Source organism: Nocardia sp. NPDC102475, assembly GCF_055584605.1.
Window position 1 is genome coordinate 1 of record NZ_JBVJLS010000017.1, and the last position, 218,286, is coordinate 218,286.

Annotated in this window: 198 protein-coding genes, 1 pseudogene and 1 riboswitch; of the genes and pseudogenes, 96 read left to right on the plus strand and 103 right to left on the minus strand. The window is 66.6% G+C overall.

What is annotated here, in order from left to right:
- Positions 1-455: pseudogene (locus tag ACZ60G_RS27930) on the minus strand (hypothetical protein); the annotation flags it as partial.
- Positions 456-562: 107 nt separating this feature from the next.
- Here ACZ60G_RS27930 and ACZ60G_RS27935 point away from each other — a divergent pair.
- Positions 563-1,507: an endonuclease/exonuclease/phosphatase family protein gene (locus ACZ60G_RS27935; RefSeq protein ID WP_465813650.1), complete on the plus strand. Its 945-nt coding sequence runs from the start codon at positions 563-565 to the stop codon at positions 1,505-1,507.
- 140 nt (positions 1,508-1,647) lie between these two features.
- Positions 1,648-3,090, plus strand: coding sequence for a neutral zinc metallopeptidase (locus ACZ60G_RS27940; RefSeq protein WP_465813651.1), 1,443 nt, complete (start codon positions 1,648-1,650; stop codon positions 3,088-3,090).
- Positions 3,091-3,094: 4 nt separating this feature from the next.
- On the opposite strand, the gene ACZ60G_RS27945 is transcribed toward ACZ60G_RS27940, so the two are convergent.
- The 5 genes from ACZ60G_RS27945 to ACZ60G_RS27965 are packed head-to-tail and all read right to left on the minus strand — an operon-like array spanning position 3,095 to position 7,852.
- Positions 3,095-3,970, minus strand: a complete 876-nt coding sequence (locus ACZ60G_RS27945) for an alpha/beta hydrolase (protein ID WP_465813652.1) — start codon at positions 3,968-3,970, stop codon at positions 3,095-3,097.
- Entirely contained in the window at positions 3,967-5,376 is a 1,410-nt protein-coding gene (locus ACZ60G_RS27950; protein WP_465813653.1) for a M20 family peptidase, read from the minus strand. Before ACZ60G_RS27950 ends, ACZ60G_RS27945 begins: the two co-directional genes overlap by 4 nt.
- Entirely contained in the window at positions 5,373-7,022 is a 1,650-nt protein-coding gene (locus ACZ60G_RS27955; RefSeq protein WP_465813654.1) for a CocE/NonD family hydrolase, read from the minus strand. The genes ACZ60G_RS27950 and ACZ60G_RS27955 overlap by 4 nt, the downstream gene beginning before the upstream one ends.
- A 57-nt stretch (positions 7,023-7,079) precedes the next feature.
- Entirely contained in the window at positions 7,080-7,496 is a 417-nt protein-coding gene (gene tsaA / locus ACZ60G_RS27960) for a tRNA (N6-threonylcarbamoyladenosine(37)-N6)-methyltransferase TrmO (protein ID WP_465813655.1), read from the minus strand.
- A gap of 14 nt (positions 7,497-7,510) precedes the next feature.
- Entirely contained in the window at positions 7,511-7,852 is a 342-nt protein-coding gene (locus ACZ60G_RS27965; RefSeq protein ID WP_465813656.1) for a VOC family protein, read from the minus strand.
- 72 nt (positions 7,853-7,924) lie between these two features.
- On the opposite strand from ACZ60G_RS27965, the gene ACZ60G_RS27970 reads away from it, so the two are divergent.
- From ACZ60G_RS27970 to ACZ60G_RS27985, 4 genes are all read left to right on the plus strand, one after another.
- Positions 7,925-8,767 carry a sigma-70 family RNA polymerase sigma factor gene (locus ACZ60G_RS27970; RefSeq protein WP_465813657.1) on the plus strand — a complete coding sequence of 281 codons (843 nt, stop codon included), beginning with the start codon at positions 7,925-7,927 and terminating at the stop codon, positions 8,765-8,767.
- A gap of 78 nt (positions 8,768-8,845) precedes the next feature.
- On the plus strand, positions 8,846-9,292 hold the full coding sequence (locus tag ACZ60G_RS27975) for a DoxX family protein (protein ID WP_465813658.1): 447 nt from the start codon (positions 8,846-8,848) through the stop codon (positions 9,290-9,292).
- Between the two features lie 145 nt (positions 9,293-9,437).
- Entirely contained in the window at positions 9,438-9,887 is a 450-nt protein-coding gene (locus tag ACZ60G_RS27980; protein WP_465813659.1) for a TY-Chap domain-containing protein, read from the plus strand.
- Between the two features lie 42 nt (positions 9,888-9,929).
- Entirely contained in the window at positions 9,930-10,673 is a 744-nt protein-coding gene (locus ACZ60G_RS27985) for a DUF4191 domain-containing protein (protein ID WP_465813660.1), read from the plus strand.
- Between the two features lie 46 nt (positions 10,674-10,719).
- Here the strand turns inward: ACZ60G_RS27985 and ACZ60G_RS27990 are convergent, their stop codons facing one another.
- Together ACZ60G_RS27990 and ACZ60G_RS27995 are read right to left on the minus strand one after the other, a co-directional pair.
- A complete protein-coding gene (locus ACZ60G_RS27990) occupies positions 10,720-11,109 on the minus strand; it encodes a YrdB family protein (protein ID WP_465813661.1) in 390 nt (129 codons plus the stop codon).
- Between the two features lie 37 nt (positions 11,110-11,146).
- The gene (locus ACZ60G_RS27995; RefSeq protein WP_465813662.1) at positions 11,147-11,677 is read right to left on the minus strand and encodes an RDD family protein; all 531 of its coding nucleotides are present in this window, start codon (positions 11,675-11,677) and stop codon (positions 11,147-11,149) included.
- A 252-nt stretch (positions 11,678-11,929) separates the two neighbouring features.
- Between ACZ60G_RS27995 and glnA the strand changes: the two genes are divergently transcribed.
- From glnA to ACZ60G_RS28010, 3 genes are all read left to right on the plus strand, one after another.
- The gene (glnA, locus tag ACZ60G_RS28000) at positions 11,930-13,366 is read left to right on the plus strand and encodes a type I glutamate--ammonia ligase (RefSeq protein WP_387294815.1); all 1,437 of its coding nucleotides are present in this window, start codon (positions 11,930-11,932) and stop codon (positions 13,364-13,366) included.
- A 340-nt stretch (positions 13,367-13,706) separates the two neighbouring features.
- Positions 13,707-14,444, plus strand: coding sequence for an HAD family hydrolase (locus ACZ60G_RS28005; protein ID WP_465813663.1), 738 nt, complete (start codon positions 13,707-13,709; stop codon positions 14,442-14,444).
- Between the two features lie 709 nt (positions 14,445-15,153).
- A complete protein-coding gene (locus ACZ60G_RS28010; RefSeq protein ID WP_465813664.1) occupies positions 15,154-15,963 on the plus strand; it encodes a tyrosine-protein phosphatase in 810 nt (269 codons plus the stop codon).
- Positions 15,964-16,271: 308 nt separating this feature from the next.
- Here the strand turns inward: ACZ60G_RS28010 and ACZ60G_RS28015 are convergent, their stop codons facing one another.
- Together ACZ60G_RS28015 and ACZ60G_RS28020 are read right to left on the minus strand one after the other, a co-directional pair.
- Positions 16,272-16,823, minus strand: a complete 552-nt coding sequence (locus tag ACZ60G_RS28015; RefSeq protein WP_465813665.1) for a hypothetical protein — start codon at positions 16,821-16,823, stop codon at positions 16,272-16,274.
- Between the two features lie 43 nt (positions 16,824-16,866).
- Positions 16,867-19,074, minus strand: coding sequence for an elongation factor G-like protein EF-G2 (locus ACZ60G_RS28020; RefSeq protein ID WP_465813666.1), 2,208 nt, complete (start codon positions 19,072-19,074; stop codon positions 16,867-16,869).
- 615 nt (positions 19,075-19,689) lie between these two features.
- On the opposite strand from ACZ60G_RS28020, the gene ACZ60G_RS28025 reads away from it, so the two are divergent.
- Entirely contained in the window at positions 19,690-20,124 is a 435-nt protein-coding gene (locus ACZ60G_RS28025; protein WP_465813667.1) for an ester cyclase, read from the plus strand.
- Between the two features lie 516 nt (positions 20,125-20,640).
- Positions 20,641-22,056 (plus strand): hypothetical protein, encoded by a 1,416-nt coding sequence (locus ACZ60G_RS28030; protein ID WP_465813668.1) that lies wholly within the window; start codon positions 20,641-20,643, stop codon positions 22,054-22,056.
- 4 nt (positions 22,057-22,060) lie between these two features.
- Here the strand turns inward: ACZ60G_RS28030 and lipA are convergent, their stop codons facing one another.
- The 5 genes from lipA to sucB form a co-directional block, all read right to left on the minus strand.
- Positions 22,061-23,077, minus strand: coding sequence for a lipoyl synthase (gene lipA / locus ACZ60G_RS28035; RefSeq protein ID WP_465813669.1), 1,017 nt, complete (start codon positions 23,075-23,077; stop codon positions 22,061-22,063).
- A 78-nt stretch (positions 23,078-23,155) separates the two neighbouring features.
- The gene (gene lipB, locus ACZ60G_RS28040; protein WP_465813670.1) at positions 23,156-23,890 is read right to left on the minus strand and encodes a lipoyl(octanoyl) transferase LipB; all 735 of its coding nucleotides are present in this window, start codon (positions 23,888-23,890) and stop codon (positions 23,156-23,158) included.
- A gap of 94 nt (positions 23,891-23,984) precedes the next feature.
- Positions 23,985-24,518: a GNAT family N-acetyltransferase gene (locus ACZ60G_RS28045; RefSeq protein WP_465813671.1), complete on the minus strand. Its 534-nt coding sequence runs from the start codon at positions 24,516-24,518 to the stop codon at positions 23,985-23,987.
- Between the two features lie 31 nt (positions 24,519-24,549).
- Entirely contained in the window at positions 24,550-25,455 is a 906-nt protein-coding gene (locus tag ACZ60G_RS28050) for a TIGR01777 family oxidoreductase (RefSeq protein WP_465813672.1), read from the minus strand.
- A 23-nt stretch (positions 25,456-25,478) separates the two neighbouring features.
- Positions 25,479-27,266 carry a 2-oxoglutarate dehydrogenase, E2 component, dihydrolipoamide succinyltransferase gene (gene sucB, locus ACZ60G_RS28055; protein ID WP_465813673.1) on the minus strand — a complete coding sequence of 596 codons (1,788 nt, stop codon included), beginning with the start codon at positions 27,264-27,266 and terminating at the stop codon, positions 25,479-25,481.
- A 259-nt stretch (positions 27,267-27,525) separates the two neighbouring features.
- Between sucB and ACZ60G_RS28060 the strand changes: the two genes are divergently transcribed.
- Positions 27,526-27,888 carry an oxidoreductase gene (locus ACZ60G_RS28060; protein ID WP_465813674.1) on the plus strand — a complete coding sequence of 121 codons (363 nt, stop codon included), beginning with the start codon at positions 27,526-27,528 and terminating at the stop codon, positions 27,886-27,888.
- Positions 27,889-27,965: 77 nt separating this feature from the next.
- Here ACZ60G_RS28060 and ACZ60G_RS28065 read toward each other — a convergent pair whose 3' ends face one another.
- Complete coding sequence (locus tag ACZ60G_RS28065) at positions 27,966-29,501, minus strand: leucyl aminopeptidase (RefSeq protein WP_465813675.1); 1,536 nt, start codon at positions 29,499-29,501, stop codon at positions 27,966-27,968.
- Positions 29,502-29,568: 67 nt separating this feature from the next.
- Here ACZ60G_RS28065 and gcvT point away from each other — a divergent pair, with 67 nt between their 5' ends.
- Together gcvT and ACZ60G_RS28075 are read left to right on the plus strand one after the other, a co-directional pair.
- The gene (gene gcvT, locus ACZ60G_RS28070; protein ID WP_465813676.1) at positions 29,569-30,669 is read left to right on the plus strand and encodes a glycine cleavage system aminomethyltransferase GcvT; all 1,101 of its coding nucleotides are present in this window, start codon (positions 29,569-29,571) and stop codon (positions 30,667-30,669) included.
- A 105-nt stretch (positions 30,670-30,774) separates the two neighbouring features.
- Positions 30,775-31,875, plus strand: a complete 1,101-nt coding sequence (locus tag ACZ60G_RS28075; protein ID WP_465813677.1) for a branched-chain amino acid aminotransferase — start codon at positions 30,775-30,777, stop codon at positions 31,873-31,875.
- Positions 31,876-31,919: 44 nt separating this feature from the next.
- Here ACZ60G_RS28075 and ACZ60G_RS28080 read toward each other — a convergent pair whose 3' ends face one another.
- The 5 genes from ACZ60G_RS28080 to ACZ60G_RS28100 form a co-directional block, all read right to left on the minus strand.
- Entirely contained in the window at positions 31,920-32,633 is a 714-nt protein-coding gene (locus ACZ60G_RS28080) for an MBL fold metallo-hydrolase (protein WP_397037831.1), read from the minus strand.
- A 542-nt stretch (positions 32,634-33,175) separates the two neighbouring features.
- Positions 33,176-33,925 (minus strand): adenosylcobinamide-GDP ribazoletransferase, encoded by a 750-nt coding sequence (locus tag ACZ60G_RS28085; RefSeq protein ID WP_465813678.1) that lies wholly within the window; start codon positions 33,923-33,925, stop codon positions 33,176-33,178.
- A 290-nt stretch (positions 33,926-34,215) separates the two neighbouring features.
- Positions 34,216-35,400 carry a nicotinate-nucleotide--dimethylbenzimidazole phosphoribosyltransferase gene (gene cobT, locus ACZ60G_RS28090; protein ID WP_465813679.1) on the minus strand — a complete coding sequence of 395 codons (1,185 nt, stop codon included), beginning with the start codon at positions 35,398-35,400 and terminating at the stop codon, positions 34,216-34,218.
- A 775-nt stretch (positions 35,401-36,175) separates the two neighbouring features.
- On the minus strand, positions 36,176-36,730 hold the full coding sequence (gene cobU / locus ACZ60G_RS28095) for a bifunctional adenosylcobinamide kinase/adenosylcobinamide-phosphate guanylyltransferase (RefSeq protein ID WP_465813680.1): 555 nt from the start codon (positions 36,728-36,730) through the stop codon (positions 36,176-36,178).
- A gap of 26 nt (positions 36,731-36,756) precedes the next feature.
- The gene (locus tag ACZ60G_RS28100; protein ID WP_465813681.1) at positions 36,757-37,740 is read right to left on the minus strand and encodes a helix-turn-helix domain-containing protein; all 984 of its coding nucleotides are present in this window, start codon (positions 37,738-37,740) and stop codon (positions 36,757-36,759) included.
- 86 nt (positions 37,741-37,826) lie between these two features.
- Here ACZ60G_RS28100 and ACZ60G_RS28105 point away from each other — a divergent pair, with 86 nt between their 5' ends.
- Complete coding sequence (locus ACZ60G_RS28105; RefSeq protein WP_157187100.1) at positions 37,827-37,985, plus strand: hypothetical protein; 159 nt, start codon at positions 37,827-37,829, stop codon at positions 37,983-37,985.
- A gap of 223 nt (positions 37,986-38,208) precedes the next feature.
- Here ACZ60G_RS28105 and ACZ60G_RS28110 read toward each other — a convergent pair whose 3' ends face one another.
- Positions 38,209-38,880, minus strand: coding sequence for a DUF3043 domain-containing protein (locus ACZ60G_RS28110; protein WP_465813682.1), 672 nt, complete (start codon positions 38,878-38,880; stop codon positions 38,209-38,211).
- A gap of 172 nt (positions 38,881-39,052) precedes the next feature.
- Between ACZ60G_RS28110 and ACZ60G_RS28115 the strand changes: the two genes are divergently transcribed.
- Complete coding sequence (locus tag ACZ60G_RS28115; RefSeq protein WP_040688522.1) at positions 39,053-39,403, plus strand: HesB/IscA family protein; 351 nt, start codon at positions 39,053-39,055, stop codon at positions 39,401-39,403.
- Positions 39,404-39,543: 140 nt separating this feature from the next.
- The gene (locus ACZ60G_RS28120; protein WP_465813683.1) at positions 39,544-40,512 is read left to right on the plus strand and encodes a carbohydrate kinase family protein; all 969 of its coding nucleotides are present in this window, start codon (positions 39,544-39,546) and stop codon (positions 40,510-40,512) included.
- A 54-nt stretch (positions 40,513-40,566) separates the two neighbouring features.
- On the opposite strand, the gene asnB is transcribed toward ACZ60G_RS28120, so the two are convergent.
- Positions 40,567-42,552, minus strand: a complete 1,986-nt coding sequence (asnB, locus tag ACZ60G_RS28125; RefSeq protein ID WP_465813684.1) for an asparagine synthase (glutamine-hydrolyzing) — start codon at positions 42,550-42,552, stop codon at positions 40,567-40,569.
- A 493-nt stretch (positions 42,553-43,045) separates the two neighbouring features.
- On the opposite strand from asnB, the gene ctaC reads away from it, so the two are divergent.
- Both ctaC and ACZ60G_RS28135 read left to right on the plus strand, forming a co-directional pair.
- Complete coding sequence (ctaC, locus tag ACZ60G_RS28130) at positions 43,046-44,098, plus strand: aa3-type cytochrome oxidase subunit II (RefSeq protein WP_465813828.1); 1,053 nt, start codon at positions 43,046-43,048, stop codon at positions 44,096-44,098.
- Between the two features lie 13 nt (positions 44,099-44,111).
- On the plus strand, positions 44,112-44,528 hold the full coding sequence (locus tag ACZ60G_RS28135; protein ID WP_387294843.1) for a cytochrome c oxidase subunit 4: 417 nt from the start codon (positions 44,112-44,114) through the stop codon (positions 44,526-44,528).
- Between the two features lie 152 nt (positions 44,529-44,680).
- Here the strand turns inward: ACZ60G_RS28135 and ACZ60G_RS28140 are convergent, their stop codons facing one another.
- The 18 genes from ACZ60G_RS28140 to ACZ60G_RS28225 form a co-directional block, all read right to left on the minus strand.
- Positions 44,681-45,505 (minus strand): SDR family NAD(P)-dependent oxidoreductase, encoded by an 825-nt coding sequence (locus ACZ60G_RS28140; protein WP_465813685.1) that lies wholly within the window; start codon positions 45,503-45,505, stop codon positions 44,681-44,683.
- Between the two features lie 148 nt (positions 45,506-45,653).
- A complete protein-coding gene (locus tag ACZ60G_RS28145) occupies positions 45,654-46,931 on the minus strand; it encodes an FAD-binding oxidoreductase (protein WP_063042059.1) in 1,278 nt (425 codons plus the stop codon).
- A gap of 52 nt (positions 46,932-46,983) precedes the next feature.
- Positions 46,984-48,543, minus strand: coding sequence for an alkaline phosphatase D family protein (locus tag ACZ60G_RS28150; protein ID WP_465813686.1), 1,560 nt, complete (start codon positions 48,541-48,543; stop codon positions 46,984-46,986).
- 73 nt (positions 48,544-48,616) lie between these two features.
- On the minus strand, positions 48,617-49,081 hold the full coding sequence (locus tag ACZ60G_RS28155) for a nitroreductase/quinone reductase family protein (RefSeq protein ID WP_245720957.1): 465 nt from the start codon (positions 49,079-49,081) through the stop codon (positions 48,617-48,619).
- A 127-nt stretch (positions 49,082-49,208) separates the two neighbouring features.
- Entirely contained in the window at positions 49,209-49,436 is a 228-nt protein-coding gene (locus tag ACZ60G_RS28160; protein WP_465813687.1) for a hypothetical protein, read from the minus strand.
- Complete coding sequence (qcrB, locus tag ACZ60G_RS28165; RefSeq protein ID WP_465813688.1) at positions 49,433-51,055, minus strand: cytochrome bc1 complex cytochrome b subunit; 1,623 nt, start codon at positions 51,053-51,055, stop codon at positions 49,433-49,435. Before qcrB (ACZ60G_RS28165) ends, ACZ60G_RS28160 begins: the two co-directional genes overlap by 4 nt.
- A 164-nt stretch (positions 51,056-51,219) precedes the next feature.
- The gene (locus ACZ60G_RS28170) at positions 51,220-52,095 is read right to left on the minus strand and encodes a hypothetical protein (RefSeq protein WP_465813689.1); all 876 of its coding nucleotides are present in this window, start codon (positions 52,093-52,095) and stop codon (positions 51,220-51,222) included.
- A 280-nt stretch (positions 52,096-52,375) separates the two neighbouring features.
- On the minus strand, positions 52,376-53,056 hold the full coding sequence (locus tag ACZ60G_RS28175) for a phosphoribosylanthranilate isomerase (protein ID WP_465813690.1): 681 nt from the start codon (positions 53,054-53,056) through the stop codon (positions 52,376-52,378).
- An 87-nt stretch (positions 53,057-53,143) separates the two neighbouring features.
- Positions 53,144-53,869 (minus strand): lysophospholipid acyltransferase family protein, encoded by a 726-nt coding sequence (locus ACZ60G_RS28180; protein ID WP_465813691.1) that lies wholly within the window; start codon positions 53,867-53,869, stop codon positions 53,144-53,146.
- Positions 53,870-54,003: 134 nt separating this feature from the next.
- Positions 54,004-55,017: an ROK family protein gene (locus ACZ60G_RS28185; protein ID WP_465813692.1), complete on the minus strand. Its 1,014-nt coding sequence runs from the start codon at positions 55,015-55,017 to the stop codon at positions 54,004-54,006.
- The gene (locus tag ACZ60G_RS28190) at positions 55,014-55,478 is read right to left on the minus strand and encodes a hypothetical protein (protein ID WP_465813693.1); all 465 of its coding nucleotides are present in this window, start codon (positions 55,476-55,478) and stop codon (positions 55,014-55,016) included. Before ACZ60G_RS28190 ends, ACZ60G_RS28185 begins: the two co-directional genes overlap by 4 nt.
- A 73-nt stretch (positions 55,479-55,551) precedes the next feature.
- Positions 55,552-56,847, minus strand: a complete 1,296-nt coding sequence (locus ACZ60G_RS28195; RefSeq protein ID WP_465813830.1) for an ArsA family ATPase — start codon at positions 56,845-56,847, stop codon at positions 55,552-55,554.
- Positions 56,844-57,281 (minus strand): SRPBCC family protein, encoded by a 438-nt coding sequence (locus ACZ60G_RS28200; RefSeq protein WP_387294858.1) that lies wholly within the window; start codon positions 57,279-57,281, stop codon positions 56,844-56,846. The genes ACZ60G_RS28195 and ACZ60G_RS28200 overlap by 4 nt, the downstream gene beginning before the upstream one ends.
- A 40-nt stretch (positions 57,282-57,321) precedes the next feature.
- Entirely contained in the window at positions 57,322-57,711 is a 390-nt protein-coding gene (locus ACZ60G_RS28205; protein ID WP_465813694.1) for a polyketide cyclase / dehydrase and lipid transport, read from the minus strand.
- Between the two features lie 49 nt (positions 57,712-57,760).
- Positions 57,761-58,888 carry a glycosyltransferase family 4 protein gene (locus ACZ60G_RS28210; protein WP_465813695.1) on the minus strand — a complete coding sequence of 376 codons (1,128 nt, stop codon included), beginning with the start codon at positions 58,886-58,888 and terminating at the stop codon, positions 57,761-57,763.
- Positions 58,889-59,103: 215 nt separating this feature from the next.
- Positions 59,104-60,102, minus strand: coding sequence for a hypothetical protein (locus ACZ60G_RS28215; RefSeq protein WP_465813696.1), 999 nt, complete (start codon positions 60,100-60,102; stop codon positions 59,104-59,106).
- Between the two features lie 6 nt (positions 60,103-60,108).
- Positions 60,109-61,173 (minus strand): NlpC/P60 family protein, encoded by a 1,065-nt coding sequence (locus tag ACZ60G_RS28220; protein ID WP_465813697.1) that lies wholly within the window; start codon positions 61,171-61,173, stop codon positions 60,109-60,111.
- A gap of 207 nt (positions 61,174-61,380) precedes the next feature.
- Positions 61,381-61,953: a C40 family peptidase gene (locus ACZ60G_RS28225; RefSeq protein ID WP_465813698.1), complete on the minus strand. Its 573-nt coding sequence runs from the start codon at positions 61,951-61,953 to the stop codon at positions 61,381-61,383.
- Between the two features lie 606 nt (positions 61,954-62,559).
- On the opposite strand from ACZ60G_RS28225, the gene ACZ60G_RS28230 reads away from it, so the two are divergent.
- Both ACZ60G_RS28230 and ACZ60G_RS28235 read left to right on the plus strand, forming a co-directional pair.
- Entirely contained in the window at positions 62,560-64,329 is a 1,770-nt protein-coding gene (locus tag ACZ60G_RS28230) for a DEDD exonuclease domain-containing protein (protein ID WP_465813699.1), read from the plus strand.
- 5 nt (positions 64,330-64,334) lie between these two features.
- Complete coding sequence (locus ACZ60G_RS28235) at positions 64,335-64,610, plus strand: Lrp/AsnC family transcriptional regulator (RefSeq protein WP_040688558.1); 276 nt, start codon at positions 64,335-64,337, stop codon at positions 64,608-64,610.
- A gap of 7 nt (positions 64,611-64,617) precedes the next feature.
- On the opposite strand, the gene ACZ60G_RS28240 is transcribed toward ACZ60G_RS28235, so the two are convergent.
- The 3 genes from ACZ60G_RS28240 to ACZ60G_RS28250 form a co-directional block, all read right to left on the minus strand.
- Positions 64,618-64,911: a hypothetical protein gene (locus tag ACZ60G_RS28240; protein ID WP_465813700.1), complete on the minus strand. Its 294-nt coding sequence runs from the start codon at positions 64,909-64,911 to the stop codon at positions 64,618-64,620.
- Between the two features lie 133 nt (positions 64,912-65,044).
- Entirely contained in the window at positions 65,045-66,100 is a 1,056-nt protein-coding gene (gene trpD, locus ACZ60G_RS28245; RefSeq protein WP_465813701.1) for an anthranilate phosphoribosyltransferase, read from the minus strand.
- A gap of 70 nt (positions 66,101-66,170) precedes the next feature.
- A complete protein-coding gene (locus ACZ60G_RS28250; RefSeq protein ID WP_465813702.1) occupies positions 66,171-66,590 on the minus strand; it encodes a hypothetical protein in 420 nt (139 codons plus the stop codon).
- A gap of 221 nt (positions 66,591-66,811) precedes the next feature.
- Here ACZ60G_RS28250 and ctaE point away from each other — a divergent pair, with 221 nt between their 5' ends.
- The 4 genes from ctaE to qcrB (ACZ60G_RS28270) all read left to right on the plus strand — a co-directional run bounded on the left by ctaE (position 66,812) and on the right by qcrB (ACZ60G_RS28270) (position 71,276).
- Positions 66,812-67,423 carry an aa3-type cytochrome oxidase subunit III gene (gene ctaE / locus ACZ60G_RS28255; protein WP_040688563.1) on the plus strand — a complete coding sequence of 204 codons (612 nt, stop codon included), beginning with the start codon at positions 66,812-66,814 and terminating at the stop codon, positions 67,421-67,423.
- Between the two features lie 61 nt (positions 67,424-67,484).
- Positions 67,485-68,375, plus strand: a complete 891-nt coding sequence (gene qcrC, locus ACZ60G_RS28260; RefSeq protein ID WP_465813703.1) for a cytochrome bc1 complex diheme cytochrome c subunit — start codon at positions 67,485-67,487, stop codon at positions 68,373-68,375.
- A 103-nt stretch (positions 68,376-68,478) separates the two neighbouring features.
- A complete protein-coding gene (qcrA, locus tag ACZ60G_RS28265) occupies positions 68,479-69,654 on the plus strand; it encodes a cytochrome bc1 complex Rieske iron-sulfur subunit (RefSeq protein ID WP_465813831.1) in 1,176 nt (391 codons plus the stop codon).
- Positions 69,651-71,276: a cytochrome bc1 complex cytochrome b subunit gene (qcrB, locus tag ACZ60G_RS28270; protein WP_465813704.1), complete on the plus strand. Its 1,626-nt coding sequence runs from the start codon at positions 69,651-69,653 to the stop codon at positions 71,274-71,276. The genes qcrA and qcrB (ACZ60G_RS28270) overlap by 4 nt, the downstream gene beginning before the upstream one ends.
- 47 nt (positions 71,277-71,323) lie before the next feature.
- Here the strand turns inward: qcrB (ACZ60G_RS28270) and ACZ60G_RS28275 are convergent, their stop codons facing one another.
- Positions 71,324-71,842 carry a polyadenylate-specific 3'-exoribonuclease AS gene (locus tag ACZ60G_RS28275; RefSeq protein ID WP_465813705.1) on the minus strand — a complete coding sequence of 173 codons (519 nt, stop codon included), beginning with the start codon at positions 71,840-71,842 and terminating at the stop codon, positions 71,324-71,326.
- Positions 71,843-71,949: 107 nt separating this feature from the next.
- Here ACZ60G_RS28275 and ACZ60G_RS28280 point away from each other — a divergent pair, with 107 nt between their 5' ends.
- Entirely contained in the window at positions 71,950-73,335 is a 1,386-nt protein-coding gene (locus ACZ60G_RS28280) for a class II 3-deoxy-7-phosphoheptulonate synthase (protein ID WP_465813706.1), read from the plus strand.
- Between the two features lie 48 nt (positions 73,336-73,383).
- Here the strand turns inward: ACZ60G_RS28280 and pknB are convergent, their stop codons facing one another.
- On the minus strand, positions 73,384-75,345 hold the full coding sequence (gene pknB, locus ACZ60G_RS28285; RefSeq protein WP_465813707.1) for a Stk1 family PASTA domain-containing Ser/Thr kinase: 1,962 nt from the start codon (positions 75,343-75,345) through the stop codon (positions 73,384-73,386).
- Positions 75,346-75,538: 193 nt separating this feature from the next.
- Here pknB and ACZ60G_RS28290 point away from each other — a divergent pair, with 193 nt between their 5' ends.
- On the plus strand, positions 75,539-75,907 hold the full coding sequence (locus ACZ60G_RS28290) for an Rv2175c family DNA-binding protein (protein WP_040688576.1): 369 nt from the start codon (positions 75,539-75,541) through the stop codon (positions 75,905-75,907).
- Between the two features lie 4 nt (positions 75,908-75,911).
- Here the strand turns inward: ACZ60G_RS28290 and ACZ60G_RS28295 are convergent, their stop codons facing one another.
- From ACZ60G_RS28295 to ACZ60G_RS28310, 4 genes are all read right to left on the minus strand, one after another.
- Positions 75,912-76,850: a phytoene/squalene synthase family protein gene (locus tag ACZ60G_RS28295; RefSeq protein ID WP_465813708.1), complete on the minus strand. Its 939-nt coding sequence runs from the start codon at positions 76,848-76,850 to the stop codon at positions 75,912-75,914.
- A complete protein-coding gene (locus ACZ60G_RS28300) occupies positions 76,847-78,565 on the minus strand; it encodes an alpha-(1->6)-mannopyranosyltransferase A (protein WP_465813709.1) in 1,719 nt (572 codons plus the stop codon). Before ACZ60G_RS28300 ends, ACZ60G_RS28295 begins: the two co-directional genes overlap by 4 nt.
- Before the next feature lie 64 nt (positions 78,566-78,629).
- The gene (crtI, locus tag ACZ60G_RS28305; RefSeq protein ID WP_465813710.1) at positions 78,630-80,213 is read right to left on the minus strand and encodes a phytoene desaturase family protein; all 1,584 of its coding nucleotides are present in this window, start codon (positions 80,211-80,213) and stop codon (positions 78,630-78,632) included.
- 24 nt (positions 80,214-80,237) lie between these two features.
- Complete coding sequence (locus tag ACZ60G_RS28310) at positions 80,238-81,380, minus strand: polyprenyl synthetase family protein (RefSeq protein WP_465813711.1); 1,143 nt, start codon at positions 81,378-81,380, stop codon at positions 80,238-80,240.
- 175 nt (positions 81,381-81,555) lie between these two features.
- Between ACZ60G_RS28310 and ACZ60G_RS28315 the strand changes: the two genes are divergently transcribed.
- Positions 81,556-82,557: a methylenetetrahydrofolate reductase gene (locus ACZ60G_RS28315; RefSeq protein ID WP_465813712.1), complete on the plus strand. Its 1,002-nt coding sequence runs from the start codon at positions 81,556-81,558 to the stop codon at positions 82,555-82,557.
- 118 nt (positions 82,558-82,675) lie between these two features.
- On the opposite strand, the gene ACZ60G_RS28320 is transcribed toward ACZ60G_RS28315, so the two are convergent.
- The 10 genes from ACZ60G_RS28320 to ACZ60G_RS28365 form a co-directional block, all read right to left on the minus strand.
- Positions 82,676-83,875: an LLM class flavin-dependent oxidoreductase gene (locus tag ACZ60G_RS28320; protein ID WP_465813713.1), complete on the minus strand. Its 1,200-nt coding sequence runs from the start codon at positions 83,873-83,875 to the stop codon at positions 82,676-82,678.
- Positions 83,872-84,678: a DUF1684 domain-containing protein gene (locus tag ACZ60G_RS28325; RefSeq protein ID WP_465813714.1), complete on the minus strand. Its 807-nt coding sequence runs from the start codon at positions 84,676-84,678 to the stop codon at positions 83,872-83,874. Before ACZ60G_RS28325 ends, ACZ60G_RS28320 begins: the two co-directional genes overlap by 4 nt.
- Before the next feature lie 61 nt (positions 84,679-84,739).
- The gene (locus ACZ60G_RS28330; RefSeq protein ID WP_465813715.1) at positions 84,740-86,434 is read right to left on the minus strand and encodes a dipeptide ABC transporter ATP-binding protein; all 1,695 of its coding nucleotides are present in this window, start codon (positions 86,432-86,434) and stop codon (positions 84,740-84,742) included.
- Positions 86,431-87,303, minus strand: a complete 873-nt coding sequence (locus ACZ60G_RS28335) for an ABC transporter permease (RefSeq protein WP_465813716.1) — start codon at positions 87,301-87,303, stop codon at positions 86,431-86,433. Before ACZ60G_RS28335 ends, ACZ60G_RS28330 begins: the two co-directional genes overlap by 4 nt.
- Positions 87,304-87,383: 80 nt before the next feature.
- Positions 87,384-88,388, minus strand: coding sequence for an ABC transporter permease (locus ACZ60G_RS28340; protein WP_465813717.1), 1,005 nt, complete (start codon positions 88,386-88,388; stop codon positions 87,384-87,386).
- Positions 88,389-88,390: 2 nt separating this feature from the next.
- Positions 88,391-90,010: an ABC transporter substrate-binding protein gene (locus tag ACZ60G_RS28345; RefSeq protein ID WP_465813718.1), complete on the minus strand. Its 1,620-nt coding sequence runs from the start codon at positions 90,008-90,010 to the stop codon at positions 88,391-88,393.
- The gene (locus tag ACZ60G_RS28350) at positions 90,007-91,134 is read right to left on the minus strand and encodes an LLM class flavin-dependent oxidoreductase (protein ID WP_465813719.1); all 1,128 of its coding nucleotides are present in this window, start codon (positions 91,132-91,134) and stop codon (positions 90,007-90,009) included. The genes ACZ60G_RS28345 and ACZ60G_RS28350 overlap by 4 nt, the downstream gene beginning before the upstream one ends.
- 4 nt (positions 91,135-91,138) lie before the next feature.
- Entirely contained in the window at positions 91,139-92,113 is a 975-nt protein-coding gene (locus ACZ60G_RS28355) for an ABC transporter substrate-binding protein (RefSeq protein WP_465813720.1), read from the minus strand.
- A 19-nt stretch (positions 92,114-92,132) separates the two neighbouring features.
- The gene (locus ACZ60G_RS28360; RefSeq protein WP_465813721.1) at positions 92,133-92,912 is read right to left on the minus strand and encodes an amino acid ABC transporter ATP-binding protein; all 780 of its coding nucleotides are present in this window, start codon (positions 92,910-92,912) and stop codon (positions 92,133-92,135) included.
- A complete protein-coding gene (locus ACZ60G_RS28365) occupies positions 92,909-93,904 on the minus strand; it encodes an amino acid ABC transporter permease (protein ID WP_465813722.1) in 996 nt (331 codons plus the stop codon). The genes ACZ60G_RS28360 and ACZ60G_RS28365 overlap by 4 nt, the downstream gene beginning before the upstream one ends.
- 9 nt (positions 93,905-93,913) lie before the next feature.
- Positions 93,914-94,007, minus strand: a riboswitch (SAM riboswitch).
- A gap of 338 nt (positions 94,008-94,345) precedes the next feature.
- Between ACZ60G_RS28365 and ACZ60G_RS28370 the strand changes: the two genes are divergently transcribed.
- Positions 94,346-95,053: a hypothetical protein gene (locus tag ACZ60G_RS28370; protein ID WP_465813833.1), complete on the plus strand. Its 708-nt coding sequence runs from the start codon at positions 94,346-94,348 to the stop codon at positions 95,051-95,053.
- 182 nt (positions 95,054-95,235) lie between these two features.
- Here the strand turns inward: ACZ60G_RS28370 and ACZ60G_RS28375 are convergent, their stop codons facing one another.
- From ACZ60G_RS28375 to ACZ60G_RS28395, 5 genes are all read right to left on the minus strand, one after another.
- Complete coding sequence (locus ACZ60G_RS28375) at positions 95,236-96,378, minus strand: glycosyltransferase family 2 protein (protein WP_465813835.1); 1,143 nt, start codon at positions 96,376-96,378, stop codon at positions 95,236-95,238.
- Positions 96,379-96,386: 8 nt separating this feature from the next.
- Positions 96,387-97,130, minus strand: a complete 744-nt coding sequence (locus ACZ60G_RS28380) for an LppM family (lipo)protein (RefSeq protein WP_465813837.1) — start codon at positions 97,128-97,130, stop codon at positions 96,387-96,389.
- Between the two features lie 116 nt (positions 97,131-97,246).
- Complete coding sequence (locus tag ACZ60G_RS28385) at positions 97,247-98,161, minus strand: carotenoid biosynthesis protein (RefSeq protein ID WP_465813723.1); 915 nt, start codon at positions 98,159-98,161, stop codon at positions 97,247-97,249.
- 533 nt (positions 98,162-98,694) lie between these two features.
- Positions 98,695-100,263 carry a phytoene desaturase family protein gene (locus tag ACZ60G_RS28390; RefSeq protein ID WP_465813724.1) on the minus strand — a complete coding sequence of 523 codons (1,569 nt, stop codon included), beginning with the start codon at positions 100,261-100,263 and terminating at the stop codon, positions 98,695-98,697.
- Positions 100,260-100,877: a GNAT family N-acetyltransferase gene (locus ACZ60G_RS28395; RefSeq protein ID WP_465813725.1), complete on the minus strand. Its 618-nt coding sequence runs from the start codon at positions 100,875-100,877 to the stop codon at positions 100,260-100,262. Before ACZ60G_RS28395 ends, ACZ60G_RS28390 begins: the two co-directional genes overlap by 4 nt.
- A gap of 150 nt (positions 100,878-101,027) precedes the next feature.
- Here ACZ60G_RS28395 and ACZ60G_RS28400 point away from each other — a divergent pair, with 150 nt between their 5' ends.
- From ACZ60G_RS28400 to ACZ60G_RS28510, 23 genes are all read left to right on the plus strand, one after another.
- Positions 101,028-101,468, plus strand: a complete 441-nt coding sequence (locus tag ACZ60G_RS28400) for an SAV_6107 family HEPN domain-containing protein (protein ID WP_465813839.1) — start codon at positions 101,028-101,030, stop codon at positions 101,466-101,468.
- Between the two features lie 122 nt (positions 101,469-101,590).
- Entirely contained in the window at positions 101,591-102,013 is a 423-nt protein-coding gene (locus ACZ60G_RS28405) for a DUF3040 domain-containing protein (protein ID WP_040688643.1), read from the plus strand.
- 448 nt (positions 102,014-102,461) lie between these two features.
- Positions 102,462-102,893: a division/cell wall cluster transcriptional repressor MraZ gene (gene mraZ, locus ACZ60G_RS28410; protein ID WP_036535307.1), complete on the plus strand. Its 432-nt coding sequence runs from the start codon at positions 102,462-102,464 to the stop codon at positions 102,891-102,893.
- 207 nt (positions 102,894-103,100) lie between these two features.
- The gene (rsmH, locus tag ACZ60G_RS28415; RefSeq protein WP_465813726.1) at positions 103,101-104,078 is read left to right on the plus strand and encodes a 16S rRNA (cytosine(1402)-N(4))-methyltransferase RsmH; all 978 of its coding nucleotides are present in this window, start codon (positions 103,101-103,103) and stop codon (positions 104,076-104,078) included.
- Complete coding sequence (gene ftsL, locus ACZ60G_RS28420) at positions 104,075-104,884, plus strand: cell division protein FtsL (protein WP_465813727.1); 810 nt, start codon at positions 104,075-104,077, stop codon at positions 104,882-104,884. The genes rsmH and ftsL overlap by 4 nt, the downstream gene beginning before the upstream one ends.
- 2 nt (positions 104,885-104,886) lie before the next feature.
- Positions 104,887-106,812 (plus strand): peptidoglycan D,D-transpeptidase FtsI family protein, encoded by a 1,926-nt coding sequence (locus ACZ60G_RS28425; RefSeq protein ID WP_465813841.1) that lies wholly within the window; start codon positions 104,887-104,889, stop codon positions 106,810-106,812.
- An 89-nt stretch (positions 106,813-106,901) separates the two neighbouring features.
- Positions 106,902-108,620, plus strand: coding sequence for a UDP-N-acetylmuramoyl-L-alanyl-D-glutamate--2,6-diaminopimelate ligase (locus tag ACZ60G_RS28430; RefSeq protein ID WP_465813728.1), 1,719 nt, complete (start codon positions 106,902-106,904; stop codon positions 108,618-108,620).
- The gene (locus ACZ60G_RS28435) at positions 108,617-110,131 is read left to right on the plus strand and encodes a UDP-N-acetylmuramoyl-tripeptide--D-alanyl-D-alanine ligase (protein ID WP_465813729.1); all 1,515 of its coding nucleotides are present in this window, start codon (positions 108,617-108,619) and stop codon (positions 110,129-110,131) included. Before ACZ60G_RS28430 ends, ACZ60G_RS28435 begins: the two co-directional genes overlap by 4 nt.
- Before the next feature lie 156 nt (positions 110,132-110,287).
- Positions 110,288-111,364, plus strand: a complete 1,077-nt coding sequence (gene mraY / locus ACZ60G_RS28440; RefSeq protein ID WP_465813730.1) for a phospho-N-acetylmuramoyl-pentapeptide-transferase — start codon at positions 110,288-110,290, stop codon at positions 111,362-111,364.
- A 49-nt stretch (positions 111,365-111,413) separates the two neighbouring features.
- On the plus strand, positions 111,414-112,859 hold the full coding sequence (murD, locus tag ACZ60G_RS28445) for a UDP-N-acetylmuramoyl-L-alanine--D-glutamate ligase (protein ID WP_465813731.1): 1,446 nt from the start codon (positions 111,414-111,416) through the stop codon (positions 112,857-112,859).
- Positions 112,856-114,334, plus strand: coding sequence for a putative lipid II flippase FtsW (gene ftsW / locus ACZ60G_RS28450; protein ID WP_465813732.1), 1,479 nt, complete (start codon positions 112,856-112,858; stop codon positions 114,332-114,334). The genes murD and ftsW overlap by 4 nt, the downstream gene beginning before the upstream one ends.
- The gene (gene murG, locus ACZ60G_RS28455; RefSeq protein WP_465813733.1) at positions 114,331-115,458 is read left to right on the plus strand and encodes an undecaprenyldiphospho-muramoylpentapeptide beta-N-acetylglucosaminyltransferase; all 1,128 of its coding nucleotides are present in this window, start codon (positions 114,331-114,333) and stop codon (positions 115,456-115,458) included. Before ftsW ends, murG begins: the two co-directional genes overlap by 4 nt.
- Positions 115,459-115,550: 92 nt before the next feature.
- On the plus strand, positions 115,551-116,990 hold the full coding sequence (gene murC / locus ACZ60G_RS28460; protein ID WP_465813843.1) for a UDP-N-acetylmuramate--L-alanine ligase: 1,440 nt from the start codon (positions 115,551-115,553) through the stop codon (positions 116,988-116,990).
- Positions 116,991-116,996: 6 nt separating this feature from the next.
- Positions 116,997-117,689 carry a cell division protein FtsQ/DivIB gene (locus ACZ60G_RS28465; RefSeq protein ID WP_465813734.1) on the plus strand — a complete coding sequence of 231 codons (693 nt, stop codon included), beginning with the start codon at positions 116,997-116,999 and terminating at the stop codon, positions 117,687-117,689.
- 322 nt (positions 117,690-118,011) lie between these two features.
- Positions 118,012-119,250 carry a cell division protein FtsZ gene (ftsZ, locus tag ACZ60G_RS28470; protein ID WP_465813735.1) on the plus strand — a complete coding sequence of 413 codons (1,239 nt, stop codon included), beginning with the start codon at positions 118,012-118,014 and terminating at the stop codon, positions 119,248-119,250.
- Positions 119,251-119,288: 38 nt separating this feature from the next.
- A complete protein-coding gene (gene pgeF / locus ACZ60G_RS28475) occupies positions 119,289-120,014 on the plus strand; it encodes a peptidoglycan editing factor PgeF (protein ID WP_465813736.1) in 726 nt (241 codons plus the stop codon).
- Complete coding sequence (locus tag ACZ60G_RS28480; protein ID WP_465813737.1) at positions 120,011-120,760, plus strand: YggS family pyridoxal phosphate-dependent enzyme; 750 nt, start codon at positions 120,011-120,013, stop codon at positions 120,758-120,760. The genes pgeF and ACZ60G_RS28480 overlap by 4 nt, the downstream gene beginning before the upstream one ends.
- A gap of 105 nt (positions 120,761-120,865) precedes the next feature.
- Positions 120,866-121,642, plus strand: a complete 777-nt coding sequence (locus ACZ60G_RS28485; protein WP_387294952.1) for a cell division protein SepF — start codon at positions 120,866-120,868, stop codon at positions 121,640-121,642.
- Positions 121,643-121,731: 89 nt separating this feature from the next.
- A complete protein-coding gene (locus tag ACZ60G_RS28490) occupies positions 121,732-122,022 on the plus strand; it encodes a YggT family protein (protein ID WP_040688811.1) in 291 nt (96 codons plus the stop codon).
- An 80-nt stretch (positions 122,023-122,102) separates the two neighbouring features.
- Positions 122,103-122,966, plus strand: a complete 864-nt coding sequence (gene wag31, locus ACZ60G_RS28495) for a DivIVA-like cell division protein Wag31 (RefSeq protein WP_063041947.1) — start codon at positions 122,103-122,105, stop codon at positions 122,964-122,966.
- 87 nt (positions 122,967-123,053) lie between these two features.
- Positions 123,054-123,254, plus strand: coding sequence for a hypothetical protein (locus tag ACZ60G_RS28500; RefSeq protein ID WP_040688662.1), 201 nt, complete (start codon positions 123,054-123,056; stop codon positions 123,252-123,254).
- Between the two features lie 294 nt (positions 123,255-123,548).
- Complete coding sequence (gene ileS, locus ACZ60G_RS28505) at positions 123,549-126,680, plus strand: isoleucine--tRNA ligase (protein WP_465813738.1); 3,132 nt, start codon at positions 123,549-123,551, stop codon at positions 126,678-126,680.
- A gap of 394 nt (positions 126,681-127,074) precedes the next feature.
- Positions 127,075-127,569 (plus strand): NlpC/P60 family protein, encoded by a 495-nt coding sequence (locus ACZ60G_RS28510; protein WP_465813739.1) that lies wholly within the window; start codon positions 127,075-127,077, stop codon positions 127,567-127,569.
- Positions 127,570-127,637: 68 nt separating this feature from the next.
- Here the strand turns inward: ACZ60G_RS28510 and ACZ60G_RS28515 are convergent, their stop codons facing one another.
- On the minus strand, positions 127,638-128,513 hold the full coding sequence (locus tag ACZ60G_RS28515; protein WP_327096879.1) for a UTP--glucose-1-phosphate uridylyltransferase: 876 nt from the start codon (positions 128,511-128,513) through the stop codon (positions 127,638-127,640).
- 366 nt (positions 128,514-128,879) lie between these two features.
- Here ACZ60G_RS28515 and ACZ60G_RS28520 point away from each other — a divergent pair, with 366 nt between their 5' ends.
- From ACZ60G_RS28520 to ACZ60G_RS28530, 3 genes are all read left to right on the plus strand, one after another.
- The gene (locus tag ACZ60G_RS28520; protein WP_465813845.1) at positions 128,880-130,334 is read left to right on the plus strand and encodes a DNA polymerase IV; all 1,455 of its coding nucleotides are present in this window, start codon (positions 128,880-128,882) and stop codon (positions 130,332-130,334) included.
- Between the two features lie 96 nt (positions 130,335-130,430).
- Positions 130,431-130,931, plus strand: a complete 501-nt coding sequence (locus tag ACZ60G_RS28525) for a WKL family lipoprotein (RefSeq protein WP_063041935.1) — start codon at positions 130,431-130,433, stop codon at positions 130,929-130,931.
- 119 nt (positions 130,932-131,050) lie between these two features.
- Entirely contained in the window at positions 131,051-134,314 is a 3,264-nt protein-coding gene (locus ACZ60G_RS28530) for an arabinosyltransferase domain-containing protein (RefSeq protein WP_465813740.1), read from the plus strand.
- Here the strand turns inward: ACZ60G_RS28530 and ACZ60G_RS28535 are convergent.
- The gene (locus tag ACZ60G_RS28535; protein WP_465813741.1) at positions 134,311-135,237 is read right to left on the minus strand and encodes an ADP-ribosylglycohydrolase family protein; all 927 of its coding nucleotides are present in this window, start codon (positions 135,235-135,237) and stop codon (positions 134,311-134,313) included. The two genes, ACZ60G_RS28530 and ACZ60G_RS28535, sit on opposite strands and share 4 nt — an antisense overlap.
- A 136-nt stretch (positions 135,238-135,373) precedes the next feature.
- Positions 135,374-136,330, minus strand: coding sequence for an EamA family transporter RarD (gene rarD, locus ACZ60G_RS28540; RefSeq protein WP_465813742.1), 957 nt, complete (start codon positions 136,328-136,330; stop codon positions 135,374-135,376).
- Here rarD and ACZ60G_RS28545 point away from each other — a divergent pair.
- Positions 136,329-138,755 (plus strand): HAD-IC family P-type ATPase, encoded by a 2,427-nt coding sequence (locus ACZ60G_RS28545; RefSeq protein WP_465813743.1) that lies wholly within the window; start codon positions 136,329-136,331, stop codon positions 138,753-138,755. The two genes, rarD and ACZ60G_RS28545, sit on opposite strands and share 2 nt — an antisense overlap.
- Positions 138,756-138,834: 79 nt before the next feature.
- On the plus strand, positions 138,835-139,653 hold the full coding sequence (locus tag ACZ60G_RS28550) for a PhzF family phenazine biosynthesis protein (protein ID WP_465813744.1): 819 nt from the start codon (positions 138,835-138,837) through the stop codon (positions 139,651-139,653).
- A 14-nt stretch (positions 139,654-139,667) separates the two neighbouring features.
- Here ACZ60G_RS28550 and ACZ60G_RS28555 read toward each other — a convergent pair whose 3' ends face one another.
- The 3 genes from ACZ60G_RS28555 to lspA are packed head-to-tail and all read right to left on the minus strand — an operon-like array spanning position 139,668 to position 141,941.
- Positions 139,668-140,327 carry a hypothetical protein gene (locus ACZ60G_RS28555; protein ID WP_465813745.1) on the minus strand — a complete coding sequence of 220 codons (660 nt, stop codon included), beginning with the start codon at positions 140,325-140,327 and terminating at the stop codon, positions 139,668-139,670.
- Positions 140,320-141,246, minus strand: coding sequence for an RluA family pseudouridine synthase (locus ACZ60G_RS28560; protein WP_465813746.1), 927 nt, complete (start codon positions 141,244-141,246; stop codon positions 140,320-140,322). Before ACZ60G_RS28560 ends, ACZ60G_RS28555 begins: the two co-directional genes overlap by 8 nt.
- Complete coding sequence (gene lspA, locus ACZ60G_RS28565; RefSeq protein WP_465813747.1) at positions 141,243-141,941, minus strand: signal peptidase II; 699 nt, start codon at positions 141,939-141,941, stop codon at positions 141,243-141,245. Before lspA ends, ACZ60G_RS28560 begins: the two co-directional genes overlap by 4 nt.
- 77 nt (positions 141,942-142,018) lie before the next feature.
- Between lspA and ACZ60G_RS28570 the strand changes: the two genes are divergently transcribed.
- Both ACZ60G_RS28570 and ACZ60G_RS28575 read left to right on the plus strand, forming a co-directional pair.
- Positions 142,019-142,972 carry a hypothetical protein gene (locus tag ACZ60G_RS28570; protein WP_465813748.1) on the plus strand — a complete coding sequence of 318 codons (954 nt, stop codon included), beginning with the start codon at positions 142,019-142,021 and terminating at the stop codon, positions 142,970-142,972.
- A 92-nt stretch (positions 142,973-143,064) separates the two neighbouring features.
- Positions 143,065-143,532, plus strand: coding sequence for a VOC family protein (locus ACZ60G_RS28575; RefSeq protein ID WP_357474891.1), 468 nt, complete (start codon positions 143,065-143,067; stop codon positions 143,530-143,532).
- Between the two features lie 55 nt (positions 143,533-143,587).
- Here the strand turns inward: ACZ60G_RS28575 and ACZ60G_RS28580 are convergent, their stop codons facing one another.
- The 12 genes from ACZ60G_RS28580 to ACZ60G_RS28635 all read right to left on the minus strand — a co-directional run bounded on the left by ACZ60G_RS28580 (position 143,588) and on the right by ACZ60G_RS28635 (position 154,953).
- Positions 143,588-144,037 carry a Rieske (2Fe-2S) protein gene (locus ACZ60G_RS28580; RefSeq protein ID WP_465813749.1) on the minus strand — a complete coding sequence of 150 codons (450 nt, stop codon included), beginning with the start codon at positions 144,035-144,037 and terminating at the stop codon, positions 143,588-143,590.
- Positions 144,038-144,049: 12 nt separating this feature from the next.
- On the minus strand, positions 144,050-144,634 hold the full coding sequence (locus tag ACZ60G_RS28585) for a DUF6529 family protein (protein ID WP_465813847.1): 585 nt from the start codon (positions 144,632-144,634) through the stop codon (positions 144,050-144,052).
- Positions 144,624-144,944 (minus strand): hypothetical protein, encoded by a 321-nt coding sequence (locus ACZ60G_RS28590; RefSeq protein WP_465813750.1) that lies wholly within the window; start codon positions 144,942-144,944, stop codon positions 144,624-144,626. The genes ACZ60G_RS28585 and ACZ60G_RS28590 overlap by 11 nt, the downstream gene beginning before the upstream one ends.
- Positions 144,911-145,279, minus strand: a complete 369-nt coding sequence (locus tag ACZ60G_RS28595) for a hypothetical protein (protein WP_465813751.1) — start codon at positions 145,277-145,279, stop codon at positions 144,911-144,913. Before ACZ60G_RS28595 ends, ACZ60G_RS28590 begins: the two co-directional genes overlap by 34 nt.
- Positions 145,280-145,517: 238 nt before the next feature.
- Positions 145,518-146,462 carry an extracellular catalytic domain type 1 short-chain-length polyhydroxyalkanoate depolymerase gene (locus ACZ60G_RS28600; protein WP_465813752.1) on the minus strand — a complete coding sequence of 315 codons (945 nt, stop codon included), beginning with the start codon at positions 146,460-146,462 and terminating at the stop codon, positions 145,518-145,520.
- Between the two features lie 122 nt (positions 146,463-146,584).
- Positions 146,585-148,513 carry an acetate--CoA ligase gene (gene acs, locus ACZ60G_RS28605; protein ID WP_465813753.1) on the minus strand — a complete coding sequence of 643 codons (1,929 nt, stop codon included), beginning with the start codon at positions 148,511-148,513 and terminating at the stop codon, positions 146,585-146,587.
- Between the two features lie 52 nt (positions 148,514-148,565).
- Positions 148,566-150,203: a solute symporter family protein gene (locus tag ACZ60G_RS28610; RefSeq protein ID WP_387294986.1), complete on the minus strand. Its 1,638-nt coding sequence runs from the start codon at positions 150,201-150,203 to the stop codon at positions 148,566-148,568.
- Positions 150,200-150,562 (minus strand): DUF485 domain-containing protein, encoded by a 363-nt coding sequence (locus ACZ60G_RS28615; RefSeq protein WP_465813754.1) that lies wholly within the window; start codon positions 150,560-150,562, stop codon positions 150,200-150,202. The genes ACZ60G_RS28610 and ACZ60G_RS28615 overlap by 4 nt, the downstream gene beginning before the upstream one ends.
- Positions 150,563-150,701: 139 nt before the next feature.
- Entirely contained in the window at positions 150,702-152,459 is a 1,758-nt protein-coding gene (locus ACZ60G_RS28620) for a sodium/solute symporter (protein WP_465813755.1), read from the minus strand.
- A gap of 5 nt (positions 152,460-152,464) precedes the next feature.
- A complete protein-coding gene (locus ACZ60G_RS28625) occupies positions 152,465-152,830 on the minus strand; it encodes a hypothetical protein (RefSeq protein WP_465813756.1) in 366 nt (121 codons plus the stop codon).
- Complete coding sequence (locus ACZ60G_RS28630; protein ID WP_465813757.1) at positions 152,827-153,624, minus strand: LytR/AlgR family response regulator transcription factor; 798 nt, start codon at positions 153,622-153,624, stop codon at positions 152,827-152,829. The genes ACZ60G_RS28625 and ACZ60G_RS28630 overlap by 4 nt, the downstream gene beginning before the upstream one ends.
- A 129-nt stretch (positions 153,625-153,753) precedes the next feature.
- The gene (locus tag ACZ60G_RS28635) at positions 153,754-154,953 is read right to left on the minus strand and encodes a histidine kinase (RefSeq protein ID WP_465813849.1); all 1,200 of its coding nucleotides are present in this window, start codon (positions 154,951-154,953) and stop codon (positions 153,754-153,756) included.
- Between the two features lie 273 nt (positions 154,954-155,226).
- On the opposite strand from ACZ60G_RS28635, the gene ACZ60G_RS28640 reads away from it, so the two are divergent.
- Both ACZ60G_RS28640 and dnaE read left to right on the plus strand, forming a co-directional pair.
- Entirely contained in the window at positions 155,227-155,625 is a 399-nt protein-coding gene (locus ACZ60G_RS28640) for a DUF3052 family protein (protein WP_465813758.1), read from the plus strand.
- A gap of 214 nt (positions 155,626-155,839) precedes the next feature.
- Complete coding sequence (gene dnaE, locus ACZ60G_RS28645) at positions 155,840-159,391, plus strand: DNA polymerase III subunit alpha (RefSeq protein ID WP_465813759.1); 3,552 nt, start codon at positions 155,840-155,842, stop codon at positions 159,389-159,391.
- A gap of 485 nt (positions 159,392-159,876) precedes the next feature.
- Here the strand turns inward: dnaE and ACZ60G_RS28650 are convergent, their stop codons facing one another.
- The 3 genes from ACZ60G_RS28650 to ACZ60G_RS28660 all read right to left on the minus strand — a co-directional run bounded on the left by ACZ60G_RS28650 (position 159,877) and on the right by ACZ60G_RS28660 (position 162,531).
- Positions 159,877-161,076: a Cmx/CmrA family chloramphenicol efflux MFS transporter gene (locus ACZ60G_RS28650; protein ID WP_465813760.1), complete on the minus strand. Its 1,200-nt coding sequence runs from the start codon at positions 161,074-161,076 to the stop codon at positions 159,877-159,879.
- A gap of 219 nt (positions 161,077-161,295) precedes the next feature.
- Positions 161,296-161,868 (minus strand): TetR/AcrR family transcriptional regulator, encoded by a 573-nt coding sequence (locus ACZ60G_RS28655; RefSeq protein ID WP_465813761.1) that lies wholly within the window; start codon positions 161,866-161,868, stop codon positions 161,296-161,298.
- 48 nt (positions 161,869-161,916) lie between these two features.
- A complete protein-coding gene (locus ACZ60G_RS28660; protein ID WP_465813762.1) occupies positions 161,917-162,531 on the minus strand; it encodes a class I SAM-dependent methyltransferase in 615 nt (204 codons plus the stop codon).
- 108 nt (positions 162,532-162,639) lie between these two features.
- On the opposite strand from ACZ60G_RS28660, the gene treZ reads away from it, so the two are divergent.
- A complete protein-coding gene (gene treZ, locus ACZ60G_RS28665) occupies positions 162,640-164,364 on the plus strand; it encodes a malto-oligosyltrehalose trehalohydrolase (RefSeq protein ID WP_465813763.1) in 1,725 nt (574 codons plus the stop codon).
- Positions 164,365-164,463: 99 nt separating this feature from the next.
- Complete coding sequence (locus ACZ60G_RS28670) at positions 164,464-165,714, plus strand: serine hydrolase domain-containing protein (RefSeq protein ID WP_465813764.1); 1,251 nt, start codon at positions 164,464-164,466, stop codon at positions 165,712-165,714.
- A 50-nt stretch (positions 165,715-165,764) separates the two neighbouring features.
- Here ACZ60G_RS28670 and ilvA read toward each other — a convergent pair whose 3' ends face one another.
- Both ilvA and ACZ60G_RS28680 read right to left on the minus strand, forming a co-directional pair.
- Positions 165,765-167,123 (minus strand): threonine ammonia-lyase IlvA, encoded by a 1,359-nt coding sequence (ilvA, locus tag ACZ60G_RS28675; protein WP_465813765.1) that lies wholly within the window; start codon positions 167,121-167,123, stop codon positions 165,765-165,767.
- Positions 167,124-167,207: 84 nt separating this feature from the next.
- Complete coding sequence (locus tag ACZ60G_RS28680) at positions 167,208-167,642, minus strand: nitroreductase family deazaflavin-dependent oxidoreductase (RefSeq protein WP_465813766.1); 435 nt, start codon at positions 167,640-167,642, stop codon at positions 167,208-167,210.
- 85 nt (positions 167,643-167,727) lie between these two features.
- Here ACZ60G_RS28680 and ACZ60G_RS28685 point away from each other — a divergent pair, with 85 nt between their 5' ends.
- Positions 167,728-167,943: a hypothetical protein gene (locus ACZ60G_RS28685; protein WP_465813767.1), complete on the plus strand. Its 216-nt coding sequence runs from the start codon at positions 167,728-167,730 to the stop codon at positions 167,941-167,943.
- A 468-nt stretch (positions 167,944-168,411) separates the two neighbouring features.
- Here ACZ60G_RS28685 and ACZ60G_RS28690 read toward each other — a convergent pair whose 3' ends face one another.
- Complete coding sequence (locus ACZ60G_RS28690; protein WP_465813768.1) at positions 168,412-171,108, minus strand: ATP-binding protein; 2,697 nt, start codon at positions 171,106-171,108, stop codon at positions 168,412-168,414.
- 245 nt (positions 171,109-171,353) lie between these two features.
- Between ACZ60G_RS28690 and ACZ60G_RS28695 the strand changes: the two genes are divergently transcribed.
- Positions 171,354-172,538 carry a DUF2235 domain-containing protein gene (locus tag ACZ60G_RS28695; RefSeq protein ID WP_465813769.1) on the plus strand — a complete coding sequence of 395 codons (1,185 nt, stop codon included), beginning with the start codon at positions 171,354-171,356 and terminating at the stop codon, positions 172,536-172,538.
- Here the strand turns inward: ACZ60G_RS28695 and treY are convergent.
- The 3 genes from treY to ACZ60G_RS28710 are packed head-to-tail and all read right to left on the minus strand — an operon-like array spanning position 172,524 to position 177,361.
- A complete protein-coding gene (treY, locus tag ACZ60G_RS28700; RefSeq protein WP_465813851.1) occupies positions 172,524-174,938 on the minus strand; it encodes a malto-oligosyltrehalose synthase in 2,415 nt (804 codons plus the stop codon). The two genes, ACZ60G_RS28695 and treY, sit on opposite strands and share 15 nt — an antisense overlap.
- A gap of 51 nt (positions 174,939-174,989) precedes the next feature.
- A complete protein-coding gene (gene glgX, locus ACZ60G_RS28705) occupies positions 174,990-177,110 on the minus strand; it encodes a glycogen debranching protein GlgX (protein ID WP_465813770.1) in 2,121 nt (706 codons plus the stop codon).
- A 59-nt stretch (positions 177,111-177,169) separates the two neighbouring features.
- On the minus strand, positions 177,170-177,361 hold the full coding sequence (locus ACZ60G_RS28710; protein ID WP_465813771.1) for a hypothetical protein: 192 nt from the start codon (positions 177,359-177,361) through the stop codon (positions 177,170-177,172).
- A gap of 96 nt (positions 177,362-177,457) precedes the next feature.
- Here ACZ60G_RS28710 and ACZ60G_RS28715 point away from each other — a divergent pair, with 96 nt between their 5' ends.
- Positions 177,458-177,607 (plus strand): hypothetical protein, encoded by a 150-nt coding sequence (locus tag ACZ60G_RS28715; RefSeq protein ID WP_465813772.1) that lies wholly within the window; start codon positions 177,458-177,460, stop codon positions 177,605-177,607.
- Positions 177,608-177,610: 3 nt separating this feature from the next.
- Here ACZ60G_RS28715 and ACZ60G_RS28720 read toward each other — a convergent pair whose 3' ends face one another.
- Positions 177,611-178,543, minus strand: a complete 933-nt coding sequence (locus tag ACZ60G_RS28720) for a bifunctional helix-turn-helix transcriptional regulator/GNAT family N-acetyltransferase (RefSeq protein WP_465813773.1) — start codon at positions 178,541-178,543, stop codon at positions 177,611-177,613.
- A gap of 156 nt (positions 178,544-178,699) precedes the next feature.
- On the opposite strand from ACZ60G_RS28720, the gene ACZ60G_RS28725 reads away from it, so the two are divergent.
- Complete coding sequence (locus tag ACZ60G_RS28725) at positions 178,700-180,004, plus strand: adenosylmethionine--8-amino-7-oxononanoate transaminase (protein WP_465813774.1); 1,305 nt, start codon at positions 178,700-178,702, stop codon at positions 180,002-180,004.
- Positions 180,005-180,008: 4 nt separating this feature from the next.
- On the opposite strand, the gene ACZ60G_RS28730 is transcribed toward ACZ60G_RS28725, so the two are convergent.
- Complete coding sequence (locus ACZ60G_RS28730) at positions 180,009-180,329, minus strand: hypothetical protein (protein WP_465813775.1); 321 nt, start codon at positions 180,327-180,329, stop codon at positions 180,009-180,011.
- A 133-nt stretch (positions 180,330-180,462) separates the two neighbouring features.
- Here ACZ60G_RS28730 and ACZ60G_RS28735 point away from each other — a divergent pair, with 133 nt between their 5' ends.
- The 9 genes from ACZ60G_RS28735 (at position 180,463) to ACZ60G_RS28775 (ending at position 189,738) form a co-directional block, all read left to right on the plus strand.
- On the plus strand, positions 180,463-181,611 hold the full coding sequence (locus tag ACZ60G_RS28735; RefSeq protein ID WP_465813776.1) for an 8-amino-7-oxononanoate synthase: 1,149 nt from the start codon (positions 180,463-180,465) through the stop codon (positions 181,609-181,611).
- Positions 181,608-182,285, plus strand: a complete 678-nt coding sequence (bioD, locus tag ACZ60G_RS28740) for a dethiobiotin synthase (protein ID WP_465813777.1) — start codon at positions 181,608-181,610, stop codon at positions 182,283-182,285. Before ACZ60G_RS28735 ends, bioD begins: the two co-directional genes overlap by 4 nt.
- A 169-nt stretch (positions 182,286-182,454) precedes the next feature.
- Complete coding sequence (locus tag ACZ60G_RS28745; RefSeq protein WP_465813778.1) at positions 182,455-182,922, plus strand: SRPBCC family protein; 468 nt, start codon at positions 182,455-182,457, stop codon at positions 182,920-182,922.
- 212 nt (positions 182,923-183,134) lie between these two features.
- Complete coding sequence (locus ACZ60G_RS28750; RefSeq protein ID WP_465813779.1) at positions 183,135-184,301, plus strand: alpha/beta fold hydrolase; 1,167 nt, start codon at positions 183,135-183,137, stop codon at positions 184,299-184,301.
- A gap of 114 nt (positions 184,302-184,415) precedes the next feature.
- Positions 184,416-185,504 carry an ABC transporter substrate-binding protein gene (locus ACZ60G_RS28755; protein ID WP_465813780.1) on the plus strand — a complete coding sequence of 363 codons (1,089 nt, stop codon included), beginning with the start codon at positions 184,416-184,418 and terminating at the stop codon, positions 185,502-185,504.
- Positions 185,505-185,506: 2 nt separating this feature from the next.
- Positions 185,507-186,373 (plus strand): ABC transporter permease, encoded by an 867-nt coding sequence (locus ACZ60G_RS28760; RefSeq protein WP_465813781.1) that lies wholly within the window; start codon positions 185,507-185,509, stop codon positions 186,371-186,373.
- On the plus strand, positions 186,349-187,098 hold the full coding sequence (locus ACZ60G_RS28765) for an ABC transporter ATP-binding protein (RefSeq protein ID WP_465813782.1): 750 nt from the start codon (positions 186,349-186,351) through the stop codon (positions 187,096-187,098). Before ACZ60G_RS28760 ends, ACZ60G_RS28765 begins: the two co-directional genes overlap by 25 nt.
- Positions 187,095-188,438, plus strand: a complete 1,344-nt coding sequence (locus tag ACZ60G_RS28770) for an LLM class flavin-dependent oxidoreductase (protein WP_465813783.1) — start codon at positions 187,095-187,097, stop codon at positions 188,436-188,438. Before ACZ60G_RS28765 ends, ACZ60G_RS28770 begins: the two co-directional genes overlap by 4 nt.
- Before the next feature lie 46 nt (positions 188,439-188,484).
- Positions 188,485-189,738 (plus strand): MFS transporter, encoded by a 1,254-nt coding sequence (locus ACZ60G_RS28775; protein WP_465813784.1) that lies wholly within the window; start codon positions 188,485-188,487, stop codon positions 189,736-189,738.
- On the opposite strand, the gene ACZ60G_RS28780 is transcribed toward ACZ60G_RS28775, so the two are convergent.
- Positions 189,708-190,256 carry a maleylpyruvate isomerase family mycothiol-dependent enzyme gene (locus tag ACZ60G_RS28780; RefSeq protein WP_465813785.1) on the minus strand — a complete coding sequence of 183 codons (549 nt, stop codon included), beginning with the start codon at positions 190,254-190,256 and terminating at the stop codon, positions 189,708-189,710. The two genes, ACZ60G_RS28775 and ACZ60G_RS28780, sit on opposite strands and share 31 nt — an antisense overlap.
- On the minus strand, positions 190,253-191,227 hold the full coding sequence (locus ACZ60G_RS28785) for a sigma-70 family RNA polymerase sigma factor (RefSeq protein ID WP_465813786.1): 975 nt from the start codon (positions 191,225-191,227) through the stop codon (positions 190,253-190,255). The genes ACZ60G_RS28780 and ACZ60G_RS28785 overlap by 4 nt, the downstream gene beginning before the upstream one ends.
- A gap of 156 nt (positions 191,228-191,383) precedes the next feature.
- On the opposite strand from ACZ60G_RS28785, the gene ACZ60G_RS28790 reads away from it, so the two are divergent.
- Complete coding sequence (locus tag ACZ60G_RS28790; RefSeq protein ID WP_465813787.1) at positions 191,384-192,802, plus strand: DHA2 family efflux MFS transporter permease subunit; 1,419 nt, start codon at positions 191,384-191,386, stop codon at positions 192,800-192,802.
- Between the two features lie 4 nt (positions 192,803-192,806).
- Here ACZ60G_RS28790 and ACZ60G_RS28795 read toward each other — a convergent pair whose 3' ends face one another.
- Both ACZ60G_RS28795 and ACZ60G_RS28800 read right to left on the minus strand, forming a co-directional pair.
- Positions 192,807-193,457 carry a nucleotidyltransferase domain-containing protein gene (locus tag ACZ60G_RS28795; RefSeq protein ID WP_465813788.1) on the minus strand — a complete coding sequence of 217 codons (651 nt, stop codon included), beginning with the start codon at positions 193,455-193,457 and terminating at the stop codon, positions 192,807-192,809.
- A gap of 38 nt (positions 193,458-193,495) precedes the next feature.
- Positions 193,496-194,080, minus strand: a complete 585-nt coding sequence (locus ACZ60G_RS28800) for a TetR/AcrR family transcriptional regulator C-terminal domain-containing protein (protein WP_433622450.1) — start codon at positions 194,078-194,080, stop codon at positions 193,496-193,498.
- 105 nt (positions 194,081-194,185) lie between these two features.
- Between ACZ60G_RS28800 and bioB the strand changes: the two genes are divergently transcribed.
- From bioB to ACZ60G_RS28825, 5 genes are all read left to right on the plus strand, one after another.
- Positions 194,186-195,199 carry a biotin synthase BioB gene (bioB, locus tag ACZ60G_RS28805; RefSeq protein ID WP_465813791.1) on the plus strand — a complete coding sequence of 338 codons (1,014 nt, stop codon included), beginning with the start codon at positions 194,186-194,188 and terminating at the stop codon, positions 195,197-195,199.
- Positions 195,200-195,236: 37 nt separating this feature from the next.
- Positions 195,237-195,452, plus strand: a complete 216-nt coding sequence (bsaP, locus tag ACZ60G_RS28810) for a biotin synthase auxiliary protein BsaP (RefSeq protein ID WP_465813853.1) — start codon at positions 195,237-195,239, stop codon at positions 195,450-195,452.
- 2 nt (positions 195,453-195,454) lie between these two features.
- The gene (locus tag ACZ60G_RS28815; RefSeq protein WP_465813793.1) at positions 195,455-196,183 is read left to right on the plus strand and encodes a DUF2567 domain-containing protein; all 729 of its coding nucleotides are present in this window, start codon (positions 195,455-195,457) and stop codon (positions 196,181-196,183) included.
- 92 nt (positions 196,184-196,275) lie between these two features.
- Positions 196,276-196,809, plus strand: a complete 534-nt coding sequence (locus ACZ60G_RS28820; protein WP_465813794.1) for a DUF1353 domain-containing protein — start codon at positions 196,276-196,278, stop codon at positions 196,807-196,809.
- Between the two features lie 416 nt (positions 196,810-197,225).
- The gene (locus ACZ60G_RS28825) at positions 197,226-197,414 is read left to right on the plus strand and encodes a hypothetical protein (RefSeq protein ID WP_397087997.1); all 189 of its coding nucleotides are present in this window, start codon (positions 197,226-197,228) and stop codon (positions 197,412-197,414) included.
- A gap of 696 nt (positions 197,415-198,110) precedes the next feature.
- Here ACZ60G_RS28825 and ACZ60G_RS28830 read toward each other — a convergent pair.
- A complete protein-coding gene (locus ACZ60G_RS28830; RefSeq protein WP_465813797.1) occupies positions 198,111-198,869 on the minus strand; it encodes an NUDIX hydrolase in 759 nt (252 codons plus the stop codon).
- 92 nt (positions 198,870-198,961) lie between these two features.
- Between ACZ60G_RS28830 and nadA the strand changes: the two genes are divergently transcribed.
- The 3 genes from nadA to nadC all read left to right on the plus strand — a co-directional run bounded on the left by nadA (position 198,962) and on the right by nadC (position 202,763).
- Positions 198,962-200,005: a quinolinate synthase NadA gene (gene nadA, locus ACZ60G_RS28835; protein WP_465813799.1), complete on the plus strand. Its 1,044-nt coding sequence runs from the start codon at positions 198,962-198,964 to the stop codon at positions 200,003-200,005.
- Positions 200,006-200,119: 114 nt separating this feature from the next.
- Positions 200,120-201,862, plus strand: coding sequence for an L-aspartate oxidase (locus ACZ60G_RS28840; protein ID WP_465813801.1), 1,743 nt, complete (start codon positions 200,120-200,122; stop codon positions 201,860-201,862).
- A gap of 40 nt (positions 201,863-201,902) precedes the next feature.
- Complete coding sequence (nadC, locus tag ACZ60G_RS28845) at positions 201,903-202,763, plus strand: carboxylating nicotinate-nucleotide diphosphorylase (RefSeq protein ID WP_465813803.1); 861 nt, start codon at positions 201,903-201,905, stop codon at positions 202,761-202,763.
- A 3-nt stretch (positions 202,764-202,766) separates the two neighbouring features.
- Here the strand turns inward: nadC and ACZ60G_RS28850 are convergent, their stop codons facing one another.
- From ACZ60G_RS28850 to ACZ60G_RS28860, 3 genes are all read right to left on the minus strand, one after another.
- Entirely contained in the window at positions 202,767-203,945 is a 1,179-nt protein-coding gene (locus tag ACZ60G_RS28850) for a winged helix DNA-binding domain-containing protein (RefSeq protein WP_465813805.1), read from the minus strand.
- 16 nt (positions 203,946-203,961) lie between these two features.
- Positions 203,962-204,456: a tellurite resistance TerB family protein gene (locus ACZ60G_RS28855; RefSeq protein WP_465813807.1), complete on the minus strand. Its 495-nt coding sequence runs from the start codon at positions 204,454-204,456 to the stop codon at positions 203,962-203,964.
- A gap of 110 nt (positions 204,457-204,566) precedes the next feature.
- Complete coding sequence (locus ACZ60G_RS28860) at positions 204,567-204,902, minus strand: ArsR/SmtB family transcription factor (protein WP_387297877.1); 336 nt, start codon at positions 204,900-204,902, stop codon at positions 204,567-204,569.
- Between the two features lie 106 nt (positions 204,903-205,008).
- Between ACZ60G_RS28860 and ACZ60G_RS28865 the strand changes: the two genes are divergently transcribed.
- The 5 genes from ACZ60G_RS28865 to ACZ60G_RS28885 all read left to right on the plus strand — a co-directional run bounded on the left by ACZ60G_RS28865 (position 205,009) and on the right by ACZ60G_RS28885 (position 211,720).
- Entirely contained in the window at positions 205,009-206,220 is a 1,212-nt protein-coding gene (locus ACZ60G_RS28865) for an MFS transporter (protein ID WP_465813809.1), read from the plus strand.
- Between the two features lie 20 nt (positions 206,221-206,240).
- Positions 206,241-207,236, plus strand: coding sequence for an alpha/beta hydrolase family protein (locus tag ACZ60G_RS28870; protein ID WP_465813811.1), 996 nt, complete (start codon positions 206,241-206,243; stop codon positions 207,234-207,236).
- A gap of 60 nt (positions 207,237-207,296) precedes the next feature.
- The gene (locus ACZ60G_RS28875; RefSeq protein ID WP_465813813.1) at positions 207,297-208,154 is read left to right on the plus strand and encodes an arylamine N-acetyltransferase family protein; all 858 of its coding nucleotides are present in this window, start codon (positions 207,297-207,299) and stop codon (positions 208,152-208,154) included.
- A gap of 55 nt (positions 208,155-208,209) precedes the next feature.
- Positions 208,210-209,952, plus strand: coding sequence for a penicillin-binding transpeptidase domain-containing protein (locus ACZ60G_RS28880; RefSeq protein WP_465813815.1), 1,743 nt, complete (start codon positions 208,210-208,212; stop codon positions 209,950-209,952).
- Between the two features lie 115 nt (positions 209,953-210,067).
- A complete protein-coding gene (locus ACZ60G_RS28885; RefSeq protein ID WP_465813816.1) occupies positions 210,068-211,720 on the plus strand; it encodes a serine/threonine-protein kinase in 1,653 nt (550 codons plus the stop codon).
- A gap of 22 nt (positions 211,721-211,742) precedes the next feature.
- Here the strand turns inward: ACZ60G_RS28885 and ACZ60G_RS28890 are convergent, their stop codons facing one another.
- Positions 211,743-212,600, minus strand: coding sequence for a helix-turn-helix transcriptional regulator (locus ACZ60G_RS28890; RefSeq protein WP_465813818.1), 858 nt, complete (start codon positions 212,598-212,600; stop codon positions 211,743-211,745).
- A 142-nt stretch (positions 212,601-212,742) separates the two neighbouring features.
- On the opposite strand from ACZ60G_RS28890, the gene ACZ60G_RS28895 reads away from it, so the two are divergent.
- The 6 genes from ACZ60G_RS28895 to hisH all read left to right on the plus strand — a co-directional run bounded on the left by ACZ60G_RS28895 (position 212,743) and on the right by hisH (position 218,014).
- Positions 212,743-213,783 (plus strand): aldo/keto reductase, encoded by a 1,041-nt coding sequence (locus ACZ60G_RS28895; RefSeq protein ID WP_465813820.1) that lies wholly within the window; start codon positions 212,743-212,745, stop codon positions 213,781-213,783.
- Positions 213,784-213,799: 16 nt separating this feature from the next.
- Complete coding sequence (locus ACZ60G_RS28900) at positions 213,800-214,087, plus strand: putative quinol monooxygenase (protein ID WP_040688773.1); 288 nt, start codon at positions 213,800-213,802, stop codon at positions 214,085-214,087.
- A gap of 189 nt (positions 214,088-214,276) precedes the next feature.
- On the plus strand, positions 214,277-215,614 hold the full coding sequence (hisD, locus tag ACZ60G_RS28905; protein ID WP_465813822.1) for a histidinol dehydrogenase: 1,338 nt from the start codon (positions 214,277-214,279) through the stop codon (positions 215,612-215,614).
- Positions 215,611-216,744, plus strand: coding sequence for a histidinol-phosphate transaminase (locus ACZ60G_RS28910; RefSeq protein ID WP_465813824.1), 1,134 nt, complete (start codon positions 215,611-215,613; stop codon positions 216,742-216,744). Before hisD ends, ACZ60G_RS28910 begins: the two co-directional genes overlap by 4 nt.
- A gap of 23 nt (positions 216,745-216,767) precedes the next feature.
- Positions 216,768-217,382 (plus strand): imidazoleglycerol-phosphate dehydratase HisB, encoded by a 615-nt coding sequence (gene hisB / locus ACZ60G_RS28915; protein ID WP_040688866.1) that lies wholly within the window; start codon positions 216,768-216,770, stop codon positions 217,380-217,382.
- Positions 217,379-218,014, plus strand: a complete 636-nt coding sequence (hisH, locus tag ACZ60G_RS28920) for an imidazole glycerol phosphate synthase subunit HisH (protein ID WP_465813826.1) — start codon at positions 217,379-217,381, stop codon at positions 218,012-218,014. Before hisB ends, hisH begins: the two co-directional genes overlap by 4 nt.
- Positions 218,015-218,286: the final 272 nt, after the last annotated feature.

The window sequence follows — 218,286 nt, forward strand, 5'->3', positions numbered from 1 at the left end:
GCGACCACGCGCTGCACACCGAACATTTCCCGGGCCACCCGCGCGGAGATGATGTTGGAGTTGTCGCCGGAGGAGACCGCGGCGAAGGCGTCGGCATCACCAGCACCTCGCGGTGCGCGGGCGCCAGGATCTTCATCAATTCCCGGGTGGCCTCGCGACGTTCGGACGCGATCGCCCACTCCTCCGGGCCTGCGGCGGTCGATGCGCACGAATTCCCGCAGCGCAATACGGTCCTCATCGTCGGGCGGGCGGTACCCCCGCTCGGCGGTGACCGATACCGTGCTGCCCGCGCGCACCCGCAACTCGTCCCAACACGACGGCAGCACCGGTGTCAGCACCGTGTGCCCGTTGCAGGTCACCGTGATCCGCGAGGTGAACCGGCCCGCGGTGTCGGCAAGATCTTCGGCCGTGTCCGCGGTGAGCGCACCCGCCGCCGTGAACTCCTCGACATACATCGCGACCACCTCACTCTCTGCCGGCCAGTGTAGGAGGCTGTGGCATCCCCACGGGATCTCCACAATCACCGCATCTGGTCTCCATCGCTGCCGGTTAGGGTCGGGGCATGCGTAAATGGGTGGACCGGGTGGTGCTCGGGCTTGGGTGGTGCGCCTTGGTGGCGGGAGTTCTGGGGATCGTGCTGCATTTCGGGACGTGGCGGCGGCAGGCTGTGGTGCTGTTGGCATCGGGTGCGTCGTATTTGATGCTCGGGGCAGTGTTGGGGTTGCTGTTGTTCCTGATCGCGCGGGGGTGGAAGAGTGCGGCGGCGGCCGGGGTGATCGTCGCGTCGGTGTTGTGGATGCAGGTGCCGATGTTCGTTCCGGAGGGTCGGGCGGCGAGTGGGCCGGAAGTTTCGGTCATGCAGTCGAACCTGTTGTTCGGGAAGGCGGATGCGGCGGCGGTGGTTCAGGCGGTGCGGGAGAACCGGGTCGAGGTGCTCACCGTCGACGAGCTGACACCGGAGGTTGCGCAGCGACTCGCGGCGGCCGGAATCGAAGAGTTGCTGCCACATCAGTTCCTACAGCCCCGTGGGGGCGGTAACGGCACCGGGATCTACAGCCGATATCCGTTGCGGGACACCAAGAAATACGACGGATTCTGGATGAACAATCTGTCCGCCACCATGGAGCATCCACAGCGCGGACCGGTCGCGGTGTTCGCATTCCATCCGGTGCCGCCGTCGGTCGACTTCGCGGCGTGGAGCTCGGAACTGGACAGGATTCGCGAAATACTCGACGCGCAGCAGGGGCCCGCGATCGTCGGCGCGGATTTCAATGCCACCCGCGATCATTCGGCATTCCGTGATCTGCTGCGCGGCCGGTTCGTCGCGGCGGCGGATCAGGCGGGTGCCGGGCCGCTGCTCACCTATCCGGCGGATCGCCGGTGGGGTCCGGTGATCGGCATCGACCACATTCTGGTCGCCGAAGGCACGGCGGCCGACGTCCGCTCACTCACCATTCCCGGATCCGACCATCGCGCGATACTGGCACAGGTGCAGTTGAACGCCTGACGGAGCGAATGCGCTCAGACGTGTACGCGCGCAGTGGTTTCTGCGATTACCATGTGATCGCTCGACGGGCAGGCGTATGACCCATCGGGTCGGGGTTCGCCGAGGGCGGACCCACAGTGAGTTCGGGGAGGAAAGACCTGATGAGGACTGGACGGCTGCGGTTCGGGGTGGTGGCGGTATTGCTGTTGGTCGGCGCGGCGCTGGTCGGCTGCGACAGCAAGACGGGCCAGCCGGGGGCGAGCGCGGTGACCGCGGACAATCCGTGGGAACTGACCGGCGCGGTCTCCAACAACGGTCCGAGTGGTCCGCGCAAGGGGGTACCGGACGCACCGCTCACCGCGGAGAACGGCGACGGCGGCGCGGTCGACAAACTCGCCCTCAACACCATCGCCGACCTGGAAGATTTCTGGAAGACCGAGTACGGCAAGAACTTTCCCGGCGCCTTCAAGCCGGTGAGCCGCTACATCTCCTGGGACGCCAAGGCATCCAAGGAGCAGGCGATCACATTTTGCAAGTCCAGCACCTATCACCTGGTCAACGCCGCCTACTGCAGCGTGGACCACACTATCGGCTGGGATCGCGGTGTGCTGCTGCCGCTGCTGCAGGAGAAGTACAGCGATATGGCGATCGTGATGGTGCTCGCGCACGAATACGGTCACTCCATCCAGGGGCAGGCCAAGATCGCCGGATTCTTCACCGGGACGCTGGTGAAGGAGCAGCAGGCCGACTGTCTGGCCGGTGTGTTCCTGCGCCATGTGGCGGAAGGGAATTCGGCGCATTTCACGCTGAATATGACCGACGGGCTCAATGCGGTCCTCGGCGCGACCATCGCCGTGCGCGATACCGATCCGGATAACCCGAAGAATGCGCACGGCTCCGCCTTCGAGCGCGTGACCGCGGTGCAGATCGGCTACACCGACGGTGCCCAGGGCTGCAAGAAGATCAACAAGAAGGAGATCGAGCAGCGTCGGGGCACCCTGCCGACGACATATGAGGACGGCGAGCAGGACGCCCAGCTTCCGGTCGACGTGGCGTCGCTGACCAGCCTGAGCCAGGCGCTGGCGAAGATCTTCCCACTGCAGCAGGCACCACAGTACGACTACAACGGGATCATCAAGAACTGCTCGAAAGTAACTGCTGTCGAGCCGGTCTCGTACTGCCCGAGCTCGAACAAAATCGGCACCGATGTGCCCGAACTCGCCAAACGCGGCGGGGCGATGAAGGGCGACGACGAACCGCTCTCGGCGGTGGTGGACGGTGATTACAACGCCTTCGCCGTGTTCATCTCCCGCTATGTCCTTGCGGTGCAACAGGAACGCAAGCTCTCGCTCACCGGGGCCGAGTCCGCCGGATTGCGCACCGCATGCCTCACCGGAGTCGTGACGACCAAGCTGAGCGAACCGGGCAGCGATCCGCGGCTGTCGGCGAACGATCTGGACGAGGCGGTCTCCGGACTGCTCGCCGACGGTCTGGTCGCCAGTGATGTGGACGGCAAGGTGGTGGGGAGCGGGTTCCAGCGGTTGGAGGCGTTCCGCACCGGAGTCCTCGACGGCGAGCAGACCTGCCTGACGAACTACCGCTAGCGGCTCACTCGTCCGCTACGTGGGCCCGCAGCCACTCCAGGACATCGGCGAGCACCTTGTCCTGTTCGGGTTCATTGAAGACCTCGTGGTAGAGGCCCTCGTAGCGGATCACCGTCAGGTCCTTCGAACCCGCGCCCTGCTCGATCAGATCGGTGCTGGACGGTGCCGCGATGGCGTCGGCGGTGCCGTGCAACACCAGCAGCGGCACGGTGAGCTTGTCCAGACGGCTCTTGACGAACTCGGTGGCATTCAGCATCTCCATACCGGTTCGGGCCGGGAGCTTGCCGCGGAAGACCAGCGGATCGTTGTCGTAGGCGCGCACCACCTCGGGATCGCGGCTGATCATCGACGAATCCAGTTTCAGCACACCGAGATTCGGCGCGAACCGAGACAGCAGCGGGCCCACCAGGCGCTGCAGCGGATTGCCGACGGCGATATCCAGCGGCGGCGCCGACAAAACGATGCCGTCGACGTCGATCGGCGCCCGGACCGCCAGATACAACGTGATCAGGCTGCCCATCGAATGCGCGAGCAGGAACCGCGGCACATCCGGATGTTCGCGGCTCGCGATCTTCAGCATCTCCGCGACATTGTCGGCGGAGCCCGCCATCGAACCGATATTCGCGTTGTTGCCCGCCGACTTGCCGTGGCCGAGATGGTCGAGCGCGTAGACCGCGAAACCGTTGTCCGCCAGGCGCTTTCCGACATGGGCGTAGCGGCCGGAGTGTTCGGCGACGCCGTGCACGAGCACGATCACCGCATCCGCGGTGGTATCGGGAAGCCATGCGCGCCAAGCGATCCGGCTGCCGATGCCGTCGAATTCGCCCTCGGTGACCGGTGTCGGCTCGGCGGACTCGCCGGACTTCGGATCGGTTGTCATGCATCGGCTCCTCGGGTAGGTGACGGCGCCGCGAGCTGATCTATCAGCCGCCGGTTGAACTCGATGAGCCGAGCGTAGTTCACCAGGGAGATGCGCTCGTCGGTTCCGTGGATCGTTTCCACATCGGCCTTGGTCAGCAGGATGGGGGCGAAGTTGCAGCGGGTGGCGGCGAGGTCGTCGTAGTGCCGGGAATCGGTGGCGCCGGGGACGATGCCGGTGGTCACCGCGATGCCCGGGACGACGGACTCGGCCAGGCCCGCGATCATGTCGAATGCTGGGCCGGGCGGTTTGCCGGGGGAGGGCTCCGAGGTCATGCCGACGAGTTCGATCCGCACGTCCGCGTCGCGCACCACCTTGCGGCAGTGTGCGAGCACCGATTCGACCGAATCGCCGGGCAGGATGCGGAAATTCACCAGGGCCTCGGCCTGCTGTGGCAGCACATTGGGTTTGACCCCGCCGCGGATGACCGTCGGCGCGGTCGTGGTGCGCACCATCGCCTCGGTCTGCGGGCGGGCCGCGAGTATCCGGGTGATCACCGGCGTGGCCAGTCCGGCGAAGCGGAGCAGGCGGCGGCGATATTCGGGCATGACGTGGCGCAGTCTGGTGACCATGTCGGACACCACCGGCGTCAATCGCAGCGGCATCGGATGGTCCTGGATTCGACCGACCGCACGGGCGATCCGTCCGACCGCGGTCTGTCTGCCGGGCATGGACGAATGTCCGCCCATCGCCGATACCGAAAGGCGAACGGTCGCATAGCCTTTCTCGCCCACCATGATCGATGCCACCGGCCGGTCTATGCCGTCGGCGATACCGTCGAGGATGACACCGCCCTCGTCGAGCAGTAGATCCGCGTGCACACCGGATTCGCGCAGCCGCTGCGCCATGCGCACCGCGCCGTCATCGCCGAACACCTCCTCGTCGTGCCCGAATGCCAGATAGATGGTGTGCTGCGGGCGGATTCCGGCGGCGAGTGCGGATTCGACCGCCTCCAGAATGGCGATCAACCGGCTCTTGTCATCGATTGCCCCACGGCCCCAGATGAATTCGTCGTCCACTACGCCCGCGAACGGCGGATGCGTCCACCGCCGCAGATCATCGACCGGCACCACATCCTGATGGGCGAGCAGAATCGCCGACACCCGATCCGGTTCGACACCCGGCCAGCGATACAGCCTGCTGTGCCCGAACCGCTCCAATTCCAGTTCGGCGTGGACCAGTGGGAACGACTGTTCCAGGTGCGCGCCCAGCCGGACGAATTCCGCGTCGCTGGGTTCTGTGGGCTCCGCGGTATCCGATGGCTCATAGGAAACCGTCGCGCAGCGCAAGGCCTGCGCGAGGCGTTCGGCAACGTGCGTATCGACGACCACCGGCGTGGTGTTGGTCTGCGCGGCGTTACCTGTCATCGAGGGCCGGTCTCATTCGGCAAGTTCATGGGCACCACTGCATTCAACACCTCGGGCCCAAGTGCGCGGACCTTCTGGTCGCGCCACTTCGTCCAGGCCTCGCTGGTGCCGCCGGTGAGGTCGGGGGTGCGCGGTGTGCTGAGCAGGGGCAGGTCCAGGCGCGCCGAGACGACGGTGACCTGGGCATCGGCGGCGGTATGGGACCAGACATCGTCGACGACATCGGTGATCCGGACGCCGAGGCGGTGCCCGGCAATGATCGGCCAGTCCTGCGCCAACAGTCTGATCTCGGCGGTATCGGCGACCGGAGCAATGCCGCGGGTGATGATGGTGCCGCGGCCGCCAGGAGCGATATCGAACAACTCGACCGCGACCGTGGCGGTCGGCGGACCGGACAGGCGCAATGTTGCCGTCGGAATTCCGGAGATGTGCTGGGTCGTAGTCAGCGGCTCGGAAATGGACCAGATCTCGCGATCGGGTCCGGGCAGCAGGCCGCGATCGGTATAGGTGCCGGTGCGCAGATCGATCGGAATGCGTCGCGCGTCAATGGGCGGCCACGCGGCTTCGGATCGCCACCCGCCATCGAATTGGCCGACCGTCACGCGCGGGCCGGGCACCTCGATATCGCGGTCGGCGACATGCTTATCGAAGAAGGCAAGTAGTTGGGTATCGAAATCCGGTGCACCGCACTTGCTGTCGCAATCGCTGTGGCCCCATTGGCCGAACCAAGCGCGATGATCGCCGGGGCCGAGCGCATTCCAGACGTCGAAGATGCGATACGCCCGGGTGTTGTAATCGAGGAAGCCCTGGCCGACGAACAGCGGAATGGTATTGCCGCGCAACTCTTCCACGAGATCGCGCTCGCGCCAGAACGGGGTGGTGGCGTCATGGTTGGTGGTGTTCGCCGCGAATTGCTCGTAGCACCCGGCCGATATATTGACGGCATTGGACCGGTACTCGGGGGAGTCATCGGGTCGGCCCGGTGTGGAGGCGATGAGCAGGTGTTCGAAACCCGTCATTTCGGCTGGGCGAATGCCGCTCTCGGTGACCGGCTTACCGGAGAACTTCCACGCGACCCCCTGCATGTACATGTACGCGTACGGGTCGACATCCGGTCCGAACGCCGCGACGGCGGCCAGCCCCGCGGGTTTGGCGGCCAGCCCCATCATCCCGGTCCACGCCTCGTAGGAAGTGCCGATCATGCCGACCCGACCGGTCGACCATGGCTGCCCCGCCGCCCACTCCACGGCGGTGGACACATCCGAACGTTCGCCCGGCCCGCCGAAATCCGGACATCCGGACGAGCCGCCGTAGCCGCGCAGATCCACGATGACGTAGGTATAGCCCGCGTTCAGGAACATCGCGACGTGCAGGTCATCGGTGGACGGTCCATCCTCGAGCCGCGGCACGCTCAGATAAGCGGTATGCGAGCGATACGGGCTGACGGTCATCATCACCGGCGTGCGGGTATCCGCGGAAATGCCCTGCGGGCGCAGAATGTCGGCGTGCAGCCGGGTGCCGTCCGGCGCGGTGATGAAGCTCTGCGACCACTGGAACGGCACATCGACCGGGTCCGCCGCCGATACCGGCGCCAGCAATCCGAGCATCAACAAAACCCCGGCCACACCACGCAACAGCACAGTCACCCGAGAACTATCGACCGCTACTGGTCGATAGTCCAGCCCCCGGAAGGGGGGTGTCACTCAGCGCTCAGCGGTCGGACCGAGCACCGGTTTCAGATCCAGCACCGGTGTGCCGTCGATCGCTTCCAAACCGTGCACGGTGAGCCTCGCCCCATCAATATCGGCGATCGTGACCCGATGCAGCCCGATCGGATTCGGCCGATGCGGGGCGCGCGTCGCGAACACCCCGGTGACCGGGCGGGTGCGGTCGCCGCGCGGATGCACCGCGAGCACCTCCCGATCCGCCCGGTGCAACCAGGTGAACACCAACACCTCATCGCCGGGCCGCAATCCCGCCACGCCCGCCGCGACCTCGGGATCGAGCACGATCTCGGCGGGCGGTGCGCCTTCGTCGCCTTGTTTCGGCGCATCCGCCGGATCGGTCAGCGGTGAGCGCACCCGGCCGATCGGGCGCACGTCATAGGTCTCGGAGGGCATGGTTCGATCTTCGCCTACGGCTGCATGAGGCCGAAGACATTCCCGTCGGCGTCCTCGACCGTCGCGATCAGCTTTCCGCCGCCGACATTCGTCGGTTGCTGGGTCACCTCGGCCCCGGCCTCGACCAGGGTGGACAGCTGCTTCTCTATGTCATCGACGGTCCAGTAGCCGATCGGGCCGGTCATACCCTTCTTGTGGCCGTTCGGGTCCAGGCCGATGTCCTGGCCCGCCACCCGGTAGCCGACGTAGTACGGGGTGTCGGCGGTGGGCTCTGTGCCGAACAGCGCGCCGTACAGGCTCTTCGCCTTGACCAGGTCGGTGACGGGGTACACGATGGTCTGCAGTCCAGCGGTCATCATTCGCTCCTTGTTCGCGGTTGCGGTTTCCGGTTCACGTACATGACCAGCCCGAACGGGAGAATGTGACAAGTGGACGAGAAATTTCTTGCCGAGCGCTTCGAGGAGCACCGCACGCATCTGCTCGCGGTGGCGTATCGCATGCTCGGGTCCGGCAGCGAGGCCGATGACGCCGTCCAGGAGGCATGGCTGCGACTCAGCCGTTCCGATAGCGACGAGATCGAGAATTTGGGCGGCTGGCTCACCACCGTGGTCGCCCGGGTCTGCCTGAATATGCTGCAGTTCCGCAAGACGCGGCGCGAGGAACCGCTCGACGAATTCGAACCGGTGCCCGATGTCGACGGCCCGGAACAGGAAGCGGTGCTCGGCGATTCGATCGGCCTGGCCCTACTCGTCGTGCTCGACACCCTCGCCCCGCCGGAGCGGCTGTCGTTCGTACTGCACGATATGTTCGCCGTGCCCTTCGACGAGATCGCCCCGATCGTCGGCAAAACTCCCACGGCCGCGCGGCAATTGGCCAGTAGGGCGCGGCGGCGGGTGCAGGGTGTCAGAGCCGCCGCCGACCGCGATCGCCAGCGTGAGGTCGTCGACGCATTCCTCGCCGCCTCGCGCAGCGGTGAATTCGAGGCGCTGCTGACCCTGCTCGATCCGGATGTGGTGCTGCGCGTCGACGCCGCGGGCATCGCCACCGGTGCCGCGGGCGCGTCCGGTGCGAATGCGGTCGCGCAGACCTTCTCCGGCCGGGCCAGGGCGGCGCAGCTCGCGCTCGTCGATGGGCGGGCGGGCCTCGTGTGGTCCGTTGGCGGCCAGCCGCGCGTGGTCTTCGATTTCACCGTGTCCGAAGGTCGAATCGTCGCGATCGATCTGCTCGCCGACCCGGAGACCTTGGAACTCATGGAACTGCAGGTGGGCTGACCCCTGTCACATCTCGGCCCCCGTGCTGGTCAGGGGTGTGACAGCGGGAATCGCTCGCACATTAGGCAGGAGAAAACCATGAACAACGCACGATCGATCGGCTACTGGACCACTACCGGGTTGACGGTGTTCGTCCTGGCATCCGGCGGTATCGCCGACCTGCTGCATCGCGGCGGGACCGCGGCGGGCATGACGGAATTGGGTTATCCGACCTACGTCATGACCATCCTCGGATTCTGGAAAGTGCTCGGCGCCATGGCACTTGCGGTCCCGCGCTATCCGTTGGTGAAGGAATGGGCCTATGCCGGTGCGTTTTTCGATCTGACCGGCGGATTCGCCTCGCATATCGCGCACCATTCCGCCGCGAATCATCTGATCTATACCGGCTTTTTCGCGCTGTGCGTGGTGGCGTCGTGGGCCTCGCGGCCCGCGAGCCGCAAGCTGGACGTGCCCGTTTTCCGCGGGCTCGGGCGGGTTCCGGAATCGGAAGATGTGACGTCCGGGCGGATTGCCGCGACCGCGTGAGGCAGGAGCCTGTCGTTCGCGAGAACGGCAGGCTATTTGGTCTTGCTATCGCCCAGGGGGAAAGGCACATTCGGTCAATAAGTTTCGGCTGGTGTCCCAGGCAGCGCGGCGTATGATCGGCCCAGTGCGAGTCCCCGGGGGGAGTATGAGTGAGCCGGTGACCACGGATTGGGACCTATTCGTGCGGTCGCTGGCACAGTGCCTATCGGAACTACCTTCGCGGGCAACGCTGGTCATCGCCGCGCCCGGGAATCGATACGTTCAATTCGTGCAATACGACATAAAACTGTCCGTCGAACTGGCGGGCAATTCCTATCTCGCGCAGCCCATCTCGCCGACCGCTGAACGCATGCTGCGTGAGCTCGGCTGGCGCGAACCCGTCGCACGGCGCGAGATCGACAATTGGACTCGCACCCTGCTCTGGCCACTGTCTTTGGACACCTTGCGCGAACTCGCCCGCTCGGTCGCCGTCGGCCTGCGTGACGCGCTCGGTGTCGGCGCGCCCGCGGAGTTGCGTGCCATGGGGTGGACCGAGACCTCGGGTGATCTGGATCTCACCGCCTTAGGTGAGATCGCGCGTCGCGGCGTCAACTGACGCGGTGGGGGCACCCACCCGACGTGCCACTATTCTGTGAATATGGCAGTAGGCAAGGGCGGCACGCCGTCGAAGGAAGCGAAGGCCGCGGCTAAGGCGGCCCGCAAGCAGCAGTCGAAAGAACGCCGCCAGCAGCTCTGGCAGGCGTTCCAGATGCAGCGCAAGGAAGACAAGCTGCTGCTGCCTTTGATGATCGGCGCCGTCGTCGGCATCACGGTGGTATTCCTGGTGGTCGGCCTGATCTTCGGGCTGCAGTGGTTCCTGCTGCCGCTCGGTCTGCTGCTCGGTGTGCTCGTCGCGTTCATCATCTTCGGTCGCCGGGTGCAGCGGAATGTTTACGCCAAGGCCGAGGGCCAGGCGGGTGCGGCGGCCTGGGTGCTGGACAACCTGCAGGGCAAATGGCGGGTCAGCAATGGCATCGCGGCCACCACTCAGTTGGATGCGGTGCACCGGGCAATCGGTCTGCCGGGCGTCATCCTGATCGGCGAGGGTTCCCCGCAGCGGCTGAAGTCGCTACTGGCACAGGAGAAGAAGCGCACCGCGCGACTCATCGGCGATACCCCGATCTACGACATCATCATCGGCAACGATGAGGGCCAGATCCCGCTGAAGGAGCTGCAGAAGTACCTCACCAAGCTGCCCCGCAATATCGACGCCAAGCGCATGGATCTCATCGAGGGCCGGTTGGCCGCGCTGAGTTCGCGCAGCGGTCCCGCACTGCCCAAGGGGCCGATGCCCGCGGGCGCCAAGATGCGCGGGGTACAGCGCACCATCCGCCGGCGCTGATCCGGTTTCGAGGCCCGCATCCCATGGGATGCGGGCCTTCGCGTTTCTAAGGAGTCGTTCCGGTTCGCCCGATGCCGAGCAACCAGGTGATCCGGTCGTAGCCGACGGCGTGATAGACGACGAGCACCGCTGTGAAGACCAAGGCCCAGCGCGGCAGCCCCGCGAGCCAGAATGCCGCCGCGCCACCGAACAGCACCACGATCTCGACCAGCAGACGCACCCAGCCGCCCACCGCGACCGGGGCGTTTCCGCTGCGGCTCGGATCGCCGGGCACCGCGAACGTCCCCCAAGCCGCAGCGGCGGCAAGCGGCAGCAGGACAACCAGCACATAGCGCCAGGGCGAATCGAACGCGCGCCAACCGCAGACCGCGAACGAGGAAATGGCGGCGAGTTCGAGGAACAGGCGCACCGCCAGCATGACCGGATTCAGAGACACCGCCGCAGCGTACTGTTCCGGCGCCCGCCCAGACGCCCTAGCGCGAGCGTACGACCGCGGTGCCGGTGGCGCGGTCGTGCATGCCACGACCGTCGGCGTCGGTGAACAGCGCCGGAACCACGAAGACCAGCAGCACCTGGCGGGCCAGCGCGCGCACGAAGCCGACGGCCACCGGCGCATCGACGCGGATGACGCGCAGGCGCAGGAAGTACTGCCCCGGCGTATACCCGAACAACGACACCGCGACGACACCGATCACGAACCAGACGAGCAGGTTGGGAGTCGTGAGCGCACTCACAATCGCCTCGAAGTTCGACGGGCGCGGCTTCCCGGCCGGAATATCCATGCCGGCGATGATCTTGTCCGGGTTCGGCCGAACGATGATTGCGGTCACACCGAGCGAGATGAACCAGTCCACCACGAGTGCGACGATGCGCCGCATCATGCCGACCAGTGACCCGGCGCCCGAGCGCGGCAAACCCAGGTGCTGACCGGGGAACTCGGGGGTTGCCGGATCGCCCGGGTCGGCCGAAGGTCCGGAGAGCCAGGATCCGCTGATGCGTGCCATGATCCCCAGAATAGGCCTCTACGACCGGTCGTAGGACATCGCATTAACCCAAGTGACCTCGGCGGGCGCTGGTAAAAAGGACAGGATTACGATGCTGTTCGAGCCCGGGTGGCCAGCAACGCCCGGCCAGCCGCACGTGTAACACTGGCGAAACACAGCCTTGATTGCTGGGAAACATCGCGTCCATAGCGTCTGGACGCGACGAACCCATGCAATCGACACTGGCTGGGAACCGATCCGTAAGGAGAACAAGTGACGTTCAGCACGGCCGACGAGGTCATCAAGCACATCAAGGAAGAGGAAGTCGAATACGTCGACATCCGCTTCAGTGATCTTCCGGGTGTGCAGCAGCACTTCTCGATCCCCGCGAAGGCTTTCACTGCTGACCTCGCTGAGGAAGGGCTAGCGTTCGACGGCTCCTCCGTCCGTGGTTTCCAGTCCATCGACGAGTCGGACATGCTGCTGCTCCCCGACTTCAGCACCGCTCGGCTGGACCCGTTCCGCCAGGCCAAGACGCTGAACCTCAACTTCTTCGTGCACGACCCGTTCACCCGGGAGGCCTACAGCCGCGACCCGCGTAACGTCGCGCGCAAGGCAGAGGAGTACCTGAAGAGCACCGGCATCGCCGACACCGCCTACTTCGGTGCCGAGGCCGAGTTCTACATCTTCGACTCCATCCGTTACGACTCGGGCATGAACGGCGCCTTCTACGAGATCGAGTCGATCTCGGGCTCCTGGAACACCGGCGCGGAGTTCAACCCGGACGGCACCCTGAACCGCGGCTACAAGGTCCGTAACAAGGGCGGTTACTTCCCGGTCGCCCCGTACGACCACTACGTCGACCTGCGCGACAAGATCTCGACCAACCTGCAGAACGCGGGCTTCGAACTCGAGCGTGGCCACCACGAGGTCGGTACTGCCGGTCAGGCCGAGATCAACTACAAGTTCGGCACCCTGCTCGGCGCGGCCGACGACCTGCAGCTGTTCAAGTACATCGTGAAGAACACCGCGTGGGCCGAGGGCAAGACCGTCACCTTCATGCCGAAGCCGCTCTTCGGCGACAACGGCTCGGGTATGCACGTGCACCAGTCGCTGTGGAAGGACGGCAAGCCGCTGTTCCACGACGAGGCCGGCTACGCGGGCCTGTCGGACCTGGCGCGCCACTACATCGGCGGCATCCTGCACCACGCCCCGTCGCTGCTGGCGTTCACCAACCCGACCGTGAACTCCTACCACCGCCTGGTCCCGGGCTACGAGGCCCCGATCAACCTGGTGTACTCGCAGCGCAACCGCTCCGCCGCGGTCCGCATCCCGGTCACCGGCAACAACCCGAAGGCCAAGCGCATCGAGTTCCGTGCGCCCGACTCCTCGGGTAACCCGTACCTGGCCTTCGCCGCCATGATGATGGCCGGCCTGGACGGCATCAAGAAGAAGATCGAGCCGAAGGCCCCGGTCGACAAGGACCTCTACGAGCTCCCGCCGGAGGAGGCCAAGGGCATCCCGCAGGCCCCCACCAGCCTGGCTTCGGTCATCGACCGCCTCGAGGCCGACCACGACTACCTCACCGAAGGTAACGTGTTCACCCCGGACCTGATCGAGACCTGGATCAACCTCAAGCGCGAAAACGAAATCGCGCCGGTGAACCTGCGTCCGCACCCGTATGAATTCGAGCTCTACTTCGACGTGTAAGTCGTTGTAAGGCAACGAGCCCCATCCGTTTCGGCGGATGGGGCTCCGTCTTTTCTCGGGGAGCTTTTTGGCTCGAAGCGCTGGTTATAGTGGGCACACCGGTTCAGTAACAAGGCAATTCGGAACCGGGAGTGCTGAGGGGGTAGATGAGCGAAGTTTCGGTAGAGCCGGAGAAGTTGCGGACGCACGCCGCGAACGTGGAGAAAGTCGGCCAATCCCTGTCGCAGGCACTGGAGGCGGCACAGGCGGTAGCACTGCCGACGGACGCGTTTTCGGCCGCTGATACGGTGGCCGCTTTCGCGTTGCGGTGGCACGTTGGTCTGCAACTTCGACAGCCGAGGTGTCGTTACGTATCGCACGTAGGCTTCGTCACGTGGGGCTGACACTCGTTCTGTGGGATGTGGACAACACACTGATCGCCAACGGCGGAGTGTCGAAGGATGCCTACGCCGCTGCGTTCGAACTGTTGACCGGAATGGGTGTCGAGCATCGGCCGCGAACCGGTGGAAGTACAGACGCGTTGATCATGCGTGATCTGGCGGCACGCCACGGTGTCTCGCTGCCCGAGGACGTCGACCTAATCTTCGACGCATTGGAGCGGTCGCTGCTCGCGCGCAAGGCCGATCTCAGTGAGCGAGGCCATGTTCTGCCTGGTGTGCGGGAAGCATTGGACGTCCTCGCTCATGTGGATGGCTTGGTTCAGTCTGTGCTGACCGGCAATATTCGGCCCAACGGGTTCACGAAGCTCGATGCCTTTGGCTTGGCCGGTTCGCCCCTGGATTGGGACATCGGGGCATTCGGTTCAGATGATCACATACGCGCCAACTTGGTCGGAATTGCCCAACGGCGTGCGGCCCGGAAGTACAGCGCGTCGTTTACTCGCGAAAGCACTGTGCTGATCGGTGATACGCCGAACGACGTACGCGCTGGCGTTGACGGCGGGGCCAAAGTTGTCGCTGTTGCGTCTGGCAGTGACAGTGCCGAAGTACTCGCCGACGCCGGGGCGGATGTGGTCCTTTCCAGCCTCGTCGATACGGCCGCGTTCCTGACGGCTATCAAGCAGACGCTCGGGGTTTGAGGTTCGCCGCCGAGACACCCTCCAGAATGTGGAATCCATGATAGGCGAAGCGGTTTCCCGTACCCGTTCAAAGCTGCGGATGTACATGTCGAAGAAGTCGCTGCCTTGGGTTCGCCGTGGGTGCAAGATCGGAGCCAGATAGCCGCGATGGTTGCGCCGGGCCCAGCGCCGACATTGCCGGGTGAAAATCGCTGGTTCGGTGCATGCAGCACAAGATGGTGCCGCCGACGGTCCTTTGGGCGGCGGCGGAGGATTCCGCGCGACGCCGCTCGATGAGTACCTGGCGGATTACGAGTAGTGCAACGGTCCTATTCCCCTAGAAGAACCACGAAGGGTGCGCGAGCGGTTCGACCGAGCGCTGGGGGAGGCGGTGACGTCGGAACACCTCGCGCCGTTGCCGGTGGTTGCAACCTGTTTGCCGCGCGGGCAATTTCGAGTAGGCATATACTGCTTCGGCACTGCTGCAACCGATCTCGGGTTTCACAGGCGAGGTGGGCGCTTTAGCGCGCCATGAACAGTTTGAATCCCATTGAGCGGCACGGGAATACCGGTGAGTGGGGTAACGGCGGCGGGATCGATGGGAAGTGGCGCACGAGGGGTGGGGTGGGTTCTACTGTCCCGCGCCATGAGGATTTCACTTGTTTCACTTATAGGTGCTGCTGCTGCGGCGGCGTTGGCGTTGACTGCGACGGGGGTGCAGCCTTCGGCGGTGGCCGAGCCGAGTGTTGCGGCGGTCGGCGGGAAGATCGATTTGCAGGGGGCGGTCAATGTTCGGGATATCGGGGGGTATCGGACTTATGACGGGGCGAAGGTCAAGGCGGGGAAGGTTATTCGGTCGGATTCGTTGGAGAAGTTGACAGACTCCGACGTGCAGAAGCTGGGAACCCTGAATCTCAAAGCCGTTATTGATCTGCGGACGCCGGCGGAGGTGCAGTTCGCGGGGGCCGACAAGGTGCCTGCGGGGGTGCAGAAGGTCGCGCGGCCGATTGATGACACCGGGTTGTTCCAGCAGATGTTGGGGGCGATTCAGTCTCGGGATCCGCAGAAGCAGGAGGAGCTGCTCGGGAACGGGAAGGCCGAGGAGATCATGGCGAATGTGTATCGGAGCTTCTTCACCGACGATTCGCGGGCGAAGTTCGGGCAGACGATTCGGGATCTCGCGGCGACCGATCGGGCTACGCTTTACCACTGCACCTCGGGTAAGGATCGGACCGGCTGGCTGACGTATGTGGTGTTGCGGGCCGTCGGGGTGCCTGAACAGACTGCGCGGCAGGATTATCTGCTGTCGAATCAGTATCGGGCCGCGGCGGATGCCAAGTTGCGCGAGCAGGTGAAGCAGGCGGGGCTGATGCAGAATCCCGATCTGCTGATTCCGCTGCAAGTGGTCAGCGACGAGTACCTGGACACCGCGATCGCTGCGATGGAGCAGGCCTACGGCGATTTCGGGAAGTTCCTGACGCAGGGCTTGGGCCTCGACGGCAGCACCCTCGTACAACTTCGGAAGAACCTGGTGAGCTAGCGAGACGGTTCGGGCCCATTCCTTTCCGAAGGCGTGGGCCCGACCCGCGTCCGCCGCCCTCGGACCGTCGCATAACCAGTCACGATCGCGCACACCGCATAGAGCCTGTTGCCGAATTATCGCGGATTTTGGTCGTGACATAGGTCACGCCTTATTTCAACCGCTGCCGTGCAATCATCCTCAGCTGGAAGTGATTTGATCCCCCGACTGTGACGTTGATATGACGGTACAACCGCCCCGCGGCGCATTCGGCAACAGGCTCTCTACAGCCTGTGCGAACTCCTCACACTCTGTGCGACAGCAGGAGTTCAGATCGGGAGCACCATCTCCACCAGGTCCCATAGCGATACGCCTCCGGTGCCGAAAGCTGTGACCAAGGCGTAGGCGATCAGCGCGTCCTCCAGGGTGGGCTGGCGAACAGTTGCCCCGGGATCGCGCACGGTGAATGGCAATGCCCAGACGACCTCGATGTGGTGCGTCCCCGTCAACATGAATTCGCCGAGCACATGCTCGCCCCGATCCCGTTGCCCGACCACCAAGGCGCTGGAGTGCAGATTCGTCGGCATCAGCCGCAAAATCTTGCCATCGACCTCGGCGACCGCGCGATAGGTCCACCGGTAGTAGAAATGCCCGCGCCCGACCGTCAACCTGATCGGGCGATCATTGATCGATGCCCGCAGCCGCTTGGCATTTCGCGTACCGATGGGAACGCGCTGACGAGTGCGCGGACCGATACGTTCGATGGTCACCGCGGTGGCATCGTCGAATACCGGTGTGGCGACCACCCTTTCGTCGGTCCGCGTGATCACGATCTTGCCGAAATGCTCGGTGTCGACGACGAAACGCTCTGGACTGCTCACCCGGCTCCTTCGACGCTAGCGAAACATCCTGCGGCGCTGGGTATCAGCCCGATTTCCTGGCCTGGTCGCGGACTGAGCCTGCCAGCGCCTTCGGCATCGGTTCGTGCCGGATATACGAGCGCGTGAAATCACCCGCGCCATGTGAGATGGAGCGCAGATCTATTGCGTAGCGGGTGAGTTCGAGTTCGGGCACCTCGGCGTGGATGCGGGTGCGGCCGGTGCCGTGCGGTTCGGTACCGAGGACGCGCCCGCGGCGTCCGGACAGGTCACTGAGTACCGGACCGACGTAGTCGTCGGTTACCACCACCCATACTTCGGCGATCGGTTCGAGCAGGTCGATACCGGCGGCGGCCGCGGCCTCGCGCAACGCGAGCGCACCCGCTGTCTGGAACGCTGAATCGGAGGAATCGACCGAATGCGCCTTGCCGTCGAAGAGTGTCACGCGCATATCGACGAGCGGGTATCCGGCCGCCACTCCGCGCCCGGCTTGGGCGCGGACACCCTTCTCCACCGACGGAATGAATTGTCGCGGTACGACTCCACCGACCACCCGGTCGACGAATTCGATACCCGAACCGCCCGGCAGCGGTTCCACTTCGATCTCGCAGACCGCGTACTGTCCGTGCCCGCCCGACTGTTTGACGTGCCTGCCCTTACCGGTCGCCTTGCCCGCGAACGTTTCTCGCAGCGCGACCTTGTGGTCGATGACGTCGACCTGCACGCCGAACCTGGTGCGCAACCGCTCCAGCGCGACATCGCGGTGCGCTTCGCCCAGACACCACAGCACGATCTGATGGGTGTCGGGATTCTGTTCCAGCCGGATCGCGGGATCCTCGGCCGCCAGCCGGGCCAGGCCGCTGGACAGCTTGTCCTCATCCGCCTTGCTGCGTGCCTGAATGGCGATGGGCAGCAGGGGATCCGGCATCTGCCATGGTTCGATCAGCAGCGGTGCGGCGGTGCCGGACAGGGTATCGCCGGTTTCCGCGTGGCTCAGTTTGGTGACGTAGGCGATATCACCGGCGATGGCCTGGCCCAGTGGGCGCTGCTGTTTGCCGAACGGTGCGGTGATGGCGCCGATGCGCTCGTCCACATCGTGGCTTTCGTGGCCGCGGTCCTCCAGGCCGTGACCGCAGACATGCACGGTGTCGTCGGGTCGCAGGGTGCCGGAGAATACGCGGACCAGCGAGACCCGGCCGACATATGGATCCGAGGCGGTGCGGATCACCTCGGCGGCCAACGTGCCGTCCGGATCGCAGTGCAACGGTGTCGGCGCCGCACCGTCGGAGGTGTTGACCGCCGAGACCGCATGTTCCGACGGTGTGGGAAATCCGCCGGTGATCAGCTCCAGCAGTTCGATGGTGCCGAGGCCTTGTTTGGCCCCTTCCGGGGCGGGCGCGCCGAACACGACGGGATGGAAGCTGCCCCGGGCGACCGCGCGTTCGAGGTCCTCGACCAGCGCGGCCAGCTCGATCTCCTCGCCGCCGAGATAGCGCTCCATCAGGGTTTCGTCTTCGCTCTCGGCGATGATGCCCTCGATCAGCCGGTTGCGCGCGTCCTCGAGCAGCGGCAGCTGATCGGCGGACGGTTCGCACTGGACCTCCTCGCCGGAGGAGTAGTCCGCGATGCAGTGCGGCAGCAGCTCGACCAGTCCGGTCACCGGGCGATGACCGTCCGGACTCTTCGGCCCGTACACCGGAAGATGCAGCGGCAGAATGTTTTCCGAGGAACCGCCGCCGAGCACCTGTCGACAGGTCTCGGTCATCTCGTCGAATTCGGCGCGTGCGGTATCGAGGTGGGTGATCACGATGGCCCGCGGCATCCCGACCGCCGCGCACTCCTCCCACAGCGCGCGGGTCGCGCCGCTCACGGCCTCGGCGCCCTCGGCCGCCGAGATGACGAACAGGGCCGCATCCGCCGCACGCAGACCCGCGCGCAGCTCACCGACGAAATCGGCGTATCCGGGGGTATCGAGGAGATTGATCTTGATCCCGTGCCACACCATCGGCACTACCGACAGCTGCACCGATCGGTGCTGGCGGTGTTCGATCTCGTCGTAATCCGATAGCGACGTTCCGTCCTCCACCCGGCCCGCGCGATTCACCGCGCCCGCCGTGAGCGCCAACGCCTCCACCAGCGTGGTCTTACCCGACCCGGTGTGCCCGACCAGCACTACGTTCCGGATGTCCTCCGGTCGCTGCGCCGTCACACCCTTACCGTTGGTCCCTGCGGACGCACTCGCTTTCTCGACCATGTGTCTCGCTTTCTCGGTCGACACTTACGGTCCTTCGAGCTTCCCACCAGCGGTCGCCTCGCGTGCGCGGATCGGGCGATCCGATGTGTTCATTTGCGTTTGGGTCGGCGTGTACGTGGGGTTCAGCATCCGGCCAGACGCGGCCCAGGGTCTGTGTAAGCGTGCGATCGGACGGCGCGGTCGGCTATTGCGCGTAATCGGGTACAACAGCTCAGGGCGCGAGCCGTTCCGGCAAATCGGTCGACCGACCAGTCTGCACGGGACTGGTGATGTGATGCGCGTATGTGCCCGCCGGGGTATCCACCAGCAGGTAGACATCATGCGAGCACGGGACAGCTCAGTTGCCCCTTACCTCGCATACGAAACAGGCGCACAATGATTGCGGTACACCGGTTTCAGGGTTTGTGATCGGCGGGTGGCTGGATGTCCGCCGACAACATTCGGACGGGCATCCGCCGTGATGACAGCGTCCACATACCGGGTCGCGGCGCCTGGATTCGCCGCTGGCATCGCGGCCGCGCTCCAAACCACACTCAATGCCGGGCACCGCGAATGCTGCCTGTAGCGACTATGGCCGCCGCCAGTTCGGCACTATCAAATCGAAGGGGAAGCGCCATGTCAGAGCAGAACAAGGCCACCGCCAAGCGCATCTTCGACGCATGGAACGCGCGAGACCTCGATGTATTCGACGAGGTGATCGCGGCTGACTGCATCAACCACGATCCACAGAACCCGTTCGCCGAGGTCCATGGCCCCGACGGCTTCAAAAAGCTCGTGCAGATGTATCTCGCCGCGTTCTCGGATCAACGGTTCTTGGTCAACGAACAGATCGCCGAAGGCGATTTCGTCACTACCCGATGGACGGCGACAGGCACCAACGACGGCGAGATGATGGGCATGTCCCCGACAGGCAAATCAGCGGTCGTTCAGGGAATCACAATCAGTCGCTTCCAGGACGGCAAGATCATCGAAAACTGGGCATGTTGGGACACGCTCGGGATGATGCAGCAACTCGGTGTCGTCCAGGCGGCGCACTCTGCAACAACCTGACTCGCACCGTATCGTCGCTACTGTTGAATAAAGTCAAGTGCGGCAGTGGAATTCGAGTGGGCGGTTGGATACGCCCACTCCGTGCATCGCGCCAGGCTCGTCCGCACGGCTGCTGCTCTTGACGCTGTCTCCGGGGGAGAAGACTATTCCGCAGGGGGATCCGGCCTCCTCTCAACCGCTGACACCGACCCGGCGGCTCGCCGCGACACTCGCGTCTGTCGTCGCCACGCCGGTGTAGTGACACCTTTTGTCGCCAAAACCACACTCTTACGGTGCCTTTCGAATTCTCGTCGGGCGGTCGCGCTGAATACCGTTGGTGGGTCGACTGTGCGGACGAGAGGGAGGGTGACCTCGATGCTGGTTGTGAACGAACGGGCGGCGGTTACGCGATCCGAGCAGTGCGTGCTCGACTGGATGCGAACGTGGACCGGTCAATATGTCATTGTGGGGCTTGCTATTTCGGGATGCCACCGGCCCGACCGCCCCCACGGGGGGAACGCGCGGGATGCGGGTCTGGTGGTGTTCACACCACGCGCGATGGTGGTGATCGAAGCCGAGGAGACCGCCGCCGAGGTGGCTACCGGGGTTTCGGGCCAGGCCGACGGGCGCTCGCGGCTCCTCGAGTGCCAGGGCGATCCGGTTCCTGTCCGCGATGGCGACACCAGTCCGTTCGACCGAGTGACGAGCCATGTGCTCGATCTGGAGGAGTTGGTGCGCAAGCAGCACCCGGACGCCTTCGTCGACGGATTGGTCGTGGTTGTGCCGCCTCGGGACGCATCGGTCATGGTGGATTTCGAAGCGTCCGAGCACGGCAACTGTGTGGTCCTCGGGTCGTCGGCCGGGTTGCGGGCTTGGTTTCATCGGACGGCGAATCGGAAGCTGATCTGGACCGCGGAACAGGTGCATGCGCTACTCGGCGAGCTTCACCTGTCGCACGTGGTCACCGTCGAGGATCTCGCGGCCGAGGGATTTCCGTCAGAGTCGGGACGTCGTTTGCGTTCGGAATCCAGGGCGCTGGTCGGCGCTGCCCGCGCATCTGCTCCGCTCGGTGCTATCTCTGCTTCAGTCGACAGTTCGAGTGTGACTGCCGGACAGCCGGATGCGGATGGGAGATCCGAACCACGGTTCGAGTCGGCCCTGGCGCGGCCTTCCGATATCACGGAAGTTCTTGTCGACGATCATTCGATAACGACGGCGGACAACTCGACGGCGCTGGTCGGAGCGGTATCACTGTCGAAGCACGATGGGCCGCAGTCTGTTTCGTCCGCGATAGTAGATACGGGGACCGTATCCGCCGGACCACAGCCCTTTTCGGCACCTCCCATGGCTCCGTACCCGCCATGGCTCTCGGCCGATATCGCTAGGGCTCAGGCGAGGGGTGCGCAACGCTCGCGGCTTGCGGTTCGCTCGGATGCGGGGTCTTCGCACGTATCCGTGCTGCCGGCAGAGCCGGAACCGATCGCCGCCGTCGACGCCGATCGGGCGCAGTCGGCACCGCCAGCGTCGTCGCCCTACGCCGACGCGTGGTCGTCGTGGGTCGACTCCGACCCGCAATTGATACCGACTCCACAACAGGCTGATCCGGAACTCCTGCGGCCGGTAACCCCGCGGCCGCCAACCCCGCCCGCCGCCGAGCGGTCGAACCAGGATTCGGCTCGCCGACGGGTGTCTGCAGTACGCACGCGTACTTCGACCGCACTGGCGAAAGGACTCGAGCTCATTCCCGGCCTCCCGCAACACGTCGCGACCTTGCTGATCGTCGCGGTCGTCGCCGGCACGATCTGGATCCTGGTTTCCGCGGGCGTGAACCAGCGCGGTAGCGGCGTTCAGCCGCACCTCGTTCCGAGTACCGAGACGATTGCGCCGCCGGAGCCACCGGCTCCGGCTCGGCAGGCTGAACCGCAGTGCTTCCCGTTCCAGCCGGGATGTTGATCGACTAGCCGCCGAAGCGGGCCAATACGGAGCTGGCCTCCTGTGAGGCGGTGCCCTCCTGTGCGAGATGCGCCATGGCAGGGGAGATTTCGCGGCCGTGGTGGGCCATTGCCTGGGCGTAAAGGCGGCCCGCACGGTACGAGGAGCGGACCAGCGGCCCGGCCATGACACCGGCGAAGCCGATTTCCTCGGCCATGCGGGAGTGCTCGACGAATTCCTCAGGCCTGACCCAGCGGTCCACCGGATGATGACGCGGCGAGGGCCGCAGGTACTGGGTGATGGTGAGGATGTCGCAGCCTGCCTCGTGCAGATCGCGCATGGCCTGGGTGACTTCCTCGGGGGTTTCGCCCATACCGAGGATCAGGTTCGACTTGGTGACCAGGCCGTCTTCACGGGCGGCGGTCAGCACGGCGAGGGAGCGCTCGTAGCGGAACGCCGGGCGGATGCGCTTGAAGATGCGCGGCACCGTCTCCAGGTTGTGCGCGAGCACCTCGGGGCGTGACGAGAAGACCTTGGCCAACTGCCCGGGGACCGCGTTGAAGTCCGGGATGAGCAGTTCGACGCCGGTGCTCGGGTTCAAAGCCTTGATGGCGCGGACGGTTTCGGCGTAGAGCCAGGCACCACCGTCCTTGAGATCGTCGCGCGCGACGCCGGTGATGGTGGAGTAGCGCAGGCCCATCGCCTGGACGCTTTCGGCGACCCGGCGCGGCTCGTCGCGATCGAGCGCGGCGGGTTTGCCGGTGTCGATCTGGCAGAAGTCGCAACGGCGGGTGCACTGTTCGCCGCCGATGAGGAAGGTGGCCTCACGGTCTTCCCAGCATTCGAAGATGTTGGGACAACCCGCCTCCTCGCACACCGTGTGCAGGCCTTCGCGTTTCACCAGGCCCTTGAGTTCGGTGTACTCGGGGCCCATCTTGGCTCGGGTCCGAATCCATTGAGGCTTGCGCTCGATCGGGGTCTCCGCGTTGCGCGCCTCGATGCGTAGCAGTTTGCGTCCTGCCGGTGCTGAAGCTGAGGTCACTCGATCGACCTTACGCCTGCCGTGCGCCGTCGTCGGATGCAGTCCGTCACTGTCCCGGGCAACGCGACAGCAGCCGACTCATTCGGCTCTCGCGGGCTCCACGGCTGGTGCGGCGCGGACGATGTCGTGTGCGGTCACCGGGAGTTCGCCATTGAGCGCGCGGGTGATCGCAGCGCTGACGAGCGGCTTGACTTCGGCCACCGTGACCTCGCGACCGAGTTCGCGCGTCAGCGTGGTGACACCGGCGTCGCGGATACCGCACGGAACGATCGCCTGGAAGCCGTCGAGCGCGGAGTTGCAGTTGAGTGAGATGCCGTGCAGCGCGACGCCCTGCTGTACCCGCACGCCGATCTGGGCGACCTTGCGCTCGGAGTAGAGCTCGGTCGCGGCCAGCCATACACCCGAGCGGCCCTCGACCCGTCCGCAATCCAGGCCGAGCCCGGTGCAGACGGTGATCAGTGCTTCTTCCAGCCTGCGCACGTAGTGCACGACATCCACCGGCTCGGCCAGCCGCACGATCGGGTAGCCGACCAGCTGCCCCGGACCGTGCCAGGTGATCTTGCCGCCGCGATCGACCTGCACCACCGGGCTGCCGTCGATCGGCAGATCCTCGGCCTCGGTGCGGCGACCAGCGGTGTAGACCGACGGGTGCTCCAGCAGGAGCAGATGGTCGGAGCCCTCCCCGGCGGCCCGCTGCGCGGCGATCGACCGCTGCATTTCCCAGGCGCTGTGGTACTCGATGAGTCCGAGATCCTCGACCACGATCGGGGTCGTATCGAATCTGGCGGACCAGGTGGTGCGCGTGTCGTTCACGTCCTCGACGGTACGCCGAGTGTGTCGATTCGATAAACCAACCCGATGTGGGCGATGCCACAGGGTTGCCAGGTTTGGCGGTGCAGGGTGCGGTTCAGTCGCCCACGATCGGCAAGGTCAACTGCATCAGCGTGAGATCCATCCAGCGTCCGAATTTCCGTCCGACCTCCGGCAGTTCCCCGACGGTGCGGAAATCGAATCGCTCGTGCAGCGCGATCGAACCGGTATTGCCGGATTCGATGGCGGCGACCATGGCGTGCACGGTACCTGCCTGGCGGGCGCGCTCGATCAGCTCGGTGAGCAGGGCACTCGCAATACCGCGCCGGTGGAAACGATCGGCGACGTAGACCGAATTCTCCACGGTGAAGCGGTAACCCGATCGGGTCCGCCACGGGCCGTAGCTGGCGTAACCGGCCACCTCGCCGCCGATATCGGCGACCAGAATCGGCAGCCCGGCGGCGGTGCGGTCGCGGAACCAGGCGCGCCGATCGTCGAGATCGACCTGCTCGTGATCCCAGATGGCGGTGGAGGTGGCGATATTCGCGTTGTGGATGACCAGGACCTCGGGCAGATCGCCCGCGCGCGCGTCACGGATGACGGTGGCGGGTCGGGTGTCCAGCTCGGTCATCGATCTACTCCATGGGTCTTCGGACGCGGCGTCAGCGGTCGTCGTCGCGGCCGAGCGCGGCTGCCAGCGCCGCACCGATCGTCTGGTGCTGGAACGGATACCCCGCCTCCTCCAGCACCGTCGGAATCGCGCGCGGCCCGGTCAGGATCGCCTCTTCGGCGAATTCGCCGATCAGCGTGCGTAATGCGAACGCGGGCACCACGAATGGGGCCGGTCGGTGCAGCACACGACCCAGGGCCCGATTGAATTCGGCATTGGTGACCGGTGCCGGACCGACGGAATTGATCGGCCCGGCAATGCTGTCGTGGGTGAGCGCGAAGATGATCGCGCCGATCTCGTCGGCCATCGAGATCCACGGCGTGTATTGCCGTCCATTGCCGAGTCGGCCGCCGAGGCCGAGCGAATACAGCGGCTGCAGCATGCCGAGCATGCCGCCGTGGTGGGAAAGCACCACGGCACTGCGCAACAACACCGTGCGCACACCCGCGTCGACGGCGGGTTTGGTCGCGGCCTCCCAGTCCCGGCAGAGGGTGGCGAGGAAACCCGTTCCCGCGGGGGTGGTTTCGTCGACCACGCGGTTGCCGGTGGCGCCGCCGTAGTAGTGCACGCCGCTGGCATTCACCAGCACCGGCACACCAGCGGCGGCGACCGCATTGGCCAGGACATCGGTCGGGGTGAGCCGACTGTCACGCAGCTCCTGTTTGTAGCTGCCGTTCCAGCGCCGCCCTCCGATGCTCGCCCCGCAGAGGTTGACCAGTGCGTCGGCGCCCCGCAGGGCCCGCTCGTCCAGATCGGCGCGAGCGGGATCCCAGCGGTATTCGTCCGGCGCGTTGGGGGAGCGGCGTGCCAATCTGGCGACTTCGTGCCCCTCGCGGCGCAGCGCCGCGACGAGTGCCGTCCCGATCAGCCCGGACGAACCGGCGATCACCACTTTCATACGCGACAGACGACCCTTTCCGACTACAGACCGAGGTCCGCCTCGAACGCCGCTTCCTCGAGCCGGTGCCGGATCGTGGTCAGGAAGCGACCGGCGTCGGCGCCGTCGATGAGGCGGTGATCGTAGGTGAGCGGCAGATAGCACATGGACCGAACGCCGATGGACTCGTTGCCGGTCTCATCGGTGACCACGACCGGACGCTTGACGATCGCACCCGTACCGAGCATGCCCACCTGCGGCGGAAGCAGGATCGGGGTGTCGAACAGCGCGCCCTGGCTGCCGATATTGGTGATGGTGAAGGTGCCACCGGCCAGCTCGTCCGGCTTGAGGCCGCCGGTGCGGGCGCGGTTGGCGATATCGGCGATGGCGCGGGCCAGTCCGGCCAGCGACAGGTCGCTGGCGTTGTGGATCACAGGGGACAGCAGACCCTGCTCGGTGTCGACGGCGATGCCGAGGTGCACCGAGGCGTGGTAGGTGATCTCCTTGGTGGACTCGTTGTAGCTGGCGTTCACATTCGGGTGCACGCCGAGCGCCTCGACGACCGCCTTGGCGAAGAACGGCAGGAACGTCAGGTTGACGCCCTCGCGGTCCTTGAACGCGGCCTTGGCCTGGCTGCGCAGCGCCGCGATCTTGGTGACATCCGCCTCGTGCACCTGGGTCAGCTGCGCGGTGGTCTGCAGCGATTCCCGGGTCTTGGTGGCGGTGATCTGGCGGATGCGGCTCGCCTTCTGCACGGTGCCGCGCAGGTGCGCCAGCTGGGACGGGGCCGCGGGGGCGGGCGCCTTCGCGGCCGGTGCGGCTGCCGCGGGGGCGGCCGCGGCCGGAGCCGGTGCCTTCTTGGCCTCGACGGCGGCGAGCACATCCTGCTTGCGGATGCGTCCGCCGACACCGGAACCGGTGACGGTGGCGAGGTTGACGCCGTTCTCCTCGGCCAGTTTGCGGACCAGCGGGGTGACGTACGGGGTCGCGCCGTTGCCGGAGGTGTCCGGGGTCGGCGCCGGAGCCGTCGCGGCCGGAGCCGGAGCAGGCTTGGGAGCCGGAGCCGGAGCCGGAGCCGGGGCAGGTGCCGGAGCGGCGGCCGCGGGAGCCGGAGCAGGCGCGGGTGCGGGTGCCGGTTCGGGCGCGGGGGCAGGGGCTGCCGGGGCCGGTGCGGGGGCGGCGGGTGCCGGTGCGGCGGCCGCGGGGGCGCCGCTGCCGATCACGCCGAGCTGTCCACCGACGGCGACTACATCGTCTTCCTGCGCGGAAATTTCCAGCAGGGTGCCCGCGACGGGCGAGGGGATCTCGGTGTCGACCTTATCGGTGGAGACCTCGAGTAGCGGCTCGTCGACGGCGACCTGGTCACCGACCTGCTTGAGCCAGCGGGTGACGGTGCCCTCGGTGACCGACTCACCGAGTTCCGGCATCTTGACCGGGGTGCCCGACGCGGCGGCGGGGGCGGCTGCGGCAGGAGCCGCGGGGGCGGGGGCCGCAGCGGCGGCAGCCGGCGCGGGGGCCGGTTCCGGTTCCGGTGCGGGGGCGGGTGCAGGCGCGGCTTCAGGTGCGGGTGCGGCGGCGGGCGCGGGCGCTTCGCCGGCTTCGCTGATCACACCGAGCTCACCGCCGACCTCGACGACGTCATCCTCGGCGGCGACGATCTTCGACAACACACCCGCCGCCGGCGACGGGATCTCGGTGTCGACCTTATCGGTGGAGACCTCGAGCAGTGGCTCGTCGACCTCGACCGTGTCTCCTTCCTGCTTCAGCCACCTGGTCACCGTTCCCTCGGTGACGCTCTCACCAAGAGCCGGCATCTGGACGGAGAAGGCCATGTCCGTTGACTCCTCTGACTGCTCGACGGGTTCTACAACAGTTGATCTCACTGCGAACACCCACCGCGGGTCGCGATGGGTGTCCGAAAGCCACCGATCATTGTGCGTGGCACCGGAGATCTGTGTGGTTCTTGTACCGCGATCCATCCTTGCACTCGTCCGCGAGACGTGTAGCACAGGGCAGCGAACTACACAGGGCTGGCAAGATGGAATGACCGATGCCGAGCACTCGGTCACCGGTGGAAGGAGGTCGGCGTCGTTGGGTTTGCTGGATCGTTTCCGAGGCGGCGCGGCCCGGGGAGGCAGGGGTTTACGTACGGGTTCGAGTAGTGGCGACGATGCGCGCTATCTCGCCGAGTGGGTGCGTACCCATACCGGGGTCGAGGGCTACGTGGAGCCCAAGACGACGGTGACGGATGTCACTGTCGTCTTGGTCGCGGCCGATGGTGAATGGACTCGTCGCGTCGTCGGCGAGCGCGGCGCGCAGCGACTAGCCGGAGATTTGCGGATTCCCGTTTACGACGTTCGCAAGACCGGTTATCCGCAACGGATGCGCGACTACGACGCCCGCAAGCGGATCGAGCGCCAACGGGCGCTGGAACGTGAATTGGGCGACTTGTAGGGCTGTTAGTTTCGTTCAATTTGTTCGCGGTCCGCAGTGCGACGCCCGGAAATTCCGGACGCCGCACCGGCATTCGGTTACTCCGTCACGTCCTCGTGTGCGATGTCCTCGATCACCGAAACCAGGGTGCGGACCGGAACCCCGGTGCCGCCCTTGCCGATGTAGCCGAACGGGCCGCCGGTGTTGTAGGCCGGACCCGCGACGTCCAGATGCGCCCACTGCACACCCTCCGGGACGAACTCCTTGAGGAAAATCGCGGCCGAGAGCATGCCGCCCCAGCGGTGCGATGCGACATTCGCCAGATCGGCGACCTTGGAGTTCAGATCGGCGCGCAGTTCGGCGGGCAGCGGCATGGCCCAGCCGTTTTCACCGGCCAGCCGCGACAGCCGCGCGACGCGGTCGCGGAAATCGTCGGTGCCCATCACGCCGGGGGTGCGGGTGCCGAGTGCGACCATCTGCGCGCCGGTGAGGGTGGCGACGTCGATGAGGTACTCCGGATCGTCCTCGCCCGCGCGCACGATGGCGTCGGCCAGGATCAGGCGGCCCTCGGCATCGGTGTTCAGCACCTCGACGGTCTTTCCGCCGTACTGGGTGAGCACATCGCCGGGGCGCTGCGCGGTGGCCGACGGCATGTTCTCGGCCATCGGCACGGTCGTGATCACGGTGACCGGTAGTTCCAGCTTGGCGGCGGCGATGGTCGCGGCGATGACCGCGGCGGCGCCCGCCATATCGGAGGTCATATTCTCCATATTCGCGGCGGGCTTGATGGAGATGCCGCCGGTGTCGAAGGTGATGCCCTTGCCGATGAGCGCGATCTTCTTGGCGCCGCCGTTGTAGGTCAGCCGCACCAGGCGCGGCTGGCGCGAAGAGCCCTTGCCGACGCCGAGCACGCCGCCGTAGCCGCCGTCGGCCAGCGCCTGCTCGTCGAGCACCTCCACCTGCAGACCCGCTGCCTCGGCCAAAGCCTTCGCGCGGGTGGCGAATTCGGCCGGGTACAGGTGACTCGGCGGAGTGTTGACGAAATCGCGTGCGGTGGCGATGGATTCGGCGATCACCCAGTCGTGGTTGAAGCCCTTGCGGTAGGACACGCTCGGGTCGCCGACCAGGAGTTCGACCTTGCGCACCGGCTGCTCGTCCGGCTTGCCGTCGGCACTCTCGGATTTGAACGCGGTGAAGGTGTACGCGCCGAGGAAGAACCCTTCGGCGGTCGGGCCGATGCCGCCCTCGAGACCCGACAGAGTGGTCACGGCCCGGCCGACACCGGTCAGCGCACGTCCCGCGACACCGGCCGAGCGGCGGATCTGTTCGGCATCGATCTTGTCCGCGGCGCCGAGTCCGACGGCGAGCACGCTCTTCACATCGAGGCCGGTGGGGGCTGGAATCCGGGTGAGCTCCTCGGCCTTACCCTTCGCACCGACGGCGCGCAGTTGTTCCTGCAGCGCCGCGCGGACCTCCGGGGCCAGGATGTTGTCGACGAATTCGTCCTCCAGTGTGGCGATCGTCGGGCCGTCGTCACCGGACACCAGCCCGATCACCAACACATCGGTGTCGGCGCTGATGGTGTCGACCAGGTCCAGGTCCGGTCCGAGCGAGCGATCTGCAACAGCGGTCATGAGCACAGGCTATTCGGTCTGCTCCGGGTGGCGCATCGCGACGCCGACACCGGGCTAAGCTCGGCCGGTGACCGATGCGAACCTGCTGCAAGGCCCGATCCATGGTGTCCACGTCGAACTCGGGGCGAAGTTCGCGCCGTTCGGCGGATGGGAAATGCCGGTGTCATACGCGGGGACGGTCGGCGAACATCAGGCAGTCCGCACGACCGTCGGCCTATTCGATGTGAGTCACCTCGGCAAGGCCACTGTCCGCGGCGCGGGCGCGGCGGATTTCGTGAACTCGGCGCTCACCAACGACCTCGGTCGGATCCGGCCGGGCAAGGCGCAGTACACGCTGTGCTGCGCGCCCGACGGTGGTGTGATCGACGATCTGATCGCCTATTACGTCCGCGATGACGAGATCTTCCTGGTGCCGAATGCCGCCAACACGGCCGCGGTGGTCGCGGAACTGCAGAAGGTCGCGCCGGACGGCATCACGGTCACCGACGAGCACCGCGAGTACGGGGTGTTCGCGGTGCAGGGACCACGCTCGACGGAGGTGCTCACCGCGCTCGGGCTGCCGACCGATATGGAGTACATGGCCTACGCGGACGCCGAATGGGACGGCCGCCGGATTCGGGTCTGTCGCACCGGATACACCGGCGAACACGGTTACGAACTGTTGCCGCGGTGGGCCGATGCCGAGCCGCTGTTCCGCGCGCTCGTCGAGCAGGTCCGCGCGCACGATGGGCAGCCCGCCGGGCTCGGCGCCCGCGATACGCTGCGCACCGAAATGGGTTATCCGCTGCACGGACATGAACTGTCGCTGGAAATTTCGCCCGTGCAGGCGCGCTGCGGGTGGGCGATCGGGTGGAAGAAGGCCGAGTTCTGGGGCAAAGCCGCACTGGAGCAGGAGAAGTCGACCGGTCCGCGTCGAATCCTGTTGGGGCTGAAGGCACTTGATCGCGGTGTGCTGCGCCAGGGCCAGACCGTGCTGCGCGACGGTGCGCCCGTCGGCGAAACCACCTCCGGCACCTTCTCGCCGTCGCTGCAGATCGGTATCGCCCTCGCCCTGCTCGATACCGCGGCGGACCTCGAACCCGGCGCGGAGGTCGAGGTCGACGTGCGCGGCCGCCGCCTGCGCTGTGAGGTTGTGCGTCCGCCATTCGTCGACACGAAAACCAAGTAGTCGGCGTCTCGCTGTGCACCGCGGATGTCGGCAGGTGACGCGGGTACATTCGCGGCGCGCCGACACTCGCACCGCGGCGAAATCGCGACCGATAGGATCTGCCTCATGACCGTTGCCGCACAGTTCACCCATGTTCCGCATCCCGCGCCCACCCCGGCGCAGCGGGTACAGGAGATTCTGGCGGCGCCGGGCTTCGGACGCTTCTTCACCGACCATATGGTCTCCATCGACTACACCGAGGGCGAAGGCTGGGGCAATGCCAGGGTCGAGCCGTACGGGCCGTTGGCGTTGGATCCGGCGACGATGGTGTTCCACTACGGCCAGGCCATCTTCGAGGGTCTGAAGGCCTACCGGCAGAACGACGGCAGCGTCTCCTGCTTCCGCATCGACGCGAATGCGACGCGCTTCCGCAAGTCCGCACGCCGGATGGCGATGGCGGAACTGCCCGAGGAACTATTCATCGAATCCGTGCGTCAGCTGCTCGAGGTCGACGGCGGCTGGGTGCCCGCGGCCGGTGGTGAGGAGTCGCTGTACCTGCGGCCGTTCATGTTCGCCACCGAGGCCGGGCTCGGCGTGAAGCCCGCTTCCGCCTACAAATACCTGCTGCTGGGATCGCCTGCGGGCGCGTACTTCCCGCGCGGTGTGAAGCCGGTGCGGGTCTGGCTGTCGACCGAGTACGTGCGGGCCGCACCGGGCGGTACCGGTGAAGCGAAGGTCGCAGGCAACTACGCGGCCTCGCTGCTGGCCCAGGCGCAGGCCTCCGAGAAGGGCTGCGATCAGGTCGTCTGGCTCGATGCCTGTGAGCGCCGCTATGTCGAGGAGATGGGTACCAACAACCTGTTCTTCGTCTTCGGCTCCGGTTCCGAGGCGCGGCTGGTCACCCCGGAACTGTCCGGATCGCTGTTGCCCGGCATCACTCGCGATTCGCTGCTCACCCTCGCCGCCGATTCGGGCTATGTGGTTGAGGAGCGCAAGGTTTCGGTGGAGGAGTGGCGCAAGGGCGCCGAATCCGGTGAGATCACCGAGGTTTTCGCCTGCGGTACCGCCGCCGTGATCACACCCGTCGGCTGGGTTCGTTCCGCCGATGGCGAGTTCGCGGTCGGCGGTGGTGAGCCGGGCGAGGTCACCATGGCGCTGCGTGACACCCTCACCGGCATCCAGCGCGGCACCTTCGCCGATATCCACGGGTGGATGCGCGGCATGTGACTGCGGCAGTCCCGCGAACGCCGCAGCCGTGTGCCGTTCGTGGTTCAGCTTGGCATGAAGGTGCGCCATTCCTCCAGGGTTTGCGGGCGCATGACGTAGTTGGCGTCCTTGACCGTGGAGAGCGCGGCGGAGGGGTCCTGGGAATACCAGTGACCGGGGTAGACGACCGGGTCGCCGGATAGGTCGGCTAGATAGCGCAGGCTACGGAACATGGCGTCGGAGTCGCCGCCGGGGAAGTCGGTGCGGCCGCAACCGTCGATGAAGAGGGTGTCGCCCGCGATGAGGCGATTGTCGAACAGGAAGCACTGGCTGCCGGGGGTGTGGCCGGGGGTGTGCAGCAGCTCGATATCGAAGGCACCGACGCTGACCTTGTCGCAGTGCTGGTGTCCGGTGAGTTCGCTCGGCGCGATGCCGGTGACATTGGCGACCCAGGACAGTTCCTCGGCATTGACGTGCACCGGAACGCTCGTCTTTTCGAGCAGCTCCCGCACCCCGCGCAGGGTGAATCCCAGCATGGTGCCGCCGACATGGTCCGGGTGGTGATGGGTGGCGAGCACCCCGGTCAGCCGCAGCCCGTCAGCCTCGGCGATATCCACCAGATCGCCCGCCGCATACGCCGGATCCACCACCACACACTCGCCGGTCTCCCGATCGCCGATCAGATACGCGAAATTTCGCATCTGCGTCGCGATCGGATCACCCACGGCAAAATCTCGACCGGACAGCAGTTGACGAAAATACAGACGCTCGGAAGACATACCGTCCACTGTATTGCCTGACCCAGACAATGCGCGCACCGTGCCAGCTATCTCATCGCGGGCGATGTGTTCGTATACAAGTGCGGGCGTGCTCGTGCCGCATCCAGAGGTTGCCGCGCCATCAGGTCCAGTTCGCTCGCCGAGCGCAGTCGAAATGCGGCACGACACGCCCAGCGGCACCGCCATACGACTGCGCTCGACGGATCTCGGTTACCTCAGAAGCTAGCTGGACGCGGTACTAGTCCACGCGAGAATGCACGGTCAGGCCTAATCCGCTCGCCAGGCGCGGCCACCGATGTGCGGTTATGAGACCGAAATATTCAGGGCGGCACGGTAACACGTTGCTGGCACGAGTCGGCCGAGTCAGGCGCCCGAGGCCAGTCCTGCGGCGGTGATGGCGACGGATATCTCTAGTGTGACGCTGCGGATATCGCCGGGTTATGCCGCCGAAGGTGGGTCAAGTGTGCGATGACAGAGGCCGAAACGTCCGGGGCGGCACCGTTATGTAGGTATTCGCCGGTGCTTGGTGCGCGTTGGCCGACTCAGGTGCCCAGGGTTAGTCCGGCGGCGGTGATGGCGACGGATATCTCGAGTGTCGCGCCGAGGATGTCACCGGAGAGGCCGCCGAAGCGGTGGGTGCTGTGTCGAATGAGTAGGGCTGAAATGCCCACGGCGACAAGGACAACGGCGGGGCCGAGCCAGCGGTGGTCCGGCACGGCGAGTATGCCCGCGGCAACGGCGAGTGCGGACCAGAGTGCGATGGTGATCGGGTGCTGGGTCCCGGCGACCAAAGTGCCGAAGCCGGTGCCGGGAGCAGCGGCGGTGCCGCGCCGACATGCGAGGACCACCACCACTCGGCCGACGGCCACCGCGAGCAGCACCGCGAACCAACGCTCGGCCTGGGCCAGCGCGGCGAACGAAAACGCTTGGATCCCAACGGCGAACACAATTGCCGCCACCCCGAACGGCCCCGTGTCACCGCTCTTCAATATCTCCCTGGCCCGCTCGGGCGAACCATAGGACCCCAGCCCGTCCAGCGTGTCGGCCAATCCATCCAGATGCATCCCCCGAGTGATGAGCGCCAACCCGGCAACCACCACCAGCCCCGCGACCGACGCGCTCGCCCCACCCCACACCAGCACCCACAGCAACCCGGCCCCGGCCGCCCCGAGTCCCACGCCAACCAACGGCGCCAACGCGATCGCCCGCCCCGCCGCGCTCCGATCGACACTCTCCGGCCCCCGCACCGGCAGCACTGTCAGCCACGACACCGCAAGCCGCACACCGGTCATATTTGCCGACCTGTAATCGCTCGACCATCGCCATCGTCGGATCCACGCAGCGAAGCCGCCGTCGCGCACGCCGTACGCCGCGCACCGTTCATGCCGAGCGCTCCGTCGGCCCGCAGTGCCAGGTCCGCATGTCGCTCGATGCGTGTGTTGCCGCTAGCGGCCAGGATCGACCCGCAGGACGGGATCGTCTGCTGATGATGGCGGTCGTCGCGGTGCTTCCGACCGAGAGCGCGGTCCGCCGGTCCGAGGTGCAAGTTTCGCTCGCCGCTGGAGGCGCGTGCAGCCAAGGTCTATTTCCGCAAGTCCGGTTGCGCGGTCGCTTCGGCGGCGATGCTGGTCCCGGCTTCGGCTTCGGCTTCGGCTTCGGCTTCGGCTTCGGCTTCGGCTTCGGCTTCGGCTTCGGCTTCGGCTTCGGCTTCGGCTTCGGCGGCCGAATCGGCTGTGCTCACACCGGCTTCGGCGAAGGTGGCCATTTCGGCGAGGGTGGCTACGGCGGCGCGCAGGACGGGGAGGGCGGTCAGGGCGCCGGATCCTTCACCGAGGCGCATGTCCAGGTCGAGGAGGGGCTCGAGGCGGAGGTGGCGCAGGGCGAGGGTGTGCGCGGGTTCGGTGGAGCGGTGGCCCGCGAGCCACCAGGCGCTGGCACCGGCGGCCAGGTCCTCGGCGACCAGGGCGGCCGCGGTGACGACCACGCCGTCGAGGATGACCGGAGTCCGTCGGGTCGCGGCTTGTGCGAGGAAGCCCGCCAAGGCGGCGAAGTCGGCGCCTGCGGCAACCCGCAGCAGTTCGACCGGGTCCTTGGCGACCGGGCGGGCGCGGCGCATGGCATCGCGGATCGCGGCGACCTTGCGGATCCAGCCCGCATCGTCCACGCCGGTGCCCCGGCCGACAGCGGCGATGGGTTCGGTATCGGTGAGGGTCGCGATGAGGACGGTGGCGGGTGTCGTATTGCCGATGCCCATATCGCCCGCGATGAGCAGGTCGGCGCCCGCATCGATCTCGTCGTCGGCGATCGCCTTGCCCGCGGCGAGCGCGGCATGGATCTCGTCCTCGCTCAGCGCGTCTTCGCGATCGATCGACCCGCTCGAGCGCCGCACCTTGTGCTTTGCGACCTGCGGATCGGTATCGGCGTCGACGGAAATATCGACGACCCGCACGGTCGCACCCGCCACCGCGGCCAGCGTATTCACCGCCGCACCACCGCCGAGGAAATTGGCGACCATCTGCGCGGTCACCTCACTCGGATATGCCGAAACGCCGTGGCGCGCAATGCCGTGATCCCCGGCGAACACCACCACCCGCGCCCGCTCGAACCGCTTCGGCGGGCACACACCTTGACATGCCGACACCCAATTCCCGAGTGTCTCGAGCCGCCCGAGCGCCCCACCGGGTTTGGTCAGCTGCGCCTGCCGCTGCTCCGCCGCCGCCCGAACCCCCGCATCGGGTGGTACAACCGGTCCGAATCCGTCTGTCACTATCGAGCCTTTCCGGGTCGGGGCAGTTCATTCCTACACCGCGCAGTCCATACCGGGCCCAATCTTGCCGCCACACCCGACGGTCCGCACCACCCACCCCGCACCTGAGGCCTCGTCCCGCGCCGCCGCGGTCCGACCCGACGGTCCGCACGGCGCATCCTGCACGGCTGGCACGACACCCCATAGGGTGCCGCTCCCGCTGGTGACGCGCCATGATCGCCGCGGCCGTGCGCTCGTATTCAGGCGGACTGCTCCACCCGCGCCCTACCTGAGGCCTGGTCCGCGTGCTTGCGGCCCGATTCGGCCTCCGTATGGCGCATGCTGCACGGTTGCGACATCCATAGGCCGCGGCTCCCGCTGGTGACGCGACATGATCGCGGTGGCCGTGCGCTCGTATTTCAGGTGGACTGCTCCACCCGCGCCCTACCTGAGGCCTGGTCCGCGTGCTTGCGGCCCGATTCGGCCTCCGTATGGCGCATGCTGCACGGTTGCGACATCCATAGGCCGCGGCTCCCGCGAGTGACGCGCCATGATCGCCGCGGCCGTGCGCTCGTATTCAGGCGGACTGCACCACCACGCTCTACCCGATGCCCCGTCCCGCGTGCTTACGGCTCCACTCGGCCTCCGCATGACGCATACGACGCTCGGTGGGGCGCGGCTCTCGCGAGTGATCCGCGGTGCGTGGTCGCCGCGGCAGTTGCCTGCGCCGCGGCATTGGACCGCGGTGCCCTGCAGTTGGCTGAGGTCGCGACGTCATCGCGGCTGCCGTGCGGTCCTATTTCAGGCGGAGGGGAAGCCCGGCGACAATCAAGAAGGCTTCGTCGCAGGTTTGCGCGAGGCGCTGGTTGAGGGTCCCGATCTCGTCGCGAAAGAGGCGGCCGGAGCGGGTGGCCGGGATGACGCCCATACCTACCTCCGGGGTCACGATCACCAAGCGGCCGGGGTAGGCAGTGACCGCGGCGACCAAGGCGTCCGTGTCTGGGGCGATGGTGCCGCGCGGGGCATCCCAGGCCTCGCGCGCGTCGATGCGGGCGGTGAGCCAGGTCCCGATATCGTCGATCAGCGTGGTTCCGGCCGGGGGAGCGGCGGTGAGAACCGTTGCCGGATCAGCGCTTTCGAGGACCGTCCAGTCCGCGGGCCTGCGGTCGCGGTGGCGGGCGATGCGCTCGGCGAAGTCGAGATCGGCCGGATCGGGAATCGCGGTGGCGATATAACGCACCGGACCGCCCTCGGCCGCCAACACCTCCGCGAATGCCGACTTACCGGATCGCGCGCCGCCGAGCACGAGGATGCGGTGCGCGCGGCTGCTGGTAGATGAGCGATCCGACACGGCAGCACCGTATCAATCCGCCGCACTCAGGCCCGCTGCTCGGTCGCCTCCGCGCCGCCGAACCGGCGGCGATACTCGGTCGGCGCGATGCCGACGACCTTCTGGAAGTGATGCCGCAGCAGGGCACCGGATCCGAAACCGGCTTGTGCGGCAATCTGTTCCAAGCCTTCGTCGGTGTCCTCCAGCAGATGCTTCGCATACAGCACGCGCTGATTGGTCAGCCATTTCACCGGTGTGGTTCCGGTTTCGGCGGCGAAGCGGCGGGCGAAGGTGCGGGTGGACATCATCGAGCGGGCGGCCAGATCGTCGATGGTGTGCGGCAGGTCGAGATTTTCGTTCATCCACTGCAGCGTGGAGCTGAGACTGTCGGAGGTGCATTCAGGCACCGGACGCTCGATGAATTGGCGCTGCCCGCCGTCACGCTGCGGCGGCACCACCATCCGCCGTGCGATCGCATTGGCGACGGAACTGCCGATCTCCCGGCGCACCAGATGTAGGCAGGCGTCTATGCCCGCGGCCGTGCCCGCCGAGGTGATCAGATTGCCCTCGTCGACGAACAACACATCGGGATCGACCGTGGCCTGCGGAAACCGCGCCGCCAATTGGTCGACATAGCGCCAATGCGTGGTGCACTTGCGACCGTCGAGCAGACCGGCCGCACCGGCCAGGAAAGCACCGGAACATACGGTGAGCACGATCGCCCCACCATCCGACGCGTCCCGTATCGCGTCGACGACCCGCGGATCGAGCCCCTGTTCCAGGGCCGATGCGGGAAAGGCCGGAATCGCCACCAGATCGGCCTTCGCCAACTCCTCCAGCCCGAACTCCGGTGTGACGGTGATGCCGGGGGTCGTGGACGGCAGCGGCTTCCCCGGCTCGGCTCCGCAAACCTTGAAATCGAATCCGGGCAGTCCGTCCGCGGTCCGATCGAGCCCGAAGACCTCACAGACCACGCCGAATTCGAACATGGCCAGGCGCTCCGAAAGCACCACCGCGACCTTGGACAGCATGTAGACAGCGTACCTGGCTGAATCTTTACGAACAATGTCAGAACAGCCACTTTCGGCGGTAAATCACCGAGCGCAAAATTACTGCCATGATTACTTTTCTCGTAAGCATGGCGGTCGTGGTGGGCTTCGCGGTCCTCATCACACGAGGCGGCGGTCACGCCGGATCGGCGAACGTCACCGATCGCGACGCCCAGCGCCTGCAGTCCGATCTGTCCGCCATCATCGCCCACTCACATCACCACTGAGGGGAGTGCTATGGGCTGTCGGCTCGTCGCCGCTCTCGATGCCACCACGGAGCGAGTCTTACGAGCGACCGTTCGCGGCCCGTCTCGCGTCCGAGCCGTCGAAGCGCATGCGACGAAGTCGCGAGTCTCGACGGCGCCGCTAGCGACTGCTTGCAGGTCGCTCGAAAGGGTCGGACGCGAGACACCAGGGGGCCGCGAACACGCAGTGCCGAAGGCGCTGCAATTAGACACTGTCGCCGGGGCCGACCCGCGGCTTCGGCGCCCGCATCTTGCGGATCTGCGAGGCGCGGACGAACGCGTACCACCCCAGCTTGTAGCCGGTATCGGTGCTCTCCGGGAAGCGCTCACGCACCCGTCCGTTGACGATCCGGCCGAGCAGGAAGCCCTCGGCGATCATGAAGAACATCATCACCAGCATGGCCAGCGTCACAATCGTCTGCAGCGCGGGCGCGGCGAGCATCGACAGGATCAGGACCAGCGCCATCGGCATGAACAACCCGACCAGGTTGCGTCGCGCATCGACGATGTCACGCACGAACGCCCGCACAGGACCCTGATCACGGGGCAGCAGGTATTTGTCCTCACCGGCCAGCATCCTGGCGCGCCGGTCCTGGGCCGCCAGCCGGCGCTCGGCCGAGGCCGTCTTGCGGTCCTCGCGGCTACCGCGGGTGGCCTTGCGCCGGGCGCGCGCCTCCTTCGCGGTGAGCGGGGCCGGGGCCACCGGGCCGCGCCGCTTGCCTTGGGCGTCACGACGTTTCGGAGTAGGTCGGCCCTTGCTCTCGGTGGCGGTGGCCGCTTTCGTGATGGAGACTGCGGTCGAGCCGCCGTCCGAGCCCGCCGTCTGGTCGGCGCTCTCGTCGGTGGTGCTGGACTCGCCGCGACGGAACAATTTCACGCGACCAGGCTATTCGATGCGGTACCCCGCAGGAAATGAGGTCGGTGGGAGGTTGTGTCCACCGCAGTACCCGGTGGTGGCAAGATGGGGGAATAACAGCCCGCTGAGTGGTGTTGTAGCCACGAGCCGTGCGCTGTTCACGGGTTGAACACAGCTGTCCTGAGGAGAGTTCATGACTGTGCAAGACGAGACGACCACCCACGGTGTAACTCTGACCGACGCCGCCGCCAGCAAGGCGAAGGCGCTGCTCGACCAGGAGGGTCGCGACGACCTCGCCCTGCGTATCGCCGTGCAGCCGGGCGGCTGTGCGGGCCTGCGCTACCAGCTCTTCTTCGACGACCGCTCGCTCGACGGCGACCTGACCGTCGACTTCGGCGGCGTCAAGCTGGCCGTCGACCGGATGAGCGCGCCGTACGTACAGGGCGCCTCGATCGACTTCGTCGACACCATCGAGAAGCAGGGCTTCACGATCGATAACCCGAATGCGACGGGTTCCTGCGCCTGCGGCGACTCCTTCAACTGACACCTCGGCCCTCGGCCGGTTGTCGCCGGGGCGAAGAAGTCGTTAGTGCTCGGCGGATGCAGTAGTTGATACGGTGAAGGCGCGGGTTTTGTGTCCCGCGCCTTTCGTCGTCTGCCGCCTACTCGAAGGGGCTCAGCCTCGTGTCTATCGCCGTGTCCGCGTCCATTGCAACCGACCACCTCATGCGTTTTCCCGGACGGTTCGCCGATGCGCTGCTGGCCGATCAGCTCGACCACGTCTCAGTGAGCTTTCTCGTCGATGATCTGCAGATCCGCAAGGGCGGTGTCGCGGGCAACATCGCCTACGCCATGGGTGTTTTGAACCGCACGCCGCTGCTCGTCGGCGCGGTCGGCGCCGATTTCGCCGAGTACGGCGCCTGGCTCGAGAAGCACGGTGTCGACTGCTCCACCGTCCGGATCTCGGACCGGGCGCATACCGCGCGCTTCGTCTGCACCACCGACGACGACATGGCCCAGATCGCGTCGTTCTACCCGGGCGCGATGAGCGAGGCCCGCGACATCTCGATCGGCGAACTCGCCGAGCAGCACGCCCTGGACCTTGTGCTCATCGGCGCCAACGATCCCGAGGCGATGCTGCGCCACACCGCCGAATGCCGTGAACTCGGCATTCCGTTCGCCGCCGACCCGTCCCAGCAGCTGGCCCGCCTCGACGGTGATCAGGCCGTGCAGCTGATCGAGGGCGCCACATACCTTTTCACCAATAAGTACGAGTGGGCGCTGCTGCTGCAGAAGACCGGTCTGAGCGAGGAAGAGGTCGCGCGCAAGGTCGGTATCCGGGTCACCACACTCGGCAAGGACGGCGTGCAGATCGTCGACCGCGACGGCACCGAGGTGACTGTCGGTGTGGTCCCCGAGGTGAACAAGGTCGAGCCCACCGGCGTCGGCGACGCTTTCCGCGCGGGCTTCCTCACCGGCCACACCACCGGACTCTCGCTGGAGCGCTCCGCCCAATTGGGTTCGCTCATCGCGGTTCTCGTACTCGAGACCATGGGCACCCAGGAGTGGACCCTCAATAAGGACGATGCTCTCGAGCGCCTCACCAAGGCTTACGGTCCCGAAGCCGCCGCCGACATCAAGCCACTGCTCTGAGCGACGCCCTCTTCGACGGCCGCACCGTATTCCGGTGCGGCCGTTCGCATTCGACTACAGCGAGACCGGGTAGACCGGCTCCTGGATGTCGGGAGTAATGCGCTTCTCCACGAAGATCCCGTGCCAGACCATGAAGACCAGCAGCGTCCACAACCGGCGGCTGTGGTCGCCGCGGCCCGCGCGGTGGTCTTCGAGCATGCCCTTGATCGCACCCTTGTCCAGCAGGTGATCGGTCTGCGATTCGGCGATCTGCAGGTGCGCCCAGTCGTAGAGTTCGGTGCCGCGCAACCAATGCCGCAGCGGGACAGGGAAACCCAGCTTCGCTCGGTGCAGCACATGCGGCGGGACGATGCCCTCGAGTGCCTGGCGCAGCGCGTACTTCGTGGTCTCCTTGGTGATCTTCTGCTCGTAGGGCAGCTGTTCGGCGACCTTCAGTACCTCGGAATCCAGGAACGGCACGCGCAGCTCGAGCGAATTCGCCATGGTCATCTTGTCGGCCTTGACCAGGATGTCGCCGCGCAGCCAGGTGTAGAGATCCAGATGCTGCATGCGCGCGACCGGGTCCCAGCCGCGTGACTGTGCGTAGATAGGCGCGGTGACGTCCTGGTGGGTCCATTCCGGCCGGAATTCGCGCAGCACCGCACGCAACTGCGCATCGCTGAAGCTGCGCGCATTGCCGTAGTAGCGCTCCTCCAACGGGAGCGAACCTCGGTGCAGCAGGCTCTTACCGCGGGTGCCGTCCGGAATCCGCTCCGAGAGCTTGCCCGCCAGCTTGCGCACACCGCGCGGCAGGTATTCGAAGGGCTTGAGCGACAACGGTTCCCGGTAGATCGTGTATCCGCCGAACAGCTCGTCCGCGCCCTCGCCGGAGAGCACCACCTTGACGTGCTTGCGCGCCTCCTTGGCGACGAAGTACAGCGGAACCAGCGCCGGGTCGGCCACGGGATCGTCGAGGTACCAGACGATTTCGGGGATCGCGGCCGCGAATTCGGCGGGGGAGACCACCTTCACGATGTGCCGCGCGCCGATCGCCTCGGCGCTCTCGGCGGCCACATCGACCTCGGAGTAGCCCTCGCGTTCGAAGCCGGTGGTGAAGGTGATCAGCTTCGGGTTGTGCCGCATCGCCAGCGCCGCGACCGCGGTGGAGTCGATGCCGCCGGACAGGAACGATCCGACCGTCACATCCGCGCGCATATGCTTGGCGACCGAGTCCTCCAGGGCCTCGGCGATATCGCGATAGCGGGCGGCCGCCGAACCGGGTGCGAAGGCCCGCACCTTGAACTGCGGGTTGAAGTAGCGGGTGATCTGCGGCGCCTGGCCCGCCCGCACGGTCGCGTAGTGCCCGGATTCCAGGCGACGGATGTCCTTGTGCAGGGTCTCCGGCTCCGGCACATACTGCAGCACCGTGTAGTGCTCCAACGCCCGCGGATCTAGCGCATCGGACAGCCCGAGTGCGGGCAGCAGCTCCAGCAGGCTCTTCTTCTCACTGCCGAACGCGGTCCCGCCGGGACCCGTCGCCAGGAACAACGGCTTGATCCCGAACGGATCGCGCGCCAGGAACAGCTCCTGGGTTTCGGTATCCCAGATCGCGAACGCGAACATGCCGCGCAGCTTGCGCACCGCCTCCGGACCCCAGTAGTGGAAGGCCGCGACGATCGCCTCGCTATCGCCCTCGGTCTCGAAGATCTTTCCGTCCGGGTACTCCTCGGCATGCGCCTTCGCGAGCTCTTCGCGGATCTCGATGTAGTTGTAGATCTCACCGTTGAAGGTCAGCGCGTAGCGCTCCCGGTTTTCGGCCGGACCCCAGCGCAGCGGCTGGTGCGAATGCTCGATATCGATGATCGACAGCCGGTTGAAGCCGTAGATCACATGATCGTCGTGCCAGGTGCCGCGCTCGTCCGGGCCGCGATGGCGCACGCAGTGCAAGGCGTCGTACACCCGCTCCACTGTGTTCGCCCACCCCGCCAGCTCCGCTGGCTGCCGTCCCCGGCGGTCCTCGGTTGCCGCATCAGATGTCAGGAATCCGAGCAGTCCACACACGGCGTCGGCAACCTCGTTTCCGCTTCGGTACGGGCGCTGGCCCGATTCATTGGGTGGCTACGCCCGATAAGTGGGCGCACAGGACGAAATCTCGTGTCCGAGTATGCCGCACCGGGCGGATTCGTGTGTCGCGCCCACCGGACAGTTGCGCTGCGAAATGTTGTGTCCGCCTGCATCGCACCTGCCCGATCCGGTCGCGTCGCACGCCTTGTACTGCGACGATGTCCGGGTGACCGGATCAACCCCCGCGCCGGCGGAGTGTCGAATGCGACCCGACGTCAAACGGGGCGCCGGTTTGGTCTACGCTGCGTAGTACTCAGGACATTCTCAGTTGGATCGCGCGCGAAGCAAGCGGCCGACGGAATGCCCTGAAACGTGCTTAGGACGTACCGCCGGGCGATCGCAACTCGGGCGGTGCACTGTCGGAATGTGTGGCGACCAGGAAGGCGTGAGCGTGGCGCACAAGGCGAGCGAAGAGATCGGGGCACGACCCGTGAAGGGGCGGCAGGGCCGTATCCTTCGGCGGGCCGGGCTGGCGGTGTCCTTGGGGATCACCGCGATGCTCGTCTCGGGCTGCTCGATCGACAATGTTTGGCTGCGATTCGGCTGGCCCTCGGGCATCACGCCGCAGGCCACCCGGATGCGGGAGCTGTGGACCTGGTCGGTCATCGCGGCATTGGCGATGGGTGTGCTGGTGTGGGGTCTGACCTTCTGGACCGTCGCCTTCCACCGCAAGAAGAAGGACTCCCCGGAGTTCCCGCGCCAGACCGGTTACAACGTGCCGCTGGAGCTGACCTACACGGCCGTGCCGTTCGTCATCATCGCGGTGCTGTTCTACTTCACCGTGGTCGTGCAGAACTACGTGCACGAGAAGGTCGACAACCCGGACGTGACCGTCGACGTGACCGCCTTCCAGTGGAACTGGAAGTTCGGCTACCGCAATGTCGACTTCAAGGACGGCTACCGCTTCGACGGCATCGACAAGGCCCGCGAGGATGCCAACCAGGAGCAGCTCGAGGAGTACAAGGAGCGGACCAAGGACGGTCACCCGCAGCCGGGCCCGGTGCACGGCAAGCCGGAGAACGAGATCCTGTCCTACCTGCACTACGACAAGGTCGAGACCGTCGGCTCCAGCACCGAGATCCCGGTGCTCGTGCTGCCGACCGGCAAGAACATCGAATTCCAGCTGGCCGCCGCCGATGTGGTGCACGCCTTCTGGGTGCCGGAGTTCCTGTTCAAGCGCGACGTGATGCCGAACCCGAAGGAAAACCACTCCGATAACGTCTTCCAGATCACCAAGATCGAGAAGGAAGGCGCGTTCGTCGGCCGCTGCGCCGAGATGTGCGGCACCTTCCACTCGATGATGAACTTCGAGGTCCGTGCGGTATCGCCGGAGAAGTTCACCAAGTACATGGACGCGCGCAAGGCGGGTAAGACCAACGCCGAGGCGCTCGAGTCCATCGGTGAATCCCCGGTCGCGACCACCACACAGCCGTTCAACACCAAGCGCGACACCAAGAGTGCGTCCGCGGTAGAGAGCAAGTGAGGACTGATCTGAAATGAAGATCGAAGCGCGGATTTTCGAACTGCTCACGGTGTTCTTCGTCATCGTGGCAATCGTGTACGGCTACTTCACCGGCCAGTCGCGGACCGGTGTCGAGTGGGCGGGCACCACCGCGACGGTGCTGACCGCCGGTCTGTCGCTGATCATCGGCACCTACTTCCGTTTCGTCGCACGTCGCCTCGACCTGCGCCCGGAGGACTACGAGGATGCCGAGATCGTGGACGGCGCGGGCGATCTGGGCTTCTTCTCGCCCGGCAGCTTCTGGCCCATCACCCTGGCAGGCGCGGGCGCCATCACCGCCCTTGGCTTGGCGTTCTTCCAGTTCTGGCTGATCGGCATCGGTGTGGTGTGCATCCTCGGTGCGGCCGCCGGTCTGGTGTTCGAGTACTATCTCGGCCCCGAAAAGCACTGAGCGAATAGCTCTTTCCGAAGCGCCCCACCGGAATCCGGTGGGGCGCTTCGACGTTGCTGGGGCTGGGATGTCGCCGACGGTAGTCGAATGGTGGTTGCCGAGGGGCCTCGAAGCCACCATTCGACTACCGTCGGCGCTGCTGCCGCGTGGGGTCAGAGCGAGGCGAGGCGGGAGAGGATGCGGTTGGTGGAGCGGGGGGCGACACCGGCCAGTCCGCGCAGGGTGCGCGCGAAGCGGGGTTGGAGGCGGGCCGGGCGGGTGCGGATGGCCGTTTCGATCAGCCGCGCGGCGTCGGTCGGTTCCAGAGCGGGCTCGGTGACGTAGTGCGCGATGGTGCCGGTATCCGGTTGGACGGCCGGATATTGGACGGCGGTCACCTGGATGCCGCGCGGCGAGAGTTCGGCGTCCGCGCATTGACCGAAGGTGGTCCAGGCTGCCTGGGAGCTGGCGTAGGAGGCGAAATTCGGTGTAGCGCCGGTCTTCAGGCTCCACGGGCCCACATTGATCACATGGCCGGAGCCGGATTCCAGCATGGCGGGCAGCAGGCCGAGTGTCAGGCGCAGCGGACCGAAGTAGTTGGTCGCCATCATGCGCTGGTAGTCGCGGAAGCGGTCCAGGGATTGCGAGACGGGTCGGCGCAGCGGACGGCCCGCATTGTTGATCAGCACATCGACCCGGCCGAAATCGCTGAGCACCCAGTCGACGAGCTGATCGACATCACCGAGTGCGGAGATATCGCAGCGAAACCAATTCGCCGCACCGCCCGCATCGACGATCTGATTGCAGCCGGCGACGAGTTGATCCCCGCGCCGGGCGACCAGCAGCAGCTGCGCACCGTGTGCGGCAAGCAGTGTGGCTGTGGCGTGACCGATCTCGGAACACGCGTCCGTCACGAGAACCCGTAGCCCCTCGACGGATTCGGGCCGCTGACGTTTACGATCCGGCAAACGGGTCGGGGCAGTGCGGAATTCGAGCATCAGAGCAACCTTCACCGTAGATGGGCTGAACCAACGCATCGACACCCCGCCGACAGTGTCGAAGTCGACCGCCGTCGCCAACAGGTAGCCGAACCGCCGGATGGGCGGTGAAGCTATTTGCTGGCGACTATATGCGGCGCGACACAGTCTAATCCGCGGAGTCGTACCGCAGGGCGTGTTCGGATGCGCAGATCTCATCGATTCCGGTAACGATGTCGCGCAACAGTTCTGAGGGCAGCGCCGAGGGCCGCAAACGGCAGGTGAAGGTGATCAGGCCGTGGTCCTCGACCGCGAGTCCGCGCGCTTGCGCCTCCTCACGCAGGTACTTCGAGCGCACGCCGTAGGTCATCGCGGAGATGACGGTGAAGCATCCGGTCCGCTCCCGGTGTCCAGCAAACAAATCGTGCAGTCTGTAGAAAACCGAGGTGTAGGTCGACAGTGGCGCGAAAATCGCGACCCGGTAGGCGGGCCCGCGTTCCGAGGAGCTGATGACCGTATCGGCCAGATACTCCGCATCGCGCAATGTCAGCACCTTCGGGGCGAACATGAGCGCGCCCGCCGCGGCATTGCGCACCGGAGCACCCGCGCGGCCGCCCGCGGCAGAGGCGATGACGCCCAACGACTTCCTGGTCTTGGTGCCGACCTCACGGCGCGCCCGCAGCGAGCGGGTGGGCGTGGTGGGGTAGAGGCTCGACCACTGACCGAACCGCACGGTCCCCAACTGCACATGGCCGGTGCCGACCGGACGCGAAACCTTCAGCGGCGCGGTATCGACCCAACGACCGACCTGCAGTGCGACATTGCCCGGCCGGGCGATTTCGGCGTAGGCGTGTTCGACGAAGGAGTCGAAGTCCAGGAAGCGGTCGGCGTCGGTGGTGAGCCAGGTGTGGTCCTTGTCGATATCGACCGCATCGAGGGTGAGTGCGGTGATGATGCCCGCGCGTCCGCCCGCGCCGAGGATCCGGTGGAAGCGCTCGGTGTGGTGGTTGCGACCGCAGGTGCCGATGCGTCCGTCCGGATCGACGTATTCCAGGTCCACGATCTGATCGATGAACATGCCGTACTTGTGCGATGCCGTGCTGACACCGCCGACCGAGGCGAATCCGCCCGCGGTGATATCGCGGTGGTCGCCGACGATCGGCAACCCGAGCCCGTGTGCGCCGAGGCGGCGATCGATATCGGAGAGTTTGGCGCCCGCCTGCACTCGCACGGTGCGCCTGCCGAGGTTGATATCGAGCACCGCATTCATCTTTCGCAGCGAGACCACCGCGCGCGGATCGGGTAACGACAGACCGTCGTCGATCGGTTCGCCGCCACGCACCGTGAGGTTTTCCGCGCGACCGCGTGAATTCCGCACCGTACGAACGACATCCGCGGTGTCACGAGGTAGATATTCTTCGGCGGCGACAGTGTGCGGCGTGCTCATGGACCGAAAGCTAACCACAGCGCGGCCTCCGATGCTCGTTCGATCTCTACGGTTACCGGACCTGCGGCGTCAGCCGCTGGCTGAACAGGACGGATCCGGTCGCATCGCACAGATTGACCGTCAGTTCCCTTGACTTGCCGTCGATCAGCACCTCACCGAAATGTTGGAAGCTGTCCAGCGGTGAGGCGTTCTGAACGGTCGGTGCGTGCACGAAGACCGCCTCCGGACCGAAGGTGCCGTCGAGCGGATTCGGGCCGAACGCACCGGCATTCAGCGGTCCGGACACGAACTCCCAGAACTCGTCGAAGTCGGTGAAGGCGGCGCGCTCGGGCGAATAGTGGTGGGCCGCGGTGTAGTGCACGTCCGCGGTCAGCCAGACCACGCCGCCCACCTTGTTCGCCTTGATCGCCGAGAGCACCTGGGCGATTTCGGTTTCCCGGCCGGACGGTGTGCCGTTGTCGCCATTGGCGGGGCCCTCATATGCCGTGACTTTTTGTTCACCGTCCTTGACGACAAGGCCGAGCGGTAGGTCGTTGGCGACGATTTTCCAGGTGGCCTTGGAATCGCGCAGACCCTCGATGAGCCACTTCGTCTGTTCCGGACCGAAGATGCGACCGGTGGGTCCGTTGTCGATGTCGTTGGTGTCCTTATAGGTCCGCATATCCAGGACGAAGATGTCCAGCAGCGGGCCGTAGGAGATCTTGCGGTAGAGGCGGCTGTCGACCGCCTCCTTGGGCTCCAATGGCATCCACTCGTGGAAGGCCTGCCAGGAGCGCGTCGCGAGGGCGTCCATGCTGCGCTCGCTGTAGCCCTTGGTCTCGGCGACCAGGCCGCCGTGGTACCAGTTGTTGACGGTTTCGTGGTCGTCCCACTGGACCACCTGGGCGACCGAGGTGTTGAAGCGGCGGTAGTTCTGGTCGGTCAGGTTGTAGGCGTAGTTGCCGCGGAACTGGGCCAGGGTCTGCGCGACAGCGCTTTTCGCCTCGGAGACGGTATTGCGCCAGATCCGGCCGTCGGGCAGCGTCACCGATTCCTGCAGCGGGCCGTCGGCGTAGATCGAGTCACCGGAGTGGATGAACAGGTGCGGGTCGCGCGCGGCCATGGCGGAGAAGATCTTCATACCGCCGAGTTCGGGGTTGATGCCGTAACCCTGGCCGACCACATCACCGGACCACTGCAGCTTGATATCGGATGCGCCGGTGGGCACGGTGCGGAACACACCGGTGATCGGTTCGGAGGTGGCGCCGTCCTCGCCTTCCAGGGTGACCCGGTAGTGCACCTGCTGGCCGGCGGGCAGACCGTTGACACGCATGCGTCCGGTGCCGTCGGAGTCCGGCGTGAGCATCGGGCCGGTGAATCGTTTGGCGTCGGTGAAGGATTCGGTGGCCGCGGTCTCCACGATCAGCTTCGCGGGCTGATCCGAGCGCGCCCAGATCAGCGCGCCGTCGGTGCGCGGATCGCCCACCGCGACGCCGTGGGTGAGTTTCGGGCGCGGACGGACCAGTGTGGGCCCGTCGTTCGAGCAGGCGGCGAGTGCGGGGACCGCGACGAGACCGAGGGCGGAGGTGCGCAGCAGGGTGCGCCGGGAGATGCCGAAGTCCGAACCAGTCATTGGCCCACCTTGGCGCAGGGAGTCCAACACCATGTGAACTGCCATCGTCGGCTCGGCCAACAGGCGCCCGGTATCAGCTGCGCGGTCGGAGTTCAATGATCGGGATGAGCCGGTCGGTCTTCTTCTGGTAGCCGAGATAGCGGGGTTGCACAGCGGTGATCTGTTTCCATGCCTGCTCACGCCGTTGCTCGTCCAGCTGTTCGGCCGTGACGTGGTACTTCGTACCGCCCACCTCGGCCCACACCTGATCCGGATGCGCGGCGATATTGTGATACCAGCCCGGATGTTGGATCGCGCCGCCCATGGAGGCGACGATCAGCCAGCCGCCGTCATCGGCTGGAAACCGGCTCACCGTCACCCGACGTTCCTGACCGCTCTTCGCGCCGACAGTGGTCAGATAGACCAGGTCCATCCCCATGAATCGGTCGTGGCGGAATCGGTGGTATCGCTCCATCGCCTGGATGAGGAAACGGAACACCGGATTGGGTGACGGTGGCCGGGATCCCCGGGTCCCCGGTGGAATCTTCTGAAAGCTCATGATTCGCTCCCATACCGCTCGGAACTGTCTGCCTCACAGCATTCCACTTCGGTGATCATTTCGTGGCCGGACGCCGGATGACCGAAGACCCCGAACCCGAATGGTTCGGGGTCTTTTGGCGCAACCCTCAGATGGTGTTGTCGCAGAGGATTTCGAATGCGCGGACGGCGTCTTCCGGGAAGACGAGTACCCGGTGTCGGGCGGGCTGAGCCCGGCCGATGGTGGCGCGGATCCCGTTGACGCGCAACAGGTCGCGCACCATGCGGGCGGTGCCTTCGGCGGCTACCGTCGCAGCCGCGACGAGCAGGCCGTAGTCCTCGGTAGCCGGCTCATGCGAGCGCGTGAGCCACATCATGGGGTGTGCCTTTCGCCGTCGGTGCTGCGGTCCTGGTACTGCTGCAGCACGGCGAGCTGTTTGCGTTCCTCGGCGTGCTCGATCTCGAAGTATCGCTCGGATTCCGCCACGGGATCGGGTCGCAGGAAGCTGCCGGTGCCCGGTTTGCCCGCCGAACCGAGCTTGTTCATCTTCTTCGGGATCGCCGCGCCCTGGTAAACCAGCGGCACCGGATGGCCGTGCTCGTCGACCGGTCCGAGCGCCTGGTGCACCTCGACGTACTCACCGTGCGGCAGTCGCTTGATTATGCCCGTCTCGATGCCGTGCTCCAGCACCGCCCGGTCGCTGCGCTGCAGACCGATGCAGAACCTATAGGTGATGAAGTACGCGATCGGCGGTGCGATCAACAGGCCGATGCGGCCCATCCAGGTGGTGGCATTGAGCGAGATGTCGAACTTCAACGCGATGATGTCATTGACACAGCTGAGCGTCAGCACCAGATAGAAGGTGATCGCCATCGCGCCGATTCCGCTGCGCACCGGCACATCTCGCGGCCGCTGCAACAGATTGTGGGCCGCGTAATCCTTGGTGAGCCGCTTCTCGATCCACGGGTAGGCAGGCAGGATCACGAGCACCAGGCCCATCACCAGGGCAACCCAGAATGCCGCCGGGATGGTGTAGTTGCCGAGGTATATCTCCCACGGCGGCATGAGCCGGGCCAGGCCGTCGGTCCACATCATGTAGAAGTCCGGTTGTGAACCCGCCGACACCTGCGCCGGATTGTATGGCCCGAGTTCCCAGATCGGATTGATCTGGAATACCCCGCCCATGATCGCCACTGTGGCGAGGGTGAACATGAAGAACGCACCCTGGTCCGCGGCGAAGACCGGCACGATGCGCGCACCGATGACATTGCCTTCGGTGCGCCCCGGTCCCGGGAATTGCGTGTGCTTCTGATACCAGACCAGCGCGATATGCGCGGCGATCAGCGCGAGCATGATGCCGGGGAACAGCAGCACATGCGTGATGAACAGACGCGGAATCAGCACCTCGCCCGGAAATTCGCCGCCGAAAAGGGCGAAGTGGATCCAGGTTCCGACGATCGGGACGCTCATCGTGATCCCGCCGAGCGGTGAACGCAGACCGGTGCCCGACAACAGATCGTCGGGCAGGCTGTAGCCGAAGTAGCCCTCGAACATGGCCAGGACCAGCAGGGTCGAGCCGATCACCCAATTCGCTTCGCGCGGTTTGCGGAACGCGCCGGTGAAGAAGATCCGCAGGCAGTGCACGATGATCGCGGCCAGGAACATCAGTGCGGCCCAATGGTGTACCTGCCGGACGAACAGACCGCCGCGCACCTCGAACGAAATGTCCAGGGAGCTGGCATAAGCCGCCGACATGTGCACGCCCCGCAGCGGTTGATACGCGCCGTCGTAGACCACTTCCGTCATCGACGGATCGAAGTACAGCGTCAGGTAGATGCCCGAGATCAGCAGAATAATGAAGCTGTACAAGGCGATCTCGCCGAGCAGGAAGGCCCAGTGCGTCGGGAAGACCTTGTTGATCGAACGTTTCACGAAGGCAGCGGCGCGGTACCGCTCGTCCGCGGCGTCGGCCTGCTGCGCCGCCTTCGAGCTCATCGCGGGCTCCCGTCCGAGCCGCGTGGCGCCACCTCGTAACGAATGAACAGCACAGGCATTGTCATCTCCTTCTCGATCGACAGCCGGCTACGCATAAGACGGTCGAGCGGTCCGAAACGTGACGGCATGGATGCGAGAGGTACTACCGTGTGACGTAGATCTCGTCAGGGCTCGGGGAGTTCGTTCAACGCGGCGAGGAAGTCGTCCGACGGATAGATGCAGAGCGATTCACCGGTGTGCTGCGTGGCGGCGGCCAACTCGATGGTGCCGCCGTGCCACCAGTAGACGTCCTGGCTGACCGGCCACGGGCGCTGCGTGTAATCGAGCACCGCGACCTGGGCCAGCACCGTGGTGGCCTGGACCACCTCGAGATTCGCCACCGGGTGCGCGTAGATATGGCGCTGCGACGGCACCACGAATACCGCACCCGCCGGTCCGATCACCGGATACGCGTCGAGCCAGCACGCGTGCGCGGTGATGTAGTCGGAGATGCCGCACAGCATCGTGATTTCGACACCGTCGGCGCTCGGCGTATCGATCTGATGAGTGAGCACATCCAATGGACCGTCGCTGCGGGTGTTCCGCTCGGCGAGGGCGAACAGGTCGTATTCGTCGATCGGCCACTGCCGCAGCATCGGATAGGTGACCGGAGCCATGGTGTGCACCTGATCGATCAGCACCCGCTGGATCAGGCCCGGTGCGACCTGGCGACGCACCACATCGGGCGCACCGCCGTGCCCGGAGTAGAGCCGAGTCCTGATGAGCCCCCGCATCATCGCGAAGTCGCCGGTATCGAGCGGATCGCTGTCGACCTCCAGATCGACCAGCCCGGTACTCAGATAATCCGCCACCAGTGCCGGCCACTGATCCGGCGGCTCATCCGCGGCCATCCGCCGCAAATTCGTCAATCCGACCATCACATCCCCCGCGGGCCCGGACAGCATCACGTCATCGGCGGCCGCCACCCGGCACGAATACCCCAACTGATGCGCCGCCGCCACGGCGAGAGACAACAACAGATCCGGCGCTATCTCCGACACCGTGACTCCCTCGCTCGTCTTGCGGTGCACCAGCTTTCACCACTGCACGTCCGCAGTTACCGCACTCGGAACAGGTACCCCGTGATTGTGCCTCCCCGGTGAGACCCGCACCCGGCTGTTGCCGAGATCGCTGGCCCCGAGATGCCACGGGCTCGCGGTTACCGGTGGGCGTTGCGGCGATTGGATGCCACGACCGCCGGGATCATCGGCCGCAACGAGGCGCTTGTCGGCACTGTGATTGCGGGCAGCCGCGGCGACGCTGCTCGCCGGACCCGGTGGCTCATGGCCGTCGGGCTCGAGGAACGAATGCCTCGTGTGCCGCTGCCACGAACGCCGCACATGCGTCGGGATTCTTGTCCCCGGTGGCTGTTTCGACTCCGCTATTGACGTCTACCGCGAACGGACGCACCCGTGCGACGGCAGCAGCGACATTGTCCGGACCGAGACCACCGGCGAGGATCACCGGGCAGCCCAGCTCGTGCAGCGCTGTCACTACGGCCGCGCTCACCGACCAGTCGTGCGTGCGTCCAGTGCCGCCCAAGCGGTCGGCGGTGCGTGAATCGAGCAGTACCGCATCACAATCCGCGGCGGCCTGACACGCGGTTTCGACGGCCTCCGGCCCCGTGACGTGCACCGCCTTGATGACCTTCCGGCCACCGGCGGTCTTGCGGACTTCACGAACGGTGTCGATGGTGACGAGCCCGTGAACCTGGATCGCATCCACCCCGACTCGGTCGGCCAGCTCCACGATCGCGGCCGCTTCCTCCAGATGGGTGACCAGCACACGGGTGACGAAGGGCGGAGCGAGTCGCGACAGCGCCGCCGCGCGCTCGGCATCGAGGGCGTCTTCGCTGAAATGGGTGATCCCGGAGATGAATCCGATGGCGTCGGCACCGGCGGCCAGCGCGATCCGCAGATCGCCTTCGGATCTGATCCCGCAAATCTTTGCGCGCACCGTCACGACTCAACGATATGCGCCGGGCTGTGGAGCCGCCGAAACCGAACGAGCCCGGTGCGCTCGGCACCGGGCTCGTGGAAGTGGGAGGGGCTAGCTGGCGGCCGTCTCCGGGATTCGGGTGGCTTCGGGGGCGGCGCCGCTGGGGACGCCCTTTTTCAGGCTGGCGGCGTAGACGTCGACGTATTCTTGGCCGCCGAGCTGCATGAGGTCGTACATGACCTCATCGGTGACGGCGCGTTCGACGAAACGGTTGCCGCCCATGCCTTCGTAGCGGGAGAAGTCGATGGGGGCGCCGAATTTGACGGTGACCTTGTGGCGGCGCCAGCGGAACGGGCCGGGTGGGCAGACCTCGAAGGTGCCGACGACGGCGACCGGGATGACGGGCACACCGGTCTCGAGCGCGAGCCGCGCCAGGCCGGTCTTGCCCTTGTAGAGGCGACCGTCGGGGGAGCGGGTGCCCTCCGGGTACAGACCGACGAGGTGACCCTTGTCGAGCAGTTTGCGTGCGGCATTGAGCGCGTCCTCGGCCGCGGAGGCGCCGCTGCGGTCGATCGGGTACTGGCCGGTGGCGCTGAAGAAGAACTTCTGCAGCCGACCCTTGAAGCCGGGGGCGGTGAAGTACTCGGCCTTGGCGAGATAGCTGATCCGACGCGGGCTCATCAAGGGAGCGAACAACCAGTCCGAGAAGGACAGGTGGTTCCCGGCCAGGATGGCCGGTCCGTCGGCGGGGATATGCTCCACGCCTTCGACCGTCGGACGGTTGTAGAGGTGCATGAACGGTCCTGGGAACAGGTACTTCAGCATCCAGTAGAGCATGGCGTCCTAACCCCCGCGGCCGGGATCGTTTACGAGTACAACCGTCTGTTGCCGACTTTACCGCTGGGTACAGATCACATCCAAGCCGAGCGGCGTATCTCACCACATGTTCTCGAGTTCTGATAACCGACCGCTCAGTGGGTGGAACGAGCCGCCCAGGAACGGCCGCGGCCGGTTTCGGCGAGGGTGGCCCTGGCGAGCTCCGCCGCGCCGATCATCCCCGCCGCCTCACCGAGCTGTGTGGTCCGGATCCGGGCGAGCGGCCGATGCCCGGCGCCGGTGATCGCCCGCGCGTACTCCTCGCGCGCCTCGTCCAGGAACTGCGGCGCCGAACTGCTTACGCCACCGGCGATCACGATCAGCCCGGGATCGAAGATATCGCTGACGAATGCCAGTCCGAGCCCGAGCCAGCGGGCGAAATCGGCCATGACCGCAACGGCCAACGGGTCGCCGTCCTGGGCGGCCCCGGCCACCCGGCGTCCGGTCAGCGAACCGGGATCACGCAGCACCTCGCGCGCCAGCACCGTCGAATGCACCGGATCGGTGGCCAGCATTTCGATCGCGGTATCGACCAGAGCCGTTCCGCTGCAATACCTTTCCCAGCAGCCGCGTTTACCGCACGGACAGGACCGGCCCTGCGGCACCACCTGCAGATGTCCCAGCTCCGGTGCGACGCCGTGCGTGCCCCGATACAGTTCGCCGTCGATGAGCAGTGCCGCGCCGATGCCGGTGCCGATCGCGACGAGCACCGAATTGTGCCCGCCCGCCGCCGCGCCGAAGCGGTACTCGGCCCACATGGCGGCATTGGCGTCGTGTTCGAGGATCACCGGCAGTTCGAGGCGTTCGGTGAGCCGCTGCGCGACCGGGGTGTCCTGCCAGGGCAGGTGCGGTGCGAAGCGCACCGTCGAGCGATCGGCGTTGATGAATCCGGCCACCGCGAGGCCGACCGCGCTGATCGGATGTCTGCGGCACAGTTCGCGGACCGTGCGGTCCAGCGCGTTCTCCAGTGCGCGCGCCGAATGCGGCGTGGGCGCGACCACGGTGTCGAGCACCTCGCCGTCGCCGTCGACCACCGATGCGCGAATATTGGTGCCACCGACGTCGATTCCGACGGTCAGCGGTCGCGCATCTGCTACTCGCGCCGTCATGCCTTGATCGTCACGGGGATGCCGACGTAGCGGGATCGCTTGCGCCCGGCCGAGTTCGGCTGCCGTGTGCGGGTATCCGCGTCGGCGGGTGTGGATTCCGTATCCGGTGGGTCGTCGTGCTGCTCGGTAGCGAACGAATGATCGTGCGGCACACCGTCTTCGGGCATCACCGGTTCGACCGGCACCCCGGCGAGCGCCTCGCGCAGCACCGTGACGATCGCGGTCCCGTGATCGGCCACCACCGCCAGCACATCGTGATGCTCACCGCGCACCAGCGCCGCGGCCGCGCAGACCGGGCACCAACTGCAACTCGACCAGTCCGGCTGTCCGTCGGCGGCCTGCCGCAGCACGGGTTCGACCCGTTCGAGCACCGCCTCGGCCAGCAGCTTCAATTCCGCGGCGAATTCACCGAGGCCGTCACCGGGCTCGGCAGCGCCGGGCCAGTCGTTCGAATCGCTCATGCCTGCGCCTCGCTAGCGCTCGGCTCCGGCATGCGCGATGCACGCTGTGACAGGATTCGCTCGCTGCGCTCGCTCATACCGGCCACGCTTCCGGGTCCGGGTGGAAACGCACGATCAGATAGCCGTTGTCGAGTTCGGCGCCGTCGACCGTGCACCGTCGCAATACCGGAGCCAAGCGCACCCGGCGTCGGACCCCGTCCGCTCCCACGATCAAATCGTCCTCCACTCGTCCCAGTCGCAGCGTCGCCGGATCGACGACGGGCAGGTGCATCCGCAACGCGTACACCGAATGCAGACCGGTGCCCGATTCCAATCGAACCACCGGCTCGCCGGAACTTGTGCGAACCTCCGCCGGATTGTCGCTCAGCTTCGAGTCGGCATTCAACCGCTCACCCGAATCCATCGCATACGACAGCGCGGACAGGGACGTGAGCCCGACCGGTTCGGGCCCGGTGTGCTGTGCGATCAGCACCCGTGTCCCGTTCATACCCCGTTGCAGCCGGTTCACCACATCCAATTGTTCGGCGCGTCGATTCACATACCACTGCACGGCGGGATGGGCGGCCACCTCGAGTGCGGTCGGCGGGGGCACGGCGGGCAGCACCTTGTTCACCACCACCGCATCCAACCGCAGACCGAGCAGCGCCGCCGCCGAACGCACCCGCTCCGATTCGGCGATGGCGACCTGTTCGGCGACGGTGATCAGTCGCGCACCGGTTCGTCCGTGATCGGTGAGCAGATCACGCACCTCGGTGACCGCCTTGACGATCCGCTCGACCGTGGTGGCCAGCACCGCGCGCCGCAGATCGGTGCCGACCATGCTCATCGCCCGCGCATGCGGCGGCCACATCCGCTCCACATATCCGAGCAGGGTTTCCGGCGCGGTGATGATGCGCAACATATCCGCCGAGGGCGGGCAGTCCACCACGATCACATCCCAGTCGTCCTCGGCGGCGAACTGGGTGATCTCCACCAGCATCAGCAGTTCCTGCACGCCGGGCAGTCCGGTCAACTCGGCCGGATCCAGTGCGGCCAGGTCGACGCCGTGATCGTGGTCGGTTCCGGTCGCGAGCACGCGCGCCACCTCACGGAACCGATCCTCCAGCAGCGCAAGGGAATCGACCTCGATCACATCGAGTCCGGACACTACGCTCGCGATCCCGGGCACGGTGCCGGGATCGTGCGGAAAACGGAAGCCGAGCGCGTCGCCGAGCGAATGCGCCTGATCCAGCGAGGCCACCAGCACCCGCTGCCCCGCCCGGGCATAGGCCATGGCGGTAGCGCAGGCCAGCGTCGTCTTGCCGACTCCGCCTTTGCCGATGAATAGTTCGACCCGAGTACCGGCCGCCTCGGGCTTGTGCGTGATCAGCCTTCGACCCGTTTCTTCAGTTCCTTGAGCGCGGTATCGGTGATCACCTTCTCGGCCTTGCGCTTGAACATGCCGATCATCGGGATATTCAGGTCGACGGTCAGCTCATAGGTCACCTCGGTGGTGCCGTCGGGCTGGTCGACGAGTTCGTAGGTGCCGTCCTGCGCCTTTTGCAGTTCGCCGCTGATCAGCGTCCAGCTGACCGATTTATCGTCGGGCCGCCAAGTGTAGGACAGCACGTAGGTGTCCTTGACGACTCCGGCATCGAGCACGAAGCGCGCGGTCCGGGCCCGGCCGTCGGCGCTCTTCTCCAGCACCTCAACGGTTTTCGCCGCCGAGACCCACTCCGGGTAGGACTCCAGATCGGCGATGACGGACATCACCCGCCGCGACGGTGCATCGATGATGATCGACCTCTGGGTCCTGTCGGCCATGGCGGACAACGATTCCTTTCAGCTGCTGTGCTCGTGTGCGTCAGCGGGCGGTCGGTGCGGCGTGTGCCGGTGCGATACCGGCCGCGCGGCCCGCCTCCAGCCTGGCCTTGATCTCGAACGACATATCCTTGCCCGCCACCCGGCGCGCCCGATTCGCGGCGGCCGGATCCCGTGTCGGCGCCTTCGGTTCGGCGTGCAGGAAGTAGTGCAGGATCACCCCGTCGAGTGCGGGCTCCAGCCATACCTCCATGGTTCCGGTCAGCGCACCGGTGACCGACCAGCGAATACCCTTGTCGGCCCGGTCTTCCCGGACGCCGAGGGTCAGATCGGGCCACCAGTGGCGCCAATTGTTCTCCCCGGCCAGGATCTCGGCGACCGCGGCCCCGGGGGCGGCGACAAACGTCTGATCAGCGACCTGAATACTGCTCACGGCCCGAGCGTAGTAGATCACAGCGCGAACCTGTGAGCCGCCGTCGCCTTTATTGCAGCAGTTGACGCAGTCGCGCGCCCAGACTGTCCCAGCGCCACTGTTCCTCGACCCAGGCGCGTCCCGCCGCGCCCATCTCGGCGGCGGCATCGCGATCGGACAGGATCTCGACGATGGCGTCGGCGATCTCGGTGGTCTTGCGTCCGTCGACGACGCGGCCGGTCTTACCCTCCAGCACGGTTTCCGGCGCACCGCCCGAACGTCCGGCCACCACCGGTACTCCGGCCGCCGAGGCCTCCAGGTACACGATGCCCAGACCTTCGACATCGAGTCCGGCCCCGCGGGTGCGGCTCGGCATGGCGAATACATCGGCCAGAGTGTGGTGGGCGGCGAGTTCGCTGGACGGGACCCGGCCGGTGAAGACCACGTCATCGCTGACGCCGATGGCTGCCGCGAGCCCGTGCAATTTGTCCTCGTACGGTCCGCCGCCCGCGACCACCAGCACCGCACCGGGAATCCGCGCGCGGATCTCGAGCATGGCGACGATCAACGCGTCCTGGCCCTTGCGCGGAACCAGCCGGGACAGGCACAGGATGGTCGGGCGATCGCCGAGGCCGTAGCGCTCGCGCAATTCCGCGCGCGCGGCCGGATCCGGCCGGAACACCTCGGTATCCACTCCCGGCGGCAGATATTCGAGTGCGGCATTCGCCCCGAACGCCGAGGCGAACCGGCCGCGCGTATATCTGCTGACATAGGTGACGACATCGGTGTGGTCACCGATCGCGCGCAATGCCTGCCGCGCACCCGGCAGCATGGACCAGCCGACCTCGTGGCCATGTGTACTCGCCAGAATCCGGGTGGCGCCCGCGCGCCGCAGCTTCGGCGACAGCAGTGCCAGCGGCGCCGCCGCACCGAACCACACCGTGTCGCAGTTCTCGCTGCGCAGCAGGCGCGCGGCCCGCCGCAGCACCAGCGGGGTCGGCAGCATCAGCGTGGTCGGGTGGCGCACCACCTGGAACTTCTGCTTCGCATCGAATTTCAGATGACTGTCGCCATGCCACCGCGGAGCGTAAACGACCAGATCATCGGGCGGCAGCTCACCGGCCAACGCCTGCAGATACGACTGGATACCGCCCGGCCGCGGCGGGAAATCATTGGTAACCAGCAGAGTTCGGGCCATGCGAACAAACTACTGTGTTGGATTTGCCGCGCCTGCGGCGCTGTGTCTAATTTGCGGCGCCGTGAACGTCGCTCGTAGGACTCGCTCCGTGTGGGTTGAGTCAGCAGTGGAAGTCGGGGCTTCGTGCACTGCGGTCGGTCGGCCGCAAGATAGGCCGCGAACTCCTCGCTCGTAAGACTCGCTCCGTCGTAGTCAGGGGTGCAACGACGCTCGACTCAAGTGGCTTGGCCCGATAACCAACCGCGCCAGTCGGCGACCAGATCGTCGCGGCTGGTGCCGAGCACATCGCGCATGATGCGGTCCTCGCTCGCGTGGTCCTGTTTGCCCGCGGCGATGCGGCGGTAGAGCTCGACCAGGCGCGGCTGGTCGAACTTGTCGGCGACGAACGCGCAGACCGACCACGCCTGCTCATAGGCGGCGACGGCACCGCTGCCAGCGAAGTCGGCGGCGGACGGGAGATCGCGGGGGACATCTCCGGCGCGAATGCGGGTGGCCACCGTCGGCGCGATATCGGCGAAATGATGTCCGGTGCCGAGGTGGGCCACGAATTCGGCGAAACCCTCGAGCATCCACTGCGGTGCGCCGTCGATGGTTTGGGCCCGCGTGGCGATATGGGTGAGTTCATGGCGCAGCAGAGTGCGCAGACCGTCGGCGTCGAGGCGGCGTCCGGCATCGGAGCTGAAGACCACGCGCTGGCCGGTCGGCTGGGTGCCAGGCACGAACGGATCGGCGACCGAGGCCGCGGCGACGTCGGCGGGCATGCTCGCACCCGAGCGCACCAGCGCGGCGAACTCCGACGGATTCGACGCGACCACCACCATCGCGGACTGGGCCCAGCCCGGACCCCACACACCGGTGACGGCCGTGGTCGCGGCGGCGAGTTCGCCCGCGAGCGTATCCATTTCGGCCCGCTGCGCCGGATGACCGACGACCAGGGACTCCTGGCCGTTCCCGGTCGGCACCTGTTCCGTGACGAGTTGCCCGAAGGGTTCGAGCGTGCGACGCACCGAGGCAAGGCGCGGATCGTCATCGGCGGCGCGCAGGCTGCCGATCGAAGTCGGCTGGGCCGCACGCAGTTTCGGCAGTACCGAATTCGGCATCATCAGCAGTGCACCGCAGGTTCCCGTCAGTACGGTGACCATCACGACGGTGGCGACGAACTGGAAGCGGCGCCGCACGAACAACCAGGCGTGGGCCCGCCGAAAGCTACTCATAGCTGATCAGTATCGCCGAGCCGAGTGATAGGGCGTCGACCCCATCGGCGCAACGGCTACCGGAACCCCGAATGTGGAGGCGTGCAGCATCATTCCATTGCCCGCGTAGATGCCGACATGGGAGATATCGGAATAGAAGAACACGACGTCGCCGGGTTGCAGATCCTTCTGATCCACCGGGGTGCCGTAGGAGGCCTGCTGCGAACTGGTCCGCGGCACATCCTTGCCGACCTGTTTGAAGGCCCACTGCACCAGACCGGAGCAGTCGAACTGATGCGGTCCGGTCGCGCCCCAGACATACGGGTCGCCGATGCGGGTGAGTCCGGCGGCCAATGCGCTGGTGCCGCTGCCGGGAACCAGCCCGCGCAGCAGGGTGTCGGTATCGAAGCCGGGTGGGAACGGCGATCCGGCCAATGCCGATTTGTCCTTGGTGGACAACTGACCCCACGCCTCGACCACCTGCGCGATGGAGCCGGACAGACCGGCCCGCTTGCGCTCGAGATCGGCGCGTACCTGGTCGGCCTTATCGGAGGCGGCGCGTGCGGTGTCGGAGGCGGCGCGTGCGGTCTTTTCCGCCTCGGTCGCGGTGGCGGTCGCCTGCCTGTAGAGATTGAGCTGCTCGGAGTTCTTGGCCGAGATCACGTCGATGGTGGACATCTGGTCCAGCAGACGCTGCGGCGAATCGCTCAACAGGACAGCGGAGAGCCGGCTCGTGCGCGCGCCCTGGTAGGCGGCGATCACGGTGCGATCGATGATCGGCTGGAACTTGCGGACTTCCTCGCGGGCCGCATCGGCGGTCTGCGTGGCCGCGTCGAGTTTGGCGTCGGCATCGTGCAGGGCGTCGAGTTTGGTGTCGAGATCGGCCTGTGCGCCGAGCGCCTGTTGATTGAGCTGCTCGGATTCGCGGGACAGGTCGATCATCCGCTGTACGGCCTCGCCGGCCGTGGTCGGCATGGCTGCCGGATCGGCTCCGGCTGGACTGCCTCCGGAGAGTGCGGCGCCCAAGACTGCTGCCGCTAATGCCCCTCCCACCAGACGTTTCCTGCGATGTCTCCGGTGATGTGCTGTCACAGCGCGCCAGGCCCCGTTTCTCTCGTGAAGCGATCTTGTCGCCTCCGCAAGCTGCGGAACTTCTGCGGCGAACCCGCAAGCCGGGAAGGTCTCGATTAGGTTACGGAACGGCGTAGGTCTGTGTCCAGTGGGCCACAAAATGATCACTCATGCCGTCCCGACGCCCGGCCGTCTCGTACGGCCGGGCGGGATGATCGAAAGAGCTGCTCAGAAGCGGCGCGCGCCGGCGACCGGCATGGAGGAGATCGGCGCGACCTTCACCGGGGTGCCGGAGGTGGAGGCGTGGACGACGTTGCCGTCACCGGCGTACAGGCCGGAGTGGCTGCCGCCGTAGAACGACACCAGATCGCCCGGCTGCAGGTCGTCGAGCGAGACTGGGGCGCCCGCGTTCAGCTGCTCACCGCTGGTGCGCGGCAGCTCCAGGCCGGCCTGCTGGTAGGACCACTTGACCAGACCCGAGCAGTCGAAGGCGTTCGGGCCCGCGGCGCCGTAGACGTACGGCGAGCCGACCTTGCTCAACGCGGCGTCGAGCGCGATGTCGCCGACGGACTTCTTGGGGGCCATGAACGGCAGCGGGGCGGGGTTGGGCACCTCGATGCCCGGGATGCCCTGCGGGATCGGGATCTCGTTGGGTACGTCGAAGGTGCCGACGCCGGGGATGTTGACCGGCTGGGCCGAGGCGGGCGCGGCGGGCAACAGGAAGACGCCGAGCGTGGCAGCTCCGACGGCTCCGGCCGCGACGGCACGCTTGGCATGTCGCTTGACGGTGTTGGTCGCCATGATGCGGTACTTCCAATCTGCCCCACGACGCCGCACCCGGTGGTACAGCGGACTGCGTGTCGAAGCACCGTCGGGTGGTGCGCCGAACTCCGTGAGGTCTCGAAAAGGTTACGAACACATCACGGTGTTTTGTAAAGCCGGAGACATCCGAAATGGCGATGCTCAACAAATTTGCCGCCGAATATGTGCGACTTATGTCACACCAATCACGAAACGATAACAACGCGTGATTTTCCGGGGATCTCGGCATCGTGGCCGAGCTGGAAGACGTCCGGACCCGGCGTGTCTCAGACGCCGGATTTCTCAGAATTTCCCCAGGTGGTGCGCGTATCTTGGTGCGTGTTCGGCCGGGCGAGTCGAACCGATCGGTCGCGGCGCCCGGGTTGCGGGCAGCGCGCCGACGGCATCGCCTCCGAGTCCCCGGGCGTGTCCGCCCGTTTGATGCAATTTGCCGAATAGTGTGACGTGCACCACTTTTTGGTGTTCTAGATCATTTCGTGGGAAACGGAGCGAAATCCTCGCCGTGTAATTCGGACATTTCTCTGCTGAAATCCCAGGTGACTTTTCCGGCGGTTCCTGTCGTACCGAGGCCCTACGCTGCACGCCGTGCCCGATCCGACGCCGCGCCAGGCCGCCGCACTGCAGTTGGCCTTCGACGAGCTCGAGACGCCGCTCTACGACACCACCTTCGTGGTCGTCGACCTCGAGACCACGGGCACCAGCCCCGAGGGCGATGCCATCACCGAGATCGGTGCGGTGAAGGTGCGCGGCGGTGAGGTGCTGGGGGAGTTCGCGACCCTGGTGAATCCGGGACGAGCCATACCGCCCGCGATCGTGCAGATCACCGGGATCACCACCGCGATGGTCTACGAGGCCCCCCGGATCGAGGCCGTGCTGCCGGGTTTTCTCGAATTCGCCAAGGGCGCGGTGCTGGTCGCACACAACGCCCGCTTCGATATGGCCTTCCTGCGCGCCGCGGCGGCCCGCATGGATACGTCGTGGCCGAGCGGGCCGGTGGTGTGCACGGTGAAGCTGGCGCGGCGCGTCCTCGCCCGCGACGAGGCCCCCTCGGTTCGGCTCGGGGTGCTCGCGCCGCTGCTCGGTGCGAGCACCCAGCCGAACCACCGTGCACTCGACGATGCAAGGGCGACAGTGGACGTGCTGCACGCCCTCATCGGTCGGGTCGGCAATCTCGGCGTGCACAGCCTGACCGAACTGCTCGACTATCTGCCGAATGTCACACCGCGCCAACGCGCCAAGCGGGTGCTCGCCAACGATCTGCCGTCGAGTCCGGGCGTCTACCTCTTCCGCGGGCCCTCCGACGAAGTCCTCTATATAGGGACGGCCGTGAACCTGCGCCGACGCGTGCGCAATTACTTCACCGGATCCGAGACCCGCGGCCGGATGAAAGAGATGGTCTCCCTTGCCATCCGGGTCGACCACGTGGTGTGCGCGCACGGTCTGGAGGCCGGTGTGCGCGAGCTGCGACTGATCGTCGCGCATACACCGCCTTATAACCGGCGGTCGAAATTCCCGAAGCGCGGTTGGTGGATAACGCTGACCGACGAACCTTTTCCCCGATTCGCGATCGCGCGCACACCGACCGCGGATGCATTGGGGCCCTTCTCTTCTCGGACGGACGCGAACGACATCGCGTTGACCATCGCGGAGCACAGCGGCCTGCGCACCTGCACCGCGCGACTGCCGCGCGACGGTCGCCACGACTGTCCGCCCGCGGTGGTCGGCGGATGCCCGGCGGCCGTCAGCGGCACTCCTATATATAGGGAGGAATACGAACCCGCCGCCGCGGCCGTCCGGGCGCTGTTCGCTGGGCATTCCGACGCGAAGCTGCGGGCCATGCTCGACCGAATCGAAACCCATTCGCACGCCGAACATTTCGAGGCCGCCGCCCGACTGCGCGACCGGACCGTCGCGGTGGTGCGGGCGCTGCACCGCACCCAGCGACTCGCCGCGGTGGCGCGGATCGGCGAACTGATCGCGGCGCATCCGGACGGTGCGGGCGGTTGGGAGTACGCGGTGATCCGCTATGGGCGGCTGGCGGGGGCAGGCATCTCGGTGCGGGGTGTGCCGCCCATGCCGGTGATCGAACGCATCGTCGCGGCATCGGAGACCGTACTGCCGGATCCGGTGCCGCCGTTGCGCGGTGCGTCGCCGGAGGAGGTCGGTCTGGTGACGCGATGGCTGGGGCGGCCTGGGGTGCGGATCGTGCGCACGAGTGAGGGGTACGGCGATCCGATCCGAAGTGCCGGACGCTGGGCCGGGTGGGCGGATCTCGCCGATGCCGCCGCACGGGCCCGCCTGCACGGGCCGGAGGCCGAACTCGCGGAGTACAAGGGCGGTGACCGCCTAGGCTGACAGCCATGATTACCGCGATCGTGATGATCCAGGCCGAGAACGCCCGCATTCCGGAGACCGCACAGGCGGTCGCCGACACCGTGGGCGTCACCGAGGTCTATTCCTGCGCGGGCGATGTCGACCTGATCGCGATCGTGCGGGTGCGCGACCACGAGGAGATCGCCGAGGTGGTGACCGGCCGGATCGACAAGACCCCGGGCGTCGCCCGCACCACCACCCACATCGCCTTCAAGTCCTACTCCAGCGCCGACGTCGAAGCGGGCTTCTCCCTCGGCGAGTGAGCCGTACTCAGCGAACGAGGATGGAGGACCCGGAGAAGGTGCGGGAGGCGCCGGAGGGGAGTTCGGCGCCGGCTTCGCCCTTGCAACCGGCCATATAGAAGACGGTGACGGTGGCGTCGGTGTGGTTCTCGATGGCCAAGGGGGCGGCGCCCACGCCGATCTGCAGGCAGCCGGACGGTTCGCGGTAGACGCTGCCGTTGACGACCAGGCTGCCCTGTGCCGCGTGCGCGGCGGCGGGTCCGCCGGCGATCGCCGCGGCGATGGATAGCACGCCCAGTGCCGCGTAAACGCCCCGCTTCATCATGTGCTCCTCAGCAGTCGAGCCGGGCGGCGTACGCCCGACGCGAAAACGGGGCAACGCCGGATTGGCGCGTCACTGTAACCTGTACCGCCACAAGAGGTCTGCCGACATGCGGCGATCAGTGCCGCGGCAGTCAGTTGTCGCCGAGGGTGTTGGTGAGCTTGGCCCAGCGGTCGAGCAGGGCCGCGGATCTGCCGGTGTCGATGGCTTCGGCGGCGCGATCGATGCCCGCGGCGATGGCGTCGTGGATATCGCCGTCCGGATCGCCGACCCCCTGAGACAAGTCGTAGGCGACGATGGCGGCGGCGGAGTTCAGCAGTACGGCATCGCGCACCGGGCCCGCGCTACCCGCGAATACGCTGCGTGCGACACCCGCATTGACCTCGGCGTCACCGCCACGCAATGCGTCCAGCTCGACGCGTGCGATGCCGACGCGGGTCGGATCGATGGTGGTCTCCCGCAGTTTCCCGCCCGACACCACCCATGCGTCGGTGGTGTCGGAGGTGGTGATCTCGTCGAGGCCGTCATTGCCGCGCACCACGATGGCGCTGGCGCCGCGCTCGGCGAAGACCCCGGCGATCACCGGCAGTAGTTCGGGGAACGCGCAGCCGACCAGCCCGGCCCGCGGTTGCGCGGGGTTGGTAAGCGGGCCGAGCACATTGAAAACGGTGGGGATGCCGATTTCCTTGCGGGCCGGACCAGCGAAGCGCAACGCGGGGTGGAACAGCGGCGCGAAGCAGAAGCCGATGCCGACCTCGCGCACGCAGCGAGCCACGGCCTCGGGGCCGAGAGCCAGCTTCACGCCCAATGCCTCCAGCACATCGGCGCCACCGCTCTTCGAGGAGGCCGCGCGATTGCCGTGCTTGACCACGGGCACACCGGCCGAGGCCACCACGATCGAGGACATCGTCGAGATATTCACCGAACCGGACCGGTCACCGCCGGTCCCGACAATGTCCACCGCGTCGCCGTCGACGTGCACCAGGCGAGCGTGGCCGAGCATGCCCGCGGCCATGCCGGACAGCTCGGTAGGAGTCGGGCCCTTGATCTTCATCGCGACACCGAATGCGGCGATCTGCGCCTGCGTCGCATTGTCGGTGAAGATCTCGTCGATCACCCAGGTCGTGTCGTCCGCTGCCAGATCGCCGCCATCGGCAAGGGTCCCGAGTACTTGGGGCCAGCTGCGCATGTCCACTTCTCCTGTCACCACTGGTTCGCGCACCAGTCTGTCGCGATAGAGCGTAGTGGTCGAGACGTTATTACCGCTGCGCGGTCGCGGAACCCGGTTGCAGGGCGTCCCAGCCGTCCGCGACGCCGTCGTGGCGCTGGGCGAGACCGGCCATCCTGGCCCGCTCCTGCGAACAATGCAGTGCGTCGAGCAGCTGAACCCGTTGCAGGATCAACGATTCCAGTTCGTGTGGACCTTCGGTGCGTGGCGCTGCGACGTAACCGTCCTGGGCCGCGATCGCACACACCTCATCGATCCGATCGGGCGGAATGCGCAAGTGATGGCGCAGCAGCGCGGGCTCGTCGGCTTTGAGAGCCGAAGCGCGCGCGAGTGTTGTCGAACACGCCTCGGAGTCATCGAAGCACTCCGCTACGACTACTAGATCGGAACGGGTCGGATCGAGCGGTTCGGGTTCGTTCCCACCGAACAGCCGTTGCCACCAACGCGTCACATCCGCCTCCTGATCTCAGCTTTTCCTTACCAACGCCTGCCATGCTCGCCAAGGGAGTCGCACAGGCCGTCCCACCTGCCGCGCCGCAGCCGTGCGTGCTGGTAATCAACACGCTGACCACCTCGGTCGAGACACCGTCTGTCCGTGCGTTTTCCGACACGGGAGGACAAGTTTCGCACCCGGGTACTTGTGTCGTACTACGACGAGTCATACTTACCCCCGTGACGACCGCAGTAGGGACCCCAGGATCGGCCATTACTCAGCGTGTGCATTCGCTGAACCGGCCCAACATGGTGAGCGTCGGTACCATCATCTGGCTGTCCAGCGAGCTGATGTTCTTTGCCGGGCTCTTCGCGATGTACTTCGTCGCGCGCGCCCAGGCCCACGGCAACTGGCCGCCGGAACCGACCGAGCTGAACCTGAAGCTTGCCGTGCCGGTCACCACCGTGCTGGTCGCCTCGTCGTTCACCTGCCAGATGGGTGTGTTCGCGGCGGAGAAGGGCGATGTGTTCGGCCTGCGCCGCTGGTACGTCGTCACCCTGATCATGGGTGCGCTCTTCGTGGCCGGTCAGGGCTACGAGTACACCAACCTGGTCAAGGAAGGCACCTCGATCTCGAGCAGTGCCTACGGCTCGGTGTTCTACATCACCACCGGTTTCCACGGTCTGCACGTCATCGGCGGTCTGATCGCCTTCGTGTTCCTGCTGGTCCGCACCAAGGTCAGTAAGTTCACCCCGGCACAGGCCACCGCCGCGATCGTCGTCTCGTACTACTGGCACTTCGTCGACATCGTCTGGATCGGGCTGTTCGCCACGATCTACTTCGTCCGCTGAGTCGGGCCAGTACCCCAAATCTTTTGCACAAGTCGGTTCCGTCTACTCCAAAGGGACACAGATGAGTTCATCTCCCCCGTCAGCGCCAGAGCCCGCCAGCCCCAGCGCGGCGATCAGCCGCCAAGATGTCGCGGCAGGCCAGGCAAGCAAGACGCGCAAGCAACGCCGTATGCGGCGTCGCATCGCGGGTGGGCTTGCGCTGTTGGTGGGCCTCGTCGGAGCCGGATTCCTTGCCACCGCGATCACGCCGGACCCCCAAGTCGCGACCGCGCACGAGGACCAGTCCGCGCTGATCCGCGACGGTAAGCAGCTCTACGAGACCTCCTGCATCACCTGCCACGGCGCCAACCTCCAGGGCGTGCCCGACCGCGGTCCGAGCCTGATCGGCGTCGGTGAGGCGGCCGTCTACTTCCAGGTCTCCTCGGGTCGCATGCCGCTGGCCGCCAACCAGGCTCAGGCCACGCGCAAGCCGCCGAAGTTCGATGCCCACCAGACCGACGCCCTCAGCGCGTACGTCGCCGCAAACGGGGGCGGCCCCTCCGTGGTGCGCGACGCCATCGGCGAGATCGCGCAGGAATCGCTGCGTGGGCCGGACATCGCTCGCGGGTCCGAGCTGTTCCGGATGAACTGCGCGTCCTGCCACAACTTCACCGGCCGTGGCGGCGCGCTGTCCTCCGGTAAGTACGCGCCGCCGCTGGAGCCCGCCACTGAGCAGCAGATCTACGCCGCGATGCTCACCGGCCCCGAGAACATGCCCAAGTTCTCCGACCGGCAGCTGAGCCCGGAAGAGAAGCGCGACATCGTCGCCTACGTCAAGAACGCCACCGAGGAGAAGAGCCCCGGCGGCTGGGATCTCGGCGGGTTCGGTCCCGCGACCGAGGGTCTGGCCATGTGGGTGGTCGGCATCACGCTCGTCGTCGGCGCCGCGATGTGGATCGGATCACGTTCATGAGCGAGCGCAGCGAGCGAACAACAAACACAGCCGACATGTCGGTCATGTCGGAGCCGAGCGACAGCGAGGCGGAGGCATGAGCGACAGCAAGGAGCCAACTGACATGGGTCGGCCGGATGAGGGCCACGACGGTGCGAAGCCGTCGAACGAGCAGGTGAACACCACACCGGCTGAGCCCACCGAGGAAGAACTCGACGCGATGTCGCGCGACGAGCTGGTCAAGCTCGGTACCGAGCGCGACGGCGTCGACGTCGCCTACCGGCGCCAGCGGTTCCCGGTGCCGGGCACCCGCGCCGAGAAGCGCGCCGAGCGGCAGGTCTCGTTCTGGTTCGCGGTCTCCGGTATCGCCGCCGCGGTCCTGGTCGGGGTCTTCCTGTTCTGGCCCTGGGAGTTCAAGGGCTCGAACGAGGAAGGCCACACCGCCTACTCGCTGTTCACCCCGCTGGTCGGCCTCAGCCTCGGTATCGCCGTGTTGGTCATCGGCGTCGCGGTCGTGCTGATCCGCAAGAAGTTCATCCCGGCCGAGCTGTCCATCCAGGTGCGCCACGACGGGCCCTCGCCCGAGGTCGAGCGCCGCACCCTGGTCGCCGAGCTGCAGGACGCGCTGGACACCTCCACGCTGGGTCGCCGCAAGATGATCACCCGGACCGCGGGCGCCGGTGTCGGCGTGCTCGGTATCGGTGCGCTGCTGGTCTTCGTCGGCGGCATGATCAAGAACCCGTGGGCCAAGGGCGACAAGTCCCCGCTGTGGGTCTCGGGCTGGACCCCGGACTTCCCCGGCGAGACGATCTACATCCGTCGCGACACCGGCCGCCCCGAGGACGTCATGCTGGTGCGTCCCGAGGATCTGGACGCGGGCGCGATGGAGACGGTGTTCCCGTGGAAGGAGAAGTGGCGCGGTGACGAGCACGCGACGCTGCAGTCCCTGCGCGGTATCCGCAACGCCGTCATGCTGATCCGGCTGCGCACCGAAGACGCGCAGAAGGCCATCAAGCGCAAGGGGCAGGAGAGCTTCAACTACGGCGACTACTTCGCCTACTCGAAGATCTGCACCCACCTCGGTTGCCCGACGTCGCTGTTCGAGCAGCAGACCAACAAGATCCTGTGCCCCTGCCACCAGTCGCAGTTCCTGGCGACCGAATGGGGTAAGCCGGTCTTCGGTCCTGCCGCTCGCGCACTGCCGCAGCTGCCGATCACCGTTAATTCCGAGGGCTACCTGGTCGCTGCGGGCGACTTCATCGAGCCGCTCGGACCGGCCTACTGGGAGCGTCGTTCATGAGTCCTTCAGCCGCAGCCCAAGCCAACTCCGCGGACGAGCGGTACCGCGCCGCGGCGTTCATGAAGCGGTCGATCAACAAGGTCTTCCCGACCCACTGGTCGTTCCTGCTCGGCGAGATCGCGCTCTACAGCTTCATCATCCTGCTGCTGTCGGGTGTCTATCTGACGCTGTTCTTCGATCCGTCGATGAGCGAGGTCGTCTACAACGGCGCCTACCAGCCGCTGCGTGGTGTGACCATGTCGCGGGCCTACGAGACGGCGCTGAACATCTCCTTCGAGGTGCGCGGCGGTCTGTTCGTGCGCCAGGTGCACCACTGGGCCGCCCTGCTTTTCGCGGCCTCGATCATCGTGCACCTGTTCCGCATCTTCTTCACCGGTGCGTTCCGCAAGCCGCGTGAGGCGAACTGGGTCATCGGCTGCCTGCTGCTGATCCTGGCCATGTTCGAGGGCTTCTTCGGCTACTCGCTGCCCGACGATCTGCTCTCGGGTACCGGTCTGCGGGCCGCGTTCGGCGGTATCACGATGAGTATCCCGATCGTCGGCACCTGGATGCACTGGCTGATCTTCGGCGGCGACTTCCCCGGCGACATCATCATCCCGCGGTTGTACATCGCGCACGTGCTGCTGTTCCCCGGCATCATCCTGGCGCTGATCGCCGCGCACGTCGCGCTGGTCTGGTATCAGAAGCACACGCAGTTCCCCGGCCCCGGCCGCACCGAGAACAATGTCGTCGGTGCGCGCATCGTGCCGGTTTTCGCCTCGGATCAGGGCGCGTTCTTCGCCTTCACCCTCGGCATCGTTGCGATCATGGCCGGTGTACTGCAGATCAACCCGATCTGGAACATGGGTCCGTACAACCCCTCGCAGGTGTCGGCGGGTTCGCAGCCCGACTTCTACATGATGTGGACCGACGGTCTGGCGCGTCTGATGCCGCCGTGGGAGCTCTACCTGGGTCGCTACACGGTGCCCGCCGTGTTCTGGGTGGCGCTGATCATGGGTCTGGTGTTCACGGTGCTGATCCTGTACCCGTGGATCGAGAAGCGCCTCACCGGCGACGATGTGCACCACAACCTGCTGCAGCGCCCGCGCGACGTGCCGGTGCGCACGGCGATCGGTGCGATGTCGATCGGTTTCTACGTGGTGCTGACACTCTCGTGCGTCAACGACATCCTGGCGCTGAAGTTCGACATCTCGTTGAACGCCACCACCTGGATGGGCCGCATCGGCCTGCTGGTCGTGCCGCCGGTGGCGTACTTCCTCGCCTACCGGTTCTGCATCGGTCTGCAGCGCAGTGACCGGGCGGTGCTCGAGCACGGCATCGAGACCGGTGTGATCAAGCGTCTGCCGCACGGTGAGTACATCGAGGTGCACCAGCCGCTGGGCCCGGTCGACGATCACGGCCACCCGATCCCGCTGGAGTACCAGGGCGCGCCTGTGCCCAACAAGATGAACAAGCTGGGTTCGGCCGGTAAGCCGGGCACCGGTAGCTTCCTGCGCGCCGACCCGCCGCACGAGATCGAGCAGGCCTTCGAGGACGACCACGCGGAAGAGCACAAGCAGCTCGCCGTACTGCAGAAGGTCCAGGAGAAGACGAACGGTCAGAACGGTAAGTCCGCGCACTGACAGATGAGCAAAGGCCCCGAGTCGAATTCGACTCGGGGCCTTTCGCTTTAAAGGGAGACGCGGCGGCGGGCAGCCTCGATGGCCTCGAATTTGGCCAGGTTGTGGCGGGCATCGGCGAGTGCGTCGTGGGCGTCCGGGGGGACCGGGGGCAGTTCGGGACGACCGTGGGCCTCCCAGTGTTGCCGCAGTTCGTTGGTGTAGCGGGGGAGGGCGTTGGGCAGATCGATCATCGAGCCCCAGAGCTGGCACAGCGCGACGTGATCGTAGGCGGCCACCCAGGCCCACAGTTCGGGGGTGACGCTGGGGCGCGGGACCAGGAATTCGTAGAGGTCTTTGCGGATCTGTTCGCGGCTGCGCCAGAGCGGTGAGGCGGGCGGCGGAAGCTGCGGAAGCACGTACCTGCGTACCCACGGACCCGCCCGTTCGGGATCGAATTCGGTTGAGACCGCGTAATATTCGCGGCCGTCCTCGCAGACCACACCGATCGATACGAGGTCGATAGTCGACCCGTCCTCGATGAATTCGCAGTCATAAAAATATCGAAGCGAGATCGGTCTCTCCTCCAAAGATCGGTACGGTGCGGCGATACTGCCCGGCAATTCACCCTAGGTGGGCAGAATCCACCCCTAATACCGGGTACCTGCATGCTTCGGGGTATCCGTATTCTGAACGGGTGAACTGGACCGTCGACGTACCCATCGATCGCCTGCCGGAGCTGCCGCCGCTGCCCGCAGAGCTGCGGAGGCGGCTGGACGACGCGTTGGCGCGTCCGGCGCTACAGCAGCCGGCGTGGGATCCGGAGCAGGCGGCAATGATGCGGACCGTGCTGGAGAGTGTGCCGCCGATCTGCGTACCCGCCGAGGTGGAAGAGCTGCGCGGGCAACTCGCGGAGGTGGCACGCGGCGAGGCCTTCCTGATGCAGGGCGGTGACTGCGCGGAGACCTTCGCCGACAACACCGAACCGCATATCCGCGGCAATATCCGCACCCTGCTGCAGATGGCCGTTGTACTCACCTACGGCGCCAGCCTGCCGGTGGTCAAGGTCGCGCGTATCGCGGGCCAGTACGCGAAGCCCCGCTCCTCGGATACCGACGCGATCGGCCTGAAGTCCTACCGCGGTGACATGGTGAACTCGCTGGTCGCCGATGCGAAGGTGCGCGAACACGACCCGTCGCGACTTGTGCGCGCTTACGCCAATGCCAGCGCGGCCATGAATCTGGTGCGTGCGCTGACCGGTGCGGGCATGGCGGATCTGCACCGGGTGCACGACTGGAACCGCGATTTCGTGGCCCAGTCGCCCGCGGGTGCGCGCTATGAGGCGATGGCCGGGGAGATCGACCGCGGTCTGGCCTTCATGACCGCCTGTCGGGTGAACGATCCGAGCCTGCAGTCGGCCCGTATCTACGCCAGCCACGAAGCGCTGGTGCTGGACTACGAGCGCGCCATGCTGCGCCTCGGCCAGAACCCGGCGGGCGAGCCGGTGCTCTACGACCTGTCCGCGCATTTCCTATGGATCGGCGAGCGCACCCGTCAGCTCGACGGCGCGCATATCGCCTTCGCGGAACTGCTGGCCAACCCGATCGGCCTCAAGATCGGCCCGACCACCACGCCGGATCAGGCCGTCGAGTACGTCGAGCGGCTCGATCCCAATAACGAGCCGGGCCGGTTGACCATCGTCTCGCGCATGGGCAATAACAAGGTTCGCGACGTGCTGCCGCCCATTATCGAGAAGGTGCAGGCGACCGGACACCAGGTCATCTGGCAGTGCGACCCCATGCACGGCAACACCCACGAGGCCTCCACCGGCTACAAGACCCGGCACTTCGACCGGATCATCGACGAGGTGCAGGGTTTCTTCGAGGTGCATCATGCACTCGGCACGCATCCCGGCGGTCTGCACATCGAACTCACCGGTGAAGATGTCACCGAATGCCTCGGCGGCGCACAGGACATCTCCGATCTGGATCTGTCCGGTCGCTACGAGACCGCATGTGACCCGCGGCTGAACACCCAGCAGTCGCTGGAGCTGGCATTCCTGGTCGCCGAAATGCTGCGCTGACCAAGGTCCCCCGACGGGAGCGCCGCGATATGCGGCGCTCCTTTGTCGTCAGGGCAGTGCAGTCAGTGAGACGGTACTGCCCGCCTCGACATTGGAACCCACGCCCGGAACTTGGCCGATCACCACGGAGCTTTCGGACGGGGCGAGCTGACGCACCGCCACCACCAGGCCGAGCGCCTGCAGCTTGGAGCGGGCGTCGCCGACGCTCGAGCCGACCAGCAGGGGCACCTTCACGGCATTCGAGACAATCAAGGTGATGCCGTCGCCGGACTGGATCGTGGCGCCCGCGGCCGGTTCGGTGGCGATGACCTTATCCGCCTCGATGCTGCGGTCGTACTGAGTTCTGGTCTCGCGCACCGTGATTCCAGCCGCGGTGAGCACCTGATTCGCTTCCTCGGTGGTCTTGCCGCGCACATCGGGCATCTTCACCGGCTGAGATCCCTTGCTGCGGTACACCTTCACCTGCGCAGCCAGCGGCAGGACGGTGCCGGGCGCCGGATCCACCTTCGCGAAGGTGCCCTTGGGGGCGGTGCTGCCGGTTTCGCCCGCGTCCACCGGTTGCAGTCCGGCATCGCGAATGAGCTGGTTGACCTTCGAAATGTCGTCGCCCGCTTTGATATCCGGCACCCGGGGTTTGCCACTGGAGATCAGCACGGCCACCGTCGAACCCTTGGTGACCTTGGATCCGGCCGAGGGATCGGTGCCGACCACCCCGCCGACCGGGATGGTGTCGGAGGTCTTCTGTCTGATCTCGGTGTCGAAACCGGCATCCGCCAATGCCGAAATCGCGCTGGCCTGATCCTTTCCGGCGACCGACGGGACGGCCGAGTAACGCCCGATGCCCAACCACCAGCCGCCGATCCCGACCAGCAAGGTGAGGACCGCGACGATAGCGACCCAGAGCAGGACCGTGCGGCGCGATTTGGTCCGGTCGTCCGCGAAGGGTGACGGCTGCGGCGAATGCGATGGTGCGTAGTGATCGCGGTAGGTGTCCGGCGGCCCGTAGTTGTCGGGCGGACCGTAGTCGGGCACCCGCGGCCGCGCCGCGGTGACGACCTTGGTGTGCTGCTCGGACTGTGGTGGCGGTGCCGCGGCCCTGGCCTGCTGCGGGGTCGGTGCGGCAACTTTGAAGCTGGCGCTGAGATGTTCGGCCGACGCCTGGGGTGCGGGCACCCGATACGGCGGCAGATTCAGCGCGACCCCGATCGAATGCAGTTCGGCCGCCATCTCGTTGGCATCGGCGAAGCGATGCGCGGGTTCGCGGTTGGTGGCCCGCGCGATCAGCTCGTCGAACTCCTGCGGGACACCGGAGATGAATTCACTCGGACTGGGCACATCGTTCTCGATGCGCTGATATGCCACCGACAGCGAAGTGTCGCCGGTGAACGGGACCTGGCCGGTGAGCAGTTCGAAGATCAGGATGCCGAAGGAGTAGACATCGCTGCGGGAATCGGCGGTGCCCGCGGTCACCTGTTCGGGTGACAGGTACGCGGCCGTGCCGAGAATTACGCTCGCCGAAGTGGTGTTCGCGGCCGCGACGGCACGCACCAGACCGAAATCGGCGATCTTGACCTCGCCGGAATCGGAGATCAGCACATTCTCCGGTTTGATATCGCGATGGATCAGGCCCGCCGAATGCGCGACACCGATCGCGGCCAGCACCGGCTCGGCGACCGCGCGCACCGCATGCGGTGGCATCGGACCGCGTTCGCGCAGCAACTCGCGCAGCGTGCCGCCCTCGACCAACTCCATGATCAGGAACGGATACTCGCCGTCCACACCCTGGTCGTAGACCGCGACCAGGGACGGATGCTTGAGCTTGGCGACCGCGCGCGCCTCGAATTCGAACCGGGACAGGAACTGGGGATCGGCGGCGAACTTGGGATCCATCACCTTGATGGCGACCGGACGGTCCAGACGGGTATCCACCCCTCGGAAGACCATCGACATCCCGCCCCGCGCGATCGGCGCGTCGATGCGGTACCGCCCCTCCAGGATTTGCCCGATCAAGTGATGTCCTCCGGCTTTCACAAAGTTCTCACCCCTCGCTCCGAATGCGACAAGCGATTGACCGCCTCGCGCGGCCCGCTCACGATCGTAGCCGTGTCGATAAGGCGCGCTCGGCAGCTCGGCGTCGAATCGCGTGAGCACCCGTCCAGGGTGTCTCGAGCCACGCGGCGCGGGACCGTCTACCGTTATCCGGGTGAGTGCATTTCCTTGCAGTGACGATGTTCTTCCCCAGTCGGAGGCGGTGATCCCGCTGCCCGAGGTGGCCGACAAGCTCGGGCTCGTGGTGACCCGAGTGCATCAGATGCTGCGCGATCACCAGTTGCTCGCCCTGCGCCGCGATGGCGTGGCCGGCGTGCCCGAGCGATTCTTCGACGATACCGGCGCGATCGTGAAGTCGCTGCCGGGCCTGATCACCGTCATGAAAGACGCCAAGTACACCGACGAGGAGATCCTGGAGTGGATCTTCACCGACGACGAGAGCCTGCCCGGTAAGCCCGTCGACGCATTGCACGGCCCGCTCGCGCGCGAGGTTCTGCGCCGCGCGGCAGCCGAGCCTTTTTGAGTTACTACCTGCGCAGCGCGGCGGTGGTGAATTCCACCGCCGCGACACGCAGACGTCGGCGGCGGGGGACCACAGCGCGGCGCGCGAACACCGCGTAGCCGGAGTGTTCGATTTCATCGAGAATGCCGCAGTAGAGCGTGCTCGCGGTGCGAATGGCGGGGCGCACACGTGGGTCGAGTAGGTCGATGCCCGGGTTCGCGAAACGGTAGAGGTCGCGGTTGATCGCGACCAGGTGGGCCAGTGCACGGCGCACCCGCTGGTCGGTGTGGCCGATGCGGTGGCAGTGGGCCAGCAGGTCCGCCTCGACGCCGAAGGCCGCGAGTTCGTCGGTGGGGAGGTAGATCCGGCCCCGGTCCAGATCCTCGGCGATATCGCGCAGGAAGTTGGTGAGCTGAAACGCTTCGCCGAGCGCAGCGGCGGCGGGTTCGGCCTCGGCTACCGGGACGACCGTGCCGAGTACCGGCAGCAGTTGCAGACCGATCGCGGCCGCGGAACCGCGCATGTAGTCGCGCAGTTCGGTCATGGTGGCGTAGTCGGCGCGGAAGTGCGCGGTTCCCGGCACATCCATGCGCATGGAGTCCAGGAAGGTCCAGAAGTGCTGGGGCGCAATGTTGTAGCGCTGGATGGTGTCGGCCAGTGCGGCCAGCACCTGGGTGCGGCGGTCGGTGGGAGGCGCTGCCTGTTCCAATGCGACGCGCAGTTGTTTCTCGACCAGATCGAGTTCGCCCGCAGGGCCGTGTTCGGCGTCGTAAGTCGGGTGATCGACGATGTCGTCGACCATTCGCGCGAAGGCGTACAGCGCGTGCACCGCGGGTCTTCGTGGTGCGGACAGCAGGCGGGTGGCGAGGAAGTAGGTGCGTCCGTGTTCGGCGGCGATCGCCCGGCACACGCGGTATGCCGCGGCCAGTTCCGAGCCGCGGGCGGGTAGCGCGACCTCGGTCATGACCGGGTGACGGCGACCGGATTGCTCTCCGGTGGGGTGGCGCGCAATCGCAAGGGGTCGACCCGTCGCAGCGACAGGGCCGCGACCACGGCCGCGAACGTCGCGGCGGCCACGTGCCCGAAGCTGTAGAGCCCGATCGAGCCGTCCGGTTGGAAGACCAGCATCAACCAGGTGCACAGCCCGACCAGCATCATCAGCGTGGTGGTGGACAGTGCGAACCCGGCGGCCAGCGCCAGCGGCCAGGAGTAGTACCAGGGCAGTGCGGCGGGCGAGAGGATGACGATGGCGACGAAGGCGATGAGGATGCCGAAGACCGCCTCGCGCTCGCTGTGCCGGAACCGCCACCAGGTCCACGCCAGCACGGCGATCAGCGCCAGCGCACACAGTGCGCGGGTCACCGCGAGCACCGGATCCATCTGGAACGGGGTCACCCAGCGGACCATATGCGCCATGATCGTCGGCAGCGAGAGCCAGTTGATGATCTTCTTCGAGCCGGACAGTGCGGTCAGCCAGCCGATGCCGACCCCGGCGATGGCCGAGGCGGCCACGAAGACCACCGCGAATACGCTCAAACCGAGTCCGGCGATCTTGGCGAACATCAGCGCCGGATGCGGTACTTCCGCACTCGGTCGCGCGGGTTCGGCCTCGCTCTCGACGTGCTGGGTCGCACCCGGTGATTGCGCGGCGCGTTGCAGCGCCCGGCGTTCACGTTCGTGCAGCATCCAGATCCACACGAGGAACGGCAGTGCGACACCGGCGGTCGCCTTGATGGCGACGCCGATGGCGACGACCACGATGCCCGCCACATGATGGCGCTCCAGTACGAGTGCGATACCCGCGCACATGAGCCCGACCATGAGCATTTCGTTGTGCACGCCGCCGATGAGGTGGATCAGCACCAGCGGGTTGAGCACTGCCAGCCACAACGCGACCGTCGGCTTACCGCCGAGATGTTTGGTCAGATACGGCACCGCCCACATCATCAGCGCCAGTCCCGGCAGCATGACCAGCCGCAGCGCGATGGTGCCCGCGACCACGTTATCGCCGGTGATCGCGGTGATCGCGTTGCCGAGCAGCAGGAAGATCGGACCGTATGGCGCGGTGGTGGTGGTCCAGACCGGGCTCACATTGTCGAGCAGCACGCCGGGATTGGCGACCGGCGGGGAAACGTAGGGATCGAAGCCGTCGCGTAGCAGTGCGCCCTGGGCCAGATACGAATACGCGTCCCGGCTGAACATCGGCACCGCGAACAGCAGCGGGAAGATCCAGATGCCGACGATCGCGCGCAGCTCGTTCAGTGTGACCCCGGCATCGGGCCGATCGCCGAATCCGATCGTGGTGCGGCCAAGGCGCACCCACGCGGTGATCATCAACAGCACACCGACCCAGATGACCATGGTGGACAGCACATAGCCATGCCCGAATCGCAGCCAGGACAGATGCATCGCCTCGAGCAGCGGATCGCGTTTGCGGACGCTGCCCGCGCCGAATCCGCCGAAGGTGATCATCAGCGCGCCGAAGAAACCGAGCAGCGCCGAATGTCCCTCGGGGCTGCGGGCGAAGTCGGCGGTGGTCCGCAGCCAGGTCCGGAACCCGTGTTCGTCGACGGCCGGCGGTGCCTGGCGCGCCGGGGCGCTCGACGGACGCGCCTCGTCATCGGTCGCGGTGATCGAGCTGTCGGTGGGCGCGGGGGCCGTCGTCTCAGGGGGATGCATGTGGTGTCGGTCCCCCCGGAGTGGTCGGCGGTCGCAACCGCAGGCTGATAGGTCGGCCGTTAGTTTATCGGCTCGCCGGGAACACTATCCCGCTGGTGCGCGGGGATTCATCCCGAGTGGCTCGCGTGGTGCCGATAATTCGGTTTGCCGCCAGTTTTCCGGACAGCAAGGTGGTTGGCACGCCGACACCCGGAGTGGTGCCACAACCGGCGATAACCACGTTGTCGCTGCCGCCGGAAAAATTGCGCGGACGAAATGGACCGGTTTGCCGGAACAGATGCGCGGCGGAGAAGGGTGTGCCCGCCAGCATGCCCTGATCGCGCCAGGTGCCGGGTGTGTCGAGATGATCGACGGCGAAGTGTTCGGCGATGCCGTGATATCCGCGTTCCGCCAACACATTCAGGAGTTCACGCAGGTATGAGGGGCCGAGTCGGTCCCAGTCCAGCGCTGCGGCGTCGAGGTTGGGGCAGGGTGCGAGCAGTGAGAATGGCTCGTACCTGCCGTCGGCGCGGTCGATGTAGAGCCCCGGATCGGTCAGCGCGGGCCGGGTGAGCAGCAATGACGGGTCGCTCATCAGACGGCCGCGGCCGGGGCGGGCGGCGATCTCGTCGAAGGTGCCGTTCCAAGCGTTGCCGAAATCGATGGCGTGGTGGGCCTGGATCGGCCAGGTCTCGGCGATCGCGGCGGGGATGGTGCCGTGCGCGACGACGGCGGACGGTGCGGCGCGCAGTCGACGGCGGCGGCGCACGCCGAAGCGCTCGAGTGCGCCGAGGTCGGCGGTGAGCACCACGGCATCGCAGTCGAAGGTGCGGCCGTTCGCGGTGCGCACCTGCGTGGCCCGCCCGTCCGCGTATTCGATCCCGGTGACCTCGGTGTTCAGCTCGAGTGCGCCGCCCGCCGCGGTGAAGGCGCCGGCGAGTGCGGCGGTGATGGCGCGCATACCGCCCTCGGGGAAGTAGACGCCCAGTGAGGTGTCCATATGCGGGATCGCGCCGTAGAGAGCCAGTGCCTTGGCCGGGGCCATGCCCGCGTAGAGCGCCTGGAAGGTGAACAGCCGGGCCAGGCGGGGATCGCGCAGGAAGTGCGAGACGCGCGGGCCGAGCCTGCCGAATCCGCCCAGACGCACGAGGGTGGCCAGTGCGCGGCGCTTGGCCGGATAGCGGACCATATCGAGCGGCGAATCGAAGTTCGTATCCATGAACTCGGTGAATTCGGCCTGGTAGATCTCCGCGAGCCAGTTGCGCAGCCGTCGGTAGCGCAGTGCCTCGTTCTCGCCGCAGACACGGGCCACTTCGATGGCCATCGCTTCGGGATCGGCGTAGACGCGAATGGTGGAGTCGTCGGCGAAGCGGGCGTGATAGCTGGGGGCCAGTTGGTGGATGCGTAGTGGCGGTGTGCAGGTTTCGGGGGTTGCGCCGACGGCGGCGAGGGCATCGGCGATCAGCTCCGGCAAGGTGAGTACCGTTGCGCCGGAGTCGATTTCGTAATCGGGGCCGCGGTACATGCCGACTCGGCCGCCGGGATGATCGGCGCGTTCCAGCAGGGTGACGGTGCGCCCGGCCCCGGTCAGATACAGGGCGGCGGCGAGGCCGGATAGGCCCGCGCCCACCACTACGACGCGATCGGTCGGTCCCGCAACGGTTTTCATGTGAATCTCCTCGCGCGGTCGCGGCTAGTGCGTGCGACTCGTCGCGGCCAGGGCCATGGCGCGCAACCGCTCCTTGGCATCGGGCGTGGCGGTACTCGAAGCCAGTGCGGCCAGGCCCTGTTCGGTGAGTTCGGTGATGCGGCGCTCCACCTCGTCGACCGCGCCGAGCTCGGTGATCACCGCACGCAACCGCTCGACCTGGTCCGTAGTCAGATCGGTGCCGATGCTGGTGCGCAGCAGGTCGGCGGCGGCCGGGTCGGTGGCATCGGCGCGCTGCAGCGCCTCGGCGACCAGGACGGTGCGCTTGCCCTCGCGCAGGTCGTCGCCGGAGGGCTTTCCGGTGACCGCGGGGTCACCGAAGACGCCGAGCAGATCGTCGCGCAGCTGGAAGGCGATGCCGATATCGGTACCGAAGGTCCGGTAGGCCTCGATCAGGTGTGGATCGGCGTCGGCGAGTGCCGCACCCAGGTGCAGCGGGCGCTCCACGGTGTAGGCCGCGGTCTTGTAGCGGTTGATGCGCAGCGCCGCCGCGACGGATTCGTCACCAGCCGACTCGCCGTGGATATCGAGCAGTTGCCCGCCGAGCACCTCGGTGCGCATCAACGCCCAGACCGGTGCGAAGCGGCCGAGGTCGGCGGCATCGAGTCCGGCGGCGTGCACCATGTCATCGGCCCAGGCCAGCGCCAGATCGCCGACCAGGATGGCGACCGAGGTGCCGAAATGTTCGGCATCACCGGCCCAGCCGTGGCCGCGGTGGCGCTGTTCGAAGTCGACGTGCACGGTCGGGAAGCGGCGGCGGGTGCGTGAGGAATCGATGATGTCGTCGTGGACCAGCGCGCAGGCCTGCACCAATTCCAGTGCGGCACAGGCGTTCAGGACCGCAGCGGCGTGCGGGCCGGTGGGATCGCCGCCCGCGCCGAGCCAGCCGGTCCAGGCGAAGGCCGGGCGGGTGCGCTTACCGCCGCGCAGCACGAACAGTTCGAGTGCGTCCGCGGCCTGGACGAAAACCGGACCGAGCGGTTCGACGATCGGGCGTCGGGTCAGGAAGAATGCTTTGAGCGCGTCCTCGACCGCCGCGACGAATCCAGGGGTGCCCGGCGTGTGATTCGCGGGCGGGGTGGGGTGAGGCGTCTGGAAACCGGTTCCGGCGGACAGGGGAGCCTCCAAGGTCGTGCGGGTGCTGGTGCGCGGTGGATCGTGGGCGCTATAGGTACTTCGGTGCCGGACGGTGAGCGTCGCGCGTGTCGTTCCGGCGATTGCGAGCGTGTCGCTTGCTCGCAGAATACGCGTACGGTTGCGACGACCTGACGGCCCGGTGACAGCCCACCACTACACTGGACCGGTGACTTTCGATAACGTGCGGGGACGTTCGACCCCTGGCCGGCCGTCCCCGACGCCACCGATCGTCTCTGGAACACCCTCGGTTGTACAGAGTCTGCGGACCCATTCCGGGGGTTCGGTGCCCTTCTCGGTGGAGTTCAATCCGCCGCGTGACGCCGCGGGCGAGGCGCGGCTGTGGCGCGCGGCGCGCACCTTCGAGCGCATGCATCCGGCCTTCGTCTCGATGACCTACGGCGCCGGCGGCACCACTCGTGACCGCACCGTGCGGATCACCGGCGCGCTGGCCGAGGAGACCACGCTGCTGCCGGTCGCGCATCTGACCGCCGTCGAGCACAGCGTCGCCGAACTGCGCTCACTGGTCGGCGCGTACGCCGATTCGGGCATCCGCAATATCCTCGTGCTGCGCGGCGACCCGCCCGGCGATCCGCTCGGCGAATGGCGCAAACATCCCGAGGGTGTGGCCTACGCCGAGGAACTGGTGCGCATCGTGCGCGACCTCGGTGACTTCCATGTCGGCGTCGCCTCGTTCCCGCAGGGCCACCACCGCTCCCCGGATCTAGAGCACGACACCGCCTACCTGGCCGCGAAACTGCGTGCGGGCGCGGAGTATTCGATCACCCAGATGTTCTTCGACGTCGAGCACTATTTGCGGCTGCGCGATCGCATCGCGGTCTTCGACTCGATCGAGGGTGCGAAGCCGATCATTCCGGAGCTGATGCCGATCACCTCGCTGCGCACGGTGGCGCGCGCCGAGGAACTGTGCGGACGTCCCCTGCCGTCCGCGGTCATGGAGCGCCTGCGCAAGGCCGCCGGTGACGGGCCGGAGGAGAACAATGCCGCGGTCCGCGAGGTCGGCATCGAAATCGCCACCGAAATGGGCCAGCGCCTCATCGATGAGGGCGCGCCCTGCCTGCACTTCATCACGCTGAACTTCGCCAAGGCCACCGGTGAGGTCCTCACCAACCTCGGCTACGGGGTAACCGCCGCTCCCATCAGCGCCTGAGCATCGGACGGTCGGCCTGAGCCCGCCGGAGCGGACTCGGGCGTACGAGGCCGACGAAATAGCTGATTTCGTGAACACATGGGTAACTCGTCGGGTACGTCCAGAACTTGCTCTGTGGCTAACCGCCGGCCCGCGACGGCATCGTCGGGGCACCTACGGCCGGCAAAAGATCCGGGGAGGCGGGGGAGCGTTCCCACGCATCGGCGAGAAGCCGATGCGATTCGAGACGATCCTCGTGCCGATGCGTGACGCTGGTGACGAGGAGTTCGTTCGCGCCGGTGACCCGCTGCAGGGCCTGCAGGCGTTCGACGACGGTGCGCGGGCTGCCGACGAATTGGGTGGCGAGGCGGTCGTCGACCAGTCGGTGCTGCTCCGGCGTCAGCGGGGTGGCGGTATCCGGATCGAGGTAGTCGGCGGCGCCCGCACCGCTGCGGATGCTGTGCACCCAGTGACCGTAGGTGGCGGCCAGATTTCGGGCGCGCGCGTCGTCGGGGGCGACGACCACGTCCGCGGAGATCACCACATACGGCTCGGCGAGCTCGGCCGAGGGGCGGAAGGCCGCCCGATAGGCCGCGACGGCATCCAGGGCGGTGCCGGGGGAGACGTGATAGGCCGCGGCGAAGGGTAGACCGAGTTTGCCTGCCAATTCGGCGCTTTCGCTGGCCGTACTGCCGAACAACCACAGCTCGACCTGTGCGCCCTCACCCGGAACCGCGTGCAGCGCAATGCCTTCGGCGCTCTTGTAGGTGCCGTTGAGCAGGGCGCGCACCTCGTCGACCTGGTCCGGGAAGTCCGGTGCCTGCGCGCCCTGCTGTTGCAGTGCGCCGAGCGAGGCGATGAACCTGGACCTGTCGGTGATCCGTCCGGGATCGAACGGCGGCGGAACCACCACGCCGTCGCGGACCTCGGTGCGCCCGGTCACGGTATCGACGACCGGGTGACCGCCCTTGGGATGCGCGGGCTGTGCGCCGAACTGGGTGCGTCGATGGCCCGACCGGCCCAGGCCGAGGTCGAGTCGTCCGGGGTAGAGAGCGTCGATGGTGCCGAACGCCTCGACGATCGATGCCGAGGTGTGGTGGCCGACCTGAACCGCCGCCGAGCCGACGCGAATCCGGGTGGTGGCCGCCGCGACCAGGCCGATCAGCGTGATGGAGGAGGAACTCGCCACCGAAACGAAATGATGTTCGGCCAGCCAGTAGCGGCGATAACCCCACCGCTCGGCGTGCTGGGCCAGATCGATGGTGTTGCGCAGGGCCTGCTGTGCGGTGGATCCGGCGCTGATCGGGGCCAGATCGAGAATGGAGAGCGGGATCGTCATGCGGACCGTCCTAGGCGCGGATGCTGCTCGCCCGCTTCGATGGCGACCCGCAGCCGGTTTTCCGCGGGTGCCAGCGGGCAGGTGGCGAAATCGGTGAAGGCGCAGGGCAGATTGGCCGCCCGGTTGAAATCGAGACGCAAGGTCCCATGGGCGTCGGGTGCCTCGACGGCCAGCGAGCGGGCCGCCGGGTAGGTGGTGACGCCGCTGGTGGCGTCGGTGAACAGCACCCGCAGGTTGGTCGGCTCGCCGAAGGCGATGACGCGCTCGGTGACCTCGCCGATGCTGAATTCGATGGTGCCCGAGGCGGTGTGGTGATGCTCGAGTCCGTCGATGACGGCGCCGGTAGTGATCGTGCGCGGCTCGTCGAATGGTTCGAAGCGACCCTCGACCACCCAGTGCTGGTCCGGGGCATAGGTCGGGATGCCCTCGAAGCTCAGCACTGTGGGTGCGGCGGGGTCGTGCACGCGCACGGCGTAGCGGCCGCTGCGGCGAATCACCTCGAGTACCCGATTCTCGTGCAGCACCTCGAGTCCCGGCGCGCCTTCGGCCGGTGTGACGATCTGTACGCCCGCGATGTCGGTGCCCTCGAACCGCAGGCGGTCGGCGGGCTGGGCGGTGATGAACACCTTGTCGTCGGTGACCCACCAGGTGCCGGGGATGTCGGGAATGCGCTCGGGTTGGTCGGTGAGCCAATGCAATCCGGTCAGGCTCAGGAAGCCGAGCGGATCGCGCAACTGGTCCTCCCTGGCGTGATGCCAATGCGCCCACTCGGTTTCGAAAAGACTGGTGATGCTGGTCGTCATGACGCTCTGACTCCTTCGAGTGTGCGGTTGCGATGGGAATGGCGTAGTCGGGTGCTGGTCATCAGGCCGCCCCCGGTGCGGTGACGTGCGGTGCAGGAATGGCCGACAGCAGTTCGCGGGTGTACTCGTGCTGTGGGTTGTCGAAAATCTCGGCGGTGGAGCCGGATTCGACGATGCGACCGTCGCGCATGACCGCGACGCGGTCGCTGATGCGGCGGACCACGGCGAGGTCGTGCGAGATGAACAGGTAGCTCAGTCCGAGTTCGGTTTGCAGGCGGTCCAGCAGCTCCAGGATCTGGGCCTGGACGGAGGCGTCGAGTGCCGAGACCGGTTCGTCGAGTACGAGCAGGTCCGGGTGCAGGGCCAGGGCGCGGGCGATGGCGACGCGTTGGCGTTGTCCGCCGGACAGTTCCGCTGGGCGGCGCTGGGCGAAGTTCTCCGGCAGCGCGACCTGGCCGAGCAGTTCCCGCACCCGCTCCTGCCTGGCCTTGCGATCGCCGACGGCATAGGCCCGCAGCGGTTCCTCGATGATCGAACCGACCCGCCAGCGCGGATCCAGTGAGCCGTAGGGATTTTGGTAGACCACCTGGAAGCGCTGGCGCAGGTCGCGCAGCCGTCCACCTTTCACCGCGGTGAGGTCTTGCCCGTCGAACGTGATCGCGCCGCTATCGGGTTCGGTGAGCCGCAATGCGATTCGCGCGGTGGTGGACTTTCCGGAGCCGGATTCGCCGACCAGTGACAGGGTTTCGCCGCGACCGAGTTCGAATCCGACACCCGCCACCGCGGTGACCGAACCACCGGCAGGTGCGCGGAACCGCTTGTGCACGTCCCGCACCGTGAGCAGCGGCGGACCGGAGCTCACCCGCGGTGGGCGGAAGCCGTCGAACGGGGCCAGACTAGGCGAGGCGGCGAGCAATCGCTTCGTATACGGATGGCGCGGTTCGGCGAGCACCGTTGCGGTCGGCCCGGTTTCGACGATCTCCCCGCCGCTCAGCACCACGATCCGATCGGCCCGCTCGGCGGCGATCGCCAGATCGTGGGTGATCAGCAGCACCGCAGTACCGCGTGCCGCCGTCTGCGCGGCGAGTTTGTCGAGCACCCGCCGAGCCACCGTGGCGTCGAGCGCACTGGTCGGCTCATCGGCGATCACCAGTTCCGGTCCGGCGATGAGCGCCGCCGCGATCAGCACCCGCTGCCGCTGGCCGCCGGACAGTTCGTGCGGATACTGCGCCGCCCGCAGCTCCGGCAGATCCAGTCCGGCGTCGGCGAGCAATTCGATCGCTCGTGCGGTCGCGTCGCGGCGATCGGCGAGTCCGTGCACGAGCAGCGCCTCGGCGACCTGGTCACCCACGCGCCGTACCGGATTCAGCGACAGTCCCGGATCCTGCGGTACGAATCCGATCCGTGCACCGCGAATCCGCCGCAGCGCCCGCTCGGATCCGGTGTCCACTGTCTCTCCGTCGAAGGTGATGGTCCCACCGGTGATCTCGGCATTGGCGCCGAGCAATCCGATCACCGATTGTGCGAGAGTCGACTTCCCGGAACCTGATTCGCCGACCAGCGCGACGACCTCGCCACGTGCGACGGTGAGAGATACACCTCTCAGCGCGGCGACATCGCCGCTGTCGGAGGCGTAGCGCACGTGCAGGCCGTCGATGCGCAACAGTGCTGCTGCCGACCCATCCGGTCCATTTGTGAGGTCGCGAATATGTGGCGTGCCGTCCGTCGGATCGGCGGACGTAATGCACTCACTCATGCGCTGTTACTCCTTCCTACGGCGCGGCCGAGGCGTTGGGCCGAGAGGACGACGACGATGATCACCAGGCCGGGCAGGGTGGTCATCCACCAAGCCGTGGCGAGGAAATTGCGTCCCTCCGATATCAGTGAGCCCCATTCGGGGGTGGGGGGTTTCGCGCCGTAACCGAGGAAGCTCAGCGCCGAGACCGAGAGCACGGCCATACCGAATTCGACTGCGGCCAAGGCGAGTACCGGCTGATACGAGTTCGGAAGGACATGTCGGGCCAGCACCATGTACCAGCGGACCCCGGAAGCGTGCGCCGCCTCCACATACGGCGCCTGTCGCACTCGGAGCACCTCCGAGCGCATGACTCGCGCGAAGTTGGCGATCAGCGAAACACCCACCGCGAGGGCCACGTTGCGGGTGCCGAACCCCAGCGCGGTGACCAGGGCCAGCGATAGCAGCAGCGATGGAATCGACAGCAGCACATCGACGAACCGCATGATGACGGTGTCGACGAAGCCACCGATCGATCCGGACAGCAGCCCCAGTATCGACCCGGCGATCAGGGCGATGGCGACCGCAGAGAGGGTGGCAGTGAGCGAGAGTCCCGCGCCGTGCACCATCCGGGTGTACAGATCGCGCCCGAGATTGTCGGTGCCGAACCAGTGCCGGGCACTCGGGCCCTGGAATTTCTGCGCGGGCACACCGGTCAGCGGATCACCGCCGGCGAAAACCGAAGGGAACAGCGCCCAGCCGAGCGCCAGCACCGCGACGGCGCCGGACAGGATCACTACGATATTGCCGCGCAGCGACTTCCATCGCAGGGCGGGTCGGTGGAGTCCGGGCAGCGCGATCCGCCGCGACTCATCGGCGACATCAACCATGATCGGTCACCTGCTGTCGATGGTCAGGCCACGACGCGAAGGCACTGACGAGAGGGCCGGGCGCGGCGCCGGTGTGTGGCTCAGGCACGGACGACCACCTCCTCCGCGATATCGTTCGCGGCGGTCTCGGAATCGGTTGTCGCACGGCGGGATCGACCGGCGATGCGCGGATCGAGCAGCGGATACAGCAGATCCACCGCCAGATTCACGGTGACGAAGACCGTCGAGGTGAGCAGCACGATGCCCTGCACCACCGGAATGTCCTGGGCCAGTACCGAGGTCTGGGTGAGCCGACCCACGCCCTGACGGGCGAAAACGGTCTCCACCACCACGGATCCGGCGAGCATATTGCCGACCAGCACACCGGCGATGGTGAACGTCGGCACGCTGGCCGGGCGCAGTACGTGTTTGCGCAGCACCCAACCGCGTGAGCCACCCTTGGCCAGTGCCACATCGACGAATGGCTGACGCCAGGTCGAGGCCAGCCCGGCGGCGAGCACCTGGGCCAGCACCGCACCGATCGGGATGGCGAGGGTGAGCGCGGGCAGTATCGTGCCCTTGAAACCGTGTCCGCCGAAGGCTGGAGCGAGCCGCCAATGGAACGAGAAGAGTTGCAGCAGTAGCAGTCCGGTCCAGAATGTCGGCACCGAAACCCCGAGCGAGGGCAGTGAGCTGAGCGCGTCGCGTAACCACGGGCGGCGGACATAGGTCGCCGCGAAGGCCACGCCCACCCCGCCGAGCACCGCGAAGAGCAGTGCCAGACCGGCCAATCCGAGTGTGTTGGGCAAAGCGTCACCCAGTGCGCTGGTGACCGGCTGGCCGGTGGCGATGGAGTGGCCGAGGTCGCCGGTCAGCGCGTGGGTCAATGCGGTCCAATACTGTTCCCAGAGCGGACGATCCAGTCCATAGCGCGCCTGGAGTTCGGCGATCGCGGCCTTGTCGATCGGGGTGCCCGCACCCGCACCGTCGGCCGCGATGGAGACCGGATCGGCGGGCAGCAGGTAGAGCACCACGAACGAAATGGTGAAGGCCGCCCACAGCACCCATATCGCCTGCAGGACCCGCACAACCACATACCGAGCCATGACTACCGCCCGCTCAACCAGGTATCGAAGAACTGCAGCCGCGCGGAGGCCTCGAACTTCAGATCCTGCACGCTCTGTGCCGCACCGATGGCCTGCGACAGTTCGACCGTCGGAATCCACAGCCCCGCATCGAGTACTGCCTGTTGCGCGGTGCGGATCAGTGCGGTGCGTGCGGCGGTGTCCGAGGCGCTCAGCTGACCGTCGAGCACATCGTCCAGTGCCGGGATGCGTTCGCGGGCATTGAGATTGCGGCCATCGACACTGAAGGAGGTGCGCAGAATGTCACCGTCGGCGCGGGTGGTGTTGTAGTAGGTGGTGTCGAAATCCTTGACGTTCTGCCGGGCCGTGCTTTCCGGGCCCGACACCAGATCGAGCTTCAGCTCGACGCCCACCTGACGCAGTTGCTGCTGCGCCAGCTCCAGGATGGCCTGATTACCCGCGAACGCCTGACTGAAGAGCACCGAGAAGGACAGGCGCTCACCATTCTTCGCGCGGACACCATCACCACCTGGCGTCCAGCCCGCTTGGTCCAGGATGCCGCGCGCCTTGGCCGGGTCGTAGCTCAGCCGGGCCGAAAGGTCCTGGTAGCCGGGCGTGCTGCTGGCCAAGGTGCTGGTAGCGGGTTTGAACTGCGGGCCGAGGACGGTGTCCACCAGCTGTTTCCGGTCGATCGCGGGCAGCAGCGCCTGGCGCACCGCGGCATCGCGTAGCGGCCCGCGCGTGACATTGGTCTGGAAGCCGAACGGCACACCGGGATTCGCGGTGCTCAGCACCCGCCCGCTCGCGGCCTCGATCTGCGGTGTGTCTTGCGGCAGCGCATCGCTGACGGCGTCGAGCTGGCCGGAGATGAGGCTGCCGGTGCGAACACCGGATTCGGGCACGACCGTGAACTCGACCTTGTCCAGATAGGCCTCGCCCTGATGGGCGAAGACCGCCGAACCCCAGCGGTATCCGGCGCGTTTGGCCAGGGTCGCCGAGGCGTCCTGGCGCCAGGCCGCATAGGTGAACCCTCCGCTGCCGACATTGTCGCCGAGGCAGCGTTGATCGGCAGGCTTGGCAGTAGTGGCATCGCCCTGAATGCCGAGCTGCGCGGTCGAGGACGCCTGCAGGAACTGGGCATTGGGCTTGCTGAATTCGATCCGCGCGGTCAGCTTGTCGACCGCGGTGGTGCCGACGTAATTGGTGAGATAGCTGGAGCCGAGCGGTGTCTTGGCCGCGCCCAGTTTGATCACCGAATCGAAGGTGTTGCGCACCGAATCCGCGGTGAGCGGGGTGCCGTCGCTGAAGGTGACGCCGTCGGTGAGATGGAAGGTGAACACCTTGGCGTCAGGGGAGATCTCCCAGCTCTTGGCCAGCCACGGCTTGATCTCACCGGTTTTCGGATCCTGATCGGTCAGTGAATCCACGATCTGGCGGGTCACGTACAGCGTCTGATTGGTGCCGGACTGCGCCGGGTCCGAGCAGGTCGGCGCCTGCGAAAGGCCATAGCGCAGTGTGCCGCCCGGCTGCGGCGGACCCGCGTCGGCGCCGCCGGTGGCCGAATCACTACCGCAGGCGGCGAGACTCGCGGCCGCGGTGACGGCGGCGGCCACGGCCGCGATTCGGTGGCGGGGACGGATCACTGTGGTACTCCAGATGTTTCGGTGCGGACGAGTTCGCCGCGGGAATCGATGTCGTAGTCGGTGGGACGTGCGGTGTTGGGGCCGGTGGCCAGTGGTCGGCTCGGGATACGTCGGCGCAGTTCGGGTGCGACCTCGGCTTGGAAGAGTTCGAGGCCGGTGCGATGTTGCGATTCGGTGCGGCCGTCGCGTTCGGCGGACAGGTGGATCACCTCGTGCCCGAACGCCTCGTGCTGGCGCCCTACTTTGTCGATCACCTGCTCCGGGCTGCCGACCAGCGCCGAACTGCGCGCGACGAAATCGTCGAGCGTCTCGAAGACGATCGGCAGCCCGAGCTTGCGCGCCAAGGTCAGTCGAGCCTCGAAGATCGGGCGATACACGTCGAGGGCTTCCTGTGACGTGCGCGCCACATGAAATCCCGCGGTGCCCGCGCCGACCAGGGCGTCGGCCGGATCGTGCCCGTAGTATTCCCAGCGCTCCCGATAGTGGCGCACCAGTTCGGCATACGGTTCGATCGGATTGGTGACATTAGCCGAGAACAGCGGGTCACCGTGGCGCGCGGCGAGTTCCACCGAATCGCGGCTGGTCGCGCTGCCGTGCCAGATGCGGATGCGCGGCTGCCAGGGCCGCGGCAGCGCCTTGGCCTCGACCAGTTCCGGACGGAATCGGCCCGACCAGGTCACGGTGTCGCTGTCCCACAGCGCCCGGAACAGTTCGTAGCCTTCGCGATTGCGATCCCACTGGTCCTCGGTGGTGACGTGGTACAGCTTCGCCTGGGCCGCACCGTTGCCCTTGCCGATGATCAGTTCGAGGCGGCCGCCGGAGAGATTGTCCAGCGTCGAATAGTCCTCGAACGCGCGCACCGGATCCAACAGACTCAGCGTCGTGACGGCGGTGAACAGACTGATCCGCGAGGTGACCGCGGCGATATGGGACAGGATCACCGGCGGTGCGGCCGAGAGGAACGGATCCTCGTGCCGCTCGCCGACGGCGAACCCGTCGTAGCCGAGTTCCTCGGCGGTGCGGGCCTGGCCGATGACATCGAGCAGTCGCTCTTTGGTCTCGGGCAGCCGACCGGTATTCGGATCCGGTACCCGGGAGACGAGGGTGAACAGCAGGAACTTCATGCGATCACGACTTCTTCGGTAGGCCGGGCGGATTGATCCGCGAACTCGGCACGGCCTCGGTCTTCAATCCCCAGCGGTCGATGACCTGCTGGTAGGTGCCGGTCTGGATGGCGTTGTCGATGGCCTTGTTGATGGGACCGATCAGCCCGTTGTCCTTTTTGGTGAGCACACCGATCTCGCCTTGCAATGCGTCACCGGCGCCGGAGAAGGTCGCGACGATCCTGGTCTGATTCGCGGTGGTGCTGTGATAGATCGCGGACGGATTCGGGCCGATGTAGCCGTCCAGGCGTTGCGAGGCCAGTGCCAGGTAATAGTCGGTGACCTGCTGGAAGTAGGCGATATCGATCGGGGCCAGGCCCTCGGCGATATTCTGCTCGTTCCACTTGACCAGCAGCTGCTCCTGATTGGTGCCGCTGCCGACGCCGATCCGCTTGCCCGCCAGGCTCTTACGATCCTTGTAATCGAGCGTGCTCTGCTTCGGGATCTCCAGCGCGACGGTGTCATTGCGGTAGGTGGCGAAGTCGTACTTTTCCTTGCGCTCCTCGGTCACGGTGACGTTGGAGATGAAGACATCGGCCTCACCGGAGTCGACCCGCACGAAGTTCTGTGACCAATCAGCCACCTGCGCAACGAGTTTCAGCCCGAGGATGTCGGCGATGAGTGAGGCGAAATCGATCTCGGACCCGACGATGGTCTTATCGTCGGTGGCGTAGAACCGCAATGGCGGTGCGGCACCGCCGGATCCGGTGACGACCAGCGTGCCGCGGTCGCGAATGGCCTGCGGCAGTTCGGCGGCAATGGCATCGACCTTGGGGGCGTGGATCCGGCCGGACTGGCCGGGGGAGAGGTCGAAGGTGATCGAACCGGCGGGTTGCGCGGAGTTTTCCGCGTCCGGATCGGTGCCGCAGCCGGTGGCCAGCAAGGCGACCGTGGCGGCCAAGCCGACCAGGGCAGAGAGCTTCATCGAATACCTGTTCATCGGGGAGCGCGCACCGCGCTCAGCGGACTCGGGACAGAAATGCGCGGGTGCGCGGGTGTTGCGGGTTGTCGAGTACGGCGGCGGGCGGACCTTGTTCGACGATCACGCCGCCGTCGAGGAATACGACGGTGTCGGCGACCTCACGGGCGAAACCGATTTCGTGGGTGACGATCACCAGCGCGGTCCCGCCGTCGGCGAGATCGCGGATCACATCGAGGACTTCGCCGACGAGCTCCGGATCCAGTGCGGAGGTGGGTTCGTCGAAGAGGATCACCGGCGGTCGCAGTGCCAACGCCCGCGCGATGGCAACGCGCTGCTGTTGTCCGCCGGACAGCCGCCGCGGATAGGCGTCGGTCAGGTCGCCGATGCCGACCCGCTCGAGCAAATCCCGTGCCTCGGACTCGATTTCCGCACGCGGACGACCCTGCGCGGAAATCGGTGCGAGCGTGACATTGTCGAGCACCGTCAGATGCGGGAAGAGATTGAACTGCTGGAAGACGAAGCCGATATGCGAGCGCTGTTTGCGCACTTCGCGGTCTGACAGCGCGTGCAACTTATTGCGGCGCAGCCGATATCCGATCAGTTCGCCGTCGATGTGCACGGTGCCCGCATCCAGCGACTCCAGGTGGTTGACCACCCGCAGCAGCGTCGACTTGCCGGAACCGGACGGTCCGATCACGGTGACCACTTCACCGGCCCGTACGGTCAGGTCGATGCCAGTGAGTACCTCGCTGCTGCCGTAGGACTTACGCACCCCGCGCACCTGTACCGCAGGAGCCGGGGCCACCGGCGCGCTCATCGGGTAGCCCCGCGCGGTGCGGTGGAACCGATTTCGGCGATTTCGCGGAGTCTGCGCCGAACCTTCTGCACCGGTGTCGGTGGGGGCGTGCGGTGCGCGCCCTTGGCGTAGTGGCGTTCGATATAGAACTGCACCACCGACAGAATCGTGGTCAGCACGATGTACCAGATCGTGGCCACCATGAGCAGTGGCACCACCCGGCCGTTGCGGCCGTAGATCACCTGGACCTGGTAGAAGAGTTCCGCGATCGCCATGACCGAGACGATCGAGGTGCCCTTGAACAGGCTGATCACCTCATTGGTCGCATTCGGCAGAATCGAGCGCATGGCCTGCGGGACGATGACCGTGCGGAACTGGCGCCCCCGTGGAATACCGAGTGCGGCAGCCGCTTCCAGCTGCCCCGGATCGACCGAAATGTATCCGGCGCGGATGATCTCGGCCGCATACGCCGCCTGATGCAGTGCGAGTCCGATGACCGCCGCGGTGAAACCGCTGATCACCCCGTTCACCTCGAAGGTGAGAAAGGAAGGGCCGAACGGGATTCCGAGCGAGAGCGTGTGGTACAGGTAGGCGATGTTGAACCAGAACAGCAGCTGCACGATCAGCGGAATCGAGCGGAACGCCCAGATGTAGACCCACGAGATCACCCGCAGCACCGGATTATTCGACAGTCGGGCGATCGCCAATGCCGTACCGATCAGGAATCCCAGTGCCGTACCCCACAGGGTCAGCTCCAAGGTGACCTTCAGCGCCGACAGCACCGATTTCGCGGTGAAGTACTTGGCGAACGTCGACCAATCCCAGCCCGGATTGGTGGCCAGTCCATGGACGAACTGGGCGAGCAGCACGAGCGCGATGGCGCTGACAACCCAGCGCCAGGGGTGCCAGGGCTTGGCGATCGCCGGTGCGTCGGTAGTGCTTACGGTGGCGGTGGGTGCAGCCGGTATCGGGACATCCGATACCGGAGTATCGGATGCGACGGATGCGCTCATATTTCGGTTCCTCCATCGTTCCCGGCGGAAGCACCCGCACCCGGTGACCGGGGGGTTGCTGCGACGTCGATGAGCCAGGTCTCTCGGTCGCTCTGGATGGTGTGTCCGACGCCGAGCACGGGTCGGTCAATGGGTCTAGCCGAAATATCATGCGAAGCAGGCGAAGTCCGGCACAAGGATACGAATCAGCGTGAGCGCAGACCTTGTTTGCAGGGTCGTGAGCAGGCACTATTGGCCCGGTCATGCGGTGGATCGCGGCATTTCGGACCGAGTTCTCCGCGTGCTCTTCGTCCGGATTGCCCGCCTGCGGATCGCCTTGGCGGCCCATAGGGGCGCGCGGCACGAACGTGTCGACCACCCGAATAAACGCTGTTGCGAAGGTTTGCCGGAGTACTCTCGGACCTCGATTCGTGCCCGACGATGAGGAGGTCCGCCGTGACCATGCTGCGCCGTCTGACCACGCTAACCGCCATCGCGACCGCTACGGCCGCGCTGACTCTCGCCGCCCCCGGCATCGCCGCCGCGGGTCCGGCGCCGATACCCGCACCAGCCGTTCCGGCCGCGACCGCGCCGTCCGCCCAGGCCGCACCCGGTGATCTGTTCGCCGGTTACCGAGCCGTCGTGGACGCGCTGCGCACCTTCGGCATCGACCCGTTCCTGTACCCGGCGGTCGCGCCGCTCTGCTCCGGCACCGGCAGCCTCGGTCTGGTGCCCGCGGTTGCGGGCGCGGTCCCGGGGCCGTGGCCCAAAACCACGGTGGCCATTCCGGGACTCGACCCGACCGCCGTCAAGGCGGGCCAGGTCATGTTCACCTTCGTCCCCTACGGCCTCGGCCCGGACGGCACGAATGCTTCGGGCATGAACGTCGCCTGGGTCAACCTGGCCAATGGCCGCAGCGGCATCACCGCCATGGGATCGATCTCCGATGTGGTCCGCACGATGGTGCCCGCCGAAACCCCGACCGAGATAAGGCCAATGGCCGAACGCGCCGTCCAAGACTTCTTCGCCGTATTCCCGGTCGGTGGGGTGCGCGCGGTTCCGGTCGACACAGGATCCGGCACGGTACTCGCCGCAGTCTTCGGAACCGTGGACAACGGCACCAAGTCCTGCTTCTTCGTCCCGACCATAGGACTCACCACAGTGCGCTGATCCACGGGCCCCTGGCCGAGACAGGCTCGGGGCCCGTGGACAGATCCCGGCCCCGCGGAATCGACTGCGGTCGCCGGAGCAGCCCGCCCATCCCCGAGAGTCCTGAGGACCGATCAAGATCAGGTGGCACTGGCGGCTGGGTCTTCTCGGGCGATGCCGTCACGGATTCCACCTGATCTTGATCAGCGGGTCAAGGGGCGGGACTTCCAGGTCAAGGTGTTGGTGCGGTGGGCGCGGTGGGCGCGGGTCCAGAGGCGGAGGTAGGCGTCGATGGAGATCGGATGTGCCAGGGCCGCAAGGGCGTCCGTGCGGGTCGTGGTGCCGCGTTCCAGTGAGCGCGCGAGCAGGCGGCTGGCGACCGCGGCGCCGTAGCCGATGAGACCGGCGGTGCGTATGGAGCCCCGGCCGCCGATCGCGGCCAATGGGGGCGCCCAGTAGGCCAGTGTCGCAACGGCTCCCACCGCCGCGCCGCCGATTGTCGTGCCGCCGTACGCGGACCACAGCCAGCGGTTGTAACCGATCTCCAGTTCGGCTGCGCCACGGTACATTCGGGTGCTCGCCGCTCGGCCTGCCGCGACCAGCGCGGTCCGGCGACCCGAGCGACGCAGTGCGCGAGCGATATCCAGGTCCTCGGTCGGGCTCGCGGCGACCGCGGAATGCCCGCCGATGGCGTGGTAGGCGGTGGCGTCGAACACCAAGAACTGGCCGCAGGCCACGGCTGTCGAGGGGCGCAGGCTGCGATTGGCGGCCGCGATCGGCAGGCTCGTCGCCCACGACCAGCACAGCAGCGGCTGCACCAGCGCCTCGGCCAGCGATTCGGTCACCTGGTACGGCCACGGTGACAACAATGCGGCTCGGCTGCGGCGCAATTCGGCGGTCGCCGCGGCGATCGCATTCGGTGCCAGTCGCACATCGGCATCGAGAAAGATCAGCACCGTGGCATCCGCCAACTCGGCCAGTCGCGCGCAGGCCGCGGCCTTTCCGGTCCATCCGGGCGCGGGTTCGGCCTCGGAGCGGAACACAGTGAAGCGCGAATCGCCCGCAATCGCGTCGAGCGCGGCCGCTTCGGTCCCGTCCGACGACGCGTCGTCGAGAATCAGCACCTGTAGTCGCGGCACACCCGCCTGACCACGGAGATCATCGATCAGCTCGGGCAGTCGGTGTGCCTCATCGCGTGCCGGGATACACACCGACACCGGCTCGATCACCGTATTCGGTCCGGTCGAGAGCCTGCGCACCGTCACGCGGTTGAATAACGCGGTCCCGCAACCGAACAGCGCGATACCCGCACCCGCCCACGCGGCGATCGCCGCGCCCGCGCGCAACGTTCGCGTCAGCGGCGGGTCAGCGAACGCCACAGATTGCTCGGTGAGAAGTTGGTTTCCGGTGCGCCGGGCGGTGCCGGGTTGCGGTCCATGTAGGCGATGGCGGCGATGATGGCGGCGACGGCGAGGGTGATACCACCGACGATGCCTGCCCAGCCCGCGAAGGAGCGGGTATTCGGGTCCGCGTAGCTGACCTCGGCGCGCAGGGTAGAGACATCGCCGGGCGGCAGTTTCCAGGAGACGGTCGAGTCGTCCTCGCGATTGCCGTTGGTCTTGGCGACGCGGGCCGGGAAAGCCACGGTGAACTGCACATCCGAACCGTGCGGCGGAACGGATTTCAGATCGACCCGGCCATTGAGGCTGACCAGGTCGCCGGTGCGCTGGAACGACAGGTTGAACATGCCCTGGGTCTGATCGGAGAGCGCGCCGAGCTGGCCGACCTCACCGAAGGACAGATCCTCGAAGAACACCTTGCTGCCCACATAGCCGTCCTGGCTGTACGGCTCGACCCGCACCTTCGCGGCCAGCGAATCGGGCGCCTTCAACTGCGGGCCCTTGTCATTGGCGTCCGCGGGAACCACCGCGGCCACGATCCGACCGGAGACCCGGTCATTGGACGACACACCCATCGACACCTGCACCCGCAGGCAGCCCGCGAGCATGGGCACCAGCATCGCGGCCAGCAGTACTGCCGCGGCCACCCGTGCTCCGGGCCGGGGAGAACGTGGCGGTAGAACCGATGTGTCGGGCATCGCGGTGAGAGGACTCGGCTGCACGGCTCACATCGTGCCAGGCGGTCACCCCGAATTGCCACGCGACGGGCGGAACGCACGCCGACCGAAGTATCGGACAGCTGGTCCGCACCGCTTCAGCCCCGTCGGGCCGCGACCGACCGCACCAGCAGCGGCACGCCGAGCACCCCCAGTCCGATGCATCCGTACCAGGCCGAATACGGCAGATCGAGGAACACCGCGTGCGCGAGCGTCGACCCGAGCCAGGTCCACATGAACACCGCCACCGGGACCACCGCGTCTGCCGAGATCGGCGATACCGGCTTTCGGGATCTGTGCTCCGGACTGGTCGGGTCAGGCGTTCCCAACTCCAGCGCCGGTGCTCCAGCCTGCGCCGCATCGGGGGCTGCCGCCGGTGTCTGCGCTGTCGACAGCAGGCGCTCTGCCGCGGGTGCAAACGTATTCGCACTCCCCGTCCCCACGACGCGATCCAAGCCGGTCAGCAGCAACGCCATCACCAGCGCCACCGCGAACCACCCCAGATAGTTCGTGTACGGAATCTCATCGAGCCCGGGCAGCCCCCGACCGGCGGCACACCAAGTCCACTGCCCGTCCGCCACCATCTGCGGATCGAGGAACAGATCCCAGCCCACGGCCCCGACCGCGGTCATAGCGACTCGCACGGCCCACCGCCGAGTCGACAATCCGGCGACCACCCACACCGGATACAGCCCACCGGTCCAGGCCAGCGCGACCACCAATGGCACCCCCGCTACCGCGGGTCCCGATCTTCCGTCGGCGTACTCATAACAACCGAATGGGAAACCCGTTGCGGTACCAACGATTTCGGCAACCAGTCCGAGCCCGGAGACAATCACCACGAACCCCAACGCGTACCTGATGCCGCGCGTCGCCACCGCGTGCACCAGCGCCGTCCCCGCCGACAACAGCACGACTGCGACGGTCACCCGATCGCGAGCGGCCCCCGAGGCAAGCGGATAACTGATCTGCACGAGCACGAGCAGCACCGCCGGGACCACGGGCGCCAGCAACCGCGGCGTCCATCGAAAGGCTGACGCCGACCGCGAGCGCCGACTTGGACCGCGCCGACTTGCCGGGTTCCCGTCAGCACCGCGGACGTCGGAGTCCGTTGCGTCAAAGGATTCGGCTCGCCGGGTGGTCTCTGGACTGGCTGGACTGTGGATGTCGGAGTCCGTTGTGTCGGTGGATTCGGTTGGTCGGGTGGTCTCTGGACTGGCTGGACTGTGGATGTCGGAGTCCGTTGTGTCGGAGGATTTCGCGTATCCGGTGGTCTCTGGACTGGCTGGACTGTGGACGTTGGAGTCCGTTGTGTCGGTGGATTCGGTTGGTCGGGTGGTCTCTGGACTGGCTGGACTGTGGACGTTGGAGTCCGTTGTGTCGGAGGATTCGGTTCGTCGGGTGGTCTCCGGACTCGCCGGACTATGGAGCTCGGAATCCGTTGCGCGGGCGGACTCGACTTGCCCGGTGGTCCCCGGACCAGGGCTTTCAGGTCCTGATGTGGGTCGCTCTTCCGGCTCCGGCACGGTTGGCCCGGTGGGGTCTGTCATCGTCTGCGCAGCAGGGGAAACCGGTTGCGCCGTCGGTCGCGCAGCACCAACTGTGCCGCGCTGCGCCCGCTCGCTCCGGACACTCCGCCACCCGGATGCGTGGACGCCCCGGTGAGATACAGCCCGGGCGCGCCGGGCACTCGCTGCCCGGACAACTCCGGCAGCGGCCGCCACAGCATCATCTGATCCAGCGACATCTCCACATGCATCACATTTCCGCCGCGCAACCCGAGCTCACGCTCCAGATCGACCGGCGTCTGCACGTACCGTCGCAGCACACTCGCCCCGAAACCCGGTGCGTAGGAGTCGACTTCGGCGATGATCCGATCGGCCTCCGACTCCGCGTGCGCGGCCCAGTCGCTCCCGTCGGCAAGCTCGTACGGATGCCACTGCGCCCACAGCGAGAGCTGATGCTCACCGGCCGGGGCGATGCTCGGATCCAGCGCGCTGAAACTCATGGCCAGCACCACCGGACGCGGTGGCAGATCACCGGCCAGCGCCGCGCCGTGCGCCCGCCGCAACTGCCGCCGATCGGAGACCAGGAACTGCAGACCATTGGCGGATTCAGCGGTCGAACTACCGGGATACTGCGGCAGCGCAGACGTCGCGAGTCGCACCACCATGCCGATACCGGGCCCGACCCGGATCCGCCGCTGCCAATCGTCGAGCACCGCACCGTCGAATCCGCCGCCCCGCAGCAGATCCAGCGTGGTCAGCACATGGGCGCCCGCGATCACGGTGTCCGCGTGCAGGCTCCGTCCCGACGCCGTGCGCACCTGCCAGCCGGCACCGACCTGCCGCAGCTCGGTGACCGCATCGCCCGCCGAAACCACTCCGCCGTCGGCGCGCAGCCGCGCGACCAGTGCCGTTGTCAGCGCCCCACTTCCTCCCACCGCCCGTCCTGGCGGCAGCGTATGCATCAGCGCGGCGAATCCGACCATCGGCGCGGTCCCCGGTTCCGACATCGGCGGCCCGGACTGCGCACCGAACCAGGCCAGCGACGCCTTGAGCCGTTCGTCGTCGAAGTAGCTGTCCAGCAGGGCGTCGCCGGTCTGCAGGAACTCCCGCGACAACGCACTCCCGCCATCGCGCGCGTCCAGCCCCCAGAACGAACGCAGCAGCCGACCCGGTGTCGGCGCACCGCCGAACGCGCGCATCACCCGCGCCGACCGTGGCCCCCAGACCTCGACGAAGCGCCGATAGGCCACCGCATCCCGCGCACCACAGACCTCCGCGATTCCGGCGCAGGTCCGATCGAGATCGCGATGGAAAACGATCGGCGCACCACCTTCCGGCCCCGGGGGCGTGAATCCCCAAGGATCGCAATCGATATAACGCAGCCCGAAGCGCGACAGCTCGAGTTCCTCGATGATCCCGGTATGGCGCACCATGATGTGCGCCGACGATCCGCGATCGACCAGATGACCGGGAAAGCGTTCGACCGTCGACACCGCGCCGCCGAGCACCTCGTCGCGCTCGAGCACCTCCACCCGCTCCCCGGCCCGCGCCAGATAGCAAGCCGCGACGAGCGCGTTATGGCCCGACCCGACGACCACAACGGTCACAGAGGCAGCCGCCGTCCCAGGATGGCGAACGGCCTGGTATCCCCGGCGAAGACGAAATTTCGGATCACATCGGTGAATCCGAGTCGCCGATACAGCTTCCAGGCGCGGTTGGCCTCGCCATGCACTTCCGGCGTGGACAGCAGCACCGCGCTCTCGGTGCGATTCATCAGCAGCCGCGTCAACAGTTCGCCGCCGATGCCGCGACCCTGCGCCGACGGATGCACGTGCAGTTCGGTCAGCTCGAAATAATCCGAAAGCAGTTCGCGCGCAGAATGTTCCGGCCAGCCCGAGCGCCGCATCCCACTGTGCACCTGCTGATGCCACCACTGGTGGGCGGCGCCGCGATAGCCGTAGGCGATGGCCACGATCGGCGCGGTCCGCAGGTCGATCTGCCCCGAATCATCCGGGATGACGGCGGCGACGCCCTGCCAGCCGACGCGGGTGGTGTGCTCGGTCCACATCGGTGCGCGATGGTGTTCGGTGCCGTGCGGATATTCCATCGCCGCGACGTACACCGCAAGCACGTCGTGCAGCCGGGAGCGCAGCGCCGCGACGGAGAGGTCGATGACGACAGGGGCGTTGGCGGGGGTGTGTTTGGGCTTGACGGCTGTCATGGCTCTCGTCGGTCCGCGGAAAGTTGTCGGTGGGTGTCCCTATATTCAATCTCAATTCAAACGTTCGAATACCTGTTCGATCCCCGCGGTGCTGGGAACTCGGCATTCGCGCCCAGGATAGGCCAGGTGAGCGACTCGGAGGGACGGCTGATGTCTGGTCGGATCGAACACCCGGGGCAACCCGGCAAGGCGGGCAAGCTGCTGCAGCGGGCGGACGGCTTGCTGATGCAGGCGGCGGGGGAACGCGACCCGCGCGAACGTTTTCGGACCGCGTACCTCGCCGCGCTGCGCGGTGCCGGGGCCGTGCTCGCGTTCACCGGGGCAGACGCAGCGCCGCGGGCGCGTTCGCGCAATGCCTGGGTGCTGATGCAGCGCGCCGCACCCGAATTCGTCATGTGGGCCGACTACTTCAGCGCCCGTTCGGAGATCAGGGCGGCGCTGGAGGCGGGGTTGGATCGCAATGTGGGTGATCAGCAGGCCGACGAGTTCTATTCGCGGGTGGGCGCATTCCTCCACGATGTGGAAGATCTGGTGAATGCCGGGGCTCGATTGCGCCCAGCGCCGGGCTGGTCCGGCGGTATGACCGCTTAGTTATCGACGAGTAGGTGGTACGGCACTGATCGAACTCGTATCATTGGTGGCAGATAGCCGACCTTGGTTATCTGTCGCCTACCCGGAGGCGACAGCCACGTCCTAGTGCCGGGGGAGGTACCGTGCCACTCTCCGAGCACGAGCAGCGCATGCTCGAACAGATCGAGAGCGCGCTCTATGCTGAGGATCCGAAGTTCGCGTCGTCCGTCCGCGGCGGACGCCTTCGCTCGACCTCGAGTCGTCGCAGACTCCAGGCCGCGGCCTTGTTCGTCCTCGGCCTGTTTCTACTTGTCGCCGGCATAGCCGCTCCGGTGAAGCTCGGCGACTTTCCGATCATCAGCCTGATCGGATTCATCGTGATGTTCGCCGCAGGCGTGCTGTTGCTGCTCGGCAGTTCCAAGGGCATCGCCAAGGGTGACCGGTCGGGCAATGCCCAATCCGGTGGCGCGAGTGGCGGATCGGGCGGACGTGGGCGACAGCGCAAGTCCGGTGGTTTCTCCGAGCGCATGGAGGATCGGTTCCGCCGCCGCTTCGATCAGGAGTAGCGCGCCCGTAGCCGACACCTACATATCGAACGCGCCGCCGCACCGAAGAGGTGCGGCGGCGCGTTCTCATGCGTGAACCAACCGGCTGCTGAAGGTGCGCCGCGCGCGGTTCCCCGCAACGCCCCACGATCTTCCCCCACAACCTCCCACCACCCACCTCTGCGCCGCCCCGTGACCGGCCGAAACCTGGGGAACCGGGGCGTTTGCTGGTAGTTGTCGGGCGCTTGTCTCGCCGTGTGGCGCGTGTCGCTAGAACACGGAAAAAGTTCTCCACCACAGTGATAGCTGGGATGACCTGCGTAATCGACGACGCGGGGAGCCAGATCACCCCGAGTTTCGATTGAAAGTGGGGGAAAGTGGGGTAATGTGGAGCGCGCACAAGAGGAAGGGCATACATCCGAGGTGATCGTGCTCCCCGTACCACGGGGTTGATCCGGGAGGTAGCGAGTTGTTTCTCGGTACCTATACACCTCGGTTGGATGACAAGGGGCGACTGACGTTGCCTGCGAAGTTTCGAGACGATCTGGCGGGAGGGTTGATGGTCACGAAGGGTCAGGACCACAGCCTTGCCGTATATCCCAAGGAAGAGTTCACCGCTCTCGCACGGCGAGCCGCGGCGGCATCTCGAAGCAATCCGCAGGCGCGCGCGTTCGTCCGGGCGCTCGCGGCCGGTACGGATGAACAGCGTCCGGACGCTCAGGGCCGGATCGTGTTGTCGGCCGATCATCGTCGCTACGCGAACCTTTCGCGGGATTGCGTGGTGATCGGATCGGTCGACTTCCTCGAGATATGGGATAAGCAGGCGTGGGAGTCCTACCTCGCCGAGCACGAGGAGGACTACGCGCAAGCGAGAGATGAGTCGCTGGGCGGAATCTTCTAGCCCTGAGCGAACGAGTGCCACGCGGCCTCTGCCCGGACGCGCGGACCCTGACGTACTTCCCCGACGCCAGGTGCCGAGGCTCCGGTCAGAGACCCCGCGGCATTCGTATTTCGAAAGTAGCTGTGTAACAAGGCGACCCCGCAGCGAGTGATCCCACTGACACGGCTCGATGCGCGACGACGCGAGGCAGGATTCCGGGAGGTCGAGGTGAACCGTGAACAGGACGGTCCTCGCCATGTTCCGGTTCTGCTCCAGCGGGCCGACGCGCTGCTCGGTCCGGCACTCGCCGAACCCGGCGCGATATATGTCGACGCCACATTGGGTTTGGGTGGACACGCCGAACACTTCCTACGCACCTATCCGAATATCCACCTCGTCGGACTCGATCGCGATACCCATGCGCTGGCATTGGCCGGTGAGCGATTGGCGCCGTTCGCGGACCGAATCACTCTGGTGCACATCCGATATGACGGAATCGCGGCCGCGCTGAAGCAGGCCGGATTGCCGACCACCGGATCGGTGAGCGCCATCCTGATGGATCTCGGCGTGTCCTCGATGCAACTCGACGAGGCCGAGCGCGGCTTCGCCTACTCCGTCGACGCGCCACTGGATATGCGGATGGATCCGACCACCGGCATCACCGCCGCCGATGTGCTCAACACCTATAGCCACGGTGATCTGGCGCGCGTGCTGAAAACCTATGGTGAGGAACGCTTCGCGGGCAAGATCGCATCCGAGGTGCTGCGCCGTCGGCAGCAGAAGCCGTTTCGCACGAGTGCCGAATTGGTCGAATTGCTTTATGCCACCATCCCGGCCGCCACCAGGCGGACGGGCGGGCATCCGGCCAAGCGAACCTTCCAGGCGCTACGGGTGGAGGTGAACGGTGAGCTCGACTCGCTGCGTGCCGCTCTGCCCGCCGCTCTGGACTCGCTGCGGGTCGGCGGCCGGATCGTGATCATGTCGTATCAGTCGCTCGAGGATCGGGTGGTCAAACAGGAGTTGGCGCCGCGCACGACATCGCGGACACCGGTCGACCTGCCGGTCGAATTGCCCGGTATGGGACCGGAATTCAAGTTGCTGACCCGGGGCGCCGAGAAGGCTACCGAACAAGAGATCGAAGAGAACCCGAGGGCGGCACCCGTGCGAATGCGCGCGGCGGAGAGAATCCAGGAGGGGACAGCATGAGTGTGCGCACGCGTACCGTCGAGGCGCCGGGCCGGATCGCACGCCGGGTTCAGGCCGCCGAGCGGGTGAAATCGGGTGCCGCACAACGGGCCTACGCCAAGCGTCGGATGCGGGCCGAGCAGTCGGGGGACCAGCACGATCTGCCGAAGCAACGCGCATCGGCGATGGCTTCGCGAATTCCGTTCGTGGCGGCCATCATTGCGCTGCTCGGCTGCGGTCTCGCACTCACTCTGCTGCTCACCACCCGTTCGGCGGAGGACAGCTATCAGCTCGGCGATGCCAGGGCGACCAACCGCAAGCTGGCCGACGAACGCGCGGCGCTGCAGCGCGAGGTCGAGGCCGCCGACTCCGCGCCCGAACTCGCCGCCAGGGCCCGCGAACTCGGAATGATCCCGGCCAAGGATCCGGCCCGGCTGGTGATCGGACCGGATGGCGGGGTAACGGTGATCGGCAAGCCGACGCCTGCGCAGGGCGCGCCGGTGCCGCCGCTGAACAGCTCGCCTGCCATGCCGACCGTCCCGCCGACGGGCAATGCCCAGGCCCGCGGTGAACGATTGGTTCCGGTGACGACCTCGCCGACCGCACCGCCCACCCAGCCGAATACCGGCCAGCCCGCGAACACCGTTGCGGGACAGGCGAGTTCGACGCCCAGCCCGACACCGGTGAGCCCGGCGCCGAGTCCGGTCGCGCAGACTCCGGTGGAGACACCACAACCGGAAACTCCGCAGCCCATGCCTGCGCAAGCTCGAGCGCCGCAGTCCGAGACACCCCAATCAGCGCCCACCCCTGACGAGGGCGCCCGATGAGCATGCGGCAGACCAGGCCCGCGTCGCGTCAGCGCCGCGGGCCGTCGGCATCCAAGGCGGGCTCCACCAGAGCCTCCGGGACATCGAGGACGGCAACCGCATCCAGATCGCGGACGGCCGCCCCGGATCGTCCGCTGCGCCTGCGTCTCGGTGTCGGCCGGGTGATCATGCTGATCGCACTGGCGGTCGTCGCGCTGCAATTGCTGTGGGTGCAGAGCATTTCCGCGCCCAGCCTGTCCGCACAGGCGGCCAGCCAGCGCACCACCCACGAGCCCGAGTACGCCACCCGTGGGCCGATCACCGATCGCAACGGGAAGTCCCTCGCGATCACGCTGAGCGCGCAGGCGCTGACCTTCCAGCCGGTGGTCGTGCGCAAACAACTCGCCGATGCGAAGGAGAAGTCGGCCAAGGCTCCGGATCCCGATGAGCGGCTCAAAGCGATCGCCAAGGCCATCCACGACAAGATCGGCAAGGACGCACCCGCAGAATCGGCACTGTTGGACAAGCTGAAGAGCGATACAGAGTTCGTCTATCTCGCCCGCAATGTCGATCCGCGCATAGCCTCCGATATCAAGGTGCAATTTCCAGAGGTCGGCGCCGAGCGCCAGGATGTGCGCGATTATCCGGGCGGCTCGCTGGCAGCCAATGTGCTCGGCACCACCGGCTGGGACGGACACGGCCAGATGGGCCTCGAATCGTCGCTGGACTCGCTGCTGGCGGGTACCGACGGCTCGCAGACCTACGACCGCGGCTCCGACGGTGCGGTCATTCCGGGCAGCTGGCGCGATAAGCAGCCCGCGGTGAACGGCTACTCGGTCCAACTGACCCTGGACTCGGATCTGCAGTACTACGCGCAGCAGCAGGTGCAGCAGGCCAAGGAGATGTCCGGCGCGAACGCGGCCTCCGCCGTCGTGCTGGATGCTAAAACCGGCCAGGTGCTGGCGATGTCGAATGACAACACCTTCAACCCGGCGCTGGGACCGCAGCATTGGGGCAATGCCGAGATGCAGAACCCCTCGGTGCAGGATCCTTTCGAACCCGGTTCGGTCAACAAGATCGTGACCGCGGCCGCGGCCATCGAATACGGCTTGACCAATCCCGACGAGGTGCTGCAGGTGCCCGGCGAGATCCGGATGTCCGGGGTCACCGTGCACGACGCCTGGGAGCACAGCACTTTGCCGTACACCACCACCGGCATCTTCGGTAAGTCCTCCAATGTCGGCACGCTGATGCTGGCGCAGCGGGTCGGCGAGGACCGGTTCGCGGATATGGTCAACCGCTTCGGCCTCGGCCAGCGCACCGGTGTCGGTCTGCCCGGCGAAAGCCCGGGCCAGGTACCTGCCCGCGACCAGTGGTCCGGCGGTACCTTCGCGAACCTGCCCATCGGACAGGGCCTTTCGATGACGACCCTGCAGATGACCGGGATGTACCAGGCTATTGCCAATGGCGGCGTGCGGATTCCGCCGCGCATCGTCAAGTCCGAGACCGCACCGGACGGTACCCGCACCGAGGAGCCGCAGCCCGACGGCGTGCGCGTGGTGAGCGAACAGACCGCGGCCACGCTGCGCACCATGTTCCAGGCGGTCGTGCAGCGCGATCCGATGGGTGTGCAGATGGGGACCGGTGGGTCCGCGGCGATCGATGGCTATCAGGTCGCGGGCAAGACCGGCACCGCGCAGAAGGTCGACCCGAGCTGCCGCTGCTATTCGACCTCGTCGTTCTACATCACCTTCGCCGGTATGGCCCCCGCGGACAACCCGCGCTATGTCATCGGCCTGATGCTCGACGCGCCGATTCGCAGCTCCGACGGCAGCGGTGGCGGGTCGGTGGCGCCGCTGTTCCACAACATCGCCTCCTGGGCGCTGCAGCGCGACCGGATCCCCCCTTCACCCGAGCCATCGCGACGGTTCGTTCTGCAGGCTTCATAAGATTGGAGCCGCGTTGCCCGGCCGTGAGCCGACGTCGGTAACCTGACTCGACGTCCCCGCCTTTCCTATAGATCCACCCAGTCCCGTCCATGCCGATTCCCGAGAGGAGCCCTGTGCCCGCGCAGTCCAGCCAGCACGTGCTCCGGCCGACCCATCCGCGGTCGACGTCGTTGTCCACCGTACTGGCCATGACCGGTGCCGGCTCGTCGCGAGCCGACCTCGCGCAGATCCAGGTCACCGGCATCGAGCAGCGCTCGCATGCGGTGCAGCCGGGTGATCTGTTCGCCGCACTGCCGGGCGCGCAGGCGCACGGCGCACGTTTCGCGCGCGATGCCGTCGAACGGGGCGCGGTCGCGGTCTTCACCGACCCCGCGGGCGCCGAACTGGCCGGTGAGCTCGGCGTACCGGTGCTGGTGCGCGAGCAGCCCAGGTCGGTGCTCGGCGAGCTTTCGGCCGCGCTCTACGGCAATCCGTCCGAGCGGCTGCGCATCGTCGGCATTACCGGCACCTCGGGCAAGACGACCACTGCGTATCTGGTGGAGGCCGGGCTGGCCGCCGGCGGTCTGTCCACGGCGCTGATCGGCACCATCGAGACCAGGATCGGCGGTCGCCGGGTGCCGAGCGCATTGACCACGCCCGAGGCGCCGCAGCTGCACGCCATGTTCGCGCTGATGGTCGAGCAGGGTGTGGATGCGGTCGTGATGGAGGTTTCCAGCCACGCGCTGGCGCTGGGCCGGGTTGACGGCGTGCGCTTCGCGGTGGGCGCGTTCACCAATCTCTCCCAGGACCACTTGGACTTCCACGCCGACTTCGAGGATTACTTCGCCGCCAAGCGCAGGCTTTTCGAACCGGAGTCGCCGGTCGCCGCGCGCACCTCGGTCATCTGCGTCGATGACGAATGGGGGCGGCGCCTCGCCGCCGATCTCACGGATCCGATCACCGTATCCACCACCGGTTCCGGTACATGGCAGCTCACTGGCGAGGTATCCGCGCACGGCGGCGAGCAGGAATTCACCGCCGCCGGACCAGGGGCGAATGTCGATGTGCGCCTGCGGCTTCCGGGCCGCTACAACGTCGCCAATGGACTGCTCGCGGTCGCGGTGTGCACCGCTGCTGGAGTGGAGTCCGCCGTCGCCGCGCCCGCACTGGCCACTGTCGACGTGCCGGGCCGGATGCAGCGGGTCGAGCGCGGACAGGACTTCCTTGCGATCGTCGACTACGCACACAAGCCCGCCGCGGTGGAGTCGGTGATCGCCACGCTGCGCGGTCATCTGGCGGCCGATACCGGTGGTCGGCTGGCCGTGGTGGTCGGCGCGGGCGGGGACCGGGACGCGGGTAAGCGCCCGCTGATGGGTGCGGCCGGTGCGCGCGGTGCCGATCTGCTGATCATCACCGACGACAATCCGCGCAGCGAGGATCCGGCCGCGATCCGCGCCGCGCTGCGCCGAGGCGCGCTGGCGGTCCCGGAGGCCGAACGCGGTGAAGTACGTGAAATCGGGGACCGGGCCGCGGCCATCGCCGCCGCCGTCGACTGGGCCCGTCCCGGTGACGTGGTGCTGGTGGCAGGTAAGGGACATGAGGCAGGGCAGGAGATCAAGGGCGTGAAGCATCCGTTCGACGACCGCGAGGTGCTCGCGGCGGCGTTGGAGCGACGGGAGCGGGGCCCGCAGGACCACAACACCGCCGCGGGAGCGACGGGCCCGGAGGCGGTAGCGAAGCGTGACCACGCAGGGCCCCGCGAGCGCGGCCGATCCGATACTGAGCAGAGTCCGCAGGGGTCGGACGCGGAGGACTTGACGGTTTCATGATCGAAATGACGCTGCGGGAGATCGCGGAGGTCGTCGGCGGCACGCTGCACGACGCCCCCGACCCGGAGGTGACGGTAACGGGTTCGGTCGAATTCGATTCGCGCCGAATCGGTTCCGGGGATCTTTTCCTGGCCCTGCCCGGCGAGCAGGCCGACGGCCACGACTATGCGAAGGCCGCCGTCGACGCCGGTGCGGTCGCGGTGCTCGCGGCCCGTCCGGTGGGCGTGCCCGCGATCGTGGTGGCTCCAAGTCCGGGTACCGTGCCCGCGAAATCCGTTGCGCTGGCCGGTGATTCGGACGGGTCGGGAGCCGCGGTGCTGGTCGCGCTCGCTACGCTCGCCCGGGTGAGCGTCGAACGTCTTTCCGCGGCAGGCGGACTCACCGTGGTCGGGGTGACCGGCTCCTCGGGCAAGACCTCGACCAAGGATCTGCTCGCGGCCGTGCTCACGCCGCTGGGTCCGGTCGTCGCGCCGCCTGGATCGTTCAACAACGAACTCGGCCATCCGTGGACCGCACTGCGCGCCGATGCCGACACCCGCTTCCTGGTACTGGAACTGTCCGCGCGGGGTCCCGGCCATATCGCCGCGCTCGCGCAGGTCGCGCCGCCGAAGATCGGTGTCGTGCTCAATGTGGGCACCGCCCATCTCGGTGAATTCGGCAGTCGCGAGGCGATCGCGCAGACCAAGGGCGAACTCGTCGAGGCATTGCCGTCGACGGGTCTGGCCGTACTCAATGCCGACGATCCGCAGGTGGCCGCGATGGCCGTACGCACGCAGGCCCGCGTGGTGACGGTCGGCCAAGCGGGCAATGCCGAAATCCGCGCCACTGATGTACATCTCGATGCCGAGGCACGCGCGGGCTTCACGCTGCACACGAGTAAGGGCAGCATCCCGGTGCGGCTCGCCGTGCACGGCGAACACCAGGTCGGCAATGCGCTGTCCGCCGCCGCCGTCGCACTCGAATGCGGTGCGGACCTCGAAACCGTCGCGCAGGCACTCGGCGGCGCACATGCCGCATCGGCCCGCCGTATGGATGTGCGGACCACCGCCGACGGCATCACCATCGTCAACGACTCCTACAACGCCAATCCGGATTCGGTGCGCGCCGCGCTCAAGGCGTTGGTGACCATGTCGCGTGCGGGCGACACCCCGCGCCGCAGCTGGGCCGTACTCGGCGAAATGGGTGAACTCGGCGAGGAATCCGTCATCGAACACGACCGGATCGGCCGCCTCGCGGTGCGTCTGGATGTCTCCCGGCTGATCGTGGTCGGCACCGGAAGGCCATCCCACGCGATGCACCAGGGTGCGGTAATGGAAGGCTCGTGGGGCGAGGAGTCGATCCTCGTGCCCGATATCGGCGCGGCCATCGCGCTGCTCGACAACGAGGTCGAACCGGGCGATGTGGTGCTGGTCAAGGCGTCCAAGGCGGTCGGGCTGTGGGCGGTCGCCGAACATTTGACCAGCGCGGAACGTGCGGGAATTAGTCGGGTAGCACGGAGGCGCGAGGCGTGAGCGAGCGAAGCGAGCGAACCAAAGGCACAGCGGCCATCGGCCGAACGACGGAGCCGAGCGTCAGCGAGGCTCAGTCGTGAGTGAGCGGAGCGAGCGAACCATGGGCACAGCGGCATTCTGCCGAACGACTGAGCCGAGCGTCAGCGAGGCTCAGTCGTGAGGCAGATTCTGTTCGCGGCTGGGATCGCACTTGCGGTCTCCATCCTGCTGACGCCGCTGTTGATACGGATCTTCGCCAGACAGGGCTTCGGGCAGGAGATCCGGGTCGACGGTCCGGCCAGTCATCAGGCCAAGCGCGGCACCCCGACCATGGGCGGTGTGGCAATTCTGGTCGGCATGTGGGCCGGCTACCTCGGCTCACATCTGATCGGCATCGGCTACGACGCCGACGGACCTTCCGCCTCGGGCATTCTGGTGCTCGGACTGACCACCGCACTCGGTGTGGTCGGCTTCCTCGACGACTTCATCAAGCTGCGCAAGCAGCGCAATCTCGGTCTGTCGGCCGCGGGTAAGTACGTCGGTCAGCTCAGCGCCGCGGTGCTGTTCGGCATCCTCGCCTTGCAGTTCCGTGGCGGCAACGGGTTGACTCCGGCGAGCAAACATCTGTCCTATGTCCGCGATATCCCCACGGTGTCGATGGGCGTGATCATCTTCCTGTGCTGGGTCTGTCTGCTGGTCGTGGCCTGGTCGAATGCGGTGAACCTGACCGACGGCCTGGACGGCTTGGCCGCGGGTTCGATGAGCCTGGTGCTCGGCGCCTACGTGATCATCACGTTCTGGCAGTACCGCAATGCCTGCGCGACGATCCCGGAGGCGGGCTGCTACAACGTGCGCGATCCGCTGGACCTGGCATTGGTCTGCGCCTCGGCGGCCGCCGCGTGTGTCGGCTTCCTGTGGTGGAATGCCGCGCCCGCCAAGATCTTCATGGGCGATACCGGTTCGCTGGCCCTGGGTGGCATGCTCGCCGGCCTGTCCATCACGACCCGCACCGAACTGCTGATGGTCGTGATCGGTGCGCTGTTCGTCGCGGAAACCGCCTCGGTGGTGCTTCAGGTCGCGGTGTACCGCACAACCCGCAACCGGCTATTCAAGATGGCGCCGTTCCATCATCACTTCGAACTCAGCAAGTGGGCCGAGACTACGGTGATCATTCGGTTCTGGCTGCTGGCGGCGATGGCGTCGGCGGTCGGACTCGGCCTGTTCTACAGCGAATATCTCTCAGCGGTCGGGTGAAGTAGCGATGGTCGAACATTCTCCGCGGGCCCTGCGAACACCGGGGCCTATGCTCGAATTCCTGCGTGGCCGTGACGTTCTGGTGGCCGGATGGGGCGTCTCGGGCCGCTCGTTGATCGAGCCGCTGCGCGATATCGGCGCGCGTCCGGTTGTCACCGACGGCGGTGCCGCCGCATTGGCCGAGGCGGCAGGGCTTGGTCTGGACATCGCGACCTGCACCGAACTGGAAGCCGCGGACTGGAGCCGCTTCGCACTGGTCATCACCAGCCCGGGCTGGCGGCCGGATTCGCCGGTGCTCGCCGCCGCGGTGACCGAGGGCACCCCGGTCTGGGGCGATGTCGAATTCGCCTGGTGGGTCGACCAGGCCAGGATCTACGGTCCGGTCCGCAAATGGCTGGTGGTGACCGGTACCAACGGCAAGACCACCACCACCTCGATGGTGCATTCGATCCTGCGCGCGGCCGGTATCGCCAGTGTCGCCTGCGGCAATATCGGACTGCCGATCCTGGATGCGCTGCGCCGCAATCCCGGTCCGCAGGTGCTGGCGGTCGAGCTGTCCTCGTTCCAATTGCATTGGGCGCCTTCGGTGCGGCCCGAGGCCGGTGTGGTGCTGAATGTGGCCGAGGATCACCTGGATTGGCACGGCGGCCTCGATGCCTACGCCGCCGCCAAGTCCAGGGCGCTCTACGGCCGAGTCGGTGTCGTCGGACTCGACGATCCGGTGGCCGCCTCGCTGGCCCGGCGCAGTAAAGCGCGCCGGACGGTCGGCTTCCGGATCGGTGTACCCGCCGACGGCGAACTCGGTGTCGTGGACGGCAAACTGCTCGACCGCGCCTTCACCAAGGCCGCCATCTTGGCCGAGGTCGGCGATATCAGCCCCAAGGGACCCGCCGGTGTCGCCGACGCACTCGCCGCCGCCGCGCTGACCAGGGCCATCGATGTGGCACCGCAATTCGTGCGGGAAGGCCTCATCGAGCACAAGGTCGGTCCGCACCGGGCCGCCTTCGTGCGCGAGGTGTCCGGTGTCGAATTCATCGATGACTCCAAGGCCACCAATCCGCATGCCGCTCGCTCATCGATTCTCGGTCACCCGCAGGTGGTTTGGATCGCAGGCGGGCAGTTGAAGGGTGCGTCGGTCGAGGATCTGGTCGATGAGATCGCCGATCGCCTCGTCGCCGCCGTGCTGATCGGGGCCGACGCGCCGGTGATCGCGGCCGCATTGGCGCGACACGCGCCCGAGGTCCCGGTTGTCGAGGTCCGCGCGCGAGACCATGCAGGAATGGGTGACGCTGCGATAGATGGGGCTGCGAGCGCCGACGCCGTGATGGCGCAGGCCGTGCGCGCCGCGGCCGGGTTCGCCCGCCCCGGGGACACCGTACTGCTGGCTCCGGCCGCGGCATCCTTGGACATGTTCGCCGACTACACCCACCGCGGGCGCAGTTTCGCCGCGGCGGTGGCCGCGCTGGAAGACGGTGACATCGGGCGGCATCTATGACCGAGACGACCCGGCGGAATCGGCTGGCGGCCACCAAATTCGGCGCCTGGCTGGCGCGCCCGCTCGCGTCGTTCCATCTCGTCGTCACGATCGCGACACTGCTGACGGTGCTCGGTCTGGTCATGGTGTTGTCGGCATCGAGCGTCGAGGCGTATGTCGACGGCGGGTCGGCGTATTCGCTGTTCATCCAGCAGGCCATGTTCGCCGCGATCGGCGCGGTGCTGTTCTATCTGGCACTGCGGATTTCGTTGCGCCGACTGCGGCAATGGTCGTTTCCGCTGTTCGCGATCTCGGTGCTGGCGCTGTTGCTGGTGCTGATTCCCGGCATCGGCTCCGAGGTGCAGGGCGCGCGGCGCTGGTTCTTCCTCGGGCCGGTCTCGGTGCAGCCATCGGAGATCGTGAAGGTGACGCTGGTGGTGTGGGGTGCGCATCTGCTCGCCTCGCGCCGCTCGGAACAGGCCGGCTTGAAGGACATTCTGGTGCCGCTGGTGCCTGCCGGTCTGCTGGTGTGTCTGCTCGTCGTGCTCGAGCCGAACCTGTCGACCACCATCGCGCTGGGCATCGTGCTCGCCGCACTGCTGTGGTTCGGCGGACTGCCGGTGCGGCTGTTCGTCACCATCGCGATTTCGGGCATGATCGCCGCGGGCATCCTCGCGCTGTCCGCCGGTTATCGCTCGGACCGGATGCGCGCCTTCTTCAATCCGGGCGACGATCCGCAGGGCATCAATTACCAAGCGCGCCAGGCGCTGTACTCGCTGGCCGACGGCGGGATCTGGGGTCGCGGCCTCGGCCAGAGCCGCGCCAAATGGCAGTACCTGCCGAACGCGCACAACGACTTCATCTTCGCCATCATCGGCGAGGAACTCGGATTCCTCGGCTGCGCACTGGTTCTGGGCCTGTTCGCACTGTTCGTCTATACCGGCCTGCGCATCGCGAGCCGTTCGGTCGATCCGTTCCTGCGGCTGCTCACCGCGACCGCGACAACCTGGATCACCGGCCAGGCGCTGATCAACATCGGCTACGTGGTCAACCTGCTCCCGGTGACCGGTCTGCAGCTGCCGCTGGTTTCGGCGGGCGGTTCGTCGCTGGCGATCACCCTGTTCATGTTCGGCATCATCGCCAATGCGGCCCGGCACGAGCCCGAGGCGATTTCGGCGCTGCAGGCCGGACAGGACGGCAGATTCAGCCGACTGCTGCGATTGCCCAAGCCGGAGGTGTACTCACCGGCGAAGGCGGACGCGGCACGTGCGCGCTCGGCCGCGGCCAAGGCCAAGGCGGCCGAACAGCGGGCGCGGGCCGAACGGGCCAAGGCCGACCGGGCGCGGGCCGCACTGCCGCAGGGGCGGCGCGGCCAGTCCGAATCCGGTCGACGCCGCGCGCCGGAGAGCCGGGGAACGAGTTCGCTGCGGGCGACCAGGGCATGGGAGCCGAGCTATCCGATAAACCATGCGAGAGATCGGGGAAGATCCAGGTGAGTGCGGAGCGACCCCGCAAACCACTGTCGGTGATCGTCGCGGGCGGTGGTACCGCGGGACATATCGAGCCCGCGCTGGCCGTCGCCGACGCGCTGCGGCGACTCGACGATTCGATCCGGGTCACCGCGCTCGGCACCGAACGCGGACTCGAGACCAAACTGGTGCCCGAACGCGGCTATCCGCTGGAGTTGATCCCGCCGGTGCCGTTGCCGCGCAAGCCGAGCGCGGATCTGCTGCGGCTGCCCGGCCGCGTCCGCGCCTCGGTGGCCAAGACCAGGGCGGTCATCGATGCGGTCGAGGCCGATGTGATCGTCGGCTTCGGCGGCTATGTCGCACTGCCCGCCTATCTCGCCGCGGGCCGTGGCGCGCTCGGCCGCAGGCGCGCGGTACCGGTGGTGGTGCACGAGGCGAATGCCAAGGCTGGGATCGCCAACAAGGTCGGCGCCAGGCGCGCGGCCAGAGTGCTTGCCGCCGTGCCCGATTCGGGTCTGGCCAAGGCCGAGGTCATCGGCATTCCGGTGCGCGGGTCCATTACCTCGCTGGATCGGGCCGCACTGCAGGCCGAGGCCCGTGCGCATTTCGGCCTGCCCGCCGAGGGGCCGGTCCTGCTCGTCTTCGGTGGCTCGCAGGGTGCGGTCTCGTTGAACAAGGCGATCTCCGGCGCGGCGCCACAGCTGGCCGCGGCGGGCGTCTCGGTGCTGCACGCGCACGGACCCAAGAACACCCTCGAGGTCGCGGAATCGGATGAGGGTGGGGGGCGGTATATCGCCGTGCCGTATCTTTCCCGGATGGACCTGGCCTATGCCGCCGCCGACGCGGTCGTCTGCCGCTCCGGCGCGATGACCGTCGCCGAGGTGTCTGCGGTCGGTCTGCCCGCGTTCTATGTACCGCTGCCGCACGGCAACGGTGAGCAGGAACTCAATGCCAGGCCGATCGTCCGCCAGGGGGGTGGCAGAATCGTCCCCGATGCCGAGCTGACCCCGAAATACGTGATCGACGAGGTGATACCTTTGCTGACCGACCACGCACGGCTGATCGAGATGAGCCTGTCCGCCGCAGGCGCCGGACACCGCGACGCCGCCGACGAGCTGGCGCGCATTGTCGTCGAGGTGAGCGGCCGGTGACCGCGGGAGCCGATGCCACCGAATCCGGGGCGGTCGAATCCGGCGCCGACGAGAAGCGCTCGGCCCTGCCGCCCGAATTGGCGCGCGTGCATATGGTCGGTATCGGCGGGGCTGGCATGTCCGGCATCGCCCGCATCCTGCTCTCGCGCGGTGGCTCGGTCTCCGGCTCGGATGCCAAGGAGAGCCGCGGTGTGCTCGCGCTGCGGGCCCGGGGCGCGCAGGTGCGCATCGGTCACGATGCCAGCGCCCTCGATCTGCTGCCCGGTGGCCCGACCGCGGTGGTCACCACCTATGCGGCCATCCCGAAGACCAATCCCGAACTGGTCGAGGCGAATCGGCGCGATATTCCGGTGCTGTTGCGTCCGGCCGTACTCGCCTCGCTGATGCAGGGACATCGCACGCTGCTGGTCTCCGGCACGCACGGTAAGACCTCGACCACGTCGATGCTGATCGTGTCGTTGCAGCACTGCGGATTCGATCCGTCCTTCGCGGTCGGCGGTGAACTCAACGAGGCGGGCACCAATGCCCACCACGGCACCGGCGAGATCTTCGTCGCCGAGGCCGACGAGAGCGACGGCTCGCTGCTGCAATACGACCCGGATGTCGCCGTGGTCACCAATATCGAATCCGATCACCTGGACTTCTTCGGCACCGATGAGGCCTATGTCCAGGTCTTCGATGATTTCGCCGACCGTCTCGGCCCCGGCGGGCTGCTGGTGGTGTGTCTGGACGATCCCGGTTCGCGGGCGCTGGCCGAGCGGGTCGGTGCGCGATTGGCGGAGAAGAACGTTCGGGTGCTCGGCTACGGGTCGGGTGAGCTGTCCGACGCGCCGGTGCCGGTTGGCGTGCGGCTGCACAGTTGGGAGCCGCGCGATGTCGGCGGCCTGGCCCAGTTCCAACTCGCCGATGAGGCCGCGCCGCGCACCCTGCGACTCGCGGTGCCCGGTCGGCATATGGCGCTCAACGCATTGGCCGCGCTGCTCGCCGCACGCGCCGCCGGTGCGGATATGGACGAAATCATCCAGGGGCTGGAGGGTTTCGGCGGTGTGCACCGCCGGTTCCAGTTCGTGGGCCGGGAAAACGGGGTGCGCGTTTTCGATGATTACGCCCACCACCCGACCGAGGTGCGCGCGGTACTCGGCGCGGCCGCGGAGCTGGTGCAGCAGGAGGCCCGCGACGGTGCGCGGTCTCGACAGGGCCGGGTCATCGTGGTGTTCCAACCGCACCTCTACAGCCGCACCGCCACCTTCGCCCAGGATTTCGGCGCGGCGCTGAGCCTCGCCGACGAGGTTGTCGTGCTCGATGTTTTCGGTGCGCGGGAGAAGCCGCTGCCCGGCGTCAACGGCGCACTCGTCGCCCAAGCCGTCACCAAACCCGTGCACTACCAGCCGGATATGTCGCGGGTCGGTCGTCAGGTCGCGGGTCTGGCACTGCCCGGCGATGTGGTGATCACCATGGGTGCGGGCGATGTGACGATGCTCGGCAGCCAGATTCTCGATGGGCTGCGAGCTCGTCCGCAATACGGGCGGTGACCCGCGATGCGAACCGCGGGTGACTGGTTCGACCGAGCACACCGGGGTCGCCTGCGCCTGTGGAGTTTGCTCGGCGTGTGCGTCCTTACCGTTGTCGTTGTACTGGCCTGGTTCACCCCGGTGCTTTCGGCGAGCACGGTCGAGATCGACGGTTTGGTCGCGGTGCCCGAGGAACAGGTGCGCGACAAACTCGAGATCCCATCCGGCCGCTCGATGTTGCGCATCGACACCGATGCGATGGCCCGGCGGGTGGCTGGCATTCCGAAAGTCCGCACCGCACGGGTGCAACGTGTATTTCCGTCCACCGTCAAGGTGACGGTGGTGGAGCGCACGCCAGTACTGTTCTGGGACAGTCCGCAAGGCGCGCATCTGCTGGATGCGGAGGGTGTCGAGTTCGCGATCGAAGAGGCGCCCATCGGCGTTCCGAAGCTCACCACCGAAGATCCCGGCGGCGATGATCCGGTCACCCGGGCCGCGGCCTCGGTTCTGTCGGTACTGCCCGCGGCGCTGGTCGTGCAGGTGGACGAGGTTGTCGCGCGGTCGATTTCGGATATTTCGCTGAACCTGGGCGACGGCCGCACGGTACTGTGGGGAGGAACTAATGACGCGGAACGCAAGGCGGCCGTGGTGATGCCGCTGTTGACCCGCGATGGAACGGTGTTCGATGTTTCGAGTCCGAATCTGGTCACGGTAAAGTGATCGATACCCATTGTGCCCAGGGGTTTTTCGATGGAACTGTGACCGCAGTGGGAACAGCCCAGCGAGACCGTGGGTTCGGGGGCAACCGTTCACGATACGACGTGTTGCGCGGCGAGACGAGAGGGATCACACAAGATTCTGTCAGTCGTTTCGGCGCGCCTGCGCGTCTATCGCGGCGGCTGCGAATAGCGTTCCGCAGCAGTCGGATACTTGACATAACGCTAACCCTGTGGTTGAGGTTTAGGGTTTGCCCAGACTGACACAGGCCGAATGTCGAGAACCCGAAAACGACAGACTTTAGATCGAAGGAAGGCGAGAGCCCATGACGCCCCCGCACAACTACCTTGCTGTGATCAAGGTCGTCGGCATCGGTGGCGGCGGCGTGAATGCCGTCAACCGGATGATCGAACAGGGACTCAAGGGAGTCGAGTTCATCGCGGTCAACACCGACGCGCAGGCGCTGCTGATGAGCGATGCCGACGTCAAGCTCGACGTCGGCCGTGAGCTCACGCGCGGTCTCGGCGCCGGTGCCGACCCTGAGGTCGGTCGCAAGGCCGCCGAGGATCACAAGGACGAGATCGAAGAGGTGCTCAAGGGCGCCGACATGGTCTTCGTCACCGCGGGTGAGGGCGGCGGTACCGGTACCGGTGGCGCACCCGTCGTCGCGAGCATCGCGCGCAAACTCGGCGCGCTCACCATAGGTGTGGTCACCAGGCCGTTCTCCTTCGAGGGCAAGCGCCGTGGCAACCAGGCCGAGGTGGGCATCAACCTGCTGCGCGAATCCTGCGACACGCTCATCGTCATCCCGAACGATCGGCTGCTGCAACTCGGCGATGCGGCGGTCAGCCTGATGGACGCCTTCCGCTCCGCCGATGAGGTGCTGCTCAACGGTGTGCAGGGCATTACCGACCTGATCACCACACCGGGTCTGATCAACGTCGACTTCGCCGACGTGAAAAGCGTGATGTCCGGCGCGGGCAGCGCTTTGATGGGTATCGGCTCGGCGCGCGGCGAGGGCCGTTCGGTCAAGGCCGCAGAATCGGCGATCAATTCGCCGCTGCTCGAGGCCTCGATGGATGGTGCGCACGGCGTACTGCTCTCGATCGCGGGCGGTTCGGATCTGGGTCTGTTCGAGATCAACGAGGCGGCCTCGCTGGTTCAGGAGGCCGCGCATATCGAGGCGAACATCATCTTCGGTACCGTCATCGACGATTCGCTCGGCGATGAGGTTCGCGTCACGGTGATCGCGGCCGGTTTCGACGGCGGCGGTCCGGCGAGGCGCACCTTCGAGGCGGGTCGCAGCGCGATCGGATCGGGTCGGGCCGGTGAGATCGGCCAGACCAGCCGGGCCAGCGAGATCGCCGCCGCTTCGCGTACCGAACCTGCTTCCGCCGCAGGTCAAACCAGCTCTACTCGGGGTGCGGTGCCCAGCTATCGGGATTCCGAGCGGGCGCGCACGCTGGCCGAGCCGACGGCAACGCACACTACGCGCTCGCATATCGAGCCGCCGGATTCCGATGACGACGACGATGTCGACGTGCCTTCGTTCATGCGTCGGTAGGAAGGCCCAACCCTCCGAGCACTACTAGGCTCGGAGGTATGACAGCGCCGACATTGACCGTTCGACGAGTGACGACCACTAGAGCGGGCGGTTTCTCGGCGCCGCCATACGATTCGTTCAATCTCGGGGATCACGTGGGGGACGACCCGGCGACCGTTCAGCGGAACCGGGACCGGCTGGCCGAGGGTATCGGCCTGACACCGGATCGGCTCGTGTGGATGGAACAGATCCACGGGCGCAATGTCGAAATCATCGATGGGCCATCGGATGCGCCGGTGCCCGCCACCGACGCACTGGTGACAACCGTGCCGGGGCTGGCACTGGTGGTGCTCACCGCGGACTGCGTACCGATCCTGCTATCCGATGACGAAGCAGGGGTGATCGCGGCCGTGCACGCCGGGCGAATCGGTGCGCGCATCGGCATCGTGCCGAGGGTCTTGGACGCGATGGTTTCGGCCGGCGCCCGCATCGAACGGATCGGAGCCTTCCTGGGTCCGGCCGCATCGGGTCGTCAATACGAGGTGCCCGCCGCGATGCGAGCCGATGTCGAGGCGCATCTGCCCGGCAGTGCGACAACCACCGTGCGCGGCACACCCGGACTCGACCTGCACGCCGGAATCAGGAGGCAGCTCACCGAAGCCGGAATCGGCGGGGTAGCCGTCGATCCGCGCTGCACGATCGAGGACAAGACGCTGTTCAGTCATCGCCGCGGCGCACCGACCGGGCGCATGGCCGGTGTCATCTGGATACAGGCCGACGCATGAGTACGGAATCGATTGCGGCCGAGGCCATGGACGGCCGGACCGCCGAACTCGCGGCGAATCTCGCCGATCTGAACAAGCGAATCGGTGCGGCTTGTCATGCGGCCGGGCGTGATCCGGACTCGGTGCGCCTGCTGCCCGTGACGAAGTTCTTCCCGGCCGCCGATATCGCCATCCTGCATCGCTTGGGCTGCAGGGAATTCGGCGAGTCCAGGGAGCAGGAGGCGACCGCGAAGGTCGCCGAACTGGCCGACCTCGCGGATGTGCGCTGGCACATGATCGGTCGGCTGCAGCGCAACAAGGCTCGGATCGTCGCGCGCTGGGCACATGTGGTGCACTCGGTCGACAGCGAACGCCTGGCAACGGCCCTTGACACCGCGGCGCAGGCAGCCTTGGACGCGGGGGAGCGCGGTGAACCGGTTAGCGTCTTGATACAGGTGAGCCTGGACGAGGATCCGGGTCGCGGTGGCGTCGCTTCGGAAGATCTTGCGGCACTGGCCGATCGGGTGGCCACCGCGCCGGGACTGCAGCTCGCGGGCCTGATGGCGATTCCCCCGCTCGACGCCGTGCCCGACGATGCTTTTGCACGCCTTGCGCATTTGCACTCGCTGGTACGCGCGGACCATCCGGAAGCGACCGAACTCTCCGCGGGCATGTCGAGTGATCTGGAATCGGCGATCGAACACGGTTCTACCTGTGTGCGTGTCGGTACCGCCTTGATGGGCGCTCGACCGATAACCTCGGCGTAGCAAAGAAACCTCATCAGTCACATTCGACACATATGCTGGGACTGGAGAGGACTGAGCAAGACTTCAACACCCGGCCGCCACCGGGGCCGAAGGAAGGTCTATGAAATGAGCACGCTGCACAAGTTCAAGGCGTACTTCGGCATGGTTCCGCTCGAGGATTACGAAGACGACTATGTCGCCGAACCGGCCCCCCGGGGTGTGGACGAGCGCGGCTCACGTCGTCCCCGGCCCCGTGACTATTCCGAGCGCGCCGGTTACGGCGCGGACCGCTATGCCGAAGACCGCTACGACGATGAGCCGGATTACCCTGAGCCGGCGTACAAGTCGCCGTACAAGGCGGGATACCCGGTGTCTCGGCGCGACGATTATGTCGACGAGCCCTATGTGGACGACCGCTATGACGCGCGGCCGCGTCCTACCAGGATCGATGCCGCGCCGGGCGCGTCCCGATTCCGTGCGGGCGGTAATGCGCCGATGCTGCGGGGAGCCACCAGGGGTGCGCTCGCCGTCGATCCCGAGGCCGAGGAGCGGCGACTGGAGGAGCGCGTGCGCCCCGAGCCCGCGCCCGCACGCCGGCCGGGGATCTTCGAGGACGGAGGTCCCTTGTCCAAGATCACGACGCTGCGCCCGCGCGACTACAGCGAGGCCCGCATCATCGGTGAGCGCTTCCGCGAGGGCAACCCGGTCATCATGGACCTGGTCGATCTGAGCAATGCCGACGCAAAGCGGCTGGTCGACTTCGCCGCCGGCCTCGCTTTCGCGCTGCGTGGCTCATTCGACAAGGTCGCGACCAAAGTGTTCCTGCTCTCACCGGCCGATGTCGACGTCTCGGCCGAAGAACGTCGCAGGATCGCCGAAACCGGCTTCTACAACCAGAAATAGCGCTGTGATCCGGGGGTTCTGTTAGACCCGTTGCGTATGGGGCGGTGTGGTCATTTTGCGCGACGCGGATTTTGGGGCAGAGTGAGGTCGTGGCCTTGTTTGCGGTGCTGTACTTCGTACTGTTCATCTTCTGGCTGTTGTTGATCAGCCGAGTGATCGTGGAGTTCATCCGCAGCTTTGCCCGAGACTGGCGCCCGAGCGGCTTCGTCGTCGTCATCCTCGAGGTGATCTTCACGATCACCGATCCTCCGGTGAAACTCCTGAGGCGGTTGATACCACCGGTGTCATTGGGAGGAATTCGGCTCGATCTGTCGATTATGGTCCTGCTTTTCGTCGTCTTCATCTCGATGACGTTTGTGGGCGGCCACGCCGACGGGTAGCCCTGGTGTGACAGAATGAACCGAGAAGATAGCTTGCTAGATCTGCTAGATCTCCAAAAGACGCGTGAAGGGATCCTTCCATGCCGCTGACCCCAGCCGATGTGCACAACGTCGCGTTCAGCAAACCGCCGATCGGGAAGCGGGGCTACAACGAGGATGAAGTAGATGCCTTCCTGGATCTCGTGGAGCAGGAGCTCTCGCGTCTGATCGAGGAGAACGCTGACCTGCGCCAGCGGGTTGCCGAACTCGATGCGGAACTGTCCGACGCCAAGAAAAATCGCGGTCCGGCCAATGCTGCCGCAGTGAAAGCACCGGTCCAGCAAGCCCCGCCGCCCCCACCCGAGCCCATCAAGCCGCCGGTGCAGCAGGCCCCGCCGCCGCCTCCGATGCCGGTCGCGGCACCGGTAGCCAAGGATGCGCCGAGCGCCGATGCGAACCTGCAGGCGGCCAAGGTGCTCAGCCTCGCCCAGGAGATGGCGGACCGGCTGACCAGCGATGCGAAGCTCGAAGCGGAGAACCTGCTTTCGAATGCGCGGGCCAATTCCGAACGCCTGGTCGGCGATGCGCGAACCCGCTCGGAAGCGATGATCGCCGATGCGCGGCAGAAGTCGGACGCGATGCTGTCGGATGCCCAGACCCGTTCGGACAACCAGCTACGGCAGGCCAAGGAGAAGGCCGACGCGCTGCAGGCCGATGCCGAGCGCAAGCACACCGAGATCATGGCCACCATCACCCAGCAGCGCAGCGTGCTGGAGAGCCGGATCGAGCAGCTCAAGACCTTCGAGCGGGAATACCGCGTGCGGCTGAAGTCGTACCTGGAATCCCAGCTCGAGGAGCTGGAGAACCGTGGCTCGGCGGTGCCGGTGGACGGCGGCGAGGCCTTCGTCGACGCCAATACCGCGAACAATCTCGCTCCCGCCTCGTTCGCCAAGGGCGCCAAGTAATCTCGTAGTAGAGAGATATCTCCGCTGTAGTTGCCGTTCGAGTAGCTAGAGGTACGCCGAGCCGCCTGGCATGCCTAGGGGGTCAAAATGCTCGTCTTGACGCTCGTCCTTGCGGCGATCGGGTTCGCCCTGCTAGTGGCCGCGCTGACCACCGGGTCGGTGCTGTGGGCCTGGGGGTGCATCCTCATCTGTATCGTGGGCGCTGTGCTGTTGCTGGTGAGCGCGCTTTCTATGCGCAGCTCCGATGGCGATGCCGCGCCGCCACCTGGTCGGCATGCCAAACGGTAATCGTGGGCCCGACAAACTGGTTTGACCGTTCTGGTTAGAATCAAACATGTAATCGGCGTAGATCCGGCCATCACCGGGGAGTCTTCGGAAGAACGGTGCGCGGGCCGCACTCAGTAGAACCGAACGGGTGAGCCCGTCACAGCTCGAAACGAGAGGTCCTGGTTGGTCGCGCGGATCGGCGCGCCGCCCGGACAAGCGGGGTGGTACCGCGGTTTCGACGCAACCGGCGTCGTCATCGTCCCCGTGCTGACACATACGCGCCACGGCGCGGCGGCACGAGGAGACGGATCCGCGATGGCGGACGAACCTTCCAGCAGCGCATACCCGCGCGTCGATCTGGGCGCTGGCAGCGGGTCATCCTTCCCCGACCTGGAACGTCGGGTACTCGACGCCTGGGCCACCGACAACACCTTCCGTGCCAGCATCGAGAACCGTTCGGGTGCGGCGGAGTTCGTCTTCTACGACGGACCACCGTTTGCCAACGGATTGCCACATTACGGACATCTGCTCACCGGGTACGTCAAGGATCTGGTCCCGCGTTTCCATACCATGCGCGGCAAGCAGGTCGATCGACGTTTCGGCTGGGACTGTCACGGACTGCCCGCGGAAATCGAAGCGGAAAAGCAGCTCGGTATCACGGACAAATCACAGATCGATGCCATGGGGCTCGCGGAATTCAACGCGGCCTGTAAATCATCGGTACTGCGCTACACCGGGGAATGGCGTAATTATGTGACGCGTCAGGCCCGTTGGGTGGACTTCGACAACGACTACAAGACGTTGGATCTCGACTTCATGGAGTCGGTGATGTGGGCGTTCAAGTCGCTGTACGACAAGGGCCTGATCTACCAGGGCTTCCGGGTGCTGCCCTACAGCTGGTACGAGCAGACTCCGCTGTCGAATCAGGAAAGCCGGCTCGACGACGCCTACAAGATGCGTCAGGATCCGGCCGTCACCGTGGATATGGTGCTGCGCGTGCCAGGTGAGCATCCGCTGCACGAACTCGACGGCGCGAACGCACTCATCTGGACCACCACGCCGTGGACGCTGCCGTCGAACCTCGCGATCGCGGTGCACCCGGATGTTCGCTACGTGCATATGCGCGGCGCGGACGGCAAGCGCTATCTGCTGGCCGCCGAGCGGGTCTCGCACTACGCTCGCGAATTCGGCGATGAGCCCGAGGTGCTCGGCGAGTTCGACGGCGCCGCCCTCGCGGATCTGTCCTACGCACCGCCGTTCGATTTCTTCGTCGGTCATCCCAACGCGCACCGCGTGCTGACCGCCGACTACGTGACCACCGACTCCGGCACCGGAATCGTGCACCTCGCACCGGCATTCGGTGAGGAGGATATGGATGTCGCCGGCGCCAACGGCATCGAACTCGTGCAGCCGCTGGATCCGGGTGGCAAGTTCACCTCGATGGTGCCGCCGTACGAGGGCCTGATGGTCTTCGACGCCAATCCGGTGATCATCAAGGACCTCAAGGCGGCCGGAAAGCTGCTGCGGCACGAGACGATCGAGCACTCCTACCCGCACAGCTGGCGCTCCGGCCAGCCGCTGATCTACATGGCGGTGCCGTCCTGGTTCGTTGCGGTGACCAAGTTCCGCGACCGGATGGTCGAGCTGAATCAGCAGATCACCTGGGTGCCCGAACACATCCGCGACGGACAGTTCGGCAAGTGGCTCGAGGGTGCGCGGGACTGGAATATCAGTCGTAATCGGTACTGGGGCAGCCCGATCCCGGTGTGGGTCTCCGATGATCCGGCCTACCCGCGCACCGATGTGTACGGCTCGCTGGAGGAGTTGGAGCGCGACTTCGGCGTGCGCCCGACCGATCTGCACCGGCCGAACATCGATGAGCTGACCCGGCCGAATCCCGACGATCCGACCGGGAAGTCGACCATGCGCCGGGTGCCGGAGGTGCTGGACTGCTGGTTCGAATCGGGTTCGATGCCGTATGCCCAGGTGCACTACCCGTTCGAGAACAAGGAGTGGTTCGACAGCCACTTCCCGGGCGATTTCATCGTCGAGTACAACGGGCAGACCCGCGGCTGGTTCTACAACCTGCACGTGCTCTCGACCGCGCTGTTCGACAGTCCGGCCTTCAAAACCGTTGCCGCGCACGGCATCGTGCTGGGTGACGACGGACTGAAGATGAGCAAGTCCAAGGGCAACTACCCGGATGTGAACGAGGTGTTCGACCGGGACGGCTCCGATGCGATGCGCTGGTTCCTGATGAGTTCGCCGATCCTGCGCGGCGGCAATCTCATCGTCACCGAGCGCGGCATCCGCGAGGGGATCGGGCATGCGCTGCGCCCGCTGTGGAACGCGTGGACCTTCCTGCAGCTCTACGCCTCGAAAACCGGTGTGTGGCGCACGGATTCGCCGCATGTGCTGGACCGCTACATCCTGGCCAAGCTGGCCGCGACGCGGGATGTGATGACCGAGGCGCTCGAGGTCTACGACATCGCGGGCGCCTGCGAGGAATTGCGTTCCTTCGCCGACGCGCTCACCAATTGGTATGTGCGCCGGTCGCGTTCGCGCTTCTGGGAGGAGGACCGGGATGCGGTCGACACACTGCACACGGTGCTCGAGATCGTCACCCGGCTGGCCGCGCCGCTGCTGCCGCTGATCTCGGAGGTGATCTGGCGCGGGCTCACCGGCGAGCAGTCGGTGCACCTGGCCGACTGGCCCAAGGAGGGTGAGCTGCCGGAGGATCCGGATCTGGTCGCTGCCATGGACGAGGTCCGGGTGGTCTGCTCGACGGTGCTGAGCCTGCGCAAGGCGCAGAACCTGCGGGTGCGCCTGCCGCTGGCCGAGGTCACCATCGCCGCGCCCGATGCCGAGCGGCTGCGGCCGTTCGCCGACATCATCGCCGATGAGGTCAACGTCAAGAAGGTCGACCTGACCACCGATGTCGCCGTGCACGGCCGTTTCGAGCTGGTCGTGAACGCCCGCGCCGCAGGCCCGCGCCTCGGCAAGGATGTGCAGACGGTGATCAAGGCGGTGAAGGCGGGCGAATGGTCCGAGAACGCCGCCGGTGTGGTCACCGCGGCCGGTATCGAACTGCTGCCGGAGGAGTACACCCAGCGCCTGGTCGCGGCCGAACCGGAGTCGACCGCGGCCCTGCCCGGCAATGCGGGGTTGGTCGTGCTCGATTCGGTGGTAACCGAGGAGCTCGAGGCCGAGGGCTGGGCCCGCGATGTGATCCGCGATCTGCAGGAGACACGAAAGTCACTGGGGCTGGACGTATCCGATCGCATCACCGTGGTGCTCGCGGTGCCCGACGATAAGCAGGTCTGGGCGCAGACCCATCGCGACCTCATCGCGGGCGAAATCCTCGCCACCGAGCTGACTTTCGGTGATCCAGGCGCGGATGCCGCCGACATCGTCGGTGGCGTGCGGGTATCGATCGCGAAGGTCTGACGCGGCGGGGCGGCTGGAACACGGCCGTTCGAACGGCAGTTGGGGCGGGATCTCGAGATCCCGCCCCAACTTGCGTCCATAGCCCTGCCTTGATGTGATGTAAATCACATGCCAAGAATTAGCTGATTCCCTTGTCGTGCTCGAACAATGCCCGGCACAATCGGCATGTTACTGCTGGTACACAGATCGACTTCTGTGACGGCAGTGAATGTTCGTGCTTGAACTGCTCTACCTGAAATACCTTGCGCCACATGCAGATATGTGCCTCAGCGCAGGTGCTGTGACGTGCGGTTCCATCCCCCCGATGACGAGGCCGGTACCGCGTGTTTGCCGGGTCGACGGAAGGGACGAGCATATGATCAGCGCGCACAAGAGGGCATTTCGCCGGATAGCTATGGGGTTTCTGGTATCGATCGTCGTGACGCTCGTCCTGGCCGGACCGGTGCGCGGTGATACCGGCAGCGCGTCCGGTTCGGGTAGTTCCGGCTCCGCATCCGGCAGTTCCGGCAGTTCCAGCGGGTCCGCGGCGCTGCCGCTGCCGAGTAGCGCCGGACTCGGCGCACTCACCGCGGCCTACACCCAGATCGGCAAACCCTACGAATGGGGCGCAACCGGCCCGTTCGCCTGGGACTGCTCGGGGCTGGTCCAGTGGGCGTTCCGACAGGTCGGGGTGAAGCTGCCGCGCACCACCTACGAGCAGGCCAAGGTCGGCGCGGCGGTGCCGTTCCGGGCCCTGTCACCGGGCGATGTCGTCATCCTCAATGACGACGCGTCACATGTCGGCATCTACGCGGGCCTCGGGCAGATCCTGGATGCACACGACTGGGGTGTTCCGGTCGGCCTGCACCCGCTCCGCGAGTTCGACATCTTTACGATCCGTCGTTTCTGATCGGATCGGTGCGTATCCGTCGACCAGCGCCGGTCGAGGATTGTCGCCCTGCCTAGTCGAACCCGCGCTCAGTCGACGAGCTGGCGCAGCAGCGGTCCGTACTGCGGATGCGCCAGTGCCGAGGCGAACTGCGCGACCAGATAGTCGGCCGGGTTGCCGGTGTCGTACCAGCGGCCCTGGATGACCTGGCCGAAGACCGGGTTGTCGGCGGCGTGCACATTGATCGCATCGGTGAGGTACACCTCGCCGGTGCGGTGTTCGTACCACTGCTCGGTCTGTCTGCGCAGTTCGCAGATGATGCCGGGGGTTACGACATAGCCGCCGATCGCGGCATAGTTCGACGGTGCGTCCTCGGGCTTCGGCTTTTCCCGCAGCCCGGTAATGCGCAGCAGGCCGTTGCCCTGGTCGTCCGCGACGACCGGGACGCCGTAGCGCTGGGATTCGGACGGATCCATCGGCATCAGCGCGAGCACCGGCGCGCCGGTCGCCTCATAGGCGTCGATCAGCTGCTGGGCGCGTGGCACCCCGGCGACGAAGACGTCGTCGGGCCACAGCACCAGCATCGGCTCGTCGCCGAGATTGCGGGCGGCATTGAGCACCGGGGTGCCGTTGCCGTAGGGCCCGTGCTGATCGAGGTAGGTGATATGCCCGAGCCGGGACAGCTCGCCGACCTCCTCCACCGCGTCGGCGTAGGCGTCCTTGCCGTCGGCGCGTAGCTGGGCCACCAGGGCCGGATTGGGGCGGAAATGATCCTGGATCAGGGATTTTCCGCTGCTGACCACGATGGTGATATCGGTGATTCCGGATGCGACCAGCTCGCGGACGGTGTGCTCGATGACCGGCTTATCGCCGACCGGCAGCATCTCCTTGGGGATGGCCTTGGTCAGCGGGAGCAGCCGGGAGCCGATTCCGGCGGCCGGTATCACGGCCTTGCGGATCTTCATGGTCCGATCATCACATACCGGAGCGGGTCCGAACCGGCGATCCCAATGCTTGGGCCGGGCATGTCGAGTCGGCAACATATCGGTATCGGACCTGGTCACGGATGGTTGGGCAGGGCAGAGCGCCGCGCTCGTCGCATCGTCGCACCGCAAAGTTCGATAGCAATCTCGCAGAAACTACGCGGCTGGCACTCAGGTTGCCTGCCGGTCCGCACAGGTTTATCCGGTGTTGCGCGGTGGGCTGACCTGTCGGTGGGGCGGCGTAGATTCCGGTGCGTGAGCACCGACAACACCGCTGTGGCCGCCTGGGGAGGCGCGGTGGGGGCCGCGTCCCTGCGCACGGCTCGGCGGTGGGTGCTGCATATCGATATGGATGCCTTCTTCGCTTCGGTCGAACAATTGACGCGGCCGACGCTGCGCGGGCGCCCGGTGCTGGTCGGCGGCACCGGTGGGCGCGGCGTGGTCGCGGGGGCGAGCTACGAGGCGCGGGTCTTCGGTGCGCGCTCGGCCATGCCGATGCATCAGGCGCGGCGATTGGTCGGGGTAACCGCGGTGGTGGTGCCGCCGCGCGGTGCGGTCTACAGCGTGGTCAGCGCGCGGGTATTCGACGCTCTGCGCAGCCGCATCCCGGTCCTGGAGACGCTGTCGTTCGACGAGGCGTTCGGTGAGCCCGCCGAGTTGGTGGGTGCGACCGTCGAGCAGGTGCGCGAATTCTGCGAGGAGTTGCGTGCGCTGGTTCGGGAGCGGACCGGGTTGGTCGCCTCGGTAGGTGCGGGTACCGGTAAGCAGCTGGCCAAGATCTCCTCCGGAATGGCCAAACCCGATGGGGTGCGAGTGGTTTCGCCGGATGAGCAGCGGCAACTGCTGGCCGGGCTGCCGGTGCGCAAGCTGTGGGGGATCGGTCCGGTGGCCGAGGGCCGCTTGCGTTCGCTCGGTATCGAGACCGTCGGCGCCTTCGCGGCGCTGCCGGAATCGGAGGCGGTGTCCATTCTCGGCGGCAGCGTCGGCGCGGCACTGCACCGGCTGGCCCGCGGCATCGACGACCGGCCGGTCACCGAGCGGGCCGAGGCCAAGCAGATCAGCGCCGAGAACACCTATGAGACCGATATCGTCACGATGGCTCAGCTGCGTCCGGCGATCGAGACCATGGCGGCGGCCGCGCACCGTCGTCTGGAGAAGGATGGGCGGGCCGCACGCACCGTGGTGCTGAAGCTGAAGAAATCCGATATGAGCATCGTGACCAGGTCGTTCACCCTGCCGTACGCGACGACCGAGCTGGCCACGCTGACGACGGCGGCGCAGCGCTCGGCCATTGATCCGGCCGAGCTCGGGCCGATCCGGCTGGTCGGAGTGGGTTACGGCGGGCTGTCGACGGTCCGGCAGGAGTCGCTGTTTCCGGAGTTGGATCAGGCGCCGGTCGCGGACGGCGGCGTCTGGGAGGGCGACACGCCGCACTCCGATGGTTGGGACGCACAGGTGGGGCTATCCGCAGCTGAGGACGGTGCCGTCGAGCTCGGCCCGGGTGCTTCGGTCGGGGCGGTAGGCGTCGAGGTGGGAGCAACCGCGACATCCCCGGTCGCCGCGACCACGCAGCCGAGCGTCGGTGCAGCTCAGGACGATTCGCCAGTGCGGAACACGACGCTGTGGTATCCAGGACTGGATGTCACGCACCCTGAATTCGGGCATGGATGGGTGCAGGGCGCCGGGCTCGGTGTGGTTACTGTTCGGTTCGAGACCAGCTCGACAGGGCCCGGTCCGGCGCGTACCTTTGCCGCCGACGACATCAGTCTGTCCCGGGCAGATCCGCTCGGCAGTCTCCACTGACAGGTAGCCTGGGTCATTCGTGCAGCGTCGCCGATTCGGGTGACGGCTGCCGTTGGTGGAACGACATGTACCTACTCGAACGCAAAGGACGAGCAGTTGAAGCTTCGTAAGACTGGACGCATCGCCATCGCCGCCCTGGCCGTCGTCGCCGCACTCGGCATGACCGCCTGCAGCGATGACAAAGACAGCAAGCCGGCCGCGAAGACCAGTACCAGCGCCAAGGCCTCGGCCGGCGCGAGCGCCACCAATCTGCCGCCGGTCCCCTCCGTCGCGGAACTGAACACGCAGCTGCAGCGTGCCCTGGATCCGTCGATCCCCAGTTCGGAGAAGCTCGACGGCGTGCAGGGCGCCGAGGCCGATCCGGAACTGCCGAACCGCCTCGCCGAGGCCGCCAAGGGCGCCAATGTCACTATCACGGTCACCGATGTGACCAGCTTCGGCGATAGCGTCAATGCCAAGGCCAAGGTCCTGCTCAACGGCCAGGAGAACATTATCGACGTGCCGTTCGTCGCGGAGAACGGCAAGTGGAAGATCCAGAAGGCCTGGGCCTGCACCATGCTGACCAACCTCGGCCAGCAGTCGGTGGCCTGCAGCTGATAGACCAGCGGTCGCGGCCGACCCGGTGTCGGCCGCGACAGCTGTGTGCTTGCTGTGAATCAATGCCGCACGCCGGCAAGAACTTTCGTTTGAAATAGTTACCGTTAGGATCAGGCCCCGTGGCTGACACGATGGTGTGGGCGGGGCAGCCGTCCGTCGAGGAACCCGAACTCGGGACGGCACAATCGAAGATGCGGAGGGGTTGGGCCGGGCCGATCGCGCTGATCGCGGGCCTGCTGGGCGCATTGTTCGCGGTGGCGGTGCCGCTGCTGCCGGTGCGGGTGGACGCGGCGACGCTGACCTGGCCGCACGCGGGTTCGGCGCGCAGCATCGAGGCGCCGCTGATCTCCTATGCGCCACTGACTTTCGACGCCACCCTGCCGTGCACGGCGATCAACCAGCTCAGCGCCAAGGGCGGAACTCTCGCGGCTACCGGACCCGATGGCGCGCCGGACCTCGAGCGCTACGGATTCGTCGCCCGCGTGCACGCCGGAGCCGACACTCCGGCGCGGCTGGATGTGGTGCTGCGCAATCAAGCATTGCTCAGCGTGCCGGTGGCCGAACTGGTTCCGGGCTGTGAACTCACCGTGCACGCCGACAACACCGGTGCGACCGCCACCCTGGTCGGATTCGAAGCGCCCGGATTCCCGGTGGTGCTCAATGGCGACTACCGGCCGCAGATGGTGGGCATCTTCAGTGATCTGGCCGCGGCCGACGGTGCCCGCGTCACTGCCGAACTCGACACCAGGTTCTCCTCGACGCCCACTCCGGTGAAGCGCGCGGCGATCTGGCTCGCGGTGCTGTGCACGATTGTGGCGCTGGTCGCGCTGTATCGGCTCGATCGGCTGGACGGTCGGCGGGTGCGTCGCTTCCTGCCGCAGCGCTGGTGGACATTCACGCTGCTCGATGCGGTGGTGCTGGGCACCATGGTGGTCTGGTACTTCATCGGGTCGACCACCTCCGATGACGGCTATCAGTTCGGTATGGCCCGTGCGTCGGGTGTCGCGGGCTACATGGCCAACTACTTCGCCTACTTCGGGGTGCCCGAAAATCCGGTCGGCACACCGTATTACGACCTGATCCGGATCATGACGGAGATCAGCACCGCCAGTCCGTGGGTGCGGCTGCCCGCGCTGTGCTGCGGTGTACTGATGTGGCTGCTGCTGAGCCGCGAGGTGGCGACCCGGCTCGGGGTCGCGATGCGAGGCAACCGCGTCGCGATGTGGACCGGTGCGCTCGGCTTTCTGACCATCTGGCTGGCCTACGACAACGGACTGCGCCCGGAACCGCCGGTCGCGCTGGGACTGCTGCTCACCTGGTGCCTGGTCGAGCGTGCCATTGCCACGCGGCGGCTGTTGCCCGCTGGATTCGCGATCCTGGTCGCGGCCTTCGCCTGTACGGCCGGGCCGTCGGGTGTGATCTGTATCGCGGCGCTGCTGGCGGGCTTGCGGCCGGTCGCGCGAATCATCATGGACCGCACCGGGGCTCGGGGATCAGTGCGCTCGCGGGTGGTCGGCTACGCCGGGCTGCTCGCCCCGCTGCTGGCCGCCGGTATGGTGGCGCTGGCGATCATGTTCGCCGATCAGCCGTTGGCGGCGATGTTCGAGATGAAGCGGATCCACCACATCGTCGGTCCGGATGTCGAATGGTTCAACGACTATCTGCGCTATCAGTACCTCTTCCAAGGAGAGACCGACGGCTCCGTCGGCCGCCGGATCGGTGTGCTCGCGATGTTGGCGGGGTTGATCGTGTGTGTCATCGTCCTGCTGCGCAAGGGCGGTCGGATTCCGCTGCTGGCCGCGGGGCCGACCCGGCGCATTCTCGGTGTCACCGTCGGTGCGCTGCTGCTGATCATGGTCACGCCGACCAAGTGGACCCATCACTTCGGTGTGTACGCGGGTGTGGCCGGTGCCGTCGCCATGGTGACCGCGATGGCCGTCGCGCCAAGGGTTTTGCGGGCGCCGCGCTATCGTGCGTTGTTCGCCGCGGTGGTGGCGTTCCTACTCGCGCTGGTGTTCTCCGGGCCCAACAAGTGGTGGTACGTCTCGTCTTACGGCATTCCGTGGTGGGACAAGCCGCCGGTGATCGCCGGTATCGAGCTCAACAAATTGTTCCTGCTCGCCGCCGCCGCACTGCTTGCCGTGGCCGCGTGGTGGCATGTGCGGTCACCGGAACCCGGTACCCCGCATCGGGTTTCGCGTCTAGCGTGGCGGGTGTCGGTGCTGCCGCCGCTGACCATCGCGCTGGCGCTGCTCGTGATCTGGGATGTCGGCTCCTTCGCCAAGGCGGCCGTGGCCCAGGGGCCTGCGTTCTCGCTGGCGCGTTCGAATATCGAAGCGCTCACCGGGAAGACGGCAGGTCTGGCCGGTCATGTACTGGTGGAGACCGATCCGAATGCGGGCATGCTGCGGCCCCTGACCGGCGATGCGGTGAGCACGCTGTCGGGCACCGGCACCGGATTCACCGGTTCGGGTGTGGCCGCCGATTTGCGCCCCGACGACGATTCGAGTCCGACCGGCAGTATCGCCGACGCATTGAGCAGTAAGTCCGCCTCGGAGAACACCGCCGGAACCGCCACCGCCGCACTGCCTTTCGGGCTGAACCCGGCGACCACGCCGGTGCTGGGCAGCTACGGCTCCGGTGACGCGGGCCCCGCCGATCTGACCACGGGTTGGTACCGGCTTCCGGAACCCGGTGACCGCGATGGCATTATCGCGCTGACCGCGGCGGGCCGGATCCGCTCGGTCGACGCCGACGGCATCGTCACGCAGGGGCAGACCCTCGAAATCGAATACGGTGCAACCGATTCCGAGACCACCGCACAGCCCATGGGCAAGGTCGCACCGATCGATATCGGACCGGCGCCGTCCTGGCGCAACCTGCGCGTACCGTTCAGCGAAATCCCCAGCGGCGCGGATGTCATCCGGATCGTCGCCGTGGACCGCGACCGCAATCCCAAGCAGTGGCTGGCCGTGACCCCGCCCCGGGTGCCGCAGACCAGAACGCTGAACGATGTTGTCGGCTCACAGGTCCCGGTTCTCACCGACTGGATGGTGGGCCTGCAATTCCCCAACCAGCGCCCCTACGACCACCGCGACAATATCGCCGAAATCCCGGCCTACCGTATCCTTCCGGACCGTCCGGGTGCCGAGATCACCACCCTCTGGCAGAGCCACGACGGCGGCGGGCCGCTCGGCTGGTCCAATATGCTCCTGCGTCCCCGCACCCTGGCCACCTACCTGGATCAGGACTGGCGGCGAGACTGGGGCGAACTCCAGCAACTGGTCCGCATCGATCTCAAGGCCGACCCCGCGAAACCCGAAATCACCCAGCAGGACCACTCCGGTCTCTGGACGCCGGGCCACATCAACACGTCGTACTAGCGGTTGCTGCTGTTGGTCGCTATGCGGGTGGCCAAGGCAGTCAGGTCGGTGGCGGTGAAGCCCGGGTAGCCGTGCAGGAGTCGACGCCATTGGTGCGGGATGGCGGTGGCGCCCCAGCGGGCGCCGAGGAGGCCGCCCGCGATGGCGGCGGTGGTGTCGGTGTCGCCGCCCGCGCGGACACAGAGTTCGAGTGCGCGCGGGAGGTGGTCCGGATCCGAGGCGTCGGCGGTGGTGATGGCCCACCAGGCGGTCTGGAGGGCGTGCACGACCCAGCCGTTATTCGAAAAGTCTTGCGGGCCACCGGCTTCGGCCTGGTCGAGCAGGTGGGTCCAGTAGGCGGCGCTCGGCGAGGCGTCGACGAACTGGCGGACACCGTCGAGGGTTCCGGTGAGCACGGCGTGCCGGATACCGTAGGTCCAGATCTTGCAGGCCTCGATCGCCTGCTGGTCGTGATGGGTGAGCGCGCCGATCGCACCGGCCATGCGGACGCATTCGTCCGCATCGCCGAGATAGGCGAGGGCGACAGGGGCGGTGCGCATCAGGGAACCGTTGCCGCCGGTCTTGCCGTGCAAGGACATTGCCTGTACCTGCATCTCCCGGGCCGAGCGCGGGCGCACCGAGAGCACGGCGCGGGTCTGGATGCCGATATCCGGTGGATCGGAATCGAACCACTGGACGAATCCGGCTGCCACCTCGTCGAGATCGATGCCGGGGCCCTTATCGGCGGCCAGTGCGATGGTGATCGCCATCGATGTGTCATCGGTCCACTGTCCCGGCGCCCACCGGCACGGCCCGCCGCCGATCATCTCGATCGCGACTTGCGTTCCCGGCCACGTGAATTCGTAGCCCGCCCCGAGCGCATCGCCCGCCGCGGTGCCGAGCAGCACACCCGCCGCTCGATCCAGTTGCGCATCGTCCAGCATCAAGAAACCTTCCGCCGCCTGCGGTTTTCGCGGTCAATGTACCCGAGGACATGGGCTGTACCGTCCTGTCGAACTCGACAAGCGATCGCGTGGAAAACTGTGCTCTCACTACGAAGCCATAGCTGGGAAGGGCAGATCAGCGACGGTCTGTTGAACTGGCCGGTTCGGGCCGGGTGGTCCTGGCCCGACGGCGGCCGCGCACCAGTGCGTCGGCGGTGAAAATCGCCAGCGCCGCCCAGATGAGCGCGAAACCGGCCCACCGCGACGCGGGCATCGGCTCATGCGCGACGGCCACACCCCAGGCCATCTGCAGCGCGGGCGTGAGGTACTGCAGCAGTCCCATGGTCGACAGAGGTACCCGTTGCGCGGCAACGGCGAACAGCAGCAGCGGCAGCAGGGTGACCGGACCGGTCGAGATCATCAATCCGGAATGTGCGATGCCACTGGCGAATTCACTACGTCCGGTCATCGCGAATACGATCACGAAGGCCAGCGCGAACGGCGCGGCCACCAGACCCTCGGCCGCGATCCCGTGTAGCGCGTCGAGCGGAATCACCTTCTTCACCAACCCGTAGGTGGCGAATGAGCAGGCCAGTGCCAGCGCGATGAGCGGCGGTCTGCCGTAGTCGACGGTGAGCACGGCGACGGCCAGTGCACCCAGCCCGAGCGCTGCCCACTGTGCCCTTGCCAACCGCTCACGGAAGATCAGCACGCCGAACGCCACCGTCACCAGCGGATTTATGAAGTACCCGAGTGCGCACTCCACCACATGCCCGGAAGTGACGCCGTAGACGTACACCCCCCAGTTGATCGATAGTGCCGCGATGGCCACCGCCGCCATCCGCCAGGTCCGCGGGGCGATTCCGCGCAGCCCACCGAGCTGCCCGGTTATTGCCAGCACGACCAGCACCAGCACCAACGTCCACAGAATCCGCTGCGCCACCACCTCGGCCGGATTGGCGAAGGCCAGCAACCCGAAGTACGCCGGAAACAGCCCCCAGATCAGAAATGCGCCTGTACCGAACACAACACCTGGGACCGCCCTGCTTCGCTGCACCCTACCGACGGTAGTTCTCGGTAGCCTGGCGGTCATGTCGATTACCGTGCCCCAAACGGCCGTCACCGGGCTGACCGCGGCGGAGGTCGAGCAACGTCGCCGCGACGGGCTGACCAATGACGTGCCGGACCGGGCGAGCCGATCCGTACGCGACATCGTCCGCGCCAATGTCTTCACCCGGATCAATGCCATCCTCGGTGTGCTGTTCATCCTGGTGCTGGCGACCGGCTCGATCATCGACGGCATGTTCGGCCTGCTGATCATCGCCAATAGCGCGGTCGGCATCATCCAGGAGATCCGCGCCAAGCGCACCCTGGACCAGTTGGCCATTGTCAGCCAGGCCAAGCCGACCGTGCGCCGCGACGGACAATCGCTCGAGGTGGCACCGAAGGAGGTCGTCCTCGACGATCTGATCGAGCTCGGCCCCGGCGACCAGATCGTGGTCGACGGCACGGTCGAGGAATCCGCACTGCTCGAGGTCGACGAATCGCTGCTCACCGGTGAGGCCGATCCGGTGGACAAGCCGATCGGCGCGTCGGTGATGTCGGGCAGCTATGTCGTCTCCGGTTCCGGCGCCTACCGTGCGACGAAGGTCGGCCGGGACGCCTACGCCGCCGAGCTGTCCGAAGAGGCGAGCAAGTTCACGCTGGTCAAGTCCGAATTGCGCAGCGGTATCGACACCATCCTCAAGGTCATCACCTATCTGTTGATCCCGGCGGGTCTGCTGAGCATCTACAACCAGCTGTTCTCCAGTAAGGAGTCCTGGCGGCCCGCGGTCACCGGCATGGTCGCGGCGCTGGTGCCGATGGTGCCCGAGGGCCTGGTGCTGATGACCTCGGTCGCCTTCGCGGTCGGTGTGGTGCGACTCGGCAGGCGCAAATGTCTGGTGCAGGAGCTGCCCGCCATCGAGGGCCTGGCCCGCGTCGATGTGGTGTGCGCGGATAAGACCGGCACGCTCACCGAGAACGGGATGCGCCTGTCGGATATCAAGACGCTCGGCACGTTCGACGACGCCGAGGTGCGACAGGCCTTGGCCGCCATGGCCGCCGACGATCCGCGCCCGAATGCGAGCGTGCAGGCCATCGGCGAGGAGCTGACCGATAAGCCGAATTGGCAGCACACCGCGGTCGCGCCGTTCTCCTCGGCGAAGAAATGGAGCGGGTTCTCCTACGGCGAGCACGGCGACTGGCTGCTCGGCGCGCCCGATGTGCTGCTCGACGCGAGTTCCGAAGATGCCCGTGTCGCAGAGGAACTCGGCTCCGCGGGCCTGCGTATTCTGCTGCTCGCGCGCAGCGACCGTCCGGTCGACGCCGCCGACGCACCGGGCGCCGTCGATCCCGCGGCCTTGGTCGTGCTCGAGCAGAAGGTGCGCCCCGATGCCCGCGAAACCCTCGATTACTTTGCCGGCCAGCAGGTTTCGATCAAGGTGATCTCCGGCGACAATGCCGTCTCGGTCGGTGCGGTCGCTTCCTCGCTGGATCTGCGCGGCGGCGATCACGCGGTCGACGCCCGCGAATTGCCCGAGGATCGTGCCGCGCTCGCCGACGTGCTCGAACGTGAGACCACCTTCGGCCGGGTGCGCCCGGATCAGAAGCGAGCCATGGTGGGCGCCTTGCAATCTCGGGGCCACACCGTCGCCATGACCGGTGACGGCGTGAACGATGTGCTGGCGCTGAAGGATTCCGATATCGGCGTGGCCATGGGGTCGGGCAGTCCGGCCACCCGCGCGGTCGCCCAGATCGTGTTGTTGGACAACAAGTTCGCGACACTGCCGTATGTGGTCGGCGAGGGCCGCCGGGTGATCGGCAATATCGAGCGGGTCTCGAATCTGTTCCTCACCAAGACCGTGTACTCGGTGGTGCTCGCTTTCTTGATCGGTGTCGCCGGTGTCGGCTCGCAGATCTTCGACTACGAAGCGATCGGATATCCGTTCCTGCCAAGGCATGTCACGATCGCGGCCTGGTTCACCATCGGTATCCCCGCCTTCATCCTCTCGCTGGCTCCGAACAATGAACGCGCCCGGTCCGGATTCGTGTCGCGGGTCATGCGTTTGGCGATTCCGTCCGGCGTGGTGATCGGCATCGCCACCTTCGTCGCCTACCTGATCGCCAATGCGGGGTCGTACGACTCCCTGGAGCAGCAGAAGGAGCAGGCAGGTACCACGGCGCTCATCACCTTGATCATGATCGCGGTGTGGGTGCTTGCCATCGTCGCCCGGCCGTATGTGTGGTGGAAAGTGGTGCTCATCGGCGCATCGATCCTCGCCTATGTGCTGTTGTTCACAATCCCGTTCACCAGGCATTTCTTCAAACTCGACCCCTCGAATATCGGGCTCACCACCGCGGCGTTCATCTGCGGCGCCGTCGGCATCGTGCTCGTCGAGGCCGCCTGGTGGATCGCCGCCGCAGTTCAGGGCGAGAAGCACACGCTACTTCCGAGCTCACCGGGCGGGGGCGCCTGAACAACTGGACACCTGACCCGCCGCGCCACGAGATACCTTGTGCGAAGCGATCATTCAGGGTTGGAGTACCTTCTCGACTATGGAGGTACTGCTGCATCAGATCGACGCGTTCGCCGACGCACCGTTCTCGGGCAACCCGGCCGCGGTCATGCCGCTGCCGGCATGGTTGCCGGACGAGCTGTTGCAACATCTGGCCGAGGAGAACAACCTCGCCGAGACCGCCTTCTACACCTCGCAATTACCCGTCGAGGCGGGCGGTCCGCCCGGGGAGTGGCCCGCCGTCCACCTGCGCTGGTTCACCCCGACCCAGGAGGTCGATATGTGCGGCCACGCCACCATGGCGACGGCCGCGCAGATTCTCGAGGACATCCATCCCGGCGAGGACCGGGTGAGCTTCTTCACGCGCAGTGGTTGGCTACACGTCGACCGCACCGATGACGACGAATACGTACTCGACCTACCCGCGCTGGAATCCAAGGAGGTTACGCCCGATCCCGCGCTGGTGGAGGCACTCGGCGTCCGTGCGGTGCGTGCCTACACCGGATTCGACGAGGTGATCGTGGTGGGTTCCGAACGTGAAGTGCGCGAGGCGCGGCCGAATTTCGCGGCCTTCCCGCCGCTCGCCTTCGACGCGGTGATCACCGCGCCCGGCGACACCGTCGACTTCGTCTCCCGGGTCTTCGGTCCGGATCTCGGTGTGGTCGAGGATCCGGTCACGGGATCGGCGCACGCACAGCTGGTTCCGCTGTGGAGCCGCGAATTCGGCCGCGCCGAACTCAGCGCGCGTCAGCTGTCCAGGCGCGGCGGCAGGCTGCGCTGTGAACTCGCGGGTGACCGGGTACTGCTCATCGGCCGCTGCCGCCGGTACCTGGATGGTGTTGTGGCGCTGCCGGATTGACCAGTCCGGCCGCGCTACTGATCCGGGACGGGGCCGTCGTCCGTACCGGGCAGTGCGATGTCCTCATATTCGGGCAGCAGCGGAACGATCGCGAAACTGGTGGCGACCGCGTCGGCGGGCAGGGCCTGCACGGCGCGAATTCCGTCCTGGGTCGCCAGATCCCGGAGTTGGGGGAGCCCGCCGCGGACCACGAGGCCGACGGTGCAGGCGCACCCGGCGCGCAGGCGGGCCGCCGACACCGAATTGATGTGGTTGGTGCGATCGTCGGTCGCGTGCTGAGCCAGCAGTTGCCAGGCGGCATTGTCGGCAGACGCTACGGCCACCGCATTCCCCGCGGGCAGTTGAACCGTGACGATCGGAGTGTTCACCCGCGGTATCGACACATGGTGGCTGGCCGCCGCGATGCGCAGGCCGCCGCTATGTGCCGGAATCTGGTCCGGGGTAAGGGGTTCGGTGAACGAGACCAGCGCCCAGTGCTCGTCGCTATCCGAACCCGACAGCGAATCTCGTGCCCGCGCAAGGTAATCCGCGACATGCTCACCCCGTTCCGGACCGAGCCGGTCGGTCGAAATGCCGGACGGTCGCGGGGGATTCAGCACACCGAGCACCACGATCAGCACGACGAAGCCGACGGCCGCGACGGCAATGGCAATGCGGCGCAATGTTTCAGGCATTGCGCAACACGTCGAGTGCGTTCTTCAGATCGTCGGGGTATTCGCTGGTGATCTCCAGATACCGGCCGTCGGCCGGATGGTTGAATCCCAGCGAACGCGCGTGCAGCCATTGCCGTTCCAGCCCCAGCCGCTCCGCCAGCCGCGGATCCGCGCCATAGGTGAGATCACCGCAGCAGGGGTGCCGGATCGCGGAGAAATGCACCCGGATCTGGTGGGTGCGCCCGGTTTCCAGATGAATATCGAGCAGGCTGGCCGCCTGGAACGCCTCGACGGTGTCGTAGTGGGTAATGCTCGGGCGTCCGTCCGCGGTGACCGCGAACTTCCAGGCATCGCCGCGGGCCCGGCCGATCGGCGCATCGATGGTGCCGCTGCTCGGATCCGGATGTCCCTGTACCAGTGCGTGATAGCGCTTATCGACGGTGCGCTGTTTGAATGCCCGCTTGAGCACGGTGTACGCGTGTTCGGACTGCGCGACCACCATGACCCCGGAGGTGCCGACATCGAGCCGGTGCACAATGCCCTGCCGCTCGTGCGCGCCCGAGGTCGAGATGCGGTAGCCCGCCGCGGCCAGTCCGCCGACCACCGTCGGCCCGGTCCAACCGACGCCGGTATGCGCCGCGACGCCGACCGGCTTGTCGACCGCGACGATGTCATCGTCGGCGTAGAGGATCCTCATACCCTCGACCGGCTCGGGGTCGATGGTGAGTTCACGCTTCGGTTCCGGGAACTCGACCTCCAGCCAGGCCCCCGCCACCAGCCGATCCGATTTGCCCGCGGCGACGCCGTCGAGCTGCACCGAACCCTCCTCGGCCAGCGCGGCCACGGCGGTGCGGGACAGACCGAGCAACCGGGATAGCCCGGCGTCGACGCGCATCCCGTCGAGTCCGTCGGGTACCGGCATGGTCCGAGTTTCTCTCACGCCGCATTCCCCTTGCTGCTGGCCGCACCGTTGGCGCCGTTGTCCGAGGGCTCGTCCGGCTTCGCGGTCTCGGTGGCGGTCGCTTCGGGGTGGCCGTGTCCGGCGCGTGTGCCGTCGGGTTCGAACCCGAAGACCGTCAGCACCACCAGCAGGATCGCGCCGCACACGATCGAGGAGTCGGCCAGATTGAATACCGGCCACCAGCCGACGGCGATGAAGTCCACCACATGTCCCTGCAGTGGTCCGGGCGCGCGGAACAATCGGTCGACCAGATTGCCGAGCGCGCCGCCGAGCACCATACCGAGCCCGATCGCCCACCACAGCGAACGCAGCGTGCGGCCGATCCGGATCACCCCGATCACCACGGCCGCGGCGACCAGGGTCAGCAGCCAGGTCATGCCGGTGGCCATCGAGAATGCCGCGCCCGGGTTGCGTACCAGCGACAATCGCGCGAAATCGCCGATGATCGGGACCGGATCGCCCGGGGTCAGCTCGGCCACCACAATGGTCTTGGTGAGCAGGTCCAGGCCGAGCAATACCGCGGCGATGATCAGCAGCGTGCGTAGCCGCAACGGTGCGGCGGGCTTCCCCGGATCGGCGGTCGGGGTCGGATTTTCTGCGTCGCCGCTGGGTGGCATCGCGCCATCGGCGGGCTTGTCCTCGGGCGGCCGGTCGTCACTCACGCCGACCATCATCTCTCGAGTAACGATTTGCGCTACGCACGCGGTCACCTGCATGTCCCAGCTGACACTCAGGAAGCGGTCGTACTCTGATGCTCGTGACGGTGTTGTCTTCCTCCCATGTACCCCGAATCGCGCGCTCGGGTGTGCTTCTGGTGGTGCTCGCGGTCGGACTGTCCGCGTTCGGTGTCGGCTGTAGTGACGGTGCCGAGTCGCGCGTCGATTCCGACAGCACCGAGCCGGTCGGCATCGGCAAGGAAGTGACCGTGCCGATTTCGGCCGCGGTCGCCACTGTGGTCTCGGCGGGTGAGGAGCCGCGATCGCTGCTGCGTCCCGGCTATCCGGCGGGCACGGTGCAGCAGGTGACGCTGCGCACCGATCACCACATCGAGCAGCAGATCAATGATCAGCCGCCGAGCGATTTCTCCTCGCCCGCACTGACGATTCCGATGACGGCGCAGACCGACGGCGACGGTGTCGAGCTGACTCTCGGCGCCATTTCCACCCCGGATCCGTCGCTGGCCAAGGCGCTCACCGCCGCCGACGGCTCGCACGCCGGATTCGATATGAGCGAACTCGGCGCGATCACCGCGCTGCGGCTAGCCCCGGCACCGGACACCTCCAATAACGCCCGCACGGCTTTGGAACAGGCCTTCTACCAGGCGGTCTACCGTTCGATCACCTTTCCCGACCAACCGGTCGGTGAGGGTGCGGTGTGGACAGTGCAGCAGGAGGTCGACGGCGGTGTCGCACTCGATCAGGTGACCACCGCGACGCTGACCAAGCGCGAGGGTGACCGGCTGACCATCGAACTCGAGGTGACCCAGAAACCGAAGTCGCAGGTGTGGTCGCTGCCCAATAACGCGGGCACCCTCGATATCAAGGACTATGTCATGCAGGGCTCGGGCACGATCACCGTCGATCTCGGTCTGCCGCTGCCGGTCGCGGGCTCGATCACACTCGGCGGACACCAGGCCTACCGCGACCCGCGCAGTGCGAGCATGCTGCAGCAGACGATCAATACGCAGGTCACGTGGAACGAATGAGTCCGTAGCTGTTTGCTCCGATCAGACATGTCGCCCTCGGGTGAGGAATAGGCTCGCACCTGTCCGACAAACGCCTCGATCGGAGGTATCCCATGTCCGATGTGAAACCGATCCCCGAGGGTTATCCGGTGGTCTCGCCGGGATTGGCAATCGATGGGGCGGCGGCCGCCATCGACTTCTACAAGAATATTTTCGGCGCATCGGAGCGGATGCGCATGCCTGGTCCGGACGGCAAGATCGCACACTGCGAACTCACGTTCGGCAATTCGCTCATCATGGTCGGCGATCCGGCGCCCGATATGGATTTCCTCGACCCGAAGACGGTCGGCGGCACGCCGGTCAATCTCTACGTCTATGTGGAGGACGCCGATGCGGCCTTCAGCGCCGCCCTCGCCGCGGGCGCCAAGGAGCTCACCCCGATGACCACGCAGTTCTATGGTGATCGCAGTGGTGCGTTCGAGGATCCGTGGGGCCACCGGTGGACCGTGGCCACGCACGTCGAGGATGTGCCGCCGGATGAGATGGACCGGCGGATGGCCGAATTGTTCGGCGGGGCCTGAGCCTTTGTGCGATCTGCCGCGCGGTCGGTGTGCCGCGCGGCAGATGGCGCGCTGGTTATCCCAAGACGATCGAGTCGCCCTCGACGTGAACGGATTTCGGGGCGAGCGGCTGGTTGGCCGGGCCGTTGACGACCGAACCGTCGAGACCGAATTTGCTGCCGTGGCAGGCACAGTTGATGGTGCCGCCGGAAACCGTCGCGACCTTGCACCCCGCATGTGTGCAGGTCGAGGACAGGCCGACGAAGGAACCGGCATTCGGTTGGGTTACCACCACATCGCCCTTGATCACCCCGCCGCCGACCGGCACCTCGGCAGTGGTGGCGATGGCATTCGGCTGTCCGGCGGCGACATTCGGTCCGGTCGATCCGGCGGCGGCCTTGGGTGGCTCGGCCGCGTCGGTCTTGCCGTAGGTGGTGCATGCGGTCAGTGCGGCCATGGCGGCCGCTGCCCCGGCGCCCGCGATTACGGCGCGGCGGCGGTCGAGGACGAGATCATCGTTGGTCATATCGGACTCCGATCAGAAGGTGATGCCGTTGTGCTGGAAGAACCACAGGGCCGAGGTGAGCCAGAGACCGGTCAGCCCGGTGAGTACCAGGCCTCCCGCGACCGGAATGACCCAGCCGGGCAGGCCCTTTCGGGTCAGCAACAGCATCTTGGCGACGAATGCTCCATAAAAGAAGCAACCGAGCAGGGAATGGATGAGTACGCGGTTTTCGTAGTCCTGAAAACCCAAGGCGAACAGGCAGTGCACGGCGACCGGGACGGTGACGAGGACGGCGAGTCGGCCCGACCAGACATGCGCAGGTGCGATCCACGACGGGGTCTTCGGGAAGATCGCGCCGAGCTTGCCGTACATGGTCAGCGCGGAAAGCAATTGGAACAGCGCGAGTGCGGTGGCCAGGGTGGCCAGCCAGGTCTTCACTGCGACCGGACTGGAGAATCCGGCCACATTGATCGAAAAGAACCGTGGTTCATGCTGTTTCGCGTAGACGCCGAGTAGCACCGAAACCGCCGCGCCAGCGAGCAACGGAATGATGATGGCCGCCGCCGACGCTCGGCCCGGATTCACCCGGACCGTCGGCGCTTCTCGATCAGCCGACACTGTCACCACCACTTACCTTGTTCGCGGTTACCTTTTTGCCGTTGACAATGGCCGTCGCGTCCGGCGCGAGACCGACGGCAGGGGTGGTGGAGCCGTCGGGATTGCGTTGGACGCCGGTGACGCCGCCGTTCGCATCGACGATCCAGCTCTGGCGGGTGCCCGCCTCGCTGTAGACATAGAGTCCGGCGGGTGGTTGCACCGGATTCGCGGTGTAGTTCCACTGCTTACCGCCGATCCAGAGTGTCCCGAGCACCGCCTTGCCGTCGAAGGCGCCGGTCAGTTTCGCGTCGTCTTTGCCGGTGAGCTGCAAGGACCCGTTCGTGGCGGGACCTCGCACCAGGACTCGATGCTCTTGCCGTCACAGGCATAGGCGATGGCCTTGTCGCCCGCGACGGTGATCTCGAGTGTGATGGTGCCGCCGGAGGCGAGCGGGATGGTGCCCACGTAGTCGGCCTTGCCTGGAAATGGAACAGCCGCAGTGGTGGTCGGTAGCGGCGTCTGCGTCGTGGCCACGGGGGTGGTTGTGACCACCGCATTCGTATTCGCGGCCGATGGTTCGGTGTCCTTGGACATATTGATGACCAGTAGGACGAGGCCGAGTACGGCCACTGCCGCCAGGGTGAGCCACGGTCCCAGTCGTTTCATAGGGTCTCCTCGATGCGCGGCCACCAGGCGCCGCCGTTCGCATTGACTACGTGATGAACCCGTCGAACGGTTCAAACGGGGCACTCGCGGCAGCAATTCAGCGGCGTGTCTCGAGGCGTGTCGGTTCTTACCGCCGGGTCAGTGTGGCTGGCCTGCTAGCAGGAGGAATTGGTGCTGTCGAACTGGTCTGGTGGGCAACGGCTTTGCGAGTGGCCCGCGCGCAAAACGCCTTCGTCGACTAACAGGCTTGGTGGGGTGCGGTCATGCGGTGGGCGAGCAGAAAACGCATCAGGTTGCGCTGGACATCGATGCCCTTGTCGTCCTGAACGACGCGTGCCCCTATCGCGTGCTCGGCGAGCAGCGGTGTGGTGAATTGCGCCAGTTCACATCCGCGCGGACTCTGGTAGTGCTCGACGGTGAGCGGGATCGGAAGACCCGGTCCGGCGGCGAGAACTTCCTGCCCCGTCGGCAGGTTCGGCACCGAACCCGGATCCGCGAGGTTATCGGCCTCGCGCCACTGTGCGAGGTTGGTGCGGCCGATCACGTAATTGCTGATCTCGTCGAAGAGGGTCTGCAGGAAGTATGTCGGCATCGGGCGGGCACGTGCAGCCATCGCGTCGATGATCACCTGCCCGCCGAGTTCGGAGCGATACGGCGCACCGGCCATCGGGGCGATCGCCGCGTAGAGGTCCGGGTAGTTGGCGCCCAGATTGGTGGTCATCGCGCCACCCGCGGAGTATCCGCCGAGATAGACCCGCGAGCGATCGAGTTGGAATCCTTCGATGAGCGTGGTGGTGATGCCCGCGATGATCGACGGCTCGCCGCGGCCGCGCTCGCGGTCCTCGGCCTTGTCCCAGTTCCAGCAGTAGTCTTTGTTGGCCGCTTGGTCCTGGATCGGATAGGCGAGTACGAAACCCATTTCGTCGGCGACCCGGGTGAGCGAGAACCCCCTCGGCTGGGCCTCGGTGAGCGGGTCGTTGCAACCGTGCAGGTACACCATCAGCGGCCTACCCGCACTGCTGCCCGGCGGTACATGCAGGTAGTAGCAGCGGGTGCCCGCGGCGTTGGTGTAGCAGCGTTTGTCTGCCAGGGCTTGCGCGCGCGGTGCACCGAGCAGCTGACAAGTGGTGGCGATCAGGATGGCGCCGACGACAGCGCAGAGGCGGAGCGCGGCAATTCGCACGTCGGAATTCTAGCCGGGTGCCGAGTTTGCGCCGCGATCTCGGCGGCGAGTCCGCCGAGGCGGCGGGGCGGACCCGGTCCCCCTCATCGTCGTGGTGGCCGGGTCCGCCGTGGGGGCGGCGCCTATCCGCGGGCGATGGCCTCGAAGACCAACGGATCGACGAGGGTCGACGTATCGCCGAGTTCTCGACCCTCTGCGACATCGCGGAGCAGGCGGCGCATGATTTTGCCGCTGCGGGTTTTCGGGAGTTCCGCAACGATATGGATCTCCCTCGGTCGGGCAATGGGGCTGATCTCCTGGGAGACAGCGGCTTTCAGCTCACCGATCAGCGCATCGCCGGAATTGTGCGCGCCCGCGGTGAGAATGACGAAGGCGACGATGGCCTGCCCGGTGGTCGCATCGCTCGCGCCGACCACCGCGGCCTCGGCGACCGAGGCATGTCCGACGAGCGCGGATTCGACCTCGGCGGTGGAGATCCGGTGACCGGAGACATTCATGACATCGTCGACCCGGCCGAGCACCCAGAGGTCGCCGCCGTCGTCGAACTTGGCGCCATCACCGGCGAAATACCAGCCGCGGTCGGCGAATCGGTCCCAGTACGTCTCGCGGAACCGGTCCATATCACCCCAGATACCGCGCAGCATCGAGGGCCACGGTTGATCCAGCACCAGCAGTCCGGAGCGGCCGTGCGCGAGTTCGGCGCCGTCGTCGTCGACGATCTTCGCGGAGATGCCGGGCAGCGGGGTCATCGCCGCACCCGGTTTGGTTGCCGTCACACCGGGCAGCGGGGAGATCATGATGGCGCCGGTCTCGGTCTGCCACCAGGTGTCCACGATGGGAGTCCGATTGCCGCCCAATACCTCTCGGTACCAGCGCCAGGCCTCCGGATTGATCGGCTCGCCGACGCTGCCGAGCAGTCGCAGCGAGGACAGGTCGTGCGCGTCCGGAATCTCGCGACCCCACTTCATGAAGGTCCGCACCAGGGTGGGGGCGGTGTAATAGATGGTGACGCCGTACTTTTCGATGATGTCGAAATGCCGGTGCTCATCGGGGGAGTTCGGGGTGCCCTCATAGACGACCTGGGTCGTGCGGTTGGCCAGCGGTCCGTAGACGATATAGCTGTGTCCGGTGACCCAGCCGATATCGGCGGTGCACCAGTAAACGTCCTGTCCCGCACGATGATCGAAGACGTTGTGGTGGGTATAGGCGGCCTGGGTGAGATAGCCGCCGGTGGTGTGCAGGATGCCCTTGGGTTTTCCGGTGGTGCCCGAGGTATAGAGGATGAACAGCGGATGTTCGGCGTCGAAGGCCTGCGCCTCGTGATCGGGGGACGCGTCGGTGATCGTGTCGTGCCACCACAGATCGCGGCCCTCGGTCCACGGCACCTCGATGTTGGTGCGCCGCACCACGAGTACGTGCTCGACGGTGTGCTCGCCATCGGCAAGCGCCTCGTCGACCGCGGCCTTCAGCGGTGCGGCGGTACCGCGCCGCCACTGCCCATCGGTGGTGATCACCAGACGCGCCCCGGCATCGTCGACCCGCTGGCGCAGGGCAGTCGGTGAGAATCCGGCGAATACCACCGAATGGGTGAGCCCGAGCCGGGCGCAGGCCAGCATGGCGACGATCGCCTCCGGCACCATCGGCATGTAGATGGCGACGCGATCGCCGGTCCGCAGCCCGAGCTCCGTGAAATAGTTTGCCGCCCTGGATACTTCGGCGAGTAACTCGCCATAGGTGATATCGCGGGAGTCGCCCGGCTCGCCCTCCCAATGGATGGCCACCTGCTCGCCGTACCCGTCGAGTACGTGCCGGTCCACACAGTTGTAGGCGACATTGAGTTTGCCGTCGACGAACCATTTCGCGACCGGCGCGTCGCTCCAGTCGAGGACCCGGGTCCACGGCCGATGCCAATGCAACCGTCGAGCCTGTTCGGCCCAGAACTCCAGCCGATCCGCGGCGGCGCGATCGTACAGTGCCGCATCGGCATTGGCGCTCGCGGCGAATGCCGCATCCGGCGGGTAGGTGGTCGGGTCGGTGGTTGCACTGGTCAACGTCGATCTATCCTCTCGAAACAACAAGGGCGGCAAGCTCAGTCGGATTCGGTCAGTGCACGACCGCCTTCTCCGCGCCGACACCGGTGAGCGAGCGAACCTCCATCTCGGCCTGCTTCGCCGGATCCTCCGGCTTACGCCCGCCCAGGAAGGTGCCGACCACACCGAGTACGAAAGCAAGTGGGATGGAGACGATTCCCGGATTCGACAGCGGGAACCAATCGAAATCCGATCCCGGAATCATCGAGGTCTTCGTCCCGGATACCGCGGGGGAGAACACGATCAGCACAATGGTCGAGATCAGGCCGCCGTACATGCTGAACAGGGCGCCGGTGGTGTTGAACCGCTTCCAGAACAGCGAGTACACGATGGTCGGCAGATTCGCCGCCGCCGCGACCGCGAAGGCCAGCGCCACCAGGAAGGCGATGTTCTGGCCGTTGGCCAGGATGCCGAGGCCGATGGCCAGCGCACCGATCACCACCGCGGTGATCCGGGATACCCTGACCTGCTTGTTCTCGTCGACCTGCCCCTTCTTGATCACGCTCGCGTAGATATCGTGCGCGAACGATGCCGATGCGGTGATGGTCAGGCCCGCGACGACCGCGAGGATGGTGGCGAACGCGACCGCGGAAATGATGCCGAGCAGGATTACGCCGCCGAGTTCGAAGGCCAGCAACGGCGCCGCCGAATTCTGCCCGCCCGCCGCGGCGAGAATGCGATCCGGTCCGACAATGGCGGCCGCACCATAACCGAGCACCAGGGTGAACAGGTAGAACGCACCGATCAGGCCGATCGCCCAAACCACCGAGCGCCGTGCCTCTTTCGCGGTCGGCACCGTGTAGAAGCGCATCAGTACATGCGGCAGACCCGCGGTGCCGAGCACCAGCGCCAGGCCGAGCGAGACGAAGTTCAGCTTGGAGGTCGCGCTGCCGCCGTATTGGGCGCCGGGGGCGAGCACGTCACGGGCGGCTACGCCCTTGGTCTTGGAACCGTGCACCGCATCCTGTGCCGAGCCGAGGATGTCGGAAAAGTTGAAGCCGAACTTGGCGAACACCATCACCGTCATCAGCGCCGCGCCGGTGATGAGCAGCACCGCCTTGATGATCTGCACCCACGTGGTGCCCTTCATGCCACCGACCAGCACGTACACGATCATCAGCACGCCGACGACGGCAATGACGATGCTCTGTCCGGTCTTATCGGAGATATCGAGCAGCAGCGCGACCAGACCGCCCGCGCCCGCCATCTGCGCGAGCAGATAGAACAGTGAGACCGCGAGCGTGGTCAGCGCGGCGGCGGTGCGGACCGGGCCTTCTTTGAGCCGGAAGCTCAGCACATCGGCCATGGTGAATTTACCGGTGTTCCTGAGCATTTCGGCGACCAGCAGGAGTGCGACCAGCCAGGCCACCAGGAAGCCGATCGAGTACAGGAACCCGTCGTAGCCGTATACCGCGATCGCGCCCGCGATGCCGAGAAAGCTTGCGGCGGAAAGGTAATCGCCCGCGATGGCAATGCCGTTCTGCGGGCCGGTGAAGCCGCGGCCGCCGGTGAAATAGTCGGCGGCGGTGCGATTATTGCGGCTGGCCCGGATCACCACGATCATCGTGATCGCCACGAACAGGCCGAATATGGCGATATTCGCGGCCGGGTTGCCGACCTTCTCGGCGGCGGACAGATATTGGATGCTCACGCCTGGTCTCCCTCGAGGTAGTTGCGGATCGACGCGGCGCGCGGATCCAGTTCCTTGTTGGCGAACCGGACATACAGCCAGGTGATCACGAACGTCGAGACGAATTGCCCGAGGCCGAGCAGCAGGCCGAGATTGACATTGCCGATGACCTCGGTGGCCATGAAGTCGTGCGCGTAGGCGCCGAGCAACACATAGCTCAGGTACCAGACCAGGAACAGTGCGGTCATCGGAAAGATGAAGCGGCGCAACCGGCTTCGCAATTCCTGGAACTGGGGACTCGACTGGACGGCGGCGAAATCCTCCGCTGTCGGCGTGCGCCGCGGTGGCGTGCCATCTTTGTCGAGGTCGATACTGGTCATCGCAGGGTCCTAGCGTGTGACGTGACTTACTGTCCGCCGACCATAAGGGGACCCTCGTGAGGGATTCATGATGTGGCGTGGATCACTCTGTGAAGGCGCCGGTTTGTGCGGTGAACGGTCGGCCTGCCGCGACGAACGGTCAGCGGCTCAGACCGATGGCGCGCTCCCGGTCCGCGCCCATACCCAGCCGCTCCGGCGCGTGCATTCGGACGAAGATGCGCCCGATCGTGCGAGCGTTCTGACCGCGCGTCAGCACGCTGACCAGGATCATCGACGCGAATGCCAGCGGTACGCTGAGCGCCGCCGGATAGCTGAGGACGGCCGCGAGCCAGCCGTCCGCGAGCTCGTCGGAAATGCCGCCGGTCACCGAAACCGCGGTCGCACCGCCCGCCGCCAGACCGCCCACGATCAGTCCGGTGGCCGCGCCCTTCGCCGTCAGACCGCGCCACCAGATGCCCAGCACCAGCAGCGGGCACAGGGTCGAGGCCGCGACCGAAAAGGCGAGGGCGACAGTGCGGGACAGATCCAACGAGACCACCATGATCGAAACACCAAGGGGCACGGCACCGGCGAATACCGCGGCGGCCCGGAAGTCACGAATCCGTCCGCGCAGCATATCCGTGCTGAGCACACCCGCGATGCTGACCAACAGCCCGGACGAAGTGGAAAGAAATGCCGCGATCGCACCCGCCGCGGCCAGTGCCGCCAGCAGTTGTCCCGGCAGGCCCGCCAGCACTGATCCGGGCAGCAGCACCACGGCGGCATCGGAGGTGCCGGTGATCAGCAACTGCGGCACGTACAGCCGCGCGAAAACCCCCAGCAGAATGGGGAAGAGGTAGAACACTCCGACCAGGCCGATCACCGCGAGTGCGGTCGTGCGCGCCGCGCGGCCATCGGGATTCGTATAGAACCGCACCAATACGTGCGGAAGTCCCATTGTGCCCAGGAAAGTGGCGATGATCAGCGAATACACCTGGTAGGTGGGATGGGAGCCGCCGAATCCGCCGCCGGGCGCCAGCCAGGCCGCACCGTCCGTCGGCGCTCCGGCCACCACCGGGACGGTGGAGCCCGCCTCCAGGGTCAGTTCGGTGCCCGCCGCCAGTTCGTGTGCGCCGGGTGTGAGCAGGACCGGACCGTCCACCGTGCGATCGTCGAGTGTTCCGGTGATCGAAACCTGTTGCGGCGCACCGACCTGCACGATGACGCCGGTGCTGACATCCACGGTGGTGCGCTCGGTGACCACCGGGGGAGCAGGTGTGCCGAGTTCGCGGTCCTCGGCCAGGAAATGTCCGAGCAGCACCAGTGCCGGAATCGCCACCGCGGTCAGCTTCAGCCAGTACTGGAAGGCCTGCACCAGTGTGATCGACCGCATGCCGCCGCCGGCCACATTCGCGATGATGATCGCGCCGACCGCCACCGCGCCGACCCATTTCGGCACATTCAGCAGGATGTGCAGCGTGAGCCCCGCGCCCTGGAACTGCGGAATGAGATACACCCCGCAGACCAGCACCACCACGACCGCCGCCAGTCTGCGCAGCCGCAGCGAGCCGAGCCGGAACTCCGCGAAATCGGGCACGGTGTACGCGCCCGACCGGCGCAGCGGCGCGGCCACGAACAGCAGTAGTCCGAGGTATCCGGCGGTGAACCCGACCGGATACCAGAGCGCGTCCGCGCCATATTTCGCAATCAGTCCCGCGACCCCGAGAAATGAAGCGGCCGAGAGGTATTCGCCGGAGATCGCGGCCGCGTTCCAGCGCGGCCCGACGCTGCGTGAGGCGACCAGGAAGTCGGAGGTGGTGCGCGCCAATCGAACACCGTAGACGCCGATCGCGACCGTGGCGAGGGCGGCGAACAGCAAGGCGAAAACCGTGAGTGCTGGTGTTGTGGCGGGGGACATGAATGTCAGTCCTCGGCCAATTCCAGGAAGTCCTGCTCATTGCGTTCGGCGAGTCGGACGTACAGCCGTCCTGCGCCATACAGCACCGGATACACGCCAATGCCGAGCAGTAACCACGGCAGCCGTACCCCGAGCAGAACGAACGATCCCACCGACCCGAGCCGGAAAAGCACCGGAAGCGAACACAATACGAGCACCATGACCAACCCCACCCGCACCGCCAACCCCAACTGCGCCCGAATCAGCCCGCCGATCAGCGCCTCGCCGATCTCGGTCTGCTCGACCACCTCGGTGCGGGTCCGTACGCGTCGCGCACCGCGGCGTTCGGCGAGTACGACGCGCTGTCTGGTCGGACGCTGTGGAGTGGTCACGGATTCGTCCACTGCTGTCGCGGCCCGTGCACCAGCCGCTGCTTCAGCTCGCGCACTTGCCGACGGCTCACCGGCAACTCCACCGCTGCGGCCTTGCCGTCGGCCCGCAGCCGCACCACCGTTCCGGTACCGACCGTGCGCAGCCCGGTCACCAACCGCAGCGCGACCAGATAAGACCGGTGCACCCGCAGGAATCCGGCGTTCTCCCACCGGGATTCCAACGCCGACAACGGAATCCGCACCAGATGCGAGCCGCCGCTGGTGTGCAGTCGGGCATAGTCGCCCTCCGCCTCCACCCAGCTCACACTCGACCGGTGTACCAGCGTGGTGACCCCACCCAGTTCGACCGGAATCACCTCATTGGGGTCGGTGCGCGGGGCCGTGACAGCCGGGGACGGTGTCGCGCGTGCCGTGATGATCCGCCGCACCGCCTCCGCCAACCGCGCCTCCCGCAGCGGTTTGAGCAGATAGTCCACCGCACCCAGATCGAATGCCGCGATCGCCTGGTCATCGTGGGCCGTCACGAAGACCACCGCGGGCGGGTTCGCGAACTCGGACAGGATGCCGGCCAACTCCATGCCGTCCAGCCCGGGCATATTGATATCGAGGAACACCGCATCGATGGGATGCGCCCGCATCAGCCGCAATGCGCTGGTCGCATCGCCGGCGTTGTGGATTTCACCGACCCCCGGCTGCGCGCGCAGCAAATACACCAGCTCGTCCAGAGCGGGCTTCTCGTCGTCCACGGCGAGCACGCGCAGTGCGGCGGCGGACTGGTCGGTGGTCCGGGTCACAGTCGTTCCATCGTAAGCGGAGCCTCTTCACCATTGACCTGGATGTCGTTACCGGGCCGCACGCGCGTTCGTCGGTGGAGCCGTGCGGTCGCGCGGGAGCCGGGTGCCGTGCGGAGCAGGCGTGTGTGGTCAGGCCTGGATGCCGGCGCGGAACTTCGGGACGCGCAGGCTCACCTTGGTGCCCGCGCCGGGGGCGGTCTCCACGATCAGGCCGTAGTCGTTGCCGAAGGTCGCCCGCAGCCGGTCGTCGACATTGGCCAGGCCCACATGGGCGGATTCGCCGGAACCCGCTGGGCCGGTTCCGGTTTCGATGGCGTCGAGGGCACCGGAGCGCAGCAGATCCGGATCCATCCCGATTCCGTCGTCTTCGACGCTGATCACACAGTCGGTACCCGCATCGGTCGCGACAATGGTCACCGTGCCGCCGCGCGTCGCCCCGGCCAAACCGTGCCGAACCGCGTTCTCCACCAACGGTTGCAGCGCCAGGAACGGCAGTACGACGCCGAGCACTTCCGGTGCGATCTGCAACCGAACCTGCAGGGCATCACCGAACCGGGCGCGTTCCAGAGCCAGATACCGCTCGATATTGCGCAGTTCGTCGGAGAGCAACGTGAATTCGCCCGCGGCACGGAAGGAATATCGGGTGAAGTCCGCGAACTCCAGGATCAGCTCGCGCGCCCGATCCGGATCGGTACGTACGAAGGACGCAACGGTATTCAGCGCGTTATAGATGAAATGCGGGCTGATCTGGGCCCGCAACGCACGCACCTCGGCCCGATCGAGGCGGGCCCGCGAGGCGTCCAGTTCCGCCAATTCCAGCTGCCCGCAGGCGTATCGCGCCACCTCCGCGACCGCACCCAGCCGTCCTGGCTCCGGCTTTCCCGTGGTCACCACCCCCAAAGCCCCAGCCACCCCGCCATTTTCGATGAGCAGCGGCTGTGCGATCAGTGTTCGCCCGGCATGTTCACTGCGACCAGGCCCCGACACCAGCACCGGTCGCTCGGTCGCCACCGCCCGCCTGGCCGCATCGGCGAACGGTTCGGCCAGATCCGAATGCGGCCCGTCCCAAGCCAGCAGCGTGCCATCCGGATCGGCGACGCCCAACGCGTCGGCACCGGTGAGTGTCCGCAGATGCGGCGCGGCCTCCTGGGCGGACCGATCGTTCAACCCCTGCCGCAACGGGCGCGCGGCCAGCGAGGCCGTATGCAGTGCGCTGTACACCGCCCGCTCGGCCGGAGTGGTCACCGCTCGCCCGGTCCGCGACCAGACCAGCAGCGCGCCGACGATCAATACCGCCCCGGCGACAACCGCCACACCGGCGGTCGTCATCGCGTGCTCACCGAACGTCTCCGCCACCTCATCGCCTGATTATCGCGGCGGTCCCCCCGAATCCGCGCCCAACAGTGCCGATCGGCCCAACAGCACCAGCAGACTCATCGCCGATCGGCCCGACAGCACCAGCAGACTCAGCGCCGATCGGTCCTATAGCGCCTGCAGAATCCGGGCCCGGCTGCGCCGATCGAACTGAAGGCACCACCAGACCCGCTGGGGCCGGTTGCCGACTTGCGGAGCCCAGGGGTCCTGCCGGATACAGTCGTGTCCATGACCGCGGGCTACTCCGGGACGCCGCTGGCGAAGAAGATCGGAATCAAATCCGGCCACCGTGTAGTGCTGCGGCATGCGCCCGCAGGCTGGCAGATTCCGGATCTACCACCGGAGGTCGCGATCGCCACCGATGAGCCCGAGTCCGCGGATGTCGTCCTCGCTTTCTTTCGCGAACTTGCCGACCTGGCCGACGAGGCCCCGGAACTGGCCGCCGCGCTGAGGCGGGGCGCGATGCTGTGGATCGCCTGGCCGCGCAAAGCGGGCGGGCACGTCAGCGATATCACCGAGAACGATCTGCGCGAGCTGCTGCTGCCCATCGGCGTCGTCGATGTGAAGGTGGCCGCGTTCGACAACGATTGGTCCGGTTTGAAATTCGTCTGGCGCAAGCGCGCTTGATCGAGGGCTCGCGTAGTGTCGAGCGATCCGCGGACCACCCCACTGTCGCGGAAATCGGACAGCCGCAATGCTGGGTCGCGAGACGCGCCGGTGATCTTCACCACCGACACGCCGAGCACCTGCGTCAGCCCGGCGCGGGAAGCCGAACTCGTCGGTGGGGACCCCTAGAATCGCTACACCAACCCCCGTCGAGACCTTGGGAGGAAGGACCGTCTTGGCCGCCTCGTCCGGATCGTTCGTTCACCTGCACAACCACACCGAGTACTCCATGCTCGATGGTGCGGCCAAAATCTCTCCGCTCTTCGCCGAGGCGAACCGGCTGGGAATGAACGCGGTCGGGATGACCGACCACGGCAATATGTACGGGGCTTCGGAGTTCTACAACTCCGCCAAGAAGGCCGGTATCAAGCCGATCATCGGCATCGAGGCCTACATCGCGCCGGGTTCCCGGTTCGACACCAAGCGCGTGCAGTGGGGTGATCCCAGCCAGAAGGGCGACGACGTCTCCGGTTCCGGCGCCTACACGCATATGACCATGGTCGCGGAGAACGCGACCGGCCTGCACAACCTGTTCAAGCTGTCCTCGCTCGCCTCGCTGGAAGGTCAGCTCGGCAAGTGGGCGCGCATGGACGAGGAGATCATCGCCGAGCACGCCGCGGGCATCATCGCCACCACCGGCTGCCCCTCGGGTGAGGTGCAGACCCGCCTGCGCCTCGGCCACGACCGCGAGGCCCTCGAGGCCGCGGCCAAATGGCAGGAGATCTTCGGACCGGACAATTTCTTCCTCGAGATCATGGACCACGGCCTGTCCATCGAGCGCCGAGTCCGCGAGGGGCTGCTCGAGATCGGCAAGAAGCTCGGGATCCGGCCGCTGGCCACCAACGACTGCCACTACGTCACCAAGGACGCCTCGACCAACCACGAGGCCCTGCTGTGCATCCAGACCGGTAAAACACTCAGTGACCCAACGCGTTTCAAGTTCGACGGTGACGGTTACTACCTGAAGTCCGCGGAGGAGATGCGGGCGATCTGGGATATGGAGGTGCCCGGCGCCTGCGATTCCACCCTGTTGATCGCCGAGCGAGTGCAGTCCTACGACGAGGTGTGGCAGCACCGCGACCGGATGCCGATCTTCCCGGTGCCGGAGGGATATGACCAGGCCAGCTGGCTGCGCCGCGAGGTCGACCTCGGGCTGCAGCGCCGCTTCCCGGACGGCGCGCCCCAGGACTATCTGGACCGGGCCCAGTACGAGATCGGCGTCATCCTGGAGATGGGCTTCCCGGCCTACTTCCTCGTCGTCGGCGACCTGATCAACCACGCCCGTGACGTCGGCATCCGGGTCGGTCCCGGCCGTGGTTCCGCGGCCGGTTCGCTGGTCGCCTACGCGCTCGGTATCACCAATATCGACCCGATTCCGCACGGTCTGCTCTTCGAGCGCTTCCTCAATCCCGAGCGCGTCTCGATGCCCGATATCGATATCGACTTCGACGATCGCCGCCGCGGTGAGATGGTCCGCTACGCGAGTGAGAAGTGGGGCACCGACCGGGTCGCCCAGGTCATCACCTTCGGCACCATCAAGACAAAGGCCGCCATCAAGGACTCCGCGCGAGTGCTGTTCGGCCAGCCCGGATTCGCCATCGCCGACCAGATCACCAAGGCGCTGCCGCCGCCGATCATGGCCAAGGACATCTCGGTGTCCGGCATCACCGATCCGGAGCACGAGCGGTACAAAGAGGCCGCCGAGGTGCGCGAACTCATCGCGAGCAATCCGGATGTCGCGAAGATCTACGAAACCGCGCGCGGCCTCGAGGGCCTGATCCGCAATGCGGGTGTGCACGCCTGCGCGGTCATCATGTCCTGTGATCCGCTCACCGACGCGATCCCGGTCTGGAAGCGGCCCCAGGACGGTGCGCTCATCACCGGTTGGGACTATCCGTCGTGTGAGGCCATCGGCCTGCTGAAGATGGACTTCCTCGGTCTGCGCAACCTGACCGTGATCGGCGACGCGCTGGAGAACATCCAGGCCAACCGCGGCATCGACCTGGATATGGACCGGCTGCCGCTCGACGATTCGCGCACCTACGAATTGCTTTCGCGCGGTGACACGCTCGGCGTGTTCCAGCTCGATGGTGGGCCCATGCGCGATCTGCTGCGCCGCATGCAGCCGACCGCGTTCGAGGACATCGTGGCCGTCGGCGCGCTGTATCGCCCCGGCCCGATGGGCATGAACGCGCACAACGACTACGCCGACCGCAAGAACGACCGGCAGGAAGTCAAGCCGATCCATCCGGAGCTGGAGGAGCCGCTCAAGGACATCCTCGGCGAGACCTACGGCCTGATCGTCTACCAAGAGCAGATCATGCACGTCGCGCAGAAAGTGGCCGGCTACTCGCTCGGTCGAGCAGATATTCTGCGCCGCGCGATGGGTAAGAAGAAGGCCGAGGTGCTGGCCGCGGAGTTCGAGGGCTTCGAGGAGGGCATGCAGGCCAACGGATATTCCAAGGCGGCCATCAAGGCGCTGTGGGACACCATCCTTCCGTTCGCCGGTTACGCGTTCAACAAATCGCACGCCGCCGCCTACGGTCTGATCTCCTACTGGACCGCATATCTCAAGGCGAACTATCCCGCCGAATATATGGCGGCCCTGCTCACCTCCGTCGGCGACGATAAGGACAAGGCCGCGGTCTATCTGTCCGATTGCCGCCGCCTCGCGATCACCGTGCTGCCGCCGGATGTCAACGAATCCGAGATGAACTTCGCATCGGTGGGTAAGGACATCCGCTTCGGCCTCGGCGCGGTGCGTAATGTCGGCGCGAATGTCGTCACCTCGATCATCCAGGCGCGCAAGGAGAAGTCGAAGTTCACCGATTTCTCGGACTATCTGAACAAGATCGACGCCATCGCCTGCACCAAGAAGGTCACCGAATCCCTCATAAAGGCAGGCGGATTCGACTCGCTCGGGCATCCGCGCAAGGGTCTGCTGCTGATCCACTCCGATGCCATCGATGCGGTGATGTCCACCAAGAAGGCCGAGGCGATCGGCCAGTTCGACCTGTTCGGCGGGCTGGACGACGGCGACGAGTCGGTGGCCTCGGTCTTCAATGTCAAGGTGCCAGAGGAGGAGTGGGAGACCAAGCACAAGCTGGCGCTGGAGCGGGAAATGCTCGGCCTGTATGTGTCCGGACATCCGCTCAACGGTGTCGAACATGTTCTTGCGGCACAGGCGGATACGGCGATTCCGGCCATTCTCGAAGGTGATATCAAGGACGGCGCCCAGGTGACCATCGGCGGCATTCTCGCCTCGGTCAACCGTCGCATCAATAAGAATGGTCTGGCCTGGGCCTCGGCACAGATCGAGGATCTGACCGGTGGTATCGAGGTGCTGTTCTTCCCACAGGCATATTCGGTGTACGGCGCGGATGTGGTGGAGGATGCGGTCGTCCTGGTGAAGGCCAGGGTGTCGGTGCGCGATGACCGGATCTCCTTGATCGCCAACGATCTCGCCGTCCCGGACCTCTCCTCGATCGGTGTGGCCAAGCCGCTGGCGGTCGTCATGCCGACGCGGCTGTGCACGCCCGACAAGATCGGCGAACTCAAGCGCATTCTGTCCAGACATCCGGGCACCGCGGACGTCCATGTCCGCCATGTGGGCGCACGCGACAATACGTCGCTGTGGAAATTGGATGACAGCCTGCGGGTTTCACCGTCCTCGGCGTTGATGGGTGACCTGAAGGCGCTGCTCGGTCCAGGCTGCCTCGCGGGCTGATGCTGTTCGTATGAATCGGTAGCGTCGGCGATTGCGGCGGCTCCCTGCATGTTCTCGTGTCGCCGCCGCCCGCCTCGACGGTATCGTCCGCAGCACTGTGATGGCCGCCAGCGACCGCCGCATCTCGGATGTCGTGCGTGCTTTCGGCGCGACCTCAGCGCGAAGACTGTGCGCGGCCCCGAGCAGTCCACTGGGACAGGGCGAAATGCCCGATTGTCCGAGCCCGTACATGGGTTCGGACAATTGCGGCGACGGCGAAGATCGGGCAGTCCGCGCGGTATTCACTGTCGGCGGGGTCCGGTCGAGAAGCGTTGCGATGGTGCGTATTCAGACCGTGAGTCCGACCATCGCGCAATCCACCAGGCTGACCCTCGGGGCCTGCTGGGCCAAGCGGTGTAGCGCAGCCACCCAACCAACGGCGGCCAGTGCCGCGACCGCGAGGACAACGTCGATCCGGGCGATAACGTCTATCTGGAGCTACGCGTTCAGACAGTAAGTTCGGCCACTGTCCGATCCGCGGGGCTGATCGTCTCGACTTGCTGGGGTCGGCGGTGTAGTGCGGCCGCCCAAGCGACGGTGGCCAGTGCCGCGAAGCCGAGGGCAACACCGATCCAGGCGACCGAGGGGTAGTCGAGGTTGCCGCCGATGGCCAGGCCACCGAGCCACGGGCCGACCGTGATGCCGACATTGAACGCGGAGAAGTTGACCGCGGTGGCGAGGGTTGGTGCAGCCCCGGCCAGCGCGAATACGCGGGTGTTCAGGGCGGGATTCGTGGCGAATCCGAAAGCGCCCAATAGGAAAACGAGGAGTACGACCGGCGCGGGCATCGTTGCGGTCAGTGCCAGCACTGCTGAGATGATGATCAACCCGATCATGCCGACGGTCAGTACTCGGAATGGATGGGCATCGGCTGCTCGGCCGCCGACCGTGATGCCGATCAGCGCGCCGATTCCGTACAGCGTGAGTACCAAGGGAATCCAGCTCTCCGCGATTCCGGTGGTGCGGGACAGGAGCGCGCCGAGATAGGCGAAGATCACCAATAGCGCGCCGGTCGAGAGCGCGGTTGTGCTGTAGGACAGCCAGAGGCGCGGATTGATCATCGTGCGCAGTTCGCGGCGCAGGTTCGGCACCTCGGCGGGACGTCCGCCCGGAATCTTGGCCGCTACCCCAGCCATGGCCAGCGCGGAGAGGATGGCGACCGCCCAGAACGCGGCCCGCCAGCCCAAGTGCTGGCCGATCACCGTACCTGCCGGGAGCCCGGCGATATTGGCCACGGTCAGCCCACCCGCGACAATGCTCATTGCCCGACCACGCGCGTTCTCCGGTACCAGACTCAGCGCCGTGGTCGCGGCGACCGCCCAGAATCCGGCGTAGACGAATGCGCCGACCACCCTGGTTCCGAAGAGCACCCAGTAGCCCGGGGTCAACGCGGCCACCACATGCGCGGCGATGAACACCCCGAGAAAGACCAGCAGTGCGGTGCGGCGTGGCCAGCGCAGGGTGATTACGGCCAGCGCGGGCGCGCCCACGAGCATGCCCAGTGCGAATGCCGAAATCAGCAGGCCCGCTTGGGGGATCGAGACGCCGAGATCGGCGGCCATTTGAGTGAGCAGGCCGGAGAGCATCAGCTCCGAGGTGCCCTGGGCGAATATCGATAGCCCGAGTACGTAGACGGCGAATGGCATCCCTGCGGTCCTCTCTTATTTTGGATTGATCGGTTCAAAATTGAGGCAGAAAGTAACGGCGGTGTGCTGCTCGGGGCGAACGCTGTGCCAAGCCACTTCACGGCGCGCTGGTGGTCTGGTTCCGGCTATTGCCTCACGTTCGCGTGAACGGAATCCGTTGCAGCGGTGGCGCCAGCGGACAGCCGCCTCGCAAGTCCTCTGAACGTTGGTGGGCCGAAGTCAGAGGACGCTCAATGCGGTCGTGGCGATCGCCTCCAGGGTTCCCTTATCGGCTCCACCCCGCGCCGCGACGCGCATACCGCTGATCGTGGTGATCACGAAATGGGCCAGCGTGCGGGCATCTTTGCCCGCATCGATCTCGCCGGACCGCTGGCCGGCGCGGATAACCGTGGTCAGTGCGTCGAGCCTGCGCTCCAGGTCGGCGTGCAATGTCGCCGCCACCTCCGGATCGCGCGGCGCCAACTCGACCGTCGAGTTCACCACCAGGCAGCCGATGGGATCGTCGGCCGGTGCGTCGATGGTCTGGCGCAGTAGCGTCCGGATCTTCGCCCGCGCGGGCAGGTCGCCGTCGAGCACTTCGAAGATCGAGGCGTTCTTGCTGCTCATATACCGCCGCAGTGCCCGGTCGAACAGTTCGTGCTTACTGGTGAAGGTGTTGTAGATGCTGCTGCGGCCCAGACCTGTTGCGTCACAGAGGTCTTGGGTCGAGGTGCCCTCGTAGCCCGCGGACCAGAACGCCCGCATGGCCGCGTCCACCGCCCGGTCCTCGTCGAATGCCTTCGGTCGTGCCATGCGTTCAAGCTAGCATGTTTTGAACTAATTGGTCCAATATGGATCGGACTACGGCGAGACCGCGACTCCGAGCGACAGCGCGGCGAGGAATTTGGGCCCGTCCGCATAGAACTCGTCGAGCTCGCGGATCTCGAATCCGGCGCTCTCGACGGTGCCACGAATATCGCGATCGAGATTGCAGCCGCCCGCAATCGCCTTCTCGATCGGATTCAACCGGTGCTGCCACGTCTGGACGCCCGGATCCGGCGCGAGCCCGTGTTCGACGAAATGCAGGGTTCCGCCAGGAACGAGCACCCTGCGCACCTCGGCCAGCGCGGCCGCGATATTCGGAATGGTGCACATCGTCCAGGTCGAGAGTGCGGAGTCGAAGCTGTTATCGGCGAAGGGCAGCGACTGGCCGTCGAGTCCGGCGCGTTCGATCGGCACGGTGGCCTTGGCCAGCCGCTTGTCCGCCAGGCGCCAGCCGAGATCGGCGGGTTCCACGGCGCTGATCGACTCGACGGTAGCCGGATAGAACGGGATATTCAGTCCCGATCCGAAGCCGAGCTCCATCACCCGCCCGTGCAGTCCGGCGCAGGCGCGCTCGCGCTGCGGATTGTTCATCTTGGCCCCGCAGACCAGATTCACCAGCCGCGGCACGAACTGATCGTTGTAGATGCCCACGTACCCACTCTGTCAGGATCCGCGCGCCGCGGGCAATGGTCAGTCGGTCGGAAAGGGCGCGTCATGTGTCGGCGGGCCGTGCGATCGCCGACATGCGATGCTGGCTCGGTGACCCTGTTCGAGGTATGGGCCCCGCGACCGGAACGGGTGCGCATCGAGGTCGATGGCGCCGTACATCCGATGACAAGGTCGCCTGACGGTTGGTGGCGGGCAGATGTGCACGCCGTACCGGGTACGCGCTACGGCTACCTGCTCGACGACGACCCGACCGTCCTGCCCGACCCGCGCTCGGCGCGCCAGCCCGACGGCGTGCACGGCCGCTCGGCGCTGCATGCCCTCGATCCGGCCGGGTGGACCGATGCCAACTGGACCGGCCGCCTTTTGGCGGGCGCGATCATCTACGAACTGCATCTGGGCACCTTCACCCCCGAGGGCACCTTCGACGCCGCCGTCGAGCGCCTCGACCACCTCGTCGAGCTCGGCGTAACCATGGTCGAGTTGATGCCGGTCAATGCCTTCGACGGCAGCCACAACTGGGGCTACGACGGTGTGCTCTGGTATGCGGTCCACGAGCCCTACGGCGGACCCGATGGTTTGCAGCGCTTCGTGAATGCCTGCCACGCAAGGGGTTTGGCGGTCGCCCTCGATGTCGTCCACAACCATCTCGGTCCCTCCGGCAACTATCTGCCCCGCTTCGCGCCCTATCTGACCGAAGGCCGCAATACCTGGGGACAGAGCCTCAATCTCGACGGTCCCGACTCGGATCCGGTGCGCCGCTTCATAATCGAGAACGCCCTGCGCTGGCTGCGCGATTTCCATATCGACGCACTGCGACTCGACGCGGTGCACGCACTCGTCGACCGCACCGCCACCCACCTGCTCGCCGAACTGGCCGCCGACACCGAATCCCTTGCCGCACATGTGCGCAGGCCGCTGACATTGATCGCGGAGAGCGACCTCAACGATCCGCGGCTCATCACCCCGCGCGCGGCAGGCGGCTACGGGCTGACCGGTCAATGGAACGACGACCTGCACCATGCGGTGCACACCGCGGTTTCCGGTGAACGCCAGGGCTACTACGCCGATTTCGGTTCGCTGCGCTGCCTGGCCCAGACGCTGACGCGCGGATTCTTCCACGCCGGAACGTATTCCAGCTTCCGCGGTCGCACACACGGCCGTCCGATCGACACCCGGCTCGTCCCGGCGAGCGCATTGCTCGCCTATACCTGCACCCATGATCAGATCGGCAATCGGGCGATCGGGGACCGTCCCAGCGCCTACCTGACCGACGGGCAGCTGGCGATCAAAGCCGCATTGGTGCTGTTCTCGGCATACACGCCCATGCTGTTCATGGGCGAAGAGTGGGGCGCGCGCACCCCGTTCCAGTTCTTCACCTCGCACACAGATCCAGTGATCGCGGCCGCCACCGCCACCGGCCGCAAGGGCGAATTCGCCGAACACGGCTGGGACAGCGCCGAGATTCCGGACCCGCAGGATCCCGAAACCTTCCTGCGGTCGAAGCTGAATTGGTCCGAACTCGAACATAATCGACACACACGGCTGCTGTCCTGTTATAGAAAGCTGATCGGTTTGCGACGCGAGCGAGCCGAAATAACGGACTCGCGGCTCACGCACGTATCTGTCGACTATGACGAGAATGCCCGCTGGATCGCGGTGCGCCGGGGCCCGCTGACGTTGGTGTGCAATCTCTCCGAAGAGCAGGTCAGCGTGCCTATCGCTGGTCTTTCGCTGCTGTCTTGGGAACCCGCGACCGAAGGCGTCTCCGCGACGGAGATACCGGGCCACTCGTTCGTGATACTCGCGGGCGCATAGCAGAACCCCAGGTCGGAAAGCGGTTACCGAAAACCTCCTGAATATAACTGTCCGAGACACAATATTGCCGAGTGTGACCAGCGCCATTACCTTTGGAATATGAGCAACGTGGCTTCACCCGGGGACCTAGCGAATCTCCCCGATGGGGTGGGTGGCAGTGCCGCCACCGAATTCGCACCATTGGTACGCGCATTCGCGAAGGTCTTCGGGCGCCGTCGGGGGGCGGGCGGCGCGTTGGCCGTCCATCTGCACGGTGAGCCGCTGGTCGATATCTGGACCGGGAGCGCGGGTGACAAACCCTGGAGCCAGCACACCGGCGCGATCATCTTCTCCGCCACCAAGGGCATCACCGCGACGGTCATCCACCGGCTGGCCGATCGGGGTCTGCTCGACTACGAAGCGCCGATGGCCGAGTACTGGCCGGAGTTCGGCCAGAACGGCAAGGGCGATATCACCATTCGTCAGGTGATGACGCACAGCGCGGGACTCGGTGGCCTCAACCCGATCGCGGCCGGGCTCGAGGATGTGCTCGACCACCAGTTGATGGAGCGACGTCTCGCCGCCGCGAAACCCGATCGTCTGCTCGGCACTCCGGCCTATCACGCGCTCACCTTCGGTTGGCTGCTCGCCGGATTGGCCCGCGCCATCACCGGCCAGGGGATGGCGGAGCTGTTCCGCACCGAGGTCGCCGAACCGCTCGGCATCGACGGTCTGCACCTGGGCAGGCCGTCCGCGCAATCGTCGACCGTCTACGCGCCGTTGGCGGGATCCCAGCTCAGTCTGATCGGAAAGCCGGTCAGCACAAGGGTTTTGGGTCGCAGCTATGGTCTGCCCGGTGCGCTCGGCGCGGCCGCGCGGTGCCTGTTCCTGCCCGGACTGGAGACCATCCTGGAGGGTGAAATCCCGCCGATCCTCGATACCGAACTCGGTGCGGGCAACGGCGTCTGCACCGCCCCCGCGCTGGCCACCATGTACGGCGCGCTTGCCAATGGCGGCATGGCGGGCGGCGTACAGTATCTGACGCCGCAAACCATCAAGGCGCTCAGTCGAATTCGGACCTACCGGCTCGACCGCACCCTGTTCTACGCGCCGATGCTCTGGCGCCTCGGCTATCACTCACTACCGATGCCGCGCGCACACGGCGGCTTCGGTCATATCGGCCTCGGCGGCTCCTTCGGCTGGGCCGAACCCCGCCTCGGCCTCTCCGTCGGATTCGTCCACAATCGCCTCTCGGCCGCGCAGCTGAGCATCGACCAGGCCGCGGCCGGTTGGCTGTTGCCGATGGTCATGACGGGCGTGCGCGCGACCCGCCGGTCCGTCACCGTGGTGGAGACGCCAGAGGCTGCATAAACGCTGGAACTGGCCGCGCGGACGATGTCCGCGCGGCCGCAGCGGGCTCTCTAGGTGAGGTAGCGGTAGGCCGGGGAGCCCGGATCCAATCGCTCGCACTGGATCGGCGAGTCCTCCATCCGCTCCAGCAGTGGGCCGAGCCCCTCCGGCGCACCGAGTTCGATACCGACCAGCGCGGCCCCGGTTTCCCGGTTGTTGCGCTTGACGTACTCGAACAGGGTGATGTCGTCGTCGGGACCGAGCACTTCGTTGAGGAAGCGCCGCAGCGCGCCCGGCTCCTGCGGGAAGTCCACCAGGAAATAGTGCTTCAGGCCGCGGTGCACCAGCGAGCGCTCGATGATCTCGCCGTAGCGGGACACATCGTTATTGCCGCCGGAGACCAGGCACACCACCGTCGAACCGGGTTCGATCGTGATTTCGGCCAGCGCCGTCGCCGATAGCGCGCCCGCGGGTTCGGCGATGATGCCCTCGTTCTGATACAGCTCGAGCATGGTGGTGCAGATCGCGCCCTCATCGACCTGCATCATGCGGAAAGCGCCTGCGCCACTTGGTGATTCGGTCGCGGTCAGCAGCGGCAGCGAGCCGTGCGAGACCACCCGGCCGCCGAATGCGGCGATCGCCGCATAGGGCAGGCGGCCGATCCGGCGCACCGCGGCGCCGTCGACGAACGGATCGATCTCCGGCAGCGTCACCGGGCCGCCCGCGACCAGCGCCGCGGTCATCGAGGCCGCGCCCGCCGGTTCCACACCGAGGATGCCGGTGCTCGGCGAGCGCTCCCGCAGGTAGGCGCCGATGCCCGCCAGGCACCCGCCGCCGCCGACCGGGATCACCACCAGGTCGGGGGTGCGACCGCCGAGCTGTTCCAGAATTTCGGGCGCGATGGTGCCCTGTCCCGCCGCGGTGCGCGGATCGTCGAACGGCGGCACCATGGTCGCGCCGGTGCGCTCGACATCCTCGGCGGCGGCCGCCGCGGCGGCGTCGTAGGTTTCCCCGACCGCGATCAGCTCGACGAACTCGCCGCCGTGCACCCTGATGCGGTCACGCTTCTGCTTCGGTGTGGTGGTCGGTACATAGATGCGGCCCTTGATGCCCATCGCATTGCAGGCGAAGGCCACGCCCTGGGCGTGATTACCGGCGCTGGCCGCGACCACGCCCGCGGCTCGCTCGGAGTCGGTGAGCTGCACGATCAGGTTGTAGGCGCCGCGCAGCTTGTAGGAACGGACGGCGGTGAGGTCTTCGCGCTTGAGGTAGACCTGGGCCCCGGTCAGCGCGGACAGCCGGGGACTGTGCTGCAGCGGGGTGGGCTCGATAATGTCGGCAATTCGCTTGGCGGCGGCGTCGATCTCGTCTGCGGTCAGCGCGGGACGAGAAGTGGACTGGTCGTCGAGTAGTTCAAGCGGATTGGACACTCGAAATATGGTGCCACCCGCCACGTCGGGCGGACGCGTCGGGTGGGCGTCGGAGGAGGGCAAACGGCCGGTTCCCGGCCGGAGCTACCGCGGAGTCAGGACGAAAACCGGAATCTCGCGGGTCGTCTTGGTCTGGTAGTTCGCGTAATCGGGCCAGACCTCGACCGCCCGCTCCCACCACAGCGCCTTCTCCTCGCCGGAGACCTCGCGTGCGGTGTAGTCCTTGTTCACGGAGCCGTCACGCAGCTCGACATGCGGCTCGGCCTTGATGTTCCAGTACCAGACGGGATGCTTCGGCGCGCCGCCCAGCGAGGCGACGACCGCGTACTCGCCGTCGTGCTCCACCCGCATCAGCGCGGTCTTGCGCAGCAGCCCGGTCTTCGCGCCCTTGGTGGTCAGGACGATGACGGGCTTGCCCTGCAGGGTCAGGCCCTCAGTGCCGCCGGAATTCTCGATCAGCTCGGCCTGCTGACGGGCCCAATCGGATGTGCTCGGTGCGTACTCACCTGTCAATGGCATGACACCCGCAACAACGCGGCGGCCGCCTCTGTTCCCGCCGAAATGTTAGGTAGCCCGAACTTCCCCATCCGTGTAGCCTGACGACATGGCAGTGGTCCCCCTTCAGGCTCGCCCCACGGCGGTGGATATCGCTGGCAGCGCGTGGCCGATGTACAAACTCGAGGCGCTCGCCCTCGGTCTGGTCATCTGCCTGGTTCTCGCGCTGATCACCGGGTCGCTGCAGGTCGCGGTGCTGGTCGCCGCCGGGGCCGCAACCGGCCGCTGGCTTATCGGCCGGGTAGCCGCCCGCGGCACAGCGTAGGCAAACGCTGCATCGTCCCTGACCAGGATCGCTCTCCGCGGTGCCGGAACCATCGAACAGCCCGCCGCGCCCGCCGAGGGGAGTCAAATGGCGGCTCGAGCTCATCGAGCGCAGTCAATTGGTGGCCCATAACCCCACCATCAACCACCATTTGACTACTTTCGACAATGCCCGAGAACGCAACCACAGCCGGTCGACTGAGCTGGAAGGTGCGGGCATTTGCGCCTGACTGCGGAAGGTAAGCCGGGTACGGCACTCGACGCGCCCAGCATTACCCCGGCAAACCACAGGACGGCAAACTATCCGAGGCCACCGAACACGAGGAGTCGGTGCCCGACCACAGGACCCACCGCAGCTCAGCCAACCAAACAGTCGACGTGGCCATGGACGGCACCCACATTTCAAGATCAGGTGGAATCCATGCTGGCATCGTCCGAGAAGCCCCAGCCACCTGATCTTGATCCAGGCCTAGGCGACGTCGAGGGGGAGGTCGGGGAGTTCGGTGCGGGAGAGGACGCCGAGTTTGGGGTAGGCCTTGTAGAGGTGGTGGCCTATGGTGCGGGGGCTGAGGAAGAGTTGGGCGGCGATGTCGCGGTTGGACATTCCTTGGGCGGCGAGGCGGACGATCTGGAGTTCCTGCGGGGTGAGGCGGGCGAGGACGCCCGTGGTGGGGCGGGTTGTGGTGCCGACGCCGAGGGCGGCGAGTTCGGTACGGGTGCGTTCGGCCCACGGTGCGGCGTCGAGACGGTCGAAGGTTTCCAAGGCGGGCTGAAGTTGGTTGCGCGCCTCGGACTTTCGACGGTTGCGCCGTAGCCATTCACCGAAAAGCAATTGGGTTCTGGCCTGTTCGAAGGGCCGCCCGCCGTGTGCCAGTGCAGCTTGAAAGTGGCTCTCCGCCTTGGCTTCCGGCCCGGTCAATGCCAGGCAGCGCTCGACCAGCGCGGTGACCCACTCTTGTTGCGAGACTTTCGCCCAGCCGCGAAGCCGATCCAGCGCGTCACCCGCTCGCTCGGGGCTGCCCATGCGCACCGCCGCCTCGATCAGATCTGGCAGGGCGCGCAAACCGATCACGTGGTGGCGCGCGGGTTCCACGGTCAACAGCTCCAGCCGGGACAGCGCGCTGTCGACTCTGCCGAGGCCGAGATCGAGCACGCCGAGCGCCGCCTGCGTCCACGGTGCGCCGGGCGCGGCCGCACCGCCGAGTTCTTCGGCCAGGGCACGGTCGACCAACCCGCGGCAATCCTGTTCGCGCCCCTCCAATGCCGCCAGATAGGCGAGATAGCTCGACATCTGGCTGATCCAATGCCGCTGCCCGATATCCTCGGCGATCCGCAGTCCTTCGAGTGCGGCGATGCGACCCTCGCGCGGTCGGCCGAGGAACAGTTCGGTCTCGGCGCGGAAGAACAGCAGGGTCGGCAGCAGCGCGATGCGGCCCTGGTCGCGGCATTCGGCAATGAGGGTCTGCGCCAGCTCCGCGGACTGTTCGTCCTGGCCGACGACCAGCCCGACGCCGCACATCTGCACCAGATCGCGCGGGCTGTCCGCACCGTTGCGGCGGGCGGCGGCGGCCGCGTCGCGCAGGTCGATGGTGAATCGGCCGTCGATGCCGGCGACCGTGTAGCGGGCGATGGGTGTCATCGGTTCGGCGTCGGGCAGGTCCAATGCGTTGATGTGCGCGGCGATCTCGGCGAGTTCCGGTGCGCCGAGATACCAGGCCGTGTGCACCGCCTGCATGAGGATGCGGGCGGCACGGGGCGGATCGTCGGTGCGCACCAGATCGGCACCCGTGAGCAATAGCCGATGCGCCGAGAGTGGTTTGCCCGCACCGAATTCCGCAGTGGCGCGAACCAGATCCAGTCGGGCCCCGAGCATTCGGTCGGTGCTCAAACCGGCCGCACGATCGGCCAGTCGGCCGGCGCGGTCCAATTGTCCCGCCTCGCCCGCGGTTTCGGCGGCAGCCACCAGCCGTCGAACGCGGGCAAACGCGTCGGTGCTCAAACCCGCGGCGCGTTCGTACGCGGCGACGGCACCGGAATAGCCGCTGCGCCGACGCGCGCGATCGGCGGTGTCCTCCAGCGCTGCTGCGGTGGCCTCATCCGGTCCGGTCGCCGCCGAGGCCAGATGCCAGGCGCGCAGGTCGGCGTTCTCGGGTTCGGTCAATGCGGCGGCGAGGGCGGCGTGCGCGGCGAGCCGCTGCGTCAGCGGCGCACCCTGGTAGACCGCAGAGCGCAGCAGGGGATGCCGGAAACTCACACTCACGCCATCACTACCGACCAACCCGGCGTCCGCGGCGGGCTGTAGGTCCGATAGCTGTGCCCCGAACTCGTCGGCCGCACGCAGCACCGTGGTGAGATCGTTGGTGCCCGCCGCGGCCGCAATCAGGAGCAACGTCCGGGTGGTTGAAGGCAGCCTGGTCACTTGGCCGTGAAATGCCACCTGGAGCCGCTGTGTGAGCGGCAGAGGATTCGGCCCCTGACCGGAATCGTTGCCCTCAGCCGCCAGAACTGCGGGCAACTCCAGTAGCGCGAGCGGATTACCGCGCGCCTCGGCGAGTAATCGGTATCGAATGGCGGGCGAGAGATCCGGACCGCGACTGTCCACCAGCGCGGCCGCCGACTCCTGCGCCAGGCCGGTCAGCGCGAGTTCGGGCAGGCCGGGCGCGGGAAAATCCTGTTCGCCGGTCCGCGTCGCGAAGATGATCACCACGCCCTCGGCATCGAGTCGCCGGGCCGCGAACAGCAGCGTCTCGGCCGTCGCCCGATCCAGCCAATGCGCGTCATCGATCAAACACAGCAGCGGCCCCTCGGCCGCCTCCTCCGCCAGCAGTGACAGCACCGCCAACCCGATCAACATCCGATCCGCCGGATCATGCTGTGCCAGACCGAATGCCCCGCGCAGCGCATCCCGCTGCGGTGCGGGCAACCCGTCCACCAGTGCCATTCCCGGCTTGATCAGCAGATGCAGCCCCGCGAACGGCAATTCCGCCTCGGACTCGATTCCGGCACTGCGCACCGCCGGAATCCCCTGCGCCGCCGCATGATCCAATAGCGCCGTCTTTCCGATCCCTGGCTCGCCGCGCACCACGAGCGCCCCGCTGCGTCCGGCGCGAGCCGCCTCCAGAAGCCGATCGATCCGAGCTTGTTCGACTTCTCTTCCGTGGAGCATCTGCTCACCGTAACCGCCGACCGAACCCGAGTGACCGACAACCGTTTCATCGCCGCTTCGGTGGCAGCGGTATTCGGCGATCCCACCCGGTCGCAGCCGCGCCGGAATACTCGCGAAAATCCCGTTCGGAGCGGGCCCCTTGCGTTGAAAGACAACATTTTCATTAACATCTGCCGCGGACGCCTCGATGATTCGGGTAGTCGAGTACGCAGGTTTCGACGGTAATCGGGGCGGAGGATCTACCTATGAAACGACTGGTGGTCTGTTGCGACGGCACCTGGAAGGCCGAATCCAGCAGCACGGTATCGAATATCATCAAGATCGCGCAGACGATCCGGTACGAGGCGCCGGGACCGTCGGGGGAGTCGATCCCGCAGTGGGTCAGCTACGTATCCGGGCCCGGCGCGCGCGGCTTCCTGGCCGACCGCCTGATGGGTGGTGCGTTCGGACTCGGACTCGAGGCGAATCTGTCCTCGGCGTACTGGCATCTGGCACTGAACTGGCAGCCGGGGGACGAGATCTACATCTTCGGTTTCAGCCGCGGTGCGTACACCGCGCGTAGCCTGGCCGGTCTGATCGGCCGCATCGGAATCATGACACCCGATGCGATGATCGAGGGAAAGTACCCGGACGCCTTGCGGATTCACCATCAGCCCGCGCCACAGCGGACCCCGGAGAATCCGGATCCGAAGGAGCCGCAGGAGTGGATCGACTTCCGCAAGGCGAACTGCTGGGATGCTCCGGCCAAGATCGACTTCATCGGGGTCTTCGATACCGTCGGCGCACTCGGCGTGCCCGGACTGACGTCGCTGCGGCACCGGTTCCACGATGTGAAGCTCGGACGCAATGTCTACTGCGCGCGGCAGGCACTGGCACTCGATGAGCGGCGGCGCAATTTCGAACCGTGCCTCTGGGAGGTGCCGATCGAACCGGATGTGAAGTACTCCCGCGACTACGACCGGGTGAAGCAAGTCTGGTTCGAGGGCGTGCACAGCGATATCGGCGGCGGCTACAAGGAATGCGGACTCTCCGATATCACGCTGCGCTGGATGGTCGAACAGGCCGAGGCGGTCGGACTCGTCTTCGACCGCGACCGGCTGGAGGGGCTGTCCCAGCGGTGCGCGGCCTCGGGTGCGAAACATATGGAATTGCATCGCTCGCTCGGCATCGGATACCGAATCCTCAATGTGCTGCGCACCGTTCGCCAGCCGAGGAATCCGCGGTTCTACTGGGATTCCTGGCGGCGGCTGTACACCGACGGAGACCGCGGCGTGCGCCTGGCCTCCACCGCGCACGACGCCACGGACTACCGCCCCGCGAATCTGCGGCGCTGGCTGAAGGACAACGACGGGATGGTGCCCGAGACGCTGATCGAGAAGACCGGCACGGTAACGGCCATCACGCCGGAGGAGCCCTCAGCGCACGAGTAGCGCCACCGGCAGCCGGGCGAACAGCTTTTCCAATCGGGCTCGGCCCTGGAAGGTGTGGCCGGTCAGCCGGTCGGTCCAGTTGCCCTGTGGCAGCTCCAAAGTGGTATCGGCCCACCCGGTTTCGGCCAGACCGAGGCTGTGCCGGGTGGCGGCCACGATCACCTCGGGCGTCTCACCGGCCCGGCCGCGCGCATAGGCGACCAGCCTGCTCTCCTGCTCGCCGGTGGCGAACAGCGGCAGGTAGGTGCCGCCGACGAAACAGTCCGGACGTTCGCGGCGCAACCACAGCGCATAGGCGACAATCCACATCTTGGCCGCGCCGGTGGTATCCAAAGCCGGTGTACCGGTGAGTGATTGCAGCAGTCCAGCACGGGCCGCGAAGTCCACCGGGCGGCGGTTGTCCGGATCGACGAGCGTGTCCTCCCACAGCTCGCAGCCCTGATAGATATCGGGAATTCCGGGCCCGCACAGCTGCAGCAGCTTCTGTGACAGCGAATCCGACCAGGCGTGCGGGGCGAGTTCGTGTACCAGATCACCGATTTCGGAGCCGACCGGCCCATCGATCACCGCATCCAGCCAGCCGTGCACCTTCTTCTCGAATCCGACATCCGGTTCCTCCCAGGAAGTATGGACACCGGCCTCGCGAATCGCCTTCTCCGCGAACAGATGCAGTCGCTCGCGCAGTCCGGCCACGGACGAGGCCGGCCGGCCGTCGGCGGGCCAGACGCCGAACATGTTCTGCAGCAGGAACAATGTCGTCGCGCCGTCGGGACCCGGGGTGATCTCCTGCCAGGATTCGACGGCACGCGCCCAGGTCTCCGCGGCCTGGGACAGCAACCCGATCCGGGCGCGCACATCCTCTCCGCGCTTGGTGTCGTGCGTCGACAGTGTGGTCATGGTGGCGGGCCAGCGTTGCGCGCGTTCGCTATTGGACAGGTGGAATTCGTTGAGCGAGTGGCCGAATCGGGCCGGATTGCCGCCCACCTCCTGCAGCGATACCAGCCGCGCCGCCTGGTAGAACATGGTGTCCTCAACCGCCTTCGCGGTGATCGCACCGCAGACCTGGCTGAATCGGACGGCCGCCTCGCCATCGGACGCCAGCGCCGCCACGAGCACGCTCAGCGGCACCGTCAGTTCGTTATTGCGCTTCTCCACCTCGGCGACCACCGCGCCGGTCATACCCGCCAGCGGCGCGTAATCCACCCGGTAGACCGGCATGAAGGCCAGCACCTCGATGGTGGCATTGGTCAAGGCCATGGTGTCGAAGCTTTCGGCATGCGCGTCGCGCTTGATCGCGGCGATTAGGCGCCGGATCTCCGGGGCCAGGATATTCTCCGCCACCGCGCGTTTGATGCGGTGTTCGGTTTCGCCGATCCAGGCGCGGTCGCTGCCGTGCCCGGCGACTTTGCGTGACAGTTCGGTCAGCGTCTGTTCGCCGTCGGGGTCGATCAGCACGCCGCCGTAGTCGGACAGGGCGTCGTAGCCTGTGGTGCCGTCGACCGGCAGCGTCTTGTCCAGCGGTTCGCGGTTGGCGAGGATCTTTTCCACGAGTAGTAGCCGGTGCGGGCCGATGAGTCGACGCAGCTTCGTCAGATACGCCGTGGGATAGGACAATCCGTCCGGATGGTCGACCCGGACGCCGTCGATCAGATCGTGTTCGCACCACGCGGCCAGCTCGCGGTGGGTGATCTCGAAAACCTCGGGATCCTCCTGGCGCACCGCGGCCAGGCTGCTGACCGCGAAGAACCGCCGGTAGGTGCACAGCCCGGCCTTCCAGCTGACCAGCCGGTAGTGCTGTTTGTCGTGGATGCGCAGCGCGTTGTCGCCGTCGGTGCCCGCCGCGATGGGGAAGCGCAGATCGTGCAGTGCCAGCATCGGTTCCGAACCGGACCGGTCCACCGTCAGTGCGGCCGGATCGTTTTCGCTCTGCAGCACCGGCAGCGCCAGCCGGCCGCCCGCGCCATTGCCCGCACTCCAGTCGATATCGAAGAAATGCGCGAACTGTGATTCGCGGCCGTTGCGCAGCACATCCCACCACCACGGGTTCTGCCGGGGATCGGCCACGCCGACGTGGTTGGGCACCAGATCGACGATCAACCCCATACCGCGGCTGCGCACTTCGTCCGCGAGTGCCTTGAGTCCGGCCGGGCCGCCGAGGGCCGCCGAAACCGCGGTGGGATCGGTGACGTCGTACCCGTGCGTCGAACCGACCGTCGCGGTCAGGATCGGCGACAGGTACAGATGCGAAATACCCAGCTGCTGTAGGTATTCCGCGATCGCTCGGGCATCGGTGAAGGTCAACGCGTCGGGGCGCAGCTGGAGTCGGTAGGTGCTGCGGACCGTCGTCTGCCGGGCCGGGGTGCGGCCGCGGGAGATGGGGTCGGTGTGGTGGGTCTGCATATCGGACTTGAGCGTCTCGATCTTCGGTGTCTCGGTCATCGGCGGTTTCGGTTATGCGGGGCAGTGGAGGACGAGCAGACAACGGGCGGGGACGGCGACGGTGCTCGCCGCCGGATAGGTGGCGTCGGCGCGGCCGTCGGGCACCGAACAATCCAGTGCGACAGCCCATTCGGCGCCGTATTCCGGATCGGGCAGTACGAAGTCGAGACCACTGTCGTGGGCGTTGAAGCACAGCAGGAACGAATCGTCGGTGATGCGCTCGCCGCGCGGGCCGGGTTCGTTGATGCCGAGGCCGTTGAGATAGACCGTCAGCGACTTGCCGAAACCGCTGTCCCAGTCGGCGGGTGTCATCTCCTCACCGGCCGGGGTGAGCCAGGCGATATCGCGGGCGTGCTCTTTCGAGCGGATCGGCCGGCCCGCGAGGAAGCGGCGGCGCCGGAATATCGGATGCGCTGTGCGCAGTGCGATCACCCGCTTGGTGAATTCGAACAGGTCCGAATTCGTCTGCATCAGCGACCAATCCATCCAGGCCAGCGGTGAATCCTGGCAGTAGACATTGTTGTTGCCCTGCTGGGTGCGGCCCATCTCGTCGCCGTGGGCGAGCATCGGGGTGCCCTGACTGAGCACCACCGTGGCCAGCAGATTGCGACTCTGCCTGGCGCGCAATGCGAGTATCTCCGGATCGTCGGTGGGACCTTCCACCCCGCAGTTCCACGAGCGGTTGTAGCTCTCGCCGTCGCGATTGCCCTCGCCATTGGCCGTGTTGTGTTTCTCGTTGTAGGACACCAGATCTCGCAGCGTGAAGCCGTCGTGTGCGGTGATGAAGTTGATGCTCGCGCTCGGCCTGCGCCCGGTGGCCTCGTACAGATCCGAGGATCCGGTGAGCCGGGAGGCGAATTCGCCGAGGGTCGCGGGTTCCCCGCGCCAGTAGTCGCGGACGGTGTCGCGGTACTTGCCGTTCCACTCGGTCCACTGGCCGGGGAAATTGCCGACCTGGTAGCCGCCCTCGCCGACGTCCCAGGGCTCTGCGATGAGCTTCACCTGGCTGACCACCGGATCTTGTTGCACCAGATCGAAGAAGGTCGAGAGCCGGTCGACATCGTGCAGTTCCCGGGCCAGCGTGGCGGCGAGATCGAAGCGGAACCCGTCGACGTGCATCTCCAGGATCCAGTAGCGCAGCGAGTCCATGATCAGCTGCAGCGTATGTGGGTGGCGCACGTTCAGGCTGTTACCGGTGCCGGTGTAGTCCATGTAGTGCGACGGGTCCTCGTCGACCAGGCGATAGTAGGCCGCATTGTCGATCCCGCGGAAGGCCAGGGTCGGCCCGAGATGATTGCCTTCGCCGGTGTGGTTGTAGACGACATCGAGGATCACCTCGATGCCCTCGGCATGCAGTGCGCGCACCATGGCCTTGAATTCGGTGACAGCCGCACCGCCACGTGGGCTGGCCGCGTATTCATTGTGCGGGGCTAGGTAGCCGAAGCTGTTGTAGCCCCAGTAGTTTCGCAGGCCCTGATCCAAAAGGACGCGGTCGTGCAGGAATTGGTGCACGGGCATCAGCTCGATCGCGGTGATGCCGAGTTCCTTCAGATGTTCCACGATCGCCGGATGTGCGATACCGGCGTAGGTTCCGCGTAGTTCCTCCGGAATGTCGGGATGGGTCATCGTCATGCCCTTGACGTGCGCCTCGTAGATGACCGTCTCGTGGTAGGGCCGATTCGGTGGACGGTCGGCGCCCCAGTCGAAGAACGGGTTGATCACCACGCCGGTCATGGTGTGCCCCAGCGAATCCTCGCCGTAGGTGTAGAGCGAGGAGTCGTTGTCGAATTCGCCGTCGAAGGCCTTGCCGTAGGGATCGAGCAGCAATTTGCTTGGATCGCAGCGCAATCCGTGCTCGGGATCGTAGGGTCCGTGCACCCGGAAGCCGTAGCGCTGGCCGGGTCCGATGGTCGGGAGATAGGCGTGCCAGACGTAGGTGTCGACCTCTTCCAGCGGCACTCGGGTTTCGGTGCCGTCCCTGGCGATAAGGCACAGTTCGACCGCGTCGGCAACCTCGGAGAACACCGAGAAATTGGTGCCTGCGCCGTCGTAGGTCGCGCCCAGTGGGTAGGCGGTGCCGGGCCAGACACCGAGGGGTGTCACCTCACCGGGCGCTGCGTCGGGCTGAGCCATGTCAACGACACTAGCGCCAGCCGGATCGCGCTCCGTGCGGGTGGTTGCGACCGGGCGAGTCAGTCCTGGTCGGGGCCGGTTTCGAGCCAGCGCCGCCGGTAGCCGATCCGGGTGGCCAGGCGGGCGAGTCCGCCGAATACCGCATGCTGCAGCCAGACCGGGGTGCCCGCGAGATAGCCGTCCTGGTAATCCCACAGCAATGCCAGCGCCAATGGGTCGCGTATCAGTACGTTGGCCGAGGAAGCGGGCATGACCCAGCAGTCGATGGGGGAGTTGGTGCCGCATATGGAGCGGTGCGGGTATGTGGAAAGGAAGGTCGACCGGATGATCGGCGGGCACGGCTCGTCGTGCTGACTGCCGAGGGGCATGCGGTGCTCGGCGTGGCGGCGGAGCGGATCAGGCGGATCGAGCGGAAGCTGGTGGCGACTCTGAGCGAGCGAGGGCTGGCTGAGCTGCGGCAATCGCTGAGCCGCGTACACGAGGCACTGATCGACTGAGTTTCACTGCCGCGTCGGCAGCGTCAGTCGCCAGGTCTGGCCGACCAGAGCGTGGCCGAAGCTGTGGTGCGGATTCGATTCCACGAGTTCGAAACCCGCGCGCTGATAGATATGCCGCGCCGAGGTGAGGATGTCGTTGGTCCACAGCACCATGTCGCGGTAGCCCACCTCGGTGGCGAATCGGACGCAGCGCTCGACCAGGGCGGAGCCGACGCCGAGGCCGCGCGCGGTCGGCTCGACCAGCAGTAGCCGCAGTCGGGCCGTGGTCTCGTTCTCCGAGACACAGAAAACACAGCCCACCGGCTCGCCGTCGTATTCGGCGATCCAGGCGTGTTCGCGATGCTTGTCGTGGTCGTCCAGATAGTCCGCGACGATGCGGGCTACGAGTGCCTCGTAGCTGGCGTCCCACCCGTATTCGGCGGCGTAGAGCGCCGCATTGCGCTGGATGACCCAGCCGTAATCGCCTGGTTTCGGGGTGCGAAGCACCAATTCGCCGAGGCCTGGCCCGTCGAGAATGCGCTGGATGGTGCGCATGGAGGTGATCAGGCGTGCGCGCTCGGCCGGTTTGTGCGCATTGAGGAGGTAGCCGACTTCCGCGCTCGAGCGCTGATTGAGCACGGCGAAGATCTCCCTGCCGCGGTCGGTCAGCCGGACCTCTTGGCGTCGCCCATCGCTTTCCGAGCGATTGCGCTGGACCAGTCCGTCCTTTTCGAAGCGGGCCAGGATGCGGCTCAGATAGCCGGGGTCCAGGTCGAGCGTGCGGCGCAGCGTGACGACCTCGCTCGCGCCGGAGTTGGCCAGTTCGAACATGATTCGTGCTTCGGTGAGTGAATATTCGCTGTCCAGCAGGCCCTCCCGCAGCACCCCGATGACTCGGGTGTAGCGGCGGTTGAATTCGCGCACGGCGTCGATATCGGCGGCGGCAACGGTGGTCACGGCGGCTCCCAATCTTTGACTGAGTCAAAGAATACGTCGGAACGGTCGTGTCGGTGCGGAATTCGACGGGGGATCGTGCGCGCGCAGCTCCGGTGGTAACTTGAACACCGTTCAAGCCCTGCTGGGCTGTCACGCGACCGCGAGGAATCCTGTGGCATGAGTTCACCCACCCCGCCGGCTCGGCCGGCTGCCACCCCCCTGACCCCTCACGAAATCACCGCCATCGACGCCGAGCATGTCTGGCATCCTTACGGCGGTTTTCCCGCGACGACCGAACCGCTGGTGGTTTCCGGTGCTTCCGGAACCCGGCTCACCCTCGCCGACGGTCGGGAATTGGTCGACGGGATGAGTTCGTGGTGGGCCGCCATCCACGGTTATCGGCATCCCGTACTGGATGCCGCGCTGGTGGCGCAGTCGCAGCGGATGAGTCATGTGATGTTCGGCGGGCTCACCCATGAACCGGCAGCCCGACTCGCCGAGTTGCTCGTCGAGCTGACGCCCGCCGGTCTGGACAAGGTATTCCTGTGTGACTCCGGTTCGGTATCGGTCGAGGTCGCGGTGAAGATGTGCCTGCAGTACTGGCGCGCCGCGGGTAAGCCGGAGAAGCGGCGGCTGCTCACCTGGCGCGGCGGGTATCACGGCGATACCTTCACGCCGATGAGCGTGTGCGATCCGCAGGGCGGCATGCATGCGCTGTGGACCGATGTGCTCGCCGAGCAGATCTTCGCACCGGCACCGCCGCGTGAGTATTCGGCCGAGTACGTGGCCGAGTTCGAACGGTTGCTGGCCGCGCATGCGGAGGAACTCGCGGCCGTCATCGTGGAGCCGGTCGTACAGGGTGCGGGCGGGATGTGCTGGCACGATCCGCGGTATCTGACCGATCTGCGGCGCCTGAGCGACGAATACGGGGTGCTACTGGTCTTCGATGAGATCGCGACCGGATTCGGGCGCACCGGAGCGCTTTTCGCGGCCGATCACGTCGGGGTGAGTCCGGATGTCATGTGTGTCGGCAAGTCGCTGACCGGCGGGTATCTGACCTTGGCCGCCGCGCTCTGCACCTCCCGGATCGCGGAGACCATCAGCGCCGAGCACGGCGGGCTCATGCACGGTCCGACCTTCATGGGTAATCCGCTGGCCTGTGCGGTCGCGGTGGCCTCGATCGAGCTACTGCTGCAACGGGATTGGCGCGCCGAGGTGACCCGTATCGAATCGGAGCTGAATGCCGGTCTGGCCCCGGCGCGTTCGCTGCCCGGGGTGGCGGATGTGCGGGTGCTGGGGGCGATCGGCGTCGTGCAACTCGATCATCCGGTGGATATGCGCAAGGCCACCCACGCCGCCGTCGAAGCGGGCGTCTGGTTGCGCCCTTTCCGCGATCTGATCTACACCATGCCGCCCTTCATCAGCACAACCGACGACATCGAACGCATCACCGCCGGTATGGTCTCCGCCGCCCAGGCCTGACATGTCAGGCGCGTCTGCGGGTGTCGTGCTCGGTTCCCGCGCGCTCGGGACGGTCGGTGTCGGAGACGATCTCCCAGACCCGGAAGACGCAGTGGTAGTCGTCGGCCCAGCCGGATGCGATCAGCAGGTAGGTGTCGCCATCGCGCAGCAGCACACGGCGACCCGGAAGTCTCGGATGCTGCGGGGTGAAAGTGGGCACGAGCGAGTGCAATTTGGCCACGGCCTGCTCGCGCGTGCCGATCACCTCCGCGAGAACCCGCGGCGACCAACGCTTGTGATCGCCGGAACCTGTTGTCTCTTCGACGACTATCGCCCACCGTGGCATTCGGCCCTACTCCCTTTGGCGGAAATGCCGCGCCACCGTCGGTCGGTGGCGACCTTCAACGATTGGCTCCAACGGTACCAGCACCAGCCCCCGCCCATGCGGCTTGAACGGTGTTCAAGTATGCTGCGGAGCTGTGACTACCGATCCGTTGGGCTGGCTCGACGAACGTGCCGCCGAGCGCGTGCGCGTCGGGTTGCGCCGTGAGCTGCGACCCCGTGCGGCACAGTCGCCATCGATCGACCTCGCCTCCAATGACTACCTCGGGCTGGTACGTCATCCGGAGGTCATCGAGGGCGCGATCGAGGCCGTGCGACGCTGGGGCACCGGGTCCACCGGATCCCGGCTCGTCACCGGCACCACCGCCGAACACGAGCAGCTGGAGACCGAACTCGCCGAATTCGTCGGCGCCGAGGCCGGTTTGGTCTTCGCCTCCGGCTACGCCGCCAATCTCGGAGTGGTGACCGCACTCGCCGGGCGGGGCGCGCTGGTCGTTTCCGATGCGGCCAGCCACGCTTCGCTGGTCGACGCCTGCCGGCTCTCGCGTTCGCGCGTGGAGATCGCCGCGCACTGCGATGTCGAGGCGGTCGAGCGGTTGCTGGCCGAGCGGAGCGAGGAACGGGCACTGGTACTTACCGATTCGGTATTCAGCGCCGACGGTGATATGGCTCCGCTGGCCGAGTTGCACCGGGTCACCCGGGCGAATGGCGCGGTACTGATCGTGGATGAGGCGCACGGGCTCGGTGTGCGCGGCGCGGGTGGGCGCGGGCTGGTGCACGAGGTCGGTTTGGCCGGGGAACCGGATCTTGTCGTGACCGCGACCCTGTCGAAAGCTTTTGCCGCACAGGGCGGTGTGGTGTTGGCCAGTGAGCGGGTGCGTGCGCATCTGATCGATGCGGCGCGCACGTTCATCTTCGATACCGGACTCGCACCCGCCGCGGTCGGTGCGGCGCGGGCGGCGCTGCGGTTGTTGCGTCGAGAGCCCGAGATGGCGGGTCGGGTGTTGGAGCGGGCAGCCGATATCGCGCGCATTGCCGGTGTGGCGGAACCGGATTCGGCGGTTGTCTCGGTGGTGCTCGGCGAGGCGCAGGTCGCGTATGACGCCGCGCAGGCATGCCGCGCACGTGGACTCGATGTCGGATGTTTCCGTCCGCCGACGGTGCCCGAGGGGACATCGCGGCTGCGGCTCACCGCGCGGGCGAATCTGACTCCCGGCGAACTCGATACCATCGCAACGGTCCTCGGCGAGGTGCTGGCGCAGGCGCGTGGATTGGTGATCGCATGAGTGTGCTTTTCGTGACCGGTACCTCCACGGAGGTCGGCAAGACCGTGGTGACCGCCGCGCTCGCCGCGACCGCGCTGGCCGCCGGTCGGTCGGTCGCGGTGTGCAAACCGGCCCAAACCGGTGTGGCGCCAAGCGAACCCGGCGATCTCGCCGAAGTCGAACGCCTCACCGGTGTCACGAGAACGGTCGAGATCGCGCGGTATCCCGATCCGTTGGCTCCGGATACCGCCGCGCGTCGGTGCGGGCAGCCGCTGTTGACGCTGAGTGAAACCGCCGCCGCCATCGACTCACTCGCCGATGCGGATCTGACCCTGGTCGAAGGCGCAGGCGGATTGCTGGTCCGCCTCGGCGAATTCACGCTGCTCGAGCTGGCGCAGAAGCTCGACGCTCCGGTGCTCGTTGTCGCGGCGGCCGGGCTCGGGACTCTCAACCACAGCGAATTGACCACGCGCGCGCTGTCGTCAGCCGGTGTCCGCTGTGCGGGTCTTGTGATCGGCTCCTGGCCGGACGAGCCCGGGTTGGCAGAGGAGTGCAATCGCACTGATCTGCCTCGGGTTACCGGGGTCGAGTTGGTCGGCACGGTACCTGCGTGGGCTGGTGCATGGGATCGCGAGCGGTTCTCCGCGGCTGCACCTGGTTGGTTCACCCCCGGTTGGTCAGCGCTCGGCCAGTAGGTTTCCTCGGCGGGGTGTCTCGGTGAGATGCATCGACCGGCAACTGATAGCTCTGGCTGTGTAGCGAGTGCAGCGCGACTGTTGGATGAGCGGCGGCCCGGTGAGCTGTGAACGGCGGCTATTGTGCGGACTGACCCGAATCAGGCTCGGCACGACTATCGTTCGACCTGTGGCTTCCACTCGGATCGGCTGGCATGTGAAAGCATCGCGGGCGAACGTATATCGCCTGCTGCTGGACCCGGACGCGGTGGCAGCCTGGCAGGTGCCGACCGGGATGACCAGCGAGGTGCACGAATTCGACCCGCGCGAGGGCGGAACCTTCCGCATATCGCTCACCTACGACGAGCCGACCGATACCGGCAAAACCACCGCGCAGACCGATACCTTCCACGGCCGTTTCGTGCGGCTGGTGCCCGATGAGCAGGTCGTCCAGATCGTCGAATTCGAGACCGGCGATCCATCGGTGACCGGCGAGATGACCATCACAATCGACTTGGTCGACGCCGACGGCGGCACCCAGATCAACGCCGTCCACGACGGACTGCCCGAGGGTGTCCCGCTCGACCAGAACGAACTCGGCTGGAGCATCTCCCTCGGCAAGCTCGCCACCCTCGCCGAAACCGGCGAACTGCCCTGATCGCGGCCACAGGCATCGTCACGGCTCAACACTGAACGTAGGCACCAGATTCCAGCGCTCGAGCTATGTGCAGACCTGCGACGGCGCGCGCCACCTCGACCTGCTGGTCGTGGGTGTGCGGCCGGTTGTCGGCGAACATTTTCGCCCCAACTCGGCGATTGCCACGCGCACTCGCCTGGCAGCACTCGCGAACCGTACCTACAGTGGAAAAGATGTCGCCGTTGGACGATCGGCACCCGTCCACCGTCTCGGACTGGGACGACGCGCGACGGAGGGCCCGGCTTCGGGAGACTCGTCTCGGGCACGGGTGGCAGACGTTGCGCCGTACCAGGTTGGCGCTGCTGCGGGTCGCCTTGATATTGCTCGCTGGGCTAATCGTGTTCGCCCAGTACTGGGTGCATGACGTCACCCCGGAACGCGATCGGCTCGCGCGCACCGAACCCGCTGTCCTGCCGATCGCCAACCCCGCGCACGATCGCGACTGGGACACGGTCGTCGTCGATATGGTCGGTCTCGGTGGACTCAATGCCAGCAATACCGCGGCCGCGCTGCCCGCCCTCAGCGACATGGGAGTGGTCTGGGCCATAAAATACGACAATCAAGGTATCGACACCAAGGTGATCGCGGATCTGATCATCCGCGCCGCCCAGATGTCGGGGCTGAAGAATGTCGTCCTGGTCGGACACAGTATGGGCGGGGTCATCGCGCTCGAGGTCGCGCGGCATATCCACCTCGACAGCGACCTGCGCTTGGTGGGAGTGATGCTGGACTGCACGCCGGTGGATTTGAATGCGGTGCGTCCGGAGAGTCGCGGTGCGGGCGAGGATATGGTGCGCTGGATGGGCTGGCTGCCGGGGGCGCGGGAAAGCCGCACCCTGCGGCTGGCGGTCGAAACCTACGCGCGCCGTGACCGATTCGTCGATCGCGGGGCCAACGGGATGCCCGGGGTCCGGCTCGAGCCATTGCGCGATGTCGTCGAAGAAGTGTTGCGCGAGAAGGTCTTCTCCAAAGACGTGGCAAGCAACGGCCTGATCGAGACGCAGTTCCTGGCGATCGTGGCGGGCGGTGCGATCAACGATCTGCGCGCGCTGTCCCGGCCCGCCGACGGCAAACCACGCCCGGCCATCGTCTTCATCCGCCCGCGCAATCCGGATAACGACCGGGTGGTGGATGTCGAGTACTCCCATCAGGTACTCATCGAGCGGGCCGGTGGCGTCGACGGCTCGCTGTTGGTCGTCATGCCGCGAAATACCGGACACGCCAATCCGATGCAGCGCCCCGAGGAGTACAACCGGATCATCGATCAGCAGATCCTGCCGTTCATCGAGCGATACCAGGAACAGATGCGCGCGACGATTTCCGCGGCGGCGCCGCGCTGAGTTGGCATCCGGTCCTGAGTTGGCATCCGGTCCTGAGTTGGCATCCGGTCCTGCGTTGGAATCAGGCTAAGGCAAACCGTATGCGTGCCGGTTTCATCTTGATTCAATCACCGCATGTTCCGACCACGTACGTTCCTGACCGGCCTGCGCGGCCGCACTATTGCCGCGTTGCTCGCTGCGGCGACCGTTGCGAGCCTGGGTGTGACCGGCTGCGCGAGCGACGACAAGCCGGTCGGTAAAACCGACGCTCCGCTGCCCACCGAAATCCCCGCGGGCACAAAGCTCGTACTCGCCGATCAACAAGAGCGGTTCAAGTCGGTACTCCAGTTCTCCGGCGAACTCGACAAGCTGCCGTTCAAGGTGGAGTTCGCCAATTTCATCGGTGGACCGGCCATCCTGGAGGCATTCCGGGCCGGCGCCGCCGATGTCGCGACCGTCGGCGATGTCCCGCCGATCCATGCGCAGGTCGCCGGTCAGGATGTGCCGATCGTCGCGGCTTACCAATCCAATCCCAACGCACTGAAACTCGCGGTGGCGCCGGGCAAGACGGCCACCACGCTCGCCGACCTGAAGGGCAAGAAGATCGCCTACGCCGAGGGCACCGCCCAGCAGGCCGCGGTGCTGCGGGCGATCGCCAAGGCCGGGCTGAAACCCACTGATGTGCAACTGGTCCGGCTGCAGCTCGCGGAATTCCTGGACGCGGTGCGCACCGGCCAGGTCGATATCGCGCCACTGGCCGAACCGAACGTCACCCGGCTGTTGCGTACCCCGGGCGCCTCGCTGATCCCGGATTCGGAGACCACCGGCATCTACGGCGGTGTCGGCTACCTGTACGCGCGCCGTGCCGCGGTGACCGATCCGGCCAAGGCAGCGGCGACTCGGGCGGTGGTCGCCGCCTATATTCGCGCCTACCAGTGGGTCAATACCCACCAGGAGGAGTGGGCGCGCAAGTACTACGTCGAGAACCAGAAGGTCAGCGCCGATGATGCCAAACGCATTGTCGACTCGTTCGGCACCTACACCTTTCCGCATCTGGATCAGCAGCTCATCGATCGCCAGCAGGGCACCATCGACGCGATCGACAACGCGGGCGAACTGCCCAAGAAGGTGCGCGCCGCGGACGATTTCGATCTGCGCTTCGACGCCGTCATCACCCAGGCCGTCACCGAGAGCGGCGCCGCGTTCGAACCGAAGGCGAAATAGCAATGGCTACCTTGGATGCCGGTGTACTCGGCCGGATCGGACGAAGTTCACACACCGCCGCGGAGCCGGTTCTGGCCCGCCGCAAGCCGACTCGGCCCCGGCTCGGACCGGGCCGCCCGATTCCGTTCGGCATCGCCATCGGTCCCGTACTGCTGATCGCGGCATGGGTGATCGGATCCGCCTCGGGCGCACTGGATGAGCAGACACTGCCCGCGCCGTGGACGGTCGCCGAGACCGCACGCGATCTGCTCGCCGACGGCAGGCTGCAGTCGAACCTGCTGACCTCGCTGAAGCGCGCGGCCTGGGGCCTCGGGCTCGGCGTGGTGATCGGTGTGGTGCTCGCCTTGATCGCCGGATTGAGCCGCGTCGGTGAAGCCCTGCTGGACGGGCCGATTCAGATCAAACGCTCGATTCCGACGCTGGCGCTGATCCCGCTGTTCATCGTGTGGTTCGGCATCGGTGAGGACATGAAGCTCATCGTCATCACGACCAGTGTGGCGATCCCGATCTACATCAATACCCATGCGCAACTGCGCGGCGTCGACAGCCGGTATGTGGAATTGGCCGCGACGGTGGGTCTTTCGCGATGGGGATTCATCCGCCGGATCGCGTTGCCCGCTTCGCTGCCCGGATTCTTCACCGGGCTGCGGCTGGCGGTCACGATTTCCTGGCTGGCCCTGGTCGTGGTCGAACAGGTGAATGCCACCAGCGGCATCGGCTATCTGATGACGCAGGCGCGTACCTACGGCCAGATCGACGTCATCGTGGTCGGCCTGGTCATCTACGGCCTGCTCGGATTGTTCGGCGATCTCGCCGTGCGCGCGACGGAACGGAGGGCGCTGTCATGGCGGCAGACGATCGCGGACTGAATGTGGTCCGAACCCGCGGGCTGCGCAGGGGTTTCGGCGACCGCGTTGTGTTGCACGGTGTCGATCTCGATATCGCGCGCGGCGAATTCGTCGCCCTGCTCGGGCGCAGCGGTTCGGGTAAGAGCACCTTGCTGCGTGCGCTGGCCGAGCTGGATCGCGATGTGCTCGGCTCGGGTGAGTTGCGAGTGCCGACGGAACGTGCGGTGGTGTTCCAGGACTCGCGGCTGCTGCCGTGGAATCGGGTACTCGACAATGTGACTCTCGGTTTGAAGAGTGGCGACGCCGCCGAGCGCGGTCGTACCGCTCTGGCCGAAGTCGGCCTCGCCGGACGGGAAAAGGCCTGGCCCAAGGAGCTTTCCGGAGGTGAGCAGCAGCGCGTCGCCTTGGCGCGGTCGCTGGTCCGGGAACCGGAGTTACTGCTGGCGGATGAGCCCTTCGGTGCGCTGGATGCGCTCACCCGCATCAAAATGCATGTGCTGCTGCAGGATCTGTGCGCCAGGCACAAGCCCGCCGTCTTGCTGGTGACCCACGATGTCGATGAAGCGGTGCTGCTCGCAGACCGCGTGCTCGTCCTCGACGAGGGACGCATCGCGGTCGATCAGCGCATCGATCTGGAACGTCCACGCCGCCACATCGATCCGGACTTCAACCGCCTGCGCGAGCTGCTGCTCTCCAGCCTCGGCGTCGATATCGCCGCCCTGCACGATGAAAAGAAAGCCTCATGACCCGCCAACTCAGCCTCAATGCGTTCATCTACCCCTCCGGACATCACGAGGCGGCTTGGCGGCATCCGCAGAGCCGACCCGACCGGATCTACGATGTCGCCTACTACCAGGAGATCGGCCGCACGGCCGAAGCCGCGAAACTCGACGCGGTGTTCTTCGCCGACGGGCCCGCACTGCGCACCAATGTCAAGCACAATGCGGCCTCCGGTCTGGAACCTATTACGCTGCTCACCGCGATCGCGACGGCCACAACCCACCTCGGCCTGATCGCCACCGCGTCCACCACCTACTACGAGCCTTACAACCTGGCCAGGCTGTTCTCCACGCTCGATCACATCTCCGGTGGCCGGGCGGGCTGGAATATCGTCACCACCGGAACCGACCTCGCCGCAGCGAATTTCGGGCTCGACAAACATCCCGATCACGCGACGCGATACGCGCGGGCGCGGGAATTCGTCGATGCGGTCGTCGCGCTGTGGGACAGCTGGGAGGACGACGCCATCCTGCTGGACCAGGCGGCGGGCATCTACGCCGATCCGGACAAGATCCATCCGATCGACTTCGTCGGCGAATACCTCAGCGTGCGTGGGCCGTTCAACGCGCCGCGCACCCCGCAGGGACATCCGGTGCTCGTACAGGCCGGTGCATCGAATGACGGCCGGGCCTTCGCGGGCCGGTACGCCGAGGCGATCTTCACCGCGCACCAGCGGCTCGAGGATGCGCAGGCGTTCTATTCCGATATCAAGGCCAAGGCCGCCGAATTCGGCCGGGACGCCGAGCAGATCAAGATCCTGCCCGGCATCAGCCCGTTCATCGGCGACACCGAGGCGGCGGCCAAACGGTTGGAGCGGGAGTTCAACGAGCTCACGGTGCCCGAATACGGGCTGAAGCAGTTGGAGGGCATCGCGGGGGAGAGCTTGCGGAACCTGCCGCTGGATGAACCGGTACCGCTCGAATTGTTCAGCGATGCGGGCGATGTCACCGATAACGAGCGCAGCCGCCGGCAGGTGGTCGCCGGAATCGTGCAGCGGGAACGGCCCACCGTGCGCGGGCTGCTGCACCGTCTCGCCGGTGCCCGTGGACATCGGGTCTTCGCCGGTACGCCGGAACAGGTCGCGGACACCATCGAGGAATGGTTCCGCAATGGCGCCGCCGACGGTTTCAATTTGATGCCGCCCTACTACCCGGGTGGTCTGGAGGTCTTCGCCGAGCAGGTCGTCCCGATCCTGCAGCGGCGCGGCCTGTTCCGCACCGAATACACCGGAACCACACTGCGCGACCACTTCGGTCTGCCGCGGCCGGAGAGCAGGCACACCCGGCGACCGGCGCTCACGCAGTGAGCGGTTGTACCAGTCCGCATCGGTGGCTTCGCACGGCGCGGGCGCTATGAGCGAGCGCGTCGGCGCCACAACTGAATCCGTTCGCCTGCGTTCACTGGTGTGGACTGTGTTCGTGCCGGTGGTGCTCTACGGCATCGGATCCGGCGCGGCCGCACCGATGTACGCGTTGCGCGCATTGGACCTGGGTGCGTCGGCCGGTGTCGCCGGAATCGTCGTCGCGCTGAGCGGGTTGGGTATGGTGCTGGCCGATCTGCCCGCGGGGCGGATCGTCGCGCGCATCGGGGAACGCTGGGCGATCGCCGTCGGATCGGGCCTCGGTCTGGTCGGGGTGCTGTGCGCGATCTTCGCACCGCATACCGGAGTGCTGGCGGTTGGTGTGTTGCTCAATGGAACCGCCAGTGCGGTATGGGGTTTGGCGCGACAGTCCTACATCGTGGCCGTTGTGCCACCGGACGAGCGGGGCCGTGCGTTCTCGGCCTTGGCCGGTGCCTCGCGCCTCGGATCGTTCTGCGGACCGTTCATCGGGGCAGGAATGGTGTACGCGATGGGGCCGAGCGGTGCGCTGTGGTTGCAGTTCGGCACGACCGTCGCATCGGGCGCGGCGATGCTCGCCATCCGTTCGGCCGACGCCGACGATACGGATGCCGCCGATCACACCATGCGTTCAATTGTCGTCGAAAACCGCAGGGTACTGGGCACACTCGGTCTGGCGGCACTGCTGATGGGTGGTGCCAGGGCGACCCGCACCGCACTGCTCCCGTTGTGGGCCGCGCATATCGGCGTGAGTGCCGCCGCCACGAGCCTGATATTCGGCATCGCCGGGGCAATGGACGTGCTGCTGTCCTATCCGGGCGGCATCCTGCTCGATCGCTACGGCAGCCGCGCCACCGGCGTGCCGTCGATGTTGCTGTTCGCGGTCGGCTTCGCGGCGCTTCCACTCACCTCGACGGCGCTCGAACTCACCGGTGCCGCCGTGCTGCTCGGGCTCGCAAATGGCGTGAGCAACGGCATCATCATGACCGTCGGCGCGGGCGTCGCACCGCCTGGCCAACGTGCGGAATTCCTCGGTGCCTGGCGTCTGACACATGACATAGGCATGTTCGCGGGACCGATCACCGTCGGCTTGATCAGTGCCGCAACGGTTCTCGGTGCCTCGGCGCTCGCCGTCGCCGCTGCGGTATGCGCAGGCGCGGTCGCCATGCACCGCTGGTTCCCGGGTACCTATCCCGTCCTAGACGCACGCTGCGCTGCTCCGATGCGTTTGGGTACTCAGGACACCGGCCGAGCTCGGCCGAGGTAGGCGAGCAGCCGGTCGCCCAGGGCGGTGGTCGGCGGTTCGATCGGCGGACCGAACAGGGGCCACCGGTCCGCGATCGGGACGAGTTCCGGTGCGACCGCCAGTAATTCGCGGGCGAGATGCTCCGGGATCGACGGGGGTTTGCGATCGGTGGCGGCGAGATCCCAAGCATGGACCGTCAATTCGAGAGCACCGACGGTCCCGAGCACCCGGGCGGGCACCGGTCTGCCGAAGATGACCACCGACCCGGGGTGCTCATTCGCCCAGTCACCGAGCAGCGCCACGGCTCGACTTCGAATATGGGCCGTCCCCGCACAATTCGGCAGTGGTGCGCCCGGCGTGAGCCGAACCTGCCCACCGGCCAAACCTTCCCGCAACGCGGCAATCGACTCGTCCACATGCGCGAGCAGCATGCGCGTATTCCAGCCTCGGCACGGCGTGGGCGCTGACAGATCGGAACCGATGCCGGGCAGTACCGACAGCAGATACGCGACCGCCCGCTCGAGCAGATCATCGCTCATGGCAGTGCGGGCTCGGGCGACGCATTCGCCGCCAACGACGTGGGCAGTCCGAACGCCGCGAACATCGAGCTGTCGTGATACGAGACGACATGCGCGATCCCGGTCGGGTTCGCCGTCAGGATCTGCAGCGATTGCGCCCGACCGCGCAGATAGAACGCGAATCCGGGCTGACCGTTCGCGGCGATCGGCACCATCCGGGCCTCGCCCACGCTATACGGACACTTCGCCCGAATGAGCTCGATGATCGTGGTATCGCCGCGGAACCATTCTTCGATCGGCGGCATCTCCCACACCGCATCCGACCGCAACAGCGTGACGAGCGTATCCATATCGGCGGCTTCGAATGCGGCGGCATAGCGGTCCAGCAGCGCGCGGATTTCGGGGTCGTTCGGCTCGGCCACCGGCGTGTCCGGCTCGAGCTCCGCCAGCGACGCATGTGCGCGCTGCAGCATGCTGTTGACCGCGGCCACGCTGGCCCCGATCAGCTCGGCGACCTCGGCGGCCTTCCAGTGCAACACATCTCGCAGTATCAACACCGCACGCTGACGTGGCGGCAGATGCTGCCAGGCGGCGACCAATGCCAGCCGCATACCCTCGCGCGCCGTGACGATGGCGGCCGGATCCGAGGTCTCGGGTGCGACGAGCACATCCGGCATCGGTTGCAGCCAAGAAATCTCGGGCGCGAAGTTCAGCGGGCGTGTGGGATCCGCGGTGGGCTCGGATAAACCGGTGGGCAGCACGCGGCGTCGCTGCTCGATCGCATTGAGACACGCATTGGTGGCAATCCGGTACAGCCAGGTTCGCATCGAAGCGCGCCCCTCGAAATCGCCGTATCCGCGCCAGGCCCGCAGCAGCGTCTCCTGCACCAGATCCTCGGCATCATCGACCGAACCCAGCATCCGGTAGCAGTGGGCGAGCAGTTCGCGCCGATACGGCGCGGTACGGGCGGCGAATTCGTCGCTGTCGGTCATGTGCAGTCCTTCCGGGTGCCCCGAATGGTGTCCCTCTGAAATATCGACCGCCGTGCCGCCCAGAACTCATCGGTGCGATGAGTTTCGGGCGGTCGTCGGTCGGTATATGTGCGTGCCCGAACCATCGGGCACGCCGAAACCAAAGGAAGGATCACCGTGAGCACACCAATCGTTTCGGCGGTGACACAACGCTGGGTGCTGGTACTCGGCGCGGTCGCGTCGCTGATGGCGGCACTGGACACCCTGGTCGTCGCCACCGCACTCAGTACCATCCGGCACGACCTCGGGGCGTCGCTGCAGACGCTCGAATGGACCGTCAACGGATATAACCTCAGCTTCGCCGTCTTGTTGATGACCGCGGCGGTGCTCGGCGACCGCTTCGGACGCAAGCGGATGTTCATTGTCGGGCTCGGCATCTTCGTCGCAGCGTCCGCGGCCTGCGCGATATCTACCACCGTCGCGACCCTCATCGCCGCCCGCGTGGTGCAGGGCATCGGCGCGGCATTGATCATGAGCCTGGCGTTGGCACTGGTCAGCGCGGCATTTCCACCGGAGAAGCGCGGTATGGCCATGGGGCTGCTGCAAGGCATCACCGGTCTCGCCGTCGCGTGTGGTCCGCTGGTCGGCGGGGCCGTCGCGGAGGGATTGTCCTGGCAATGGATCTTCTGGCTGAACGTGCCGATCGGGCTGATCGCGCTCCCATTGGTGGCGGCCCGTGTTCCGGAGGGCTTCGGTCCCGATACCGCGGTGGACGGCACCGGATTGGCACTGGTCACCGGCGGTGCGTTCGGTGTGGTGTGGGGTTTGGTGCGCGGCAATATCGCGGGCTGGTCGAGTTCGGAGGTGCTGATCGCACTGGTCGGCGGGATCGCATTGCTGATCGTCTTCGCGGTCTGGGAAGCGCGCACACGCGAACCGATGTTTCCGATGCGGCTTTTCGTGAATCGCGGTTTCGCGGCGGGAAATACCGCCATATTCCTGACCTTCGCCGCTCTGTTCGGTGAGGTGTTCTTCTACGCGCAGTTCCTGCAGGCGGTCCTGCACTACGGCCCACTCGGCGCCGGATTGCGCCTGCTGCCATGGACTCTCACGCTGTTCTTCTGCGCGCCGGTCGCCGGTGCGCTGGCCGACCGGATCGGGGAGCGGCCCCTGATGGTGAGCGGGCTGGCCCTGATGGCGGGCGGCATGCTCTGGATCGCCGCCATCGCCGACCCGGCGATGACATACGGCTCCTTCGTCGTTCCGTTCATCGTCTCCGGCGTCGGCACGTCGATGGTGCTGCCGTCGGCACAGAGTTCGGTGGTCGGCGCGGTCGAACACGCGATGCTCGGCAAGGCGGCCGGTGCCAACAGCATGATGCGCGAGCTGGGCGGGGTCTTCGGAATCGCCATCGCGGCAGCGGTTTTCGCCGCAACCGGCGGATACGGTTCAGTGGATGAATTCACCGCCGGATTCGGCCCGGCGATCAAAGTCGGTGCGGTACTCGCCCTGCTGGGCGCGGTGGTCGCACTAGCACTGCCCGGGCGCAGGGCGGGCGTGGCAGTTGACGTCGAGGAGGCGACAGTATCCGTCTGACCCCTCAATCCTGGTGAGTCGAAATGCTTTCCAGCCATGGGTGATCGGGGTGCACCCGCGACAGCCACTCGAACAGCCGGGACCTTTGGGAACGGTCCATCATCGGTAGCGCACGACGGAAATCGGCTTCGTCCTTGTCGCGGCGCGCCTTTGCCTTGAACAGGAGCGCGACCTCGGGAGTCGCGTACGGAATGCCCTCGCTGGTGTAGCGAATCAGATCGTCGTAGGGCAGGCTGATCGATGGGTCGCGGCGGCACACCCATCGATCACCGACGTGCGGTTCCCGAAACACGTCGAGCCGATAGCGCCCGATCGCGGGTTCGCGAAGCCAGGTCTGATGGAAGTCTGCCGACTTCGCCGGAAACGGCCAGATTCGGTGGTCACCGACAACGTCCCACTCGAAACTGGGAAAAGTAGCGACAACCTCGCTGAATCTGCCCTGCGGGACACCGATTTCGAGGTCGCTGTGTTCCCGAGCCCCGCCGCCGGTGAACAGATCCAGCGCCCACCCCGCGGTCACGCACCACGGAACCGTGACCTCCGACAACCGCTGCGCGACTTCGGCAGGCGTCCACGCCTCCCACAGCCTTTCGCATTCCTCCGCCGAAACCGCCCGCCCGTCCTCGGGTGACTCTCCAACATCCGGATCAGGCATCTGGACGTTCCTTCCAGGCGTGTGCGCCGACGAAGGATTCAGCGTACGCGGGTGCCGAGCAGGTGACGCACGCCGCCGACGAACAGTTGCAGGCCGAAGTCGAAACGTGCTGTCGCGTCTGGGGTTTCGTTGAGCGGTGAGGCATCGTCGGTCAGCGCACCGGCCGAATCCATCTGCATTCTGGACTGCTCGTCCACGGTTTGTCCGAGCACGTAGTACAGCAGCGTGTACGCCGCGAGTTCCGCTTCCGGCCGCGGCATTCCGCCCCGGATCGCGGCGCCCACGAGCCGTTCCCGGCCCTTGCTCGTGGTGAGTCGGGAGGCATAAGTCGCCGAGACCAATTCGGCGCCGTCGCGATAGGCGAGCAGGCAACCGCGCAACCGATGCGCCAATTCGGTGATCTGGCCCGACCAGTCCTCGGCCTCGATCGGATCCTCCATCGGGGCCAGGATCCGGTCGGCGACCGCGCCGAGCAGCGCCTGCTTATTGGGGAAGTGCCAGTACAGCGCACCGGGCTGGACCTGGAGTGAACCGGCGAGCCTGCGCATGGTCAGGTCGGCGAGACCGTACTGGTCGAGAATGGCGATGGCGCCGTCGACCACGTCCGCGCGGTGCAGCTGCACGCTGTTTCCTTCCCCGAGGTGCTTTGACTCACTTGTTACCGCTACCCTAGCCTGAACACCGTTCAAGTTGCACGGCCACCTCGGCCGGACGAAGGGATTCGTGCAGTGACCCAGGCACCCGTCCAAACCGACATTCTGGCGACCGCCCGCGAGCAGGTGCTCGAGCGCGGTGCAGGCCTGACGCAGGAGCAGACCCTCGAGGTGCTCCGGCTCGGCGACGACCGGCTGGAGGAACTTCTCGCCCTCGCGCACGACGTGCGCATGAAGTGGTGCGGTCCCGAGGTCGAGGTCGAGGGCATCATCAGCCTCAAGACCGGCGGTTGCCCCGAGGACTGCCACTTCTGCTCGCAGTCGGGCCTGTTCCAGTCGCCGGTGCGCGCCGCCTGGCTCGATATCCCCAGCCTGGTCGAAGCCGCCAAGCAGACCGCCAAGACCGGTGCCACCGAGTTCTGCATCGTCGCTGCCGTGCGCGGTCCGGACGAGCGGCTGATGGCGCAGGTCGCCGCCGGTGTCGAGGCCATCCGCAACGAGGTCGACATCCAGGTCGCGTGTTCGCTCGGCATGCTCACCCAGGAGCAGGTCGACCAGCTCGCCGCCATGGGCGTGCACCGCTACAACCACAACCTGGAGACCTCCCGTTCGCACTTCCCGAACGTCGTCACCACGCACACCTGGGAAGAGCGCTGGGACACCCTGCGCATGGTGCGCGAGGCCGGTATGGAGGTCTGCTGCGGCGGCATCCTCGGCATGGGCGAAACCCTGGAGCAGCGTGCGGAATTCGCGGCGAACCTGGCCGAGCTCGAGCCGGACGAGGTCCCGCTGAACTTCCTCAACCCGCGTCCGGGCACCCCGTTCGGCGACCTCGAGGTGCTGCCCGCGGCCGACGCACTGCGTGCCGTCGCCGCATTCCGGCTCGCGCTGCCGCGCACCATCCTGCGCTTCGCGGGCGGTCGCGAGATCACCCTCGGCGACCTCGGCGCCAAGCAGGGCATCCTCGGCGGTATCAACGCTGTCATCGTCGGCAACTACCTGACCACCCTCGGCCGGCCCGCCGAAGCGGACCTGGATCTGCTCGGTGAGCTGAAGATGCCGATCAAGGCGCTCAACGAAACACTCTGAATCGGTCACGAAAGAGGCTGGCGCCGTGAGTACTGTCATGGATATGGACGAGCGCTACAACCCGTTCACCGGCAAACGCATTGTGCCGGGGCTCGACGATCCGGTCCCGGCCGCCGCGGCACTGGGGCTGGAGCCGCCGCGCTTCTGCGAGCAGTGCGGCCGGCGCATGATCGTGCAGGTCAGCCCGGACGGCTGGTGGGCGAAGTGCTCGCGGCACGGTGGGCTGGATTCGAAGAATCTGGAACACCGCTAGTGGTGGCCGAATACGGCGACGTCGTCACCGCCTCGCCGGGCTCGGCCCGGCTGGTGGGCGTGCGGCGCGAGCTGCGGGCCGCCGCGCTGATCGCGGTCGGTGTGGTACTGCTCAGCGTCCTCGGCGGCGTGGTGTGGGCCTTCGTCGCGCCCACCGAGCAGTATCTGGTGGTCAAGGCGCGCGCCGGCGAGGTACCGGCCAAGGGCGCGGCCCTGACCGGGGAGAGTGTGCACCAGTTCGACGCGCTGGCGATCTTCGTCTGCATCGGCGCGGTGCTGGGTGTGCTGACGGCGATCGGCGCATGGCGTTGGCGTCGCGTGCGCGGACCGCTGCTGCAACTGGGGCTGCTGATCGGTTCCGGCGCAGGCGCTTACGTGATGTCGAAGGTCGGCGAGCAGATCATGCAGTGGCAGCATCCGATGCCCCACGACCCTGCTGTCGGCCAGATCGTGCGGCTGCCGGTGGAGGTCGGCAGTTGGCTGGCGCTGATCGTGCAACCGCTGCTCGCCTCGCTGATCGTGCTGTTCCTCGCTGCACTCAGTCCGACAGAGGATCTCGGCACCGGCTTCAGCGGCCCGCTCGGCGATTCGCGGCCATACTTCACTGCGGCAAGCGGATTCGCGTCCGTCGACAATGCCGATTCGTATCGTGGCGCTGCGAACGGCGGCCCGGTGCCCTACGGTGTGCCGTATGGCGGCTTCGGACCGCCCGGTTCGGATCGCGGGCGCTGACGTTATCCGAACCGTTGCCCCAGCGGCGGCACAGACGTACCAGAACGGCCTAGAATTGTGGGACACGCTGTGCGTTCAGAGAGGAACGGATCATGGCGTTCGTCGGTAGCGGACCAGTGGTCGAAGAACTCGACGCGAAATTCTGGCGGGTCGTCGAGCCGCTCGTCTATCACGGTGCCACACAGGAATTCGTCATCCCAGCGGGCTTCCGCACCGACTTCGCGTCGGTGCCGCGGGCATTGGTCTGGCTGATACCCCGCTACGGCGCCTACACCCGCGCCGCCATCCTGCACGACTATTTGCGGAGCTCGCACGAGGTGAGCACCGCCGACGCGGACGGCCTGTTCCGCCGCTGCCTGCACGAGTTCAACGTATCGGTGCCGCGCCGCTGGATGATGTGGGCCGCAGTGCGTTTGGGAAGCGGACTGCGCGGCGCCACTCTCGGTGATATCGCACGCTTTCTGCTCGTCGCGATCCCCTCGATACTGTTCCTTGCGATCCCGGTCGTCGTGGTGCAGGTATTCCTGTGGCTGTTCTGGTTGGTGGAGTTGGTGTTCTGGACTGTAGCGCGCGTCGGACAGCGCACCGCCGCCCCGCCACCACAACCCCAGATGAAGACCGCCTGACCGTCCGGTCCGGAACTCTCTTTCAGCAGTTCAACCCGCGTATTCACATGTCCTGATGGAGGCTCGCGTTCGCGACCCGGCTTAATCTCATTGCACGCCAGGGGGTGTCGCTCCCGCTATCGGAACGTGCAGGAGGACAGATGGAATCGCGTGTGCGACCGTCGCCGAGAACCGTTTTCGCACAACAATTCGCCGCGCTGTTCGAGGCCGCGGGCAATTCCCATGTTCTAGGGAACACCAAAGGAACGGCTTGCGGAACAAGCCCGTGACGCGTCAATACAGCGTCCCTGGCATGTGGCGGGATCACGCGCCGCAGCTCCCATACCAACCGCCGTGCGGGTGAAAAATCAGTGGTGGCGGTGGTGGCGGCACGGATACCGTTGGCGCACAAAGTCGAGCATGGGAAGGAGGTGGCGATGAGCGAGGATGTGTTGACCAGGCATGGGCAGGGGGTGCTGGTTCCGGAGGTCGGGAAGTCCGAGCGGGCGGATCTGGTGGCGTGGCGACGGCGGGATGCGTTGCGGCGGTCCAGTGCCGCGCAGCCGATTCCCAGTGCGCGGCGGTATCGGCGGAAGGCGAAGCATAAGGGGCGGGAGCGGGATTGAGGATACGTCTCGTGTGACCCCGTTTTCACGTGTGAATGCACGTGGAGGCGGGGTCTTTTCTGTTGTTGGTGGGAACAGGGCTCGGAAGAGCCGATGCCTCTCGGAGTCCGATGCCAGCAGTGTGCATCCGGTGAGCAACCGGTTTGGGTCGAGGTCATCGGCAGGCCGAAAGTAGTTCTGCCACAGGGCTTTCACTGCCCATCGGCATGAGCATTCATCCGCTCCGGAACGATGTACAGGCGACCGGCTTCCGGTCCGGATAACTCGTATCCGACTGTGACCAGCCATATTCGGCGACTCTGCCCACTGCCCCGTACCCCTCGGAGCGATCGATCCCTACCGTGTGAGTTGTTCGAATTGCGGAGTCGAATTTCGGTCTCGACTCCGCGAATCACCGGAAGGATCAGCGATTCGGAGGGGAGAGCAATGTCCTGGATATCGGCGGTGGCGGCAGCGGAGTCGGCGTTCCCGTGCCTCTGGCCGGTGTGCGTGTTGAGCTCCGGGCACCTGGGGGTGCCCGGCGGGCTGTCCGAGTAGAAGGGGAGTGCCCTGGTCGATGGTGACGAGGGCACGCTCGGATGCCGTGGCTCCTACGGCAGTGGCCACGGCACAGTCCATTTCGGGCTCGGCGATCGCTTCGGGGGAGCGGTCGCCGAACTGGGAGGGGGCGATCGTGGGGCAGGCGATCGCGGGCGGTCAGGTGGGTGGGCGCAGCGCCGCGAATTCGTCGGTGACTCGGATTTCGGAGTCGGTGAACCGATAGACCGCCGCGGGACGCCCACCTGCCCGGCCGGGGGATGCGGTCGCGCCGGTCGGCGTGATCACCTTGCGGCGCGTGAGAACTCGCTGCAGATTCGTTGTGTCGACCTCGTAACCGAGCGCGGCGCAGTAGATTTCGCGCAGGGTGGACATGGTGAACCGCTCGGGTGCCAGCGCGAAGGCGATATTGGTGTAGGAGAGCTTCGCGGCGAGCCGGGTGCGCGCGTGTTCGACGACCGTGCCGTGATCGAACGACATGTGCGGCAACTGGGAAACCGGATGCCACGTGGTGTCCGAGGGCAGTTGCGGGTCCGCGGTCAGCGGCACCAGCCCCAGATAGGCCGAGGCGATCCGCCGCGGCGCGGGCACCCGGTCCGGATTGCTGAATACCGACAACTGCTCCAGATGCGCCAGCTCGCGCACATCGACCTTCTCGGCGAGCTGGCGACGGGCCGAGACATTGAGGTCTTCGTCGTCGCGCAGCCGTCCGCCGGGTAGCGACCACGTGCCCTTCTGCGGGTCGAGTGCCCGCTCCCACAGCAGCACCGCGAGTTCGGTCCGCTGACCGGGCGGACATGGCCGAATCAGCTCATCTGTCATGCGCGCAGGGCTGCTACCTGCGGTGATGTCGTCAGGGAAGCGCCGAACCTGGAACACCGCGGTGAGTGTTTCGTGGATGGTGCTACTATGGGCCACGTTTTCGATTATAAGTCGAAAACCTGGTTTGGTGCGAATCGGCTGGCATGTGAAAAGGCACAAGGGCCGAGCGCACGAGGAGAGGAGCCATCATGGCGACGATGGGTGTGAAGCTGGCGCCCCCGCTGATGGGACAGGTAGTCGACGGTCCGACCGGATTCTCCGGGGTCGAGGCCACACCGGAGTGGGCGGCCGAGGTCAAGCGCCTCGCCAGGGAGCGCAACGCGACGATTCTCGCGCACAACTACCAGTTGCCCGAGATCCAGGATGTGGCCGACCATGTCGGTGACTCGCTGGCGCTGTCCCGCATCGCGGCCGAGGCGCCCGAGGACACCATCGTGTTCTGCGGTGTGCACTTCATGGCCGAGACGGCCAAGATCCTCAGCCCCGAGAAGACCGTGCTCATTCCGGACCAGCGGGCGGGCTGTTCCCTGGCCGATTCCATCACCGCCGACGAATTGCGGGCCTGGAAGGCCGAATTCCCGAATGCGGTGGTCGTCTCGTATGTGAACACCACCGCCGCGGTGAAGGCGCTCACCGATGTCTGCTGCACCTCCTCGAATGCCGTCGATGTGGTCGCATCCATCGATCCCGGCCGCGAGGTGCTGTTCCTGCCGGATCAGTTCCTCGGCGCGCACGTCAAGCGGGTCACCGGCCGCGAGAATATGCACATCTGGGCGGGCGAATGCCATGTGCACGCCGGGATCAACGGCGACGAGCTGACCGAACAGGCCCGCACCCACCCGGATGCCGAACTGTTCGTGCACCCCGAATGCGGTTGCGCCACTTCGGCGTTGTACCTCGCGGGTGAGGGCTCGTTCCCGGCCGACCGGGTGCACATTCTGTCGACCGGCGGGATGATCGACGCCGCCAAGGCCGCGAAGTCGAATCAGGTCCTGGTCGCCACCGAGGTCGGCATGCTGCACCAGTTGCGCAAGGCCGCCCCCGGCATCGACTTCCAGGCCGTGAACGATCGTGCGTCCTGCAAGTACATGAAGATGATCACCCCGGCGGCGCTGTTGCGCTCGCTCGTGGAGAACACCGACGAGGTGCACGTCGACCTGGAAACCGCCGCGCTGGCCCGCAATTCGGTGCGGCGCATGATCGAAATCGGCAACCCGGGCGGTGGCGAATGAACGGCCGCGAACGGAGCGCGACGTGCGCGCTCGTCCGGAGCGGCGGTGCGGAATGATCGCCGGGGCAGTCGGTAGCGATACCGCTGCCGACCAGGTCGAGAAGGGCCGGGGCGCATGAGCGGCGCGCCGCGGATCGACTGGGAAGCCGCCGCCGATCTGGTCGTGATCGGCGGGGGCGTCGCCGGGTTGACCGCGGCACGAACGGCATCGCTGCGCGGGCTGCGGGTGCTCATCCTCAGCAAGGGCGGCCCGACCGATACCGCAACCCAGTACGCCCAAGGTGGCATTGCCGTCGTTGCGCCGCATGAGGATTCGGTGGAATCGCATGTGCGCGACACGGTCGAGGCCGGTGCCGGACTATGTGACGAGACGGCGGTGCGTTCGATCGTCGAAGGCGGCCAGGCTGCGGTCGCCGCACTGACCGATCTAGGTGCGGTCTTCGATCTCGCTCGGGACGGCCAGATCTCGCGCACCCGCGAGGGCGGTCACAGCACGCGACGGATCATCCATGCCGGAGGCGACGCCACCGGCGCCGAGGTGCAGCGCGCGCTGAATGCGGCTGGGTTGCCGGTCCTGTTCGGTGCCGCGGCACTCGAAGTTGTTACCGGGCGGACCGGTGTGCAGGGTGTGATCGCGGTGTCGGAGAACGGATTCGGGGTCGTGCACGCACCGGCGGTGCTGCTGGCCACGGGCGGGCTCGGTCAGCTGTACGCGCTGAGCACGAATCCGCCGGGTGCGACCGCCGACGGCATCGCGCTGGCGCTCTGGGCCGGCGCCACGGTGGCCGATCTCGAATTCGTGCAGTTCCATCCGACGGTGCTCTACACCCCCGGCGGACTCGGCAGACGGCCGTTGATCAGCGAGGCGGTCCGCGGCGAAGGCGCGACACTGGTCGATTCCGATGGGAATTCGGTGACCGCAGGTGTGCACCCGCGTGGTGATCTGGCACCGCGCGATGTGGTGTCGCGTGCGATCGCCGCACGGATGCGCGCCCTCGGCACCGATCACATCTACCTCGACGCCCGAGCGATCGAAAGCTTCCCGCAACGGTTCCCGACGATCACCGCATCCTGCCTGGCCGCCGGGATCGACCCGCATACCGATCTCATTCCGGTCGCACCCGCCGCGCACTATCAATGCGGCGGGGTCGTGACCGACACCCACGGCCGGACCGCGGTTCCCGGTCTGTATGCTGCGGGTGAGGTGGCGCGTACCGGGCTGCACGGTGCCAACCGCCTGGCCTCGAACAGTCTGCTCGAGGGGCTTGTGGTCGGTGAACGGGCCGGGGTGGCCGCTGCCGAACGTCTCGGCGAGGAAGCGCACGTGACGGACGTGTCCTTCCACACCATTCCGCGCGCCGCCCGAGCCTTGGTGCAGCAGTCGATGACGTTGCATGCCTCCGTGGTTCGCGATGCCGCCGGACTGGCGGAGGCGGCCGTGCGGTTGCGAGATGCGGTGTCACACAGTGCGGCAAGTCGCTTGCGTGCCGAGTTGACCACTGCCAAACAGCGGTTGACAGGTGCGGCGATCGAACTCTCGGCACTGAACGGCAGCGGGGCCGTGAATGCCGATGCGGCGTCGCACGACACCGACGACCTCAACGGTGCGGCTGCGGCACAACGCATCACCGCGTTCGAGGACGCCGCCCTCACCCTCACCGCCCAGGTGCTGCTGCTCTCCGCGGCCGCCCGCACCGAAAGCCGCGGCTCGCACACCCGCTCCGACCACCCGACCCCCGACGATCACCAAGGTCGCAGTCGCGCAGTACGTCTGGGCACAGAAGGTCACCCCGTCCCCGCCCCCGACGGTCTCGACCTCACCACCTGGACCCAGGACGCCATCCCCAGCGCCTCATGACCGCGGCAAGCACGAGAACAGTAGGACGAGGAGTGCACTGATGGGACTGGATACCGGCCTGGATCGTGACGAGGTGCTGGCCCTGATTCGCACCGCACTGGATGAGGATCTGCGCTACGGCCCCGATATCACCACGGCGGCAACGGTTCCCGCCGATGCGGCGGTGAAGGCGTCGGTGGTTTCGCGCCAGCCGGGCACGGTGGCCGGGCTCGATATCGGCCTGCTCGTGCTCGACGAGGTGATCGGTGCGGGCAATTACGAAATCACCGATCGGGTCGCCGACGGGACCCGGGTCGAGCCGGGCCGGTCGGTGCTGGGACTGGTCGCGCCGACCCGCGGTCTGCTCACCGCCGAACGGACCATGCTCAACCTGGTCTGCCACCTGTCCGGCATCGCGACCGCCACCGCCGCCTGGGTCGACGAGGTCGCGGGCACCGACTGCCGCGTCCGCGACAGCCGCAAAACCCTGCCCGGCCTGCGTGCCCTGCAGAAATACGCGGTCCGCGTCGGCGGTGGCGTCAACCACCGCATGGGCCTCGGCGATGCCGCCCTGATCAAGGACAATCACGTGGTAGCCGCCGGTTCGGTGGTCGCCGCCCTCCGCGCGGTGCGCGAGCTCGCCCCCGATATCGCCTGCGAGGTCGAAGTGGACAGCCTCGAACAACTGGACGCCGTCCTGGCCGAAAACGTCGAACTGGTCCTGCTCGACAACTTCCCACTCTGGCAAACCCAAGCCGCCGTCCAACGCCGCAACGCCCAGGCCCCCACCACCAAACTCGAATCCTCCGGCGGACTGACCCTTACCGATGCTGCCGACTACGCCCGCACCGGCGTCGACTACCTGGCCGTCGGCGCACTGACCCACTCGGTGCGCGTCCTCGACCTCGGCCTGGACATGTAACCGTCAGGCGGTGAGTTCGCGTTCCAACGGCGTGCGGAATCGGGGGATGGCGCGAACCTCGCCGTACCAGGTGGTGATGCGGGCGGCTTCGGCTTCGATGAGCGATTCCGCTTCGGAGCCGATGTCTTCCAGAAGGCGGTAGACGATTTCGCCGTCTTTGCGCTGGGCCCAGCCGCCGACTATGCGCCCGTTCCACCAGATGGTGGGACCGACGTTTCCGTTGCGATCGAAGAGGGTTGAAGCGTGGGGGCCGAGGTACCAGTCGCGAGACTGCCAGCCCATGGGGGTCGGGTCGAGCGCGGGGAGCAGGGCGGCCCAGGGTTCGGGCTCGGGGGTCGGGTCCTGGTCGTCGGCTAGTAGCAGACCGGTGGTGCCGTCGAGATCGACCTCCACCACATCGAGTTGGGCGAGTGCCTTGCGAACCTCGGTAAGGGTCCAGCCGGTCCACCACTTGATATCGGTGATGGGCGCGGGCCCGAAGGCGTAGAGCCACTGCCGGACGAGTTCGGCGCGTGCCGCATCGGCGGGCATGGTCGGAACACCTTGCGGCAGCCAGGTTTCTATCGGCGCCCAGGTGTATTGGCTGCTCGTCCAACTCCCATTCGGCCGACCGCGCACGATGCGCCCCTCGACACCGAGGATCACGAGCACCCAGGTGGTAATGCTGGTGGGACGCGAATACGCCTTGTCCGGAGCGGGATTCACCTGTGTACGCAGCCGGGGCACGTCCTTGCTCAGCTGTGCGCCGGTCGCCGCCCCGCGCGCCAAGAGCGCCTTGTGCGTTTCGTCTTCGACGTCGGCCAGCCACGCGCGCACATCCCCGTCGACCACACCGGCCTGCTCGATGAACCTGCCGTAGGTGCGACGTTGCTTCTCCGCCAACGCATCCGCGCACGACGCCTGTAATACCGGCAGCAACTCGACCGGTGCGATGAACATCGTGCGCCGCATCGCCAGCAGGCGCAGCAGCGTCCGATCGTCGTACAGCGCCTTCTCGACATGTGCGGGCTCAGCGGTGCGACTGCGCGCGCCCACCGACAGGTACACCGTCGCTGGATCGGTCGCATGCAGGACGACGAGGGATCGGACGATATCGGCAACGTCATCGGTACGGGACGCTGGTGTCAGCCGATGCCGCCGCGCCAGCCGGGCCTGCCGCTCCGCCGCATCAATCGAACGCATATGCGAATACTAGCGGTCAGATGCCGAACTGCTGCGGATCCACCCCCAGCGTCTGGCATGCCTCCCGTACCGCCGCGATCTCGTTCTGATCGAAATTCCCGTCCGCATTGCCGATCATGATGCCGATCTGGACGACCGCATGCGCCTCGGTCGGCTTACCCGCCGCCTTGCCGATCTGCTGCAGCACATGTGCCCGCCCGAATGCCGGATCGCCGACCAGCCGGTTGCAGTTGTCCTCGAACAGGTCGCGCAATTCATCGGTCGGGAAGTTCTGCAGCACCGGATCGGAGCCGATGAGTCCGGCCACCCGCATGCGCTCGGCCGGCTCGATGGTGCCGTCGGCCGCCGCGACGAGTGCGCACATGCCCATGCTCGCGTCCCGGAACGAACCGCCGCGCAGCTCGTTCTTCTTGGCCAGCAACTGCGCTCGCCACTGCGGGGCCTTGTCCATCAGATCCATCAGGCGACCGATATTGGTCGCATTGCTGATGAGACGGTTCAAGAAGGCCATGGAAACTCCCCGGAACGAGGTTCGGACGACAGACAGGCCCGAACTCTGGATCGACATCGCGCACGCTAGCAGAACCCACCGGGACACGCCTGCCCCGAAACACCGCCGAATTACGTCGGCTGCCAGGCACGCACCAGATCGAGCAACCCCGGAAAACGGGCGTCGAGATCTTCGATCCGCACCCGGCTGCGGCGCTCCAGTCCGTACTGCCGCTGACGGGTGACACCGGCCTCGCGCAGCACCCGGAAATGGTGCGTCAGTGTCGATTTCGGCCGATCGATATCGAACCAGCCGCACGAGCGATCGGCCTCGGGGGATTCGAGCAGCAGTTTCTGCACCATGCTCAGCCGCAGCGGATCGCTGAGCACGCCGAGCACATCCTCGAGCCGCAGTTCGGCACGCGTCGGCTCGGGCAGCGTGGTCGCGACGGTGTCGGTCGATGGCATCGGCTCTCCTGCGAATCGCGAATTCTTAGTTCGACTTCTATCGTACTAGATGTTAAGTTCGACCTCCGTCGTACCAGTACGAGAATTTTCGAACTAGGAGGTTGGGATGGCGACACTCATAGCGAAACCGGAAACCGAGGTGCGGCGCGAGGGCGCGGTGTGGCTGGCGGCCTGGCCCGTGCTCGCGGTCTTCGTACTCGCGAATGCGCCGACCCCGCTGTATGTCGTGTGGCAGCACCGGCTCGGCTTCTCCTCGGGCATGTTGACCGCTGTATTCGCCTGCTACATCGTCGGTTTGCTCGGTGCGCTGCTGGTCGCGGGTGTTGTCTCGGATCGCATCGGCCGCAGGCCCGTGCTGCTGCCCGCGGTGCTCCTCGCGATGCTCGCCTGCGTCCTGTTCGCCACCGCGAATTCGGTCGCGATGCTGGCGATCGCGCGCCTGCTCACCGGAATAGCGGTCGGCGCGGCCGTCTCGGCGGGGATGGCGGCGGTGACCGATATCGGCGGCCCGGAGCGCAAACGCCTTGCCGCACTTGCGGCCTCATCGGCCATGGTGCTCGGCGCGGGCTTCGGTCCGCTGCTGGCGGGTCTGCTGTCACAGCTCGTTCCAGGCCCGACCGTCACTATTTTTGTCGTCGAAATCGTCTTGCTTGCTACGGCTTTCGCGGTCATCGGGCGGCTCGACCTGCCCAAGGGCGTTCGCGGACATGGCCCATGGATCCGCATCCCCGCGGTCGCACCGGGCGGACGCACTGCCGTGCTGCTCGGCATCGCGGTGTTCGCACCGGGTATCACCGCGACATCATTCGTGCTCTCGCTCGGTCCCTCACTGCTGTCGAACCTCTTGGGCGCCACCAACCGAGTGCTCGCAGGTGGCTTGGCCTTCGTTATGTTCCTCGGCGCCACCGGCATCCAATTCGCGGTGCGGCGGCTGCGCCTGCGCACGATCCTGCTTGGCGGTACGGCAGCCACCCTGCTCAGCATGATCACCCTGGTCGCGGCGCTGCGGCTGTCATCGATCGCGTTCTTCGCCACCGCGGCGATCCTCGCGGGCATCGGCCAGGGCATGGGCCAGTTCGGCGGTCTCACGGCCATCAGCGCGAGCGTGCCCGCCGATCGGCTCGCCGAGGCCAATGCCGCCCAGAACGTCGGCGGATACCTGCCCGCCGCGGTACTTCCGCTGTCAGCCGGATTCCTCAGTGACACAATCGGTTTGCCCGCGGGCGCGATCACCTTCGCCGGTATCGTCGGCGCGGCCGCGGTGCTCGGCGCGGTATTCGTCGCGACTCGCCCGGGCACTGCGACCGGGCAGCGATAGCCGCATGTCATCATTCCGGCATGAGACACCTACTGCTGACGCTCGGCTGTGCGCTGTTCGCCGCGGTGTCGACGACAAGCCTTGTCGCACCGCCCGTTTCGGCCGAACCGGAATGCGCGGTGCAAGTGGACGTGCGACCGGTGACCCTGACGGTGGACGGCGAGGACGCCACCGGCCGGGTATACGAACCGCATCGCTGCGCTGCGGGCGATCCGACGCCGCGTGATCTGGTCGTCGCGGTGCACGGCCATGACGGCACCTCTGCCGATTACGCCGAATATCTGACCTCGATCGTCCGCCGCACCGCGACCCCCATCCTGTCCATGGACGCCCGCAGCGCGACCAGTGCCTGGCGGACCGGCGACTGGAATCTGTGGGCGGGCTGGCGCGATATCGTCACCGCCACCCAGTGGTACAAGAACGAGCATCCGACGATCGGCCGCACCGTGCTGTGGGGCTGGAGTCAGGGCGGCACCATGAGCGGACTCGCGGTGGCGCACGGACCGCAGGGGCTCTTCGACTACTGGGTCGACAATTACGGCCCCGCGGACGATTTCACCATGTGGCTCGCGTCGGCGGGCGTCGATCCCGCACTGCCCGGCCAGATCGAGCGCGATGCGGGCGGCTGCGCCCCGACGGTCTGCCCGCTGGCCTATGCCGAACGTTCGCCCGTTCTCCTTGCCGCCCGGATGAGCATGAAACGCGCCTTCCTCATCCACGGCACCGGTGACGATGTGGTGCCGTACCCGGCGACCCTGGAAATGCGAGCCGGACTGCTCGCCGCGGGCAAACCCACCTCGATGTATACCGTCGTCACCGGCCGCGACCTGAACGGCGCCGTCGTCCCGGGCGATCACAGCGTCGGACCCGCGTACTTCGAGGGCGGCTGCGTGGTCGAGCGGCTGCTGCTCGGCACCGAACCCGTCGACGGACCCGACCGCGACTATCTGGTCGACGTCGCCCGCGGCATCGTGACCGCGCCCCCGGCCCCGCCGAACGCCAAATGCGCCGCCTAGGGAACACCTGTCGGTGCGTTGTGGTTCATTCGGGCAGGACCGGATACAAGGAGAGGTGCAATGAAGCCGAATGACCCCGCTTACCACTGGAGCGGCGCGGAATTGGACCTCGACGCATACTTGGCGCGCATCGGCTACAACGGCGACCGCACCCCGACACAGGCCACCCTGCGCGCCCTGGTCTACGCGCACACCACCACGATCCCGTTCGAGAATCTGGAGTCCATTCTCGGCCGCCCTGTTCCGCTGGATCTGGAATCGTTGCAGGACAAGATGATTCGACAGCGGCGCGGCGGCTACTGCTACGAGAACGTCGGCCTGTTCGCCGCCGCGCTGGAACGGCTCGGCTTCGGGGTGACCGGTCTCAGCGGCCGGGTCACCATGGGCGTGTCCGACGGTCTACGCCCGCCCACCCACGCCCTGCTGCGCGTCACCACCAGCGATGACGACCGCGTCTGGATCTGCGATGTCGGCTTCGGCTCCGGACCCCTCGCGCCCTATGAACTGGTCGAGGGCGGTGAATTCACGCTCGGCGACTGGCGCTTCCGGCTCGAACACACCACCGGCGAACTCGACAGCGATCTGTGGGTGCTGCACCAATTCGGCCGCGACGGCTGGATCGACCGCTACACCTTCACGCTGAATCCGCAGTACCGCATCGATTTCGCGGTCGGCAACCACTTCGTCTCCACCTCGCCGCGCTCACCGTTCACCGCCCGGCCGTTCGTGCAGCGCTTCCTCCCGGACGTCCACCACGTGCTGGACAACCTCACCCTCATCACCGAATATCCGAACGGCTCCAGCGAGACCCGCGAACTCGAACTCGCCGAACTTCCGAAAATCCTCACCGAGGTCTTCGACATCGACCTGTCCGAACCCGACGCCACCGCCCTCGCCCAGGGGCCGTGGCTCGCCTGAATCCGCTCCGTGCGGCTACCCAGGCTCGTTGCCGTCCGGCACTAGAGTCGGCCGGGTGCGTGCTTACCGGAATCTTCTTGTTCTGTTCGCAGCCTCCGCCCTGGCCCTGAGTGGTTGCGGCTCAGGGCGGGCCCAGCCCGACACCGTCGCCGGGCAGTTCGCCGATGCGCTCAGCCGCGACGATATCGCCGCGGCCGCCGCACTCACCGACGACCCGGCCACGGCATCGGATGCGCTGGGCAAGCTCTACGACGGGCTCGGCAAGGATGTGAAATACGAGGTCCGCAGCGCGGACAAGAACTCCTTCACCCTCGCCGCCACCTGGAAGTTCGGCAAGAACGAGTGGAGCTACACCACCAACGGTTCCGCCGCCGATTCCGGCGACGGCTGGAAGATCAAATGGGATCCCAATGCCATCGCACCCGGTCTCGCACTCGGCCCGCTGAGCTACACCACCACCTATCCGAAGCCCGCGCGCATTCTGGAGTCATCGGGCGGTGAGTTGATGACCCAGCAGGTGGTCACCCTGGTGAACGTCGCCCCCGGTGCCGATACCGCCACGCTCGCCGCGGTGCTCGCTCCCGTCGCCGCCGATATCACCGCGCAGTCGCTGCAATCGGATCTGGCTGCGGCCCAGGGCAAGTCGATCACCGCGGTCACCCTGCGCGACGCCGATATCGCCCCGATCCAGACGGCGCTGGCCGCAGTCCCGGGCGTCACCCTCGCGCCGCAGACCCGCCTGCTCGCCACCGACAAATCCCTCGCGTCACCGGTGCTGTCCGGCCTCGCCGACCTGTGGCAGAGCTCCACCGACGCGGCGGCAGGCTGGGCGGTGCGGGCGCAGACCACCGACGGCACCGAACGCGTCGCCGGTCAGGATCCGAAACCCACCGCGGATATCACGACCACACTCGACACCGATCTGCTGCGCTACGCGGAGAGCGCATTGACGCCGATCACCCAGCCCGCCGCGATCGTCGCGATGCAACCCTCCACCGGAAAGGTGCTCGCCGTCGCGCAGAACGCGGCCGCCGACGCCCAGGGACCGATCGCGCTCACCGGCCTGTATCCACCGGGTTCGACCTTCAAGACCGTCACGGTCTCGGCCGCTCTGCAATCCGGCGCTGTGACACCCGACACCGTCCTGCCGTGCCCGGCCACCGCGAATATCGAGGGCCGCCGCATCCCCAACGACAACAACTTCGACCTCGGCAATGTCGCGCTGCACACCGCGTTCGCCCAGTCCTGCAACACCACCATGGGCCAACTCGCGGCGAATCTCGCACCGAACGGCCTGACCGATGCCGCGGCACAACTCGGCCTCGGCATCGACTTCGTCACACCCGGTCTGACCACCGTCACCGGCAAGGTGCCGACGGCGGACACCCCGGCGCTGCGCGTGGAGTCCGGTATCGGCCAGGGCAGGGTGACGGCCTCACCGTTCGGTATGGCGCTGGTCGCCGCATCCATCGCGCGCGGATCGATGCCGCTGCCGATGGTCGTCGACGGGCAGCCCGGCGTAGCCGATCACACCCCGGCGCCGCTGCCGCCGACCACCGACGAGCAGCTGAAAACCATGATGCGCGAAACCATTACCGGCGGCACCGCCACCGCATTGCGTGATATCCCAGGACTGATCGGCAAGACCGGCACCGCCGAGTACATCGATGACAAGCATGCCCACGGCTGGTTCGTCGGCATCGACGGTGACCTGGCCTTCGCCGTATTCGTCAGCGATGCCAACAGCTCGGGTCCGGCTGTGGAGGCCGCAGGCCGTATGCTGCGTGCAAGACATTGAGCGTCACTGTCGAATCAGCACGGTATTAGCGTTCGGCGCGTGTGGGCGGCGAATATACCCCCGCAGCCGCGTGCCGAGGATTGCGCCCCGCTACACTCGTCGGCGGAACGCGTTGATGGTCAATACGCGTGATGTCACGATTTCGAGAAGGTTCGGAGTAGGCGCCATCGATACCGGTCAATTGATCGCGGAGCACTACCGCCTGGTCGAGCGGATTGGTAGCGGCGGCACGGGTGTGGTTTGGCGTGCCATCGACGAACGCCTGCAGCGCTCGGTCGCGGTGAAGCAGATCCACATCAAGCCCAGCCTGCCCGAAGCCGAGCGCGACGTGGTGCGACAGCGCGCGATCCGCGAGGCCCGCAATGCGGCGCGCTTCCAGCATCCGAATGCGATCGTCGTCTTCGATATCACCGAGCACAACGGGGACCCGTGCCTGGTGATGGAGTACCTGAAGTCGAAGAGTCTGGCGGGCGTGATCTCCGCGCAGGGGATGCTGCCGCTGACCCAGGTCGCGCGGATCGGCGAACAGGTCGCCGCGGCGCTCATCGCCGCACATCACGCCGGAATCGTGCACCGCGATGTCAAGCCGGGCAATATCCTGCTCGACGACACCGGCACGGTGAAGATCACCGACTTCGGTATCTCCCGCGCCACCGGTGACGTCACGCTCACCGAGACCGGTCTGATCTGCGGTACCGCCGCTTATCTCGCGCCGGAGGTCGCACGCGGCGCCGACCCGACACCGGCCGCCGACGTATTCGCCTTGGGCGCAACGCTTTTCCACGCGCTCGAGGGCGAACCGCCGTACGGTGCCAGCGCCAACCCGCTCGCCGTGCTCTATGCCGCGGCGAACGGCCAGGTGAGCGAACCTCGGCACGCTGGCCCCGCAACCGACTTCCTGCTGGATCTGCTCAGCCCGGATCCCACCGAGCGGCCGACCATGCGTGCGGCCCGCGAACATCTTTCCGCGCTCGCCGATTCCGGACCGGTGACCGCCGGATTCGTCCCGGCCAGTGAGGCTTTCGGTCGGCGCGGCGAATCCGCGACCCGTGCGCTGCGGCCACCGGCCAATCCGACGCCGGAGCACCAGCCGACCGCGCGGCAGCCACGTCCGGCGCCGCCGCCGCGAAATTCCGTCCGTCCCGCCAACTCCAGTGCATCGCATCCGTCTACCGCCGCGCATCCGCGTACGGCGACGCAGCCGCGTCCGGCGCCGCGCAAGTCCGGTGGCAAGCGCAAGGCCGTACTGGTCGGCGCGACCATCGGTGCGGTGGTGGCCGTCGTGGCCATCCTGATCGGTGCGCTGAATCAGTCGGGCACCAATACGCCGTCGGTGCAAGCGAGTCCGCCTTCGTCGTCGGTGTCCAAGGGGACCACTTCCACGGCTGCCGCGGGCGCGCCGGGGCAAACGAAGAGCGTCGGCACGGCAGACTCGCGGCAATCCATCGATCAAGTGGTGGACTTCTACAACAACCTCACCTATATGAGTTTCGCGTCTGCGTGGAAACAGTTGACTCCCGCTGCCCAGCGGGTCTACGGCAGTCAGTCAGCCTTCCAGGATTACTGGACGCAGAATCGGGTCACGGGCTTCAACACTGTTGATGCGGCCGGTGGTGGTACAGGTACCAACCCAGACGGTTCGGTGGAAATCAATGTGGCCAGCGTGACCTATGCGGGCCAGAACAGGTCGGTGACGCTGCGGTTGATCAACCCTGGCAGCGGCACCCCACTCATCGACAGCGACACCCGCAGCGGCGACGCGCGCTAGTCACGGCGGCGGGTGCGGTGCGCTATCGGGCAACGGACCGCACCGAGGTCTGCGCCCAATTCGCCAGCAGCGCAAGGGCGGTGGCGCTCGGCGAATCCGCTTCGGTGGTGTGCATGATCAGCGCCTGATCCGGATCGTCGGGCAGGCGCAGGGTTTCGAAGCCCAGATCGAGTCGGCCGACCACCGGGTGCAGATAAATGTAGCGCCCGTGCGTCTTGTCCTTGAGTTCGTGACGCTGCCACATGGCGCCGAAGTCGGCGGAGTTCGCGCTCAATTCCTCGATGAGCGAAGCGATTCCGGCATCGCCGGGATTGCGCGCCATATCCAGGCGCAGGTACGCGACGACATCGGCGGCCTTGGCCGTCCAATCCTCGTACAACTCCCGCATCCCCTCATCGAGGAAGACCAGCCGGGCCAGATTGCGCTCGCGGGGCGGTAGTGCGCCGAAATCGGTAATGAGCGCGGCGGCGAGGGAATTCCAGGCGAGCACATTGGTGCCGCGGCCCACGATGTAGGCGGGGACGTCGGCGGCCGCGTCGAGCAGCCTGCGCAATCCGGGACGGACTTGCTGTTCGGCCGGCGGCTCCTCGCCGGACCACGGCCGCGCCAGTCGATACAGATGCTCGCGTTCCACCGGATTCAGCCGCAGCGCCTGCGCGACGGCATCCAGCACCGACTCCGAAAAGTGCAGGGTGCGTCCCTGTTCCAGACGCACATAGTGGTCGACACTGACCCCGGCCACCATGGCCAGCTCCTCGCGGCGCAGACCGGGCACCCGGCGGCGGCTGCCGTAATCGGGCAGGCCGACCTCCTCCGGGCTCAGCCGCGCCCGCCGGGAACGCAGGAATTCGCCGAGTTCGGCACGTCGATCCAGACTCACGTCATCCAGTATCCAGCCGGTTGCCGGGCGCATCCTGGTCATGCCGTGCCCAGGCTCGCGCGGCGCTGTTTACCGCCGCCGTCCGCGCCGAAAGTAGTGATCACCGCCGGAACGGTTCCGGCAGTGAACGGAGACGGACACAATGAGCAACACCCGCCCCCTCGGCGACACCGGCATGGACCTCACCCCGCTCGGCTTCGGCACCTGGATCTTCGGCGGATCCGGTTGGCAGTACTCATGGGGCGCCACCGATGACGCCGAGTCGATCGCCGCCATTCGGCACGCGGTGCACGCCGGAATCAACTGGATCGATACCGCAGCCGCCTACGGGGTCGGCCATGCCGAGGATGTGGTCGGTCGCGCGCTCGCCGACATCCCGGAAACCGAGCGGCCCTATCTCTTCACCAAAACCGGCTTGATCTGGGAAGAAGGCGACGACCGTTCCGGCCCGCCGCGCCGGATCATGCGGCCCGATGTGGTGCGCAAGGAAATCGAGGATTCGCTGCGTCGGCTGCGTGCCGAGCAGATCGACCTCTACCTGGTGCACTGGCCGGACACCGGTGCGGTGTTCGTCTACGGCGCCGAGGGTGAGGCCAATGACCAGGCAACTCCGCTCGAGGAGTATTGGCAGGTCATGGCCGATCTGAAGAAGGAAGGCAAGGTCCGCGCCATCGGCCTGTCCAACCACGACGCGGCCCAGCTGCCGATCGCCGAATCCATCGCCCATGTCGATGCGATCCAGCCGCCGTTCTCGGCGGTCAACCGCTCGGCCGCGGCCGATATCGCCTGGGCACACGAGAACGGCACCGGCGTGATCGTCTACTCGCCACTGCAATCGGGCCTGCTCACCGGCACATTCACCGAAGAACGCCTGCGCAATCTCCCAGACGAGGACTGGCGCGGTTCGCATCCGGACTTCACCACCGGCCTGTCGGCCAAGCTCGCCCTCGTCGAAGCCATGCGCCCGATCGCGGCCCGCCATGGCGTGACCGTCGCCGAGGTGGCCCTGGCCTGGGCGACCGCATGGCCCGGCATCACCGGCGCCATCGTCGGCGCACGTAACGCCAAGCAGATCGACGGCTGGCTCGGTGCCCGTGAACTCGCGCTCAGCACCGATGATCTCGCCGCAATCGAGACCGCCATCACCACGACCGGCGCGGGCACCGGCCCCGCCCGCGCGTAATTTCCGAGGAGCCCCCATGACACTGCACGTCGTCGCCGAATTCCGCGCCAACTCGGGCCGCGAAGACCGCCTACGCACGGCACTCGAGGCAATGATCGAACCGTCCCTCGCCGAGCCCGGCTGCCTGACCTACCACCCCTACACCGACCCCAACGACCCATCCCACATGGTGCTCGTCGAGGAGTGGACCACCCCGGAAGCCCTCGACGAACATTTCACGACGCCACATTTCTTCCATGTGCGCGACGTACTCGACCAGATCCTGGCCGAACCGATGATCATCAAGCGCCTCGTCTCGGCCTGACACCCGCCGCGCCCCGGTCCACTATCGGACCGGGGCAGGCGGCCGTACTCCGCGCCACATCCGGCGACCGCAGCGGATAACGGGTGGCACCGGACCGATAGGCTGGTAGCTGGAGCGGAGCGGAGAATACCGACCGCTCGGCGTCGGGCACGGCGTCCAAGGATCAGGACAGACAGGATCGCAGACCTCATGACATCCCGCATCGAGCTCGCCCGCGTTGATCTGCGCGGCCGTACTCCCTCCGCTGCCGAGCTGCGCACCGCGCTGCCGCGCGGGGGAGTCGACGTGGACTCGGTGCTGCATCAGGTGCGACCGGTGGTGGAGGCGATCCGGGATCGCGGGGTCGCGGCGGCGCTGGAGTTCAGCGAGCAGTTCGACGGCGTGATTCCGGCGAGCGTGCGGGTGCCCGCGGCCGAGTTGGAAGCCGCATTGGAGAAATTGGATCCGGCCGTGCGTACCGCACTCGAGGTCGCGATCGAACGGACCCGAAAGGTGCACGCCGATCAGCGACGCACCGATACCACCACCGAGGTCGTGCCCGGCGGCACTGTCACCGAGCGGTGGGTTCCGGTCGAGCGGGTGGGGCTCTACGTGCCCGGCGGCAATGCCGTCTACCCGTCGAGCGTCGTGATGAATGTGGTGCCCGCGCAGGCGGCCGGTGTCGACTCGCTGGTGGTGGCCTCGCCGCCGCAGGCGCAGCACGGCGGGCTGCCGCACCCGACCATCCTGGCAGCCGCGAAGCTGCTCGGGGTCGAGGAAGTGTGGGCCGTCGGCGGTGCGCAAGCCATCGCGCTGCTGTCCTACGGCGGTATCGATACCGATGGAGCGCAGCTCGAGCCGGTCGACCTGATCACCGGTCCCGGCAATATCTTCGTGACCGCCGCCAAGCGCCTGTGCCGCGGCCTGGTCGGCATCGACGCCGAAGCGGGGCCCACCGAGATCGCGATCCTGGCCGATGCCACCGCCGATCCGGTCCACGTCGCCGCCGATCTGATCAGCCAGGCCGAACACGATGTGCTCGCCGCCAGCGTGCTCGTCACCGACAGCGTCGAACTCGCGGAGGCGGTGGACGCCGCGCTCACCACCCAGATGACGGTGGTCAAGCACGCGCATCGGGTGCGAGAGGCATTGTCCGGCAAGCAATCCGGCACCGTGCTCGTCGACGATATCGAGCAGGGGCTGCGGGTGGTGAATGCCTACGCCGCCGAGCATTTGGAGATCCAGACCGCCGATGCGCCTGCCGTCGCGGCCCGAGTGCGCAGTGCCGGCGCGATCTTCGTCGGTGCGTATGCCCCGGTCAGCCTCGGCGACTACTGCGCGGGCTCCAACCACGTACTCCCGACGGCGGGTTGCGCGCGACACTCGTCGGGCCTGAGCGTGCAGACCTTCCTGCGCGGGATCCACGTCGTCGAATACACCGAGGCCGCGCTCAAAGATGTCGCCGGTCACGTGGTCGCCCTGGCCAATGCCGAGGACCTGCCCGCACACGGCCAGGCCGTACAAGCGCGATTCGAGGCACTGGCATGACCCCCGAGATCACCGTACCCGGCTCCGACATCAGCCTGGACGACCTGCCGCTGCGCGAGAATCTGCGCGGCAAAAAGCCTTACGGCGCACCGCAATTGACGGTGCCGGTGCAGCTGAACACCAATGAGAACCCGCACCCGCCGAGCCGGGCCCTCATCGACGACGTCGCCGAATCCATTCGCGCCGCCGCCACCGACCTGCACCGCTACCCGGACCGCGACGCCGTCGCCCTGCGCTCCGACCTGGCCGAATACCTGACCCGCCAGACCGGCACCGCGGTGAATACCGCCAATGTCTGGGCGGCCAACGGCTCCAACGAAATCCTGCAGCAACTGCTGCAGGCCTTCGGCGGACCAGGCCGCAGTGCACTCGGTTTCGTGCCGTCGTACTCGATGCACCCGATCATTTCCGAGGGTATCGATACCGAATGGGTCGAGGCCAAGCGCAATGCCGACTTCTCCCTCGATATCGACTACGCGCTCACCGTCATCGCCGAGCGCCGACCCGATGTGGTCTTCGTGACCAGCCCCAACAACCCGACCGGACACAGCATTCCGCAGGCCGACCTGGCCCGGATCCTGGCCGCCGCACCGGGCATCGTGGTCGTCGACGAGGCTTACGGCGAATTCTCCGCCGAGCCGAGCGCGATCGCCCTGATCGATCGGTATCCGACGAAACTCGTGGTCAGCCGCACCATGAGCAAGGCCTTCGCCTTCGCGGGCGGCCGCCTCGGCTATCTGGTCGCCGCCCCCGCGGTGATCGACGCGATGCTGCTGGTGCGACTGCCCTATCACCTGTCGGTGGTAACCCAGGCCGCCGCCCGCGCGGCGCTGCGCCACGCCGACGAAACCCTCGGCAGCGTCGCCGAACTGGCGGCACAGCGGGACCGGGTCGCGGAAGCGCTGGCCGCCATGGGTTTCGAGGTGATCCCCAGCGACGCCAACTTCCTGCTCTTCGGTCGCTTCACCGACGCCCCCCGCGCCTGGCAGCACTACCTGGACCGCGGCGTGCTGATCCGCGACGTCGGCATTCCGGGATATCTGCGCGCCACCATCGGTCTGGCCGCCGAGAACGACGAATTCCTGCGCGTCAGCGGCACTGTGGCCGATACCGACCTCACCATCCGATGAATCCGCCTGTGGAGGAAACAAAGATGAATCGCACCGCGCGGGTGGAGCGCGTCACCAAGGAATCGAATATCGTCGTCGAGCTGGACCTCGACGGCACCGGCAAGACCGACATCTCCACCGGTGTCCCGTTCTACGACCACATGCTGACCGCGCTCGGCGCACACGCCAGCTTCGATCTGACGGTGCGCGCCGAGGGCGATATCGAGATCGAGGCGCACCACACCGTCGAGGACACCGCCATCGTCTTCGGCCAAGCGCTGGGTAAGGCACTTGGCGACAAGTCCGGCATCCGTCGCTTCGGCGATGCGTTCATTCCGATGGACGAGACCATGGCGCACGCGGCGGTAGACGTCTCCGGCCGCCCGTACTGCGTACACACCGGCGAACCCGATCACCTGCTGCACGCGGTGATTCCCGGTTCCGGACCAGGCGCCCCGTATTCGACAGTGCTCAACCGGCACGTTTTCGAGTCGATCGCGCTGAACGCCCGCATCGCCCTGCACGTGCGCGTGCTGTACGGCCGCGACCAGCATCACATCACCGAGGCCGAATTCAAGGCGGTCGCGCGGGCATTGCGCGCCGCCGTCGAACTCGATCCGCGGGTGAGCGGTGTGCCGTCGACGAAGGGGACACTGTGACAGCGAAATCCGTCGCTCTGCTCGACTACGGCTCCGGCAATCTGCACTCCGCGCACCGCGCGCTGATCCGCGCGGGCGCGAACGTCGAGGTGACCGCCGATGCCGATATCGCGCTGGCCGCCGATGGCCTCGTCGTCCCCGGCGTGGGTGCGTTCGCCGCGTGCATGGCCGGACTGCGCGAGGTGAAAGGCGAGCGCATCATCGGTCAGCGGCTGGCCGGTGGTCGTCCGGTGCTCGGTATCTGCGTCGGCATGCAGATCCTGTTCGAGCGCGGGGTGGAATTCGGTGTGGAAACCGACGGGTGTGCGGAATGGCCGGGCGTGGTCGAGCGCCTGTCCGCACCTGTGCTCCCGCACATGGGCTGGAACACCGTGTCGGCTCCTACCGACAGCGTCCTGTTCGCCGGAATGGGAAGCGATACCCGTTTCTATTTCGTGCACTCCTATGCCGCGCAGACCTGGGACCTGCCGCCGAGTGAACACTTCGCCGCGCCGAAGCTCACCTGGGCCGAACACGGCGTCCCATTCCTGGCGGCCGTCGAGAACGGTCCGCTGTCGGCGACGCAGTTTCATCCCGAAAAGTCCGGTGATGCGGGCGCGCAGTTGCTCCGCAATTGGGTGAACTCGCTGTAAACACCCGCTGGCCAGGCGATTTGACATCGTGCACGCCGATAAGTAACTTTATCCAAGTCAGAGCGACACGGACACCGACCCGGAGCCCAAAGCGCAGCGGAAACGTTGAGCACAGTGGCCTGGGAAACGAGGTAGGACGAGGAGCGCCTGACGATCACACTGGTTCGGAAGGTTCCTGATTTTGAATTGGGTTCACGGCTGAGCTAAGCTGGATAAGTTGCCTCACCGATCGACCGGGGTCAAACCCGCTAGATGGTGTGTGCGTGTGTTCT

What these genes read in the sequence shown, in the direction of transcription:
- ACZ60G_RS28755 (WP_465813780.1), top strand. Translation starts at nt 184,416, where the DNA reads ATGTTCCGACCACGTACGTTCCTGACCGGCCTGCGCGGCCGCACTATT.
- ACZ60G_RS27935 (WP_465813650.1), top strand. Translation starts at nt 563, where the DNA reads ATGCGTAAATGGGTGGACCGGGTGGTGCTCGGGCTTGGGTGGTGCGCC.
- ACZ60G_RS28635 (WP_465813849.1), bottom strand. Translation starts at nt 154,953, where the DNA reads ATGACGACCGCCGGTGTGGCGGTTGTCGCCGGGGCGGTATTGATCGTC.
- ftsW (WP_465813732.1), top strand. Translation starts at nt 112,856, where the DNA reads ATGACCGAGACGACCCGGCGGAATCGGCTGGCGGCCACCAAATTCGGC.
- ACZ60G_RS28215 (WP_465813696.1), bottom strand. Translation starts at nt 60,102, where the DNA reads ATGAGTAGCTTTCGGCGGGCCCACGCCTGGTTGTTCGTGCGGCGCCGC.
- murC (WP_465813843.1), top strand. Translation starts at nt 115,551, where the DNA reads ATGGTCGGTATCGGCGGGGCTGGCATGTCCGGCATCGCCCGCATCCTG.
- ACZ60G_RS27980 (WP_465813659.1), top strand. Translation starts at nt 9,438, where the DNA reads ATGAGTGAGCCGGTGACCACGGATTGGGACCTATTCGTGCGGTCGCTG.
- bsaP (WP_465813853.1), top strand. Translation starts at nt 195,237, where the DNA reads ATGGATATGGACGAGCGCTACAACCCGTTCACCGGCAAACGCATTGTG.
- ACZ60G_RS27965 (WP_465813656.1), bottom strand. Translation starts at nt 7,852, where the DNA reads ATGACCGCTGGACTGCAGACCATCGTGTACCCCGTCACCGACCTGGTC.
- ACZ60G_RS28150 (WP_465813686.1), bottom strand. Translation starts at nt 48,543, where the DNA reads ATGACTGGTTCGGACTTCGGCATCTCCCGGCGCACCCTGCTGCGCACC.
- ACZ60G_RS28080 (WP_397037831.1), bottom strand. Translation starts at nt 32,633, where the DNA reads ATGTCTTCCGAGCGTCTGTATTTTCGTCAACTGCTGTCCGGTCGAGAT.
- ACZ60G_RS28140 (WP_465813685.1), bottom strand. Translation starts at nt 45,505, where the DNA reads ATGCTCGAATTCCGCACTGCCCCGACCCGTTTGCCGGATCGTAAACGT.
- ACZ60G_RS28885 (WP_465813816.1), top strand. Translation starts at nt 210,068, where the DNA reads ATGGTCAATACGCGTGATGTCACGATTTCGAGAAGGTTCGGAGTAGGC.
- ACZ60G_RS27995 (WP_465813662.1), bottom strand. Translation starts at nt 11,677, where the DNA reads ATGGCACGCATCAGCGGATCCTGGCTCTCCGGACCTTCGGCCGACCCG.
- ACZ60G_RS28065 (WP_465813675.1), bottom strand. Translation starts at nt 29,501, where the DNA reads ATGACCGCTGTTGCAGATCGCTCGCTCGGACCGGACCTGGACCTGGTC.
- ACZ60G_RS28100 (WP_465813681.1), bottom strand. Translation starts at nt 37,740, where the DNA reads ATGCTGTCCAAGGTCGCGGTGGTGCTTTCGGAGCGCCTGGCCATGTTC.
- ACZ60G_RS27985 (WP_465813660.1), top strand. Translation starts at nt 9,930, where the DNA reads ATGGCAGTAGGCAAGGGCGGCACGCCGTCGAAGGAAGCGAAGGCCGCG.
- ACZ60G_RS28360 (WP_465813721.1), bottom strand. Translation starts at nt 92,912, where the DNA reads ATGAGCGCGCCGGTGGCCCCGGCTCCTGCGGTACAGGTGCGCGGGGTG.
- ACZ60G_RS28355 (WP_465813720.1), bottom strand. Translation starts at nt 92,113, where the DNA reads ATGAACAGGTATTCGATGAAGCTCTCTGCCCTGGTCGGCTTGGCCGCC.
- ACZ60G_RS28545 (WP_465813743.1), top strand. Translation starts at nt 136,329, where the DNA reads ATGTCGATTACCGTGCCCCAAACGGCCGTCACCGGGCTGACCGCGGCG.
- ACZ60G_RS28595 (WP_465813751.1), bottom strand. Translation starts at nt 145,279, where the DNA reads ATGAAACGACTGGGACCGTGGCTCACCCTGGCGGCAGTGGCCGTACTC.
- ACZ60G_RS28185 (WP_465813692.1), bottom strand. Translation starts at nt 55,017, where the DNA reads ATGACGGCGCGAGTAGCAGATGCGCGACCGCTGACCGTCGGAATCGAC.
- ACZ60G_RS28480 (WP_465813737.1), top strand. Translation starts at nt 120,011, where the DNA reads ATGAGTACGGAATCGATTGCGGCCGAGGCCATGGACGGCCGGACCGCC.
- lspA (WP_465813747.1), bottom strand. Translation starts at nt 141,941, where the DNA reads ATGATGGTCGGCGTGAGTGACGACCGGCCGCCCGAGGACAAGCCCGCC.
- ACZ60G_RS28425 (WP_465813841.1), top strand. Translation starts at nt 104,887, where the DNA reads ATGCGGCAGACCAGGCCCGCGTCGCGTCAGCGCCGCGGGCCGTCGGCA.
- ACZ60G_RS28105 (WP_157187100.1), top strand. Translation starts at nt 37,827, where the DNA reads ATGATTACTTTTCTCGTAAGCATGGCGGTCGTGGTGGGCTTCGCGGTC.
- wag31 (WP_063041947.1), top strand. Translation starts at nt 122,103, where the DNA reads ATGCCGCTGACCCCAGCCGATGTGCACAACGTCGCGTTCAGCAAACCG.
- ACZ60G_RS28850 (WP_465813805.1), bottom strand. Translation starts at nt 203,945, where the DNA reads ATGCGTTCGATTGATGCGGCGGAGCGGCAGGCCCGGCTGGCGCGGCGG.
- ACZ60G_RS28680 (WP_465813766.1), bottom strand. Translation starts at nt 167,642, where the DNA reads ATGCCATTGACAGGTGAGTACGCACCGAGCACATCCGATTGGGCCCGT.
- ACZ60G_RS28725 (WP_465813774.1), top strand. Translation starts at nt 178,700, where the DNA reads ATGAGTTCACCCACCCCGCCGGCTCGGCCGGCTGCCACCCCCCTGACC.
- ACZ60G_RS28820 (WP_465813794.1), top strand. Translation starts at nt 196,276, where the DNA reads ATGGCGTTCGTCGGTAGCGGACCAGTGGTCGAAGAACTCGACGCGAAA.
- ACZ60G_RS28535 (WP_465813741.1), bottom strand. Translation starts at nt 135,237, where the DNA reads ATGCTGGACGATGCGCAACTGGATCGAGCGGCGGGTGTGCTGCTCGGC.
- ACZ60G_RS28825 (WP_397087997.1), top strand. Translation starts at nt 197,226, where the DNA reads ATGAGCGAGGATGTGTTGACCAGGCATGGGCAGGGGGTGCTGGTTCCG.
- nadA (WP_465813799.1), top strand. Translation starts at nt 198,962, where the DNA reads ATGGCGACGATGGGTGTGAAGCTGGCGCCCCCGCTGATGGGACAGGTA.
- qcrB (WP_465813688.1), bottom strand. Translation starts at nt 51,055, where the DNA reads ATGAGCTCGAAGGCGGCGCAGCAGGCCGACGCCGCGGACGAGCGGTAC.
- ileS (WP_465813738.1), top strand. Translation starts at nt 123,549, where the DNA reads ATGGCGGACGAACCTTCCAGCAGCGCATACCCGCGCGTCGATCTGGGC.
- ACZ60G_RS28370 (WP_465813833.1), top strand. Translation starts at nt 94,346, where the DNA reads ATGCTGCGCCGTCTGACCACGCTAACCGCCATCGCGACCGCTACGGCC.
- ACZ60G_RS28320 (WP_465813713.1), bottom strand. Translation starts at nt 83,875, where the DNA reads ATGACGATCCCGCTCTCCATTCTCGATCTGGCCCCGATCAGCGCCGGA.
- ACZ60G_RS28085 (WP_465813678.1), bottom strand. Translation starts at nt 33,925, where the DNA reads ATGACCGGTGTGCGGCTTGCGGTGTCGTGGCTGACAGTGCTGCCGGTG.
- crtI (WP_465813710.1), bottom strand. Translation starts at nt 80,213, where the DNA reads ATGAAAACCGTTGCGGGACCGACCGATCGCGTCGTAGTGGTGGGCGCG.
- ACZ60G_RS28765 (WP_465813782.1), top strand. Translation starts at nt 186,349, where the DNA reads ATGGCGGCAGACGATCGCGGACTGAATGTGGTCCGAACCCGCGGGCTG.
- ACZ60G_RS28395 (WP_465813725.1), bottom strand. Translation starts at nt 100,877, where the DNA reads ATGACAGCCGTCAAGCCCAAACACACCCCCGCCAACGCCCCTGTCGTC.
- ACZ60G_RS28795 (WP_465813788.1), bottom strand. Translation starts at nt 193,457, where the DNA reads ATGCCTGATCCGGATGTTGGAGAGTCACCCGAGGACGGGCGGGCGGTT.
- ACZ60G_RS28900 (WP_040688773.1), top strand. Translation starts at nt 213,800, where the DNA reads ATGACACTGCACGTCGTCGCCGAATTCCGCGCCAACTCGGGCCGCGAA.
- ACZ60G_RS28135 (WP_387294843.1), top strand. Translation starts at nt 44,112, where the DNA reads ATGAAGATCGAAGCGCGGATTTTCGAACTGCTCACGGTGTTCTTCGTC.
- ACZ60G_RS28775 (WP_465813784.1), top strand. Translation starts at nt 188,485, where the DNA reads ATGAGCGAGCGCGTCGGCGCCACAACTGAATCCGTTCGCCTGCGTTCA.
- ACZ60G_RS28335 (WP_465813716.1), bottom strand. Translation starts at nt 87,303, where the DNA reads ATGGTTGATGTCGCCGATGAGTCGCGGCGGATCGCGCTGCCCGGACTC.
- ACZ60G_RS28510 (WP_465813739.1), top strand. Translation starts at nt 127,075, where the DNA reads ATGGGGTTTCTGGTATCGATCGTCGTGACGCTCGTCCTGGCCGGACCG.
- ACZ60G_RS28855 (WP_465813807.1), bottom strand. Translation starts at nt 204,456, where the DNA reads ATGGCCTTCTTGAACCGTCTCATCAGCAATGCGACCAATATCGGTCGC.
- ACZ60G_RS28300 (WP_465813709.1), bottom strand. Translation starts at nt 78,565, where the DNA reads ATGCATCCCCCTGAGACGACGGCCCCCGCGCCCACCGACAGCTCGATC.
- ACZ60G_RS28075 (WP_465813677.1), top strand. Translation starts at nt 30,775, where the DNA reads ATGACCGTTGCCGCACAGTTCACCCATGTTCCGCATCCCGCGCCCACC.
- ACZ60G_RS28860 (WP_387297877.1), bottom strand. Translation starts at nt 204,902, where the DNA reads ATGCCATCGACCGACACCGTCGCGACCACGCTGCCCGAGCCGACGCGT.
- sucB (WP_465813673.1), bottom strand. Translation starts at nt 27,266, where the DNA reads ATGGCCTTCTCCGTCCAGATGCCGGCTCTTGGTGAGAGCGTCACCGAG.
- ACZ60G_RS28025 (WP_465813667.1), top strand. Translation starts at nt 19,690, where the DNA reads ATGTCAGAGCAGAACAAGGCCACCGCCAAGCGCATCTTCGACGCATGG.
- ftsL (WP_465813727.1), top strand. Translation starts at nt 104,075, where the DNA reads ATGAGTGTGCGCACGCGTACCGTCGAGGCGCCGGGCCGGATCGCACGC.
- ACZ60G_RS28730 (WP_465813775.1), bottom strand. Translation starts at nt 180,329, where the DNA reads ATGCCACGGTGGGCGATAGTCGTCGAAGAGACAACAGGTTCCGGCGAT.
- hisD (WP_465813822.1), top strand. Translation starts at nt 214,277, where the DNA reads ATGACATCCCGCATCGAGCTCGCCCGCGTTGATCTGCGCGGCCGTACT.
- ACZ60G_RS28875 (WP_465813813.1), top strand. Translation starts at nt 207,297, where the DNA reads ATGAAGCCGAATGACCCCGCTTACCACTGGAGCGGCGCGGAATTGGAC.
- ACZ60G_RS28430 (WP_465813728.1), top strand. Translation starts at nt 106,902, where the DNA reads ATGCCGATTCCCGAGAGGAGCCCTGTGCCCGCGCAGTCCAGCCAGCAC.
- ACZ60G_RS28515 (WP_327096879.1), bottom strand. Translation starts at nt 128,513, where the DNA reads ATGAAGATCCGCAAGGCCGTGATACCGGCCGCCGGAATCGGCTCCCGG.
- ACZ60G_RS28670 (WP_465813764.1), top strand. Translation starts at nt 164,464, where the DNA reads ATGAGCAACGTGGCTTCACCCGGGGACCTAGCGAATCTCCCCGATGGG.
- ACZ60G_RS28240 (WP_465813700.1), bottom strand. Translation starts at nt 64,911, where the DNA reads ATGAAGCGGGGCGTTTACGCGGCACTGGGCGTGCTATCCATCGCCGCG.
- ACZ60G_RS28045 (WP_465813671.1), bottom strand. Translation starts at nt 24,518, where the DNA reads ATGACCGAGCTGGACACCCGACCCGCCACCGTCATCCGTGACGCGCGC.
- ACZ60G_RS28555 (WP_465813745.1), bottom strand. Translation starts at nt 140,327, where the DNA reads ATGCCTGAAACATTGCGCCGCATTGCCATTGCCGTCGCGGCCGTCGGC.
- ACZ60G_RS27975 (WP_465813658.1), top strand. Translation starts at nt 8,846, where the DNA reads ATGAACAACGCACGATCGATCGGCTACTGGACCACTACCGGGTTGACG.
- ACZ60G_RS28155 (WP_245720957.1), bottom strand. Translation starts at nt 49,081, where the DNA reads ATGAGCTTTCAGAAGATTCCACCGGGGACCCGGGGATCCCGGCCACCG.
- murD (WP_465813731.1), top strand. Translation starts at nt 111,414, where the DNA reads ATGCTCGAATTCCTGCGTGGCCGTGACGTTCTGGTGGCCGGATGGGGC.
- ACZ60G_RS28500 (WP_040688662.1), top strand. Translation starts at nt 123,054, where the DNA reads ATGCTCGTCTTGACGCTCGTCCTTGCGGCGATCGGGTTCGCCCTGCTA.
- ACZ60G_RS28210 (WP_465813695.1), bottom strand. Translation starts at nt 58,888, where the DNA reads ATGGCCCGAACTCTGCTGGTTACCAATGATTTCCCGCCGCGGCCGGGC.
- ACZ60G_RS28550 (WP_465813744.1), top strand. Translation starts at nt 138,835, where the DNA reads ATGGAGGTACTGCTGCATCAGATCGACGCGTTCGCCGACGCACCGTTC.
- ACZ60G_RS28575 (WP_357474891.1), top strand. Translation starts at nt 143,065, where the DNA reads ATGTCCGATGTGAAACCGATCCCCGAGGGTTATCCGGTGGTCTCGCCG.
- ACZ60G_RS28640 (WP_465813758.1), top strand. Translation starts at nt 155,227, where the DNA reads ATGACCGCGGGCTACTCCGGGACGCCGCTGGCGAAGAAGATCGGAATC.
- ACZ60G_RS28020 (WP_465813666.1), bottom strand. Translation starts at nt 19,074, where the DNA reads ATGGTCGAGAAAGCGAGTGCGTCCGCAGGGACCAACGGTAAGGGTGTG.
- ACZ60G_RS28685 (WP_465813767.1), top strand. Translation starts at nt 167,728, where the DNA reads ATGGCAGTGGTCCCCCTTCAGGCTCGCCCCACGGCGGTGGATATCGCT.
- hisB (WP_040688866.1), top strand. Translation starts at nt 216,768, where the DNA reads ATGAATCGCACCGCGCGGGTGGAGCGCGTCACCAAGGAATCGAATATC.
- ACZ60G_RS28330 (WP_465813715.1), bottom strand. Translation starts at nt 86,434, where the DNA reads ATGAGTGAGTGCATTACGTCCGCCGATCCGACGGACGGCACGCCACAT.
- ACZ60G_RS28190 (WP_465813693.1), bottom strand. Translation starts at nt 55,478, where the DNA reads ATGAGCGATTCGAACGACTGGCCCGGCGCTGCCGAGCCCGGTGACGGC.
- ACZ60G_RS28465 (WP_465813734.1), top strand. Translation starts at nt 116,997, where the DNA reads ATGCGAACCGCGGGTGACTGGTTCGACCGAGCACACCGGGGTCGCCTG.
- ACZ60G_RS28910 (WP_465813824.1), top strand. Translation starts at nt 215,611, where the DNA reads ATGACCCCCGAGATCACCGTACCCGGCTCCGACATCAGCCTGGACGAC.
- ACZ60G_RS28690 (WP_465813768.1), bottom strand. Translation starts at nt 171,108, where the DNA reads ATGCTCCACGGAAGAGAAGTCGAACAAGCTCGGATCGATCGGCTTCTG.
- ACZ60G_RS28200 (WP_387294858.1), bottom strand. Translation starts at nt 57,281, where the DNA reads ATGGCCGACAGGACCCAGAGGTCGATCATCATCGATGCACCGTCGCGG.
- ACZ60G_RS28580 (WP_465813749.1), bottom strand. Translation starts at nt 144,037, where the DNA reads ATGACCAACGATGATCTCGTCCTCGACCGCCGCCGCGCCGTAATCGCG.
- bioD (WP_465813777.1), top strand. Translation starts at nt 181,608, where the DNA reads ATGAGTGTGCTTTTCGTGACCGGTACCTCCACGGAGGTCGGCAAGACC.
- ACZ60G_RS28650 (WP_465813760.1), bottom strand. Translation starts at nt 161,076, where the DNA reads ATGCCATTCGCCGTCTACGTACTCGGGCTATCGATATTCGCCCAGGGC.
- ACZ60G_RS28225 (WP_465813698.1), bottom strand. Translation starts at nt 61,953, where the DNA reads ATGGCGACCAACACCGTCAAGCGACATGCCAAGCGTGCCGTCGCGGCC.
- ACZ60G_RS28655 (WP_465813761.1), bottom strand. Translation starts at nt 161,868, where the DNA reads ATGGCACGACCGAAGGCATTCGACGAGGACCGGGCGGTGGACGCGGCC.
- ACZ60G_RS28620 (WP_465813755.1), bottom strand. Translation starts at nt 152,459, where the DNA reads ATGTCCCCCGCCACAACACCAGCACTCACGGTTTTCGCCTTGCTGTTC.
- nadC (WP_465813803.1), top strand. Translation starts at nt 201,903, where the DNA reads ATGGGACTGGATACCGGCCTGGATCGTGACGAGGTGCTGGCCCTGATT.
- ACZ60G_RS28340 (WP_465813717.1), bottom strand. Translation starts at nt 88,388, where the DNA reads ATGGCTCGGTATGTGGTTGTGCGGGTCCTGCAGGCGATATGGGTGCTG.
- ACZ60G_RS28180 (WP_465813691.1), bottom strand. Translation starts at nt 53,869, where the DNA reads ATGCTCTACTGGATGCTGAAGTACCTGTTCCCAGGACCGTTCATGCAC.
- ACZ60G_RS28050 (WP_465813672.1), bottom strand. Translation starts at nt 25,455, where the DNA reads ATGAAAGTGGTGATCGCCGGTTCGTCCGGGCTGATCGGGACGGCACTC.
- ACZ60G_RS28570 (WP_465813748.1), top strand. Translation starts at nt 142,019, where the DNA reads ATGCTCGTGACGGTGTTGTCTTCCTCCCATGTACCCCGAATCGCGCGC.
- ACZ60G_RS28160 (WP_465813687.1), bottom strand. Translation starts at nt 49,436, where the DNA reads ATGATGTGGCTCACGCGCTCGCATGAGCCGGCTACCGAGGACTACGGC.
- ACZ60G_RS28400 (WP_465813839.1), top strand. Translation starts at nt 101,028, where the DNA reads ATGTCTGGTCGGATCGAACACCCGGGGCAACCCGGCAAGGCGGGCAAG.
- ACZ60G_RS28780 (WP_465813785.1), bottom strand. Translation starts at nt 190,256, where the DNA reads ATGAGCGATGATCTGCTCGAGCGGGCGGTCGCGTATCTGCTGTCGGTA.
- ACZ60G_RS28435 (WP_465813729.1), top strand. Translation starts at nt 108,617, where the DNA reads ATGATCGAAATGACGCTGCGGGAGATCGCGGAGGTCGTCGGCGGCACG.
- ACZ60G_RS28760 (WP_465813781.1), top strand. Translation starts at nt 185,507, where the DNA reads ATGGCTACCTTGGATGCCGGTGTACTCGGCCGGATCGGACGAAGTTCA.
- ACZ60G_RS28325 (WP_465813714.1), bottom strand. Translation starts at nt 84,678, where the DNA reads ATGACGACCAGCATCACCAGTCTTTTCGAAACCGAGTGGGCGCATTGG.
- ACZ60G_RS28865 (WP_465813809.1), top strand. Translation starts at nt 205,009, where the DNA reads ATGGCGACACTCATAGCGAAACCGGAAACCGAGGTGCGGCGCGAGGGC.
- ACZ60G_RS28750 (WP_465813779.1), top strand. Translation starts at nt 183,135, where the DNA reads ATGTCGCCGTTGGACGATCGGCACCCGTCCACCGTCTCGGACTGGGAC.
- trpD (WP_465813701.1), bottom strand. Translation starts at nt 66,100, where the DNA reads ATGCGCAGCTGGCCCCAAGTACTCGGGACCCTTGCCGATGGCGGCGAT.
- pgeF (WP_465813736.1), top strand. Translation starts at nt 119,289, where the DNA reads ATGACAGCGCCGACATTGACCGTTCGACGAGTGACGACCACTAGAGCG.
- qcrC (WP_465813703.1), top strand. Translation starts at nt 67,485, where the DNA reads ATGAGTTCATCTCCCCCGTCAGCGCCAGAGCCCGCCAGCCCCAGCGCG.
- treY (WP_465813851.1), bottom strand. Translation starts at nt 174,938, where the DNA reads ATGCAGACCCACCACACCGACCCCATCTCCCGCGGCCGCACCCCGGCC.
- ACZ60G_RS28785 (WP_465813786.1), bottom strand. Translation starts at nt 191,227, where the DNA reads ATGACCGACAGCGACGAATTCGCCGCCCGTACCGCGCCGTATCGGCGC.
- ftsZ (WP_465813735.1), top strand. Translation starts at nt 118,012, where the DNA reads ATGACGCCCCCGCACAACTACCTTGCTGTGATCAAGGTCGTCGGCATC.
- ACZ60G_RS28615 (WP_465813754.1), bottom strand. Translation starts at nt 150,562, where the DNA reads ATGACCAGTATCGACCTCGACAAAGATGGCACGCCACCGCGGCGCACG.
- ACZ60G_RS27940 (WP_465813651.1), top strand. Translation starts at nt 1,648, where the DNA reads ATGAGGACTGGACGGCTGCGGTTCGGGGTGGTGGCGGTATTGCTGTTG.
- rarD (WP_465813742.1), bottom strand. Translation starts at nt 136,330, where the DNA reads ATGACCGCCAGGCTACCGAGAACTACCGTCGGTAGGGTGCAGCGAAGC.
- ACZ60G_RS28520 (WP_465813845.1), top strand. Translation starts at nt 128,880, where the DNA reads ATGGATGCCTTCTTCGCTTCGGTCGAACAATTGACGCGGCCGACGCTG.
- ACZ60G_RS28695 (WP_465813769.1), top strand. Translation starts at nt 171,354, where the DNA reads ATGAAACGACTGGTGGTCTGTTGCGACGGCACCTGGAAGGCCGAATCC.
- ACZ60G_RS28380 (WP_465813837.1), bottom strand. Translation starts at nt 97,130, where the DNA reads ATGCCCGACACATCGGTTCTACCGCCACGTTCTCCCCGGCCCGGAGCA.
- ACZ60G_RS28895 (WP_465813820.1), top strand. Translation starts at nt 212,743, where the DNA reads ATGAGCAACACCCGCCCCCTCGGCGACACCGGCATGGACCTCACCCCG.
- ACZ60G_RS28115 (WP_040688522.1), top strand. Translation starts at nt 39,053, where the DNA reads ATGACTGTGCAAGACGAGACGACCACCCACGGTGTAACTCTGACCGAC.
- ACZ60G_RS28145 (WP_063042059.1), bottom strand. Translation starts at nt 46,931, where the DNA reads ATGAGCACGCCGCACACTGTCGCCGCCGAAGAATATCTACCTCGTGAC.
- ACZ60G_RS28350 (WP_465813719.1), bottom strand. Translation starts at nt 91,134, where the DNA reads ATGAAGTTCCTGCTGTTCACCCTCGTCTCCCGGGTACCGGATCCGAAT.
- tsaA (WP_465813655.1), bottom strand. Translation starts at nt 7,496, where the DNA reads ATGCCCTCCGAGACCTATGACGTGCGCCCGATCGGCCGGGTGCGCTCA.
- qcrA (WP_465813831.1), top strand. Translation starts at nt 68,479, where the DNA reads ATGGGTCGGCCGGATGAGGGCCACGACGGTGCGAAGCCGTCGAACGAG.
- ACZ60G_RS28870 (WP_465813811.1), top strand. Translation starts at nt 206,241, where the DNA reads ATGAGACACCTACTGCTGACGCTCGGCTGTGCGCTGTTCGCCGCGGTG.
- ACZ60G_RS27950 (WP_465813653.1), bottom strand. Translation starts at nt 5,376, where the DNA reads ATGACAGGTAACGCCGCGCAGACCAACACCACGCCGGTGGTCGTCGAT.
- ACZ60G_RS28710 (WP_465813771.1), bottom strand. Translation starts at nt 177,361, where the DNA reads ATGCCCGCTTCCTCGGCCAACGTACTGATACGCGACCCATTGGCGCTG.
- ACZ60G_RS28840 (WP_465813801.1), top strand. Translation starts at nt 200,120, where the DNA reads ATGAGCGGCGCGCCGCGGATCGACTGGGAAGCCGCCGCCGATCTGGTC.
- glgX (WP_465813770.1), bottom strand. Translation starts at nt 177,110, where the DNA reads ATGGCTCAGCCCGACGCAGCGCCCGGTGAGGTGACACCCCTCGGTGTC.
- ACZ60G_RS28770 (WP_465813783.1), top strand. Translation starts at nt 187,095, where the DNA reads ATGACCCGCCAACTCAGCCTCAATGCGTTCATCTACCCCTCCGGACAT.
- ACZ60G_RS28485 (WP_387294952.1), top strand. Translation starts at nt 120,866, where the DNA reads ATGAGCACGCTGCACAAGTTCAAGGCGTACTTCGGCATGGTTCCGCTC.
- ACZ60G_RS27945 (WP_465813652.1), bottom strand. Translation starts at nt 3,970, where the DNA reads ATGACAACCGATCCGAAGTCCGGCGAGTCCGCCGAGCCGACACCGGTC.
- ACZ60G_RS28365 (WP_465813722.1), bottom strand. Translation starts at nt 93,904, where the DNA reads ATGAGCGCATCCGTCGCATCCGATACTCCGGTATCGGATGTCCCGATA.
- ACZ60G_RS28235 (WP_040688558.1), top strand. Translation starts at nt 64,335, where the DNA reads ATGATTACCGCGATCGTGATGATCCAGGCCGAGAACGCCCGCATTCCG.
- ACZ60G_RS28295 (WP_465813708.1), bottom strand. Translation starts at nt 76,850, where the DNA reads ATGACCGAGGTCGCGCTACCCGCCCGCGGCTCGGAACTGGCCGCGGCA.
- qcrB (WP_465813704.1), top strand. Translation starts at nt 69,651, where the DNA reads ATGAGTCCTTCAGCCGCAGCCCAAGCCAACTCCGCGGACGAGCGGTAC.